171 protein-coding genes, 1 tRNA gene and 2 pseudogenes are annotated in these 185,283 nt (G+C 59.7%); 109 read left to right on the top strand and 65 right to left on the bottom strand.

What is annotated here, in order from left to right:
• The first annotated feature begins 173 nt into the window (after window positions 1–173).
• On the top strand, window positions 174–371 hold the full coding sequence (locus L861_RS15555; RefSeq protein ID WP_016417431.1) for a hypothetical protein: 198 nt from the start codon (window positions 174–176) through the stop codon (window positions 369–371).
• Between the two features lie 79 nt (window positions 372–450).
• On the opposite strand, the gene L861_RS15550 is transcribed toward L861_RS15555, so the two are convergent.
• Window positions 451–1,272, bottom strand: a complete 822-nt coding sequence (locus L861_RS15550; protein WP_016417430.1) for a Tim44 domain-containing protein — start codon at window positions 1,270–1,272, stop codon at window positions 451–453.
• Between the two features lie 102 nt (window positions 1,273–1,374).
• Here L861_RS15550 and L861_RS15545 point away from each other — a divergent pair, with 102 nt between their 5' ends.
• Window positions 1,375–1,947, top strand: coding sequence for an isochorismatase family protein (locus tag L861_RS15545; protein WP_021029211.1), 573 nt, complete (start codon window positions 1,375–1,377; stop codon window positions 1,945–1,947).
• Between the two features lie 13 nt (window positions 1,948–1,960).
• Here the strand turns inward: L861_RS15545 and yaaA are convergent, their stop codons facing one another.
• Complete coding sequence (yaaA, locus tag L861_RS15540; protein ID WP_016417428.1) at window positions 1,961–2,743, bottom strand: peroxide stress protein YaaA; 783 nt, start codon at window positions 2,741–2,743, stop codon at window positions 1,961–1,963.
• Between the two features lie 99 nt (window positions 2,744–2,842).
• Window positions 2,843–3,874, bottom strand: a complete 1,032-nt coding sequence (locus L861_RS15535) for an NADP(H)-dependent aldo-keto reductase (RefSeq protein WP_016417427.1) — start codon at window positions 3,872–3,874, stop codon at window positions 2,843–2,845.
• A 229-nt stretch (window positions 3,875–4,103) separates the two neighbouring features.
• On the opposite strand from L861_RS15535, the gene L861_RS15530 reads away from it, so the two are divergent.
• Window positions 4,104–4,616, top strand: a complete 513-nt coding sequence (locus L861_RS15530; RefSeq protein ID WP_027948127.1) for a tetratricopeptide repeat protein — start codon at window positions 4,104–4,106, stop codon at window positions 4,614–4,616.
• 75 nt (window positions 4,617–4,691) lie between these two features.
• Complete coding sequence (locus L861_RS15525; RefSeq protein WP_016417425.1) at window positions 4,692–5,216, top strand: 3'-5' exonuclease; 525 nt, start codon at window positions 4,692–4,694, stop codon at window positions 5,214–5,216.
• Here L861_RS15525 and L861_RS15520 read toward each other — a convergent pair whose 3' ends face one another.
• The 7 genes and pseudogenes from L861_RS15520 to L861_RS15490 form a co-directional block, all read right to left on the bottom strand.
• Window positions 5,217–6,188, bottom strand: coding sequence for an NAD(P)H-quinone oxidoreductase (locus L861_RS15520; protein WP_016417424.1), 972 nt, complete (start codon window positions 6,186–6,188; stop codon window positions 5,217–5,219). It lies immediately after the preceding gene.
• A gap of 14 nt (window positions 6,189–6,202) precedes the next feature.
• Window positions 6,203–6,754, bottom strand: a complete 552-nt coding sequence (locus tag L861_RS15515; RefSeq protein WP_016417423.1) for an LOG family protein — start codon at window positions 6,752–6,754, stop codon at window positions 6,203–6,205.
• A gap of 51 nt (window positions 6,755–6,805) precedes the next feature.
• Complete coding sequence (locus L861_RS15510) at window positions 6,806–7,327, bottom strand: DUF501 domain-containing protein (protein ID WP_027948126.1); 522 nt, start codon at window positions 7,325–7,327, stop codon at window positions 6,806–6,808.
• On the bottom strand, window positions 7,299–7,625 hold the full coding sequence (locus L861_RS15505; RefSeq protein ID WP_016417421.1) for a hypothetical protein: 327 nt from the start codon (window positions 7,623–7,625) through the stop codon (window positions 7,299–7,301). Before L861_RS15505 ends, L861_RS15510 begins: the two co-directional genes overlap by 29 nt.
• A gap of 55 nt (window positions 7,626–7,680) precedes the next feature.
• Complete coding sequence (gene ybaK / locus L861_RS15500) at window positions 7,681–8,151, bottom strand: Cys-tRNA(Pro) deacylase (protein ID WP_016417420.1); 471 nt, start codon at window positions 8,149–8,151, stop codon at window positions 7,681–7,683.
• Window positions 8,148–8,556 (bottom strand): annotated as a pseudogene (locus tag L861_RS15495) (acyl-CoA thioesterase). The gene ybaK and the pseudogene L861_RS15495 overlap by 4 nt, the downstream one beginning before the upstream one ends.
• A gap of 18 nt (window positions 8,557–8,574) precedes the next feature.
• Window positions 8,575–9,000 (bottom strand): hypothetical protein, encoded by a 426-nt coding sequence (locus L861_RS15490; RefSeq protein ID WP_016417418.1) that lies wholly within the window; start codon window positions 8,998–9,000, stop codon window positions 8,575–8,577.
• Window positions 9,001–9,054: 54 nt separating this feature from the next.
• Here L861_RS15490 and L861_RS15485 point away from each other — a divergent pair, with 54 nt between their 5' ends.
• Window positions 9,055–10,209 carry a MalY/PatB family protein gene (locus L861_RS15485; protein WP_016417417.1) on the top strand — a complete coding sequence of 385 codons (1,155 nt, stop codon included), beginning with the start codon at window positions 9,055–9,057 and terminating at the stop codon, window positions 10,207–10,209.
• Window positions 10,210–10,218: 9 nt separating this feature from the next.
• Here L861_RS15485 and L861_RS15480 read toward each other — a convergent pair whose 3' ends face one another.
• Window positions 10,219–11,148: a thioredoxin family protein gene (locus tag L861_RS15480; protein ID WP_016417416.1), complete on the bottom strand. Its 930-nt coding sequence runs from the start codon at window positions 11,146–11,148 to the stop codon at window positions 10,219–10,221.
• A 152-nt stretch (window positions 11,149–11,300) separates the two neighbouring features.
• On the opposite strand from L861_RS15480, the gene L861_RS15475 reads away from it, so the two are divergent.
• Window positions 11,301–12,065: a DUF3750 domain-containing protein gene (locus L861_RS15475; protein WP_027948125.1), complete on the top strand. Its 765-nt coding sequence runs from the start codon at window positions 11,301–11,303 to the stop codon at window positions 12,063–12,065.
• Window positions 12,066–12,106: 41 nt separating this feature from the next.
• On the opposite strand, the gene L861_RS15470 is transcribed toward L861_RS15475, so the two are convergent.
• Window positions 12,107–12,183: transfer RNA gene (locus L861_RS15470), tRNA-Met, on the bottom strand.
• Window positions 12,184–12,370: 187 nt separating this feature from the next.
• Between L861_RS15470 and phbB the strand changes: the two genes are divergently transcribed.
• Window positions 12,371–13,117: an acetoacetyl-CoA reductase gene (phbB, locus tag L861_RS15465; protein ID WP_016417414.1), complete on the top strand. Its 747-nt coding sequence runs from the start codon at window positions 12,371–12,373 to the stop codon at window positions 13,115–13,117.
• A gap of 79 nt (window positions 13,118–13,196) precedes the next feature.
• On the opposite strand, the gene L861_RS15460 is transcribed toward phbB, so the two are convergent.
• Window positions 13,197–15,977 carry a DUF349 domain-containing protein gene (locus L861_RS15460; RefSeq protein ID WP_016417413.1) on the bottom strand — a complete coding sequence of 927 codons (2,781 nt, stop codon included), beginning with the start codon at window positions 15,975–15,977 and terminating at the stop codon, window positions 13,197–13,199.
• Between the two features lie 267 nt (window positions 15,978–16,244).
• Between L861_RS15460 and minC the strand changes: the two genes are divergently transcribed.
• The 4 genes from minC to sbcB all read left to right on the top strand — a co-directional run bounded on the left by minC (window position 16,245) and on the right by sbcB (window position 19,668).
• Window positions 16,245–16,982 carry a septum site-determining protein MinC gene (gene minC, locus L861_RS15455; RefSeq protein WP_016417412.1) on the top strand — a complete coding sequence of 246 codons (738 nt, stop codon included), beginning with the start codon at window positions 16,245–16,247 and terminating at the stop codon, window positions 16,980–16,982.
• 64 nt (window positions 16,983–17,046) lie between these two features.
• Window positions 17,047–17,865: a septum site-determining protein MinD gene (minD, locus tag L861_RS15450; RefSeq protein WP_016417411.1), complete on the top strand. Its 819-nt coding sequence runs from the start codon at window positions 17,047–17,049 to the stop codon at window positions 17,863–17,865.
• Window positions 17,862–18,113 (top strand): cell division topological specificity factor MinE, encoded by a 252-nt coding sequence (gene minE / locus L861_RS15445; RefSeq protein WP_016417410.1) that lies wholly within the window; start codon window positions 17,862–17,864, stop codon window positions 18,111–18,113. Before minD ends, minE begins: the two co-directional genes overlap by 4 nt.
• Window positions 18,114–18,207: 94 nt before the next feature.
• The gene (gene sbcB / locus L861_RS15440; RefSeq protein WP_016417409.1) at window positions 18,208–19,668 is read left to right on the top strand and encodes an exodeoxyribonuclease I; all 1,461 of its coding nucleotides are present in this window, start codon (window positions 18,208–18,210) and stop codon (window positions 19,666–19,668) included.
• Between the two features lie 37 nt (window positions 19,669–19,705).
• Here sbcB and L861_RS15435 read toward each other — a convergent pair whose 3' ends face one another.
• Together L861_RS15435 and L861_RS15430 are read right to left on the bottom strand one after the other, a co-directional pair.
• Window positions 19,706–22,570: an insulinase family protein gene (locus tag L861_RS15435; protein ID WP_027948124.1), complete on the bottom strand. Its 2,865-nt coding sequence runs from the start codon at window positions 22,568–22,570 to the stop codon at window positions 19,706–19,708.
• Window positions 22,567–23,253: an SOS response-associated peptidase gene (locus L861_RS15430; RefSeq protein ID WP_016417407.1), complete on the bottom strand. Its 687-nt coding sequence runs from the start codon at window positions 23,251–23,253 to the stop codon at window positions 22,567–22,569. Before L861_RS15430 ends, L861_RS15435 begins: the two co-directional genes overlap by 4 nt.
• Before the next feature lie 161 nt (window positions 23,254–23,414).
• Here L861_RS15430 and L861_RS15425 point away from each other — a divergent pair, with 161 nt between their 5' ends.
• Together L861_RS15425 and L861_RS15420 are read left to right on the top strand one after the other, a co-directional pair.
• Window positions 23,415–24,029, top strand: coding sequence for a TetR/AcrR family transcriptional regulator (locus tag L861_RS15425; RefSeq protein ID WP_016417406.1), 615 nt, complete (start codon window positions 23,415–23,417; stop codon window positions 24,027–24,029).
• Complete coding sequence (locus L861_RS15420) at window positions 24,026–25,933, top strand: MFS transporter (protein ID WP_016417405.1); 1,908 nt, start codon at window positions 24,026–24,028, stop codon at window positions 25,931–25,933. The genes L861_RS15425 and L861_RS15420 overlap by 4 nt, the downstream gene beginning before the upstream one ends.
• A 21-nt stretch (window positions 25,934–25,954) precedes the next feature.
• Here L861_RS15420 and L861_RS15415 read toward each other — a convergent pair whose 3' ends face one another.
• Together L861_RS15415 and L861_RS15410 are read right to left on the bottom strand one after the other, a co-directional pair.
• On the bottom strand, window positions 25,955–27,238 hold the full coding sequence (locus L861_RS15415; RefSeq protein WP_016417404.1) for an HlyC/CorC family transporter: 1,284 nt from the start codon (window positions 27,236–27,238) through the stop codon (window positions 25,955–25,957).
• Between the two features lie 84 nt (window positions 27,239–27,322).
• Window positions 27,323–28,123: a cytochrome C assembly family protein gene (locus tag L861_RS15410; protein WP_016417403.1), complete on the bottom strand. Its 801-nt coding sequence runs from the start codon at window positions 28,121–28,123 to the stop codon at window positions 27,323–27,325.
• Between the two features lie 194 nt (window positions 28,124–28,317).
• Between L861_RS15410 and ffh the strand changes: the two genes are divergently transcribed.
• The 10 genes from ffh to recJ all read left to right on the top strand — a co-directional run bounded on the left by ffh (window position 28,318) and on the right by recJ (window position 38,714).
• Complete coding sequence (gene ffh / locus L861_RS15405) at window positions 28,318–29,733, top strand: signal recognition particle protein (RefSeq protein WP_016417402.1); 1,416 nt, start codon at window positions 28,318–28,320, stop codon at window positions 29,731–29,733.
• A gap of 289 nt (window positions 29,734–30,022) precedes the next feature.
• Window positions 30,023–30,271, top strand: coding sequence for a 30S ribosomal protein S16 (gene rpsP / locus L861_RS15400; RefSeq protein WP_016417401.1), 249 nt, complete (start codon window positions 30,023–30,025; stop codon window positions 30,269–30,271).
• A gap of 47 nt (window positions 30,272–30,318) precedes the next feature.
• Complete coding sequence (gene rimM / locus L861_RS15395; RefSeq protein WP_016417400.1) at window positions 30,319–30,885, top strand: ribosome maturation factor RimM; 567 nt, start codon at window positions 30,319–30,321, stop codon at window positions 30,883–30,885.
• Window positions 30,886–30,951: 66 nt separating this feature from the next.
• On the top strand, window positions 30,952–31,737 hold the full coding sequence (trmD, locus tag L861_RS15390) for a tRNA (guanosine(37)-N1)-methyltransferase TrmD (protein ID WP_027948122.1): 786 nt from the start codon (window positions 30,952–30,954) through the stop codon (window positions 31,735–31,737).
• Between the two features lie 122 nt (window positions 31,738–31,859).
• On the top strand, window positions 31,860–32,216 hold the full coding sequence (gene rplS / locus L861_RS15385; RefSeq protein WP_016417398.1) for a 50S ribosomal protein L19: 357 nt from the start codon (window positions 31,860–31,862) through the stop codon (window positions 32,214–32,216).
• A gap of 104 nt (window positions 32,217–32,320) precedes the next feature.
• Window positions 32,321–33,223, top strand: coding sequence for a site-specific tyrosine recombinase XerD (gene xerD / locus L861_RS15380; protein ID WP_016417397.1), 903 nt, complete (start codon window positions 32,321–32,323; stop codon window positions 33,221–33,223).
• 2 nt (window positions 33,224–33,225) lie between these two features.
• Window positions 33,226–33,975, top strand: a complete 750-nt coding sequence (locus L861_RS15375) for a DsbC family protein (RefSeq protein ID WP_016417396.1) — start codon at window positions 33,226–33,228, stop codon at window positions 33,973–33,975.
• Between the two features lie 92 nt (window positions 33,976–34,067).
• Window positions 34,068–35,384, top strand: a complete 1,317-nt coding sequence (locus tag L861_RS15370) for a homoserine dehydrogenase (RefSeq protein WP_027948120.1) — start codon at window positions 34,068–34,070, stop codon at window positions 35,382–35,384.
• A gap of 114 nt (window positions 35,385–35,498) precedes the next feature.
• Complete coding sequence (gene thrC, locus L861_RS15365; protein ID WP_016417394.1) at window positions 35,499–36,887, top strand: threonine synthase; 1,389 nt, start codon at window positions 35,499–35,501, stop codon at window positions 36,885–36,887.
• A 3-nt stretch (window positions 36,888–36,890) separates the two neighbouring features.
• Window positions 36,891–38,714 (top strand): single-stranded-DNA-specific exonuclease RecJ, encoded by a 1,824-nt coding sequence (gene recJ / locus L861_RS15360; RefSeq protein ID WP_016417393.1) that lies wholly within the window; start codon window positions 36,891–36,893, stop codon window positions 38,712–38,714.
• Between the two features lie 92 nt (window positions 38,715–38,806).
• On the opposite strand, the gene L861_RS15355 is transcribed toward recJ, so the two are convergent.
• The gene (locus L861_RS15355; protein ID WP_016417392.1) at window positions 38,807–39,226 is read right to left on the bottom strand and encodes a VOC family protein; all 420 of its coding nucleotides are present in this window, start codon (window positions 39,224–39,226) and stop codon (window positions 38,807–38,809) included.
• Window positions 39,227–39,534: 308 nt separating this feature from the next.
• On the opposite strand from L861_RS15355, the gene L861_RS15350 reads away from it, so the two are divergent.
• From L861_RS15350 to rimI, 8 genes are all read left to right on the top strand, one after another.
• Window positions 39,535–40,884 (top strand): OmpP1/FadL family transporter, encoded by a 1,350-nt coding sequence (locus tag L861_RS15350; RefSeq protein WP_016417391.1) that lies wholly within the window; start codon window positions 39,535–39,537, stop codon window positions 40,882–40,884.
• A gap of 200 nt (window positions 40,885–41,084) precedes the next feature.
• Window positions 41,085–42,183 (top strand): peptide chain release factor 2 gene (gene prfB, locus L861_RS15345; RefSeq protein ID WP_144063047.1). Its coding sequence is split into 2 segments (ribosomal slippage): window positions 41,085–41,159 and window positions 41,161–42,183, totalling 1,098 coding nucleotides; the frame shifts between segments, so codons are not numbered across the junction.
• A gap of 122 nt (window positions 42,184–42,305) precedes the next feature.
• Entirely contained in the window at window positions 42,306–43,814 is a 1,509-nt protein-coding gene (gene lysS, locus L861_RS15340; RefSeq protein WP_016417389.1) for a lysine--tRNA ligase, read from the top strand.
• Window positions 43,815–43,916: 102 nt separating this feature from the next.
• Entirely contained in the window at window positions 43,917–44,303 is a 387-nt protein-coding gene (locus L861_RS15335) for a hypothetical protein (RefSeq protein WP_016417388.1), read from the top strand.
• Between the two features lie 88 nt (window positions 44,304–44,391).
• Window positions 44,392–45,807 carry an MFS transporter gene (locus L861_RS15330; RefSeq protein ID WP_016417387.1) on the top strand — a complete coding sequence of 472 codons (1,416 nt, stop codon included), beginning with the start codon at window positions 44,392–44,394 and terminating at the stop codon, window positions 45,805–45,807.
• A gap of 54 nt (window positions 45,808–45,861) precedes the next feature.
• On the top strand, window positions 45,862–46,173 hold the full coding sequence (locus tag L861_RS15325) for a BolA family protein (RefSeq protein ID WP_016417386.1): 312 nt from the start codon (window positions 45,862–45,864) through the stop codon (window positions 46,171–46,173).
• Window positions 46,170–46,991, top strand: coding sequence for a hypothetical protein (locus tag L861_RS15320; RefSeq protein ID WP_016417385.1), 822 nt, complete (start codon window positions 46,170–46,172; stop codon window positions 46,989–46,991). The genes L861_RS15325 and L861_RS15320 overlap by 4 nt, the downstream gene beginning before the upstream one ends.
• A complete protein-coding gene (rimI, locus tag L861_RS15315; RefSeq protein ID WP_016417384.1) occupies window positions 46,972–47,442 on the top strand; it encodes a ribosomal protein S18-alanine N-acetyltransferase in 471 nt (156 codons plus the stop codon). The genes L861_RS15320 and rimI overlap by 20 nt, the downstream gene beginning before the upstream one ends.
• A gap of 49 nt (window positions 47,443–47,491) precedes the next feature.
• Here rimI and L861_RS15310 read toward each other — a convergent pair whose 3' ends face one another.
• On the bottom strand, window positions 47,492–47,698 hold the full coding sequence (locus tag L861_RS15310) for a cell division protein ZapB (RefSeq protein WP_016417383.1): 207 nt from the start codon (window positions 47,696–47,698) through the stop codon (window positions 47,492–47,494).
• A gap of 87 nt (window positions 47,699–47,785) precedes the next feature.
• A complete protein-coding gene (rsmD, locus tag L861_RS15305) occupies window positions 47,786–48,424 on the bottom strand; it encodes a 16S rRNA (guanine(966)-N(2))-methyltransferase RsmD (protein WP_016417382.1) in 639 nt (212 codons plus the stop codon).
• A gap of 92 nt (window positions 48,425–48,516) precedes the next feature.
• On the opposite strand from rsmD, the gene ftsY reads away from it, so the two are divergent.
• The 4 genes from ftsY (at window position 48,517) to rpoH (ending at window position 52,675) form a co-directional block, all read left to right on the top strand.
• Window positions 48,517–49,887, top strand: a complete 1,371-nt coding sequence (gene ftsY / locus L861_RS15300; RefSeq protein WP_016417381.1) for a signal recognition particle-docking protein FtsY — start codon at window positions 48,517–48,519, stop codon at window positions 49,885–49,887.
• 3 nt (window positions 49,888–49,890) lie between these two features.
• Window positions 49,891–50,559, top strand: a complete 669-nt coding sequence (gene ftsE, locus L861_RS15295; RefSeq protein ID WP_016417380.1) for a cell division ATP-binding protein FtsE — start codon at window positions 49,891–49,893, stop codon at window positions 50,557–50,559.
• Entirely contained in the window at window positions 50,556–51,533 is a 978-nt protein-coding gene (gene ftsX / locus L861_RS15290) for a permease-like cell division protein FtsX (protein ID WP_016417379.1), read from the top strand. Before ftsE ends, ftsX begins: the two co-directional genes overlap by 4 nt.
• Window positions 51,534–51,808: 275 nt before the next feature.
• A complete protein-coding gene (gene rpoH, locus L861_RS15285; protein ID WP_027948118.1) occupies window positions 51,809–52,675 on the top strand; it encodes an RNA polymerase sigma factor RpoH in 867 nt (288 codons plus the stop codon).
• A 76-nt stretch (window positions 52,676–52,751) separates the two neighbouring features.
• On the opposite strand, the gene slmA is transcribed toward rpoH, so the two are convergent.
• The 5 genes from slmA to coaBC form a co-directional block, all read right to left on the bottom strand.
• Complete coding sequence (gene slmA, locus L861_RS15280) at window positions 52,752–53,372, bottom strand: nucleoid occlusion factor SlmA (protein WP_016417377.1); 621 nt, start codon at window positions 53,370–53,372, stop codon at window positions 52,752–52,754.
• Window positions 53,373–53,498: 126 nt separating this feature from the next.
• Entirely contained in the window at window positions 53,499–54,416 is a 918-nt protein-coding gene (gene argB, locus L861_RS15275; RefSeq protein ID WP_016417376.1) for an acetylglutamate kinase, read from the bottom strand.
• Window positions 54,417–54,493: 77 nt separating this feature from the next.
• Complete coding sequence (locus L861_RS15270) at window positions 54,494–55,876, bottom strand: phosphomannomutase/phosphoglucomutase (RefSeq protein ID WP_016417375.1); 1,383 nt, start codon at window positions 55,874–55,876, stop codon at window positions 54,494–54,496.
• 94 nt (window positions 55,877–55,970) lie between these two features.
• The gene (gene dut, locus L861_RS15265; RefSeq protein WP_016417374.1) at window positions 55,971–56,459 is read right to left on the bottom strand and encodes a dUTP diphosphatase; all 489 of its coding nucleotides are present in this window, start codon (window positions 56,457–56,459) and stop codon (window positions 55,971–55,973) included.
• A gap of 11 nt (window positions 56,460–56,470) precedes the next feature.
• The gene (gene coaBC / locus L861_RS15260) at window positions 56,471–57,736 is read right to left on the bottom strand and encodes a bifunctional phosphopantothenoylcysteine decarboxylase/phosphopantothenate--cysteine ligase CoaBC (RefSeq protein ID WP_016417373.1); all 1,266 of its coding nucleotides are present in this window, start codon (window positions 57,734–57,736) and stop codon (window positions 56,471–56,473) included.
• 115 nt (window positions 57,737–57,851) lie between these two features.
• On the opposite strand from coaBC, the gene radC reads away from it, so the two are divergent.
• From radC to L861_RS15210, 10 genes are all read left to right on the top strand, one after another.
• Complete coding sequence (gene radC, locus L861_RS15255) at window positions 57,852–58,526, top strand: RadC family protein (RefSeq protein WP_016417372.1); 675 nt, start codon at window positions 57,852–57,854, stop codon at window positions 58,524–58,526.
• 203 nt (window positions 58,527–58,729) lie between these two features.
• Complete coding sequence (gene rpmB, locus L861_RS15250; RefSeq protein ID WP_016417371.1) at window positions 58,730–58,966, top strand: 50S ribosomal protein L28; 237 nt, start codon at window positions 58,730–58,732, stop codon at window positions 58,964–58,966.
• A 24-nt stretch (window positions 58,967–58,990) separates the two neighbouring features.
• Entirely contained in the window at window positions 58,991–59,146 is a 156-nt protein-coding gene (gene rpmG / locus L861_RS15245; protein WP_016417370.1) for a 50S ribosomal protein L33, read from the top strand.
• Between the two features lie 230 nt (window positions 59,147–59,376).
• Window positions 59,377–60,207 (top strand): bifunctional DNA-formamidopyrimidine glycosylase/DNA-(apurinic or apyrimidinic site) lyase, encoded by an 831-nt coding sequence (mutM, locus tag L861_RS15240; RefSeq protein ID WP_016417369.1) that lies wholly within the window; start codon window positions 59,377–59,379, stop codon window positions 60,205–60,207.
• A 91-nt stretch (window positions 60,208–60,298) separates the two neighbouring features.
• Complete coding sequence (locus L861_RS15235; RefSeq protein ID WP_016417368.1) at window positions 60,299–61,489, top strand: class I SAM-dependent rRNA methyltransferase; 1,191 nt, start codon at window positions 60,299–60,301, stop codon at window positions 61,487–61,489.
• Between the two features lie 43 nt (window positions 61,490–61,532).
• Window positions 61,533–61,856 (top strand): putative signal transducing protein, encoded by a 324-nt coding sequence (locus L861_RS15230; protein WP_016417367.1) that lies wholly within the window; start codon window positions 61,533–61,535, stop codon window positions 61,854–61,856.
• Between the two features lie 172 nt (window positions 61,857–62,028).
• Window positions 62,029–62,472 carry an acyl-CoA thioesterase gene (locus L861_RS15225; RefSeq protein ID WP_016417366.1) on the top strand — a complete coding sequence of 148 codons (444 nt, stop codon included), beginning with the start codon at window positions 62,029–62,031 and terminating at the stop codon, window positions 62,470–62,472.
• 209 nt (window positions 62,473–62,681) lie between these two features.
• Window positions 62,682–63,797 (top strand): alanine dehydrogenase, encoded by a 1,116-nt coding sequence (gene ald, locus L861_RS15220; protein ID WP_016417365.1) that lies wholly within the window; start codon window positions 62,682–62,684, stop codon window positions 63,795–63,797.
• Window positions 63,798–63,894: 97 nt separating this feature from the next.
• Complete coding sequence (locus tag L861_RS15215) at window positions 63,895–64,908, top strand: tryptophan--tRNA ligase (RefSeq protein ID WP_016417364.1); 1,014 nt, start codon at window positions 63,895–63,897, stop codon at window positions 64,906–64,908.
• Between the two features lie 44 nt (window positions 64,909–64,952).
• Complete coding sequence (locus tag L861_RS15210; protein WP_016417363.1) at window positions 64,953–66,632, top strand: NAD-dependent malic enzyme; 1,680 nt, start codon at window positions 64,953–64,955, stop codon at window positions 66,630–66,632.
• 140 nt (window positions 66,633–66,772) lie between these two features.
• Here the strand turns inward: L861_RS15210 and acnA are convergent, their stop codons facing one another.
• On the bottom strand, window positions 66,773–69,517 hold the full coding sequence (gene acnA / locus L861_RS15205; RefSeq protein ID WP_016417362.1) for an aconitate hydratase AcnA: 2,745 nt from the start codon (window positions 69,515–69,517) through the stop codon (window positions 66,773–66,775).
• Window positions 69,518–69,754: 237 nt separating this feature from the next.
• On the opposite strand from acnA, the gene L861_RS15200 reads away from it, so the two are divergent.
• The 3 genes from L861_RS15200 (at window position 69,755) to trxB (ending at window position 71,869) form a co-directional block, all read left to right on the top strand.
• Window positions 69,755–69,964, top strand: coding sequence for a zinc ribbon domain-containing protein (locus L861_RS15200; RefSeq protein ID WP_016417361.1), 210 nt, complete (start codon window positions 69,755–69,757; stop codon window positions 69,962–69,964).
• A gap of 166 nt (window positions 69,965–70,130) precedes the next feature.
• Window positions 70,131–70,733, top strand: coding sequence for a peroxiredoxin (locus tag L861_RS15195; protein WP_016417360.1), 603 nt, complete (start codon window positions 70,131–70,133; stop codon window positions 70,731–70,733).
• A gap of 182 nt (window positions 70,734–70,915) precedes the next feature.
• Window positions 70,916–71,869 carry a thioredoxin-disulfide reductase gene (gene trxB, locus L861_RS15190; protein ID WP_016417359.1) on the top strand — a complete coding sequence of 318 codons (954 nt, stop codon included), beginning with the start codon at window positions 70,916–70,918 and terminating at the stop codon, window positions 71,867–71,869.
• A gap of 55 nt (window positions 71,870–71,924) precedes the next feature.
• Here trxB and L861_RS24805 read toward each other — a convergent pair whose 3' ends face one another.
• A complete protein-coding gene (locus L861_RS24805; protein WP_016417358.1) occupies window positions 71,925–72,110 on the bottom strand; it encodes a hypothetical protein in 186 nt (61 codons plus the stop codon).
• Window positions 72,110–72,358, bottom strand: a complete 249-nt coding sequence (locus tag L861_RS15180) for a SlyX family protein (protein ID WP_027948116.1) — start codon at window positions 72,356–72,358, stop codon at window positions 72,110–72,112. The genes L861_RS24805 and L861_RS15180 overlap by 1 nt, the downstream gene beginning before the upstream one ends.
• A gap of 135 nt (window positions 72,359–72,493) precedes the next feature.
• Between L861_RS15180 and L861_RS25245 the strand changes: the two genes are divergently transcribed.
• On the top strand, window positions 72,494–72,958 hold the full coding sequence (locus L861_RS25245) for a cold-shock protein (RefSeq protein WP_016417356.1): 465 nt from the start codon (window positions 72,494–72,496) through the stop codon (window positions 72,956–72,958).
• A 55-nt stretch (window positions 72,959–73,013) separates the two neighbouring features.
• Here L861_RS25245 and L861_RS15170 read toward each other — a convergent pair whose 3' ends face one another.
• From L861_RS15170 to map, 7 genes are all read right to left on the bottom strand, one after another.
• The gene (locus tag L861_RS15170; RefSeq protein ID WP_016417355.1) at window positions 73,014–73,400 is read right to left on the bottom strand and encodes a hypothetical protein; all 387 of its coding nucleotides are present in this window, start codon (window positions 73,398–73,400) and stop codon (window positions 73,014–73,016) included.
• A 17-nt stretch (window positions 73,401–73,417) separates the two neighbouring features.
• A complete protein-coding gene (gene dapE / locus L861_RS15165) occupies window positions 73,418–74,587 on the bottom strand; it encodes a succinyl-diaminopimelate desuccinylase (RefSeq protein ID WP_035568436.1) in 1,170 nt (389 codons plus the stop codon).
• 57 nt (window positions 74,588–74,644) lie between these two features.
• Window positions 74,645–75,670 carry a 2,3,4,5-tetrahydropyridine-2,6-dicarboxylate N-succinyltransferase gene (gene dapD, locus L861_RS15160; RefSeq protein WP_016417353.1) on the bottom strand — a complete coding sequence of 342 codons (1,026 nt, stop codon included), beginning with the start codon at window positions 75,668–75,670 and terminating at the stop codon, window positions 74,645–74,647.
• Window positions 75,671–75,705: 35 nt separating this feature from the next.
• Window positions 75,706–76,050: an ArsC family reductase gene (locus tag L861_RS15155; protein ID WP_016417352.1), complete on the bottom strand. Its 345-nt coding sequence runs from the start codon at window positions 76,048–76,050 to the stop codon at window positions 75,706–75,708.
• 10 nt (window positions 76,051–76,060) lie between these two features.
• Window positions 76,061–77,257 (bottom strand): succinyldiaminopimelate transaminase, encoded by a 1,197-nt coding sequence (dapC, locus tag L861_RS15150; protein ID WP_016417351.1) that lies wholly within the window; start codon window positions 77,255–77,257, stop codon window positions 76,061–76,063.
• A 176-nt stretch (window positions 77,258–77,433) separates the two neighbouring features.
• Window positions 77,434–80,109 carry a [protein-PII] uridylyltransferase gene (locus L861_RS15145; RefSeq protein ID WP_016417350.1) on the bottom strand — a complete coding sequence of 892 codons (2,676 nt, stop codon included), beginning with the start codon at window positions 80,107–80,109 and terminating at the stop codon, window positions 77,434–77,436.
• A gap of 2 nt (window positions 80,110–80,111) precedes the next feature.
• On the bottom strand, window positions 80,112–80,903 hold the full coding sequence (gene map, locus L861_RS15140) for a type I methionyl aminopeptidase (protein ID WP_016417349.1): 792 nt from the start codon (window positions 80,901–80,903) through the stop codon (window positions 80,112–80,114).
• A 298-nt stretch (window positions 80,904–81,201) separates the two neighbouring features.
• Between map and rpsB the strand changes: the two genes are divergently transcribed.
• The 18 genes from rpsB to tilS all read left to right on the top strand — a co-directional run bounded on the left by rpsB (window position 81,202) and on the right by tilS (window position 101,919).
• Window positions 81,202–81,933 (top strand): 30S ribosomal protein S2, encoded by a 732-nt coding sequence (rpsB, locus tag L861_RS15135; RefSeq protein ID WP_016417348.1) that lies wholly within the window; start codon window positions 81,202–81,204, stop codon window positions 81,931–81,933.
• Window positions 81,934–82,093: 160 nt separating this feature from the next.
• Window positions 82,094–82,963, top strand: a complete 870-nt coding sequence (gene tsf / locus L861_RS15130; protein ID WP_016417347.1) for a translation elongation factor Ts — start codon at window positions 82,094–82,096, stop codon at window positions 82,961–82,963.
• 126 nt (window positions 82,964–83,089) lie between these two features.
• Window positions 83,090–83,869, top strand: a complete 780-nt coding sequence (pyrH, locus tag L861_RS15125) for a UMP kinase (protein WP_016417346.1) — start codon at window positions 83,090–83,092, stop codon at window positions 83,867–83,869.
• Window positions 83,870–83,873: 4 nt separating this feature from the next.
• Window positions 83,874–84,431 (top strand): ribosome recycling factor, encoded by a 558-nt coding sequence (gene frr, locus L861_RS15120; protein ID WP_016417345.1) that lies wholly within the window; start codon window positions 83,874–83,876, stop codon window positions 84,429–84,431.
• 49 nt (window positions 84,432–84,480) lie between these two features.
• Window positions 84,481–85,254, top strand: a complete 774-nt coding sequence (uppS, locus tag L861_RS15115) for a polyprenyl diphosphate synthase (protein WP_027948115.1) — start codon at window positions 84,481–84,483, stop codon at window positions 85,252–85,254.
• Window positions 85,247–86,038: a phosphatidate cytidylyltransferase gene (locus L861_RS15110; RefSeq protein ID WP_016417343.1), complete on the top strand. Its 792-nt coding sequence runs from the start codon at window positions 85,247–85,249 to the stop codon at window positions 86,036–86,038. Before uppS ends, L861_RS15110 begins: the two co-directional genes overlap by 8 nt.
• A 33-nt stretch (window positions 86,039–86,071) precedes the next feature.
• Window positions 86,072–87,271 (top strand): 1-deoxy-D-xylulose-5-phosphate reductoisomerase, encoded by a 1,200-nt coding sequence (gene ispC, locus L861_RS15105; RefSeq protein WP_016417342.1) that lies wholly within the window; start codon window positions 86,072–86,074, stop codon window positions 87,269–87,271.
• Window positions 87,272–87,286: 15 nt separating this feature from the next.
• Window positions 87,287–88,642 (top strand): sigma E protease regulator RseP, encoded by a 1,356-nt coding sequence (gene rseP, locus L861_RS15100; protein ID WP_016417341.1) that lies wholly within the window; start codon window positions 87,287–87,289, stop codon window positions 88,640–88,642.
• A gap of 159 nt (window positions 88,643–88,801) precedes the next feature.
• The gene (gene bamA, locus L861_RS15095; RefSeq protein WP_016417340.1) at window positions 88,802–91,144 is read left to right on the top strand and encodes an outer membrane protein assembly factor BamA; all 2,343 of its coding nucleotides are present in this window, start codon (window positions 88,802–88,804) and stop codon (window positions 91,142–91,144) included.
• A gap of 40 nt (window positions 91,145–91,184) precedes the next feature.
• Window positions 91,185–91,688: an OmpH/Skp family outer membrane protein gene (locus L861_RS15090; protein WP_016417339.1), complete on the top strand. Its 504-nt coding sequence runs from the start codon at window positions 91,185–91,187 to the stop codon at window positions 91,686–91,688.
• 53 nt (window positions 91,689–91,741) lie between these two features.
• Window positions 91,742–92,782 (top strand): UDP-3-O-(3-hydroxymyristoyl)glucosamine N-acyltransferase, encoded by a 1,041-nt coding sequence (gene lpxD / locus L861_RS15085; RefSeq protein ID WP_016417338.1) that lies wholly within the window; start codon window positions 91,742–91,744, stop codon window positions 92,780–92,782.
• A gap of 114 nt (window positions 92,783–92,896) precedes the next feature.
• Window positions 92,897–93,340 (top strand): 3-hydroxyacyl-ACP dehydratase FabZ, encoded by a 444-nt coding sequence (fabZ, locus tag L861_RS15080; RefSeq protein WP_021029209.1) that lies wholly within the window; start codon window positions 92,897–92,899, stop codon window positions 93,338–93,340.
• Complete coding sequence (gene lpxA, locus L861_RS15075; RefSeq protein WP_016417336.1) at window positions 93,337–94,104, top strand: acyl-ACP--UDP-N-acetylglucosamine O-acyltransferase; 768 nt, start codon at window positions 93,337–93,339, stop codon at window positions 94,102–94,104. The genes fabZ and lpxA overlap by 4 nt, the downstream gene beginning before the upstream one ends.
• 3 nt (window positions 94,105–94,107) lie before the next feature.
• A complete protein-coding gene (lpxB, locus tag L861_RS15070; RefSeq protein WP_016417335.1) occupies window positions 94,108–95,295 on the top strand; it encodes a lipid-A-disaccharide synthase in 1,188 nt (395 codons plus the stop codon).
• Window positions 95,285–95,893 (top strand): ribonuclease HII, encoded by a 609-nt coding sequence (gene rnhB / locus L861_RS15065; protein ID WP_016417334.1) that lies wholly within the window; start codon window positions 95,285–95,287, stop codon window positions 95,891–95,893. Before lpxB ends, rnhB begins: the two co-directional genes overlap by 11 nt.
• 36 nt (window positions 95,894–95,929) lie before the next feature.
• Complete coding sequence (dnaE, locus tag L861_RS15060; RefSeq protein ID WP_016417333.1) at window positions 95,930–99,436, top strand: DNA polymerase III subunit alpha; 3,507 nt, start codon at window positions 95,930–95,932, stop codon at window positions 99,434–99,436.
• A gap of 129 nt (window positions 99,437–99,565) precedes the next feature.
• Window positions 99,566–100,519 carry an acetyl-CoA carboxylase carboxyl transferase subunit alpha gene (accA, locus tag L861_RS15055; protein ID WP_016417332.1) on the top strand — a complete coding sequence of 318 codons (954 nt, stop codon included), beginning with the start codon at window positions 99,566–99,568 and terminating at the stop codon, window positions 100,517–100,519.
• Between the two features lie 59 nt (window positions 100,520–100,578).
• Window positions 100,579–101,919, top strand: a complete 1,341-nt coding sequence (tilS, locus tag L861_RS15050; RefSeq protein WP_016417331.1) for a tRNA lysidine(34) synthetase TilS — start codon at window positions 100,579–100,581, stop codon at window positions 101,917–101,919.
• Here the strand turns inward: tilS and ppx are convergent.
• On the bottom strand, window positions 101,822–103,369 hold the full coding sequence (gene ppx, locus L861_RS15045; RefSeq protein WP_016417330.1) for an exopolyphosphatase: 1,548 nt from the start codon (window positions 103,367–103,369) through the stop codon (window positions 101,822–101,824). The genes tilS and ppx overlap by 98 nt on opposite strands.
• A 456-nt stretch (window positions 103,370–103,825) precedes the next feature.
• Here ppx and rho point away from each other — a divergent pair, with 456 nt between their 5' ends.
• From rho to L861_RS15015, 8 genes are all read left to right on the top strand, one after another.
• Window positions 103,826–105,085: a transcription termination factor Rho gene (gene rho, locus L861_RS15040; protein WP_016417329.1), complete on the top strand. Its 1,260-nt coding sequence runs from the start codon at window positions 103,826–103,828 to the stop codon at window positions 105,083–105,085.
• A 129-nt stretch (window positions 105,086–105,214) separates the two neighbouring features.
• Window positions 105,215–106,720 (top strand): 4-hydroxy-3-polyprenylbenzoate decarboxylase, encoded by a 1,506-nt coding sequence (gene ubiD, locus L861_RS15035; RefSeq protein ID WP_027948113.1) that lies wholly within the window; start codon window positions 105,215–105,217, stop codon window positions 106,718–106,720.
• Window positions 106,717–107,496 carry an NAD(P)H-flavin reductase gene (locus L861_RS15030; protein WP_016417327.1) on the top strand — a complete coding sequence of 260 codons (780 nt, stop codon included), beginning with the start codon at window positions 106,717–106,719 and terminating at the stop codon, window positions 107,494–107,496. The genes ubiD and L861_RS15030 overlap by 4 nt, the downstream gene beginning before the upstream one ends.
• Entirely contained in the window at window positions 107,493–108,206 is a 714-nt protein-coding gene (gene folM / locus L861_RS15025) for a dihydromonapterin reductase (protein ID WP_016417326.1), read from the top strand. The genes L861_RS15030 and folM overlap by 4 nt, the downstream gene beginning before the upstream one ends.
• A 41-nt stretch (window positions 108,207–108,247) precedes the next feature.
• Complete coding sequence (locus L861_RS25185) at window positions 108,248–108,373, top strand: hypothetical protein (RefSeq protein ID WP_016417325.1); 126 nt, start codon at window positions 108,248–108,250, stop codon at window positions 108,371–108,373.
• Window positions 108,374–108,460: 87 nt separating this feature from the next.
• Window positions 108,461–108,601 (top strand): hypothetical protein, encoded by a 141-nt coding sequence (locus L861_RS24720; protein WP_016417324.1) that lies wholly within the window; start codon window positions 108,461–108,463, stop codon window positions 108,599–108,601.
• A 294-nt stretch (window positions 108,602–108,895) separates the two neighbouring features.
• Complete coding sequence (locus L861_RS15020) at window positions 108,896–109,957, top strand: 3-deoxy-7-phosphoheptulonate synthase (protein WP_016417322.1); 1,062 nt, start codon at window positions 108,896–108,898, stop codon at window positions 109,955–109,957.
• Between the two features lie 67 nt (window positions 109,958–110,024).
• Window positions 110,025–110,537, top strand: a complete 513-nt coding sequence (locus L861_RS15015) for a DUF3087 family protein (RefSeq protein WP_016417321.1) — start codon at window positions 110,025–110,027, stop codon at window positions 110,535–110,537.
• 55 nt (window positions 110,538–110,592) lie between these two features.
• Here the strand turns inward: L861_RS15015 and ppk1 are convergent, their stop codons facing one another.
• A complete protein-coding gene (gene ppk1, locus L861_RS15010) occupies window positions 110,593–112,782 on the bottom strand; it encodes a polyphosphate kinase 1 (protein WP_035568553.1) in 2,190 nt (729 codons plus the stop codon).
• A 232-nt stretch (window positions 112,783–113,014) separates the two neighbouring features.
• Window positions 113,015–114,022, bottom strand: coding sequence for a porphobilinogen synthase (gene hemB, locus L861_RS15005; protein ID WP_016417319.1), 1,008 nt, complete (start codon window positions 114,020–114,022; stop codon window positions 113,015–113,017).
• Between the two features lie 275 nt (window positions 114,023–114,297).
• Between hemB and elbB the strand changes: the two genes are divergently transcribed.
• Window positions 114,298–114,957 (top strand): isoprenoid biosynthesis glyoxalase ElbB, encoded by a 660-nt coding sequence (gene elbB, locus L861_RS15000; RefSeq protein WP_016417317.1) that lies wholly within the window; start codon window positions 114,298–114,300, stop codon window positions 114,955–114,957.
• A gap of 205 nt (window positions 114,958–115,162) precedes the next feature.
• Here the strand turns inward: elbB and tatC are convergent, their stop codons facing one another.
• The 13 genes from tatC to L861_RS14935 form a co-directional block, all read right to left on the bottom strand.
• Window positions 115,163–115,936 (bottom strand): twin-arginine translocase subunit TatC, encoded by a 774-nt coding sequence (tatC, locus tag L861_RS14995; RefSeq protein WP_016417316.1) that lies wholly within the window; start codon window positions 115,934–115,936, stop codon window positions 115,163–115,165.
• Window positions 115,933–116,331, bottom strand: a complete 399-nt coding sequence (tatB, locus tag L861_RS14990; RefSeq protein ID WP_016417315.1) for a Sec-independent protein translocase protein TatB — start codon at window positions 116,329–116,331, stop codon at window positions 115,933–115,935. Before tatB ends, tatC begins: the two co-directional genes overlap by 4 nt.
• Before the next feature lie 6 nt (window positions 116,332–116,337).
• Window positions 116,338–116,595: a Sec-independent protein translocase subunit TatA gene (gene tatA / locus L861_RS14985; RefSeq protein WP_016417314.1), complete on the bottom strand. Its 258-nt coding sequence runs from the start codon at window positions 116,593–116,595 to the stop codon at window positions 116,338–116,340.
• Window positions 116,596–116,609: 14 nt separating this feature from the next.
• Window positions 116,610–116,951: a phosphoribosyl-ATP diphosphatase gene (locus tag L861_RS14980; RefSeq protein WP_016417313.1), complete on the bottom strand. Its 342-nt coding sequence runs from the start codon at window positions 116,949–116,951 to the stop codon at window positions 116,610–116,612.
• 53 nt (window positions 116,952–117,004) lie between these two features.
• Window positions 117,005–118,627: a ubiquinone biosynthesis regulatory protein kinase UbiB gene (gene ubiB / locus L861_RS14975; RefSeq protein WP_016417312.1), complete on the bottom strand. Its 1,623-nt coding sequence runs from the start codon at window positions 118,625–118,627 to the stop codon at window positions 117,005–117,007.
• The gene (locus L861_RS14970) at window positions 118,624–119,244 is read right to left on the bottom strand and encodes a ubiquinone biosynthesis accessory factor UbiJ (RefSeq protein WP_016417311.1); all 621 of its coding nucleotides are present in this window, start codon (window positions 119,242–119,244) and stop codon (window positions 118,624–118,626) included. Before L861_RS14970 ends, ubiB begins: the two co-directional genes overlap by 4 nt.
• On the bottom strand, window positions 119,244–119,993 hold the full coding sequence (ubiE, locus tag L861_RS14965) for a bifunctional demethylmenaquinone methyltransferase/2-methoxy-6-polyprenyl-1,4-benzoquinol methylase UbiE (protein WP_016417310.1): 750 nt from the start codon (window positions 119,991–119,993) through the stop codon (window positions 119,244–119,246). The genes L861_RS14970 and ubiE overlap by 1 nt, the downstream gene beginning before the upstream one ends.
• A gap of 252 nt (window positions 119,994–120,245) precedes the next feature.
• A complete protein-coding gene (locus L861_RS14960; RefSeq protein ID WP_016417309.1) occupies window positions 120,246–120,629 on the bottom strand; it encodes a gamma-butyrobetaine hydroxylase family protein in 384 nt (127 codons plus the stop codon).
• 139 nt (window positions 120,630–120,768) lie between these two features.
• Window positions 120,769–122,088: an ATP-dependent protease ATPase subunit HslU gene (hslU, locus tag L861_RS14955; RefSeq protein WP_016417308.1), complete on the bottom strand. Its 1,320-nt coding sequence runs from the start codon at window positions 122,086–122,088 to the stop codon at window positions 120,769–120,771.
• A gap of 3 nt (window positions 122,089–122,091) precedes the next feature.
• Window positions 122,092–122,610: an ATP-dependent protease subunit HslV gene (gene hslV / locus L861_RS14950; protein WP_016417307.1), complete on the bottom strand. Its 519-nt coding sequence runs from the start codon at window positions 122,608–122,610 to the stop codon at window positions 122,092–122,094.
• 193 nt (window positions 122,611–122,803) lie between these two features.
• Window positions 122,804–123,547: an SPOR domain-containing protein gene (locus L861_RS14945; protein ID WP_021029208.1), complete on the bottom strand. Its 744-nt coding sequence runs from the start codon at window positions 123,545–123,547 to the stop codon at window positions 122,804–122,806.
• A gap of 3 nt (window positions 123,548–123,550) precedes the next feature.
• Entirely contained in the window at window positions 123,551–125,236 is a 1,686-nt protein-coding gene (gene argS / locus L861_RS14940; RefSeq protein WP_016417305.1) for an arginine--tRNA ligase, read from the bottom strand.
• Between the two features lie 287 nt (window positions 125,237–125,523).
• Window positions 125,524–127,812 carry a primosomal protein N' gene (locus L861_RS14935; RefSeq protein WP_081645868.1) on the bottom strand — a complete coding sequence of 763 codons (2,289 nt, stop codon included), beginning with the start codon at window positions 127,810–127,812 and terminating at the stop codon, window positions 125,524–125,526.
• Between the two features lie 124 nt (window positions 127,813–127,936).
• On the opposite strand from L861_RS14935, the gene rpmE reads away from it, so the two are divergent.
• Together rpmE and L861_RS14925 are read left to right on the top strand one after the other, a co-directional pair.
• Complete coding sequence (rpmE, locus tag L861_RS14930; protein ID WP_016417303.1) at window positions 127,937–128,152, top strand: 50S ribosomal protein L31; 216 nt, start codon at window positions 127,937–127,939, stop codon at window positions 128,150–128,152.
• A gap of 281 nt (window positions 128,153–128,433) precedes the next feature.
• On the top strand, window positions 128,434–129,705 hold the full coding sequence (locus L861_RS14925; protein WP_016417302.1) for a malic enzyme-like NAD(P)-binding protein: 1,272 nt from the start codon (window positions 128,434–128,436) through the stop codon (window positions 129,703–129,705).
• An 84-nt stretch (window positions 129,706–129,789) separates the two neighbouring features.
• Here the strand turns inward: L861_RS14925 and L861_RS14920 are convergent, their stop codons facing one another.
• Complete coding sequence (locus L861_RS14920; RefSeq protein WP_016417301.1) at window positions 129,790–130,539, bottom strand: DUF481 domain-containing protein; 750 nt, start codon at window positions 130,537–130,539, stop codon at window positions 129,790–129,792.
• A gap of 97 nt (window positions 130,540–130,636) precedes the next feature.
• The gene (locus L861_RS14915) at window positions 130,637–133,162 is read right to left on the bottom strand and encodes a penicillin-binding protein 1A (RefSeq protein WP_016417300.1); all 2,526 of its coding nucleotides are present in this window, start codon (window positions 133,160–133,162) and stop codon (window positions 130,637–130,639) included.
• 241 nt (window positions 133,163–133,403) lie between these two features.
• Between L861_RS14915 and pilM the strand changes: the two genes are divergently transcribed.
• The 9 genes and pseudogenes from pilM (at window position 133,404) to L861_RS14870 (ending at window position 145,703) form a co-directional block, all read left to right on the top strand.
• Window positions 133,404–134,468, top strand: coding sequence for a type IV pilus assembly protein PilM (pilM, locus tag L861_RS14910; protein WP_027948111.1), 1,065 nt, complete (start codon window positions 133,404–133,406; stop codon window positions 134,466–134,468).
• Entirely contained in the window at window positions 134,465–135,022 is a 558-nt protein-coding gene (locus L861_RS14905; RefSeq protein WP_016417298.1) for a PilN domain-containing protein, read from the top strand. The genes pilM and L861_RS14905 overlap by 4 nt, the downstream gene beginning before the upstream one ends.
• Window positions 135,019–135,645: a type IV pilus inner membrane component PilO gene (locus L861_RS14900; RefSeq protein ID WP_016417297.1), complete on the top strand. Its 627-nt coding sequence runs from the start codon at window positions 135,019–135,021 to the stop codon at window positions 135,643–135,645. Before L861_RS14905 ends, L861_RS14900 begins: the two co-directional genes overlap by 4 nt.
• A complete protein-coding gene (locus L861_RS14895; RefSeq protein ID WP_016417296.1) occupies window positions 135,642–136,184 on the top strand; it encodes a pilus assembly protein PilP in 543 nt (180 codons plus the stop codon). Before L861_RS14900 ends, L861_RS14895 begins: the two co-directional genes overlap by 4 nt.
• A gap of 166 nt (window positions 136,185–136,350) precedes the next feature.
• Window positions 136,351–137,577, top strand: a pseudogene (locus L861_RS14890) (type IV pilus secretin PilQ); the annotation flags it as partial.
• The gene (gene aroK, locus L861_RS14885; protein ID WP_016417294.1) at window positions 137,577–138,119 is read left to right on the top strand and encodes a shikimate kinase AroK; all 543 of its coding nucleotides are present in this window, start codon (window positions 137,577–137,579) and stop codon (window positions 138,117–138,119) included. The pseudogene L861_RS14890 and the gene aroK, both read left to right, overlap by 1 nt.
• A gap of 2 nt (window positions 138,120–138,121) precedes the next feature.
• Window positions 138,122–139,231 carry a 3-dehydroquinate synthase gene (aroB, locus tag L861_RS14880; protein WP_027948110.1) on the top strand — a complete coding sequence of 370 codons (1,110 nt, stop codon included), beginning with the start codon at window positions 138,122–138,124 and terminating at the stop codon, window positions 139,229–139,231.
• A gap of 584 nt (window positions 139,232–139,815) precedes the next feature.
• On the top strand, window positions 139,816–144,267 hold the full coding sequence (gene gltB / locus L861_RS14875) for a glutamate synthase large subunit (RefSeq protein ID WP_016417292.1): 4,452 nt from the start codon (window positions 139,816–139,818) through the stop codon (window positions 144,265–144,267).
• Between the two features lie 17 nt (window positions 144,268–144,284).
• Window positions 144,285–145,703 carry a glutamate synthase small subunit GltD family protein gene (locus L861_RS14870; protein WP_016417291.1) on the top strand — a complete coding sequence of 473 codons (1,419 nt, stop codon included), beginning with the start codon at window positions 144,285–144,287 and terminating at the stop codon, window positions 145,701–145,703.
• 72 nt (window positions 145,704–145,775) lie between these two features.
• On the opposite strand, the gene L861_RS14865 is transcribed toward L861_RS14870, so the two are convergent.
• Window positions 145,776–146,678 carry a LysR family transcriptional regulator gene (locus tag L861_RS14865; protein ID WP_016417290.1) on the bottom strand — a complete coding sequence of 301 codons (903 nt, stop codon included), beginning with the start codon at window positions 146,676–146,678 and terminating at the stop codon, window positions 145,776–145,778.
• 104 nt (window positions 146,679–146,782) lie between these two features.
• Between L861_RS14865 and L861_RS14860 the strand changes: the two genes are divergently transcribed.
• From L861_RS14860 to L861_RS14785, 16 genes are all read left to right on the top strand, one after another.
• Window positions 146,783–147,904 carry a muconate/chloromuconate family cycloisomerase gene (locus L861_RS14860; protein ID WP_016417289.1) on the top strand — a complete coding sequence of 374 codons (1,122 nt, stop codon included), beginning with the start codon at window positions 146,783–146,785 and terminating at the stop codon, window positions 147,902–147,904.
• Window positions 147,905–147,970: 66 nt separating this feature from the next.
• Complete coding sequence (catC, locus tag L861_RS14855) at window positions 147,971–148,261, top strand: muconolactone Delta-isomerase (protein ID WP_016417288.1); 291 nt, start codon at window positions 147,971–147,973, stop codon at window positions 148,259–148,261.
• Window positions 148,262–148,321: 60 nt separating this feature from the next.
• Window positions 148,322–149,293 carry a catechol 1,2-dioxygenase gene (gene catA, locus L861_RS14850; RefSeq protein ID WP_016417287.1) on the top strand — a complete coding sequence of 324 codons (972 nt, stop codon included), beginning with the start codon at window positions 148,322–148,324 and terminating at the stop codon, window positions 149,291–149,293.
• Between the two features lie 82 nt (window positions 149,294–149,375).
• Window positions 149,376–150,743 (top strand): Rieske 2Fe-2S domain-containing protein, encoded by a 1,368-nt coding sequence (locus L861_RS14845; RefSeq protein ID WP_016417286.1) that lies wholly within the window; start codon window positions 149,376–149,378, stop codon window positions 150,741–150,743.
• Window positions 150,744–150,779: 36 nt separating this feature from the next.
• Complete coding sequence (gene benB / locus L861_RS14840) at window positions 150,780–151,271, top strand: benzoate 1,2-dioxygenase small subunit (protein ID WP_016417285.1); 492 nt, start codon at window positions 150,780–150,782, stop codon at window positions 151,269–151,271.
• A gap of 23 nt (window positions 151,272–151,294) precedes the next feature.
• A complete protein-coding gene (gene benC / locus L861_RS14835; protein ID WP_016417284.1) occupies window positions 151,295–152,320 on the top strand; it encodes a benzoate 1,2-dioxygenase electron transfer component BenC in 1,026 nt (341 codons plus the stop codon).
• Window positions 152,317–153,090 (top strand): benzoate diol dehydrogenase BenD, encoded by a 774-nt coding sequence (gene benD / locus L861_RS14830; protein WP_016417283.1) that lies wholly within the window; start codon window positions 152,317–152,319, stop codon window positions 153,088–153,090. The genes benC and benD overlap by 4 nt, the downstream gene beginning before the upstream one ends.
• 197 nt (window positions 153,091–153,287) lie before the next feature.
• On the top strand, window positions 153,288–154,505 hold the full coding sequence (locus L861_RS14825) for a benzoate/H(+) symporter BenE family transporter (protein WP_081645875.1): 1,218 nt from the start codon (window positions 153,288–153,290) through the stop codon (window positions 154,503–154,505).
• Between the two features lie 851 nt (window positions 154,506–155,356).
• Window positions 155,357–156,529 carry an ABC transporter substrate-binding protein gene (locus tag L861_RS14820; protein WP_016417280.1) on the top strand — a complete coding sequence of 391 codons (1,173 nt, stop codon included), beginning with the start codon at window positions 155,357–155,359 and terminating at the stop codon, window positions 156,527–156,529.
• Window positions 156,530–156,593: 64 nt separating this feature from the next.
• A complete protein-coding gene (locus L861_RS14815; protein WP_016417279.1) occupies window positions 156,594–157,454 on the top strand; it encodes a branched-chain amino acid ABC transporter permease in 861 nt (286 codons plus the stop codon).
• A gap of 10 nt (window positions 157,455–157,464) precedes the next feature.
• A complete protein-coding gene (locus L861_RS14810) occupies window positions 157,465–158,550 on the top strand; it encodes a branched-chain amino acid ABC transporter permease (RefSeq protein WP_016417278.1) in 1,086 nt (361 codons plus the stop codon).
• On the top strand, window positions 158,547–159,314 hold the full coding sequence (locus L861_RS14805) for an ABC transporter ATP-binding protein (RefSeq protein ID WP_016417277.1): 768 nt from the start codon (window positions 158,547–158,549) through the stop codon (window positions 159,312–159,314). The genes L861_RS14810 and L861_RS14805 overlap by 4 nt, the downstream gene beginning before the upstream one ends.
• A complete protein-coding gene (locus L861_RS14800) occupies window positions 159,311–160,042 on the top strand; it encodes an ABC transporter ATP-binding protein (RefSeq protein WP_016417276.1) in 732 nt (243 codons plus the stop codon). Before L861_RS14805 ends, L861_RS14800 begins: the two co-directional genes overlap by 4 nt.
• A 33-nt stretch (window positions 160,043–160,075) precedes the next feature.
• Entirely contained in the window at window positions 160,076–161,281 is a 1,206-nt protein-coding gene (locus tag L861_RS14795) for a benzoate/H(+) symporter BenE family transporter (RefSeq protein WP_016417275.1), read from the top strand.
• 81 nt (window positions 161,282–161,362) lie between these two features.
• On the top strand, window positions 161,363–162,709 hold the full coding sequence (gene salA, locus L861_RS14790) for a salicylate 1-monooxygenase (protein WP_016417274.1): 1,347 nt from the start codon (window positions 161,363–161,365) through the stop codon (window positions 162,707–162,709).
• Between the two features lie 141 nt (window positions 162,710–162,850).
• Entirely contained in the window at window positions 162,851–163,474 is a 624-nt protein-coding gene (locus L861_RS14785) for a LysE family transporter (RefSeq protein ID WP_016417273.1), read from the top strand.
• A 159-nt stretch (window positions 163,475–163,633) separates the two neighbouring features.
• Here the strand turns inward: L861_RS14785 and L861_RS14780 are convergent, their stop codons facing one another.
• On the bottom strand, window positions 163,634–165,916 hold the full coding sequence (locus L861_RS14780) for a xanthine dehydrogenase family protein molybdopterin-binding subunit (protein ID WP_016417272.1): 2,283 nt from the start codon (window positions 165,914–165,916) through the stop codon (window positions 163,634–163,636).
• 180 nt (window positions 165,917–166,096) lie between these two features.
• Here L861_RS14780 and L861_RS14775 point away from each other — a divergent pair, with 180 nt between their 5' ends.
• Window positions 166,097–166,591, top strand: coding sequence for a MarR family winged helix-turn-helix transcriptional regulator (locus L861_RS14775; protein ID WP_016417271.1), 495 nt, complete (start codon window positions 166,097–166,099; stop codon window positions 166,589–166,591).
• 47 nt (window positions 166,592–166,638) lie between these two features.
• Here the strand turns inward: L861_RS14775 and L861_RS14770 are convergent, their stop codons facing one another.
• The 4 genes from L861_RS14770 to L861_RS14755 are packed head-to-tail and all read right to left on the bottom strand — an operon-like array spanning window position 166,639 to window position 170,070.
• Entirely contained in the window at window positions 166,639–167,295 is a 657-nt protein-coding gene (locus L861_RS14770) for an N-carbamoylsarcosine amidohydrolase (protein WP_016417270.1), read from the bottom strand.
• 11 nt (window positions 167,296–167,306) lie between these two features.
• Window positions 167,307–168,059 carry a maleate cis-trans isomerase family protein gene (locus L861_RS14765; protein ID WP_016417269.1) on the bottom strand — a complete coding sequence of 251 codons (753 nt, stop codon included), beginning with the start codon at window positions 168,057–168,059 and terminating at the stop codon, window positions 167,307–167,309.
• Between the two features lie 14 nt (window positions 168,060–168,073).
• A complete protein-coding gene (locus L861_RS14760) occupies window positions 168,074–168,892 on the bottom strand; it encodes an alpha/beta fold hydrolase (RefSeq protein ID WP_016417268.1) in 819 nt (272 codons plus the stop codon).
• The gene (locus L861_RS14755) at window positions 168,889–170,070 is read right to left on the bottom strand and encodes an FAD-dependent monooxygenase (protein ID WP_016417267.1); all 1,182 of its coding nucleotides are present in this window, start codon (window positions 170,068–170,070) and stop codon (window positions 168,889–168,891) included. The genes L861_RS14760 and L861_RS14755 overlap by 4 nt, the downstream gene beginning before the upstream one ends.
• Window positions 170,071–170,411: 341 nt before the next feature.
• Between L861_RS14755 and L861_RS14750 the strand changes: the two genes are divergently transcribed.
• From L861_RS14750 to L861_RS14730, 5 genes are all read left to right on the top strand, one after another.
• Window positions 170,412–171,470, top strand: coding sequence for a 2,5-dihydroxypyridine 5,6-dioxygenase NicX family protein (locus L861_RS14750; RefSeq protein WP_016417266.1), 1,059 nt, complete (start codon window positions 170,412–170,414; stop codon window positions 171,468–171,470).
• Window positions 171,471–171,517: 47 nt separating this feature from the next.
• A complete protein-coding gene (locus L861_RS14745; protein ID WP_016417265.1) occupies window positions 171,518–172,000 on the top strand; it encodes a (2Fe-2S)-binding protein in 483 nt (160 codons plus the stop codon).
• Entirely contained in the window at window positions 171,997–175,023 is a 3,027-nt protein-coding gene (locus tag L861_RS14740) for a c-type cytochrome (protein ID WP_016417264.1), read from the top strand. Before L861_RS14745 ends, L861_RS14740 begins: the two co-directional genes overlap by 4 nt.
• A 77-nt stretch (window positions 175,024–175,100) precedes the next feature.
• The gene (locus L861_RS14735; RefSeq protein ID WP_016417263.1) at window positions 175,101–175,280 is read left to right on the top strand and encodes a hypothetical protein; all 180 of its coding nucleotides are present in this window, start codon (window positions 175,101–175,103) and stop codon (window positions 175,278–175,280) included.
• Between the two features lie 2 nt (window positions 175,281–175,282).
• Window positions 175,283–176,803, top strand: a complete 1,521-nt coding sequence (locus L861_RS14730) for a sodium:solute symporter family protein (RefSeq protein ID WP_051149344.1) — start codon at window positions 175,283–175,285, stop codon at window positions 176,801–176,803.
• A gap of 162 nt (window positions 176,804–176,965) precedes the next feature.
• Here L861_RS14730 and sbmA read toward each other — a convergent pair whose 3' ends face one another.
• The 6 genes from sbmA to L861_RS25080 form a co-directional block, all read right to left on the bottom strand.
• Window positions 176,966–178,171, bottom strand: coding sequence for a peptide antibiotic transporter SbmA (gene sbmA, locus L861_RS14725; RefSeq protein ID WP_016417261.1), 1,206 nt, complete (start codon window positions 178,169–178,171; stop codon window positions 176,966–176,968).
• 276 nt (window positions 178,172–178,447) lie between these two features.
• Window positions 178,448–179,023: an S-(hydroxymethyl)glutathione synthase gene (gfa, locus tag L861_RS14720; protein ID WP_016417260.1), complete on the bottom strand. Its 576-nt coding sequence runs from the start codon at window positions 179,021–179,023 to the stop codon at window positions 178,448–178,450.
• 159 nt (window positions 179,024–179,182) lie between these two features.
• Window positions 179,183–180,292 carry an S-(hydroxymethyl)glutathione dehydrogenase/class III alcohol dehydrogenase gene (locus L861_RS14715; protein WP_016417259.1) on the bottom strand — a complete coding sequence of 370 codons (1,110 nt, stop codon included), beginning with the start codon at window positions 180,290–180,292 and terminating at the stop codon, window positions 179,183–179,185.
• 259 nt (window positions 180,293–180,551) lie between these two features.
• Window positions 180,552–183,014 carry an insulinase family protein gene (locus tag L861_RS14710; RefSeq protein WP_016417258.1) on the bottom strand — a complete coding sequence of 821 codons (2,463 nt, stop codon included), beginning with the start codon at window positions 183,012–183,014 and terminating at the stop codon, window positions 180,552–180,554.
• Window positions 183,011–184,831, bottom strand: a complete 1,821-nt coding sequence (locus L861_RS14705; RefSeq protein WP_016417257.1) for a S9 family peptidase — start codon at window positions 184,829–184,831, stop codon at window positions 183,011–183,013. Before L861_RS14705 ends, L861_RS14710 begins: the two co-directional genes overlap by 4 nt.
• A partial coding sequence (locus tag L861_RS25080; RefSeq protein ID WP_016417256.1) for an SPASM domain-containing protein occupies window positions 184,828–185,283 on the bottom strand: 456 nt, incomplete at its 5' end. The genes L861_RS14705 and L861_RS25080, both read right to left, overlap by 4 nt.

Genomic DNA, 185,283 nt, shown 5'->3' with positions numbered 1-185,283 from the left:
TTTTGCGTTGGGACTGAAATATTGTATGGTCGATTCATAAAATTAGCTGCGTCGTTACTGCTGCAGTGAACACACTGTGACACGAATTGTTCACATGTTTTGCCTGGAAAAATATGGCTAAGCTCATTATGGTAAGGCATGACAGTGATGTGGATTCTCAGGAGGAGATGACGATGAGTACAAGCGTATTACGCAAGTTGGGTTTAGCGTTGATGATTGCCTTGATGCTGGGCGGTGTAGTGGCCTGTGACGATCAGGGACCCGCCGAAGAAGCCGGTGAGAATGTCGATAACGCAATGGAAGATGCTGGCGAAAGCATGGAAGAAATGGGAGAAGATGTTCAGAGCTCTGCCGAGGAAGCACAGAACTGAGTGGCGTTCTCGTTATAGACATAAAAGGCCGGGCATTTGCCCGGCCTTTTATATTCTTGACTGGTAATTGGCATGCGCCTTAGGCGCCAGGGTTCTGCTCAATGCCTTGAATGTACCAAGGAGCTCCATCTCTCATATCACGCATCAGATGCCACGTCTCGTTAAACTCATTGCGCTCCCCATTTTCCTCGATGATGCCGTGGAAAATCACCGTGGCTTCGGCATTCTTGTCATACTCCCGGACGTCGCCAAGTTCGGCGAAGAGGCGCACTATCTCAGTACGGTTGTTCGCTGGATGTCGGTCACGCTCTTCGCGAAGTAAGTTGTAAAGCTCGGGTGTAACGTATTCCTGAATACCGCTGAAGTCATTGTTGTCCCAAGCGCGCTGAAGTGTCATGAAATGCTCTTTGGCACCACCCAGAAAGCGCTCCTTGTCGAACCAGACCGGATACGCTGATGCAGCGCTACTGTTGAGGCCGGTTGCAGTGAACACGTGGCTCTGCTCGTTCGTGCGGCTATCCTGTTGAGCATAGCCCTGGGGGCCTGAGGCCAGGGATGGTTGACGCCGGCGCCGGAATAGGCGGAAGGCAAGCCAGATGGCACCACCGATCAGTAGCATATCCACAAGGCGCAATTCATCGAAGGCCCCGCCAAAGAACAATGAGGCCAGCAGGCCGCCGGCGAGCAGGCCGGCAAAGGGACCGGCAAAACGGGACAACCCTTTGGATGGTTGACGATGTGGAGCGGTTGCCGTGCGGTTAAGTGTGGAAGACGTCGTGTTGGCGGAACGTGAGTAGGAGCCGAAGCTTTTGCCACCACCCAGGCGACGGGCGTCAGCGTGGTCGATGGCAAGGCCAAAGCCCAGCATTCCTACTAGCAGCGTGATAAAGAGATTGCGCATCTTGAGAGGAGTCTCCGTGTTGGCGCCAGAAAGTCGAGACTTGTCAGTTTACCGGCTATTCTCCTTGCTGGGGATAACCGATGACAGCGTGGAGGAGTGAGGATGCGCATAAGGCGGGAAAATAGCCTGATGTTGATTGTGGATCTGCAGTCCAGGCTGCTGTCGGTCATCGATGGTGGCGATCAGGCTGTCAATGAGGCGGCTTGGCTTGGTGCGTTGGCGTCGGACCTCGACATACCGGTGTGGTTGACCGAGCAGTATCCCGAGGGGCTCGGCCATAGCGATCCCCGTTTGCTGGAGGCATTGCCGCAGGCTCGGTGCTGGGCGAAGACGCACTTCGGTGCTCATGACGAACCGACTCTGGCCCGGGCCTTGGCGGAAAGCGAGCGCCATCAGGTGATACTGTGCGGAGCCGAAGCGCATATCTGCGTGATGCAGACGGCGCTTGGGCTCCTGGAAGCGAAATATGAGGTTTACTGGTTAGTAGAGGCCACTGCTAGTCGCCGTCGCGAGGAGGCCAAACTCGCGATGGAACGTGTCGCAAGTGCCGGTGTGGTGGCTGTGAGTGCCGACATGGTGGCCTATGAGTGGCTGCAACGCTGTGACGATGCATCCTTCAAACGGGCTCATCAGAATTTTCTGAAAGTGCGTTCGGCACGCCCTCTGCGTTTCTGAATATGAGAGCCAGTCAGACGATGCCTTCCTCTTCGCGGGTAAACACCAGCGTGTCACCCTCGGACATGGCCATATTGAAACGATAACCGGCCACATTGAAGTCCTTGAGACCTTCTGGGTCATCAAGACGCTGGTGAATCATCCAGGCGCTCATTAACCCACGGGCCTTTTTGGCATAGAAACTGATGATCTTGTACTGGCCGTTCTTGGCATCCTTGAACACCGGCGAGATGATTCTGGCCTTGAGCTTTTTGGCATCGATGGCCTTGAAGTACTCATTGGAAGCCAGGTTGATCAAAACCGGACTGCTACTCGCTGCCACTGCCTTGTCCAGCTCTTTGGTCAGGGTATCTTTCCAGAAGGCGTAGAGGTCCTTGCCAGCGGGATTGGGCAGGCGCGTCCCCATTTCCAGGCGGTAAGGCTGGATCAGGTCCAGTGGACGTAGCAGGCCGTAGAGGCCGGAAAGGATACGCAGGTGCCGTTGGGCAAAGACATTGTCGTCCTCATTGAAGGAAGAGGCCTGAAGTCCCATGTAGACATCACCCTGAAATGCCTGAGCTGCTTGCTTGGCGTTATCAAGGTCAAAAGGCGGCTGCCATTCAGCGAAGCGTGCGGCATTGAGCCCGGCCAACTTGTCGCTGATGCCCATCAACTCGGAGAGTTGCTGAGGAGAGTAGTCCTGCAGAACCTCGATCAGTTCCCGGCTCTTGTCGAGAAAGTCGGGCTGCGTGCAAGTCGTTGTGGTAGGCGATGTCTCAAAATCCAGCGATTTGGCGGGAGAAATCACGCTCAGCATGTAGCTGCTCCTGTAAGCCAATGAATATTGGCGATCAGTATATCAAGACGCTGTGTTTGCCGTGGCTATCGACACGATAGTCAGAGGGTACCTGCATGCTCAAGGACAGGGGTTGGGTAACCGCTTGTGTACTGCTTCGATGGCATCGAGCACTTCCTGTTCCAGCTTCAGGGATTCACTCGCCAGATTGGACTCGAGCTGTTCCATGGTGGTGGCGCCAATGATGTTGCTGGTCAGGAATGGACGTGAATTGACATAGGCCAAAGCCATCTGTGCAGGGTCGAGGCCATGGTCGCGGGCAATTCTTACATAGGCATGCGTTGCCTCTTCGGCAACCTCGGAGGTATAGCGCTGAAAGCGTTCAAAGAGGGTTAGGCGCCCCTTGGGAGGGCGAGCGCCATCCAGGTACTTGCCTGACAGCACACCGAAAGCGAGTGGTGAATAGGCCAGTAGTCCCACGTCTTCACGGTGGGCAATCTCAGCCAGTCCCACTTCGAAACTTCGATTGAGTAGGTTGTAGGGGTTTTGTACACTGGCCACGCGAGGAATATCCATGGTTTCCGCCAAGCGCAGGCAGCGCATCACTCCCCAAGGTGTCTCGTTGGACAGACCTATGGCCCGGACCTTGCCGGCATCCACCAGTTCTTTCAGAGCGGAGAGGGTTTCCTCGAGAGGGGTGGCGTCTTCCTCTTCGTCGGGGAGATAGCCAAGCTTGCCGAAGAAGTTGGTGCTGCGGTCAGGCCAGTGAAGTTGATACAAGTCGACGTAGTCGGTCTGCAGTCGGGTCAGGCTACCATCGATTGCCTGTTGAATATGCTCGCGAGTCAGGCGAGGCCCTCCGCGTATATGCGCTAGACCGGGGCCAGCGACCTTGGTGGCGATAATGATATCGTCGCGTGAGGCTCGACGTTTCAACCAACTACCAATGTAGGCCTCAGTACGTCCCTGGGTTTCCGCCATAGGGGGCACAGGGTACATCTCGGCGGTATCGATGAAGTTAATGCCAAAGGCCACGGCACGGTCGAGTTGCTCATGGGCTTCGGCTTCGCTGTTCTGCTCGCCGAAGGTCATGGTACCGAGGCACAACCGGCTGACGTTGATACCGGTTTTGCCCAGGGGTCGAATCTGCATTCGTCACTCCAGGTCGAAGAAAGAACAAATGGATGAAATCGCATGGTAGCCGGGGCATACCAAAGCGGCAAATGTCAGGGGGTTGAGTCGGCTGCAAGGTGAGCGTATGCTTGCCACCCCGTTGGCCCGGAGGAGTCCGGATAGCCAGTAGCTTAGAGAGTCAATGACACCCAGTACAGGACGTATCGTAGGTGTCGTTTTCTGTACACAGGACTCGAGGTTGTTTGCCATGCCGCAGGCATCTTCTTCTCTGTTCATTCGCCTCGAATTTCGACTGGCAGAGCAGCTCTTTCATGCCCGTTGGCTGCCGCGTTCACCGCGCACCCAACGTCTGACAATGCGCCTTTTCCAGCGCTGTGCCGATGCAGGGCATACGACGGCCTTGTCGATTTATGGCCATATGCTATTCCATCGTGCTATCAGTCCCCAGGACAAGGCCAAGGGGGCCAGCTATGTATTGCAGGCCGCCCACAGCGGAGATATTCGCGCTCAATATCAGGCTGGCTGTATTTATGAACATGGGTGTGCCCAGTACCCATCCCGTGATGATCACGCAGTGACTTGGTACGCACGGGCTGGCGAGGAGGGGCACCCCCTGGCAGCTACACGCCTGGCCCAAGCCTATCGTCAAGGTGAGCTGGGGCTGGCTGTGGACTCACAGCGTGCAGCCTATTGGCAGCAACTGGCCGATCAGTATGTTGCGCTGCCTGAAGTAGCACGTGGACGGCCAGTCCACCATTGATTCGACCTGCGTGCACTTTCGCTTTAGGCTGAAACGGGTAAGGACCCGATTGCCACGACAGAGGATGCCGATCACGTGACGCTGCCTACCCTGCTAGATATCGAAGCATCCGGGTTCGGGCGTGGCAGCTATCCGATCGAGATTGGCCTGGCCCGAGCTGATGGCAGTAGTTGTGCCTTCCTGGTTCAACCGCTTCCGGAATGGACCCATTGGGATCCCAAGGCTGAGTTGCTGCATGGTATTTCACAGGCACGTCTGGTGCGCGAAGGGCATCCGGTGCTTGAGGTGGCGCGTTGGCTCAACGACGAATTGGCTGAGATTGGTGTGGCTTACAGCGACAGCTGGGGTTACGACAATACCTGGCTGTCGCTGCTGTTCCATCACGCAGGTATGTTGCCGCGATTCCGACTGGAAGCCTTGCGTCAATTGCTGTGTGAGCGTCAGCTCGGATTATGGAACACTACCAAGGAAGCCTTGATCCGTGAACGTGGCATTCAACGTCACCGAGCGGGTGAAGACGCGCGCTTGTTGCAACTGACGTTCGAACGTACTCGCATCCTTGCCGAAGCTGAGAAGGCTCAACATCGCCCTGGGGCTTGATTACCCCTCGCCGCTTACCGCTAGTAGGACCTTGCCGATGGTGGCATTGCTCTGTAGATAGTCCATGGCCGTCTCGACTTGGTCGATGGGCCAGATACGGTCGATCATGGGACGAATTTCGCCATTGGATAAGCGCGGCCACACATGCGCGTGCAAGGCATCAAGGATAATTCCCTTGGCGCGGGAAGGTCGGGCGCGCAGCGTCGAGCCGATCAATCGTTGGCGCTTCATCAGCAGTCGCCCCAAGTCCAATTCGGCGCATCGTCCCCCCATGAGTCCGATCAATACCAGTCGCCCGTCGACATTGAGCACTTGTTGGTTATCTGCAAGGTAGCCCGCTCCCACGGGATCGAGAATCAGGTCGGGGCTCCCCCATTGCTTGACGGCTTCGACGAAGCTGCCTTGATGGCGGTTCCAACCGGCTTCAGCACCCAAGTTCAAGCAGGCTTCGAGCTTGTCGTCGCTACCGACAGTGACGAAACAAGGGTGTCCGAAGGCCTTGCACAACTGGATGCCCGCAGTGCCTACGCCACTGGCACCAGCATGCAGTAGCACTCTTTCTCCGGGCTTGAGAGCTCCTTCCATGAACAGATTGAGCCAGGCGGTGGCAAAAACTTCCGGTAGCGCGGCTGCCTCGCGCAAGCCGAGCCCGTGGGGTACGGGTAGTACCTGCTGGCAGGGAACCACGACCTCCTCGGCATAGCCGCCACCGGCCAAGAGGGCGCAGACCTGGTCTCCGACACGTAGCCGCTCCACCGCAGGGCCGACTTCCGTGAGTGTGCCACTGACTTCCAGTCCTAAGATCTCAGAGGCCCCGGGAGGTGGGGGATAATGGCCAGCTCGCTGCATGATATCGGCGCGATTCATACCGGCCCAGGCGACACGTAGCCGTACCTCATCGGAGCCTATGGGAGGTGGGGACGGTTGCTCCTGCCATACGAGTCGTTCTTCATCGAAAATGATGGCATGCATGGGGGATCTTCCTATCAAGGAGTGCCGAGCCGTTGTTCTAGAGCCTCAAGCAGCAATTCGGGGCGGTCGGCGGCGAGTAGCTGGCCTCGAGTGTTGGCATTGAGGAAGCCGTTCGTCACCGTGCTATCGAGGAAGTTCAGCAGTGGTGTATAGAATCCCGCAGTATCGAGTACACCAATGGGCTTGTCGTGCAGACCCAGATATTGCCAGGTCCAGATCTCAAATAGTTCTTCCAGTGTACCAATACCGCCTGGCAGTGCGATGAAGGCATCGGCATGAGCTGCCATACTGGCCTTGCGCTCGTGCATGTTGGTTACGCGGATGAGGCGGCTCAGTCCCAGATGGGCCTGTTCGCGTTCCACCAGATGGTCGGGCATGACGCCGATCACCTCGCCTCCCTCAGCCATGGCGGCATTGGCCAAGGCGCCCATCAGGCCGATACGAGCACCACCATAGACCAAGCCGTGACCCCGGCGAGCGATCTCGCGACCCAGGGCCTCAGCGGCTTCGCGAAACAGAGACACCCGTCCTTCTCGTGATCCGAGATAGACACATATGCTAGCCATGTTGTCCTCCTTGATGACGTCTTCATTCTATCAGGCCACTGCCGTTGGAGATCAGGGCAGGCAGTCGGCGACGCCATACTCGGCATCCAGCCACTGGCCGATGACATTGTCGCCGCACAGGTGGTGGGCGTATTGAGTGTGCAAGCAGCGAACCTGGTCCCAGTTACCGATGCCGCCAACACCTCGCTCGCGTAACAGTGTGGTGTATCCCAGACGCTCCACTTCAGCCTGCTGGCGACTGGACATGTGTTGCCAGCGACGCGCGACATAGTCGCGATGACTGTGGTGGTAGGCAGCGAGGAAATCCGGATCTTCCTGTAACCGTGCTTCGAGCTGCTTGATTACACCGCCAGCTTCAATCCGTGACAATTCAATCTTGAGGCGATCGGAGCATAGCCAGTAGAGGGTAGGGAAGGGCTTGCCATCAACGATGGACTTCATGCGCAACACGAGTGGAGTGCCATTGCCATCAGTGGCGGTCACGGCTTGGATACCACGTGGGGCACGACCCAGTTGAACGGTAATGGTCGCCAGTTGTTGAGGGTCAGGAACTTGATCGGTGTGGATCACCATCTTGCGGATCTCGCAGGAATTTGGGCGAACGCCCCACTGCACGAAAGAAGGCCTGGTTGAGCTGTACCGGAGTGGGAACATAACGCCATTGCCGCTGACAATAATCGTTGGCCCGGGCGATCAATACGTCGTAGAGGCGATTGAACGGAGCATCATAATCGTAGGGGTCGGCCCCGAACAAGCGGATATGCGGATAGTCGGCGAAACGCTCCATGAAGTAACGTTCCAGATCGGCTTCCACGGCTCGGTGCTGGGCAACATCGTCGGGATCGAGCCACAGGGTGTAGCGAATCGCCATGACACTCTCCAGGTTGGGGGGCGTATGCATGTGACCATGAAAGACATTGATCGGCTCAGATGCGTGCCAGGTTAGCCAACGTCGCTTGAGTGAGCCGCTCGAGATCGGCTGGGGCCAGAGCAATTTCCAGACCTCGCCGGCCGCCACTGACATGTAGCAGGGGCAGGTTCTCGGCACTGGTGTCTAGAAAGGTCGGCAGGCGTTTCTTCTGGCCTAGTGGGCTGATACCACCTACCACGTAACCCGTCGCGCGCTCTGCCTCGCTGGGATCGGCCATGCGTGCCCGCTTGGCCTTAGCGGCTCGAGCAAGAGCCTTGAGATCAAGCTGGGCAGCGACTGGCACGATGGCCACGACCAGACGATCGTCATCGAGTCGAGCCAGCAGTGTCTTGAAGACCTCCCTCGACGAAAGACCCAATGCCTCGGCGGCTTCTTCACCATAGGCAGGTGCCTTAGGGTCATGCGAATACTCTTTCAGCGTGAAGTCCATGCCCGCTCGCTCGAGAGCCTTCACGGCCGGTGTCATTGTCTGGCCTCGTCTTTCTCTTGCAAGTGCTCCCGCAGGGCTTGTCGCAAGTCACCCGTGATGGGTGTCGCTTGCTTGCGCTCATGATCGTAATGGACCATGACCGTATTGCCTTGGGCTGCCAGATGGCCGGCTTGCCACGCTTGCTGGGTTACGGTGAAAGAGCTGTTGCCCAGGTGCGAGAGGGAAGTACGGATTTCTACCAGCTGACCATAGAACAGCTCGGCATGGAACTCGACATCGAAGCGGGCCAGGATCAAGCGCCATTTGCGTGGATCCAGGTCTCGTGAACAAGCGGAACAAGTCGGTACGGCCCTGTTCGAACCAGACCGGTAAGCGAGTGTTGTTGATATGTCCCAGTGCGTCGGTATCGGAAAACGAGGGCTCCAAGGTGCGAATGAACATCGAGGAAACTCCATGCGATCAGATCAGGCGTTGGCTCTGAGTATCGGCCCAGGCCTCATTCAGAGCATCGCCGAGCGGTTCGAGCAAGTGGTCGGGTAGAGCTGTCATGGCCTCGTCGAAGCTAGAGAAGCGGCGATTGCGCAGCCAACAATAGGCCCAAGCGCATGCCTCGAGTTCGTCTCGTGGTACGGGGCAGGCCGGTATCTGCATCAGCAGGAAGGTTGCGGCACGTGCCGCCCACAAAGGTGGCTGAGCGTCACCGCTCCAGTCCTGCAGCGTGATGCCGTCAGGCGTGTCTTCAGGCTCGCCCAGTTTGGCAACCCGAGCGGTGTCGGCCAGGATCATCGCCAAGCGGTCGGGATCTGCCTGTCCGATCATCAGCCAGTGGCCGACTAGACGAGAGGTGCCACGCATGGCCTTGGCATAGAAGAGGCTTTCAGGCATGTTCAGAGAGTCCCTTGGTTTGCATACGAATCGAATTGCCGGATAGGAGTCGCCATGCGTTTCGATTTTGCCACGCCTATCGATCGACGCCATCCATGGCCATCACAGAAGTGGCATCGCTATGACGATGACGTCCTACCGCTGTGGGTCGCTGACATGGACTTCTTGTCCCCCCCCGAGGTAATCGAGGCACTGCGAGCACGTGTCGATCATGGCATATTTGGTTATGGCCGAGTACCGGACAGTCTACGCCAGAGCTTGTGTACTTGGAGTGTTGAGCACTACGGATGGGAGATCGAATCAGAGTGGCAGTTATGGCTGCCGGGGGTGGTTCCGGCTCTGCATCTGGCGAGTCTGGCCTTCACCAATCCGGGAGAAGGGGTCCTGACTCTGACGCCGATCTATCCACCCTTCCTCAAGGTGGCCACTCGTACCGGCCGCCTGGACCAGACGGCGCCGCTTGGAGAGCCCTCGAGATCAGGAGAGCCATGGCGACTCGATATCGAGGCACTGGAATCCGCCATCACTCCTGAAACTCGTTTGCTGCTATGGTGCCACCCCCACAACCCGACCGGACGGGTCTGGGATGAGGAGGAACTCGCTAGATTGGCGGCGCTGGTCGAACGTCATGATTTGGTGATCGTCTCCGACGAGGTGCACTGTGACCTGCTGCTCAATGCAGGGGCTCATCATCGGCCATTGGCGGCATTGTTTCCTTCGTTGGCCAGGCGCATCGTTACCTTGTGGGCGCCGTCGAAGACCTTCAATCTTGCCGGGCTGACCTGTGCATGTGCAGTCATCGAAGACCCTGAGTTACGTCGACGTTTTGCAGCACAATGTCGCGGCCTACAGCCAGATGCCAATGTGTTGGGACTTGCGGCTGCCGAGGCGGCATATGCCCATGGCGATCCCTGGCGTCGTGCCTTGCTCGAAGTGTTAGGCGAGCATCGCGAGCGGCTGGTAGCACAGGTAGCGCGTTGGCCTGGCGTTATCATGAGCCCTCCAGAATCCACCTACCTGGCCTGGCTGGACCTGCGCCAGGCAGGGTTGGGGGATGTCCCTCAGCAGACATTGCTCGAGCGTGCCAAGGTAGCACTGTCCGACGGTGCCGATTTCGGCTGGCCGGGCTTTGTCAGGCTCAATTTCGGTACCACTGCCACACAGCTCGACGAGGCGCTACGACGCCTCGACGGTGTGCTGGGGCCTTGAATCTCTATATCAGTAAAGGAGAGCGAACAGCTTGCGGCGATAGGCGACCGTCAATGGATGATCCGCACCCAAGGCATCGAAGACGCGGAGCAGTGTTTTGCGAGCGGCATCGTCATCATAGCTGCGGTCTGATTTCATCAATGCCAGCAAGCCATCGAGACCGGCCTCGTAGTCGCCATCGGCGACTTGACGCAAGGCACGTTTGAAACGGGCCTCGCTGTCGTCACGGCTCTTCAAGGCGGTCAATTCCTCGTGGCTTGGGGCTTCCTCTCCGAACTCCAGGCGTGCCCGTACGCCACGTGCTTTGGGTGCATCGCGGTGCTCAGGAGGAAGGTTGTCGAGAATGGTACGAGCATCGCTGGCATTGCCTTCAGCGAGTACTGCATTGGCCAAATCGACCTGATAGTCGTAGTGTTGGGGGTTGTCCTGCACCAACTGCTGATAAATCGATCGTGCCGTAGTCGCGTCACCAGCTTCCAGTGCCGCTTGGGCCTGTTCCTCCGGGCTCTCCGGAACGTTGGCCGGTGGCTGGATGTATTGTGACAGCCATTCACGGATCTGCTTCTCGGGAAGTGCCCCTTGGAACTGGTCAAAAAGCTGCCCCTGCATGATCAGCTTGACGTCGGGTACTGAGCGGATACCTAGCTGAGCGGCGATTTGCTGGTGTTCCTCGATATTAAGCTTGGCCAGCACAAAGGCGCCGTTGTACTCGCGTGCCAACTTCTCCAGCACTGGCATCAGATTCTTGCAGGGCTCGCACCAGGGAGCCCAACAGTCGAGCAGGACCGGCGTATTCATCGACCCCTCCAGCACGACCTGCTGGAAGTTGCTCGTGTCGATATCGACAATGTAATTGCTCGGATCGATATCCGAAGGGTTAGAGGAGTCGGTATCGGGTGTGGCCAACGGCTCGCCACTGCGTGGATCGACGATCTGCATAGGATAACCTTGAAGAATGACGGAATTTGTCTTCTGAGATGTGGGTAGTAAGGCCCCGATTCAAGCCCTGCATGAGAATGTCAGGGATGGAGGCATGAATGGCTTCGCCTGACGACAGCACAAGAAGATCGGACGGACGGGGGCGGCGGGGCATGAGGCGAATGCTACGTGGAGCCAACCTGGTCATGCTGGGGGTAGCATTGCTGCTGATGGGACCTCTGCTGATGCTGACAAGCCCGCGAATCGACCTCGAAAGCCGCTGGTATAGTGCCGAGCGTACTTCGGCGGGATTGGCACCGCTAGCTCAAGAAGCCAGCGAAGCCGTAGTGCAGGTTTATGCGGCAAGGGCTTTCAATTGGCGTGGTGCCTTCGGAGTGCATACCTGGATCGCCATCAAGGCGGAAGCGGCACCAGCATATCGCACCTACCAGGTACTCAGTTGGCGCCGACCGACGATCGTTACCCTTGACGATGAACCTGATCGCTCTTGGTATGGTAACTCGCCCACGTTGCTGGCTGACTACCGGGGAAAGCGTGCCGTTGCCATGATTCCTCAAATCGAAGCTGCTGTGGCCGCATATCCTGAGCCGAACCGTTATCGGGTCTGGCCAGGACCCAACAGCAATACTTTCGTTGCCTGGGTGGTACGCCGGGTGCCAGAGCTTGATGTAGCGCTACCCAATACCGCGATTGGCAAGGATTATCTGTTCGGTGAGGTATTTGTCCCCACCCCTAGCGGCAGTGGCTATCAACTGGCTTTGGGAGGCTTGGTTGGTGTGCTGGTCGCCGCCGAGGAAGGTCTGGAAGTCAACGTGCTGGGACTGAGTCTCGGGATCGATCTGATGCGGCCAGCGCTCAAGCTGCCCGGGATCGGCCGGATCGGTATGCCGGTTCCCATCAAGGGAAAGGAGGAGTGACGAAAAAAGCCAGCATCTCAGGTGCTGACTTTCTCTATATTTGGTAGCGGGGACCGGATTTGAACCGATGACCTTCGGGTTATGAGCCCGACGAGCTACCAGACTGCTCCACCCCGCATCAACGAGAGTGCATTCTACGCTTTTCTTGCGATGCGTCAAGGGTTGGTTCAACGCTCGTACCCTCATCGCTAAAGCAGCCATACTATGTCTTGGGTGGCAGTTGCCTGCCGCTCACCAACTCGAGACTGGACGTGGCGATCAATACTCGTCAGTCGAATAAGTGTCATGAATCAGGGAGATAAGAAATGGCCAATACAGCACCCGTAGCATGGGTAACCGGCGGGACCGGCGGCATCGGCACAGCGATCTGCCGGGCGCTGGCCAAGGAGGGGTATCAGGTGGTGGCCGGGTACAATAATCCCGACAAAGCCAAGTCCTGGTTGGAACAGCAGCGCGCCGATGGCTACGACAACATCGCATTATCCGGTATCGACCTGACCGATTATGCCGCTTGCGAGGCGGGCGTCCGTGAGGTTCGCGACACCTATGGGCCGATCAGTGTGCTGGTCAACTGTGCCGGCATCACGCGGGATGGCACTCTCAAGAAGATGACACCCGAGCAATGGGGGGAGGTAATCGACACTAACTTGAACAGTGTCTTCAATACCTGTCGCAGCGTGATCGAAGACATGTTGGAGGCGGGTTATGGACGCATCGTCAACATCTCGTCGATCAATGGTCGCAAGGGCCAGTTCGGCCAGGTCAACTATGCTGCCGCCAAGGCCGGTATGCACGGCTTGACCATGTCCTTGGCACAGGAGACGGCAACCAAGGGCATTACCGTCAATACTCTGTCGCCAGGGTACATCGCTACCGACATGATCATGAAGATTCCGGAAAAGGTGCGCGAGGCAATTCGAGAGGCGATTCCGGTCAAGCGCTATGGCACACCGGAAGAGATCGCTCGGGCCGTCGTCTTCCTGGCGGACAAGGAATCCGGTTTCATTACCGGTGCCAATTTGGATATCAACGGTGGCCAATTCATGGGCTGATTGACCTGAACATTCCAGCTCAGTAGTAGGTATGACGGACGCGAGGCTTAGGCCTCGCGTCTTGAGTTTTGGGGGGATATCAAGAGGGAGGCTCCCCGAGCAGTTTGAATAATAGCGCATCCAGTTCGCCGGCCTCTCTCGACCACAGCGACTTGCTGACCGGGCCGATGGATAGGATCTCGCGCAGCACGCCATGCAGTTCCTCGGCCTTAGTCAGCTCGCGTCCCAGGCCATTGTTCAGGCGCTCGACCTGAATCACCAGACGCAAAGGGTCATCTTGAGGCGCAACCCGGCCCCCTGCCAGTAAGGCCAGGTGTACCCGCTGCCGTATCAGAGCTTCTTCGACTTCGGTTTCATCAGGAGGATGACGACGTGAAGCATTGCGGCGTTGGTGGGCTTGGATCATGTCACCGTCCAGTGTGTCGTCAGCTGGGACATCGACGGCTGCTTGTTGTCCAGTCAGTACGGCTTCATCGGCAGCCAAATGAGCCTTGAGTAGCGGCTGAAAGGCTTGCCAGCGTCCAACTTCTTCATGGATAGCCAAACGTTCCAATTGCTCGCGACGGGCTCGCACGATACCCGACCAGCGGCGTCGCATGCCTTCACTGCGACGTCCGGGTGGCAATGGTTCCAAGGCATCGGCCTCGGCGATGGCCTGGTCGAGCAATGTGTTGTCTTGGCTAGTATTGGGTTGCCAAGAGTCGAGGCGATCGATCAAGGCTTGCATGTCGTCGAGTCGAGACTTGATACGCTGGGCACGGCTGTCACGCTCGGCTTCGCGATTGGCGAATATGGAGTCGCAGATGCCCCGGAATTCTCGCCACAAGGCCTGCTCTTCTCCTTTGGGGGCACGTCCGAGTTCACGCCAGCGTTTCTGTAGCGTCTTGGCTTGTTCTGCCCGTTGGCTAGCGGACTGGGAAGAGGTTTGCAACTCCTTGGCTTGCGCGATCAACTCGCGCTTGGCGCTAGCGATTTCTTGCGCACGGCGGTCGATCAACGCTTGCAGTCCGTGACGGATTCGTCCAAAGCGTCGACCGATGGTTTCTGCCTGATCGCGCGGCACCGGGGAGTGGCGTCGCCACTGTTCGCGTGCTCGGTCGCGAATATCACGCAGGGCGTCCGGGTCTGCGGAGGGATCGGGCTGCTCGAGCAGTGCTTCGAGCTGTTCGCACAAAGCTTGGCGAGCTGCGAGATTTTGGTCGCGTTGCTGGTTTTGGGCTTCGCGCCAAGGAGCCAGCCGTTCATGGATGCGATCGGAGGCGGCTCTGAAATTCTGGGACAGCTCACGGTCGGCGGCTGCATCGCCGAGTTCCTTCCACTCCTTGACCAGTTGCCGATGGCGACGATCAAGCTCGGTATCAGTGAGACGATCATCGGCCGCCAATTCGGCGATGGCCTGACACAGTTGATTGCGCTTGGGTGCTGCAACGAAACCTCGCCAGTCACGCAGTTCGGCGAGTTGCGCACCGAGCCGCTTGAGCCGTCCCTCCAGAGAGCGCAGGCGATTGTCGGGTAATTGTTCTGCACGTTGGCGCAGGCGTTGGTGCAGACGACTAGCACCTTTGAAGGCGCCTCGTTGCAGCAGACGCTCGAGTTCTTGCAGGTCATGCTCGAAAGCCTGCAGTTGCTGGCCGTAATCGGGAGCGATGGCATTGCTATCCTGATGCAGCCAGCGTTGGGCACGTTCGAGCAGTTCCGTGGGTGGCAGCCAATCAGGCCAGTCACATTCCTTGAGCAGCGTTTCGAGACGTTCTCGATCATCGTTGCTCAAAGCTTCTTTCAAGGCTGCTGTCCGTTCTCCCAAGCGCTCCCAAACCATGGCGATACGCTCGTACTCATCGAGAGCGTCATCGTAACGTTGGCGCAGCGTGTTGTCGGGAGAGTGGGTGTCGGAGAGTAACTGCCAACGGCTGGCCAGAAGGCGCTTCTGAGAGCGTAGACTATCGATGTCCTGAGTTCCCAAGCGCTCGCCCAGGCGTAGTCCTTGCAGTGACTCTTCGAATGCTTCGACCAGCGACTGGCGGGTTTGGGCGGTATCCTCCCGCTGACGGTCGGCAGCTTCATGAGCGTGCTGCTGTGCCTCGTGGTCGGTAATCGTCTTGCGGCACAAGAGGCAGGCATTCTGATAGCGGCGTTCCTGCTCGGCGCTGGGCAAGTCCTTGAGAGCTTCCCACTCTCGCTGCAAGTGCCGATAGCGCCCCGCGTACAGAGGCTCCCAGGCGTGTTGGCCATGTTGTTCGAGCGCCTGCAGGATACGTTCGCGTGCTGCGTGGGCTTCAGCCACTTGAGCGGCATCGGCTCGAAGTTGGTTGAGTCGTTCTCGAGCGATGCGTGCGACATGCTTGTCACGCTTGGCATAGCGTGTCAGATGGATGATGCCTTCCTCGCTCTGGACTCGCTCAGCGGCCGCATGGCGAACTGCTGCAATGCTATTCTCACAGGCCTGCTGGATCAGTGACTTCTCGTCTGTCAGATTCTTCAGGGCGGCCAGGCGCAGTTGCTGGTTATCACCCTGCATGGTAATGGCAGCCAGCAACCGGGCGTCTTTGATACGTTCGATCAGATCCAGGCGATCATTCAAAGTAATACCCCCTTCCCGCCCCACCAACAGGTCGAGGAGGCGTAGGCGCAGTTGAGGGGTATCGGAACCCTTCGACAGCCGCTCAATCAGCAACGATGGATCGTGCAGTTTCGCCAGGGCTGTCAGGCGAACTTCGGCATCGTCGTCGTCAATGAGCCGTTCGAGGGTGTGCCGATCCTCTTCCCGTGTAGGATCGAGCCTGGCGATGGCCTGCACCCGAGTTTGGGCATCTGGGTGCTGCCAGCGGGGGACGAATAAACGACGAATCCAACCTGACATGAACGATCCTGACATGGTGGTGCGCATCCTGGGCTGTACTGGCGAAACAAGATTGTGCCTTGGAGCAGCCGGCACTAGCGCCATAAATGGTTAGGACAACGGACAGACTGCTATCTAAGCACGCGACGCAGAGGTCGAAAAGTCCGGAGAATACGGTTTGTTGCTTTCTGGAGACACTGACAGAGGGGCGAGCTGGCCTTATGATCAGTTGCAGGAGCGAGGCGTGTCGCTTAGTTTTACCCTCATCACCTGACGTGGAGTCCGGCAATGAGTCTGAATGTGGACAGGGCGAGCATGGCATTTTCCTTCAAGGGGGGCATGCTGCCCATGACGGTCATGGAGCTGACTAGTGCGGATCCCGAGCGGATCCGCGAGCAGCTGGCCGGCAAATTGAGCCAGTCGCCTGCCTTTTTCCAGCATACACCCGTCGTGCTCAGCGTGGAAAAGCTCGATGAGCCACACTTGGCGTTGGAACGAATTTGTGCGGTATGCCGTGCGCACAAGCTGCTACCGGTGGCGGTGCGCGGCGGTACGGATCCGGTCAAGCAGTCGGCCTGGGCATTGGGACTTGGTTGGTTCCCACCACAGGAAATCAAGCCGCGTAATCTGGAAAGCGTCGCCGAGGCTGCCCCCGAGGCTCCCATAGATGATGCAGATACGTCTGCTGGAGCGGCCAGTGGAGGACGTATCTATCGCGGTACGGTGCGTTCGGGACAGCAAATCAGTGCCCCCGACGGTGATCTGGTGGTCATCGGGGCAGTCAATGCCGGTGCCGAGGTGCTGGCGGCAGGTAGTGTGCATGTCTATGGCGCCTTACGTGGCCGGGCTTTGGCTGGCATTCATGGCGATCATGAAGCAGGCATCTTCTGCCGCGAACTACGCGCCGAGTTGCTCTCGGTGGCCGGCAACTACAAGCGTCTGGAGGACATCGACCCGCGTCTGTTGGGGCATTCTGTCCAAGTGCAATTAAGTGACGACCAGTTGAGCATTGCTCCACTCGCTTGAGGGCCGGATCGCGTATGGCATTCAGCAGTCAGAAACCTCTCCCATTAGCAACAGGAAGCTTATCTTGGCCAAGATCATTGTAGTGACCTCCGGCAAGGGCGGGGTCGGCAAGACGACTAGCGCAGCAGCTATCGCCACCGGGCTAGCGCTGCGAGGCAAGAAAACGGTGGTAATCGATTTCGATGTGGGCTTGCGTAACCTGGACCTGATCATGGGTTGCGAGCGACGTGTGGTCTATGACCTGGTCAACGTGATTCAGGGCGAGGCTGGCTTGAACCAAGCCTTGATCCGTGACAAGCGGGTCGACAACCTGCACATTCTGCCTGCCTCCCAGACGCGCGATAAGGATGCACTAACCAGTGATGGTGTCGAGAAGATTCTGGATACCTTGACCAAGGACTTCGATTACATCATCTGCGATTCGCCGGCTGGTATCGAGCGTGGGGCGCAGTTGGCCATGTATTTCGCCGACGCGGCGGTGGTGGTCACCAATCCCGAGGTGTCATCGGTACGCGATTCAGATCGCATTCTCGGCCTGTTGGCGTCGAAGACCCGACGTGCCGAACGTAACCAGGATGCCGTCAAGGAACACCTATTGATCACCCGCTACAATCCGTCACGGGTCGATGATGGCGACATGCTGAATCTCGATGATATCCAAGAGATTCTGGCCATCGACCTATTGGGGTTGATTCCGGAATCCGAGGCCGTTCTGCGCGCATCCAACCAGGGGATCCCGGTGACTCATGATGCCAAGAGTGACGCCGGTCAGGCCTACACCGATACGGTGTCACGCCTGTTAGGAGAAGACGTGCCGTTGCGTTTTCATGAGTTTCAGAAGAAAGGTTTGCTAAGCCGCATGTTCGGAGGAGGTCGCCGTTGAAACTGCTGGATTTTCTCAGGGGCGAGCGCAAGAAGACAGCGTCGGTGGCCAAGGAACGGCTACAGATCATCGTTGCGCACCAGCGAAGCCAGCGCGATCAGCCGGATTACATGCCGATGCTGGAGCGTGAGCTGCTGGAAGTGATTCGCCGTTACGTCAAGGTGGAGCAAGATGCCATCAACATCAGTCTCGATCGTGATGACGATTGCTCGGTACTCGAACTGAACGTGACGCTACCACGTACCTGAAGGCGGTCTCCGCTCGGTCGATGTGGCTGAGCGAGGCCGGGGACTATGCTAGGCTGAGCCCTCTTGGCATCCCCGCCTGCTGGAGAGATCGTTTATGGCGCAGCCCCTTGCCACTCCCCGTAGTTTTCTGTGGCACGACTATGAAACTTTCGGTGCCGACCCGCGTCGTGACCGCCCCTCGCAATTCGCCGCTATTCGCACCGATGCCGACTTCCGCGAGATCGGTGAGCCGGTCACCCTATATTGTCGCCCTGCCGACGATTACCTGCCGCACCCACAGGCATGCCTGATCACCGGCATCACGCCACAACAAGCCCAACGTCGTGGGTTGCCCGAGAGTGAATTCGCTGGTCATATCAATGTGTTGATGAGTGAGCCAGGTACCTGTGTTTTGGGGTACAACAGCCTGCGTTTCGATGATGAAGTCAGCCGTCATCTCTTTTACCGCAATTTTCTCGACCCCTATGCCCGAGAATGGCAAAACGGCAACTCACGCTGGGACCTGATCGATGCGGTGAGGGCTTTCCAGGCATTGCGTCCAGAGGGAATCGAATGGCCACGCCGTGATGATGGGGCCCCCAGCTTCAAGCTCGAGCATCTTACTGGTGCCAATGGCATTGAACATGTCGGTGCCCATGATGCTTTGGCCGACGTGCGTGCGACCATTGCGCTAGCGCGCCTACTGAAGGCTCGCAATGTCAAACTGTTCGACTACCTGCTGCGGCTGCGCAGCAAGCGTGAGGTAGCCAAGCTGCTGGATGTTCCCTCACGCAAGCCGGTGCTACACATTTCGCGTCGCTATCCCGCCAGTCGTGGCTGTGCTGCATTGGTAGTACCGTTGGCTGAACATCCCACCAACCCCAACGGGGTCATTGTCTACGACCTTTCGGTGGACCCAGCGCCGTTGCTCTCTTTGACCGATGAGGCTATTCGCGAGCGTGTATTCGTTGGTGCAGAGGAACTCGCTGAAGGCGAAGCACGCATCCCTCTCAAGGTGATCCATGTCAACAAGAGCCCGGTGGTATTGCCGATCGCGGCCGTCAGCGATGAAGTGGCCAAGCGGGTCGGCTTGGATCGTGAACTGTGCGAACGGCACTGGCAGGCACTATGTGCAAATGCCGAGGCTGGGCGCAAGGCAACTGCCGTGTTCGCCGCGGCGTCGACAGAAGGGCCTCATGACCCTGACCTGATGCTCTACTCGGGTGGCTTTTTCTCGCCGGCCGACCGTCAGGAGATGCAACGTGTGCGCGATACCGACCCATGGCAGCTTGGCGAGACATCGTTCGCTTTTCAGGATCCTCGTCTGGAGGAGATGCTGTTCCGCTACCGCGCACGTAGTTATCCAGACACCCTGAGCGCGGAGGAGCAGGTTCAGTGGGAAGCTTACCGCTGGGCACGAATGAACGATACCCACCTTGGAAGCTTGACCCTTCAAGGGTTTGCCCGTGAAATTGAACGTCTGAATCAGGTTGCATTATCTGACCGGGACCGTCAGATCCTCGAGGAACTGGTGATGCACGTGGAGGCGATCATGCCGGTCCAAGCCTTTGGCTGATGGTTGATCGCCCACACGTCTCCAGCTCTTGTCTGTTTCAACTACCGCCTTTGGGTAGAGGAGGCAGCTCCGCAGTTAGAGCCAGCACATCGCTGGGTGAATCGCCAGGGTCAAAGGTAATATTGAGCGCTGCGTCCTTGCGCAGTGTCGTCCAGCTCTCACGCAGTGCCTCCGGTGAAACCTTCATGACCTGCTCGGCCAGTCGTTCGCGCCGATTGAATTCGGTATCGCCATAAGCCAAGGCTCGCCATAACCGGTCGGTCATGCTGCCAAGCGATGTATCACGCTGCAGGAGCTGGTCACGTACTGCCTCGCGGTGGGGCGCCAGTTCTTCATCACTGATTCCTGCCAGGGTCTCACTAAAATCTTCCAGGAAGGTGTCGATATGTGCCTGAATCTCTTCACTTGGCGTCTCCGGTGACTGTACCAACAATGCCAGGCCCGGCGCATCGAGCAGCGGTGTATAGCTGGCATTGACGATATAGCCGAGCTGCTGCTCAGTGCGTAGTTGTGTATAAAAAGGTGTACTGATCAACTGTCCCAGTAGAGCAAGCCGTGCTTGGCTATCCAGCGAGCGGTTGGCTCCTTGCAAGTAGCGAAGTACCAATGATTCTTGACGGGTAGTCTCGGGATGCAAGGCCGGAAGACCATTCGTTACCTGCAGGGGTTCGAGGTCTGGGATCTGATCACTTGCCAGATGAGGTTGTAGAGCCTCGGCGACCAGGCGGGCTTCGCGCTCGGCAAGCTCGGTATCCAGATTCCCCACTGCCATCGCCTCGAGCCGTAACTCGTTGAGGAAGCCTCGACGGAACTCGCGCAGGTCTTCGACATCGAGCTCCTTTACGGCCTCGAGTAGTGCGGATGTTGGCCATTGTGGCCGGATCAAGGCTTCGCCCAAGGTGCGGTTGGCCTGCCGGTAGAGAGATGCCTGAGGCGCGTTGCGCCATTCTCGTTCTAGGCCGTAGCGTACACGGGCAACGCTGTCAGCGGTAATCTCTCCTTCAATCAACTGGGATAGCACCTGTCGTATCACCAGCTCCTGACGGTCACGCCATCCAGAGAACGACAAGGTGATGCCGCGGGAATGGGCATAGGGTTCGAAGTGCTGGCCGGCTAGGCGGGCCATGTATAACTCTTCGTTCAGGCTGTCACCAAGCCATCCAGCGAGCAGGCGCGACAGGGCAGCATCACGGGCGTTGGTGGCGGCATTGGGGTATTGCAGGCTGAAGCGCCACTCTACCTTGGGGGTGTTGAAGCTGGCATCGGCCTGATGCCAAAGGGCAAAGCCTTCCTCGTTAACCAGTCGCTGTGGTATTTCATCTTGCTGCTCAAGCAGTGTCAGATTTTCAGCAATGAAGGGGTTCGGGTCGGGAAGAGCAAGGCCAGCCAAAGGCTCGGCAGTTGCCCAGTCTCTCGGTTGCTGCACACGGTAGGGAGCATGAAACCAGGGAGATATCTCATCACCTTCGACCTCTGGGCCGCTGTAGAGACGCAGCAAGTTGCCAGGACGCAGAGCATTCAGGTAGTTCTGTATCTGTTCACGTTGAAAGCCGTCCATGCGGTAGGGGGCATAATTGACATCTTCCAGCGGGAAAAGGGCCATGTTCATGGCCAGACGTGTAGCGCTATGCATGGGTGAGCCATGCTGTTGGAAACGAAACTCTTGCTTGGCGAGGCTGGCTTGCTCGTCGTAGCGCCATTCTTCCAGGCCGTTCTCGCGAATGAGAGAAATGGCCTCGAAGAGGCTGGCCTGGATGCGTGGCAACTGTTCTGTCCCGGCTGGCGTCAAGCTGATATCGATCGAGAATAATGCTTCATTTCCATCGCCTCGAGTGACGCCAGCGGAGAGTGCGTCGGCCAAGCCGGCTTTGCGCAATACCGATAAGAGGCTGCCCTTGCCCTCGTGGCCGAGCAAGTTGGCGAGATATTCGGCTGGCTTGTGACGATAGTGGTTGATGGGGTCGGTAACCGGGAAAAGAAAGCGTACCTGACGACTGTCACGTATCGATTGCACTTCGACCGCCATGGGCAGATTTTTTTCTTTCACCAGAGGCGCTTCTACCTCGGGGCGTGACAGATTGCGGTCTGCGATATCAGCGAAGCGCTTGCGAACCAGGGCCTCGAGTTCGTTCAAGGACTGGGGAGCAACGATTGCCAGATGCATGACATTGGCATCGTAATGGTGCTCATAGAAGTCGATCACCCGCTGACGCAAGCTGGGCTTGCCTTCTTCGCGGTTGGCCAGCGTCTCGCGACTGCCCACTGAGAAACCGGTGGTGGGGTTGTCGGAATTCAGTACCTGATTGAGAGCGTCATTGGTGCGACGGCCGTCGTCACGGAGTCGGGCCTGGTACTCTGAATGCACGATGCTGCGTTCGCTTTCCAACTGATCGGCATTGAATCGAGGAGCAATGAAAAAACGGCTGAAGCGATCCAATGCGCCGGGTAGGGCCTCGGGTTCGATATCGAAGAAGTAATTGGTGTCCTGAGATGCCGTAAAGGCATTGTGATTGCCTCCGTGGCGGCTGATATAGCTTTGGTAGGCATCGGCCTCAGGATATTTGTCAGTGCCGAGGAACAGCATGTGTTCGACGAAATGTGCCAAGCCTGCAAGGTCGCTGGGGTCGTAGGCGCTGCCTACGCCCACGTTCATCGAAGCGGCGGCCATATCGGCTTCCGGATCGCTGACCAGTAGAACGGAAAGTCCGTTATCGAGTGTCAGGATGCGATAGTCGCGGTTATCGTGAGGACTGACATGCGGCGTTTCCACCTGGGCGGTGCTTTCTCGATCATCGCGATCATCGGCAAATGACGGTGTGGCAAGTAGAGGCGTCAGGCTCAGCGCCAAGCTCCCCACAAGGGCAGCAAGGGTAGTCGAAAAGAAGAGCGGAGTTCGCATCATGTCTCCTGTGCGGTATTCCAGCGAAGCATGGGGCCGGTGGGATGGCCGCAAGCCCAATCCTGGTTCGAGGGATCGTTCACTCGTCTTGATACCGGAAATGCGCCCAACAGTTCCAAGGGTGGTGGCACGAGCAGTCGGCGGACGTCGTCCAGCGATGTCGTCGGATCGAGCCAGGCTGTGGCTGAGGCCCGGTCGATGATGGCTGGGATACGGTCGGTCAGTGGGGCCAGCAGAGCATTGGCATTCACGGTAATCAGGGCAGTGGAGTCGTTATGGGCGGTAAGGGTAGTGTGATAGCGGCACCACAGCCCGGCCAGTAGCAGGGGGCCACGGTCAGTGTGTGTGACCAGAAAAGGTTGCTTGAAACGTGGCTGAGGCTTCCAGACATAGATACCGCTGACCGGGATCAGGCAGCGGCGGGCATGGAAGGCTTCCTGAAACATGGGACGCGATGCAAGATTTTCGGCTCTGGCACAATGGGGGGCATGATCGAGTACCTTGAGCCAAGGTGGGGTCAAGCCCCAGAATGCGGTGGCAAGGCGAGGATGTCCTCGCTCCTGACGGATGACCGACAGGGGGCGGCGTGGCGCCTGGTTGGCACCGGTGAGCAGCGGTGTTTCACCGATCAGATCGGGTAACAGGCGAGAAAGCTCGATAGGCGCGATATGCAAGCGGCCTGCCATAGCGGCTCCTGGCGAAAGGGGTCTCAGGGTACCCAAGTCGCCTTCATGTGGAAAGCCCGATTGCGTCGCAAGTTACGCCTTGGGCTTGCGTTTATGCTAGGGGTCGATATGCTGGTCGGAAACAGTGTTCGATCTGTGTCGCTATCAATGAGAGGAAGCCGATGGCACGTCCCAGACAGCATGCGCCGGAGGCGCTGCATGCCCAAGTCATGGCGGCATGTGACGCCTGGCTGCAGGAAAACCCTGCGCACACGCTGTCGCTGAGGGCTCTGGCAAGGGAGGTCGGCTGTGCGCCGAGTACCTTGCTGAAGCTCTATGGCAGCTTCGGCAATCTACTGCAGCACGTCAATATCGAGACGCTCGCGCGGTTGCGTGGTTCGGTCGAGGGGCTGGCGGACACGCCCCCCGAGCCGCGGCTCAAATCGTTGGCGACTGCTTACTGGCAGTTCGCCCAGCGTGATCCATATCGTTGGCAGTTATTGTTCGATTATCCCTTGGCACAGGAAGGCGAGCTCGACCAGCGCCAGAATGACATGATCGAGGCCCTATTCGTGCGTGTCGAGGCGACGCTCAAGGAGTATCAGCCAGCGTTGAATGATCTGGATGCACGGCGCATGGCGCGTACTCTATGGGGTAGCGTTCATGGTCTGGTGCAGTTGGGACTCAATGAGCGCCTAGGCTACTGGCAAGGCCAGCAGTTGGAGGTAGGCGAGTTGCTCGATCAATTATTGTCGACCATTCTTGCCGGGCTCAAGTATGACCCGAGGATTACGTGAGTTCGCGCTTTCTCGTGCAGCGCCGTTTCGCCCCTCTCTTCTGGACCCAGGCACTGGGCGCCTTCAATGACAACTTCCTGCGCATGACCCTCTTGCTGCTGGTCTGGGGAGCGCTGCCACCTCGGGACTGGCGCCCCGGTCCGGTTCTTACACTATCTGTGGCAGGTACCATTCTCGCCTATCTGACGCTCTCTTCGTGGGGCGGGATGCTTGGCGATCGTCTCGACAAACAGCGCCTGATTCGCCGTTTGAAGCTGCTGGAACTGGCGATCATGCTTGGCACGGTGGTAGCGGTGTGGTTCGAGAGCGTTGCCCTGCTACTTGTGTTTGTCCTGCTACTGGCGGGGCGGTCTGCGCTTTTGGGCCCAGTGAGGTATGCCATTCTCCCACAGCATCTTGCCCCTACCGAGCTGGTGCGTGGCAACGCTTGGATCGGCTTGGGAACCTTCGTTGCCTTGCTGACTGGAGCGCTATTGGCCGCGGTAATGGCAACACTGCCCGAGCCTTGGTCCAGGCTGACGGCGATGCTGGTGCTGGTCAGTGTGGCACTTCTGGGGTTGGCAACGAGCTTTGCCATCCCACCTGCGCCAGCGTGTGCCAAAATCCCCGTGGGCTGGCGCCCTTGGCGTAGTAGTTCCGAGATATTACGGCAGGCGGCGCAGGGGCGGCACCTTTTCCCCGCCATGTTGGGCGTCGCATCCTTCTGGTTCCTTGTGACTTGCATGTTGACGCTGCTACCGGCCTGGGTGCGTGATAATTTCGGTGGCAACGAAGCGGCCCTTAATCTATTGCTAGCAGCTTTTGCCTTGGGAGTGGGGGTTGGCGCGCTACTATGTGCGCATTTCTCGGCGGGACGGCTGGAAACGGGGCTGGTGTCTCTGGGAGGGATGCTGCTCGGCATTGCCAGCCTGTATCTTGCCAGCCTGACACCCATGGCGGTGAACATGGATGGCATGGCTTTTCTGATGGGCTCTGACCGCTTCTGGCAGATGTTTGTCGGTTTCACCCTGGTGGGCATTGGGGGCGGGCTCTACAGCGTGCCATTATATACCCTGGTTCAACTGATCAGCCGTGAGGAACAGCGGTCTCGGATGCTGGGAGCTGTCAACATGCTCAGCGCTTTGGCGGTAATCCTGGCTGTGGGATATGGCAGCGTGATGCTGGTCTGGCTGGGCACTGGGTTGCGCGGGATCGTTGCCGGGTTGGGCGTCATGGGGTTGTTCGTGGGCGCTGGGTTACTGCTGCGCCGACCGCGTCCGGTATTGCGTCTGCTGATCTTTGCCCTGATACACGTCATCTACCGGCTGCGTTTCCATGGCCGTCAGCATATACCCGTGCGCGGCCCGGCGCTGGTGGTCTGCAATCACGTTAGTTTCATGGATGCTTTGGTCCTGGGGGGCGCCAGTCCCCGGCCTCTGCGCTTCCTGATGGATCAGCCTATCTACGAATCGCCCTGGCTCAATTGGTGGTTTCGCATCGTCGGTGCGATTCCGGTCGATTCAGACCGCCGCGATCCTGGCAATGTTCGCCGAGCCTTGAACGAAGTCAGTCATGCCCTGCGTGAGGGCGAGGTGGTGATGCTGTTTCCCGAGGGGCGGCTGACGCCGGATGGTGAGATCCAAGGCTTTCGCCGCGGGCTGGAAATGATCCTGTCACGCGACCCGGTACCAGTGGTGCCAGCGGGGTTGGCAGGGTTGTGGGGGTCTTGGACTTCCCACTATGGAGGACGAGCTCTGACCAAACCACCTCGACGATTTCGGGCTCGCGTTGCACTTTCCTTCGGCGAACCATTGTCGTCACGGGAAGCGCGATCCCCTCTGCTCGAGAAACGGGTACGCGATCTCAAGGCAGAAGCCGATGCCTGGGCCGAAGCCCGGAACAAGTCCCCATTGGCTCAATCCTGAAAAGTCTTGGCCGCAAGTCGCTCAGCTCCGGCGTGTCGAGCGCCGAGTATGCTGCCAGCAACGAGCCGAGGTAATCAATTTATCCTTGACCTGAAGGATCTCCATGCGAACGGGGCCAACCTGAAGGCAGGTCGGGCCATCGGGGAAGGACTCGAGATGCTCGAGGATCAGGCCATTCAGCGTCTTGGGGCCATCCGTGGGGAGTTGCCAGTCCAGCGACTTGTTGATCTCGCGAATGTTGGCGGTACCTTCGATCACATAGCTGCCGTCGTCCTGGAGGTGGATCTCCTGGTGCATGCCAGCGACATCAGTGGTGAACTCGCCGACGATCTCTTCCAGGATATCTTCCAGTGTTACCAGTCCTTCCACGTCACCATATTCATCGACAACGATGCCGATACGCCGCTTTTGCCGCTGGAAGTTCAGCAACTGGGTGTGCAAGGGAGTGGACTCGGGGATGAAATAGGGCTCGCGTGCTTCCTGGACGATGGCTGCTTTCGTCACTTCCGGTTTGGAAAGGAAGCGCGCAGCGTTACGTAGATGGAGCATGCCGATGATGTTGTTGATATCTCCTTTGTAGATCGGTATCCGAGTGTGCTGGCTAGTGCGAATCTGGGTCAGGATACTGTCCAGATCGTCTTCGAGGTCGATGCCGACGACTTCGTGACGCGGCACCATGATGTCATTCACGGTAACGTTCTCGAGATCCAGGATGGATAGCAGCATGGCCTGGTGGCGATGGGGGATCAGCGTACCGGCCTCATGGACGACAGTGCGCAACTCGTCACGAGTCAGGTTGTCGGTGCCGCCATCGATGTTCTTCACGCCGACCAGTCGCAGCAGGCCATTGGAGAGAGCGCCGACCAGCCATACCAGTGGATAGAGCAGCTTGAGCAGTGGCTCCAGCGCCACGGAGGCCGGGTAGGCGATGCGCTCGGGCTTGATCGCGGCATAGGTCTTGGGACTGACCTCGGCAAAGATGAGAAGCACGATGGTCAGGATCAGCGGAGCTATCGCCGGGCCGGTCACCTCACCGAAGAAATGGATGGCCAGTACGGTGGCGATGGCCGCTGCTAGATTATTGACCAGGTTATTGCCGATCAATATGACGCCGATTAGTCGGTCCGGTCTGGCCAATAGGCGCATAACTCGCTTTGCAGAGCGCTCACCGCTGTTTGCCTGATGGCTCAGGCGGTAGCGGTTGATCGACATCATGCCGGTCTCGGAACTGGAGAAGAAGGCAGACAGGCAAATAAGTAGAAGCAGCAGGCCGAACAGCAGTCCCAATGGGAAGTCGTCGCTCAAGATCGATGGATCCTCAATCGCGTATCAGGCTCGTTTGTAGGGATTCCCCGAGAGACTGTCAAGGCGCACTCCGTTGAAGAAGGGTCAGGTCGACTGAAAGACGACTTCCAATGCGAACTTGCTGCCGAAGTAGGCCAACAGCAACAGAATACTACCACCTAATGTCCAGCGTACCGCACGCAGACCTCGCCAGCCCAGCCAATGGTGGCCTGCCAGCAGCACCGAGAATATCACCCATGCCCCTAGTGACAGTATGGTCTTGTGAGCCAAATGCTGAGCGAAGAGGTTGTCGAGAAATAGAAACCCGCTGACGATAGCGGCAGTGAGTAATATCATGCCAGCCCAGATCAGCTCGAACAGTACCCGTTCCATAGTGGTCAGTGGCGGCAAGGCCTGGACGATGCCGCGAGTATGGTGGTGACGCAATGCCTGGTTCTGCACGGCCAGAAGTACTGCCTGCACGGTGGCGATGGCGAACAGTGAGAAAGCCAAGGCTGAGCTGACGATGTGAAAAGCGATACCCGGTGTCAGGTCAGTATCATGGGTTGGGCTGGGTAGCCCCACCGCAAGCAGCAACGTGACGGCGGCCAGTGGAAACAGCCCGACAGAGGCGTTGAGCACTGGCTTGATCAAGCTGACTGCCAATAACAGGGCGGCGATCACGGCACTGGCCAATACGGCACTGGACGACAATCCTAGGGTCAGCTCGCCGGTGTCGCGAATGAGGGCGGTGATCGTTAGCGTGTGGCAGACCAGTGCCAGCAGCCCCACGCCGCGTACCAGGAGTGGGCGTTGTGGAACGCGGCGAGACAGTGCCAGTCCCTGCCAAGAGGCCGCGCCGAGATAGAAGATGGTGGCTAATAGGGCGAAGGGGAGCGCCTGCATTCGTGATGTCCGTGCACCGTCGACAACGGCGAAATGCCAATGGGAAACCTAATCGAAGACGACCACTATACCGAATCCCCCGGATCGCGCCCAGTCACTACTATGGAGACGACAGGTGCATGGTGCATGGAGACTCGCGCCGCTAAGGCGTATAATTGCCGGTCACAGCCAAGGCATCACTGCCGGAGAGGCCCATGTTCGAGAGTTTGACAGAACGTCTATCGCAGACGCTGAAGTCCATTAGCGGTCAGGCCAAACTGACCGAAGACAATATCAAGGATACCTTGCGTGAGGTGCGCCGGGCGCTGCTGGAGGCCGATGTGGCCCTGCCGGTGGTCAAGGCGTTCATCGAGCGTGTCCGCGAGCGTGCCGTGGGGCAGGAGGTATCGAGGAGCCTGTCGCCAGGCCAGCAGTTCGTCAAGATCGTCCAGCAGGAACTCGAGGCGATCATGGGCGAGCCGAACGAGGGCCTGAGTCTCAAGGGAGCACCGGCGGTGGTCCTGATGGCGGGCCTGCAGGGCGCAGGTAAGACTACCTCGGTGGCTAAATTGGCGCGCTATTTGAAAGAGCGCGAGAAGAAGAAGGTGCTGGTGGTGTCTGCCGATGTGTATCGTCCGGCAGCTATCGACCAGCTCGAGACGCTGGCCAAGGAGGTGGATGTCGACTTCTTCCCATCGACCAGTTCCCAGCAACCGGTGGCCATTGCCCAAGCGGCGCTCAAGCATGCCAGGATCCAGTTCCACGATGTGGTGATCGTCGACACCGCCGGTCGTTTGCATGTCGATGCCGACATGATGGATGAGATCCGAGCCCTGCATCGTGCCATCGAGCCTCACGAGACCCTGTTCGTGGTTGATGCCATGACCGGTCAGGATGCAGCCAATACCGCCAAGGCATTCCATGAGGCGCTGCCGTTGACCGGCGTGGTGCTGACCAAGGCCGATGGCGATGCCCGTGGTGGTGCTGCCCTGTCGGTGCGCCATATTACCGGCAAGCCGATCAAGTTCATGGGGGTGGGTGAGAAGGTCGATGCTTTGGAGCCCTTCCACCCCGACCGGGTAGCGTCGCGCATTCTGGGCATGGGCGATGTGCTGTCGCTGATCGAGGAAGCCGAGCGCACCGTCGATAAGGGCAAGGCCGAGAAACTGGCCAAGAAGGTCAAGAAGGGCGAAGGGTTCGACCTCGAGGATTTCCGCGACCAGCTTCAACAGCTCAAGAAGATGGGCGGCATGGGGGGGCTGATGAGCAAGCTGCCCGGCATGGGGCAGATGGCCGAGTTGGCACAGGGCCCGGGTCCCGAGAAGGAGCTGGGTAAGCTAGAGGCACTGATCAACTCGATGACCCCCAAGGAACGTCGCAAGCCTGAAATCATCAATGGCTCACGCAAGCGGCGCATCGCTGCAGGGGCCGGCCTTCAGGTGCCTGACCTCAATCGTTTGCTCAAGCAGCACAAGCAGATGCAGAAGATGATGAAGAAGGCAGGCAAGAAAGGCGGCATGCAGAAGATGATGCGGGGCATGTCCGGCATGATGGGAGGCGGAGGCCCAGGTGGTGGTATGGGAGGGCCTGGTGGCATGGGTGGTCCGGGAGGTGGTTTCCCCTGGCGCTGAGGTCTTGCTCCAGAATGAGTCGGTACGGTTGAGACTGTCTTTGACAGTGGCAAGCGTGCCGTGACGAATTTTCGGCAAGCAAAAGGTTCCCAAGTGGCGTCGATTTCCGTAGAATGCTGCGTCTTCGTGGCAGGACCGCGCGCCACGTCGTGACAACCGGCCGCTCGGCGATATTCCGTATTGCATCGTCGAGGCCTGGCTTTCCTAGGAAAGCCCACAGTTGAGGGGCACGGTAACATGGCCGGGCCCGGCAATATTCAGTAACTTCAACCGAAGGACAGTTAACGCAATGGTTACCATTCGTCTGGCACGTGGTGGCGCCAAGAAGCGTCCCTTCTACCACCTGACGGTGAGCGACTCGCGCAAATCTCGCGACGGCCGCTTCATCGAGCGGGTCGGATTCTTCAACCCGGTCGCCCGTGGTCAGGAAGAGCGCCTGCGTATCGATCTGGATCGTGTCGCTCATTGGCAGGATCACGGGGCCCAAGTGTCCGACCGTGTCGCCGAGTTGATCAAGGAAGCCCGCAAGCAGGCCTGAGCCTGACTGCGGCGCTGGCCTGACCACAAGGCGAGGCGTGAACGACCATGTCCAACGATGTATCGACAGTGGTAGGGCACGCCAATGGCGGCAGTGACGACCAGCACGTGGTGCTGGGTAAGCTGACCAGTCCTTATGGTGTCAAGGGGTGGTTGTGGGTGTATTCGTACACCAGCCCTATTGATGGCATTCTCGATTACCCCGAATGGGTGCTGAGGTATGCCGGCCGCATCGAGACTTGGCAAATCAGGCAAGGACGGCGTCATGGCAAAGGCCTGGTGGTCAGTCTTGATGGCGTGACGTCCCGCGATCAGGCTGAAAAACTGGTGGGAGCTGAGGTGCTACTGCCTAAACAGGCATTACCCGAGCTTGCGCCTGGCGACTACTACTGGCATCAGTTGGAAGGTTTGCAGGTGGTGACCGTGCAGGGCATCGTCCTGGGACATGTGAACTATCTGTTCGAGACTGGAGCCAATGACGTCATGGTCGTGGTAGCAGACGCCGAATCCATCGACGATCGAGAACGACTGCTGCCCTTTCTACCCGATCAAGTGGTGCTCAATGTGGACTTGGACGCCGGCATCATGATGGTGGATTGGGATCCTGAGTTTTGAACGAGATCTGACAGGGCACTTCCCGAGCGTAGTCGCCGGGATGACGCTAACGGGATGTTTGCTACCGTGTGGATTGGTGTTGTTTCGTTGTTCCCGGAGATGTTCGACGCGATCGCGCAACATGGCGTGACGGGGCGAGCGGTCAAGCAAGGGGTACTGGAGCTGGAGTTCTGGAACCCTCGGGATTATGCCAAGGACAAGCACCGCACGGTAGACGATCGCCCTTATGGGGGCGGTCCGGGTATGTTGATGAAGGTCGAGACCCTGCGTGGCGCCATCGCCGATGCCCGTGTTCGGGCTGAGGTCGTGACAGGCCGACCGGCCAAGGTGATCTACCTGTCGCCCCAGGGGCGACCTCTGGATCAGCGGGGTGTGCAGGAGCTGGCTAGCGCCGATCCACTCGTGGTAGTCGCTGGCCGTTACGAAGGCATCGATGAACGTGTCGTGGAAAGCGACATCGATGAAGAGTGGTCGATCGGCGACTATGTGTTGAGTGGCGGCGAACTGCCGGCCATGGTGCTGATTGACGCTGTGGCACGCTTGGTACCAGGTGTGTTGGGTCATCAGGACTCAGCGGTGGAGGACTCCTTCAACGATGGGTTGCTGGACTGCCCGCATTACACACGTCCCGAAGAGTTCGAGGGGCGCTCGGTACCGGAGGTGCTGCTCAGTGGCAACCATGCAGCGATCAAGCGCTGGCGGTTGAAGCAGTCATTGGGACGTACCTGGTTGAGACGTCCTGACCTGTTGGAGAACCGAGCTCTGAGTCGCGAGCAGCAGGTGTTGCTCGATGAGTTCATCGAAGAATACGCCAGTCAGGCGGAGGTGCAGGCTAACCCGAGCGAAGACTGAAATAGGGTGACCTGCGTCATACACAGAATCGACTCCCGCGTCATCGCCCGTTTCGGGCCAAGCGTCGGGATCACAGCCATCGAGCGAAGCTTGATGGACAAGGCAACATTGAGGAGCGAGCAATGAGCAGCAAGAACAAGGTGATCCAGGCGATCGAAGCCGAGCAGATGTCCAAGGAAGTCCCGGCCTTTGCCCCCGGTGATACCGTGGTCGTCCAGGTCAAAGTCAAGGAAGGTAACCGCGAGCGTCTGCAGGCCTTCGAAGGCGTGGTGATTGGCAAGCGCAACCGCGGTCTGAACTCCGCCTTCACCGTGCGTAAGATTTCTCATGGTGTCGGCGTCGAGCGGACCTTCCAGACCTACAGCCCACTGGTCGCTTCCATCGACGTCAAGCGTCGTGGTGACGTACGTCAAGCCAAGCTCTACTACCTGCGTGAGCGCAGCGGCAAGTCTGCTCGCATCAAGGAAAAGCTGGCCTAAGCGCAAGCCCAGGCTGACGTGGTGCGGTACCGTATTGGACCGTACCTCATGAGACCCCGTCACCGCTTGCGCGGGGCGGGGTTTCGGCGCATCTGAGGGTGGCGATGAGTGACACGAGTGAGAGTGATGTCCTGGTGGATGCTTTCCTCGATGCCCTATGGCTTGAGCAGGGGGCTAGCGAGCATACACTGGCCGCTTATCGTCGCGACCTGAAGGCGTGGCAAAACCATCTCAAGGCGCACGGACTATCGCTACTGATCCCGGCTCCTCGGGCGTTGCCGGAATGGTTGGACGAACGGCGGGCTGTCGGTTATCAACTGCGTACCAACGCTCGGCTGCTGTCGAGTCTGCGTCGTTTCTATCGCTGGGCATTGGCCAATGGGGTAATTGAGTACGACCCCCTCACTGAGGTGCGACTGCCCCGGGTACAGCCGCAGTTACCCGGCACTCTCGATGAAGTCGAAGTCGAACGCTTGCTCGAAGCCCCCGATCTGGATTCGGCCATAGGGCTGCGCGATCGTGCCATGCTCGAGGTGCTCTATGGCAGCGGCCTGCGAGTTTCCGAGTTGGTTGGCTTGACCATGGAGTCGGTCAACCTGCGCCAAGGCGTGATCCGGGTAATTGGCAAGGGTGACAAGGAGCGGCTGGTGCCGATAGGAGAAGAGGCGCTCGCCTGGCTAGAGCGCTATCTGCGTGCCGGACGGGGTGCCTTGATGGCCGATGTCACTCGGCCCCCTTTGTTCCCTGGCCGCCATGACGGTTTCATGACACGCCAGACGTTCTGGCACCGAATCAAGATCCATGCCGTGACGGCAGGGATCGATAAGCCGCTGTCGCCACACACTTTGCGTCACGCCTTTGCGACCCACTTATTGAATCATGGCGCTAATCTGCGTGTCGTACAGCTGTTGCTCGGTCATAGCGACCTATCGACTACGCAGATCTATACGCATGTCGCTCAGGCTCGCCTGGAAGCGCTACATGCTGCTCATCATCCTCGAGGTTAACCATGAATCGACGCTTGATGCCTGTCCTGACAACATTGCTTGCCACTACCTTGATTGCTATTGGGCTGCCTGTGACTGCCCTGGCTTCGGCCCACCACGATTTGGCTGAGCGGCTGACCGTGAACGGCGAGCCCATGCCTGTCGCCGAGGTGCGCGAAACACCACTCGATGGCTTCTTCGAAGTGCGTTTGGAAAATGGTGAAACCTTCTACAGTGATGCGCAGGGCAAGCATTTCCTGGTGGGGGATATCTACGAGAATGGCGAGAACGGGCTGGTCAATCTCACCGAGCAGCGGCGCAATGCCGAGCGTGCTGCGCGCCTGACTCAAGTACCGGAGAGCGAGCGTGTGATTTTCCGTGGCACCGGTGAGCGTCGTGCTGCGATCACAGTGTTTACCGATACCACCTGCCCCTATTGCCGCCGCCTGCACGAGGAGGTGCCCAAGCTCAATGAGATGGGAGTCGAAGTGCAATATCTGGCGTTTCCACGGGCAGGTATGGGCTCAGAGGGCGGGCGTACGCTGAGTCAGGTCTGGTGCTCGGAAAACCGGACTGAGGCGATGACCGCTGCCAAGCGGGGGGAGACATTGTCCAACTCGCCGGACTGCGACAATCCGGTCGAGGAACAGTATCATCTGGGCATGGAACTCGGCGTCCAGGGGACTCCGGCGATCGTCATGCCGGATGGACGCATGGTTCCAGGCTATGTGCCGGCTGAGCGTCTGGTCGAGATGCTTGGCCTGAACGACTGACGCTGATACTACGATGTACCTGTGTCATGCTGGACAAGTTAGCGGGCATGGTGACATCGCGACAACATGATACAAGCAAGGGGAATACGACGTTGAAACCGGTGAGAGTAGGAATCTGTGGTCTGGGCACCGTAGGCGGCGGTACCTTCAATGTATTGACACGCAATGCCAATGAGATCGCTCGGCGTGCAGGACGGCCGATCGTCATTGAGCAGGTGGCGATGCGCCGTGACAACCCGGATTGCGATACCACCGGCGTCAAGACGACTGCAGACATCTTCGAGGTGGCCAGGAACCCTGATGTCGACGTGCTGGTCGAGCTGATCGGTGGCTATGAGGTGGCTCGCGAATTGGTACTGACCGCCATTGAGCACGGCAAGCATGTGGTCACCGCCAACAAGGCGCTGATTGCCGTGCATGGCAACGAGATCTTCCAGGCTGCCCACGAGAAGGGCGTGATCGTGGCCTTCGAGGCTGCGGTGGCTGGCGGTATCCCGGTGATCAAATCGTTGCGCGAGGGGCTTGGTGGCAACCGCATCGAGTGGCTGGCCGGTATCATCAATGGCACCGGCAACTATATCCTGACTCATATGCGCGATGAAGGCCGCGCTTTCGAGGATGTACTGGCCGAGGCACAGGCTCTGGGCTATGCCGAGGCGGATCCGACCTTCGACGTCGAAGGTATCGATGCCGCTCACAAGCTGACCATCCTTGCTTCCATCGCCTATGGCGTGCCGCTGCAGTTCGAGAAGGCCTACACCGAAGGTATCTCGCGGATCACTGCCGAGGATGTCGAACAGGCCGACAATCTCGGTTATATCATCAAGCATCTGGGTATCTCCAAGCGCACTGAGGCCGGCTTCGAACTGCGCGTGCATCCAACCTTGATTCCCAAGGAGCGGTTGCTGGCCAACGTGCATGGCGTCAAGAATGCCATCGCCGTGATGGGGGATGCCGTGGGGCCGACACTTTATTACGGTGCTGGCGCTGGTGCCGAACCCACCGCATCGGCCGTGGTCGCTGATCTGCTCGACGTGGCCCGCGATATCACCACCGATCATCACTACCGGGTGCCTTACCTGGCTTTCAGCGGTATCCACGAGAGCGTGAACAGCCTGCCGATGTTGCCCATGGAGGACATCGTCACCGCCTATTACCTGCGGTTGCTGGCGGTGGACCGCCCCGGTGTGCTGGCGCGGGTGGCGACCATTCTCTCCGAGCAAAGTATCTCGATCGAGGCGATCATCCAGAAGGAGGCCACCGAGGGCGAATTGGTGCCGATCATTCTGCTCACGCACCGTACGCGCGAGAAGCACATGAATGAAGCGATTCGTCAGCTTGAATCGCTGGCCGATATTGCCGGACCAGTTACCCGTATTCGTGTCGAGTCGCTCGACGAACATGAATAATCCACAGCAATAAGCCGTTAGCTTGAAGCTGGAAGAGAAAATTGGCAGATACTGGGCTTCTCGCTGGATAGAAACCGTACTTGGCCGGTGACCACGGCGGTAAGGGAACAGAACATGCGCTATATCAGTACCCGTGGGCAGGCGCCCGCGCTGAGTTTCGAAGAGGTCGTGCTGACCGGCATGGCCAGTGATGGCGGCCTTTATGTGCCTGAGGAAATACCGCGGCTCTCGCATGATGAGCTGACAGCGATGGCTGGGCTTTCCTACGCCGAGATCGCCTTTCGCGTGATGAAACCGTTCGTCAATGGCGAGATCGACGACGATACCTTCCGCAGGCTGGTCCGTGATGCTTATGCCACCTTCAGTCATGATGCCGTAGTGCCGCTCAACCAGCTCGATGCCAACCACTTCCTGCTCGAACTATTCCACGGTCCAACCCTGGCCTTCAAGGATGTCGCCCTGCAGTTGCTCGGCCGTATCCTTGACCACTTCCTCGCCAAGCGTGGAGAGCGCGCGGTAATCATGGGCGCGACGTCGGGGGATACCGGTTCAGCAGCGATCGAGGGCTGCCGTCATTGCGATAATCTCGATATCTTCATCTTGCATCCGCATAACCGGGTTTCCGAGGTTCAGCGTCGTCAGATGACCACGGTGCTGGCTGACAATGTGTTCAACATTGCCATCGAGGGCAACTTCGACGACGCCCAGGCGATGGTCAAGGCCAGTTTCGCTAACCAGGATTTCTTGAATGGTACCCGCCTGGTAGCGGTGAACTCGATCAACTGGGCGCGCATCATGGCCCAGGTCGTCTACTACGTGGCTGCCGCCGTGGCACTGGGGGCGCCGCATCGTGAGGTTAGCTTCTGCGTACCCTCGGCCAATTTCGGCAACGTCTTCGCAGGCTACATGGCCTATCGCATGGGACTGCCGGTCAAGCAGTTCATCATCGCCACCAATGCCAATGACATCCTCCACCGCACGCTTGCCGACAACGACTTCTCCAAACGGGACCTGGTCGCCACGCTGGCGCCATCCATGGATATCGTGGTGTCGTCGAATTTCGAGCGCCTGCTATTCGAAGCCTATGAACGTGATGGTGACGCGGTGCGGGTGCTGTTGGAGCGCTTCCAGCAGGAACCGGCGGCTCTGGCCGAGGCTCCGCTGGCCAAGCTGCGTGAGATGTTTGCCAGCCATAGTGTCGATGATGCCACCATTCTCGAGGTGATTCGCGAGGCACGTCATCGCACTCAGGAGATTCTCGACCCGCATACGGCGACCGGCTATCGCGCCGCTGAACGTGCACGAGCCGATGCTGCTGTGCCGATGATCACATTGGCTACTGCCCACCCGGCCAAATTTGCCGAGGCGGTAGTTAAGGCAGGCTTCCCCGGCGTGCCCTTGCCGCCACATATGGACGACTTGCTCGAACGCGAGGAGCGCTACACTGTGCTGGCGGCGGAACTTTTGGCGGTACAGCGTTTCGTGGCCGAGAATCGGCGCTAAGCGATGTCATCGTCGTTTGGGGAAGTGGAGAGTGCCGAACCACCGTCGCGGGATCTGCTGCGTACGCGCATCTTGCCGCGTACGCGCGATGAGGCTCTCTACACCCGAGCTCAGGCCGAAGGGCTCACTGAGCTTCAGGCACGGATACTGGCCGGCCGATTGTCAGGTTACCGGGGCGAGCTAGCACCACTCGTTTCGCCCAGTCTTCGTCACCTCGAACACCCAGAACGGCTGGTAGATGCCCGCCGAGCCGCCGAGCGCATCGCTCAGGCGGTGACCGAAGGCGAGCATATCGGTATTCTCACCGACTATGACGTCGATGGCATCACCTCTCATGTGGTGATCCTGCGTACTCTGAATGAATTGTTCGGCGTGCCCGCGTCCAGGCTACATAGCTTGATCGGGCACCGCATCAATGACGGCTATGGCATCAGTCTACCGTTGGTGGAGCGTACCTTGCGGCTGTCTCCACGCCCCAGCCTGGTGATCACTGCGGACTGCGGCTCGTCGGACGAGCCGCGTATCCAGTGCCTCAAGGATGCCGGTATCGATGTGATCGTTACCGATCACCATGCGCTGCCGTTGGAAGGACCACCAGCCTCGGCTTATGCCACGATCAATCCGACCCGCGAGGACTGTGACTACCCCGACTCGACCATCGCCGGCTGCATGGTCGCCTGGTTGGTGATGTCACTGGCCCGCAGCGTGCTGATCGAGTGGGGAGCGTTGCCGGCATCGACTCCCAAACTCTCGCCCTGGCTCTCCTATGTGGCGCTTGGAACGGTGGCCGACTGCGTGTCGTTGGGCGGTAGTGCAGCCAACCGCGCCGTGGTGGCGCATGGGCTGACGCTGATCAACCGTATGGAAGCCGCCTGCTGGCGAACCATGGCCGAGCGCTTGGGGGCGGATAGTGTGCCCTTCGATGCCGAAACCCTGGCCTTTCAGATGGGACCACGGATCAACGCCCGTTCTCGCCTGGACGATCCCTATGCCGCACTGCACTTCATGCTCGCTGCCGACGACAATGTCGCGCGGCAGCATCTGGAAGTGCTGGATGCCGACAATCAATCACGCAAGGCCATCGAAGCGGAAATGACGGAAACCGCCCGTGTGCTGGCGATGTCGCAATTGGCTGCCGATGCCCCGGCACTGGTGGTGTTTCTCGAGGAAGGACACGCGGGGGTGCAGGGTATCGTCGCTTCGCGCCTCGTTCAGGCCTTCGGCCGCCCGACACTGGTGCTGACCCGTGCCGCCGCGCCCGGAATGCTCACCGGCTCTGGACGCTCGATCGAGAAGTTGCACTTGCGCGATGCGCTGCAGAGAGCCCATGAATTGGCACCCGAGGCGTTGCCGCGCTTCGGCGGTCACAAAGGGGCGGCGGGAATCGGGCTCCCCGAGACCCATCTGGAGATGTTCCGCGAGGCCTTCCTGCGGGCAGTGAGCGAGCAACTCGGCTCACGCGAACTCTACCCTTGTGTGTTTACCGATGGTGGGTTGGCTGCAGGGCAGTTGTCGTTGACGACTCTCGACGAACTGGAACGTCTTGCTCCCTATGGCCGCGAATTCGATGCGCCATTGTTCGAGGGAGACTTCCTGGTCGAGAATCTGCGTGTCGTGGGGAGCGAGGGCAATCACCTGATGCTCGAGCTGTCGCAAGGGGGTGTGGCTGTGCGCGCTATCTGGTTTCGCGCGCTGACTCCTGGCGAGGTTCCGGCTTTCGCCCTGGGGGGCCGGCTGCATTGTGCCTACAAGTTGTCACGCAATCGCTGGAAAGGGCGAGAGTCGCTGCAACTGATGATTGAGCACGCCGAGCCCTTGGCAGGTTGAGGACGTCGCAAAAGAGTTTCTTCCAGAGGCAAGCGTACCACTTTATCCTTCTTCAAGACGCGAAGCGTCGTACTTGCTTCTTCCATCTTTTCTCAATAATTCGGCCAAACGCCAGGTGTCGCCAGCTCCAGCAGATGACCGTCGGGGTCGCGGAAGTACAGGCTTTCACCCCCTTTTGGCCAGTGTGTTCGTCCTTCAATGATGACACCATGGTCGTCGAGTTGGGCCTCCCAGGCTTCGAGCTCCCGCGCGGATATGGCGAAGGCCATGTGAACCCGCCCGTTGCCGTCGTGCGGTGGAATGGTGCCCATCTCGCCAGGCAATATCACCGTTTCGAGGGTCTCGCCGCGCAGGAACAGCAAGAGTACTGAGTCGGCCCCAACGCCGTAAGCCGTGAAACGGTGATCGGCGGTGAAGGCTTCGAGTCCCATCACTCCCTCAAAGAAGGCCCGGGCTCTGGCCATGTCCTCGACATACAATGCCGTTTCCAGCACGCCGTTGAGCTTAGGCATTCGCTCCCCCTATATCCGCTTTTTGCTTAAGCCTAGCAGGTTCGCCCCTGGCGCAACGCTGGGCCCCGATCCCGTTATCCAAGTCCCAGGCCATCTCAACTTTTGGAGAAATGGCCGACTCTCTAAGTCGATGAAAGTTCAAGAAAACCTATTTATGCCATACCAAAGTATTAAGGTTTTTTCGATTAAAACAAACGTTTGCCCTTGATCGTTGCAGCGCTTTGGGCCAAAAAGAGAAGGCACGCCCTTGCCCGGCATGGGCAAGATCGCAATTACTTCCAGCTCTCCCTGGAAAAGGACGTCAGACGATGCATTACAAATTCAACAAGATTTCCATCGCCGTTGCTTTTGCTACCGCTGCGTTGGTTTCCAGTCAAGCACTGGCCTCGGGGTTTCAGGTCCGTGAGCAAAGCGCCAAGACCCTGGCCAATGCGTTATCCAACGCCGCGGCCGGGGCCGAAGACGCTAGCTTCATGGCCTACAATCCAGCCGCGATCGGCAATATTGACGGTACCCAGTTTGCCGCTGGCGTGGCCTATATCGATGCTAACTTCGAGTTGAGAGATGCTCAGGCCAGCAGCGTTGGCGGGCTGATCGATTATGATCGTGGTGGCTCGCGACAAGGCGGCGAGACCGCTTGGGTACCCAGCTTTGCCGCCAAGACCCAGTTGAACGACCAGTTCGACCTTGGCCTGTCGATCCATTCCCCCTATGGCCTCTCCACCAAGTACGACGAGGACTGGATCGGCCGCTATCACGCCATCGAGACCGAACTGAAGACGATCGACATCCAGCCGACGCTCAACTATCGGGCCACGGAGCGCCTTAATCTGGCAGTCGGTCTCCGGGCGCAGTATGCCGATGCCACTCTGTCAAATGCCATCGACTTCGGTACCGCAGCCGCGTTGCAGGGAATTCCTGGTGCTACTCCTGGCGGGGATGATGTCATTGGTACGGTCGAGGGCGATGACTGGGGGTATGGGTATACTTTGGGAGCGCTCTTCCAGATCACCGATCAGACTCGTCTGGGGGCCAGCTACCGCTCTAAGGTAGACCTGACCCTGGAAGGCGATGCTTCGTTTCGGGGCACGACTGCGTTCTCCGATGCCGCTGTCGCCGGGCAAATGGACCCCCGCATCGTGGATCGCGGCGGCAAGGCCGATCTCACCACTCCCGCCACCCTGAATCTGGGTGTCTACCATCAGCTCACCGATCGGTTGGCGCTGATGGCCAATGCCGAGTGGACCGAGTGGAGCAGCTTCGATGAGTTGGTAGTGGAGTTCGAGGATGGCTCCGAAAGCAGAACAACCGAAAACTGGGACAATACATGGGCCTTCTCGGTGGGGGCCAACTATGCTCTGAATGATCAGTGGTTGCTGAGGGCTGGCTTGGGATATGACCCGACTCCCATATCCAGCAGCGAGTTCCGCACGCCTCGGGTGCCGGATTCGGATCGTCGCTGGGCGACCGTCGGGGCTACCTATATGCCGACCCCCAATTTGGGTATCACCGCGGGTTACATGCGCGTCTTCGGTGACGATGTCGACATGGATCAGGAAGCGACCCCGACCAATGAGAATGCGAGCCGCGGCAATCTCTCCGGCACCTATGAGGTATCAGCGGATGTGCTGGCGCTTTCCGTCGACTATCGCTTCTGAAATCCCTTCGTGACTCATGACAACCCGGCTCCGGCCGGGTTGCGTCTCTTGATAGGTGGGATAGGCTGGCGATCGTTCGCGCTACGGGATAGTCGCTGCCACGGGATTTGGCTACAATAGAGGCCTTTACTTTGGCCGCTGCCGCGTCGTTCGACCGTAGCGGCCATTTTCCCTGCAGCACAATCCCAGGCCAATCGTTCATGCTAGAGATCAACCCGATCAACAACCTCATCAAGGACCTGTCCGAGCGGACAGATGTCCTGAGGGGGTATCTTTGACTACGCCGAAAAGAAGGATCGGCTAGAGGAAGTCACTCGCGAGCTGGAGAATCCCGACATCTGGAACGACCCGGATTATGCCCAGAAGCTCGGCAAGGAACGCGCCGCGCTGGCAGTTGTGGTCGAGACCATCGAGGAACTGACCCAAGGTGTGACGGATAGTGCCGATCTGCTCGAACTGGCAGTGATGGAAGATGACGCGGATACCGTTGCCGAGGTCGAGCGAGAACTGGCCAACCTCCAGCAGAGTCTCGAGAAACTCGAGTTTCGCCGCATGTTCGCCGGTGAGATGGATGCCAACAATGCCTATCTCGATATCCAGGCTGGCTCCGGTGGCACCGAAGCTCAGGACTGGGCCAACATGTTGTTGCGCATGTACTTGCGTTGGTGCGAGCACCATGGTTTCAAGACCGAGATCGTCGAGCTTTCTGCTGGCGAGGTAGCGGGCATCAAGTCAGCGACGATCCATGTCCAAGGCGAATACGCCTTCGGCTGGTTACGTACCGAAACCGGCGTGCACCGGCTGGTACGCAAGAGCCCCTTCGATTCCGGCGGTCGACGCCACACCTCTTTTGCCTCGGTGTTCCTGTCACCGGAAATCGATGACAGCTTCGAGGTTGAAATCAACCCCGCTGATCTGCGCGTCGATACCTATCGGTCCAGTGGTGCCGGTGGGCAGCACGTCAACACCACCGACTCGGCGGTGCGTATCACCCACGAGCCCAGTGGCATCGTGGTATCGTGCCAAAGTCAGCGCAGCCAGCACGCCAACCGCGACTTCGCCATGAAACAGCTCAAGGCGAAGTTGTGGGAACTGGAGATGCAGAAACGCAATGCCGCCAAGCAAGAGGCCGAAGACTCCAAAGCCGATATCGGGTGGGGCAGCCAGATCCGTTCCTATGTTCTCGACGATCAGCGCATCAAGGATCTGCGCACCGGGGTGCAGACCAGCAACTGCGAGCGGGTATTGGACGGCGACTTGGATGCCTTTATCGAAGCCAGTCTTAAACAAGGCCTCTAACAAGCCGTCGTGAGCGACGGGCAACGAGGCTATGCTGCGTAGCCCGTAGCCCGTAGCCCGTAGCCCGTAGCCCGTAGCCCGTAGCCCGTAGCCCGTAGCCACCATCTTTCACAGGTAACGTAATGTCGAACCAGGATTCCCCTCAGCACGACGAGAACCATTTGATTGCGGAGCGTCGCGCCAAGCTGGCGGCACGACGCGAACGTGCCGCGGAAATGGGCGATAGTGCCTTTCCCAACGATTTCCGCCGTGACAGCTTGGCAGCGGAGTTGATCGAAGAGTTGGGTGACAAGGACAAGGCTGAACTGGAAACACTCGATCGTCGGGCGGCAGTCGCCGGGCGCATCATGCGCAAGCGCGGCCCGTTTATTGTCATCCAGGACGTTTCGGGCCAGATCCAGCTCTACGTCGATAAGAAGGGACTGCCCGATATCGTACTCGAGGACATCAAGGGCTGGGACATCGGCGACATCGTTGCGGCGTACGGTCCGGTGCACAAATCCGGTAAGGGTGACCTGTACGTGATGATGACCGAGGCCAGACTGCTGACCAAGAGCCTGCGGCCGTTACCCGACAAATTCCATGGCCTGACCGACCTGGAGGCGCGCTATCGTCAGCGCTATGTCGATCTGATCATGAATCCCGACTCGCGGCATATCTTCGAGGTACGTGCCGGTGTGATCTCCGCCATTCGCCGCTTCTTTGAAACGCGTGGCTTCATGGAGGTCGAAACGCCGATGCTGCAGCCAATTCCCGGCGGGGCAGCAGCGCGGCCGTTCATCACGCATCACAATGCGCTGGATCTCGACATGTACCTGCGCATCGCTCCCGAGCTCTATCTCAAGCGGCTAGTGGTAGGCGGGTTCGAGCGTGTCTTCGAGATCAACCGCAATTTCCGCAACGAGGGGCTGTCGACTCGCCACAACCCCGAGTTCACCATGCTTGAGTTCTACTGGGCTTATGCTGACTATCATGACCTGCTCGACCTTACCGAGGAGATGATCCGCAACGTGGCCCAAGAGGTGCTGGGGACCACCACGTTGACCTACCAGGGCGCCACTTATGAGCTGGGGCAGACATTCACGCGCCTGACCCTTCGTCAGGCGATTCTCGAGCACGGTGATGGTATCGGTGAGTCCGATATCGACACTGATGAGGGAGCCCGCGCCACTTGCGATCGGTTGGGTATCGCCGTCAAGGACAACTGGGGCTTGGGTAAACTGCAGACCGAGATTTTCGAGGAAGTCGCCGAGCACAAGCTTGACCAGCCGACCTTCATCACCGAATACCCGGCAGAGGTCAGTCCGCTGGCACGACGTAACGATGCCAATCCTTTCGTCACCGACCGCTTCGAATTCTTCGTTGGTGGGCGTGAAATCGCCAACGGCTTCTCGGAGCTCAACGATGCCGAGGACCAGGCCGAGCGCTTCCGCGCCCAGGCTGCCGAGAAAGAAGCTGGCGATCTCGAGGCCATGTATTACGATGCCGACTACGTGCGGGCGCTGGAGTATGGCTTGCCGCCCACAGCAGGCGAGGGTATCGGGATCGATCGGCTGGTGATGCTGTTCACCGACAGCCCATCGATTCGGGATGTGCTGCTATTCCCGGCGATGCGTCCGGAAGTCGAGTAAAAGTCGAACTAACGGAAATAGACACCATCCTGGTGGGAATTGTTGGTAACCGGCGGTGCTTGCGCCCATAATGATCAGCGTTTCGACGCCGAGGAGAGTCCGATGAAGTTGCTCAACCGTTCAGCCCTGAGCGTCAAGCCGACCCAGGCTTTCGTGGACTGGATCAACTCGCTGGAGCCAACAGTCGGTGACGATGACCTGACGCTCGACGACGTCGATCGTGAGAACACTGTCTATCTGATTCCCGAGATGGACACGCCGGAAGCGCTCGAGGCCTTCGTGCGAGAGCGTTACATGGAAATTCTCGAAAGCGAGCTACGTGCCTGGGAAGAGGATGAGCGGCAGTGGCCGGAAATCCTCGACTGGCCCCTATTCCAGCGATTCGTGCAGGTCGAGCACAGCTATCTGGCCGTCGACCTTGACGACGAAGTCCCGCTCGAGGTGGCAGAACTGGACGATTCGCTACTGCTGGAAACCGATCAGGATTAGGTGATCGAACAGGCCCGCCTTTCGCTTCGATACATGATCTTCCATGAACCGGCTGCGGCCGGTTTTTTGTCGTAGGTGAAACGCTCTCATGAGATTGTTCGAGACCCGCCCCGATGACGACGGTCTACCTGGTCCCGAGCGACGCATTGCCATGCTGGTGCTTGTACTGGGAACGTTGATGGCGGTAATCGACACCACCATGATCAATATCGCCCTGCCGTCGATCGCCCGGGATCTACGAATTGCTCCCTCGCGGGCGGTATGGGTACTCAGCCTGTTCCAGATCGTCTGTGCGGCCACCCTGTTGCTGTTCGCTTCACTCAGCGAGCTGCTTAGCCGTCGCCGGCTGTACATCGCCGGGCTGACGCTGTTCACTCTGGCATCGTGGGGAGCGTCTCTGTCCGGATCACTGGAAACGCTGCTGCTGTTTCGTGCCTTGCAGGGCTTGGGAGCAGCGGCCACGCTATCCATTGGCCCCTCGCTATATCGGATGATCTTTCCAACGCGGTTGTTAGGAGCGGCAATGGGCATGAGTGCGCTGGTGGTGGCTGCCGGCTATGCCTCGGGGCCGACACTTGGTGGCCTGGTCCTCTCTGTGGTTGACTGGCCTTGGTTATTCGCCATGAATGTGCCGTTGGGAGGAGCCGCCCTGTTCCTGGCGTGGCGTGCTTTGCCCGCTGAGCCACGTCGTCGCGGTGGTTTCGATATGTTTGGGGCGATGTTTTCGGCAACCATGTTGGCCAGCTTCTTCCTGGCAATGGATACTGTGGGGCATGGTGGAAGCGGCCAGAAAATCGCAGTACTGTTGGCTGTTAGCGGGGTGACGATGTGGTTGTTTGTATGGCGTCAACGGCGGGCATCTCACCCTTTACTGCCATTATCCCTCTTTGACGAGCCACGTTTCACCCTGGCAGTGATGGTCTCGGGACTGGCCTTTGTTGGCCAAGGGCTGGCATTCGTGGCACTGTCATTCCTTTATCAGCAGGAAATGGGATTGTCGCCGTTGCAGACCGCCTGGCTGTTCACGCCCTGGCCATTGACCATCATGTTGACTGCCCCACTGGCCGGGCGCTTGGCTGACAGAGTCAATCCTACCGCCCTGTCGACCCTGGGATTGGTGCTGTTACTGACCGGGCTGGTGTCGCTGGCGCTTCTCGAGACCGAATCCGGCGTGGTCGACAGCCTGTGGCGTACCGCACTGTGTGGGCTGGGCTTCGGCCTGTTTCAGGCGCCTAACAACCGCGAGATGATGAGTAACGTGCCCAAGGCGCGTAGCGCCAACGCTTCGGGCATGATGAGTACCGTGCGTACGGTGGGGCAATCATTGGGAGTGGCATTGGTAGGCGTGTTCCTCGCAGCAAGTCTGGGCTCGGTTCAGGCCTCGTTGTGGCTAGGGTGTGCGGCCTTGTCTGGGGCCGTGGCAATCAGCTTGCGGCGTATTCCCTTGAGCCTGGCGCCTCCACGCGATGCGGCCTCACAACGTCCGTCGCCGCGCTCGGATTGAACCGTTACAATGGGGATTCTCCTGGTGGAGACCTTTGACGATGAGACATGAGTCATGAGTATTCAGGCGAGTATCGAAGACAAGCTGCAGGCCCTCGATCCCACATACTTGCAAGTGGAAAACGAGAGCCACATGCATAATGTCCCGGTCAATTCCGAGACCCACTTCAAGGTCACCATGGTGTCGTCCCGTTTCCAGGGGCTAATGCCGGTTAAACGCCATCAGCAGATCTATGCGGTATTGGCCGAAGAACTGTCGGGGCCGGTGCATGCCTTGGCACTGCACCTCTATACACCCGAAGAGTGGCAGGCCCGTGAGGGTACCCGTCCAGACTCGCCTCATTGTCGTGGTGGTGGCGGGTCGTGACCACCGAGCCCCAACGCCTGCAGTATCTCGAAGCGATGGGGGTGACGGCCTGGGTAGGCCGCTATCGCCTGCCCAATGCCTGGCCAACTCCGGAATGTGAATGGGAGCTGCCCGAGTCGCCGGCGATTAGAACGCCTGGCGAGCGTCTGCATGGCTTGCTCGAAGACCAGCCAAGCGTTCGGACCCAGGAACCCTCTAGTGAACCGGCACCCCGTCAGTCAGGGCGGGCTCGTGCACTGTTGGGCGAGCCTCTTGCGCCTCCCGAAGTGCCGATCACCTCACGAGGTGAGGAGGCCAGTGCCCCCGAATCTACTCTTCAAGAGACATCGTCCGAGCCGCAGCAGGCACTCCGTTTCACCCTGCAGGTGGCCGCCCTCGAAGGGCGCTGGCTAGTGCTGATCCCGGGAACGCAGCCACTGGATGCCATGTCACTCCGTCTTCTGGCCAACATCCTGCGTGCTGCTGATATCGTGCTCGAGGGCTCTCTCGAGTTTCAGACATTTCGTTGGCCGATGATGGACGAATTACCAGTGGAAGCGCCGCTGGAAGAAGCATGCGATGGCTTGCGGGCCTTCATCGATGGGCGTCGCCGTCAAGGTTGGCGCCCGGAACGTGTGATAGTGTTCGGAGATGACGATGCCTTGGCCCAGGTATTGGCTGTGGAAGAGGGACATTCGTGTCTACTCGGACTACCTGCCTGGTGGGGGCCGTCGCTCGAGGTGCTGGCCCGCGATGCTGCGGCGAAGCGTGACCTGTTGCCATGCCTTCCCGCATGGCGAGTGGCATGGAACCAGCAAGATGACGAAACAGGTGACTGAACCGGTGCTGTACCGGTTGGGGATGCTCCACCTGGCTTTAGTCGTCGAGGTCGAGCAAGCGGGTCAACCGTATCCTTGGAGTTCCTCACAGCTTACCGCAGCCCTGAGTGACCCTCAGGCAAGTGTCTGGGGGGCGCGAGATACACAGGGGACATTGCTGGGTTTCGCTGTGCTTTGCCGTTTGCCCTTCGATGCCGAGTTGCAGGCGATCACTGTGGTTCCAGACGCTCGACGTCAAGGTATCGGCCAACTATTGTTGACCCGCATGTGCGAGGAAGCTTCTGACTGGGGTAGCGAACGGCTGCTGCTGGAGGTTAGAGCGAGCAATAAAGCCGCCATCGCTCTGTACCGTCGACTGGCCTTTGAGGTCGATGGGCGTCGCCGCGGCTATTACCCGTCGGAAGACGGCGGGAAGCGTGAGGATGCGCTATTGATGTCGCGGCGACTGTAGAAGGGCGCTTCAGCAGCACGCTGATGGCTGTGCAGCGCTTCCTCGAACGTCAGGAAACATTGGCGCTGGCGTCGCTGCTCTCCAGTTCCTGGAATTTGCTCAGCAGGCCGTTGAGGCGGCGTTCCCACTCGTCATGTTCCTGCTTCAGGCGAGCATTTTCCTCACGCAACTCCTCGGCTTCCATCTTCAGCATCTCGATGGCCTCGACGGCGTTGGTGACCTTCTGTTCGAGTTGATTGAAGAGTTCGGTGCTCATTCCTGTTCTCCTAATGTTCTTGCTTGCGGTGGTGGCATACATGTTCAGAGGGCATATCAGGGCGCAGCGTACGCCGGGTATGGCGGCTCAGCAACCGTCGCTAGCTAGCGACGCCGTTCGTCGGTAGAGGCGTCCGGTGCTGTCACCGGCCCGCACTTCGCGATGCAGTTGCCAAGTGGCGGGCACCCGGGGGCAATACTCCTGCTCGGTTTCCAAATAGATGAAGGCTTCCTCGGTCAGCCAACCATGTTCCTCCAGGGCAACGCAGCTCGCCTCAGCCAGCTCATGTCGAAAGGGCGGATCGAGAAACACCAATGAAAAAGGGGTGGCCGTGCGCTCGAGAAACGCTAGGGCATCAGCGGTTTCCACCTGTCCTATGGCCCCGAGGGTTGCCAGGTTTGCCTCGAGGGCGGCGGCCACCGCCGGATCGTGTTCAACGAACACAGCTTCGCGGGCTCCGCGCGACAGTGCTTCGAGTCCCAAGGCTCCGGTGCCGGCATACAGGTCCAGTACCCGAACACCCGAACACGCTGCGGCCAGCCAGTTGAACAGGGTCTCGCGTACCCTGTCCGGTGTAGGGCGTAACCCAGGGCTGTCGAGAATGGGTAGCCAGCGACGGCGATATTCGCCGCCGATGATGCGTAGTTTGCCTTTACCGCCCCCTTTGTGAAGAGGGGCGGCTTGGCGACGTGCGCGGTGAGGGCGAGATATGGAATGGCGGCTCATGATCGGCGAATTGTACCGTTCCTGTTATCCACAGTCATGGCCCGCAATGGTACGATGAGCCAATTCTCAGTTGTCGAGTACAGATCACACCCATGTTCGGACTTTTCAAGCGCAAGAAGAAACAGGACGACGTCAAGGATCAGCAGTCTCACGACCAGGAGCAGGTGCCCGAGCAAGCGCATGAAGATGCCGAGGCGCCGGTGCATGAACACGACCCTGAGCGGGACGAAGTGGTCGAGGTCGAGCCGGGTACGCGGGAGCGTGAGGCGGCCAGCCAGGCGCTCCATGATACGATCGAGACTGGTGAGGGAGAAAGCGCGCTCAAGGAGACGCCGGTCGAGACTCCTCGCAGCGAGCTCGCTGAAGAGGCTGCCGAACCTACGGAAGCACTCAAGCCGCGAAACGAGACACACTCCGCCCCTACAGCGCCAGCGGAAGCTGCCGAGCCGGACGATGCTCCGGCGCCTGCCCAGTTCGAGGAAAACGAGCCCGAGCAAGTCAAACCTGAAAAAAGGAGAGGCTGGTTCGCACGCATCCGCTCAGGGCTGGGCAAGACTCGCGCCAATCTCACCGACGGCATTGCCGACCTGTTTCTGGGCAAGAAGCAGATCGATGATGAACTACTGGAGGATCTCGAGACCCAACTGCTGATAGCCGATGTCGGCATCGATGCTACGTCCGAGATCATCGAGCGGCTGACCGACCGGGTGTCACGCAAGGAGCTCAATGAGCCCCAGGCCCTGTATCGTGCCCTGCAGGAGGAGTTGAGGACACTGCTCGATCCAGTGGCTATCCCTTTGACCTTGCCCCCCAAGGGCGAAGGGCCTTTCGTCATTCTGATGGTCGGGGTCAATGGCGTTGGCAAGACTACCACCATTGGCAAGCTGACCCAGCACTTTCAGCGCGAGGGACGCAGCGTGATGCTGGCCGCGGGTGATACGTTCCGCGCTGCCGCCGTGGAACAGCTCAAGGTTTGGGGCGATCGCAATCAGGTACCGGTAATTGCTCAACATACCGGTGCTGACAGTGCTTCGGTAATCTACGATGCACTCGCCGCTGCCAAGGCTCGCAAGGTCGATGTGCTGATCGCCGACACCGCTGGACGGCTGCACAACAAGAGCCACCTGATGGAAGAGCTCAAGAAGGTGCGCCGCGTGATGACCAAGCTTGATGAGGCAGCGCCGCACGAGGTGATGCTGGTGCTGGATGCCGGCACTGGACAAAACGCCTTGTCGCAGGCCAATACCTTCAACGAGGCGGTACCAGTGACGGGCATCACCCTGACCAAACTGGATGGTACCGCCAAGGGGGGCATTATCTTTGCCTTGGCCAAGCAGCTCGCTACGCCGATCCGTTATATTGGAGTTGGTGAGTCACTCGATGATCTGCGTCCCTTCTCGGCCCAGGACTTTGTCGAGGCGCTTTTCGCGCGCGAGGACAGCCGTGACGAGCGGTCGAGCTGAACCATGATCGCCTTTGAGCACGTCGGCAAGCGTTACGGAGGGCGCTACGAGGCGCTGGCCAATATCGATTTTCGCATCAGGCGCGGTGAAATGGTGTTTCTGACCGGTCACTCCGGGGCTGGGAAGAGTTCGCTGCTGCGCCTGATCATGCGTCTGGAGCGGCCATCGCGCGGTCGAGTGCTGGTGGCCGGACACGACATCGGGCGTTTGCACGTCAGCCAAGTACCCTTCTATCGACGGCAAATCGGCGTGGTCTTCCAGGATCACCAGTTGCTGTTCGATCGTTCGATCTACGCCAATGTGGCCCTGCCACTGGAAATACAGGGTGTCGAGCCGCGAGAGGCGGCACGACGGGTGCGGGCGGCACTGGACAAGGTCGGCTTGCTGCATCGTGAGAAGGCGCTGCCCATCGAACTCTCGGGTGGTGAACAACAGCGCGTGGGCATCGCGCGGGCGGTGGTCAATAAGCCGGCCTTGCTACTCGCCGACGAGCCCACCGGCAATCTTGATCCTCAGCTTTCCGCCGATATCATGCAGTTGTTCGAGGACTTCAATCGGATCGGTACTACGGTGATGGTGGCCAGTCACGACCTGGCGTTGATCGCTCGACTGCACCATCGGGTGCTGCGTTTGCGCGAAGGGCGTTTGGTGGCCGATGAGGAGGCCGCATGAGCCGTCAGGAAGTCCGTGAACCGAAGCGTGGAGCACGCAGTCACCGTACCCGCACCAGTAGCCGATTGCGAGCCTGGACACGTCATCATCGGGCCATGTGCCTGGATAGTGCACGACGCTTGATCCGCTACCCTGTCGGCAGTCTGTTGACCATGTTGGCAATTGCCATTGCCTTGGTGCTTCCGGCTGCCTTGTGGCTGACACTCGATAGTGCTCGATTGCTGGATGCCGAACTCGAAGAGAGTGCTACCCTGACGGCTTATCTGGCATCCGATGTCGATGAGTCGCAGGCAGTACGGGTGAATGAGGCGCTCCAGACCCAGGATGGGGTAGTGGCTACTCGCTTGATCACTGCTGCCGAGGGCATGGCTGAGTTTCAGCAGGCCTTGGGGTTGACCGATGCCTTGAATCGGTTGGATGGCAATCCGCTGCCGGCCAGTGTGGTGATTACCCCGCGTGATACCGCACCGGAGGCAGTACGGGCTTTGGCTGGTGAGCTGGAGTCCATCACTGGAGTAGAGGACGTGCGTCTCGACCTGGCTTGGTTGGAAAGGTTGCGGCGTCTATCCGAGCTGGGCCAGCGGCTGGCATTGGCTTTGGGCGCCTTGTTCGGACTTGGTGTATTGTTGATCGTCGGTAATACCGTGCGACTGGCCGTGGAAAGCCGTCGTCAGGAAATCGAGGTAGTGACCTTGATCGGCGCCACTCATGCGTTCGTGCGTCGCCCATTTCTCTATAGTGGCGCGTGGTACGGCTTGGGAGGTGGGTTATTGGCCTGGGCGTTGCTGACACTGGGCGGTGAATGGCTGGCTATACCTGTAGCCGCACTGGCCGAGAGCTATGGTGCCCACTACGACTTGCCTCGGCTGGATGCTTTGGGCTCGGCAGTTCTGCTTTTTTCCAGTACACTACTAGGTTTGTTGGGGGCCTGGATCGCCGTGGGGCGTCACTTGGCTGAAATCCGTCCTCATTAGCATTGCATGCAGTTTTTGCGGTGCAAGAGGGAACCTTTTGCTTGTCTTGCTTTCCTAAATGACGCAGATATCATTAGGCAGCTAAGGGAGCGCTGAATAAACCAACGAAACAGTCCAGCCTAGTCGTTGTTCAGGGCCCAGATGTGATCAAGGCCTATGTGGTTAGGTGAGTGCAGTGTAGGCTGCTATGGAAGGGGTATTACACGACAGGTGTGGACCATCGTGGAATTTATTCAGTGTTTCTTTATTTGGGCAAACGTGGAGACATCAAGCACATGAGTACCAGTCTTCAGCCTGTCGGCCATCTTTCACCGGGCCACGATCTAAATGGCTATATCCAGGTTGTCAACAGCATCCCTGTGTTGTCGGCCGAGGAAGAGCGTGAATTGGCCTTTCGCCTGCACGAGCAGAGCGACTTGGAGGCAGCGCGTCGCTTGGTCATGTCGCATCTGCGTTTCGTGGTTCATATCGCCCGTAGCTACTCGGGATATGGTCTGCCGCAGGCCGATTTGATCCAGGAAGGCAACGTCGGCCTGATGAAAGCGGTCAAGCGTTTTGATCCGACCCAGGGCGTTCGGTTGGTGTCTTTCGCCGTGCACTGGATCAAAGCCGAGATTCATGAGTATGTGCTGCGCAATTGGCGTATCGTCAAGATCGCGACCACCAAGGCCCAGCGCAAGCTGTTCTTCAATCTGCGTAGTGCCAAGAAGCGCCTGGCTTGGCTCAACAACGATGAGGTCGACGCCATCGCGAAGGATCTCGATGTCAAGCCTGAGGTGGTGCGTGAGATGGAAGGCCGCTTGGCAGCCTACGACGCTGGCTTCGATGCCTCGCCCAGTGAGGAGGACGAGCAGGGTTACCAGGCACCGGTACACTTCCTCGACGATGGTCGCTACGATCCTGCCACGCAACTCGAAGATAGTGACTGGGAAGAGGACTCCACCCGTCGCCTGCAGATGGCTCTGGAAGCGCTCGACGAACGTTCTCGCGATATCCTGCAGCGTCGCTGGTTGAATGAGCCCAAGGCGACGCTGCATGAACTGGCCGACGTCTATGGTGTATCTGCCGAGCGCATCCGTCAGCTCGAGAAGAACGCCATGAAGAAGATCAAGGCACAAATCGGTGACGCCTTGGTCGCCTGAGTCGCGGAACCTACCACTCTCTTACACGCAAACCCCGATTCACACCGGGGTTTGCGTCATTATGGCTATGCCTTTTTCAGGCTCTGACCACCTGGGGGACATCCAACAGTAGCTGGCTGGCTAGCAGTTGCCACTGGTCTTCCCAGTATTCTGTGGGACGGCGCCTGAAGTCGCTACGCACATATTGCGTGATGCGGCCCTCGGCATGGGCCAACAGCAGGTTGGCTGCGCTGGATGCTGGGAGCGAAGGCCGGCGGCGCTCATGGATCTCCGCCTCGCGCAGGATCTGCTTGAGCTGGGTTTCCAGGCGCTCGAAGAGTTGATTCATACGTTGCCTGAGACGGGCGGTTTCGCCAGTGAGGACATCGCCGCCAAGCAGGCGTGAAAGGCCAGGGTTCTTTTCGGCAAAGCCCAGCAGCAGAGTGAGAATTTGTTGACAGCGTGGCAAGGCTTCGGGCGTTTCGTCGAGAATGCGACGGATACGTTCGAACAGGCTCTCTTCGATAAATTCGATCAGCCCCTCGAACATGCGCGCCTTACTGGGAAAGTGGCGATACAGAGCCGCCTCGGAGACACCCACCTGGCGAGCCAAGGAGGCAATGGTAATGCGCTTACCGCTGTCTTCCTCGAGCATCAACGCCAGCGCTTGGAGAATCTGCTCTCGGCGACTTTGTTTGTTGACTGATTCCTGCGTCATGATGTTCTTCTAATAATCCTGTTGTTTACTCATCCTACTGTCGCCCCCGCTTCGGGGCAAACATTGGGGCTTGTCCGAGAGCTGCCGGCATCGTGATCGGCGCTTTTCGGATAAACCCTGGCGGGGCTATGGCGTGCTGTCACCGCGACCCGATTCGGTAATCTGAGTGCCGACCCCGGCATTGGTGAAAATCTCGAGCAGTGAGGCGTGGGGCACACGGCCATCAATGATGTGGGCACTCCTGACACCTCCTTTGACCGCCTCCAGGGCGCAGCGGATTTTCGGCAGCATACCGCCGTGAATGGTACCGTCGGCGATCAGCGCATCCACTTGTTGGGTCGACAAGCCGGTAAGCACCTCGCCGGCATTGTTCATCAGGCCGGCGACGTTGGTCAGCAACATCAGCTTCTCGGCATTCAGAGCTTCGGCGATTTTACCGGCCACCAGGTCAGCGTTGATGTTGTAGCTATGTCCCTTCGCATCTACGCCAATCGGGGCAATCACGGGGATGAAGTCGCGCTCGGCAAGCATTTCGATCAGGTCGGTAGCGATATGCTCGACTTCGCCGACATGACCGATATCGATGATTTCCGGGGCGGTCATTTCCGGCGACTGGTGCTCGACCTTGAGCTGGCGTGCACGAATCTGGCCACCATCCTTGCCGGTCAATCCGATAGCCTTGCCGCCACACTGGTTGATCAGGTTGACGATGCTTTTGTTGACCAGGCCGCCGAGCACCATTTCCACCACATCCATGGTTTCGGCGTCGGTCACGCGCATGCCATTGACGAAGCGCGACTCAATCTTGAGCTTGGCGAGCAATTCACCGATTTGCGGGCCGCCGCCGTGTACCACGACCGGGTTGATACCGACTTCCTTGAGCAGCACCATATCGCGGGCAAAGGAGTCGATCAGCGTGTCCTCGGTCATGGCGTTGCCGCCGTACTTGACGACCACTGTCTTGCCGGAGAAGCGCTGGATATAAGGCAGGGCCTCGGAAAGAACTTCGACTACCAGGCGGGGGTCGCGTGTCTGCTCGGTCATGGAGGTCTCTCGTCAGGGGTCGCGGCACCGACTGCTCAACATTAGCGCGGCACCACGACAAGCTCATGAAAATCGGATCAGAACGGCAGCTCAATACCGGGGGCGACTTGGGTCAAGGCGGCGCCGAAACTGGACTGGATGCGTGCTAGTGCCGCTTCGTTCTTACCCTCGAAACGTAGTACCAGTACCGGTGTGGTGTTGGAGGCACGGCACAGTCCCCAGCCATCCGGGTAATCGACCCGGATCCCGTCCAGTGTCGTCTTGACACCATCCACACCGAAATCACCTTCACGTGCCAGGCGTTCGACCAAGTCGAACTTGGTTTCGTCGGTGACATGGATGTTCAGCTCCGGCGTGCCCAAATCCTGGGGGAAGCGGTCGAAGAAGGCATCGGCATCGAGATCCTGGTGAGAGAGGATCTCCAGCAGTCGTGCGGCGCCATAGAGGCCGTCGTCAAAGCCATACCAGCGCTCTTTGAAGAAAATATGTCCGCTCATCTCCCCAGCAAGCAGGGCGCTAGTTTCTTTCATGCGCCCCTTGATCAGCGAGTGGCCGGTACGCCACATTTCTGGGGTGCCGCCGGCAGATTCGATCACTTGGGCCAGGTTGCCGGTGCATTTGACGTCGAAGATTACTCGGGCTCCAGGATTGCGGGACAGCATGTCTTCGGCGAAGGCCATCAGCAGTCGGTCGGGATAAATCAATTCTCCCTTGGGTGTGATTACCCCCAAGCGGTCACCATCACCGTCAAAGGCCAGCCCTACATCGGCACCGGTTTCCTTGACGGTGCGAATCAGGTCCTTGAGGTTTTCCGGCTTGCCGGGATCGGGGTGGTGGTTGGGGAAGGTGCCATCGATCTCGGCGAATAGCGGGATTGTCTCGGCGCCTAGACGTTCGACCAGCTTGGGACCCAATTCGCCGGCCACCCCGTTGCCACAATCGACCACTGCTTTGATGGGACGCCCGAGCTTGACGTCGCCGAGGATGCGCTCGAGATAGGCATCGCGCACGTCCTCTTTGCGAACACTACCTTCGCCCTCGGTAAAATCGCTTTCCTGAATACGATGGTAAAGCGCAGTGATGGCATCGCCGGAAAGGGTTTCACCCCCCAGCACGATCTTGAAACCATTGTAGTCTGGAGGGTTGTGGCTACCGGTGATCATCACCCCCGAAGTGCTGTTTTCTAGTACATGAGTGGCGTAGTAGAGCACCGGGGTGGGTACCATACCGATGTCGATGACGTCTCGCCCGCTGGCAGTGAGGCCGCGGATCATGGCGGATTCCAAGCGGGGGCCGGAGAGGCGTCCGTCGCGGGCCACAATGACCGTGGACTCGCCACGGGCGGCCGCCTCGGATCCGATGGCGCGACCGATCAGTTCGACGCTCTCCTCGGTGAGGGTGTCGTCGACAATGCCTCGAATATCATAGGCGCGAAAGATGGAAGCGGGGACTTGTGTCATATCTCAACTCCTTGATCGGTAGGAACGGCCATGTTTCTGACGGCAAGGCAGTGTTTGGTGTCGCAGGCTTGGCCAGCTGTCCAGGCAGCCGTGCTCAGTGGCGGCCGGAGCTACCGAAACCGCCTGTGCCTCGCAGGCTGGCGTCGAAGTCCTCCACCACTTCGAGTTCGGCCTGCACCACTGGAACAAGCACATACTGTGCCAGGCGTTCACCAGGTTCGAGCACGAACTCCTGCTCTCCGCGATTCCATACTGAAATCATCAATTCCCCTTGATAGTCGGAATCGATCAACCCAACCAGATTGCCAAGCACGATGCCGTGCTTGTGACCCAGGCCGGAGCGCGGCAGGATCATTCCGGCGAGTCCGGGGTCGGCAATATGGATCGCCAGCCCAGTGCGTACCAGTTCGCATTGCCCGGGGGCGAGCGTCAGCGGGGCATCGAGCAAGGCGCGCAGATCCATGCCGGCACTACCGGTGGTGGCATAATGCGGTAGCGGAAAGTCGCGTACCCGGCCATCGAGAATTTTGACGGCTAGTTTGGGAGTCGTGCGTTGTGATGGGGGGGAGAGGGTGTCGACCATTACTGTTCCTGTCAGGGAGGTGTCGTATCCTGGCGTTCGGCCAGACGTTCAAGAATGGTATCGAGAATCGCTACGGCCATTTCCGACTTGGTCTGTGTCGGCAATTCGCGACGCTGCGTGGGGTGGCCACTGGTATCGCGCCACAGAAGTAGGGCAGCGTTGTGGTCAGAGCCAAAGCCAAGGCCGTCCTGTGACACATCGTTGGCCACGATCATGTCCAGTCCCTTGCGCGTGAGCTTGTCGTTGGCATAGGTCTCGACATCACGGGTTTCGGCGGCGAAGCCGACCACGAGAGGATATCCGGTGGAGCGTGCTCGAGCGGCGATTTCGGCGATGATATCGGGATTCTTGACCAAGGTAAGAGTCAGGTCGTCGCGGTCGGAGGTCTTCTTGATCTTGTGTTCGGCAGCCTTTGCAACCCGGTAGTCGGCCACGGCCGCGCAGCCGATGAAGACATCGCTGTTCTCGGCCTGGTGGTTGGCGGCCTCGAACATGTCGAGGGCTGACGTCACATCGATGCGTGTCACTCCAACTGGTGTCGGCAAGTTGACCGGTCCGCTGATCAATGTAACTTCCGCGCCAAGGCGTGCAGCAGCCTCGGCCAAGGCGTAGCCCATCTTTCCAGAGCTGTGATTGGAGAGATAACGCACCGGGTCGATGGGTTCGCGGGTAGGACCGGCAGTGATGACGACCTTCAAACCGCTTGCATCAGCGCGGCTGGTCGTCGTGGCTGCAGGAAAAAGGGATAGCTCGACTATCAGGCTCTCTGGCTCGAGCATCCGCCCTGGCCCCACATCACCGCAGGCTTGGTCGCCGGCATCCGGTCCCAGCAGTCGCCAACCATCCAGCTCGAGCTGACGCGCGTTGCGTTGTGTCGCGGGATGACGCCACATGGCTTGGTTCATGGCCGGGGCCATCACTCGCTCGGCTTGGCTGGCCAGGCATAACGTCGTCAGGAGATCATCGGCCTGCCCGTGTGCCAAGCGTGCCATCAGGTCAGCCGTTCCTGGGGCCACCAGGATCAACTCGGCCCAGCGGGCTAACTCGATATGCCCCATGCCAGCTTCGGCCTCGGGATCGAGCAGTGACGTGCGCACTGCCTCACCGGTCAGGGCTTGTAGCGTCAGTGGCGTGATGAAGGCTTGCGCACCTTCGGTCATGACCACTCGCACTTCCGCACCGGCCTTCTTCAACAGCCGCGCCAAATGGGCGCTCTTGTAGGCAGCAATGCCGGCACTGATGCCGAGCAAGATGCGTTTACCGAGTAGTGTTGACATAACACCATCCGAACGGAAAGCTAAACGCCTACCTTACCATTGGTGCCGGATTTTGCGTAGCCAAGGCCGGCCGACCTCGCTTGCCGGGGAATAAAAAGAAAGGATGCAGGGACGCATGTCTATCAGGAATTGGCCCGAGGGCGAGCGCCCACGGGAGAAGCTGCTCGCCTTGGGTGCGGCAGGGTTGTCGGACGCTGAGTTACTGGCGATTTTTCTGCGGGTTGGGGTCAAGGGGCGCTCGGCGGTCGATCTGGCTCGTGACCTGTTGAATGGTTTCGGCGGTTTGCGTCAGTTGCTGGAGGCCGATCGTACTCGCTTTTGTGCCGAGCACGGCCTAGGCGAAGCCAAGTATGTGCAACTCCAGGCGGTGCTGGAACTGTCTCGACGCCACCTGGCTAGCCAGCTCGAGCGTGGTGGTGCTCTGACGTCGCCGGCGCTGGTGCGGAGCTATTTTGCCTCGCAGCTTCGTCATCTCGGCCATGAAGAGTTCGCCGCACTGTTTCTCGACAGTCAGCATCGGGTGATCCGCTTCGAGTCACTGTTTCGCGGCACCTTGGATAGTGCCTCGGTCTACCCGAGAGAGGTGGCCCGTCGGGCGTTGGAGCTGGGCGCCGGGGCGGTCATCTTCGCCCACAACCATCCTTCTGGAATCGCTGAGCCAAGCGATGCCGACCGACGGATCACCGAACGGCTCAGGGAGGCGCTGGGCCTGCTGGAGATCCGTGTGTTAGACCATTTCGTGGTGGGTGATGCGGAGGTGGTATCCTTCGCCGAAAGGGGATGGATTTGAGATAAACTGGTTGCGTACGCTCGGTTCATAGAGCCTAACGCATAAGCGCTTGCACTTGCCTGACGGGGGAAGGTCTGGTATAAAGTGCAGCCTTTGAATTCCCTTGGGTTAAATAAGGGGGCATTGAGGCGGTGGCCAGCCGTTCGCCCTACCCGGTTTGCCCGACAGGTTTTGCACAAATCGCCAAGCGGTTGGAGGCTCCCATGTCCAAAGTATGTCAGGTTACCGGCAAGCGCCCGGTGACTGGTAATAACGTTTCCCACTCCCAGCGCAAGACTCGTCGTCGCTTCTTGCCGAATCTGCACACCCACCGCTTCTGGGTGGAGTCCGAGAAGCGCTTCGTCAAGCTGCGCATCTCCTCCAAGGGTATGCGTATCATCGACAAGAAGGGCATCGAAGCGGTGCTCAGCGACATCCGCAAGCGCGGCGAAGCCGTCTAAGCGAATTTTCAGGGAGCAATCGTCATGCGTGACAAGATCAAGTTGGTGTCCAGCGCCGGTACCGGCCACTTCTATACCACCGACAAGAACAAGCGGAACACTCCGGACAAGCTCGAGTTCAAGAAGTACGATCCGGTCGTCCGCAAGCATGTGATGTATAAGGAAGCCAAGATCAAGTAATCGCAACACCCCATTCCCTGCTGCGCTTGGTATCCTGACCGTCAGCGGTGCTCGAAATCCTCATTTACTCCTATGTAAACTGCGGTTTTTGCGCTCCGGCGACAGTCAGCCTACCATCGCTTGCAACGGGAATCTGGTGTTGCTCAGGCTTCTACCGCAGGCGAGAGTCTGTCCAGGAACCCGGCCCACGCCGGGTTCTTGTGTATCTGAGTCCTGCCCAGGAATCTCCCATGCCTGAATTGCCTGAAGTCGAGACTACGCGCCGTGGGATCGCGCCTCATGTGGAAGGGCGTGAGATTCGTGAAGTGATCGTCCGCGAACGGCGTCTCCGTATTCCCGTGCCGCAAGAGTTCGAGGATGCCTTGGTGGGCATGCGTCTTGGTACGCTGGGCCGGCGCGCCAAGTACTTGTTGGTACCCGTCAGCGGAGCCGATAGCGGGTCGCGTGCGTTATTGTGGCATTTAGGCATGTCGGGAAGCCTCCGGATTGCGCGCCTGGGCGATCTGCCGAAGAAGCACGACCACATCGACCTGGTATTGGAAAACGACGCCATCCTGCGCTACCACGACCCACGGCGCTTCGGATTCGTCGACTGGCTGCAAGGCAGTGCCGAGACGGATCCCAGGCTGGCGCGATTGGGACCGGAACCCTTGTCCCCGGAGTTCGATGCGCATCGGCTCCACGCCCTGTCACGCAAGCGGCGTATTGCCGTGAAACCCTTTCTGATGGACAACGCCGTGGTGGTAGGGGTCGGTAACATCTACGCCAGCGAGGCATTGTTTCTAGCCGGTATCGATCCCCGCCGGTCCGCCGGGCGCATCTCATTGGAGCGCTACGAGCTGTTGGCCGCCGCGGTACGTGAGGTGCTGGCGGCGGCCATTACCCAAGGTGGCACGACGTTGCGTGACTTCGTCAGTGGTACCGGCGAGCCGGGTTACTTTTCTCAGCGCCTCAATGTCTACGGTCGCGATGGCGAGTCTTGCCGCCGCTGTGGTGCCGAACTGAGACTAGTGACTTTGGGTCAACGCGCCAGTGTCTTCTGCGCTATCTGCCAGACGTAAGCCTGCCGGAAAAACCCCGTGGCCGCGCGTAGGCGGCCGCGAGTAGGTTAGAATATTTCTATACTTGCTTATCGATATCATGGAGTTTCGCGTGACCGAACGTCTGCGTTTGAAGAAGAATGCCGATCGTCGTTTGAAGGCTGGCCACTTGTGGCTGTATTCCAACGAGATCGATACCGAGGCCACGCCACTCAAGTCTTTCGATCCGGGAAGCCAGGCGGTGATCGAGGCTGCCAATGGCAAGGCGATGGGGGTGGCTTATGTCAACCCGCATTCGTTGATCTGTGCGCGTGTCGTGTCTCGCGATCCCAATGTCCGCCTCGACCGATCTCTACTGGTGCATCGCTTCAATCAGGCATTGGGGCTGCGTCAACGACTGTTCGATAAACCCTACTATCGCTTGATCCATGGTGAGGGCGACCTGTTACCGGGATTGATCGTCGATCGCTTCGGCGACGTGCTGGTGGTACAGCTCAACACCTTGGGCATGGAGCGTCTGGGCGAAGAAGTCACCGCAGCGCTGGACAAGGTGTTATCGCCACGCGCCATCGTGTTCAAGAACGATTCTTCCGGGCGTCGGCAGGAACAACTCGAACGCCAGGTCGAGGTAGTCAAGGGCGAGCTCCCCGAACACGTTCAACTGGAAGAGAATGGGGTGCGTTTCGTGGTGCCGGTACTTGATGGTCAGAAGACCGGCTGGTTCTATGATCATCGATCCAACCGCGCCTGGTTGAATGGTCTGGTTGCTGGTAAGCGGGTACTGGACGTGTTCAGTTATGTCGGTGGCTGGGGGGTGCAGGCAGCGGCCCACGGGGCGAGTGAGGTACTGTGTATCGATACCTCTGGCGTGATGCTGGAACGAGTGGCCGAGAATGCCGCCCTGAACGGTTTGGCCGAGCAAGTGGCGATTGGTGAGGGCGATGCGTTCGAAGCGCTTGCCGCACTCAAGGCCGAAGGGGAACAGTTCGACGTGGTGATTCTTGATCCCCCGGCCTTCATCAAGAAGCGCAAGGACATCCCCAATGGTGAGCGGGCCTATTCACGTCTCAACCGTGACGCCATGCGTCTGCTGGGGCGGGACGGTTTGCTGCTGTCGGCCTCGTGTTCCATGCATCTGGCACAGGAACGTCTGGTGGAATGCGTGCGTGGCGCGGTACGTCATCAGGACCGCAATGGCCAAATCATCTATCAGGGGCACCAAGGGCCGGATCACCCTGTGCATCCGGCGATCCCTGAGACGGCCTATTTGAAGGCATTGGGGGTGCGCATCTTCCGCGACTGAGGAGGAAATTGCTGCGCTCGCTCATTTCCTGTCACTATGAATTATGGCTGAACTAGACTTCGTTCGCGTCTTCGCCCACTCCAATGCGCTGCTGGTCAGCCATATCCACAATGTGCTGACTGCCGCCGGTGTCCCCGCCGAGTTGCGCAACCTGACGCTGGGTGGGGGCGCCGGAGAGCTACCGCTGTCGGAGTGTGAACCTGAAGTCTGGGTGGCGGCTCATAATGTCAGCCGTGCCCAGGCCCTGATTCAGAAAAGTCTGAAGGGGGCGGATGCTTCGCTCCCCGATTGGCGCTGCTCGGGCTGTGGTGAAGTCCTCGAGGGTGTTTTCGATACTTGCTGGAAATGTGGCATGCGCAAACCCTGATTCGTTGTCGTGCACGAGATCTGGCCATCGGCGGCAGTTCGCCAGTCAGGCTGCACTTGTTCTCCTTGCCCACGCCGATAACAGCCAAGTCCCTCTTTTATCTGCGACATGGATCAGAATCCCGAAAAAATCGATCTGAACTATCGGAGATCTGTACTATCGGAGATGAGTCATGCGGTGGGACCTGCCAAATCCTTACACGCTTGAGATCGAGGTCGAGATGCCCGCCATCGATGCCTTCGGTCATGTCAACAATATCGAATATCTGCGCTGGATCGAGGCAATTAGTTGGCAGCATTCGGCATCTCTGGGGCTCGATCTGGCCCGTTATCGCGACCGAGACCGAGGCATGGCCGTTCACCGGCATGAACTTGACTATTTGGCGCCGGCATTCTGTGGCGAACACCTCGAGCTCGCTACCTGGATCGTCGCTTGCGACGGCCGTTTGACATTGACTCGGCGCTTCCAATTGCGACGACCAGCCGACGGCAAGACACTGCTGCGTGCACGCACTCGCTTCGCCTGTATCGAACTCTCCAGCGGTCGTGCCCGGCGTATACCCAAAGAATACATAGCAATCTATGGAGCCGCCCTGGTACCCGAGGGCGAAGATTGACGTCTGGTATCTGCCGACTTCCCGGGTGGCCCATGGGGTAGAAAATTTTCCTGAATTCAGGCTTTTTTCCGAGGTCCAATTTGGTTTTTTGGGGAATTATCGTGTGTTTTTTGCGAATTTCCATGTGATCTCATCGTGATTACTTCGTTGTGCTGTAATGACAATGAGAGTTGGCTTGTTACGACATCACATGTTTATTCGGAGGTGCCATGAAGATCGCCGTGCCCAAGGAAATCAAGAATCACGAGTATCGCGTGGCGCTGACACCTACCGGTGCCCGCGAGTTGGTGAACCGAGGCCATCAAGTTCGGGTTCAGGCCAGTGCTGGGGAAGGTGCAGGTTTTACCGATGCTGATTTCGAGATGGCAGGGGCTTCGCTCGAGGCCGATGTAGATAAACTTTGGGACGAAGCCGAATTGATCCTCAAGGTCAAGGAGCCCCAGTCGGAGGAGGTCAAGCGTCTGCGTAAAGGGCAGACGTTGTTCACCTATCTGCACCTGGCTGCCGAGGAAAAGCTTACCCGTGGACTGATGGAGAGCGGTGCGACTTGCATTGCCTATGAGACCATCACTAGCCCACATGGTGGCTTGCCGCTGCTGGCACCGATGAGCGCGGTAGCTGGGCGTATGGCCGTACAGGCCGGGGCGCACAGTCTGGAAAAGGCGCAGGGCGGGTCGGGTGTACTGTTGCCTGGGGTGCCGGGTGTACCGCCGGCTAGGGTCACCGTCATCGGTGGTGGGGTGGTCGGTGAGAACGCGGCCCGTATGGCATTGGGCTTGGGAGCTGAGGTGACGATCCTCGATAAGTCGCTGCCACGTCTGGAGGTGCTCGACCACCGCTACCAGGGACGCATGAGAACTGCCTATTCCACCGCCGATGCGTTGGATGAGGCGATTCGCGACTCCGATCTGATCATCGGTGCCGTATTAGTGCCTGGAGCCGCTGCTCCCAAGTTGATCACTCGTGCCCAGCTCTCGGACATGAAGCCCGGCAGCGTGCTGGTGGATGTCGCCATCGACCAGGGGGGCTGCTTCGAAACCAGTAAGGCGACCACCCATGCCGAGCCGACCTACGTGGTCGATGGCATCGTGCACTATTGCGTGGCCAATATGCCGGGTGCCGTGGCGCGGACGTCGACCCAGGCTCTGACCAACGCTACCCTGCCATTCGTCATGGCGTTGGCCGACAAGGGCTGGCAGCAGGCATTGGCTGATGACCCACATTTCCTGCCCGGGCTCAACGTGCATGACGGTCAGGTGACTTATCCGGCAGTTGCCGAGGCTTTCGGATTGGAGAGCGTGGATCCGGCTTCCCTGGTCGGATGAGTTCTTGAGGAGCGAAAGTGCTTGCCCCGTTCGCCTTGAGCGGGGCAGCACGTTAAACTGGCGCGATCGTAACGATAGATCAGGCCAGTCAGACTCCATGACCAAGACACGTGTTCTTACCGGTATCACCACCACCGGCACGCCGCACCTCGGCAACTATGTCGGTGCCATCAAGCCTGCCATTGCCGCAAGCCAGGATCCGAGCGTCCAATCCTACTACTTCATGGCCGACCTGCACGCGCTGATCAAGTGCCAGGAGCCGCAGCGGGTGCAAGAGTCGCGTCTGGAGATCGCCGCTACCTGGCTAGCGCTGGGACTGGATACCGACAACGCCATTTTTTATCGCCAGTCGGATATTCCCGAAATCCCCGAGCTGACTTGGCTATTGTCCTGTGTCTGCGCCAAGGGGTTGATGAACCGGGCTCATGCCTACAAGGCAGCGGTAGCGGAAAACGAAGCTGCCGGTAACCAGGACCCGGACAAGGGCATCACCATGGGACTGTTCAGCTATCCGGTACTGATGGCTGCCGATATCCTGATGTTCAATGCGAAGAAGGTGCCGGTGGGGCGCGATCAGATCCAACATATCGAGATGGCCCGCGATATGGCCGGCCGCTTCAATCACCTTTTCAAGGGGCAATACTTCACCCTGCCGGAAGCGGTAGTGGATGAAAGGGTGGAGGTGTTGGGTGGCCTCGACGGACGCAAGATGTCCAAGAGCTACAACAACACCATTCCGCTGTTCGCGTCCGAGAAGAAATTGCTCAAGCTGGTGCGCAAGATCAAGACCAATTCTCTGGAGCCAGGGGAACCCAAGGATCCTGATAATTGCACTCTGTTCCAGATCTATTCGGCCTTCGCCACACAGGAGGAGGCCGACGCCATGCGTCAGGAGTATCTTGAGGGGATCGGCTGGGGTGAGGCCAAGAACCAGCTCTTCGAGCTTCTCAACGAGCATCTGCGTGAGCCCCGCGAGCGCTATCAGGCATTGATGGAGGATCCAGGGCATATAGAGGCGGTGCTGCTCAAGGGTGCCGAGCGAGCTCGCGCCGAAGCTGCCCCCATGATGGACCGTCTGCGTCACGCCGTGGGGCTGGGGCGCTTCCACTGACGTACCATTGACCTCGCTTCCATGATCACAGCACGAGACGAGAGATGAACGAATCAGCCAAACGCCCGTTGTATGTGCCTTATGCTGGCCCATCGCTATTGGAGATGCCGCTGCTCAACAAGGGCAGTGCCTTCACGCTGCAGGAACGTATCGCCTTCAACCTTATCGGTTTGCTGCCCCACAACGTCGAGATCATCGAGGAACAGGCAGAACGCGCCTATCGTCAGTACCGGCAGTGCCAGAACGATCTGGATCGCCATATCTATCTGCGTGCCATTCAGGACGACAACGAGACACTGTTCTTCCGCCTGCTGGAGGAGCACCTCGAAGAGATGCTGCCCATCATTTACACGCCTACGGTGGGTGAGGCCTGCGAGGAGTTCTCCAACATCTACCGCAACCATCGCGGCCTGTTCGTCTCCTATCCGCATCGCGAGTACCTGGATGACATCCTGCGCAGTGCCACCAAGGACAAGGTCAAGGTGATCGTGGTCACCGACGGTGAGCGTATTCTGGGGCTCGGCGACCAAGGCATCGGTGGTATGGGCATCCCGATCGGCAAGCTGTCGTTGTACACCGCTTGTGGTGGCATCAGCCCCGCCTATACCTTGCCGATCATGCTCGATGTGGGCACCAATAATCAGGCACTGCTCGACGATCCCATGTACATGGGGTGGCGCCATCAGCGTATTTCCCAGGATGAATACGATGCTTTCCTCGCTGACTTCATCGCCGCGGTGAAGCGGCGTTGGCCGAATGTGTTGCTACAGTTCGAGGACTTCGCTCAGACCAATGCCATGCCGCTGCTTGAGCGTTATCGCGATGAGCTGTGCTGTTTCAACGACGATATCCAGGGCACTGCAGCGGTATGCGTGGGTACCTTGCTGGCCGCCTGCAAGGCCAAGGGTGAGAAAGTCAGCGACCAGCGCGTGGCCTTCGTCGGCGCTGGTTCGGCAGGCTGCGGCATCGCCGAGCAGATCGTGGTGGCCATGCAGAAGGAAGGACTCGGTGAGGCTGAAGCGCGCAAGCGGGTATTCATGATTGACCGCTTTGGGCTGCTGACCAAAGACATGCAGGGGCTTTACGATTTCCAGGCGCGCCTGGCCCATGAATCGGGCGAGGTCGAAGGTTGGGGCGAGCGCCGCTTGCTGGATGTGGTACACCACGCCAAGCCGACAGTGCTGATCGGGGTTTCTGGCCAGCGAGGCCTATTCACACGCGAGGTGATCGAGGAACTGCAGGCCGGCTGTCCTCAGCCGTTGGTGATGCCGCTTTCCAACCCTACTTCGCGCGTCGAAGCCACTCCTGAAGACGTGCTGGCGTGGACCGACGGTCAGGCCATGGTGGCCACTGGCAGCCCCTTCAAGCCGGTAGAACTGAAGGGCAAGACCTACCGCATCGCCCAGTGCAATAACGCTTATATCTTCCCGGGTATCGGGCTTGGCGTGGTGGCTGTTGGGGCGACGCGGGTGACCGATGCCATGCTCATGGCGGCCTCCAACGCGCTGGCCAACGGCGCACCTATCGTCAAACATGGCGAGGGCGCGCTGCTGCCGGCATTGTCAGATATTCGCGAGATCAGCAAGGCGATAGCCTTCGACGTAGCCAAGCAGGCCCAGGAAGATGGCGTGGCGCTGAAGAGTGATGACAAGACACTGTGGGAGGCTATCGAGCGCAACTTCTGGTATCCACGCTATCGCGGTTATCGTCGCCGGGCGTTCTAAGCAACGGGCTACGAGCTACGGGCAGTTTGCGGGTGGTTCGAAACCGACCACAATCCTGCTCGAAGCTCGAAGCTCGAAGCTCGAAGCTCGAAGCTCGAAGCTCGAAGCTCGAAGCTCGAAGCTCGAAGCTCGAAGCTCGATCACACCGAGCCGATCATCTTCCTCAGCACATAGTGCAGGATGCCGCCGTGGTGGTAGTACTCCAGCTCGTTGGCGGTATCGATGCGACACAGCGCCTCGAACTTCTTCTCACCCTTGTCGCTGGCGATGGTCACCTTGACTTTGCCGCCCGGGGTCAACTCACCGAGTCCCTCGATGGAGACTGCCTCATCGCCTGTCAGTCCCAGTGTTTTGCGGCTTTCGCCCTCGGAGAACTGAAGCGGTACCACGCCCATGCCGATCAGGTTGGAGCGGTGGATGCGCTCGTAGGATTCGGCCAATACTGCACGTACGCCGAGCAGGCGGGTACCCTTGGCGGCCCAGTCGCGTGACGAGCCGGTACCATACTCTTTGCCAGCGATCACCACTAGCGGCGTGCCTTCCTCTTGGTATTTCATCGCCGCGTCGTAGATCGCCATCTGCTTGCCGCTGGATATGTGACGGGTGTAGCCACCTTCGACGCCGTTGAGCATCTCGTTTCTGATGCGCACGTTGGCAAAGGTGCCGCGCATCATCACCTCATGGTTGCCACGCCGTGAGCCATAGGAGTTGAAGTCTACTGGCTTGACGCCACGCTCCTGCAAGTAGCGACCAGCGGGGCTGTCGGGTTTGATGGCGCCAGCTGGAGAGATATGGTCGGTGGTCACTGAGTCGCCGAGCATGGCCAGGATACGGGCATCCTTGACGTCCTCCACCGGGGCGGGCTCCTTGCCCATGCCCTCGAAGAACGGCGGGTGTTGAATGTAGGTGGAGTCCTTCGACCATTCGTAGACCTGGCTTTGCGGTACATTGATGGCCTTCCAGACCTCGTCGCCATCGAAGACCTCGGCATACTCCTTGCGATACATATCGGTCTTGACCTTTTCCACCGCTTCGGCGATTTCCGCTTGGGAAGGCCAGATGTCCTGCAAGTAGATCGCCTGACCGTCCTGGTCTTTGCCTAGCGGTTCCTTGGCCAGGTCGAGGCGTACATTACCTGCTAGAGCATAGGCCACTACCAGCGGTGGCGACGCCAGCCAGTTGGTCTTGACCAGCGGGTGTATGCGGCCCTCGAAATTGCGGTTACCGGAAAGCACCGAGGCTACGGTCAGGTCGCCGTCTTCGATGGCTTTTTCGATGGCCTCGGGTAGTGGGCCAGAGTTGCCGATGCAGGTGGTGCAACCATAGCCGACCAAGTTGAAACCCAGCGCATCCAGATCTTCCTGGAAACCACCCGCGGCCAGATAGTCGGTGACTACCTTGGAGCCTGGTGCCAGAGAAGTCTTGACCCATGGCTTGGTCTTGAGTCCTTTCTGTAGGGCCTTACGTGCCAAGAGTCCTGCAGCCAGCATTACATTGGGGTTGCTGGTATTGGTGCAGGAGGTGATGGCAGCGATCACCACGGCACCAGGGTTGAGCTTGAAGGCCTCGCCGGCGAGGGTGACGTCCTGGCTGTCGTGATGCTCGTAGCTTGCCTCGATGCCCACCGCGGTCTGACCGCCTTCGGAGAACAATCGTCCCTTTTCAGTGGAGGGCGGCTGTGAGGTGTCACCGTTCATCAGCTTCTCGAAGGTCGCCTTCATGTCGCTGAGTGCGACGCGGTCCTGGGGCCGCTTGGGGCCGGCCAGGCTGGCTTCGACATCGCCCATGTCCAAGTGCAGGGTGTCACTGAAAATTGGCTCGGCACCGGGTTCGCGCCACAGTCCCTGGGCCTTACTATAGGCTTCCACCAGAGCTACTTGGGGCTTGCTGCGACCGGTTAGGTGCAAGTAGTTGAGCGTTTCGTCATCCACCGGGAAGAAACCGCAGGTGGCGCCGTATTCTGGCGCCATGTTGGCGATGGTGGCGCGGTCGGCGAGCGGCAGATCGTTCAGGCCATCGCCGTAGAATTCTACGAACTTGCCAACGACTCCCTTCTTGCGCAGCATCTGAGTCACCGTTAGTACCAAATCGGTGGCAGTGATGCCCTCACGCAGCTTACCAGTGAGTTTGAAGCCCACCACCTCTGGGATCAGCATCGATACCGGCTGGCCGAGCATGGCGGCTTCTGCCTCTATGCCGCCCACGCCCCAGCCGAGAATGCCTAGCCCGTTGATCATAGTGGTGTGGGAGTCGGTTCCCACCAGGGTGTCGGGGTAGGCGAGAGTCTTGCCGCCTTCCTCCTTGGTCCACACCGTCTTGCCCAGGTATTCCAGGTTGACTTGATGGCAGATACCGGTGCCTGGGGGGACCACACGAAAATTGTCGAAGGCTTCCTGGCCCCAGCGGAGGAACTCATAGCGCTCGCGGTTGCGTTCCATCTCAATGGCTACGTTGTCGCGAAAGGCTGTGGGATTACCGTACTTGTCGACCATCACCGAGTGGTCGATGATCAGATCCACGGGCGATAGCGGGTTGATCCGTGAGGGTTCTTCGCCCAACGTCTCGACCGCGGCGCGCATCGAGGCAAGGTCGACCACACCGGGAACCCCGGTGAAGTCCTGCATCAGCACTCGCGCGGGACGATAGCCGATCTCGCGGCTCGAGCGAGCCTCCTTCTGCCAGTCGACCAGTGCCTGCATATCGTCGCGGGAGACGCTCTCGTCATCGGCGAAACGCAGCTGATTCTCCAGCAACACCTTGAGGGTCATGGGCAAGCGCGATATGTCGCCCAAGGTCTCGGCCGCCTTGGGCAGGCTGTAATAGTGATAGATGCGCTCTGCCACAGTCAGGCTGGCAAGCGTGCGCGGAACGGAATCGGCGCTCATGGTCTTCTCCTCATGACGGGTGAAGGATCATCCGTGCGGGACTCTTCATAGCACATGGTCATGATAGATGCTGTTTTCAAGCACTGCCGTAGGCCAAGTTCCCGGCAACAGCAGCTATGCTGGGAAACTAGGGAAGGCCGGGGATCCACTTCGGTCTGATCACGACAACTTGAAAGTATCGTGCACTACCCCCATGTGGAGGGTTCATGGGTGGTGCACGGCTGTCGGGAGCGCAGCATGCATGAGGAAATGTTGGCCTCACGGTTGGTGTACTGCCCTTATTGCAGCACCGAATTCGACCTGCTGGTGGATGCCAGTCAGGGAAGTCATCAGACCTGGGAAGACTGCCCGCGCTGTTGTGCGCCCATCCAGGTACTGATTGCAGTATCGCCGCACAACGGCGAACTGGAAGACGTGACCTTGAGCCGTGATGACGATGTCCCTTGAAGAAATGACGTCGGCTCGTTCATTTTCCGGTCACGTGCCCATGGTAGGATAGCCACTGACTATATTGCCGATTGGGCTTATTAAATTGCGGTATCCTAGACATTGACTTTAGTCTAGAGCCCGTTTTCATCACTCACAAAACCTCTCAATCTCAAAGGAGATCTGCATGAGCGTACTGGTTGGTCGTCAAGCCCCGGATTTCGAAGCCGCTGCTGTCCTGGGAAATGGTGAAATCGTCGAGAACTTCAAGCTGTCCGACAGCAACGGAAAGCTGCGCGTGCTGTTCTTCTGGCCGCTGGATTTCACCTTCGTCTGTCCGTCCGAAATCATCGCCCACGACAACCGTCTGGCCCAGTTCAAGGAACTCGGTGCCGAAGTAATCGGGGTTTCCATCGACTCCCAGTTCACCCACTACGCCTGGCGCAAGACCTCACCGGAGAAGGGCGGTATCGGTGAAGTCGGCTTCCCCATCGTTGCCGACGTCAAGCATGAGATCACTCAGGCCTACGGCATCGAGCATCCGGAAGCCGGTGTCGCCATGCGCGGCTCCTTCCTGATCGACGAGAATGGCGTGGTCCAGCATCAGGTCGTGAACAACCTGCCGCTGGGTCGTAACGTCGATGAGATGTTGCGTATGGTCAAGGCTCTCAAGCACCACCAGAAGCATGGTGAAGTCTGCCCGGCAGGCTGGGATGAGGGCCAGGAAGGCATGCAGGCGGATGCGGAAGGCGTTGCCAAGTACCTGGGTGCCCACTCTCAGGGCCTGTAAGTTTTCGGTACTTCCAGAGGCGGCCCGCGGGGCCGCCTCTTTCGTTGCGATCAGTATGGCAAGCCGGGTTACAATGATTATATGCAGGGTTTTGTGGCATGGATTTGCGTTAAAGCCATGCCACAGGGCCGCTGGGGTCACCGCAGCCTTTTCGTCAGCTTGAGTTATGAGGTTTCCATCCCATGAGCGAAGTGCGCCACGAACGCCTGATCATTCTCGGTTCCGGTCCGGCCGGCTATACGGCTGCCGTCTATGCTGCCCGTGCCAACCTCAAACCGCTGCTGATCACCGGTATGCAGGCCGGTGGCCAACTGACGACGACCACCGACGTCGACAACTGGCCTGGTGATGATGCTGGTGTACAGGGGCCTGAGCTGATGGAACGCATGCGCAAGCATGCCGAACGATTCGATACCGAGGTGCTGTTCGATCATGTCAATGAAGTCGAATTGCGCCAGAGGCCTTTCACCCTCAAAGGGGACAACGGCACTTACACTTGTGATGCATTGATCATTGCGACCGGAGCCAGTGCTCGTTATCTGGGGTTGCCCTCCGAGCAAGCGTTCATGGGGCAGGGGGTTTCGGCTTGTGCCACCTGCGACGGTTTCTTCTACCGCAATCAAGAGGTCGTGGTGGTAGGTGGCGGCAATACGGCTGTAGAAGAGGCGCTTTACCTGTCGAACATCGCATCCAAGGTGACCTTGGTTCACCGCCGCGATAGCTTGCGGGCTGAGAAAATTCTGCAGGATAAGCTGTTCGACAAGGTTGAGAACGGCAACATCGAAGTGGAATGGAACCACACCTTGGATGAGGTGCTGGGTGATAATACCGGGGTCACCGGCGTGCGTCTCAAGTCGACCCAGGATGGCAGCACCAAGGAGCTCCCCGCGCCTGGGGTGTTCATCGCCATCGGGCACACCCCCAACACTGGGATCTTCGAAGGTCAGCTCGATATGGCCGGTGGCTATATCAAAGTGCGCTCGGGGCTGGAAGGCAACGCCACCGCTACGAGTGTGCCAGGCGTCTTTGCCAGTGGCGACGTCATGGATCACGTCTACCGTCAAGCGATTACCTCGGCCGGCAGCGGCTGCATGGCAGCACTCGACGCTGAGCGCTATCTAGATGAATTGAGCTAGAAGCTGGAAGAGCGGCGCTCCGCGCCTGGAAGATGGAAGAACGCTGCTCGCAGCTTTAAGAAAAAAGGTCGAAGAACGGCGCTACGCGCCTTGAAGAGGGAAGGAAAAGCGAGATACTGCCTTCCTCTTCCTCTTCCTCTTCCTCTTCCTCTTCCTCTTCCTCTTCCTCTTCCTCTTCCTCTTCCTCTTCCTCTTCCTCTTCCTCTTCCTCTTCCTCTTCCTCTTCCTCTTCCTCTTCCATCAATAATGCGGTGGAACTTCGTCCTCAGGCCGAAAGCCGGCACCATGGTCGTCGTCTTGCATGGCACGTTGCTGGTCGCGCAGACGCTGTTGCATCAGCTCGCTCAGCCTTTCCAGTTGAGCCAGCCGCTTCTCTTGGGTGGCAACGGCCCGATCCAAACTATCCAGCCAATGTTCCTGATAAGCGATACGGCTCTCCAATTCGTCGAGCCGTGTCTGATGGTGGGTGAGCGAGTCGTCCTTTGTCATGCTAGAATCGTCGGGTTGTGTGTTGCCGTTCATCGCGACACCTTCACTAAGTAGATCGACGCCCCGAGGCATAAGCGCTGGTGGGCATTCGTCATGATCGTTTATCCATTGCCATCACAAGAGAACTCGAGGTCCATGAATCGTAAGGTCTTGCTTCGTTGTAGTCTTATCAGTCTGTTACTCGCTGCTCCTGCTCCATTGTTGATCGCTCTGTTCATCTCGTTCACCGGGAGGACATTATCCCGAGAGCTGTTTGCCACTCTTGAACCGAGTGGAGTGGCCGTCATCTATGTGGCCGTCGCGGTGGCGGTGTTCGTGCCGCTGCTGATCGCCACTCTGGCGGTCAATATGTTGACCCCTAAATTGGCCACTCTAGCCGAAGTCGAGGATGATGATCGCGAGATTGGCGAGGTCAAGTGGTTTAATGTCAACAAGGGTTATGGTTTCATCACCCGCGATAGCGGTGAGGACGTCTTCGTGCATTTTCGTGCCATTCGCGGCAAAGGACATCGCACTCTGGCCGAGGGGCAGAAGGTGCGTTATCACGTCATCGAGAACGAACGCGGGCTTCAAGCCGATGATGTCACGGTGATCACCTAGTTCGTTTTTAATGCCAGACAGCGCCCCGCCTCATGCGGGGCGCTGTCGTTATGGCCTATTGTCCCGAGTCTGGCCAATCGATAGCGCCTTCGCTTCCATCAGGCAGTACCTGCCAGAAGCGGTCGGGGTCGTCGCCGGGTTGCCAGCCGCCCAGCGAGCAGCGCACTTCACAGCTTAACCGCTGGGCGGCCTCGCGGGCGCAGTCCACGTCCCTAGGCCAAGGCGTGGCGTCGCTGTCGAACCACAAGCTAGCGTAGCCTTCCGCTGCCTGCTCCACCAGTAGTACGGGAATACGACGACCATCTCCGTACCCGGTAGTACGCGCCTTACCCTTACCGACCTTCTGCAAGGGCGGCGCATCCAATCGTTCGGCCAACCAGACGTTCAGCGCCTCGTGTGACACCTTGGCCAGGTAGATTTCGATATCGGGGTAGCGCTGCATGATAACCTCGGGGTGACTTAAGCGAACAAGCGCCTGAGAATGGCTTCGTATATATCGCTCAGAGTGTCCAGGTCAGCGGCGCGGACCCGTTCGTTGACCTTGTGGATGGTGGCGTTGAGTGGCCCCAGTTCGACCACCTGGGCACCTAGCGTGGCAATGAAGCGGCCATCGGAAGTGCCGCCGGCCGTTGACAGCTCCGGGCGCTGTCTCAGCACTTCCTCGACGCCAGCCAGTGATGCTGCCACCAACTCGCCCTCAGCGGTCAGGAAGGGTTCGCCATTGAGCGTCCAGTCGAGCCGGTAGTCGAGCCCGTGGGCGTCGAGGATTGCCTGAGTGCGCTCCTGTAATTGTTGGTAGGTAACTTCGGTGGAATAGCGGAAGTTGAAGATGACTTCCAACTCGCCAGGGATCACATTGGTGGCGCCGGTGCCCGAGCGGATATTGGAGATCTGGAAACTGGTGGCGGGGAAGAAAGCGTTACCGCCGTCCCAGTGCTCACGTACCAGAGCATCCAGGGCGGGGGCGGTCTCATGAATGGGATTGCGCGCCAGATGAGGGTAGGCCACGTGGCCTTGTATGCCCTTGACATGCAGTACACCGCCAAGCGAGCCACGTCGCCCATTTTTGATCGTGTCAGCCAGTTCGTTGGTGGAGGAGGGCTCGCCGACGATACAATAATCCAGGCGTTCATGTGTTTCCCGCAGATGTTCAACCACCGCGCGGGTGCCGTCGATCGCCGGCCCCTCTTCGTCGGAAGTGATCAGGAAGGCGATCTTGCCGTCGTGATCGGGATGAGCGGTCACGAATCGCTCCACGGCGGTGAGCATTGCCGCTAGACTACCCTTCATGTCGGCAGCGCCGCGGCCACAAAGCATGCCCTCGTCGTCGATACGTGGCTCGAATGGAGGGTACTCCCAGAGTACGTCCGGCCCGCTGGGTACCACATCGGTGTGACCGGCGAAAGCCAGTACCGGCCCGTGATGGCCTCGAACTGCCCAGAAGTTCTCGACATCGCCAAACGGCAGTCGCTCGATGTGAAAGCCCAAGCGTTCGAGGCGCTCAATCATCAATTCCTGACATCCAACGTCATCTGGGGTCACCGAAGGTCGACGCATCAACTCCATGGCAAGTTGAAGGGTCGAGGAGAGTGTAGCGTTCTCGTGTGGGTCATTCTCGGGCATTGGCATGCGGGGTCCTGGATGACGTGGGAAGTGATACCTGCCGGAGCAGGTACCAGCGGTCGTTCATTGGTTGGCGTGCAGCGCCTCGTTCAACGCAATTGCGCTCTTGTTGGTCAGGCACTCGATACGCCCGGTCTGCGAGTTGCGTCGCAGCAGCAGGTCGCTCTGGCCGGCCAGCTCACGAGCGGCCACGGTCTTGACTTCCTGGCCCTGATCGTCGAGCAGGGTGACCTTGGCGCCAGCAGTGATGTAGAGACCGGCCTCCACGGTGCAGCGGTCACCCAGCGGGATGCCGATGCCGGCATTGGCACCGATCAGGCAACCTTCGCCGACCTTGATGATCATGTTTCCGCCACCGGAAAGCGTGCCCATGGTCGAGCAGCCACCGCCCAAGTCAGAACCCTTGCCGACCACCACTCCAGCGGAGATACGTCCTTCGATCATGCCGGGGCCGACAGTACCGGCATTGAAGTTGACGAAGCCTTCGTGCATGACGGTGGTGCCCTCCCCAAGGTGGGCCCCCAAGCGTACGCGTGCAGCGTCGCCGATACGTACCCCATTGGGTACCACATAATCAGCCATCTTGGGGAACTTGTCGACGCAGTCCACGGACAAGGTGCGGCCCTCCAGGCGTGCCTTGAGACGACGCGATGGCAGCTCCTCGATATCGATGGCGCCTTCATTGGTCCAGGCCACGTTGCGCAACAGGCCAAACATGCCGGTCAGATCGATGCCGTGGGGCTCGACCAGGCGATGTGACAACAAGTGCAACTTGAGATAGACCTCTGGAGCCGACTCGGGGGGGTGGTCGCTTTCCAGGAACATGGCCACCAGTGGCCGTTGGCTAGTGGCCAGGAGCTCGGCAAGCTCAGCCTGTTCCGTATGGCCCGCATTGCGAAACGCTTGGGCCAGTCCACTGCAGTGCTCGGGCAGGAAGCTCACCGCGGCATTGCCTTCGGGAGCGTCCAGGGCCTTCTTGGCGGCTTCTACCAGGCTGGCCTGGGGGTTGAGTAGCGGTGTGGGGTAATAGATTTCCAGCCAGTCGCCTTGGGTGTTCTGGGTACCGATTCCGAGTGCGAAGCTCAGCATGGGGAATATCCTCTGGGATGATTAAAGGGAAAGGGCTAGCCCGTCAACTTGTCGTAATCGCTGTCTCGATAGCCGACGAGAAAGCCATTGCCGGTATCCAGCAACGGGCGCTTGATTAGTGTTGGATGTTCCAGCATCAGCGAGCGGGCGCTGTTGGCATCGATGTCGTCCTTGTTGAGGGCATCGAGGTTACGCCAAGTGGTGCTGCGCTTGTTGAGCAAGGTCATCAAGGGAATGCGTTCGAGAAGGTGCTCGATCAGGTCTGCCGAAAGCCCATCCTCGCGCAGGTCGTGAAAGCGGTAAGGAACGTCTTTGCTGTCCAGGGCTTTACGCGCCTTGCGGCAGGTATCGCAATTCTTGATGCCATACAAGGTATACATGGTGACTCCTTCAGCGACGTTCGAGGAAGCGCCGGATACGCCGGGCACCCTCGACAGTGGCCTCGACCTCGGCGACCAGTGCCAGGCGCACCCGCCCCGCACCAGGGTTGCTGCCATCGGTACCATCCCGCGACATGTAGCGACCGGGTAGTACGCTGACATGTTCCTCCGCATACAGGTCGCGGGTAAAGGCTTCATCGTCACCGCCGGGGATTGCTGGCCACAAGTAGAAACTGGCTTCTGGCGTCGGGAACGCCATCACCGGTGAGAGGATTTCGGTGACCGCAGCGAACTTCTCGCGATAAGCATCGCGGTTGGCACGTACATGGCTCTCATCCTGCCAGGCGGTGACGGAGGCATGCTGCAGCGGTAGTGACATGGCGCAACCGTGATAGGTGCGGTAGCGCTTGAAGGGAGCGATCAGCGCGGCGTCGCCGGCGACGAAGCCCGAGCGCAATCCCGGCAGGTTGGAACGCTTGGACAGCGAGTGAAACACCAGGCAACGCCGATAGTCGTGACGACCAAGCTGGGCACAGGCCTCGAGTAACCCTGGCGGTGGAGCGGCTTCGTCGAGATAGAGCTCGGAGTAGCACTCGTCGGAGGCGACAATGAAATCGAACTCATCGGCTAGTTCGATCAGGCGTGTGAAATCCTCGAGTGGCGTGACTGCACCGGTGGGGTTGCCCGGTGAGCAGACGAATACGATCTGCACATTACGCCAGGTATCCGTGCTCACCGCATTGATGTCTGAACGGAAGCCATTTTCTGCATGGCAGTCGAGGTACAGTGGCTCGCCGCCAGCTAGCAGCGTGGCGCCCTCGTAGATCTGATAGAAGGGATTGGGCATGGCGACCCGCGCCGCGCGGGTGCGATCGAGTGCTGCCTGGACGAAGGCGAAGATCGCCTCGCGGGTGCCGTTGACCGGCAGCACTTGGGTGTCGGGGTCGAGCCCCGGTAGCGAAAAGCGTCGCATTGCCCACGCAGCAATCGCTCGGCGCAGTTCCGGCAAACCGGCAGTGGCGGGGTAACGCGCCATCTCATGCTGATGCCTGTGCAGCGTCTCGAGTGCCGCTGCATACGGCGCGTGCTGAGGCTCGCCGATGGTCAGCGGAATATGCCCAAGCGCCTCGGGGGGCTTCACGCCAGCCTTGAGGGCGGCGAGTTTCTCGAAGGGATAAGGTTTCAAGGCGTCGAGATCGGGGTTCATGAGTGTCCTGGCTGCGCCTTGCCGAGGCGCTTGTCGTTATCGGGGGACAGCGCCCTTGGCACCGTGCCGCGTGTGATGTTCAGGCAGGCGATTATAGGGAAGCCCACCTGGGGCCTCAAATTTCGGCTTCGTTCAAAAGCTACCAGGCCATCGCTCGTCGACGTTTCAGATGAAGCCTAGACACTGAGCACCTCGGTCAGCCGCTCACGCAAACGCTGCTGGCGCTCGGGGTCGGTCAGCGGTCGGCCTTGCTTGTCGGTGATGAAAAACACGTCTTCAACGCGTTCACCCAGAGTGGCGATCTTGGCCGTTGACAGCGCGATGTCCTGTTCCATGAAGATGCGCCCCACTCGGGCCAGCAGGCCAGGTCGGTCGGGGGCCACCAGTTCGAGCATGGTGCGCTCGTTGGCCGGGTCCTGTTCGATCACCACTTGAGTGGGAACCTTGAAATGCTTTAGTTGGCGCGGGGTGTGGCGGGTAACGATTTGCGGATAGTCGTCTGGATCGTCGAGTTCTTCCACCAGATAGCGCCGAATATCGGCAAGTCGTTCCCGATCGCGTATCGGCTGGCCTTCGTCGTCCAAAATGATGAAGGTGTTGAGCGTCCGGTCGTTGCTGGAAGTCGCGATACGCGCATCGTGGATCGACAGGCCAAGTTGTTCCATGGCTGCCGCTGTAGCGGCGAACAAGTCATCCACTGAACGGGTATGGATGAATACCTTGGTGCCACCTTCTGCCATGTCTTCGGTGGGGGCGCTGATCAGAATCAGCGGCAGCGGCGAGTCGCCATGCGCCAGGATGCCTTGAGTCTGCCACACGATTTCGCTGGGCGCATACTGTAGGAAGTAGTCTTCACCGAGCGACTCCCACAGTTGGTCTACCTTGGCCAGGTCGGCACCGACGGTGGCAAGTAGGCCACGTGCTTCCTGGCGGGTCTCGCGTACCCAGTCTTCGCGGTCCAACGGATTTTCCAGACCCCGCCGCAGGGCGCGCTTGGTCTCGGTATGCAACTGGCGCATCAGCGAGGCGCGCCAGCCATTCCATAGTGATGGGTTGGTGGCATTGATATCGGCCACGGTCAGCACGTAGAGATAGTCGAGATGGACTTCGTCGCGCATTTGGGTGGCGAATTCGCGAATCACGTCAGGGTCGGAGATGTCGCGCTTCTGAGCAGTCTTCGACATCAGCAAGTGGTTTTCCACCAACCAGCTCACCAGCCGGGTATCGTGGGGCGATAATCCATGGCGTTCACAGAATGCTTCGGCATCTAGGGCACCAAGAATCGAATGATTGCCACCACGCCCCTTGCCGATGTCGTGATAGAGGCCGGCAATCCACAGTAGTTCGAGTTTGGGTAGTTGGTGCACCAGAACCGCTGCTACCGGGAAGTCTCCGCGCCCTTCGGGTTCGCGGAAACGTTGTATGAATTTCAGCAGACGTAGGGTATGAGCGTCGACGGTATAGATGTGGAACAGGTCGTGCTGCATCAACCCTACCGCCTGGCCGAATTCCGGCAGGTACTTGCCGAGCACGCCATAGCGGTTCATGCGCCGTAACTGGCGAGCGACGTTGCCGCCACAGCGTAACAATTCCATGAACAGGCTCTGGTGGCGGACATCGTCGCGAAACAGGTCGTCGATGCGATGGCGATTGTCGCGGATCAGGCGGATGGTAGAGGCGCGTACTCCTTCGATATCGGGATGTTGGGCCATCAACAGGAACAGCTCCAGCAGCGCCGAAGGGCGATGATGGAAAACTCGTGGGTAGCGAGCCTGGATGTAACCGCCCTTGATTTCGAAACGGTCATTGAGAGGCCTGGTCTCGAGCTTCTCGTCGCCGCGTAGGATCACCTCGTCGAAGTGCTGTAGCAGCATGTCGTTGAGGCCGGCGAGGGCCGTGACATGCCGGTAGTAGCGCTTCATGAACTGCTCGACAGCCAGCCGCTCGGGAGTGTCTCGGTAGCCGAACAATTCGGCGATGGTGCGCTGATGGTCGAACAGAAGACGATCCTCGGCGCGTCCGGTGAGCATGTGCAAGGCATAGCGCACTTGCCACAGAAATGCTTGGCCTTGGCTCAGGATGCGCAGTTCGGCATCGTTCATGAAACCGTTGGCCACCAGATCCTCATAGCGCTGACTGCCGAAGTGGCGCTTGGCTACCCAGCCGATCATCTGAATGTCGCGCAGCCCACCGGGAGAGCTCTTGATGTTGGGTTCGAGGTGATACTCGGAGTTGTTGTATCGATAGTGGCGAGCAATCTGTTCTTGCCACTTGGCCTCGAAAAAGCGATCCGCGGGCCACAGGCGATTTGTAGACAGGCGTTCCTGCATGGCCTCGCGCAGCCATTCGGGGCCGGCCAGGGTACGTGACTCGAGTAGGTTGGTGATGACTGTGATATCGGCCATGGCCTCACGCTCGCAGTCGGCCAGTGAACGCACGCTGTGGCCGATTTCCAAACCGATGTCCCACAAGAAGGTGATGAAATCGGTTAGCGGCTCGCGGTACGGGGTGTCATCATCGTTCTCGAGTAGAAATAGGAGGTCGATATCCGAGTATGGGTGCAATTCGCCACGCCCATAGCCACCCACCGCAAGCAGGGTAATGCCGTCATCGGGCCAGGCGTACCGTGACCAGGCCATTTCCAGAAGGCGGTCGAGGCACCAGGCGCGGCCATGTATCAGGTCGCGGATGTCGGCGCCGGCGCGAAAACGCTCGTCGAGGCGTGCCTGGATGGTGCGCAACGCCTCCTTGAAGGAGGCGATGGATGAGCGCTGGCCCTGGAGGGAGTCACGCAGGGCCGCGACATCAAACAGGCTCTCGTCGGGGACGAAACGATAATGGTGCAGTAGCATGGTCAGCCGTGAAGGAACGACAGGTCTTCTTCGCCACGGGCAGTGAGCACTTCGACGCCGCTGGCGGTGACCAGCAGTGTGTGTTCCCACTGCGCGGAGAGGCTCTTGTCCTTGGTTACTGCCGTCCAGCCGTCGCGAAGCACCTTGGTGCGATAGCCGCCGACATTGATCATCGGCTCGATGGTGAAACACATGCCCTCGGCCAATTCGATATCGGCTTCCGGAGCGTAACCATCGTAATGCAGTACTTGGGGATCCTCATGGAAGACCGCGCCGATTCCGTGACCGCAGAAATCGCGCACTACCGAATAGCCATTAGCCTCGGCATGACTTTGGATCGGTCGCGCCAGGTCGGATAAGCGGGCTCCTGGCCTGACCTGGGCGATGCTGTAGTACAGGCATTCCTGAGTGACGCGTGAAAGCCGTTCACCCTGGATACTTTCGCCGATGATGAACATCTTGCTCGAGTCACCGTGGTAACCGTCGGCAGTCTTGACAGTGATGTCGATATTCATGATGTCGCCTTTCTTGAGCTTCTTGGCGTCATCGGGGATGCCATGGCACACCACATGATTAATCGAAGTGCAGATCGATTTGGGGAAACCATGGTAATTGAGCGGTGCCGGTGTAGAGCCCAGTTCGTGAACGATATAATCGTGGCACAACCGGTCGAGCTCGCCGGTGCTGATACCGGCTTGGACGTGGGGGGCGATCATTTCCAGCACGCTGGCGGCCTGGCGACCGGCTTCGCGCATCTTGTCGATTTCGTCGGGCGTTTTGATGGGAACGTTCATGGATTCTCGACATCTGGGGGTGGTGGTGCCAGTCGCGGGCGGTACAAGAGAGCGGGCGACTTCAACTTGGCGTTGATCTATGGTATAAAGCTGCGCGCTTTCCTGCAATCGTTGTACCGGCCGTCTTTCCCGCGGTTGAGCGGTACTTCGTCGGCGACGATACTGTGAAGTGCGTGATTAGAAACGCCTTGAAATCACACATGCACCGTCACATGGTCCCGGGTGCTGTCGGCTGACCTCCGGCAGTCGGATCCATGGGGTGTGTGGAGGCCTAACCCGATAGTTTCAGGAGTCATCCATGGCACAAGTCAATATGCGTGACCTGCTCAAGGCAGGCGCCCACTTCGGCCACCAGACCAAGTACTGGAATCCGAAGATGAGCAAGTACATCTTCGGTGCGCGTAACAAGATTCACATCATTAACCTCGAGCACACCCTGCCGGCGCTGAACGAAGCGATCGGCGTGGTCGAGAAAATGGCCGCCTCCAACAACAAGATCATGTTCGTTGGTACCAAGCGCAGCGCCAGCAAGATCATCAAGGAAGAAGCTTCCCGTGTGGGTATGCCCTTCGTCAATCATCGCTGGTTGGGCGGTATGCTGACCAACTACAAGACCATTCGCGTTTCCATCAAGCGTCTGCGCGAACTCGAAGCCATGCACGATGACGGCACCTTCGACAAGCTGACCAAGAAGGAAGTGCTCATGGCGACCCGCGAGCAGGACAAGCTCGAGCGCTCCGTAGGCGGTATCAAGGAGATGGGCGGCCTGCCTGATGCGCTGTTCGTGATCGACGTCGATCACGAGCGTATCGCTATCAACGAAGCTAACAAACTGGGCATTCCGGTCATCGGTGTGGTTGATACCAACTCTGATCCGGACGGCGTCGATTACGTGATTCCCGGTAACGACGATTCCATCCGCGCCATCCAGATCTACGTCCAGGCCATCGCCAACGCTTGCGCCAAGGCGAAGGAAGGTCGTCCCGACGAGTTCGTCGAAGTCCCAGAGAGCAACGAAGTCGCCGAGTGATACCGGTGCGTCTATCCTGACTGTCGCACCGCCATGTTGAGCCGCTGCGGTAGCCAGGGTAGAGAGAAAGGGGGCGTTGGTCCCCCTTTCCCCGCCGCCCTCGCTCGGCTCGCGGGACAAGTCCCTCCGAATACCGACGTCAAATCTAGAGGTTATTATCATGGCAGCTATTAGCGCCTCTCAGGTCAAGGAACTGCGCGAACGTACCGGACTCGGCATGATGGAGTGCAAGAAAGCACTCACCGAAGCCGGTGGTGATATCGAGAAGGCGATCGAGGATCTGCGCAAGAACTCTGGTCTCAAGGCCGCCAAGAAGGCTGGCCGTACCGCCGCCGAGGGAGCTGTCGTCACTCGTGTTGCAGAAGATGGCAGCTACGGGGTGATGCTGGAAGTGAACTCCGAGACCGACTTCGTCGCACGCGACGATAACTTCACAGCCTTTGCCGAGAAAGTGCTGGCCAAGGTTTTCAGCAACAAGTCAGACGATCTGGCTGCCATCATGGCTGGTGAGTTGGAAGAAGCTCGCGAGCAACTAGTGCAGAAGATCGGTGAGAACATCTCCGTACGCCGTGCGATCGTGGTCGAAGCCGGTGATGGCAACCGCGTGGGCGAGTATGTCCATGGTGGCCGAATCGGTGTGCTGACCGTGCTCAAGGGTGCTACTGCTGAAGCAGCCAAGGATGTCGCTATGCATGTCGCGGCCATCAATCCGGCCGTGGCGCGTCCCGAAGACATGCCCCAGGAGCAGCTCGACAAGGAAAAGTCGATCATCCTGGCGCAGCCGGACATGGCGGGTAAGCCGGCAGAAATCGCCGAAAAGATGGTCCAGGGTCGCCTCAAGAAGTACTTGGCCGAGAACAGCTTGACCGAACAGCCTTTCGTCAAGGATCCGAACCAGAGCGTCGCGGACTATGCCAAGTCGGCTGGTGGTGAAGTAATCGGCTTCACGCGCTTCGAGGTGGGCGAAGGTATCGAGAAGGAAGAAGTCGATTTTGCCAAGGAAGTGATGGAACAGGCTCGCCGCAGCTGAGGTCTGAGCTTCCAGGTTCGTGATGGCGTGCGCGAGAGCGCACGCCTTCGCGTATTCGGCTGGTGGTTTTGCCAGCCGCCGTTTGTAGCGCCAGAATTACCGTCGACGTGTCAAGGAGACCTGCCTATGCCATCCTCTTCCGATCACCCCGCCACCGCGGAGCAACGCAGCAGCAAGTCCGAGCGCGGCGCCAAGTCGAAGTACAAACGCATCCTGCTCAAGTTGTCCGGTGAAGCTTTGATGGGGGAGCACGATTTCGGTATCGATCCTCAGGTGCTTGATCGCATGGCGCTGGAAATCGGCCAGTTGGTCGGTATTGGGGTCCAAGTGGGTATCGTGGTCGGCGGTGGCAATCTGTTTCGTGGCGCTGCACTGAACGAGGCCGGTATGGATCGCGTTACCGGCGATCACATGGGCATGCTTGCCACTGTGATGAACGCTCTGGCCATGCGTGATGCCCTGGAACGTTCCAATATCCGTTCACGGGTCATGTCGGCGATACCGATGAGCGGCGTGGTCGAACATTACGATCGACGTACCGGCATCCGCTACCTGACCTCTGGAGACGTGGTATTGTTTTCTGCCGGAACCGGAAACCCATTCTTCACTACGGATTCGGCGGCCTGTCTGCGTGGTATCGAAATCGATGCCGATGTGGTGGTCAAGGCTACCAAGGTAGATGGGGTTTATGACAAGGATCCCGTCAGGTTTGCCGATGCAGTGAAGTACGAACACTTGACCTACGATGAGGTGCTGGATCAGAAACTCGGTGTCATGGATTTGACCGCCATCTGTCTGGTGCGGGACCATGACATGCCGGTTCGTGTCTTCAATATGAACAAGCCGGGAGCGCTGCTGAATCTGGTCGTGGGTGGCAAGGAAGGCACGCTGATAGATAGAGGGTAGAACCGTGATCAACGAGATCAAGAAAGACGCCGAATCGCGCATGAAGAAGAGCCTTGACGCCCTGCATGCCAACTTCAACAAGATTCGCACAGGTCGTGCGCACACCAGCCTGCTGGACTCGGTGACTGTGGACTACTACGGTTCCGAAATGCCGATCAATCAGGTGGCTAGCGTTAATGTCGAGGATGCACGCACCCTGTCGGTAGTGCCCTGGGAGAAGAGCATGGTGCCCAAGGTGGAAAAGGCCATCATGTCCTCTGATCTCGGCCTGAACCCGTCGACAGCCGGTAGCGTGATTCGTGTGCCGATGCCGATGCTGACCGAGGAAACGCGCAAGGGCTATATCAAACAGGCGCGTAGTGAAACCGAGAATGCTCGGGTCGCGGTGCGCAATGTACGTCGCGATGCCAATGGCGACATCAAGGCGCTGCTCAAGGAGAAGGAAATCTCCGAGGACGAGGAGCATCGTGCCGTGGAGGAGATCCAGAAGCTGACCGACAAGTACATTGCCGAGATAGACAAGCTTCTGGAAGCCAAGGAACATGACCTGATGCAGGTCTGAGGTTGAGCGGGCGCTGTTGCCCGCCTACCTCGACTGCATGCGAGACCCCATGACGTCAACGCAGTCTTCCAAGTCCCGTCAGTGCGAATCTTCGCATTGTGGGCCGCCACGCCATGTGGCGATCATCATGGATGGCAATAATCGCTGGGCCAGAGCCCGGGGGATGGCCGGCGTGCGTGGCCATCGAGCCGGTGTCGATGCCGTCCGCTCCGTGATTCGCCGCGCCGCCGAGCGCGATGTCGAGACCTTGACGCTGTTTGCCTTTTCCAGCGAGAACTGGAAGCGGCCAGTCGGAGAGGTCAATGCATTGATGGAGCTGTTTCTGATAGCGCTCAAGCGCGAGGTCAAGAAGCTTCACGAGCATGGCATCCGCTTATCGGTCATCGGTGCACGCGAGGGCTTTCCATCGTCTATCCAGCAGTACATTGCACGTGCCGAGCATCTCACTCGTGACAATCGTGGCTTACACCTGGTAATTGCAGCCAACTATGGTGGGCACTGGGACATCACCCAGGCAGCACGCCATCTGGCCGAGCGGGTCGAAGCCGGTGAGTTGCATGCCAGCGATATCGATGAGCAGGCCATAGGACGAGAAATCTGCCTGGCCGACGATCCTCCTGTCGACCTGTGTATTCGCACCAGCGGTGAGCAACGGATCTCCAACTTTCTGCTGTGGCAATTGGCTTATGCCGAGTTCTACTTCTCGCCTTTGCTGTGGCCGGACTTCGATGGTGATGCTTTTGATTTGGCCCTCGAGGACTTCTGTCGGCGACAGCGCCGCTTCGGGATGACTGACGAGCAGATCGAGGCTCAGGGTGCTTAAGCAGCGGGTTCTAACAGCATTGATACTCGCGCCGCTGGCACTTGCCGGGCTGTTTGGACTGCAAGGCGCTGCTTTTGCCCTGTTCACGGGAGGAGTTCTTCTCGTCGGAGTTTGGGAGTGGGTCAACCTGGCGGGATTCGAGTCCTGGCGAACTCGTTGGTGCGGGGTCGTGGGGGCAGCTCTGATCATGTTGCTGTTGTGGATGAGTGATGCTGTGCACTCCACTTGGCCGCTGTGGGTCGGGGCTGTCGGCTGGTTGGCTAACCTCTACTGGGTGATGCACTACCCCGAACGTCAACGCCAGTGGGAAGCGCCTATATGCCGATTGGCGATGGGTGGATGGGTCTTGTTGCCCTGCTGGGTGGGTTTCATCACCTTGCGCGATAATGGTGTCGAATGGCTGTTGTTCATACTGCTGCTGGTGTGGTCGGCTGATACCGGTGCCTACTTCGCTGGTCGTGCCTATGGTCAGCGCAAGCTGGCTCCCCGAGTCAGTCCCGGCAAGAGCTGGGAAGGCGTCATGGGGGGGGTGGTGGCCACTGTTGTCCTGGCCTTGGTATTCGCCATATGGCAGGGACTTGGCGTGGGACGGTCATTGTTGTTGGTAGTCATTACCCTAGTTGTCACCCTGTCCTCGGTATTGGGTGATCTACTCGAGAGCATGCTCAAGCGAATGCGTGGCATCAAGGACTCCAGTTCTCTGTTGCCTGGTCATGGTGGCGTGCTCGATCGTATCGACAGTCTGACGGCGGCAGTGCCGGTCTTCGCTCTGCTGTGGCTCTGAGTATAAGTGTTCATGTGTGATGCGAGATCCGACATGACTGGTTCTTCTGACCGCCGCCAGGCGGTGACCGTGCTCGGCGCCACCGGCTCGATTGGTACCAGCACCCTTGACGTGCTGGCGCGACATCCCGAGCGCTACCGGATTCACGCGTTGACCGCTTCGACGCGCCGTGAAATCTTGCGAGATCAGTGCTTACGCCATCGTCCTCAGGTGGCCGTTCTGGCCCATGAGCGCGATGCCATCTGGTTGCGTGACGAACTGCGTCATGCCGGCCACGAAACCGAAGTACGAGCTGGCGAGTCAGCACTGGTCGAGGTGGCCTCAGCCAATGATGCGGATGTGGTGATGGCAGCCATCGTCGGCTCTGCCGGATTGCTGCCAACGCTCGCCGCGGTGCGTGCCGGTAAGCGTGTGCTCTTGGCCAACAAGGAAGCGCTGGTGATGTCCGGGGCGTTGTTCATGGAGGCTGTCGATCGCCACCGGGCAGTATTACTGCCTATCGACTCCGAACATAATGCCATCTATCAGTGTCTACCCGCTGAGCACCGCGGTGGGCTAGCCCGAATGGGGGTCAGCCAATTGCTGCTGACGGCTTCGGGTGGCCCGTTTCTGGGATGGGAGACCAGCGAGCTGTCGACGGTGACACCCGATCAGGCTTGTGCGCATCCCAACTGGTCAATGGGGCGCAAGATCTCAGTGGATAGTGCCACTTTGATGAACAAAGGGCTGGAGCTGATTGAGGCATGCTGGTTGTTCGACGCCAAACCCGATCAGGTGAAGGTCGTCGTGCATCCGCAAAGTGTGATCCACTCCATGGTCGCCTATAGCGATGGTTCGATGATTGCACAGTTGGGCAATCCTGACATGCGAACGCCCATCGCCTATGGTTTGGCCTGGCCGGAGCGCATCGAAGCCGGTGTCGAAGCGTTGGACCTGTTTCAAGTGGCCCGGTTGGATTTTCAGGCACCCGACGAGGCGGCGTTTCCTTGTTTGCGCCTGGCCCGTCAGGCTATGGATGCCGGGGGCACCGCCCCTGCCGTGCTCAATGCCGCCAATGAGGTGGCTGTCGAGGCCTTTCTGACAGGAGATTTGGCGTTCACTGGCATTGCCGAGGTGGTGAAAAGGGTGCTTGATGCCTCATCCTTGCAAGCCGCCACGGAACTCGAGGTGATTCTCGATGAGGATCGCCGAGCGCGCGAACGAGCCGAGCGCTATCTGGAGCGCTGTCGCTAGGCTAGGAGATTGAACATGGGCGTGATCCAGAACGTATTGGCGGTGATTGTGGTATTGGGACTGTTGATCACCTTCCACGAGTACGGCCACTTTTGGGTCGCCAGGCGTTGCGGCGTCAAAGTGCTGCGTTTTTCGGTAGGTTTTGGCAAGCCGATCTGGTCGCGCGTCGACCGCCATGGAACTGAATTTGCCATAGCCGCCATTCCCTTGGGCGGTTATGTCAAGATGCTTGACGAACGCGAAGCGCCGGTAGCTCCCGAAGAGTTGGGCCAGGCCTTCAACCGCAAGAATGCATGGCAACGGATCGCCATCGTCGTGGCTGGTCCTTTAGCCAACTTCCTGCTGGCCATTGTCGCCTATTGGTTGCTGTTCGTCGTTGGTATTACTACCGTTGCTCCGGTGGTTGGCAGCGTGACCCCAGAGTCGCCAGCCGACAAGGGGGGGCTTCAGCCGGGACAGGAAATCGTTGCCGTGCAAGGTGAGACGGTCCATTCGTGGGACGATATCAATCTCAAACTGGTGGCCGCCATCGGTGCCAGTGGTGAATTACGTGTGAGTGCCCGTAACGAAGGAGCGAGCGAAGCACGAGAATATCGTTTGCCGGTGGATGGCTGGCTGGTACATCAGGATCCACCACAGCCGTTGCCCAGTCTGGGGGTAACGCCCTGGCGTCCTCCTTACCCGGCAGTGATCGGCCAGGTGATCGATGGTGAAGCGGCAGCTCAGGCTGGTCTCCAGGCCGGCGATGAGGTGTTGTCGGTGAATGGCAAACCCATCGAGAACTGGATGCAATTCGTCGAATTGGTGCGAGCCAATCCTAGGGAAACGTTGTCACTGGAGGTGACGCGTGACGGGAAACGTTTAACGGTCGACCTCACCCCTAGGCGTAATGAAATCGACGAAGGGGTCACCGTTGGCTATATCGGAGCGGGAGCCGAGCCGGTGGAGTGGCCGGAGGAGTATCGCCGCGAGATACGCTATGGTCCATTGGCTGCCATTGGCCAGTCACTGTCGCGGACCGGTGAAATGTCAGTATTGACACTGGACGCCATTCGCAAGATGTTCGTTGGCCTGATTTCACCGTCGAATTTATCAGGACCGATCACCATTGCCCGAGTGGCCGGCGAATCGGCGCGGACCGGTGTGGAGAGCTTCATCGGTTTCCTAGCCTACCTGTCGATCAGTCTGGGCATTCTCAACTTGCTACCGATCCCGGTGCTGGATGGGGGGCACCTGGTTTACTACTTGATCGAGGTAGTGCGCGGCAAGCCAGTGTCCGAGCGGGCCCAGGCTGTCGGGTTGCGTATCGGTTTGGCCTTGGTTGGAGGTTTGATGGTGATGGCGCTGTATTTCGATTTGATGAGGTTGTAGCGACACATTGCGAGACCATTTCGGCTCGCCTTCAGGGGGGCAGGAAGCCCAGGGTTCGCATCAGCGGCCTTGTCATCCACCCGCCCAAATGTATAAGGTGCCTGTTTGACGCGCGGGGTGCTAACCCGCGGGCGGACCCAACTCGAGCGAATCGACTGCATGAAATTCAAGACCATCGGATTGGCGGCGCTGCTACTTGCCAGCGCTCAGGTCCAGCTAGCGCTGGCAGAACCCTTCAATGTTTCCGACATTCGAGTGGAAGGCCTGCAACGTGTTTCCGCAGCTTCCGTCTTCAATGCTTTCCCCGTCAGTACGAATGATCGTGTCGATGAGCGAGAGTTGGCACAGGCAGCCCGTGAACTATTCGGGACAGGCCTGTTCGATGATGTCCAGTTGGCTCGTGACGGCAACGTCCTGATCATCCAAGTCGTGGAACGTCCCTTCATTACCGATCTCAATATCACCGGTAATTCACAGATATCCGATGAAGATTTGCGCCAAGGGTTACGCGAGGCAGGATTGGCCGAGGGGCAGGTGCTGCAACTGTCGACTCTGGAAGAAATCCAGCGCGAACTCGAAGGCGTCTATCAAGGACAGGGGCGCTACAGCGCCAGCATCGATGCCGAAGTCGAGGAGATCGACGACAGCCGGGTCCGGGTCAACATCGAGATCAACGAAGGTGCGGTGGCCAAGATTCGCCAGATCAATATCGTCGGCAACCAAGCGTTCGATGACGAGACCTTGCGCGATATTTTCGAACTCGAGGATCAGCCGGGCTGGCTCTTCGGCTGGTTCTCGAGTGACGAATATTCTCGCGAAGCTCTGTCGGGTGACTTGGAACGGTTACGATCCTACTATCTCGATCGTGGCTACGTGAACTTCAACATCGCGTCGACTCAAGTCTCAATCAGTCCCGACAAGTCACAGATATTCGTCACCATCAATGTCGAGGAAGGTCAGCAGTATCGCTTGGGCGATATTCACTTCGCGGGCGACTTGAAAATCCCGGAGTCAGAGGCTCGTTCACTGGTCCAGGCCCAACCCGGCGAGATTTTCTCTCAAAGCGACATCACCGCTTCTTCGGAAGCTCTGCGCTCTCGTCTTGGTGCCGACGGATTCGCCTTTGCCAGCGTTGATGGGGTTCCCGAGGTGAATGACGATGGCGACAGCGTGGATGTCACCTTCATGGTCGACCCGGGGCGGCGTGCTTACGTCCGGCGTATCAACTTTGTCGGCAATACCACTACCCAAGATGAGGTCCTGCGTCGTGAAATGATCCAGATGGAAGGCGCGCCAGCCTCCACCGAGCAGATCAGCCAATCGCGCCAGCGCCTCGAGAGACTGGGTTTCTTCCGCCAGGTCGATGTGGAAACCCAGCCGGTACCCGGTGAGCCTGACCTGCTCGACGTCACTTACAACGTCGAGGAGCAGCCTTCCGGCTCGATATCGGCGAGTATTGGCTTCTCGCAGAGCGCTGGGGTCATCTACGGTGCATCTTTGGCACAGAACAACTTCCTGGGCACTGGCAATCGTGTCAACATCGGCGCCCAGCGCAGCGACACCTTTACCAATCTGAATTTCGGCTTCACCGACCCCTACTGGACATTGGATGGGATCTCGCGCGGTTATAACCTTTTCTACCGCGAGACCGATTACGAAGACTCCGATATTTCCACCTACTCCACCGATGCCTACGGTGGTGGAATCAATTTCGGATATCCAGTCAACGAACTTTCACGGCTTAACTTCGGGGTCGGCGTTGAAGACCTGTCGATCAAGACTTACAACGATACCGCTTCCGAGATCATGCGTTATGTGGAAGACCAGGGGGCTGATGCCCAGAGTCTCAAGCTGACCGCGAGTTGGACACGCAACAATCTCAACCGCGGCATCATGCCCACGGCAGGCAACTATCAGCGGCTATCGCTGGAAACTGCTGTGCCAGGTAGTGATGCCGAATACTACAAGTTGCGTTTCAAGGCTCAGCAGCTCTTTGCCCTCAACGACGCCTGGTCACTGAAGTTCGGTACCACGTTGGGCTATGCTGATACCTTGGGAGGGGGGGAGCCCTACCCCTTCTACGAGAATTTCTTCTCCGGTGGCCTGGGCTCGGTACGCGGCTTTACCGCCAACACTCTGGGGCCACGCACGACATCGCGTGGTGACGGTAACAACCGTACCTTGGGCGGCAATGTCCTGGTGGAAGGTTCCGCCGAGTTGCTCTTCCCTGTGCCATTCGTGGCAGATCAGCGCTCTTTGCAGGCCGGGCTATTCCTGGATGCTGGCAATACCTTCCTGACCGACTGCTACGAAGTATTGGAAGGCGATACTTCTCTCTGTGAGTCGGGTGTCGACCTGGGAGAACTACGTTACAGTGCGGGGGTCGGCTTGTCCTGGTTGACGCCCATAGGCCCACTGACATTCAGTGTGGCGGAGCCGCTTAACGATAAGGAAGGTGACGACACCCAGTTCTTCCAGTTCTCTCTGGGACAAACTTTCTGATGTGCCCTTTGCGGTAATGGATCACGAGGAGATCGAGCATATGCGTAAATTGACCGGAGCTCTGTGCCTCGGCTTGCTGGGAGCTTTTGCGTTGCCGGCACAAGCGGCAGACGTGGCGGTGCTGGACTGGCGTGAAGCCTTGCTGGCTACTGATTCGGCACAGAGTTCCATGAACCAACTGAGGAACCAGGTTAGTGGTCAGCAACAGCAGGCCCAGGCCTTGGGACAGGAGTTGCAGCAATTGCAGCAGCGCCTGCAGCAAGACAGCGCGGTAATGTCGGAAAGTGAGCGCCAATCCGCTCAGCAAGAACTGCAGCAGAAGGGGGCTCAGTTTCAGCAACTGCGTGGCCAGATCGCCCAAGCGCAACAACAGGCCGAACAACAGTTTCTCCAACAGGCCCAGCCCAAGCTGGAACAGGCTGTGCAACAGGTCGTCGACCGTCATGACGTCCAGGTTCTGGTGGATCGCAATGCGGTGATTCATGTGGAAGAGGGCCTTGACCTGACCAATGAAGTCACTGAGATTCTCAATTCGCTCGAGTAACCTGACCGAGTGAACAGGTAGTGACCAAGACCACACCGATCAGTAGAACGCTCATGAACAATGCTCAAGACCACGCCTTCACGCTGGACGAGATCGCCCGACGACTGGGGGCGCGGCTGGTCGGTGATGGCACTCGGCGAGTCAGCGGCCTAGCGACACTGAGTGACGCCGGTCCCGAGGACATCACGTTCCTGGCCAATCGGGCCTATCTCAAATTCTTGCCTGATACGCGCGCCGCCGCCGTTCTTCTGCATCCCAGTCATGCCGATGATTGCCCCACGGCCTGTCTGACAATGGACAACCCCTACCTTGGTTATGCCGAACTTTCTGCCCTGTTCGATCCGTTGACGGCTCGGGATGCCCCGGGTATCCACCCAACGGCGGTTGTGTCCGCGAGCGCAAGTTTGGGGAAAGGCGTGCAGGTCGGCCCTCACGCTGTGATCGAAGACGGTGCCCGGTTGGGTGATCGGGTCATCGTCGGGCCTGGGTGTGTGGTAGGTACCGACTCGGTGATAGGAGAGGGGTCACGGCTGCATGCCAATGTCACTGTCTGCCATGGCGTAGTGATCGGCAAGCGTGCCATTCTGCACAGCAGTTGCGTGATTGGCGGCGATGGTTTCGGCTTCGCACATGATGGTAGCCGCTGGCACAAGATTGCCCAGCTTGGGGGCGTGGTCCTTGGCGATGACGTCGAGGTCGGTAGTTGCTCAAGCATCGATCGAGGGGCATTGGGTGATACGGTCATCGGTGACGATGTCAAGATCGATAGCCAGGTACAGATCGCTCACAATGTGCAGATCGGCGATCACAGTGCGTTAGCCGGTTGCGTGGGCATTGCTGGCTCGACCAAGGTTGGCAGGAATTGCATGCTGGGGGGCGGAGTCGGTCTGTCCGGACACCTCACCTTGTGCGACGGTGTGCAGGTAACTGGCATGAGCCTGGTTACCAACTCGATTCACAAGCCAGGGGTTTATTCCTCTGGTACCGGTGCCATGAGCAATGCTCTGTGGCGCAAGAACGCGGTGCGCTTCAAGCAACTCGACGACATCGTCAAGCGACTGACACGTCTCGAGAAGAAACAACGCAACCGTTAGTGGTGTGGGAAGAGGGCCATGAGTCGTGCCCACCCCAGCCAGGAAGGCGGCGGATACCCGCCATTGCGTGCTCACCCATAAGGTGAGCATTTCGTCATTTCAGAGGTCGCATCGATGGTAATGGACATCAACGAGATTCGTGAGTATCTGCCACACCGCTATCCTTTTCTGCTGATTGATCGGGTGAAAGAACTCAAAGTGGGCGAATCCATCATCGCCTACAAGAATGTCAGCATCAACGAGCCGTTTTTCAATGGCCACTTCCCGCATCATCCGATCATGCCGGGTGTCCTGATCATCGAGGCCATGGCCCAGGCTTGCGGCATCCTCGGTTTCAAGACCGTCAACAAGCTTCCTGCGGACGGCTATGTCTACTATTTAGTGGGCAGTGACAATGCCCGTTTCAAACGCCCAGTGATGCCGGGTGACCAGTTGTTGCTGGAAGCCAGGGTCGTGCGCGGCAAGCGCGGTATCTGGAAGTTCGCCTGTCGTGCCACGGTGGAAGGCGAACTGGCCTGTGAAGCCGATATCATCTGTGCTGAGAGGAAGGTCGCTTGATACATCCCACTGCCATCGTAGACCCCGGGGCCCACCTGGCTGAGGACGTCGAGGTCGGCCCGTTCAGCATCATCGGGCCACACGTGGAGATCGGAGCTGGAAGCCGGATTGGCCCGCATGTGGTAATCAAGGGTCCCACTCGCCTTGGCGAGCGAAACCGTATCTTCCAGTTCGCCTCGGTGGGCGAGGATTGTCAGGACAAGAAGTACGGCGGCGAGCCTACCCTGCTCGTGATGGGTGACGATAATGTCATCCGCGAGGGTGTGACTTTGCATCGCGGAACCGTTCAAGGCCGTAACGAGACCACCATCGGTAGTCGTAATCTGTTCATGGCCTATGCGCATGTCGGCCATGATTGCGTGATCGGGAACGACTGCATTCTGGCCAATCAGGTGACGTTGGCCGGTCATGTCACTCTGGGTAACTTCGCCATTCTTGGCGGGCTTTCGGCCATTCACCAGTTTTGCCATTTCGGTGCCCATGCCATGGCGGGTGGGGGATCGATCATCACCAAGGACACTCCAGCCTATGCGATGATCAACGGCAATCCGGCCCAGGCGCACGGGTTGAATCTGGTAGGGCTCAAACGTCGCGGTTTCTCCAGCGAGGCGATCAAGGCACTGAGTGAGGCCTACAAGTTGGTCTATCGCCAGGGGCTGACTATCGAACAGGCATTGACTACGATCGAGTCACGCTTTCAGTTCCCCGAGACCGACACCTTCGTCGCCTCGATCCGGGCTTCCACCCGCGGCATCGTACGCTAAGCCATGACTGTGCGGGTCTATTTGGTAGCTGGTGAACTCTCTGGCGATATCCTGGGCGCGGGGCTGATGCGCGCGCTCAAGGCGCGCTTCGCCGACGTCGAGTTTCGCGGTATCGGTGGGCCACGTATGATTGCCGAGGGTATGGTCAGTCGCTATCCACTGGAAATGCTGTCGGTGATGGGGCTGGTCGAGGTGATCAAGCACCTGCCGGAACTGATTCGGGTACGTCGTGATTTGAGGCGCGACGCTTTGGCCTGGCGTCCCGACATCATGCTTGGTATCGATGCGCCGGACTTCAATCTTGGACTCGAACGCCAACTTCGCGAGGGTGGGATCACCACGGCTCATTATGTCAGTCCTTCGGTCTGGGCTTGGCGGCAAGGTCGCGTCAAGGGAATTGCCCGCTCGGTGGATGCTATGCTGACCTTCCTGCCCTTCGAGGCCGAGTTCTACCGTCGCCACCGAGTGCCGGTAGCCTTCGTCGGCCATCCACTGGCTGATGAGCTGCCGCTGGTCAATGACCGTGAAGCGGTACGCAAGGATCTGGGCTTGGCATCCGATGCACTGATTTTAGCTGTGTTGCCCGGGTCGCGTGCCAACGAGATTCGCTTTCTCGGTAGCACATTTCTCGAGGCGGCCGAGCGGTTGTGTCATCGGATTCCACGGCTGCACGTGGTGCTTCCGGCAGCGACCGCGCAGCGATTCACGGAGCTAGAAAGGCTATTGGTCGAATACCCAGTGCTCCGCAAGCGCATGACCCTGCTCGACGGCCTTTCTCGTGAGGCCATGGTTGCCAGTGATGTCGTCTTGTTGGCCTCGGGAACGGCGGCTCTCGAGGCGATGTTGTGCCATCGTTCCATGCTGGTCGCCTACAAGATGGCGCCGGCAACGCATTGGTTGGCCAAACGCCTGGTCAAGACCGATTGGATATCGCTACCCAACCTGATCGCACGTGAATCGCTGGTACCTGAGCTGATTCAAGAGGCGGCCAATGCTGCCGCCATCTCTGAACGCCTCGAAGCCATATTCAACGATGCGAAGGGGCGCCAGGTACTGGAACGACGCTTCGCCTGGATGCATGAAACTCTGCAGCGTGGAGCCAGTGCTCGTGCTGCAGAGGCCGTTGAAGCCCTGATCGAGGGACGCGAATTGCCGCAAAGCGTGGCTCCGGAGATCGCCGATGCCAGTTGAATACCCCGAGCTGGTCATCAAGTATGACGGCACGTTGTTAGCTGGTGTCGATGAGGTGGGACGAGGTCCTCTCATCGGGGCGGTGGTGGCTGCAGCGGTGATTCTCGACCCCGCTCGCCCCGTAGATGGGCTCGGTGATTCCAAGATGCTCACCTCCGCACGACGCGAGCACCTGGCGGAAGAGATTCGCGACAAGGCCCTGGCCTTTGCCGTCGCTGAAGCTTCGGCACTAGAGATCGACGAGCTCAATATTTATCATGCAACACACCTTGCCATGCGCCGGGCCATCGATGCACTGAAACCGAGTGCTGAATACCTGCTGGTAGACGGCAATCGTTTGCCTGGGCATCATGTTCCCGGTCAGGCGGTGGTCAAGGGTGACGCTCGCCACCCGGCCATCGGTGCCGCCTCGATCCTGGCCAAGGTGGCCCGTGACGCGCAGATGCTGACGCTGCACGAACGCTTCCCCGACTACGGGTTCGCGCGACACAAGGGCTATCCAACGCCGGAACATCTGGCGGCACTCGAACGTCTGGGACCGCTATCGGAGCACCGTCGTACCTTTGCTCCGGTCAAGCGACAACTCGAACTGTTCTGATCTTCGTCTTATTGCACACGAGCCCATGGCCAAGCTATGACCACGATACCCCCCTTCGTTCATTTGCGCGTGCACAGTGAATTCTCCCTCGTCGATGGCCTGGTGCGCCTCAAGCCCTTGGTCAAGTCGACGGTCGAGATGGGTATGCCGGCGATCTCGGTGACCGATGAAGCCAACCTGTTCGGTCTGGTCAAGCTTTACAAGACGGCCCAAGGCGAGGGACTCAAGCCGGTTATCGGCGCCGACCTGTGGCTCGCCAATCCGCACGACGAGAATCATCCCTATCGACTCACCTTGTTGGCGATGAATGCCGAAGGCTATCGCAACCTCACTGAGCTGATCTCACGTGGGTGGAGCGAAGGGCAGCGTCAGGGTGTGGCGATTCTCGACAAGCAATGGGTCTTCGCCCAGAGTGGCGGGCTAATTGCGCTATCCGGTGCTCGAGAAGGGGAGATCGGCCGCTTCCTGTTGTCCGATCATGGCCACGAGGCCCGGGAGTTGCTGGCCGAATGGCAGCACTATTTCCCGGGACGTTTCTATCTGGAGCTCACTCGTACTGGGCGTCAATACGAGGAGGAGTGTGTTCACTTGTCGGTGGACTTGGCACTGGAAACCGGCACACCGGTCGTGGCCACCAACGATGTGCGCTTTCTGACCCGCGAGGATTTCTGGGCTCATGAGACTCGAGTCTCCATTGGGGAGGGCAAGGCGCTCGACGACCCTCGGCGCGAGCGTCGTTACAGTGAGGAACAGTACCTCAAGAGCCCTGCGGAGATGGCTGAGCTGTTCGCCGACATTCCCGAAGCGCTCGAGAACAGCGTGATGATCGCCGCGCGTTGCAATGTCGACGTGCGCTTGGGCGAGATATTCCTGCCGGAGTTCGAGATCCCCGAGGGCATGACCCAGGATGAGTTCTTCCGCAAGGTCTCCCACGACGGCCTCACCGAGCGCCTCGACTTTCTCTACCCCGCCGAGAAGTACCCGCGCGACGGCACTGAGTTCGCCGAGATCGACAAGCGCTACCGCGAGCGCCTCGACTTCGAGCTCGACATCATCATCCAGATGGGCTTCCCCGGCTACTTCCTGATCGTGATGGACTTCATCCAGTGGGCCAAGGATAACGACGTCCCGGTGGGGCCGGGGCGCGGCTCCGGTGCTGGCTCGCTGGTGGCCTACGCGCAGAAGATTACCGATCTCGATCCGCTGGAATACGACCTGCTGTTCGAGCGCTTCCTCAATCCCGAGCGGGTCTCGATGCCCGACTTCGACGTCGACTTCTGCATGGAGAAGCGCGACCGGGTGATCGAGTACGTGGCCGACCGCTACGGACGCAACGCGGTGTCGCAGATCGTCACCTTCGGCACCATGGCGGCCAAGGCGGTGGTGCGCGACGTGGCTCGCGCCCAGGGCAAGCCCTATTCGCTCGGCGACAAGCTCTCCAAGCTGATCCCCTTCGAGGTGGGCATGACCCTGGCCAAGGCCATCGAAGCGGAACCGGCCCTCAAGGAGTTCATCGAGAACGACGAGGAGGCCGCCGAGATCTGGGAAATGGCGGTCAAGCTCGAGGGCATCACCCGCGGCACCGGCAAGCACGCCGGCGGCGTGGTGATCGCGCCGACCAAGTTGACCGACTTCTCGCCGCTGCTGTGCGACGAGGAGGGCAACGGACTGGTCGTGCAGTTCGACAAGAACGACATCGAGGAGGCCGGGCTGGTCAAGTTCGACTTTCTCGGTCTGCGCACCCTGACCATTATCGACTGGGCGCTGGAGATGGTCGACAAGGTGCGCGCGGTCAAGGGCGAGGGGCCGCTCAATATCGACAGCATCCCGCTCGACGACGGGCCCACCTTCGAGATGCTCAAGCGCGCCGAGACCACGGCGGTGTTCCAGCTCGAATCGCGCGGCATGAAGGAACTGATAAAGCGACTGCTGCCCGACTCGCTGGAGGACATGATCGCCCTCGTTGCGCTGTTCCGCCCGGGGCCGCTTCAGTCGGGCATGGTCGACGACTTCATCAACCGCAAGCACGGCCGCGCCGAGATATCCTACCCGCACCCGGACTACCAGCACGAGTGGCTCAAGCCCGTGCTCGAACCCACCTACGGCATCATCCTCTACCAGGAGCAGGTGATGCAGATCGCCCAGGTGCTGGCGGGCTACAGTCTGGGCCAGGCCGACATGCTGCGCCGCGCCATGGGTAAGAAGAAGCCCGAGGAAATGGCCAAGCAGCGTGCTGGCTTCATGGAGGGCTGCGCAGCCAACGGCATTGACAAGGAGTTGGCCGGTAACATTTTCGATCTGGTAGAGAAGTTCGCCGGTTACGGCTTCAACAAGTCGCACTCGGCAGCTTACGGCCTGGTTTCCTACCAGACCGCCTGGCTCAAGACTCATTATCCCGGCCCGTTCATGGCCGCGGTGCTGTCCACCGAGATGGACAACCTCGACAAGGTAGTACCGCTGATCGAGGAGTGTCGCAATCTGGGACTGACGGTTACTCCGCCGGACGTCAACGTTGGTGGTTACAAGTTCACCGTCGACGATCAGGGGCGCGTTGTCTACGGTCTTGGCGCCATTCGCGGTGTCGGCGAGGGGCCAATCGGTGCTATCGTCGAAGCCCGTGAGACGGAGGGTCCATTCAAGGATCTATTCGATTTTTGTCGTCGTGTCGATCCCAAGCGGCTGAACAAGCGCACCTTGGAAGCGTTGATTCGCTCCGGGGCGCTGGACAACCTGGGGCCATCACGGGCGGTCCTCAATGCAGCGCTCGATGCTGCACTCAAGGCTGCAGCTCAGAACTTGACCAACCAGAGCCTGGGCATGGTCGACATGTTCGGGGAAGCCTTCGCCGACGAGGACGAAGGGGATGCCTACGTTGATTATCGCGGGGTGCGCGACTGGAGCGACAAGGAACGCCTGGCCGGTGAGAAGGAAACCCTGGGACTCTATCTCACGGGTCATCCCATCGACGAGTACGAACATGAGCTCAAGCGCTTCGTTTCCACGCGGATTGCCGATCTGCGTCCAGCACGTGAGTCTCAACGAGTTGCCGGCCTGGTCGTGGGGCTGCGTACCATGAAGTCCAAACGTGGCGATACCATGGCGTTCGTCACTCTTGACGATCGTACCGGGCGTATCGAGGCGTCATTGTTCGGTGAGTTGTTCGAACAACTCCGAGGGCGCCTGGATACCGAGCAGGTCCTGATCGTTGAGGGTGAGGTTTCCAGTGACGACTATTCCGGTGGCTTGCGGCTGCGTGGCAAGGAAATCACCCTCATGGTCGACGCGCGAACCCGCTATGGCGAGGCGGTGGAACTCTCGGTGGATGGTGCCTTGACCAATGGCCGCTTGATCGACAACCTGCGCGATAGCCTGTCGCCACACTGCAATACCGCGGGTTTGCCGGTGCGCCTGGAATACCGCAATGCCGCGGCGCGTGGCTGGTTAGAGCTGGCCGAGGAGTGGCGTGTCTCGCCCTCCGATGAACTGTTGATCGCTCTGCGCGAGGTGGAGGGTCAGGACGGAGTACGTCTCAAGTACCGTTGAACATGAAAAGTCCATGACCGGGTGTGTCTTGCGCCATGCGGTCAAGCTGCGATAATGCCTAACACTTTTGCGACCTTTTCATGACAGCCGTGGCCTCAGGCTGCCCGACTTCCAATAAGCTGAAACTCTATGAACCCCAACTATCTTGATTTTGAACAGCCCATTGCCGAGCTGCAAGCGAAGATCGAGGAGCTGCGGCTGGTCGGCAACGACAGCAAGATCAATATCAATGACGAGATCGCCAAGCTCGAAGAAAAGAGCAAGAAGCTGACCGAACAGATCTTCCGCGACCTCACGGCTTGGCAGGTCTCGCAGCTCTCGCGACATCCCAAACGTCCCTATACCCTCGACTATCTCGAGCACATCTTCACCGATTTCGATGAAATGCACGGCGATCGCCACTTTGCCGACGACGCCGCCATCGTGGGTGGGGTGGCACGCCTTGACGACAAACCGGTGATGGTCATTGGTCATCAGAAGGGGCGAGACGTCAAGGAGAAGGTGCGCCGCAACTTCGGCATGCCGCGCCCGGAGGGGTACCGCAAGGCCTGCCGTCTGATGGAGATGGCTGAGCGCTTCAAGATGCCGGTGCTGACGTTTATCGATACCCCCGGTGCGTATCCGGGTATCGATGCCGAAGAGCGTGGTCAGAGCGAAGCCATTGCCTACAACCTGGCGGTGATGTCCCGGCTCAAGACACCGATCATTTCCACTGTGGTGGGTGAGGGTGGTTCCGGTGGAGCGCTGGCAATTGGCGTGTGCGATGAATTGCAGATGCTGCAATACTCCACTTACTCGGTCATTTCTCCCGAAGGTTGTGCGTCGATTCTGTGGAAGAGTGCCGAAAAGGCCTCCGACGCGGCCCATGCCATGGGCATCACTGCCGAGCGCCTCAAGGAACTGGGCTTCGTCGATACCTTGATCAAGGAGCCGCTTGGTGGCGCACACCGGCACCCGCTCTCTACCGCCGAGCGCGTCAAGGAAGCCTTGCTAAGCAGCCTCGAGCGATTGCAGGGGATGGGCACGGACTCCCTTCTCAGTAGGCGCTATGAGCGGTTGATGAGCTACGGTGCCCCTGCTTAACGGCCCTTTCTGTATTTGCCTGGTGTCGCGGAAGAAGCCCTCGAGCAGAGGGAAATGACATGTCACCTCAAGCGTTGATCGAGCACGCCTTGGCGGAAACTCCGCCGGGGCGTCCCGTCTGGATCGCCCTCTCGGGCGGGCTGGATTCCAGCCTACTGTTGACCCTTACTATCCGTGCCGCCCATGACCAAGCACGCCCTGTGTATGCCTTGCATGTGAACCATGGCCTACAGGCCTCGGCGGGCGAGTTCGAGCGCCATTGTCAGGTGCTGTGCTCACGGCTTGGGGTGCCGCTATTCATCGAACGTGTTGCAGTGGCGACAGGTCGTGGATTGGGCTGGGAAGGAGCTGCGCGTGAGGCACGCTATGCAGCCTTCGCCAAACGTGTGCCGGCTGGTGACGTGCTATGGTTGGCCCAGCACCGCAAGGACCAGGCCGAAACCTTTCTGCTGGCAGCCTTGCGCGGCAGTGGCATACGCGGCTTGGCGGCGATGCCTGGCGCACGGGTCTGGCAAGGACGCTATCTCGTGCGTCCTTGGCTCGATGTCCCGCGTGAAGAGCTGGAAACCGAGGCAGTTCGTCGTGGCTTGGTTTGGGTTGAGGATCCAAGTAACGTCGACGTCGGCCTGGATCGCAACTTCCTGCGCCATCAGGTATTGCCGCTGTTGGAAAGTCGTTGGCCAACTGCCGAAGCGTCATTGGCACAAACGGCAACTTGGGCCGGGGAGGCTGATGCACTGCTGGCGGAACTGGCGAGTCATGATCTGTCTCTGGCGGGGGGCGAGCCTGGCTGCCTGCCGCTCTCGTGTCTCGCTTCTCTGTCCCTACCACGCCAGCGGCTGCTGATCCGTCATTGCTGTGAACACTTGGAATTGACGATGCCGCCTGCCTCACGCTTGGCGACCCTGATCGGGCAACTGGAGGCTCGGCGCGATGCCAGGGTGCACGTGAATTGGATTGGAGGGGAGGCGCGAGTATGGCGGGGCCGGCTCTATCTACAAGTACCTACCGAGGATTTGCCGAACGATTGGCAACGGCAATGGGATGGCCGGACAGTGCTGCAAACCCCGGCCGGACAATTGGCCATGGTGCTGGAAAAGGAGTCGGGAGGGGATGCCAGTCTGATTTTGCGGCCACGCCGAGGTGGCGAGTGCCTGCATCTGCCGAGACGTGGGCGCCGTGACCTCAAGCGACTTCTGCAGGAGTATGGGGTACCACCCTGGCAACGTGCCCGTTTATTGGTGGTCTGGCATGGCGACCAGGTGGTCGCCGTGCTGGGAGAGGAGTTGCCCGGCGGAGGAATCACGAACGCAGGTTGGCGGTTGTTTCCAGCGAAGGCTCGATCGTCAATTGGAAACCGGCCGCACGTTGATACTCCGCCTCCTGCTCAAGATCATTGACGAGCAGCGTCTGGTCATTCAGTTCCTGGAGTTCCACACGTAGGTCATCACCTGTGACCTCCAGGCGAAAACCGCGTACCGACTTCTCGGGGCGTGAATGATTGAGAATCACCGCCAAGCGCAGTAGGCGTGCCAGCCTTCCCAGCGTCGGTTGGTTGGTCGTCATGTTTTCCAGTTCCTTGATGGGAAACTTGCGACGATGTGCTCGTACCAGAAAGGCCAGCGCTTGTTGTTCCGGCCGTGAGAAACCCGGCAGATCGGAATTTTCCAACAGATAAGCGCCATGGCGATGAAATTGACTGTGTGAGACGGCCAGACCGATTTCATGCAGTTGTGCTGCCCAGTCGAGGAACTGCCCCTGGTTGTCGTCGATTTGCCAGTCTTCCTGGACCTGTGCCAGGGCCTCTCTAGCGGTGGCGGCGACATTGTCAGCCTGGCGCCCATCGACACCGTAGCGTCGCCGCAGAGTGGTCAGCGTTTGCAGGCGCGAATCCTCGGCAGTATGACGACCGGCCAAGTCGTAGAGAACGCCCTCGCGCAAGGCACCGTCAGAGTAGCGCATGTGGTCGAGCTCGAAGGCTTCGAAGATGGCACACAGAATGGCAATGCCAGCAGGAAAAACCGTGGCTCGATCCTCCTTCAAGCCATCCATGACGACTCTATCGAGCCGTTTACACTTGATCAGGCGCTTACGTAAAGCCAGTAATCCTTGGCGTTTGATCATACCCTCTGGACTCTCATCGCTAGCAGCGAGTACTGCGGCTGCAGCCTTGATGGTGCCGCTGGAACCTACCGGGTCTACCCACCCCAACTCGCGGAAATGGCGGCGAATGTTGGCTAACTCTGAGAGCGCCGCGAGCTCGGCCTTGCGAAATCGTTTCTCAGTGATCTCACCATCGGCAAAAAATCGTCGGGTGTAGGCCACGCAGCCCATGTCCAGGCTTTCCAGTGCCAATGGCTCGAACTTCTCACCAATGATGAATTCGGTGGAGCCGCCTCCGATATCGACGATCAGCCGTCGGCCAAGCACATCGGCCAGGGCATGAGCGGCGCCCAGATAAATCAGGCGGGCCTCCTCGCGCCCCGCGATGATTTCTATACCATGGCCCAGCAGCGCTTCGGCACGTTCGATCAAGGTGCGGCTATTGGTAGCGGCACGCAGAGCATTGGTACCGACGATTCGTAGACTGGCCGGGGGGATGTCGCCAATGAAGGGAGCGAAGCGGGCCAGGCAGTCGAGGGCACGCTCCATGGCAGCTTCACTCAGCTGATCCTGGGCATCGAGCCCGGCGGCGAGTTGGACCTTCTCACCAAGTTTGGCGACGACCTGTAACTCGCCGTTATGGTAATTGGCGACCAGCAGGTGAAAACTGTTGGAGCCCAAGTCGATGGCAGCGAGACGGCGTGGTCCCTTGGCTAGCATCCTGCGCATGGCCGTATGACGGGTCATGGAGCGTTCCTTTGGTCTGGATAGGTCAAGGTTGCGTGCCCCTCGAAGGCTTGTCAATCGTCACAGGTGGAAGAAGAGGTGTAGCAGAAATACGCATAGGACTTGCGTTTGGTCCCGTGCTTGACTACCATCGAGACGTTCGCCTGTTCCGAATACTTTCCGACCGTTACACGGCGTCCCCGTCGCGGTCTAGTTTCCAAGCCGTCAGATAGCCCGCTGATTCCGTTTCGTGATCATGAGCATGGCGTCATAAGCTGCTCATCAGGCGACATGAACACTGCTCCCCTCGGTTTTGGTATCGCCCATAGCGTTTCCATGTGAAACGACCACCGGGCGAGCATAAGAGAGTGGATGCCTCCCGGGCTCTGAACGCACCACGCGGCGTACCATCACCGCCTCCTGTCTTTTTTCCGGCGCCTTGCCGCCACGCTGACACGAGCAATTTCTGAACCAACGATGAATCTTACCGAACTCAAGCAAAAGACCGTGCCGGAGCTTTTGGATATCGCCCGGGAAATGGGCATCGATAACCTGGCCCGGTCACGCAAGCAGGACATCATCTTCGCCATCCTCAAGAAGCATGCCAAGAGTGGCGAAGACATCTATGGCGATGGTGTGCTGGAGATCCTCCAGGATGGCTTCGGCTTTTTGCGAAGCGCCGACAGTTCCTACCTCGCCGGTCCTGATGACATCTATGTCTCGCCATCGCAGATTCGGCGCTTCAACCTACGCAAAGGCGACTCCATTTCCGGCAAGATTCGTCCACCCAAGGAAGGTGAGCGTTATTTTGCATTGTTGAAGGTCAGCCAGATCAACTTCGACAAGCCGGAGAATGCCAAGCACAAGATTCTCTTCGAGAATCTCACGCCGCTGTTCCCCCAGGAGCGTTTGGTGATGGAGATCGGCAGTGGTTCCACAGAGGACATCACGGCGCGGATCATCGACCTCACCGCCCCCATTGGCAAGGGACAGCGTGGCCTGATCGTTTCACCGCCCAAGGCGGGCAAAACCTTGATGTTGCAGAACATCGCCACCTCGATCACCCGCAACAATCCCGAGTGCCATCTGATCGTGTTATTGATCGATGAGCGCCCGGAGGAAGTGACCGAGATGTCGCGTACGGTGCGCGGCGAAGTGGTCGCTTCGACCTTCGACGAGCCGCCGGCGCGCCACGTCCAGGTTGCCGAAATGGTCATCGAGAAGGCCAAACGCTTGGTCGAGCACAAGAAAGACGTTGTCATCCTGCTCGATTCCATCACCCGCCTGGCGCGTGCTTACAACACCGTGGTGCCGTCCTCGGGTAAGGTGCTCACTGGTGGGGTCGATGCCCATGCCTTGGAGAAGCCCAAGCGTTTCTTCGGGGCGGCGCGCAACATCGAGGAAGGCGGTAGCCTGACCATCATTGCCACCGCCCTGGTCGATACCGGCTCCAAGATGGACGAAGTTATCTTCGAGGAGTTCAAGGGCACCGGCAATATGGAGGCCCACCTCGATCGCAAGCTGGCTGAGCGCCGCGTCTACCCGGCGATCAACATCCGTCGCTCCGGCACTCGCCGCGAGGACCTGATCGCCTCCGAGGAAGAGATGCAACGGATGTGGATCCTGCGCAAGTTGCTCAACCCGATGGACGATACTGCGGCCACCGAATTCCTGATCGACCGCCTCAAGGATACGAAGACCAATCTCGAGTTTTTCGAGGCCATGAAGAGGAGATAAGAGGATTCGCTTTGTCTTCGCATCGCTCATTACGCTCCTGACCGATGTAGGCGGCGGAGATTGGACGGAAAACCGAAGGGGTGGATGCTATTCTGCCCCTTTCGTCGTTCGGGGAACGGGAAACTGGATGTGAAGTATAAGGACTTGCGCGAATTCATCGCCGCTCTGGAGGAGATGGGCGAGCTTCAGCGGGTCACCGCCGAGGTCGATCCTTACCTGGAAATTACCGAGATCTGCGACCGCACCTTGCGTGCAGGCGGTCCGGCGCTGTTGTTCGAAAACGTCAAGGGCCATGACATACCGCTACTCGGCAACCTTTTCGGCACGCCTAAGAGAGTGGCGCTGGGTATGGGGCAAGATTCGGTGGCGGCGCTGCGCGAGGTGGGCAAACTCCTAGCCTTCCTCAAGGAGCCCGATCCACCCAAGGGCTTTCGTGACGCCTGGGACAAGTTACCGATCTTCAAGCAGGTAATGAGTATGGGGCCCAAGACGCTGCGTTCCGCGCCAGTACAGGAGGTAGTGTTGGAAGGCGACGCGGTCGATCTCGACAAGCTGCCGATCCAGCACTGCTGGCCTGGCGATGTGGCTCCGTTGGTGACTTGGGCGTTGGTGGTGACCAAGGGGCCACACAAAACGCGTCAGAATCTGGGTATCTACCGCCAGCAGAAGCTTGGCAAGAACCGATTGGTCATGCGTTGGCTATCGCATCGCGGCGGGGCGTTGGACTTTCAAGAGTTCCAGAAGAAGAACCCTGGCGAGCCTTTCCCTGTGGCGGTGGCACTCGGTGCCGACCCGGCAACCATTCTCGGTGCCGTGACCCCAGTGCCGGATTCGCTTTCCGAATACGCATTTGCCGGATTGTTACGCGGTTCGCGTACCGAACTGGTTAAGTGCGGCCATGCCGATCTGGAGGTGCCGGCCTCGAGCGAGATCATCCTCGAGGGCTTCATCTATCCCGACGATACTGCTCCCGAGGGCCCCTACGGCGATCATACCGGTTACTACAACGAGGTCGAGACCTTCCCGGTATTCACAGTGGAGCGGATCACCCATCGTCGCGATCCTATCTATCACTCGACCTACACCGGCCGTCCTCCTGACGAGCCGGCGGTGTTGGGGTTGGCACTCAACGAAGTGTTCGTGCCCATTCTGCAGAAGCAATTTCCCGAGATCGTCGATTTCTACCTGCCGCCGGAAGGATGCTCCTACCGCATGGCGGTAGTGACCATGCGGAAGCAATACCCTGGGCATGCCAAGCGCGTGATGATGGGAGTGTGGAGTTTCCTGCGTCAGTTCATGTACACCAAGTTCGTGGTGGTACTCGACGACGACGTCGATGCTCGTGACTGGCAGGACGTGATCTGGGCCATCACCACGCGCATGGATCCGGCCCGTGATACGGTAATGGTAGAAAATACTCCGATCGATTACCTGGACTTCGCTTCACCGGTGGCTGGGTTGGGGTCGAAGATGGGTCTGGATGCGACCAGCAAGTGGCCTGGAGAGACCGATCGCGAATGGGGCACACCCATCGTGATGGATGAAACGATCAAGGCGCGTGTAGAGGCTCGCTGGGACGAGCTGGATATCACGCTGCCCGGGGATAGCCCCGCCAATCACAAGAGGACACCATGACGGCCAGGACCCTGACCTGCCAAGTCACGGTGGTGGAAGATCTCACCCCGGACGTCTTTCGCGTACATCTGGAGGGCCGTGCCGAGGCCATGGAGCATGCCCCTGGTCAGTACCTCGAACTCAGGCTCAATGATGAGACTTGGGTGCCGTTTTCCATTGCCAATGCCCATCTCGGCGATGGCATGCTCGAGTTGCACATCCAGCATTGGCCGGAGCGCGCCAATTCAGCGCTTCTGCGTGAACTGATGCAGCACGCTGCCCAACTCACCGTGCGTCTACCGGAAGGCGAGTGCGTGCTCGATGACACCAGTCGCCGCCCCTTGACTCTGATCGCTGCCGGTACCGGCTTCGCTCAGATGAAGGCGATTGTCGAGGCGGCCCTGAGGCAGGACGCTTCACGGCCCATCGACCTGTGGTGGGCGGTGCGTGAGCGCCGTGATCTCTATCTGGAAAGCCTGGCGCGGCAATGGGCGCTCGAACACCCTCATTTTCATTTTCACGGCGTGATCGAGTCACCCCTTGAAGAAAACTTCGCCGACACCCGGGTGACCGCTCATCTGGGACGGATCGATCGGGCGCTGGCGCGGGATCTTGGCGATATTCACGGTCATGACGTATATGTCTCGGGTTCTCCGGGGATGGTCTATGCCTGTGTGGATGTATTGGCATCGCTTGGGCTCGAGCCGTCGCGGGTATTCTCGGACGTATTTGCCTATGCACCGCGCATCCCCATAGTGCCCACTGTAGGGAGCCTGAAACAGGGGACCGGCTCATGAGCGCGTCTCCAATCCTGATTACTGGCGGCGCCCAGCGCTTGGGACGCCATTGCGCCGAACGCTTGCTCGACGATGGCCATCCGGTGGTCATCAGCTATCGACGTGAGCGCGACGAGCTCGAGACGCTGCGTCGTCGAGGTGTGGTGACCCTACAAGCTGATTTCTCCACCGAAGCAGGAATTCTCGATTTCATCGCACGGCTCAAAGCGGAGACGAGCTCGCTGCGTGCCATTGTGCATAACGCCAGCGATTGGGCACCGGATAGCCTTGAACAGGATGCTGGTGCCAATTTCGAGCGGCTGTTCCGAGTGCACATGCAGGCTCCCTACCTGATCAACCTGCAATGCCGTGAGTTGCTAGAGGCTTGCCCCGAGCCCCAACGTGACATCGTTCACATGACCGATTTCGTGGTACGCAAGGGGTCGAAAAAGCACGCTGCCTATGCAGCAACCAAGGCAGGACTCGATAATTTGACACTGTCCTTCGCTGCCATGTATGCACCGAGCATCCAGGTCAATGCCATCGCTCCCGCATTGATCATGTTGGGAAAAGGGGACGATGCGGCCTATGCCGAAAAGGCCATGGCCAAATCAGCGATGGGAATGATTCCCGGCCCGGGGGTGATCTACCAGAGTCTGCGCTACTTGCTCGACAACCGTTATGTCACGGGGGTGATACTGCCAGTCGATGGCGGGCGTCACCTGCGTTAGAATGAAGTATCTTTAGTTTCAGTTCATCGGGAGAAGGCAGAATGGCGGAATACGATCCTAACTTCAAGGACGAGAGTGGCCTGTTGACCGTGTTCCTGGGACTTGCTGTCCTGGTGGGCATGAGTGCGTTGCCGGCCACTATCGCCTGGGTACAGTTGCTGGGCTGATTTCAACACAGCATGGCCTAGCGCCGTAGTTTGTAAACACCCTCTCGGCCGTGTAGGATGAAAACCAATAATATCTGGAGTCAGCTCATGACCGTCGATCTCGTCAACCAACCGCTGAATGTGACGCCCGCTCGTGGCGGGGCGTTCGTTGCGCCGTTGGCAGCGAGTTCGTTCTGGTATTGGGGCTATTGGTTTAGCGCCGGCGTGCCGGCGGCCAGGTCAGACTGACCTGAACCGCGAGGCGCGCCCTACCACCCACGGGTTGCCTCCTCCAGTTTCTCAGAACCCCCGGTCGGCAACCCGACCGGGGTTTTTTCGTTGGCCGGTTTTTTATTCGATAAGGAGCAAGAACATGTACGACCGCATCGCTGATATCGCTCACGCCTCGATCGCTCGCTATTATCCGGGCTATGGCGATTGGCGATTTAGCGATATCCGGTCGGCACAGTTCGCCACCTCCGGCCGGCAGTGCATTGGTGGCTCATCAATCCGATGTTCGATACTTCGCCAAGGACAGAACCGATGACTGCCCAGCTTCCCATGACCGGAACACCCGCCGCGACTCCCTCACCGACGCGCGGCGACAGTCTGCCGACTCCACACGAACTACGTCAGCGATTCCCCGTGGACGTGGCCCTCAGGGAACACATCCAAGCCCACCGCGAAGCCATTCGCGCTATTCTCGACGGTCGTGACGATCGCCTGTTGGTAGTGGTCGGGCCCTGCTCGATTCATGACCCCCGGGCGGCACGCGAGTATGCCGAGAACCTTAGTGTGCTTGCGCGACGGGTAGAAGATCGCCTGCTGGTGGTAATGCGTGTCTACGTGGAAAAACCACGCACTACAGTGGGATGGAAAGGGTTGGCTTACGACCCCCATCTCGATGGCAGCGATGATATGGTCCATGGTCTGGCACTTTCGCGCGAGTTGATGCGTGACGTGGCTGCTCTAGGGTTACCGGTTGCCACCGAGCTGTTGCAGCCAATGATCGCTCCTTATCTCGAGGATCTGCTGGCCTGGGTGGCGATCGGTGCGCGTACCACCGAGTCGCAGGTCCATCGTGAATTGGCCAGTGGCCTGGAAGCGGCTGTAGGGTTCAAGAATGCTACCGATGGAGGGGTCGGTGTTGCCGTCGATGCAATTCACGCTGCAGCGCATGGGCATCGTCATTTTGCCCTCGACCTGGACGGCCGTGCTTACATGCGTGAAACACCCGGCAATCCTCATACTCACATGGTGCTGCGTGGTGGCCGTGGCGAGCCGAATTACCATGCGGATGCCGTACAGGCATGCCGCCGAACCTTGGAGTCCGCTGGGCTCGAACCACGCCTGATGGTCGATTGCAGTCATGCCAATTCCCGTAAGGATCATCGACGCCAGGGGCAGGTGCTGCAGGACGTATTGGACCAACGACTGGCCGGAGATCGCAGCTTGATTGGCGTGATGCTAGAAAGTCATCTGCATGGGGGCAAGCAGGCATTGCAGCCCGGCATGTTGCGTTATGGCGTCTCGATCACCGATGCCTGCCTGGGGTGGGAAACCACCGAACACCTCCTGAGTATGGCAGCGGCACAACTGGGATAGCTGTACCTCGGCCGGCGATCACAGGATAATTCGCCGCAGACTCCGCAACCCCAAGGATCGCTGGCCGATGTACTTCCATCTCGAGCATCATGACCCCCGGGCCTATCGCCGCAAGACGCGGCTGATCAGCGTGGCCATGGCCATGCAGTTCATCGTATTCGGGTTGCTGTTCTCGCAGTTGCTCACTGCGGCCTTCGGCTCCAGTCTATGGCTCAATGCATTGGGTGTTCTGCTTGGCTTGCTGGCCACCAGTCTGGTTTTCACCGTACTGCGTGAACGTCCTTGGATGACCGAAGCACGTTATGTATGGCGATTGAAGCATCACCTGTCACAGGTGAGTGGTTATCTGCCAACATTGCGCCGTCGGGTCGAAGAAGGCGACGCCAATGCACTAGCTGTCCTGTCTTTCTATCATCAGGGCATGCATCAACTCGCCGAGCTCAACGGTCGCACCCCGGACGATGATGCCGAACGCCTGGCGGAACGCCTGAAGGTGCGCCAGCGGCGCGAGGAGAAAGGACTACCGCTGGAAGTCGACGGCTTCGACTCAGAGGATCTACGAGTATTCAAGAGAGGGTGAGCCATCACGGCTCGCTCGACATCCCTGTCGAGAGCAGACAGTTTTCAGACAAAACCTACGCCTTGGCGGCATAAGCGTAGAGCAATGTCTCCTGAGCGCTGATCGGAGCGCCGTCGCCTGGATGTTGCTGGATATAACTGCCGTCGGGTTGCAGTAACCAGCTCTGGCAATTGTCCACCAAATAGGTCTCCAGATCCTTGCGTACCCGCGCCGCCAACTTCTTGTCGAGCAGCGGGAAACAGGTCTCCACGCGATGGAACATGTTGCGTTCCATGAAGTCGGCGCTCGATGCCCAGACTTCTGGCTTACCGTCATTGTGGAAATAGAAGACTCGTGTGTGTTCCAGGAAACGGCCGACGATCGAACGCACGCGGATATTCTCGGAAATGCCTGGTACCCCGGGCCGCAGACAGCACATGCCGCGGATGATCAGGTCGCACTCCACGCCGGCCTTGGACGCACGATATAGCGCCCGGATCAACCGAGGTTCGGTCAGCGAATTGCACTTGATGATTACATGAGCGCGCTTGCCTTTCTCGGCATACATTGCCTCGCGCTCGATCATCTCCACCAAGCGTTCGTGGAGCGTGAATGGGGCATGCAGCAGGGTCTCGATGTGTCGAGCCTTGCCCATTCCCGAGAGCTGCTGAAAAACCTTGTGTACGTCCTCGCACAGCTTTTCGTTGGCGGTGAGCAGGCTGTAGTCGGTGTAAAGACGCGCAGTCTTGGAGTGGTAGTTGCCGGTACCGAGATGCGCGTAATAACGCAGTCCGCCCTTCTCGCGGCGCACGATGTGCATCATCTTGGCATGCGTCTTGTAGGCCATCACGCCATAGATGACGATCGCGCCGGCCTCTTGCAGGCGAGAGGCGAGTTGCAGGTTGTCGGCCTCGTCGAAACGCGCACGGAGTTCGATCACCACCGTGACTTCCTTACCGCTGCGTGCCGCCTCCACCAGTGCGCTTACGATCTGCGAGTCGGCACCGGTTCGGTAAAGCGTCTGCTTGATCGCCAGCACGTTGGGATCGCGGGCGGCTTCGGCGAGCAGTTCCTCGACAGGAGAGAAGGCCTGGAAGGGATGATGCAACAGGATATCGCCGTCAGAGATGGCACTGAACAGGCTGTCACCCTTCTTGAGCGGCTTGGGTAGGCCGGGAGTGAAGGGACGATAACGCAGGTCAGGGCGTTCCACGACATTGAGTACCGACATCATCCGTGTCAGGTTGACCGGGCCGTTGACCCGATAAAGATCCTGCTCGTCGAGTTCGAACTGCTCGAGCAGGAACGCCGCCAGGTCGTCAGGACAATTGTCGGCCACTTCCAGGCGTACGCCGCTGCCATAACGCCGTGCCAGCAATTCGCCGCGCAGTGCCGATGCCAGGTCCGAGACTTCCTCCGGGTCCACCGACAGGTCAGCATTGCGGGTCAGACGGAACTGATAGCAGCCACGTACCTGCATGCCGGGAAACACCGAGTCGGCGTGGGCATGGATCATCGACGACAGGAACACGTATTCACTGTAGTCCTCGCTGCACAGTTCAGGCGGCAGGGCGATCAGGCGTGGTAGTGAACGTGGTGCCGGCAGGATGGCCATGCCTCCTTCACGGCCGAACGCATCCTTGCCTTCGAGTTCGACGATAAAGTTGAGGCTCTTGTTGACCAGGCGCGGAAACGGGTGAGAAGGATCGAGTCCGATAGGGCTAATTACTGGAACGATCTCATCCTCGAAATAATCGCGCACCCAGGCCGCTTGGGCCTCGGTCCAATTATCGCGACGGCGAAAGCGAAGGCCTTGTTCTTCCAAGGCCGGGATCAGAGCCTCATTGAGCAGTCGGTATTGGCACTCGACCTGCTCATGAACGATGCGCGAGATCTCGGTCAATACCCGACGCGGCGACATGCCGTCGGCACCGGTTTGCTCACGGCCCAGGTCGAGCTGATGCTTGAGGCCGGCGACCCGGATCTCGAAGAATTCGTCGAGGTTCGACGAGAAGATCAGCAGGAACATCAAGCGGTCGAGCAGCGGGTGAGAATCGTCGAGAGCCTGCTCCAGTACTCGGATGTTGAACTGCAAGTTGCTCAGCTCACGGTTGAAGTACAACGCAGGGTCGCTCAGGTCGGTCTCCTGGGAAGGGGACGACTTGGCATGGATACCAGTACGGGTACGATTGACCCGTAGTGGTTGATCGTTGTTCGTCTCGGCAGTTGGGCGTTCGATCGCCGCTTCACTGGTGGACGATGACATAGTCTGATCGGGACTGCGCAGTTCTTCCATCTTGCCTCCATGAGTTAGAGAAGCACCGTACAAATGCCTGCGCAAATGAATCGCTGCGTTGCGCGGTGCTGGTGCGCCAGCCCGGTCGGAAGCTCACCTATAACCCCATAGGCTCCGGTTCCCGTGCTCCGTGCGCCTTGCGCTTCATCTCGCTCGTCGATTTGTTCAGCGCTTCCTTGGCGGAAGGGCGCAGTCCCTTCCGTCATTGAGCGAGCAGCCGGGCGGCTCGCTTGGCGAAATAGGTCAACACACCGTCTGCCCCGGCTCGTTTGAAGCACATCAGCGACTCGAGCAGTACTGCATCGGCATCCAGCCAGCCTTGCTCGAAGGCTGCCATATGCATGGCGTATTCGCCGCTGACCTGATAGGCGAAGGTCGGTACCTTGAGTTCCCGCTTGACCCGCTGCACCACGTCGAGATAGGGCATGCCGGGTTTGACCATCACCATGTCGGCACCCTCGCTGAGATCGAGCGCTACCTCATGCAGGGCCTCGTCGCTGTTGGCGGGGTCCATCTGGTAGGTACTCTTGTCGGCCTTGCCCAAGTTGGTGGCCGAGCCCACTGCATCGCGGAAGGGGCCGTAGTACCGCGACGCATACTTGGCGCTATACGCCATGATGCGCGTATTGTGCAGTTGCTCCTGCTCGAGCACGGCACGGATCGCGCCAATCCGCCCATCCATCATGTCGGAAGGGGCCACCACATCGGCGCCGGCCTCGGCATGTGACAGGGCCTGCTTGAGCAGTGTCTCAACAGTGCGATCGTTGTGCACGTAGCCGTGCTCGTCGAGAATGCCGTCCTGGCCGTGGCTGGTGTAGGGGTCTAACGCTACGTCAGTGATGATTCCGAGTTCGGGAAAAGCCGCCTTGAGCTCGCGTACGCTGCGTTGTACCAGGCCAGAGGCGTTATAGGCCTCCTCGGCCAGCTCGCTCTTGAGACTGGCATCGACCACTGGGAACAGCGCCAATGCTGGGATACCCAACTCGACAGCCTCTCGGGCCTCATCAATCAGTAGATCCAGCGACAGGCGCTCGACGTCGGACATCGAAGGCACGGCTTCGCGTCGCCCCTGTCCATCGAGTACGAACACTGGCCAGATCAGGTCACTTGGCGTAAGTGTCGATTCGCGCATCAGGCGCCGTGAAAAGTCATCCTTGCGCATGCGCCGCAGACGTGTCGAAGGATATTGACGTGCAGTAAACAGGCTCAAAACGATTCTCCGGTCGAAAGGTGGCGACCGACGATGTATCTCATTGTCTTGCTGGAATATGACGATGAGATGACAGTGGCAGTCGCTCCAGCCTCGGGAAAGGAAGTGGATGGCATCTGGTCTATGTTGTTTCGAGTATATCAGTGCCTGGCGCCGTCGGAAGCGCCGGCTTGTCGCACCTGATGGGACTCACTAAAGTGAAAGATTCCACCTCACAGAGTTCGTCAGGGCGCACTGCGCAGGGACTGGCGGGTCGTACATCGAAGGAGAACGATATGAAGAACCAGGTAGCGGTCATCCTTGCAGGGTGTGGTGTTCAAGATGGAACGGAAATCCATGAGGCGACGCTGGCCTTGCTGCGTCTCGACCAACGTGGCATTGCCTACCGCTGTTTTGCCCCCGACATCGAGCAACACCACGTGGTCGATCATATGAGTGGTGAGGTCGTGGAGGGCGAGCGACGCAATGTGCTGGTGGAGGCCGCGCGCTTGGTGCGGGGAGAAATCGAGCCACTGGAAGGAATTAAGCCGGGTGATTTCGATGGACTCATCATCCCTGGCGGCTTCGGGGTGGCAAAGAATCTCTCGGACTTCTTCGAGGCCGGTGCCGACATGGAGGTACTGCCTCTACTCAGGGATAAAGTGGTTGCGTTTCATGAAGCTGGCAAGCCTATCGGGCTGATGTGCATTGCGCCTGTGCTCGTCCCCCACCTGCTGGGAGCGGGGATTCCGGTGACCGTTGGCCATGACCCGAGCGTCGCCGGTGCGATCAGTGCCATGGGAGGTCTCCACCGTAGTTGCAAGGTCGACGAGATCGTCGTCGATCATGAGCATCGGGTGATCACTACCCCAGCCTATATGCTGGGCGAGAGGATCAGCGATGTCGCCAGCGGCATTTTCAAACTGGTCGACAAGCTAGATGAGATGATGAACTAAAGATGGGAGAGCGGCGCTGCGCGCCTGGAAGAGGGAAAGAATGCTGCTTCGCAGCTGGAAGACGCGGCTTCGCCGCTTGAAGTAGGAAGACGGCACTTCGTGCCTTGAAGAGGGAAGAAACCCTTGTAAACCGGCGCTTTGATTCCCTCATACCTTCTTCCTTCTTCCTTCTTCCTTCTTCCTTCTTCCTTCTTCCTTCTTCCTTCTAAGAGTTTTCCTCGTCACTTTCATCGTCCGGTTTGCGCCGTACCAGCCGCCCGAACAGGATGCCTACCTCGTAGAGCAGGTACATGGGCACCGCCAGTAGGCTCTGGGAGATCACGTCCGGCGGGGTCAGCAGCATGCCGATCACGAAACAGCCCAGTACGATATAGGGGCGCTTTTTCGTCAGGCTTTCTACCGTGGTGGCTCCTGAGTAGATCATCAGGAAGGTAGCGATGGGAATCTCGAAGGCCACGCCGAAGGCGAAGAACAGTTTGAGGACGAAGTTCAGGTACTGGTTGATGTCGGTCATCACCGCGACGTTCTCCGGCCCGGTTTGGGTGAAGAACTGGAACAGCAGCGGGAAAACCACGTAATAGGCAAAGGCTGCGCCAGCGTAGAATAGCGCCACGCTGGAGGCCAGCAGAGGGATGGCCAGGCGTTTCTCGTTGTCATAGAGGCCTGGAGCGATAAAGGCCCAAGCCTGGTGCAGTACGAAAGGTACGGCAATGAACACCGCCACCACCAGGGTGAGTTTGAAGGGGGCCAGGAAGGGGGAGGCCACCTCAGTGGCGATCATCTGCGAGCCTTCCGGCAACATGTCCACCAGTGGCCGGGCGACGAAAACATAGATATCGTTGGAGAAGGCATAAAGCGCCAGAAAAATTACCAGGATGGCGAGCAACGCACGGATCATGCGCGAGCGCAACTCGATCAAGTGTTCGATCAATGGTGCCTGAGCCTGGTCCTGATCCTGCGGGTCACGCGACGAGGTCATCGGGAGCGGGAATCCTTGTCTCGGGCCGATGTAGCGGCTGAATCGTCAGTGGGGGTGTCGAGGGCCTGCTCCGTGTGTTTGGCGCTGTCGCCTTCGGAAGCCGATGCCTTGGAATCTTTCTTATCCTTGGCATCCTCTTCGGCGTATTGCTCGACGTCACGCTTGACCTTACTGAGACTCTCGTCAAGCTTCTTCTGTTGCTCATTGAGTTTCTGTCGCAGTTCTTCCGCCTCCAGTTGAGCGGAGATTTCCCGCTGCATGCCAGAGACAGTGCGCTTGATCTTGCCAACCCACAGGCCAGCAGTGCGCGCTGCTTTCGGCAGGCGCTCGGGGCCGAGCACGAGCAAGCCGACCACACCGATGATCAGCAGTTCGAGAAAGCCGATATCGAACATGGAGGGTTACTTGCGCTCGTCCTGTTCCTCGGTTTTGCGCTCGGCCTTGACGTCATAGGTATTACCCTCGTCGTCACGACCGACGCGTTGCTGCTGGTCGTTGTCCTTGCTCTCTTCTTTGCCGTCCTCGTGCATGGCTTTCTTGAAGCCTTTCACGGCACCACCCAAGTCACCGCCGACATTGCGCAGTTTCTTGGTACCGAAGATCAAAATGATGATGCCGAGTACGATCAGCAACTGCCAGATACTGATGCCACCTAACATGGAGTGTTCCCCCTTTATTGGTCGGAAGGGCGGGCGGCTTTCTCGTCCAACCCGGAAACGCCGAAACGTCGTGCCAGTTCGTCCAACACGTCCCGTTGATCGATGCCCAGATGCGACAGCATCACGAGACTATGAAACCACAGGTCGGCGGTTTCGGCGACTACTGCTTGCCGTTGGCCTTCAACGTCGTCAGCGGCGTCCTTGGCAGCCAGAATCGTCTCGGTAGCTTCTTCGCCCACTTTCTCGAGAATCTTGTTCAGGCCTTTGTGATGCAACGATGCCACGTAGGATGTCGCCGGGTCCGCATGACGGCGTTGCGCTAATACTTCGGCAAGCTGTTCAAGTATATCGTTCATTGCGAGAGCCCCTTTGAGGAAAATCAATAAACCGTTCATTGCAGGAATGGAAGTCAATTCCAAGCCAGCAGAATCACGCCGAGGGCAGCTGCCACCAGGACTGGCCAGGGCTGGACAGTGGCCCAGTTCCACAGGGGCTGCCAGGCCAGCGCCAGCGCCAGCAACAGCAACCCTAGGCGCAGTCGCCTGGCACCGCGGGCAGCCCGGCTCAAGTGGTGTCGCATGCCGCTAAGGGCCTCAGTCTGATGACGGCGTTGCTTGTGTTCGCCTTCGGCACGGCTCAATGCCTGGTGGGCCAATACCGGTAATTCGGGAAGCTGGCGCGTCAGTTCCGGTGCCTGACGGCTCAATGACTCCCATAGGCCGCGCGGGCCGGCACGCTCTTTCATCCAACGCTCGATATAGGGTTTGGCAGTGCTCCATAGATCCAGGTCCGGATAGAGCTGACGGCCCAGGCCCTCGATATTGAGCAATGTCTTCTGCAACAACACCAATTGAGGTTGGACCTCCATGTTGAAGCGACGTGCCGTCTGGAACAGCCCCAGCAGCACCTGGCCGAAGGAGATGTCCTTGAGTGGTTTTTCAAGAATCGGCTCACAGACGGTGCGAATGGCAGCAGCGAATTCGTTGGCGCGAGTGTCCTCGCCGACCCAGCCGGATTCTATATGCAGCGCAGCGACCTCGTAATAGTCCTGGCGGAAGAAGGCCAGCAGATTGCGAGCCAGGTAATCCTGGTCCTGACGGGTCAGGCTGCCGACGATGCCGCAGTCGATAGCAATGTATTGTGGGTCGTGAGGTTTGCCGTGGGCGACGAAGATGTTGCCCGGGTGCATGTCGGCATGAAAGAAGTTGTCGCGGAATACCTGGGTGAAGAAGATCTCCACGCCACGTTCGGCAAGCTTGCGCAGGTCGGTGCCTTGGGCGCGGAGTGCATCCAGATCGGCCACCGGCACGCCGTGGATGCGCTCCTGAACCATGACTCGGCGATGGGTCAGTGGCCAGTGGATGCCTGGGACATAGAGCAGCGGTGAATCCTTGAAGTTGCGTTTGAGCTGGGAAGTATTGGCTGCTTCTCTGTGCAGGTCGAGTTCGTCGAACAGTGTCGATTCGTAATCGGCGACGACTTCCACCGGGCGCAAGCGACGAGCCTCGGGGACACGCTGCAACAGGCGGGCCACGCGATAGAGTAAGGCCATGTCCTGACGCATGACGCGTTCGATCCCGGGGCGAATGATCTTGACTACTACCTCCTCACCGTCGTGCAGGCGGGCGGCGTGCACTTGGGCAACCGAGGCCGATGCCAATGGCTGGGTGTCGAAGTTGGCGAAGGCGCTGGACAATGGCATGTCGAGTTCCTTCTCTACCAGCGCTTCAGCCACCGCACCAGGAAAGGGGGGAACCCGGTCTTGCAGGCGCTTGAGTTCATTGGCGATATCCGGAGGCAGCAGGTCGCGGCGGGTCGAAAGCATCTGGCCGAACTTGACGAAAATCGGTCCCAAGGTCTCCAAGGCCAGTCGCAGGCGTTCGCCTCGTGAGCGCTGTCCCACCGGGAATAGGCGCAGCGGAGAGAGGATGAACATCAATCGTGGTAGCCAGTGCAATCGCTCCAGGGGAATCAGGGTATCCAGCCGATAGCGGGTGATGACCCAGAAGATCCACACCAAGCGCAAGCTCATCGTCCTTTCCCCCCGTCGGCCAGACGACGAGTCAGCCGGGCCAGACGAGCTTCAAGGCGGTCCGTGGCCACCTCCAGCTCGGTCAATTGGTCGCGTAACACCTCGAATTGGGCTCGCCCAGGTAGCAGTCGGGCCTCTTCGAATACATATTCGCTGACATCGGACTGGAGTTCCTGTCGGGTTCGCAACCCCCAGCGTGACAAGCGGTGCACTCCTTCAGCCAGGGTGTGGGCCGGGGCATCACCGAGCCACTTGGCGAGTTCGCCTTCCCAGTCGAGATCAAGGTCGAATAGCAAGTCTCGGGCCTCTTCCAGAAGTTGGGTGCGTCCACGTACCGCCAATCGGCCACCAAACATCAAACGTTCGATGGATTCCCCACCGAGTAGGCTGCCCAAGGCCTCGCTATCGACCTCGACCACAGCGTCAGCTTCGCTTTCATCGCCAGTGTTGGGGCGGTACAGATGCAGGCCATGGTCATGGAAAAGGATCACCAACTCCAGGTGGGGGCGTTCCAGGCGAAACAGCAGCCGCGCGCCATCAAGTCGCGCCAGGCGGGTGGGGGCCGCCGGGTCACGAGACAGCAGAGCATTCAGGGTGTGTTCGATCAGGCGCAACATTACAACTTGATGCCACGATGCAGGGCGACGATGCCGCCAGTGAGGTTGGTGTATTCGACACGCGCCAGACCGGCAGCTTCCATCATCGACTTGAGCGTCTCCTGATCGGGATGCATGCGGATCGATTCAGCCAAATAGCGGTAGCTGTCAGCATCGCCTGCCACCATCTCGCCCATTTTTGGCAGCAAGCGGAAGGAATATTCATCGTAGGCTTTGGACAGCAGTGAATGGGTCGGTTTGGAGAATTCCAGTACCAGCACGCGGCCGCCGGGTTTGAGTACTCGGGTCATGGAGCGCAACGCGGCGTCCTTATCGGTCACGTTGCGCAGGCCGAAGGCAATGGTGATGCAGTCGAAATGGTTGTCGGGAAATGGCAAGCACTCAGCGTTGGCCTGCACATATTCGACATTGCCGCCCACACCATGATCGAGCAGCTTGTCGCGGCCCACACGCAACATCGACTCATTGATATCAGCCAATACCACCCGGCCACGAGGACCGACGCGGCGTGCAAATTGCAGGGTGAGATCTCCAGTGCCACCAGCGATATCGAGCACCTGGTGTCCTGGGCGCACGCCAGCGCGTTCCAGCGTCAGGCGCTTCCACAGCCGGTGGATACCGAACGACATCAGGTCGTTCATGACATCGTAGCGTGCTGCCACCGAGTGAAAGACATCGGCAACCCGCGAGGCCTTCTCCTCGATCGGGACTTCCTGATAGCCGAAGTGAGTCGTGGTGCGCTTGTCCATGGAAGGGTCCTGGAAGGTTGAGGATAAGGCGGTGGCGATATTGTAGCCTCCCCATGCCGGCCTTGTCTTTGACCTCGGTTGCTTGCCCAGGAAAGCGGTATTAAGGTTTGTCTGAAAACTGCCTGCGCTCGCCCATACGGCGTTAAAAATCAGCTCAAGATGCTCATTTACAACTAAGTCAACTCCGCTTTTTCGCTGATTTCTGCCTTGCCTGGCCATCGCTCGACGACTTTTCAGACAAAACCTTGTGTCCTAGAGCTGCTTGATCTGAATGCCCTGCGGCTCGCGTGATGCTCCAGCCTCGTCGAGGCGGCGCAGGTAGTCAGCCCAATAGGCCTCACGGTTGAGGGCTAGATCATACAGGTAGTCCCAGCTATACAGACCACTGTCATGGCCATCGTCAAAGTGCAGCTTGAGTGCGTAGCGTCCTGTCTGGGTGATGTTCTTCAGGCCCACGTCTTTCTTGCCGACTTGTAGCACCGCCGTATCGCCACCATGGCCACGTACCTCGGCCGATGGTGAGTAGACGCGCAGATATTCAACCGACAAGCGGTAGCTTTCATTGCCTTCGTAGGTCAGCTCGAGTTCGCGGGCTTTCTTGTGATAGTGCACGCGAGTGGGAATTGGGGCGGACATGGTAAAGCTCCAAGTGATAACAACGCCGCTTCGCGGCTAAAGAGGGAAGACTGCGCAGCTTGGAGAAGGAAGAAAAATCGAGATACTGTCTTCCTTCTTCCTTCTTCCTTCTTCCTTCTTCCTTCTTCCTTCTTCCTTCTCAGAGTATGTACCGCGACAGGTCCTCGTCCATCGCCAGTTCGCCGAGCTGAGAGTTGACGTAGTCGGCGTCGATGGTCAGTGGGTTGCCCAGATCGCTGCCTCTGTAGGATGCCTCTTCCAGCAGGCGTTCCATCACTGTGTGCAGACGACGGGCTCCGATGTTCTCGGTACCCTCGTTGACCCGCCAGGCGATCTCGGCGATCCGTTGGATACCGTCGTCGGTAAAGCTGATCTCCAGGCCTTCGGTAGCCAGCAAGGCTTGGTATTGCTTGGTAAGTGCCGCCGATGGCTCGGTGAGAATGCGTTGGAAGTCGTCCGGGGTCAGTGCATTGAGCTCAACGCGAATCGGCAGACGTCCCTGCAACTCGGGGATCAGGTCCGAGGGTTTAGACAAGTGAAACGCGCCGGAGGCGATGAACAGAATATGGTCGGTGCGGACCATGCCGTGCTTGGTCGATACTGTGGAACCCTCGATCAGCGGCAGCAGATCGCGTTGCACGCCTTCACGGGAAACATCGCCACCGCTGGTCTGCTGCCCCTTGGTGACCTTGTCGATCTCATCGAGGAAGACGATACCGTTCTGTTCCACGGCATCGATGGCGCGGCGCTTGATCTCTTCTTCGTTGACCAGTTTGGCAGCTTCCTCGTCACGTAGCAGTTGCCAGGCGTCCTTGACCGTGACACGTTTGGTCTCGCTCTTTTGTCGGCCGATGTTGGCGAACAGACTTTGCAACTGGCTGGTCATTTCCTCCATGCCTGGCGGGGTCATGATATCGATGCCCGGACCCTGGGCCGTGATTTCGATATCGATTTCCTTATCGTCGAGTTGGCCTTCGCGCAACTTCTTGCGGAAAAGCTGGCGTGTGGAGCTGTCCTGGCGCGGGCTGTCTTCCTGACCGCGAGGCGGTGGCAGGAGAGCATCGAGAATACGGTCCTCAGCCGCGTCCTCGGCCTTATGGCGAACCTCGGCCTTGGCTTGTTCGCGGACCATCTTGATCGCCGCCTCGGTCAGGTCACGAACGATCGACTCGACGTCGCGTCCCACATAACCGACCTCGGTAAACTTAGTCGCCTCGACCTTGATGAAGGGCGCATTGGCGAGCTTGGCCAGGCGGCGGGCGATCTCGGTCTTGCCGACGCCGGTGGGGCCGATCATCAGGATATTCTTGGGCGTAACTTCGCTGCGCAGCTCTTCGTCGAGCTGCATGCGCCGCCAACGGTTACGTAGCGCAATGGCCACGGACCGCTTGGCATCTTGCTGGCCAATGATGAACTGGTCTAGCGCATGGACGATCTCGCGGGGGGTCATCTGGGTCATGGTTCAGAGCTCTTCCAGCGTGACGTTGTGGTTGGTGAAGACACAGATGTCGGCGGCGATATCGAGTGACTTTTCGGTGATTTCGCGGGCCGATAGTTCGGTATTTTCGAGTAGGGCGCGGGCTGCAGCCAAGGCGAAGTTGCCTCCCGAACCGATGGCGATGATACCGCGCTCCGGTTCCACCACGTCACCGTTGCCAGTAATGATCAACGAGGCATGCTTGTCGGCCACTGCCAGCAAGGCTTCGAGTCGGCGTAGGGCGCGGTCGGTACGCCAGTCCTTGGCCAGTTCCACGGCTGCCTTGACCAGATGGCCCTGGTGTTTTTCAAGCTGGGCCTCGAAACGCTCGAAGAGGGTGAAGGCGTCGGCAGTGCCTCCGGCGAAACCAGCCAACACCTGATTGCGATACAGGCGCCGTACCTTGCTGGCATTGCCCTTCATCACGGTGTTGCCCAGCGATACCTGGCCATCGCCGGCCAGGGCGACCTGGTCACCGCGGCGTACGGATACGATAGTCGTCATGCAGGGGGACTCCTTGAGGGAGCGTGCAGGGCTCCCGATGACTTTCGGCGTCGCAAACGCTACCTGACGCCGCGAACAAGCTTTTAGGGAGGTGCGGGCGGTGATGCCAAAAATCAACCGCCGGCCGCTGGTGGGCGGCATAGGGGCCTATGCTCGGGGTCAAGACGCCTCAATAGCCCAGTGTCGTCATGGATCAATTCTGGAGGCGAATCAGCAACGGCTCGATCCCCTGCGTGATCATCAGGTCTTGAGCGCGGTTGAGTTCACGCCTGTCCTCGTAAGGGCCAACCTGGACCCGGTGCCAAGTATTACCGTCGCCGGTCTGGACCTCGGTGATCTTGGCCAGCAGACCGAAGTCGCGTAGCCTGCCGGCCAGGCGCTGGGCATCTCCGGTTTCCCGGAATGAGGCTGCCTGTAGCATGTAACGGCTGTTGCTTGGTGGCGATGAAGAGGCTTGTTGGCTTTCCTCGCGCGATGCCATGCTCTGCTTCACTGCCTCATCGAGGCTTGCCAGCTGGGCTGCAATGGGGTCGTTAGTAGTTTCTGTCTCTGTCTCGGCTTTCGGTTCGGTACGTGCCGGGGCAGGGGGCTGTGGCCGAGATGCCGTGGCTTCCGAGCGCGGAGCAATGACTTCAGACTCCGGCAGCAAGGTGTAGAACTCAAAGGTTGGCATGGGAGATTCACTGGCCGACGACTTGTCCGCTCCCGTGGAAGCGGAGGCGTTACTCGACGTCGGCTTGGGCACTACCGTAGCGACTGGTGTAGGCGCCGATTGCTGAACGTACTGGGCAAGGAAGAAGCCGGCTACCAGGCCGGCAATGCCCCACAACCAGCCAGGTATGCCCCGGTTTGACTGCTTCCTGGGCGCGCGTCTGGAGGTGGCGCCGCTGCGCTTGGTTTGGCGCCCATTCCCTTGGCGCGATTGACGAGCGGCCATGAGTCACATCTCCTCTGGGGCGCTGACACCCAATAGATTCAAACCGTTACGGAGTACCTGGCGAGTGGCCAGTCCCAGCGCCAAGCGAGCGTTGCGCAGGTCGGAATCATCGACCATCACCTTGACCGCGTTGTAGCAAGTATGGAAGTCCGCGGCCAGATCCTGCAGGTACTGGGCGATCTGCTGGGGTTCGCGCGAGACAGCCGCATGTTCGACCACCTCGGGAAAGCGAGCCAGGCGATTCATCAACGCTTTTTCCTGGTCGGCATCGAGCTGTGCGAGATGATCGATGGCGTGAGCTCGGTCGAAATCCAGGCCTTCCGCCTCAGCCTTGCGCAGCATGCTGCACACCCTGGCGTGCGCGTACTGGATATAGTAAACGGGGTTGTCGTTGGACTGGGAGCGGGCCAGGTCGATATCGAAGGTGAGCTGGGAGTCGGCACGGCGGGCGACCAGGAAGTAGCGGGTAGCATCACGGCCGACTTCATCGATCAGATCGCGCAGGGTCACATAGCTGCCGGCGCGCTTGGAAAGCTTGACTTCGACCCCGGAACGGGTGACCAGCACCATCTGGTGTAGTACGTAGTCGGGCCAGCCCTGCGGTATGCCGGTCTCTAGCGCCTGTAGGCCGGCACGAACCCGCGTCACAGTAGAGTGGTGATCCGCCCCCTGCTCATTGATCACCGTCTTGAAGCCGCGTTGCCATTTGTCCAGATGATAGGCGACATCGGGCAGGAAGTAGGTGTAGTCGCCGTCTGACTTACGCATCACCCGGTCCTTGTCGTCGCCAAAGTCGGTGGTGCGCAGCCACAGGGCGCTATCATGCTCGTAGGTGTGGCCGCCTTCGATGAGCCGCTCGATGGTGGCCTCGACCTTGCCGTCCTCGTACAGTGAGGACTCAAGGAAATAGACGTCGAACTCGACGCCGAAGGCCTTGAGATCGAGGTCCTGTTCGCGGCGCAGGTAAGCCACGGCGAACTCGCGAATGGCGTTCAGATCGTCGGAGTCGCCCTTGGCGGTGACATGACGGTCGTCGGCGTGGACTGTGTCGCCGGCGAGATAACTGTTGGCGACGTCGACGATGTAGTCCCCGCGATAGCCATCTTCCGGCCAGCTTTCGTCGTCAGGGCCTAGTCCCTTGGCGCGGGCCTGTACTGAAGCCGCCAGATTGTTGATCTGGGCGCCGGCGTCGTTGTAGTAGAACTCGCGAGTCACATCGTAACCGATGGCTTCTAGCAGCCGGCACAAGCTATCGCCGATTGCGGCGCCGCGGCCGTGGCCGACATGCAGAGGGCCGGTGGGGTTGGCAGAAACGAACTCCACTTGCACTTTCTGGCCCTTGCCAATCAGGCTGCGGCCGAAGGTATCGCCGGCATCGAGCACTGCAGGAATGATCTGGGCGGCAGCATCGGTGGTAGCGAAGAAGTTAATGAAGCCTGGGCCGGCAATCTCGGTCTTGTCGACAGCGCTGGAGGCTGGTAATGCGGCAACCAGCGCCTCTGCCAAATCGCGGGGTTTCTTGCCGGCCGGCTTGGCCAGCATCAGCGCCAGGTTGGTGGCGTAGTCGCCATGAGCCTTGTCCTTGGTGGCATCGACCTTGATGGTCGGCGCGATGTCCTGGGGCAACTCGCCCTGCTGCTTGAGGGTGGTGAGGGCTTCGTCAAGCAGCGAGATGATGGTGTCTTTCATGGGGTCTCGAATGTCCTGTGTCCCTGGCGCAGCGCGAGCGGTTGACAATGATGAATCTCGCGGTGGCAGGTATGAATCGTCGCGCTGGGGCGAATGGTGGGTCATTATCGGCAATTGCGGCGCGGCTTTAAACCCCAGCCCGGCTGCGCCGGAAGAGATAAGTAAGAAGACGCGGCTACGCCGCTTGACGTCGGAAGAAAAGGGAGTATCCGATGTTTCGCTCCTCTCGTTAGCTAAGCAGTGGTGTTCTTTCATCTTCCAGGCGCGTAGCGCCGATCTTCCCTCTTCTAACTTAGCGTTTGCGGATCGATATCCAGTGACCAGCGTACACGGCGTGCTTCACGGTTGCTTTCGAGCCAGGCGGCTAGCCAGGCGCTGGCTTCATGAAGCTTGCTGCGTAAGGCGCTGGAAAGCATCAACTGCACATGGTAGCGATTCTGGCGTCGTTCCATGGGGGCCGGTACCGGCCCTAAGCATTGTACTTGGCCTGAGGACGAGGCCAACTGGTCACGCAGCGCACTGGCGGCGGCATCGGCAAGCGTCATGGCATCGATCTCGCGAGGGCTCTCGAAGCGAGCCAGGGCAAGAAACCGAAAGGGGGGGAGACCGGCAGCACGGCGCTCCTCGAGTAACTGGCGGGCCAGGGCATCATAGCCGTGCTCTGCCAGCAGTCGCAGATGTGGGTCGTCGCTGTGCAGAGTCTGTACCAGTACCCGGCCGGGATGCTCAGCACGTCCAGCGCGCCCAGCCACTTGGATCAGTAACTGGGAGCTGTGCTCCAGCGCCCGGAAATCGCTGGCATAGAGGCCGGCATCGGCGTTGATCACGACCACTAGGGTCACATGGGGTAGGTGATGTCCCTTGGCCAGCATTTGGGTACCAACCAACAGGCACGGTTCGCCGCGTCTGACCTCCGCCAGGGTGTTCTCGAAGGCGTCCTTGCGCCGTGTACTATCACGGTCGATACGGTGGACCGGGGTGTCGGGGAACAGGGCTGCCAGGGTCTCTTCAGCGCGTTCGGTGCCGGCTCCCAAAGGACGGAGGTCGGCGCTGCCGCATTCTGGACAGGCATCGGGGAGCGGACGTTGGCGCTCGCAGTGGTGGCAAGTCAGCTGCGGTGGCTGGCGATGCAAGGTCAAGCGGGCATCGCAGTGGTCGCACTCGGCCAGCCAACCGCATTCGTGGCAGGCCAGTGCTGGAGCGAAGCCTCGTCGATTGATGAAGACCAGTACCTGATGACCGGCAGTAAGTGTCTGGCGAATGGCATCGATCGCCGGAGCGATCAATCCACCTTGACGGGGTCGGCCGCGCAGGTCGATCAGTTCCAACCGCGCAGGAGGATGGTGGCTGGCGCGACGCGTCAAGTGTAAATGGCGATAACGGCCGGCCTGAGCCTGGGCAAGGCTCTCCAATGACGGGGTGGCGCTGCCCAGTAACACCGGGATGTCGTGGTGACGGGCACGGATGATGGCCAGGTCCCGAGCATGATAGCGCAGGCCATCCTGCTGCTTGTAGGAGCCATCGTGTTCCTCGTCGACGATGATCACTCCAGGCTTGGCCAACGGTGTGAAGATTGCCGAACGAGTGCCGATCACGATTGGAGCGCGACTGCTGGCGGCGGCCAACCACGCATCGAGGCGCTCGCCGTCACTGATACCCGAGTGCAGCGCAACCACCGGGACTCGGAAGCGTTTGCGAAAACGCATGAGAGTCTGAGGGGTAAGGCCGATCTCGGGGACCAGCACCAGGGCCTGACGGCCTCGTGAGATCACCGCCTCGATCAGTTGCAGATAGACCTCGGTCTTGCCGCTGCCGGTTACCCCCTGTAGCAAACAAGGATGATAGCGATCCAGACCTTCATGCAGCGTGGCGAGGGCTGTCGCTTGTTCGCGATTCAGGCTCAGCGCTGGCTCGGCCAGCAAACTACGGTAATCCGCTACGGGACTCTCGATGAGCGTTTCCTGTTCAGCTTCAATCAGCCCCTTCTCGGCCAGGCCTTCGAGCTGGACACGACTGAACCCCTGAGAGGTAATAGCGCCCGTGGCTAGTCCGCGGGGATGCAAGCGTAGCTGCTCCAGAAGCTCGGCCTGGCGTCGGGCGCGTCCGAGTTGCTCGCCCGGGATGGCTTGCCCCCGTTCGGTCAGTCGCCAGCGCTCGCGGGTACGTGCTTCCAGCGGGCGTCCCTGGCGAAGTAACACCGGAAGCGATTGGTGTAGGGTGTCGCCCAAAGCATGCTGGTAGTAGCGGGCCGTGAAACGGCACAGCCACAGCCAATCGTCGGGCAACGGCGAGTTATCGATGCAGGCCGAGATGGGCTTGAGGTCAGCGAGTGAAATCTCACTGTGTGTACGGCACTCGACAATGATGCCCACGACCTCGCGGCGCCCGAACGGTACACGTACACGCAATCCAGGTCGCCAACCACCGGGCGGAACGTCTTGCCCCGGGCAATAGTCGAAGAGACGTCGCAACGGGGTGGGGATGGCCACGCCGAGCACTGTTGGGTGCGAAGCAGGTGAGGGTGTCGCTGACAATTGGCCTCCGGTGTTGGCTCTGCTAGAATACCCGCCCTCCATGCATGCCTTTGGGTCGCATGGCGGTAATCGGTCCGAGTCCGTACGAGACTTCCGTACGATGACAACCCGTATGCGGTGCCTGGCAAGGATCAGGTGGCGGCATACTGCTTCATGAGGCTTAAAGATGAAACAAGGTATCCATCCCGAATACAAGATGGTCACTGCCACCTGTTCCTGTGGCGCGACCTTCGACGTCGGTTCCACTGCCGGCCATGACCTCTCCTTGGACGTCTGCTCCCAGTGTCATCCGTTCTATACTGGCAAGCAGAAGCAGGCGACCACGGGTGGCCGCGTCGAACGCTTCAACAAGCGTTTCGGTGCCGCCGTCAAGCGCGGCTGAAGACAGCCACCGTTCGGCTTAGCCACTTCCGCTGTCATATCGAAAACCCGTCCGGGCTCTCCGGGCGGGTTTTCTCGTTGAGGGAGGAGTCAAGATGGGGGGGGGGCGATAAGCTTTGCTTTATGTCTCTTCTGTCAGTCATAAGTTGCGGCGAATATCTGGAAATGTCTTCAAACAAGCAATTAAAAGTCTGTAATGACAGCGAGTTGGCTCAAGTTGTGACGCTGAGGGTTTTTCTATATTCTGGCTCGACACCTCCATGATATGACCGGACAAGACGCATGACTGACGCGAAGAAACAAGCGGCACTGGATTATCATTCACAGCCGATTCCCGGCAAGCTGTCTGTCGAATTGACCAAGCCGACCACTTCGGCCAAGCATCTGGCCCTGGCCTATAGTCCGGGGGTTGCTGAGCCTTGTCGTGAGATCGCCAAGGATCCGGAAAACGCGTATCTGTACACCGGCAAAGGCAACCTGGTGGCGGTAATTTCCGATGGCTCGGCAATTCTAGGCTTGGGCAACCTGGGGCCGTTGGCCAGCAAGCCGGTCATGGAAGGCAAGGGCGTGCTGTTCAAGAAGTTTGCTGGTATCAATTCAGTGGATGTCGAAGTCAATGCCGAGAGCCCGCAGGCCTTCATCGATACTGTCGCACGTATCGCCGATACCTGGGGAGGCATCAATCTCGAGGACATCAAGGCGCCGGAATGCTTCGAGATCGAGCGGGCGCTCATCGAACGCTGCAGCATTCCCGTGTTTCATGATGACCAGCACGGCACGGCGATCGTTACCGCTGCCGGTATGCTCAATGCCTTGGATATCGCCGGCAAGGCCATCGACCAAGCACGTATCGTATGCTTGGGTGCCGGAGCCGCAGCGATTGCTTGCATGAAGCTGCTGGTCGCCTGCGGGGCCAAGGCTGAGAACATCTACATGCTCGATCGCAAGGGCGTGATCCACAGCGGTCGCGAGGATCTCAATCAATACAAGGCGATGTTCGCCACCGATACCGAGCGCCGTACTCTGGATGACGCCATTGACGGTGCTGACGTCTTTGTCGGCCTGTCTGGTCCCAACCTGCTTTCTCCGGAACAACTCAACAAGATGGCAGCCAATCCAGTGGTGTTTGCCTGCTCCAACCCGGACCCGGAAATCCATCCCGACGTCGCCAATGCCACTCGCGACGACGTGATCATGGCCACCGGGCGTTCCGATTTCCCCAATCAGGTCAACAACGTACTAGGCTTTCCGTTCATCTTCCGTGGTGCATTGGACGTCCGTGCTACGCGTATCAACGAAGAGATGAAAGTTGCGGCGGTACATGCTCTGCAGGATCTTGCACGCGAGCCGGTAACCCAGGAGGTGTTGGATGCTTATGAGGTCGACTCTCTGGAGTTCGGGCGTGGCTATATCATCCCCACACCGATGGATTCTCGCCTACTGGATCGAGTCTCGTCAGCCGTCGCTCAGGCAGCGGTAGACTCTGGGGTGGCACGTAAGCCTTATCCCTCGCACTACCCACTGAGCAGCATCGAAGAGGTCTATGGCAGTTGAGTCAAACCTCCTCTTGATCAGGTGTTAGTCAGACGCCGGCCGAAGGGCCGGCGTCTTGCGTTGGAAAGCCGTGGTGTCGAGGAGCTACCAGCTATAGAGCAGAGTGGCACTGGTCGTGCGATCGGTATGGGCGTCGGCCGTGTCGGGCGGATTCGAGTTGTTCTTGATCTCGTGAGAAATACGCAGTGAAAGGCGCGAATTGAGATCGGCAGTGAGCGACGACAGTGAGCGGGTCGTGACATTGCTGTCGGTGGCTTCCACGGACGCTTCCTGTGCGAGCGAGGCAATCGGAGAGAAGTCCCAACGATAGTCCAGTGCGCCGTAGGCGACCCCTAACTCTTCGGTGCCATCGTCGTCAATGGCATCGAAGCGGTAGCCGGGGCCTCCTTCGAGCGACAACGTATGAGTATCAGTGTCGAGAATTTGTCGGCCATAACCGCCAATGGTGGTGAACTGGTATTCATAGCCACTGAAGCGGTCCTTTTCCCAGCGGGCGAACCCAAAAAGGTAATGTGGCCCGTCAAGGTCATAACGCTCACGTCCAGCCAACAGATATTGTTCGGCGCTGGTGTCGTCGTTTCGTTCGACTTTGCGAGTTTCCGCGCGCAGCGTGTGGGTCCATGGCCTGGTCAGCCAGGTCAGGCGGCCCTTGGCGATCAGCGTCTCACTGTCGGTATTGCCGGATAGGTGTGTGTAGCCGAGCTCGGATTCCCCGCTGAAAGAAGGGGCATCCTTCTCGGGAGCTGGGGGAGAATAAAAGGGGCTGGCCAGTGCCGAAGGGCTTGCTGCAAGCAGCGTGGTAGCGACCGCCAGGCCGGTCAAATGGCGTTGCATGGCAAGGACTCCCTGGTTGCCGTAAGCAGGTGGTGCCAAAGTGTGACGAAAGGCGATGTGGCCGAAGCGATGCCCCTATCGCTTCGGCCAGCTTGTTTCAAAAGATGGCTTCGTAAGTGCCTGTCCCTTGAGAGCCGCTGCGGTTTTCCAGTTCGCGCTCGATGGTTCGCGGCTGGTAGTCCGGCAGATGGTCGGCATGGAAGATCTCACTGATACCACCGGATTGGTCGTCATGCAGGCGGCGCCCCGTGTTCGGGTCGATGCGTGCCTGGACGATATCGCTTGGTGCTTCCGGTATGGCTTCGGGCTTGCCCTTTAGCGCACTTCCCATGAAGTTCATCCATATCGGCAATGCGGCTTGGCCACCGTACTCGCCGGTGGTTTCGTTGCTGTCCTTGCCAACCCATACGGTGGTCACCAGATCAGAGTTGTAACCGGCAAACCACGCATCACGTCGCTCATTGGTGGTACCGGTCTTGCCGACGATATCGCTGCGGCCCAGCTCCAGTGCGGCACGTCCCGTGCCAGTCTCGATCACATCACGCAACATGTCGCGCAGGATGTAAATGGCCGCTGGGTCGGCGACACGCGGGGCGAGGGCATGGCGCTCACCGTCGATGGTCACTTCACGGGCGCCTTCAGGGCACTCGCGACAAGCTACACGCGGTATGGCTTCCTCGAGAACCTCGTCGTCGCTGCCGCGGGTCACCTTCTCGATGAACCAAGGAGATACCTGGAAACCGCCATTGGCTAGTACGGCATAGGCGTTGGTCATCTCTAGCGGCGTCAGGGAAGCGCTGCCCAGGGCCAGCGACAGGCCGTGGGGCAAACGTCCTTCGGAGAAACCGAAACGCTGTAAGAAGTCCAGGGTGCTATCCAGCCCCATGGTCTGCAGAATGCGCACCGTGACCAGGTTGCGCGATTTGGCTAGGGCGACCCGCAGACGAGTGGGGCCCAGGAAGTCGCCGCTGGAGTTGACAGGTCGCCAGATATCGCCGGCATCGGGCATCACCACTGGTGCATCGTTGACCACAGTGGCGGCATTCATGTTGCCGTTTTGCAGCGCGGCCAGATAGACGAAGGGTTTGAAGATCGAGCCTGTCTGTCTCTGGGCTTGGGTGGCGCGATTGAACTTGCTGGCAGAGAAGCTGAAACCGCCTTGCAGGGCGAGAATAGCGCCTGTTTCCGGCTCCAGTACCACGATCGAACCTTCGGCGTCGGGACGTTGTGACAGCCGCCAGCTGCCATCTTCACGCTGTAGTATGCGTACCAGGTCGCCGCGCTTGGCAATCTCGGATGCCGAGGAGGGCTCCCCTTCGTGCCAGCGGGCAGTGTGATAACGCCCAGCCCAGCTCAGGCCGTCCCAGTCCAGGGTGATGCGCTTCCCCTCACGGGTCAGCACTTCCATTTCACGGCCATCGCTCTTCACTACGATAGCCGGCTGTAGAGGGCCAAGCTCAGGCGTACGCTCGAGCACGCGTAACCAGTTGCTGACGTCGCCGTCGATGCCCTCGACTCGTGTCTGACTGCTCTGGGCCGCCTGGCGAGCAGTTTCCATGACTTCCGGCGACTCGGACAGCTCTTCCTCGAGGCCGCTTCGCTCGGTACGCTCCTGCGCTTCGACCAGGCTCGGAGGGATGTTGCTTTCCTCGGGGCCACGCCAGCCATGGCGGGTATCGTAGTCGATAAGACCTTGAGTCAACGCTTGGCTGGCAAGGGGTTGCAACTCGCCGTCGAGAGTGGTGTGGATGCGGTATCCACCGGTATAGGCTTCTTCTCCATAGCGGTCGACAGCGAACTGGCGCGCCATTTCCGCGACATAGGGGGCTTCGATCTCGACTTGAGCCGTAAAGCGTTGGGCGGTAATGGGGGCCGCTACGGTTTCTTCATAGGTGGCTTGGTCGATATATCCCAGTTCGCGCATGCGATACAGGATCCAATTGCGGCGGATCAGCGAGCGCTCAGGATTGGCGAGTGGGTTGAAGGTCGAAGGTGCCTTGGGCAGACCGGCAATCATCGCCTTCTCGGCCAAGCTCAGCTCGTCAAGCGACTTGCTGTAATAAGTTTCGGCAGCGGCAGCGATGCCGTACGCCCGATTGCCGAGGAAAATCTTGTTGACGTAGAGCGAGAAGATCTCTTCCTTGCTCAACACCTGCTCCATTTGTAAGGCCAGCAGGATCTCGCGGATCTTGCGCGTGAAAGTACGGTCGAGCGTCAGCAGGTAGTTACGAGCCACCTGCATGGTGATGGTACTGCCGCCGGACTGGATATCGCCGCCGCTGGCGACCAATTCGAATGCCGCGCGGGCGATGCCTTTGGGGTCGACGCCAGGATGATCGAAGAAACTGGCATCTTCGGCGGCAAGTAGTGCTTGCACGAAGTCCTCGGGAATCTCGTCGAAGCTCACCGGCATGCGGCGCTCCTCGCCAAATTCGCCAATCAACTTGCCGTCCCGTGTGAAAATTCTCAAGGGTGTGTGTAGCTCGAAATCCTGCAGTTGGCGGACATCCGGCAGGCCCGGTGCAAAATACAGAGCAGCCCCTACGACAGCCAGCACACTGGCTGTACCCAGTGACAGGGCAAGCCACACTGTCGAGATGACGATCTTTCTGAAGAACTTCATGAATAGCGGTATCCGTGATGGTCGAAAGCGTTACGGCGATGATGAGCGGGGAGATCCATCAAACTGCGTATTATAAGAACCTGGCGAGCGACTCACCAGCGTTGAAGCGGTAGCGGCCACATGATTGTGTGAGTTCAGGCAATTTCATGTAACCTCTCATTGCGCATGGCATGGAGACGCCGTGCGGCGGTCGTTGAACGATAACGGCGGTTATCCGCGTTTACCAGGCAAGGGAACTACCTTGGTACGACTGAAAAAGTCCCACAAAGGATTGATCGGGGTCGATATCGCCTCGGCAACGGTCAAGTTGATCGAGCTCAAGCGTATCGGAGCCCAGTATCAGGTTGATAGTTATGCTGTTCGGCCGCTACGCGAGGGAGCCGTGGTCGAACGGCGTATCCGTGACATGGGCAAGGTCGCTGAGGCGCTCCGCGATGCTGTCGACCATGCCCGCCCCACCACACGTCAGGCCAGTCTCGCGGTGCCGGCCAGTGCGGTGATCACCAAGATCCTGACACTGCCGGCGTCGCTTAGCGATAGTGAGATCGAAGCCCGCATCCAGCTCGAATCCGACAAGCATATTGCATTTCCGTTCCGTGAAGTCACCTTCGACTTCCAACGTCTGGGACTCAATGCTCGTGATGGCGACCAGCAGGACGTGCTGCTGGTCGCTTGTCGTCAGCAGGATGTCAGCCAACTGGTCGAGGTGCTGCATCTGACAGGACTGGAAGCCGCCGCGGTAGATGTCGAGACCTTCGCCATGGAGAGGGCATTCGGTGAGCTGCACCATCAGTTGCCGCCGATGAGAGAGGACGATGCCTGCGTCGCCCTGGTCGATATCGGCGCCACCATGAGCGCCTTTCACGTGTTACAGGGTGGGCGCATCACCTACAGTCGCGACACGGTGTTCGGTGGTCGCCAATTGACCGAGGAAATCCGCAGCCGTTACGGCTTGAGTCGCGAAGAGGCGGGATTGGCCAAGAAGCGGGGTGGCTTGCCGACTGACTACCAGATCAAGGTGCTGGAGCCTTTCCTCGACAGTCTCGTGCAACAGGTGGGGCGCTCCTTGCAGCTCTACTACACCGCAGGGCGCAAGCGCGAGGTCACGCGCTTGGTGCTGGCTGGCGGTTGCAGTGTAATTCCCGGTCTTGGCGAGCGTCTGGCCGACGAGAGCGGTATGGAAGTGGTTATCGCCAATCCTTTCCAGCGTCTGAAAATCAATTCACGGATCGATATCCATGCTCTTTCAGGTGACGCCCCGGCAATGCTGACGGCTTGTGGCTTGGCGATGAAGGTGCGGGTATGACGATCGAGATCAATCTGCTGCCTTGGCGGGAACATTTGCGTGAACGCCATCGCAAGCGCTTTTACCTGGCCTTGCTATTGGCCGCATTGGTGGGAGTCGCGGGTGGTGCCGGTTTGACCTTCCTGTCTCAGCAACAGGTCGTCGCGCAACAGCAGCGCAATGACCGCATCCAGCGGCAGATGGCTCGACTCGAAAGTACCATCCATTCGATAGGTGAGTATGAGGAGATGCGTGAACATATACTGGAGCGGATCGAAGCCTTCGGTCGTCTGCAGTATGGACGTACCCAGACCGTGCATCTTTTCAATCATCTTGCCGAAAACCTCGAACCAGGCGTCCACTACACCCATCTTTCGCGCCGGGGGGATACCGTACGTCTGGTTGGGGTGGCCGAGAGTAATCATCAAGTCTCCGATCAATTGCGTGCCTTGGCTCAGGGTGCGGTGTTGGGAGTGCCGGTGCTCTCTGAAGTCGAAACCGAAATGGATCCGCGGTATCGGCGTTTCAGTCTCAGCGTGGTGCAACTGTCGCCAGCCAGTGGGGAGGAGCCATGAACCTGTCAGGAGAATGGCGCCGACTATGTGAGTTGGATTGGCAAGAGTTGGATCTCAAGGAATCGGGCAGCTGGCCTTGGTCGCTACAACTTCTGTGTTGCCTGTTGGTGATGGGGCTAACGTTTGTCGGTGGCTATTGGTACCTTGCCGAGCCGAAGGCGTCGGAGCTGGCCCTTGCTGAACGGAAGGAACGAGATCTGATGCGCGACTATCGCAGCATGGTGGTGCAGGCGGCGGGTTTGCAAGGGGTGCGCGGGCAGGTTGTCGAACTGGACGCACGCATGAAAGCTCTGCACGAGATGCTGCCCAACGGCGCTGAGATTCCCGCCTTGCTCGACCATATCAGCGAAACGGCCATCGAGCACCAGTTGGAGATCGACTTCATCCGCCTGCGTCGACCTGTCGAGCAAGCGTTCTATATCGAACAGCCCTTCGATATCCAGGTTCGCGGCGACTACCATCGCATCGCCTACTTCCTGGCAGGTGTCGCCAGTCTCTCGCGCATTGTCACTCTGCATGATTTTACTCTCGTGCCGGTTGATGGCCAGGAGCAGTTGCGTCTGTCGATGTTGGCGAAGACCTATCGTTATCGACTGCCCGGCAGTGAAAAGGGGGAGGCATGACACCTCGGCGCGGTTGGATGATGCGGCTGGTCGTAGCGCTCATGCTGAGTGGCTGTGCTGACCCGGGAATCGAGCAGTTGGACCGAGAGTTGGCCATGCTTCGTGCTGACCCCAATGCCGAGGAGTTGCCAACCTTACCCGAGTTGCCTGATGTAGGCCGTGTGGCCTATGAACATGCCGATGTCCGCAGTCCCTTTCTAATGAGGCGACCGGATAACGAAGAGGTGCCAAGAGGCTCTATCGAGCTGGCGCCGGACTTGTCACGGCCTAAGGAACCTTTGGAAGCCTATTTACTGGAGTCCTTGGATCTGGTGGGGACGCTTTCGGTGGGAGGGCGGTATTCCGCCCTGGTGCGGGCACCGGATGGTCAGGTGCATCGACTGGCCACTGGCGACCATCTGGGTACCGATTTCGGGCGCATCGTCAGCATTGGCAGCGACTCGGTGCGAGTGCTCGAAGTGATCGCTACAGGCCATGGTGGCTGGATAGAGCGCTCGCGGCATCTGACTCTCGATAACGAATACGACCGTCGCGGTTAGTTCCAATGAGGGGACACCGACGCGGCTAATAACGCAGGGAAGGGAAACCATGCATGACATGATGCGCCGTCTGGCTGGCGTGCTGCTGGGGCTGCTATTGCCGCTTTCGGCCTGTCCGGCCGCAACATTCACCGACTTCGATTTCCATCCAAGTGAGCACTCTCCCTACACCGGCGAGCGCATCACGCTGAACTTCCAGGATATCGAGGTGCGTTCCGTGCTGGCGATCATCGCTGATTTCACCGGTCTCAACCTGGTAGCCAGCGACAGCGTCACCGGTAGCGTGACGTTGAACTTGCAGGATGTGCCGTGGGATCAGGCGCTGGACCTGGTACTCAAGAGCCATGGTCTCGACAGCCGCCGTGAGGGAAATGTCATTGTGGTGGCACCTGCAGCCGAACTGGCCAACATCGAGCGCCAGGAAATCGAGGCGCGTAGCCAGTTGGAAACCTTGGCGCCACTGACCACCGAGCTGCTGCGGGTGCGCTACGCCAAGGCAGCCGACCTGGCAGCATTGCTGCGCGGTGACAGCGGTTTCGGGCTGTTGACCGAGCGCGGTAGAGTCGCCGTGGACGCGCGCACCAATACCCTGATGATCCAGGATACTGCCTACCAATTACAGGAGGTCCTGAGCACCATCGAGCAGCTCGATGTTGCGGTACGCCAAGTGCAGATCGAGGCACGGATCGTCATTGCTCGAGATAGTGCCAGTCGTGAGTTGGGGGTCAACTGGGGGCTTTCCTCACCCAGCGGCGATGGTCGCTTCGATGTCAGCGGTGCTGCCAATGGCAGCACCGAGAATGGTGGGCTGGCCGTGGACTTGGGGAATTCGTCCAATACAATGACCAGCTTCGCTTTCGGCTATCTGTCCGGCGACATTCTGCTCGATCTGGAACTGCGCGCGCTGGAGAGCGAGGGCAAAAGTCAGATCATTTCCCAGCCGCGGGTGATTACCGCCAACCAGCGTGCTGCAGTGATCAAGCAGGGCACCGAGATCCCCTATCAGGAGTCCACATCGAGTGGGGCCACCAGTACCGAGTTCAAGGAGGCAGTGCTGTCGTTGGAGGTGACCCCGCAGATCACGCCCGACAACCGCATCATCATGGATCTGGCGATCAGCAACGATACCGTGTCCATGCAGAGCTTCGAGGGCGCGCCGGCCATCGATACCAACCAGATCGAGACACAGGTGCTGGTGGACAACGGCGAGACCGTGGTGCTGGGCGGGATCTTGACTACCGAGGAGATCCGTAGCCTGTTCAAGACCCCCTTCCTGGGTGATCTGCCGATGCTTGGTAGTCTTTTTCGCTATACCCAAGACTCCAATGAAAAGGTAGAGTTGCTGGTATTCATTACTCCCAGAATCATCGAGGACGGGCTGGCAATTCGCTGATGCAGGATTTTCCCAATCTCTTTCTGATCGGTCCCATGGGGGCTGGCAAAAGCACCATCGGCCGCCTTCTGGCGGCCGAGCTGTCGCGCGATTTCGTCGATAGCGACCACGAGATCCAGGCTCGCTGCGGTGCAGACATACCCTGGATCTTCGATGTCGAGGGTGAAGCCGGCTTTCGTGAGCGCGAGCAACAGATGATCGACGAACTCACCCAGCGCCAGGGCATCGTGCTCGCTACCGGTGGTGGCGCAGTGATGCGCGAGGTCAATCGGCGGGCGCTACGCGACCGGGGTACGGTGATCTATCTTTACACCACCGTCGAGCAGCAGCTCAAACGCACCGCCAAGGATCGCAACCGCCCATTGTTGCGCGGTAATGATCGCGAAGAGATCCTGCGCAGCATGTTCGCCAAGCGCGACCCGCTGTATCGTGCCACTGCCGATCTGATCGTGCGCACCGACCGCCGTGGGCCCCGCTCTGTGGTCAACGAGATCGTGCGCCGGGTTGGTCGTCTGGTGAACCCACTGCAATGCAAGGCCTGATCATGCCACACACGACGTCCGATACCCTTCTTACCTTGAATGTCGAACTCGGTGAGCGCAGCTATCCGATCCATATCGGCGCTGGTTTGTTGGGCGATCCGCGCTGGCTCGAGCCCTACCTGGCCGGCCGCCAGGTAATGATCGTCACCAACGAGACTGTCGCGCCGCGCTATTTGGAGCGCCTCAGACAAGGGCTGTCCGGTGATCGCGAGATACGTGAGGTAGTGTTGCCCGACGGCGAGCATACCAAGACGCTGGATTCAGTAAGCCGTATCTGGGATGCCCTGCTGGATGCCGGCTTCAATCGACGTTGCACGCTGGTGGCGTTGGGGGGTGGGGTGATCGGCGATATGGCCGGTTTTGCCGCAGCCTGCTACCAGCGGGGAGTGGCGTTCATCCAAGTACCCACCACGCTGTTGTCTCAGGTTGACTCGTCGGTTGGGGGCAAGACCGGAGTCAATCATCCACGCGGCAAGAATATGATCGGCGCTTTCTGGCAACCGCGCGCGGTGCTGATCGATACCGATACCCTGAAGACATTGCCCGAGCGTGAGCTTTCGGCGGGGCTTGCCGAGGTAATCAAATATGGTTTGATCCGCGATGCCGAGTTCCTGACCTGGCTGGAAGCGCACATGCGCGAATTGCGCGATCTCGATGCCTCCGCCTTGAGTGAGGCGATTCATCGTAGTTGCGCTCTCAAGGCCGCGGTGGTGGCCGAAGATGAAACCGAGCAAGGCGTCCGCGCCTTACTCAACCTTGGACATACCTTCGGGCATGCCATTGAGGCGCATCAAGGCTATGGTGCTTGGCTGCACGGCGAAGCGGTGGGGGTCGGCATGCTGATGGCTGCCGAGTTATCGCATCGTTTGGGGTGGCTTGGCAAAGACGACATGGCAAGAGTGAGCGCTATCCTCGAAGCCGCTGGTCTGCCGCGTACGGCACCGCAAAGCATGGCGACCGCCGACTTCCTCGATCGTATGCGGCTCGACAAGAAAAACCTGGACAGCAAGCTGCGTCTTATCCTGCTGCGTTCGCTTGGTGATGCCTGTGTGCATGACGCCACGCCACAGGCCGAGCTTGATGACCTGCTGGAGACGTTTCCGCGCGGCTGAAGGAAGGCTGAATAAATGCCTGCGCGACTCAATCACTGCGTTGCGCGGTGCGCGGAATCCTCACCTAATACCCCATAGGCTCCGGTTCCTGTGCTCCGGGCGCCTTGTGCTTGATGCCGCTCGTCGATTTATTCAGCACTTCCTGAAATCGACGGCTGCCCCATCGGGCAGTCAAGCTCGACACGAAAATGGCGCCTTACCTGAAAAAGGGAGGCGCCATTTTGTGTTCAGCCAAGCGTGTCGTTTTCAGTAATCTGTATGCCTTATGCAGGATCGGCATGGAGAGTTGCTCAATTATTATGGCAAAGATTTCTATTCATAGAGCGAAATCGTTGATAATGCCAAGTCCTTGACCTGCCAAGTGTTTTCTCCGCTATTATCAGCTAAGCTGCCGATTTTTAGCGATTTTTGATGTGGCGTAGGAGGCGGGGAATTGCGTGCAGAGGCCCGGATGGATATGCTGTACAGCCTTTTTCGCACCAGAAACAGGCCATCAAATGGCCAAAAGAAAAAATAAGATAACCGAAAAAAATACCACGGTTTTTTTCTGGACACAAGATTCCGTTTTTCTGTGAGGCACGCCCATGATGAGAGGTCTCCACCAGCCTGGCGAATTTCGCGACAACTGCGGTTTCGGGCTCATTGCCCATATGGAAGGGCAAGCCAGTCACGACCTGTTGAAAACCGCGATTGAATCGCTGACCTGTATGACCCACCGTGGCGGTATTGCCGCCGATGGCAAGACCGGTGACGGCTGCGGCCTACTGCTGAGAATGCCGGCTGGTTTCATGCGTGCCGTGGCCCGTGAAGCCCTTGGGGTCGAATTGGGCAACGGCTTTGCTGTGGGCAGTGTTTTTCTGCCTGATGACGATGAGCGCGAGGTTCGCGCTCGTGAAGTGCTCGAGAGCGAACTCGCGGCGCGTGGCTTGACGGTACATGGCTGGCGCGTCGTGCCTACCGACCCCAGTGTCTGTGGGCCGATGGCGCTAGACTGTCTGCCGCGCATCCGCCAGGTGTTCGTCGAAGCCGGTGATGATCGTCTCGAAGCCCAGCTCAATGTCGACTTGTTCATGGCGCGTAGGCGGGCCGAAGAGCAGTTGCGCAGTGAAGAAGGCTTCTATGTCTGCTCGCTGTCGACCAAGGTGCTGTCCTACAAGGGGCTGATGATGCCCGTGGACTTGCCAACCTTCTATCACGACTTGGGCGACGAGCGGCTGGAAACCTCGATCTGCGTTTTCCACCAGCGCTTTTCCACCAATACCGCACCGCGCTGGCCATTGGCGCAGCCGTTCCGCTTCCTGGCTCATAATGGTGAGATCAACACCATCGAAGCCAACCGTGGTTGGGCCAACTCGCGTAAGGAAAACTTCGTCAACGAGTTGCTGCCCGACATCACTGAACTCGACGAAATCGTTAACACCACCGGCTCCGACTCATCGAGCATGGACAACATGCTGGAAGTGCTGATGACCGGTGGCATGGACATCTACAACGCCATTCGCATGATGGTGCCGCCGGCGTGGCAGAATGTCGAAACCATGGATGGCGAACTGCGCGCCTTCTATGAGTACAACTCCATGCACATGGAGCCGTGGGATGGACCGGCGGGTATGGTGATGACCGATGGCCGTAATGCCGTGTGTATGCTCGATCGCAACGGGCTGCGCCCGGCGCGCTGGGTGATCACCAAGAATGGCTATATTACTCTAGCTTCGGAAATCGGTACCTACGCCTATCAGCCCGAGGATGTGGTGGCCAAGGGGCGTGTCGGCCCTGGTCAGGTGCTTGGCATCGACACCGAAACCGGTGAAGTGCTGCACACACAGGATATCGACAATCGCCTCAAGTCGGCCTATCCGTATAAGCGTTGGCTCAAGGATCGCGCCCAGTATCTGGAATCGGCACTTACCGAGCTGGCACGCTTCCAGCCCATGGAAGCTGAAGAGCTGAACGTCTATCAGAAGATGTTCCAGGTCAGTTTCGAGGAGCGCGACCAGGTATTGCGGCCATTGGCCGAGAGTGGTCAGGAAGCCGTCGGGTCCATGGGCGACGACACGCCAATGGCGGTACTGTCGCGCCACCATCGCCTGCTGACCGATCACTTCCGGCAGAAGTTTGCTCAGGTGACCAATCCTCCGATCGATCCGCTGCGTGAAGCGATCGTGATGTCGCTGGAAACTTGCTGCGGCGCCGAGCTCAATGTTTTCGAGGCGACATCGGATCATGCGCATCGCTTGATTCTGACCACGCCGATCCTGTCGCCACGCAAGTTCACCGCCTTGGTTAACCAGGACGATCCGGCCTTTGCCAGTTACCACTTGTCACTGGCTTATGACCCCCAGCAGCAGGGGCTCAAGCAAGCCCTACAGGCGCTGTGCCAACAGGCCGAGGAAGCGGCAAGAAGCGACAAGGTGATCCTGGTGCTCTCCGACGCCGAACTCGACAAGGGCCAGGTGCCGATCCAAGCCGCTCTGGCTGTCGGGGCCGTCCACCACCACTTGGGACGCAAGGCGCTGCGCCCGCGCGTCAATATCGTGGTCGAGACCGGCTATGCACGTGATGCCCACCAGATGGCGGTATTGTTTGGTGTTGGTGCCACCGCGGTCTATCCCTACCTGGCCTATCAGGTCATGGCCGATATGCATCGAACCGGTGAGTTGGTCGGCAACCCGGCGGATGCGCGCGAGAACTACCGCAAGGGGCTGCAGAAAGGTCTCTACAAGATCCTGTCCAAGATGGGTATCTCGACGCTCGCTTCCTACCGCGGCTCGCAATTGTTCGAAGCGGTAGGGCTTTCCTCCGAAGTGATGGACATGTGCTTTACTGGCATGGCCTCACGTATCGAGGGTACGGGCTTCACCGAGCTGCAACTGCAGCAGGAACTGTTGGCTCGCGATGCCTGGATTCCACGCAAAGGCATCTATCAGGGCGGCTTGGTCAAGTACGTGCACAACCACGAGTACCACGCCTATAACCCGGATGTGGTCAAGACCTTGCAGGAAGCGGTGCAGCAGGGCGATTACGGCAAGTGGAAGAAATTCGCGGCCTTGGTCAATGAGCGCCCGGTGGCGACCATTCGCGATCTTCTGGCGCTCAAGCCGGCGCCCGAGCCGTTGTCGCTGGAAGAGGTCGAGCCCGTCGAGGAGCTGTTGCCGCGCTTCGACAGTGCTGGCATGAGCCTTGGTGCACTGTCGCCGGAGGCTCACGAAGCCTTGGCCCAGGCCATGAACGAGAGCGGTGGTCGCTCCAACTCCGGTGAGGGCGGCGAGGATCCGTCACGCTACGGCACGATCAGAAGTTCCAAGATCAAGCAGATCGCGTCGGGTCGCTTTGGCGTCACTCCGGCTTACCTGGTCAATGCCGAGGTGTTGCAGATCAAGGTTGCCCAGGGGGCCAAGCCTGGCGAGGGTGGCCAGTTGCCGGGCGGCAAGGTCAACGAGCTGATCGCTCGGTTGCGCTATTCGGTGCCTGGCGTGACCCTGATCTCGCCGCCGCCGCACCATGACATCTACTCCATCGAGGATCTGGCACAGCTGATCTTCGACCTCAAGCAGGTCAACCCCGATGCCCAGGTGTCGGTGAAACTGGTCTCCGAGCCGGGGATCGGCACCATCGCCACCGGTGTGGCCAAGGCCTATGCCGACCTGATCACCGTGTCCGGCTATGACGGCGGCACTGCGGCGAGCCCGATCACGTCGATCAAGCACGCCGGTAGCCCTTGGGAGCTGGGCCTGCCCGAAGTGCACCAGGCGCTACGCATCAATGGCCTGCGAGACAAGATTCGCCTGCAGACCGACGGTGGCCTGAAGACAGGACTCGACGTGGTCAAGGCAGCGATCCTTGGCGCCGAGAGTTTTGGCTTCGGCACTGCGCCGATGGTGGCATTGGGTTGTAAGTATCTGCGCATCTGTCACCTCAACAACTGCGCCACCGGGGTGGCTACCCAGCATCAGTATCTGCGCGACGAGCATTTCCGTGGCACCGTCGATATGGTCAAGCATTACTTCCGCTTCATCGCCGAGGAAGTACGTGAGCTGATGGCCATGCTCGGCGTGCGCAAGTTGACCGACCTGATTGGCCGTACCGACTTGCTGGAAATGATCGAAGGACAGACCCCCGCGCAGCGCAAGCTCGACTTGACGCCGTTGCTGGAGAATGACTTCGTGCCCGCTGACGCGCCGCAGTTCTGCCAGGTCAGCCGTAACGTACCCCACGATCCCGGTGCCAAGAACCAGGAAGTGCTGGAGGCCTTGCGCGAAGCGATCGAGAACAAGTCAGGCGGTGAGTTCGACTTCACCATTACCAACTGCGATCGTTCGGTAGCGGCGCTGACCTCTGGGGCCATTGCCAAGCGCTATGGCGAAGACGGTCTGGAGGATGCACCGATCACTGCACGCTTCACCGGCGTGGCGGGGCAGAGCTTCGGGGTTTGGAACGCCCGGGGTCTCAACCTGTTCCTGGAAGGGGATGCCAACGATTATGTCGGCAAGGGCATGAACGGCGGATCGATCACCATCGTGCCCCCGTCAGGCAGTACCTTCGACAGTCATAAGACCGCCATCATCGGCAACACCTGCCTGTATGGTGCCACTGGCGGCAAATTGTTCGCTGCCGGTACCGCCGGTGAGCGTTTCGGGGTGCGCAACTCTGGTGCACACGCTGTCATCGAAGGGGCAGGCGACCACTGCTGTGAGTACATGACCGGTGGCTTGGTGTGCGTGCTTGGAGAGACCGGTGTCAACTTCGGAGCCGGCATGACCGGTGGCTTCGCCTATGTGCTCGACGAGGACCGTACCTTCGTCGACAAATACAACCATGAACTGGTGGAGATTCACCGTATCAACACCGAGACCATGGAAGCCTACCGGCGTCACTTGCGGGAAATCATCGAGGAGTATGTCGCCCAGACCGGCTCCAAGCGGGGCGAAGCGATCCTCGAAGATTTCAGCGACTTCATCCGTCATTTCTGGCTGGTGAAGCCCAAGGCAGCAAGCCTCAACGGTTTGCTTGCCGAATCCCGTCGGCGGCCCGAGTAAGCGGAGGAGACATCACCATGGCAAACCGTTTGAACAACGATTTCCAGTTCATCGATGTGGGTCGTCAAGACCCGCAGAAAAAGGAAGCGCGCACCCGGGCCAAGGAGTTCGCCGAGATCTACGAGCCGTTCAAACCCCAGGAAGCGGCCGGCCAGGCACATCGCTGCCTGGGATGCGGTAATCCGTACTGTGAGTGGAAGTGCCCGGTCCACAACTATATTCCCAACTGGCTGAAGCTGGTGGCTGAAGGCAATATTCTCGAGGCTGCCGAGATGTCGCACCGCACCAACTCGTTGCCTGAGGTGTGCGGTCGGGTGTGCCCTCAGGATCGTCTATGTGAGGGTGACTGTACCCTTAACGACGGCTTCGGCGCGGTAACCATCGGCTCGGTGGAGAAGTACATCACCGATACCGCCTTTGCCATGGGCTGGCGCCCAGATATGTCCAAGGTTACCTGGACCGACAAGCGCGTCGCCGTGATCGGCGCCGGTCCGGCCGGTCTGGGTTGTGCCGATATTCTGGTGCGCAACGGGGTCAAGCCGGTGGTCTTCGACCGCTACCCGGAAATCGGTGGCCTGCTGACCTTCGGCATTCCCGAGTTCAAGCTCGAGAAGCACGTCATGGAGCGTCGTCGTGCGGTATTCGAGGAAATGGGCGTGGAGTTCCGGCTCGGCACCGAGATCGGCAAGGACATCGCCATCGAGCAGTTGCTCGAAGAATACGATGCGGTGTTCATGGGCATGGGTACCTACAAGTACATGCAGGGCGGCTTCCCCGGTGAGGACCTGCCCGGCGTGCATAAGGCGCTCGACTATCTCATCGCCAACGTCAACCACTGCCTGGGCTTCGAGAAAGACCCCGCCGATTACGTCTCGCTCGAAGGGCAGCGTGTGGTGGTACTGGGTGGTGGTGATACCGCCATGGACTGTAACCGCACCGCGATCCGTCAAGGGGCGCAGGCCGTGACATGTGCCTACCGTCGCGACGAAGAGAACATGCCGGGCTCCAAGCGCGAGGTGGCCAATGCCCGCGAGGAAGGCGTGGAGTTCCTGTTCAACCGCCAGCCGGTGGCGGTGGTCGGCGAGGACAAGGTCGAGGGCGTCAAGGTAGTGCGTACCCGCTTGGGCGAGCCCGACGAGAACGGTCGTCAGCGGCCTGAGGTGGTGCCCGGCTCCGAGGAGATCCTGCCGGCTGACGCCGTGGTCATCGCCTTCGGCTTCCAGCCCACCGATATCGACTGGTTCGAACCCCACCGCATCGCTATCGATGAGCGTGGTCGGGTCAAGGCGCCGGAACACGGCACCTTCGCCTTCCAGACCAGCAACGAGAAGATCTTCGCCGGTGGCGACATGGTGCGCGGTTCCGACTTGGTGGTCACCGCGGTCTACGAAGGTCGCCAGGCCGGCGAGGGAATCCTCGACTACCTGGGCGTCTGACCGCCGCCGACGTCCCGCACGAAGCATGGAGGGCGCCACCCTTGGGTGGCGCCCTTCGCGTATCTGGATGAATCAGGGGTAGCGCCCGCTTCTGCGGTTCTCCACCAAAACCTCCAGGATGGCGTTGGCCTCCTGCATGATGGAAGAGGGAACTTCGCCCTTGCGTCGGCTGCAGATCACCGGTGAGGTGATGCTCTTGTCGGCGAGATAGACGTAAACGATGCCGTCGCGTTGCACTCGCTTTACCTGTTCCGGCACCAGGGTGATACCGATATCGGAGGCCACGAGTCCCAGCGCGGTCTGCAACTCGTTGGCTTCCTGCATGACATTGACTTTCAGCCCGTGGCGGCGAAACATTCCGAGAATGGTATCGGCCAGGCTGGGGCGGGGTTTCGCGGGGAACAGGACCAGCGGGTAGGCGGCGAGTTCTTCCAGTGTCGGTGTGGTGCCTTCCAATGGGTGGCCGGCCGGCAGCGCTGCCATGAGCGGTTCATCGAACAGGATCTCCTGCGCCACATCGGGATCGTCGATTCTCAGGCGACCAAATCCCAGGTCGATGCGCCCTGCCTTCAGCGCCTGGATCTGCTGGACTGTGGTCAGCTCCGCCAGGGTCAGTTCGACATTATCCTTTTGTCGCAATCCGCGCACCAGCAACGGTAGCTGGCCATAGAACACCGATGGCACGAAACCGATGCCGAACATCATGCGCTTGCTGCGCGCCATGCGCCGCGTGGCGTCGAGAGTGGCATCGACTTTCTCGAGTATCTGCAAGGCATGCTGCTGGAAGAACTGTCCTGTCGCCGTCAGGCGCAGCCCCCGGGGCCCCCGTTCGAATAGGTCGGCACCGACTTCCCTCTCTAATTGTTTGATTTGTCGGGATAATGGGGGCTGCGACATGTGCAGTCTCTCGGCTGCGCAGGTCAGGTTCAGCTCCTCGGCGACGACGCAGAAGTACCGCAGGTGTCGCAGCTCCATGATACCTCCAGGGTATGGCTGGGCACTCAAACAATATTGGTTCCGTCTTCTCGCTGCAATCAAACTGCCACTCAATCACCCGATTGGCGAAATTCGGAGCCCGCATGTCATCCGTGATCGAAACCATTCAGACGCTGCTGGTCGACCTACCGACCATCCGTCCGCACAAGCTCTCCATGACCACTATGGCGCGCCAGACCTTGGTCATCGTGCGTATGCGCCATAGCGACGGTATCGAGGGCTTGGGCGAAGGCACCACCATCGGTGGGCTGAGTTATGGCCCCGAAAGCCCCGAAAGCATCAAGCGCAACATCGACACTTATCTGGCGCCGCTGCTGATCGGTCAGCCTTCAGGCAATCTCAATGCGCTGCGCGCTCGGCTGGAGCGTCATGCACGAGGTAACAGCATCGCCAAGTCGGCATTGGAAACAGCACTGCTCGATGCCCAGGGCAAGCGCCTGGGACTGTCGGTGGCCGAGCTGCTGGGCGGGGCACGTCATGACCACCTGCCAGTGCTGTGGACGCTGGCCAGTGGCGATACCCGCAAGGACATCGACGAAGCCTTCCAGCGACTCGAGGACCGTCGTCACTGCGACTTCAAGCTCAAGATCGGTGCCAACGCCGTGGATCACGACGTGCGTCATGTGGCTGCCATCAAGGAAGCGTTGGGCGATCGAGCCAGCATACGGGTCGACGTCAATCAGGCATGGGACGAGGCCACTGCCGTGCGTGGCATTGCCGCACTGCAGGCTGCCGGCATCGACCTGATCGAACAGGCCATCCCCGCTCGCGAGCATGCTGGCCTGGTGCGTCTCTCGCAGCGTTTCCTGGTGCCCATGCTGGCCGACGAGGCGGTGCAGGACGCCCGCGATGGCCTGACGCTGGCGGCGAGCGGCTTCAGTGGCGCCTATGCGCTGAAGATCGCCAAGTCCGGCGGGCTGCAGGGGGTTCTCGAACTGGCTCATGTGGCCCAGGCCGCCGGCATTGGCCTCTACGGCGGCACCCTGCTGGAGGGCACCATCGGTACTGCCGCTTCGCTGCATGCCTGGGCGACGCTGGGCGAGATGGCTTGGGGCACCGAGATGTTCGGCCCGCTATTGCTCAAGGACGACATCGTCGTCGAGCAACTGACCTATCACGATTTCGGCGTCGATCTACCGAAGGGGCCGGGACTCGGCATCACCCTCGACGAAGAGAAGCTGGCCCACTATGCCCGTAACCACTGAAGGGCATGCAAGAACTGAGTCGCGCAAATCAACGGTCGCGTAGAGACTGAAGAAGAGGAGAGAGCAATGCTGTTTCAGGTGGAAATGATCGTCAAGCTGCCGCCGGACATGCCGGCCGAGCAGGCCGCCGAGATCAAGGCAACCGAGAAGGCCTATTCCCAGGAGCTTCAGCGTGCCGGCAAGTGGCGTCATCTGTGGCGGGTGGCGGGAAGCTACGCCAACGTCAGCATCTTCGACGTCGAGGACAACGCCGAGCTGCAGGAGATCGTCAGCAATCTGCCGCTCTTCCCCTACATGGAAATCAGCGTCAAGCCGCTGTGTCGCCATCCCTCTTCCATCCGCGACGACGATCGCTGACTCCAACGACACGCCAGCCCCTTGGTGAGTGGGCATAACGACAACGATGAGGATAACACCATGAGCGTCAAGATCTTCGACACCCCTGAAGTGCAGGACTTCCTGAAGACCGTCAGCGGCTTCGACCAGAGCGGCGGCAACGAGCGTGCCAAGCAGATCATGCACCGCCTACTGTCCGATCTGTACCGGTTGGTCGACGACTACGACGTCACCCCCGAGGAGTTCTGGTCCTCGGTGAGCGTGCTCAACGCCTTGGGCGAGGGCACCCAGTTCGGCCTCCTGGCCCCCGGCCTGGGCTTCGATCACTACCTGGACATGCGCATGGACGCCGAGGACAAGCAGCGTGGCCTGAGCGGCGGTACCCCGCGCACCATCGAGGGCCCACTGTATGTCGCCGGTGCCCCGGAGGCCGAGGGCTTCGCACGCATGGACGACGGTACCGATAGCGGTGCCGAGGTGATGTGGCTGACCGGCCAGGTACGTGATGTCGATGGCCAGCCGGTCACCGGTGCCAAGGTCGAGATCTGGCACGCCGACTCCAAGGGCGGCTACTCCTTCTTCGACCCGTCGCAGTCCGAGTACAACCTGCGCCGCACCATCATCACCGACAGCCAAGGTCGCTACACCGCGCGCAGCATCATCCCCTCCGGTTACGGTGTGCCGGAAGGCTGCGCCACCGACCAGGTGCTCAAGCTGCTCGGTCGTCATGGCCAACGCCCGGCGCATATCCACTACTTCATCTCCGCGCCGGGTCATAAGCACCTGACCACTCAGATCAACCTGGCCGGCGACCCTTACACCTTCGATGACTTCGCCTTCGCCACCCGCGAGGAGTTGGTGATCGAGGGCAGGCGCATCGAGGACCCGGCAGAGGCCGACAAGCGCGGTCTGGAAGGCCCCTTCACCGAGGTGGTGTTCGACGTCGAACTGGCCAGGACCGACGCCCCCGAGCTGCAGCACCGTCATAAGCGTCCGCGTGCCTTGGAAAGCGAGGAAGCGGAGAGCCAGCAGGCGAGCCAGGCCAAGGTCTGAGGCGTCCCGATTTATCGATGCCCCTGACTGCCAGGGCCGGCATGGGTGGGGCCATCACGACAACAACTGAGGAGTTTGGATCATGACCGCACAGCTTGATCGACTCGAACAACGCGTCCGCGGTGCCGTCGTCGACGACCCCGAGAATGGCATCTTCCGCTGCCACCGCAGCATGTTCACCGACCCGGCTTTCTTCGAGCTGGAAATGAAACACATTTTCGAGGGCAACTGGCTGTTCCTGGCCCACGAAAGCCAGGTAGCCGAGCCGGGCGATTACATGACCGTGACCCTGGGCCGTCAGCCGGTCATCATCACCCGCGACAAGCAGGGTGAATTGCACGCCCTGATCAACGCCTGCGCCCACCGCGGCGCGACCCTGTGCCGCAAGAAGCGCGGCAATAAAGGTACCTTCACCTGCCCGTTTCACGGTTGGTCGTTCAAGAACGACGGCAAGTTGCTCAAGGCCAAGAACGAGAAGACCGGAGCCTACCCGGACGGCTTCAAGCAGGACGGCTCTCACGACCTGAAGCGTCTTCCCCGCTTCGAGAACTACCGTGGTTTCCTGTTCGGCAGCCTGAGCGCCGATGTCACCTCACTCGAGGAGTACCTGGGTGAGACCACCAAGGTCATCGACAACATCGTCGAACAGGCGCCGGAAGGCCTCGAGATCCTGCGCGGCACGTCATCGTACACGTTCAACGGCAACTGGAAGCTGGGCGCCGAGAACGGGGCCGACGGCTACCACGTCAGCACGGTGCACTGGAATTACGCCTCGACCATGGAGCGCCGCAACTACGATGCCGGCGGCACCAAGGCGGTGGACGCCAACGGCTGGTCGAAGAGCCTGGGCGGTTTCTACTCGTATGAGAACGGCCACATGATGCTGTGGACACGCCTGCTCAACCCTGAGGTGCGCCCAGTCTATACCCAGAAGGACTGGCTCGAGCAGGAATTGGGCGAGGCGCGGGCCGACTCCATCGTCAACCAGACCCGCAATCTGTGTCTCTACCCCAACGTCTACCTGATGGATCAGTTCTCTACACAGATCCGTGTGATTCGCCCCATCGCCGTAGACAAGAGTGAGGTCACCATCTACTGCTTCGCCCCCAAGGGTGAATCGGACGAAAGCCGCGCGCTGCGTATCCGCCAGTACGAAGACTTCTTCAACGTCAGCGGCATGGGCACCCCGGACGACCTGGAAGAGTTCCGCGCCTGCCAGAACGGCTACGCCGGCTTGGATGCTGAATGGAACGATCTCTCCCGCGGTGCCAAGCAGTGGATCGAGGGGCCCGACGACAACGCCCGCGCCATCGACATGAAACCCTTGCTCAGCGGCGCCTCACCCGAGGACGAAGGCCTCTACGTGATGCATCACAAGCATTGGGTCGCGGAGATGCTGCGTGCCATCGACAAGGAACGCCGCCAGTTCATCGCCACCGCGTCCGCCTAAGCGTCACCGCGACTGTATTCAAGGGGAGAGCCCATCATGAGCATGAACTATCTCGACATTCAGGCCTTCGTCTATCGCGAAGCCCGGCTGCTCGACGACCGCGAGTGGGACGCGTGGCTCGAGTGTTACCGCAAGGACGTCACCTTCTGGATGCCGGCGTGGGATGACGATGATCGTCTGACCGAGGATCCGCAGCGCGAGATCTCACTGATCTACTACCCCAGCCGCGAGGGACTGGAGGACCGAGTCTATCGCATCAAGACCGAGCGCTCCGGGGCTACCAGCATCCCCGAACCGCGCACCACGCACCAGATATCGAACCTGGAAGTGCTCTCCCAGGAGGGCGACACAGTGGCGCTGCGCTTCAACTGGCACACCCTGAGCCACCGCTACCAGCAGACCAATGCCTATTTCGGCATGTCCTTCTACACCTTGGACGTGTCCGGCGACGCGCCGCTGATCACTTACAAGAAGGTGGTGCTGAATAACGACTATATCCACCAGGTCATCGACGTCTACCACGTCTGATCCGGTGGGGGAGGAGAACGACCATGAGCTACACCATTGCCCTCAACTTCGAAGATGGCGTCACCCGTTTCATTGGCTGCAAGGCAGGTGAGACGGTTCTAGATGCCGCCTACCGGCAGAAGGTCAACCTGCCGATGGACTGCTCCGACGGTGTCTGTGGCACCTGCAAGGGACATTGCGAACAGGGCGCCTTCGACATGGGGGACGAGTACCTGGAAGAAGCGCTCTCCGATGAGGAAGCCGCCGAAGGACAGGTGCTGACTTGCCAGATGGTGCCGTCCTCGGACTGCGTCATCCAAGTACCGGTGGCCTCTACCCTATGCAAGACCGCGGTAGGCAAGATCGAGGGCACCGTGGCCATGGTCGAGCAACTCTCCGAGGACAGCATCGAACTAGCCGTGGATCTGAACGCTGACGCTGAGCTGGCCTTCCTGCCCGGCCAGTACATCCATATCGATGTGCCGGGCAGCGATCAGCACCGTTCCTATTCTTTTAGCTCCAAGCCAGGGGAGCAGCGCTCTACCTTCCTGATCCGCAATATTCCGGGCGGTGTGATGAGTAGCTACCTTACCCAACGTGCTGCGGTGGGCGACCGCCTGACCCTGACCGGGCCGATGGGTAGCTTCTACCTGCGCGATGTGAAACGCCCGGTGCTGATGCTGGCCGGCGGCACTGGGCTGGCGCCATTCCTCTCCATGCTCGAGCAGTTGGTGGAGAAAGGCTGCGACCAGCCGGTACACCTCATCTATGGCGTCAACAAGGACGACCATCTGGTCAAGACCGACACCCTGGACGCTTTCGCTGAATGGCTGCCGACCTTCACGTACACCACGGTAGTGGTGGACGAAGCCAGCCGCAATTCGCGCAAGGGCTATGTGACCCACCACATGGATGCCGAGGTGATGCACGACGGCGACGTGGATGTCTACCTGTGCGGGCCGCCCCCGATGGTCGATGCAGTGCTGCGTCACTTCGATGACGAGGGCATCGTGCCGCAGAGCTTCCACTACGAGAAGTTCACACCAAACCAGGTGGGGGAGGCCGCATGAACCGCTTCGAGGGTAAGGTCATGGTGATCACCGGCGCTGCCCAGGGCATCGGGCAGCGCGTCGCCGAACGCGCGGCGGCGGAAGGGGCACGCCTGGCGCTGGTGGATCGCGCCGACTATGTCCAGGACGTAGTCGCCGAACTCAAGCAGCAGGGCGTGGAAGCCATTGCCCTGCAGGCTGACCTGGAGACCTGGGAAGGCGCCGAGCACGTCATGAATCAGGCCCGTGAGCACTTCGGTCGCATCGACATCCTGATCAACAATGTCGGCGGCACCATCTGGGCCCAGCCCTATGAACACTACCAGCCGGAACAGATCGAGGCCGAGGTGCGGCGTTCGCTGTTTCCGACCCTGTGGTGCTGCCGGGCGGCACTGCCGCACCTGCTCGAAACGAAGGGCAGTATCGTCAATGTCTCCTCGGTGGCCACCCGCGGCTTGATGCGCGTGCCCTATGCCGCGGCCAAGGGCGGGGTCAATGCCATGACCGTGGCGCTGGCCTTCGAGTACGCCGGGCATGGCATCCGCGTCAATGCTACGGCGCCGGGCGGCACCGAAGCGCCGCCGCGCAAGACGCCGCGCAATGCCGCCGAACAGACTGAGCAGGAGAAGGCCTGGTACCAGACGCTGATCGATCAGACCAAGGCCACCAGCTTCATGGGGCGTTACGGCACTCTCGACGAGCAGGCCGGCCCGATCCTGTTCCTGGCCTCCGACGATGCCAACTACGTCACCGGGACCGTGGTGCCGGTAGCGGGCGGCGACCTCGGCTAACGTATCTTTCCAACCCCTTAAGGGTGAGGGGCGCCGGGAGCAGGTCGCAGCGAATGTAGCGCCTAGGGAAGGGTTCACAGTGCCTTCGCGCAGGCCTGCTCCCGGGAAGCCCTCGCACCTAATGAATCTAAAACGATTCCAATGACAACAATCCCCTGGAGCACACCGTGAAGCATATAGAACAGGGCGTTGGTCTCATGTCCGCACCCCGCGACTTCATCAGAGACCTCAACGCCGACAACTTCAGTGCCGGTCTGGTGGCCGGTATCTTCGGCCTCAGCGCCGGCATCATCCATATTAGTGCCGGTCTCGCCGCCGGTCTCTCTCAGGAATTCACCCTGATCTGGGTCATCAGCTATCTGATGATCAATGGCCTGTTCGGGCTGTTCATGCCAGCCTACTATCGGCTGCCACTGCCGATGGCCAACTCCATTCCCGGCGCCCTGCTGTTCGCCTCGATCATTCCCGTCGTGGGGCTCGAGGCCGCCCTGGGGGCGACGCTGATCGCCGGGGCCATCTCTCTGGTCGTCGGCCTGGCCGGGTGGATGGGCATCGTCATGCGGCTGATCCCGATGCCCATCGTCATGGGCATGGTCGCTGGTATCCTGCTCAAGTTCGGTACCAACATGGTGATGCCGCTGCAGAACGCCATGCTCCCGGCGGTGGTGATGATTCTGGCCTTCTTTTTCTCGGCACGCTTCCTGCGCCGGGTGCCGCCGCTGGTCGTCGCCATGCTGGTGGGTATCGCCTACATGGCGTTTTCCGGTGCGGACTTCTCCAGCGTGGAGTTCTCGGTGAAGTTCCCGGAGGTCATCATGCCCACCTTCACCCTCGAGGCCTTCCTGGCCTACGGCCTGCCCCTGGCGCTGATCCTGGTGGGCATGGAGACGCCGGCCGGCGTAGGCCTGGTCAAGGGCATGGGCTTCAAGAGTGCGCCGGCCAACGCCATCACCGCCGTGGGTGGGCTTGGCACCATGGTCTCGGCCTTCTTCAACCTGCACAGCACCTGCATCGCGGCACCGATGACCGGCATCTGTTCCGGGCCGGAAGCCGGCAGCCACGACAAGCGCTGGGTGGCCGCCGTCATCGTCGGGATCATCTTCATCGTGGCAGCGCCTTTCTATGGTTTCGTGTTCAGCCTGATCGAGGCCATGCCGTCCTACTTCATCGCCATTATCGCTGGTTTGGCACTGCTGCGCGTGATCGGCTCGGCGATGCACATGACCTTCTCTGGCAAACATGAGGTAGGCGCGATGTTCTCCTTCCTGATCGCCGTCTCCGGTCTGCAGATTCTCGGTATCGGCGCCTCCTTCTGGGCGCTGGTGTTGGGAGCAGGTATCTCGATGCTCGTCGAGTTCAGGGACTTCGACTTCTCCAGCAAGAGGGAAGCAACCAAGGAAGTGAAGACCGCCTGAAGGAGCTGCCGATTCCTCGTAATCCTCCTTGGCCCGTGCCTTGCCTACGCAGCACGGGCATTTTTCTTTCACCTATAAAGGCATAGGAAGCGCGACCTCCCCATCGTTGGCGACGTTGTCTAGGTCGCCTACAGCGTGTTCGACCGGCTCGTGAAACCGGCGGAAGTGGCGATGTAAGACAGACTCACCTCTTATGCTTTTGTCGTAATTTAGCGCGCTAACAGTGATTGTCTGGCCTGTAAAAACGGGCGCCAGACAGTCGAGTGTGATGCCGACAGGCCAGGTATATCGGCTTTATCGGAGGACGCAAGCCGACTTATTGCCGGTAGCAGCCCCTACGAGGCTGCGTATCTGCATGATTATACTGGAGAAAATTGCAGGCTGCAGATGAGGTGCCGAGTCGAGAACCTGTCGGAGAAATACCGTGAGCCGATGGGACGATGATACCTCTCAGGTATGGTGGCGAACTCAAACGATATTGGTGGGGGCTTGCCTCGGCCGCCAGAATCATCTGCAGAGACGGAAACGTATCGTCCACGATCCGCACTCAGGACGAGCTCCCTGCCACTCCTTTTCAAGGGTTTGCAGGTATAACGACAACGATGAGGCAATGAGCATGATCGTCAACCAGTACTTCGACCCCCCGGACATCCAGGTTGTCTTCCATGCCGTCAACGGCGGCAAACCGTATCTCGACGTGCCGTTGAATGCCGAGGCCTGATCGCACCGCCTTCTCGACGCATTCCTGATTCAGCAACGCAAGCCATATTCTCTCGCTTCTACTGTGCGCGATGGGGTAGGGGGAGCCTTGCCGATTCCCATAACCATAAGATTTAACCCTGGTGACTCACATGAACAATATCTTCAAGAAAACCGCAGTCGCTTCTCTGATCGGTGCTGGTGTCCTGACGGCCGGTATCGCCAATGCCGATGAACACCCCATCAAGCTTGGGCTGCTGCTGCCTTATTCCGGCACCTATACGGCGCTGGGTGAAGCCATCACCAATGGCTTGAAACTGGCCATCGAACAGCAGGATGGCCATCTCGGTGGGCGTGATGTCGAATTCGTGGAACTGGACTCCGAGGCCAATCCTTCCAAGGCCCCGCAGAACATGAGCCGCCTGGTCAAAGGCGATAACGTCGATTTCGTGATCGGCCCGGTGCACTCAGGAGTGGCCATGGGCATGTTGCGGGTCGCCAAGCAGACCGGTGCCATCACCATCATTCCCAACGCCGGACTGGGGGCCGCCACCAACGAGCTGTGCATGCCCAATGTCTTCCGTACCTCGTTCAGCATGTGGCAGAACAGCTACCCGATGGGCAAGGTCGCTTACGACCAGGGGCACCGCAAGGTCGTGACCATCACCTGGGACTATGCGGGTGGCAAGGAGGATATCGCCGGCTTCGAGCAAGCGTTCACCGAGGCCGGTGGCGAGATCGTCGAGCAGATCCTGGTGCCCTTTCCGAGCACCGAATTCCAGAGTTATCTGACGCAGATTGCCAGCCTGAAACCAGATGCCGTCTATACCTTCTTCGCGGGTGGCGGCGGCGTCAGCTTCGTGCGTGACTACGCTGCCTCGGGACTCAAGGAGAGCATCCCGTTGCTGGGCTCGGGCTTCCTGACGGAGGGCAACGCCAAGGCCCTCGATGGGGCCGGCGAGGGCGTTCAGACCACCCTGCACTATGCCGAGACCATCGAGAGCGAGGCCAACCGCGACTTCGTGGAAGCCTACAACAACGCTTATGGCGAGCTGCCGGACACCTATGCCGTGCAAGGTTATGACACCGGCATGATGCTGGCTCAGGCCATGTATGCCGTGAAGGGCAACACCGAGGACAAGGAAGCCCTGATCGAGGCGCTCTCCAGGGTGCACTTGAACAGTCCGCGTGGCCCCATGACGTTCTCCGACTCCCACCACCCCATCCAGAACGTCTACCTGCGTGAAATTCGCGACGGCAAGCATAACGTCGTCGATCTCGCCTACGAGCAACTCGAGGTGCCGGACGACGCCTGTCAACTGTGATTCGGTGAACCCCTGACTTTCGGGGCAGGCCCGGCCTGCCCCGAGCATCGCGGAGGAGATCATCATGGATCTCGCATTCTTCGGCGTGCAGCTTCTCAACGGGCTGCAGTACGGACTGCTGCTGTTCCTGATCGCCAGCGGCCTGACCCTGATCTTCGGCATCATGGGCATCATCAACCTGGCGCATGGCGCCATGTACATGATCGGTGCCTACCTGGTCTATGACCTGACCATGCGTTTGGGTAACTTCTGGCTGGCGATCGTGATCGCCATTCCTATCGCCATCGTGCTCGGCCTGATCATCGAGCGGCTATTTCTCGACACGCTCTACAAGCGCGACCACCTCTACCAGGTGCTGCTGACTTTCGGCCTGATTCTGGTACTCAACGAGGCGCAGCGCATCATCTGGGGCGGCGACGTGCACAGCGTCCCTGTGCCGGCACCCTTCGACGCCAGCCTGCAGCTCACCGACAACCTGCAGTACTCGGTCTACCGACTGTTCGTCATGGGCGTCTGCTTGGCCCTGGCCGGGGCCATTTACTGGGTGATCCGCCATACCCGGCTGGGGATCATCATCCGTGCCGGCGCAGTGAACCGCGACATGGTCGAGGGGCTGGGCATCAACGTGCGCACCCTGTTCACGCTGATCTTCAGCGTCGGGGTGGCGCTGACCGCCTTCGCCGGCATGATCGCGGCACCGCTGACCTCCATCGCACCGGGCATGGGCGACAGCATCCTCATCACCTGTTTCGTGGTGGTGGTCATCGGCGGCATCGGCTCGATCAAGGGCGCCTTCTGGGGCGCGATCCTGATCGGCATGGCCGAGACCTTCGGCTCGGTGCTGATTCCTAGCCTCGCCAGCATGGTGATCTACCTGATCATGGCCGCCGTGCTGCTGGTCAAGCCACGTGGGCTGTTCGCCTGAGGAGGCAGTCATGTTGCACAGTTATCCCAAGCGCGTCACTTTCATCATGCTGGCGCTGACGGCGATCGTCGCGACCTTTCCCTTGTGGGGCGCGAGCGTGTTCGGCAGCCAGTCCGACTTCATCCTCGAAAAGCTCACCCTGATGCTGATCCTGGCGCTGTTCGCCATGAGCCTCGACCTGCTGGTCGGGATCGTCGGCCTGGTGAGCCTGGGGCATGCGCTGTTCTTCGGCCTTGGCGCCTACACTCTGGCGCTGGCCAGCCCCGACTTCAGCCCGGCCTCGCTGTGGTGGATGTTGCCGCTGGTCGCGGCGGTGGCCGCCGTGGCGGCGTTGGTGGTGGGGGTGCTGGTGATTCGCACCAAAGGCATCTTCTTCATCATGACCACCCTGGCCTTCGGGCAGATGCTTTTCTACCTGATCAGTACCTCGTCCTTCACCGGCAGCACGGACGGCATCTTCATCATGTTCCGGCCGAGCCTGACGGTGGGCGAGACGGCGCTGCTCAACCTCGACGATCCGCGTACCTTCTTCTACTTCTGCCTGGGTATGCTGGTGGCCGGCTACCTGTTCCTGCGCTGGCTGACCCGCTCCTATTTCGGCCAGGTGCTCGACGGTATCCATGACAACGAGCACCGCATGCAGGCGCTGGGCTATGCCACCGGCAGCTACAAGCTGATCGCCTTCGTCATCGCCGGGATCATGGCAGGCATCGCTGGCATGCTGGCCGCCATGCAGTACGGTTTCGCCAACCCCGCCCAGCTTGGCTGGCATACCTCCGGTGAGGTGCTGATAATGCTGATCCTGGGGGGGATGGGGACCATCTTCGGCCCGATCCTCGGCGCCTTTGCCTACGAGATCCTGCTGTTCGTCTTCGAACATCTCACCACCCACTGGCCGATCCTGATGGGCCTGACCATCATCGTCGCGGTACTGGTGCTGCCTCGCGGGATCGCCGGCCTGATTACCGCACCGCCAGGCAAGGCGGAGCTGCTGAAGGCCTCGCTGCTGCGTCGGTTGGCGAAGGGGGGCCGCAAGCCCCGGACCGACGCCCACCCTCACCAAGCCGTCATGCCGAAAGGGAGGGCCGAGTCATGAGCCAAGCACCGACCCTGTCGACTCATGGCCTGACCCGCCGTTTCGGTGGCCTGGTAGCGGTCAACGAGGTCGACTTCGATGTCGAGCCCAATGAGATTCATGCCATCCTGGGGCCCAATGGTGCCGGCAAGAGCACCCTGATCAACCTGCTCTCGGGGGAGATTCCCCCCTCGGCTGGCGAGGTGCGCTATCGTGGCAAGCCCATCCAGGGCAAGAGTGTGCGGCAGATCGCACACATGGGTATCGGCCGCAGCCATCAGAAGACCAACATCTTCCCGCGGCTCAACTGCCTGCAGAACTGCCAGTTGGCGGCGCGCATCCACATGGGCGGCGTCTTCGCCAGTTGGCGTTCGCGCCAGCGGGCCCGGCAAGTCAACGAGCGGGCCCTCGAGGTGCTGGAGACCTGCCAGCTGGTGCATCGGGCCTACACGCCTGCCGCGGACATGAGCTATGGCGAACAGCGCCAACTGCAGATCGCCATGGTACTGGCGACAGCCCCCTCGCTGATGCTGCTCGACGAACCCATGGCAGGAATGGGGCGTGAGGAGACCGCCCAGGTCACCGAGCTACTCGCGAGCCTGAGCGACCGTTATACCCTGGTGCTGATCGAGCACGATATGGACAGCGTCTTCCGCCTGGCCGACCGCATCACCGTGATGGTGGATGGCTGTGTGCTGGAGAGCGGTCCTACCGACCAGATCCGCTGCAGTGAAAAGGTGCGTGACGTCTATCTCGGACGGCACCACGAGGAGGTAATGGCATGACAGCAGCAGCGCACCTCACCCCGTTGATCGATGCCAAGGGGTTGCACACCTTCTATGGCGAGAGCCATGTCCTGCACGGGGTCGACTTGACCCTGATGCCCGGCGAGACGCTGAGTCTGCTGGGGCGCAACGGCATGGGCAAGACCACCACCTTGAAGTCGATCCTCGGCTTCGTGCCGCCACGCGAAGGTGAGGTCCGCATCAAGGGAGAGTCCACTGCCAAGCGTCGCCCCTGGCAACTGATCCGCCAGGGCATCGGTTATGTACCGGAAGGACGGGGTATCTTCCCCGGCATCAGCGTGCGCGAGCACCTGGTGATGGCCGCCCGGCCCAACGAGCGGGGCGAGACGCCCTGGACCCTGGAGCGGGTGCTGGACACTTTCCCGCGCCTCGGCCAGCGCATCAACCATGATGGCTCCTTCCTCTCCGGAGGCGAGCAGCAGATGCTCTCCATCGGTCGCGCACTGACCACCAATCCCGACCTGATCATCCTCGATGAGGCCACCGAGGGCCTGGCGCCTCTGATCCGTGATGAGATCTGGAAGATCATTCACGAGATCAAGGCCACCGGCATTGCCAGCATCATCGTCGACAAGAACATCGACAACCTACTCGAGGTGGCGGAAAAGCACATCCTGCTGGTCAAAGGCGAGGTGGTCTACAGCGGGGGCGCTCAAGGCCTCAAGGATGATCCTTCCATTCTCGATATGCACCTTGGCGTTGCCTGACCTTTCATTTCACCACTCTACAGGGAGCCACTTATGCGACTCCACAAGGACTGGTCGATACCTGCGATCACCGCTGGCTTCGTAGCGGTGCTGGTGTCCTATTCCGGGCCCTTGGCGATCTTCTTCCAGGCTGCCCATAGCGCCGAGATCTCGAGTGCCATGATGACCTCCTGGGTCTGGGCGATCTCGCTGGGTGCTGCCGTCTCGGGCATCCTGCTCAGCCTGTGGCTCAAGGTGCCGGTGGTCACGGCCTGGTCGGCGCCGGGCACGGCGCTACTGGTCACACTGTTTCCCGACCTGTCGCTGGGCGAGGCGGTGGGCGCCTATCTTACCGCCGCGGTGATCATTTTCGTGATCGGCGTCACCGGTTCCTTCGACCGCATCATCCAGATGATCCCTCCTGGGATCGCCAGTGCCATGATGGCGGGAATCCTGTTCCAGTTCGGTGTTGGGGTGTTCGTATCGCTCGAATCGGTACCGGCACTGGCCATCGGCATGATCCTGGCCTATCTGCTCTTCAAGCGCCTGAGCCCGCGCTATTGCCTAGTGCTGCTGCTGATCGTCGGGGTCGGCCTGGCCGTATGGCTGGAGGGCGCCAGTCTGAAGGGCGTGACGCTGCAACTGGCCGAGCCACGTTTCATTCATCCCGAATGGACCTGGAATGCCACCCTCAGTCTGGCCATTCCGCTGGTGCTGGTCAGCCTCACAGGACAGTTCCTGCCGGGCATGGCAATCCTGCGCAGCTCCGGCTACGACACGCCGGCCAAGCCGATCGTCACCGTGACCAGTCTGACCTCCTTCGTCACAGCCTTCTTCGGAGGCATCACTACCGTAGTGGCGGCGATCACCGCCGCGATCTGCACCAGCAAGGAGGCCCACGAGGATCCGGGCAAACGTTACGTGGCCGGGGTGGCCAATGGTGTCTTCTACCTGGTGGGCGCCTGCTTCGCCGGCACCATCGTGGCGCTGTTCACCTCGTTGCCAGGCGAATTCGTCGCGGTGCTGGCGGGTTTGGCGCTGATCGGCGCCATTGCCAGCAGTGTCAGTGCCTTCGCCGCCCACAAGGACCACTTGGAGGCCTCTGTCATCACCTTCATTGCCACGGCCTCCGGTGTCAGCTTCCTGGGGCTGGGGTCGGCTTTTTGGGGAGTCGTTATCGGCGCGATTGCCTATAACACGCTGCATCGTCGTTTCGCCCTGCGGCGCGAAACAACGGAGGCAGCCGGAAGTGGACGTTGAGCTTTCCATCAACGCGTTGCCAAGAGCAACCTCATAGCTTCGGTCACATAATCAGAATCATTCCCAGCAGGAGCGGCGCTCATGCAGAAATCGAGCACAAAAGAAGCCCCTAAAGGCAAGCGTCTTTCCATCGGCATTGTCGGTGGCGGAATAGGTGGCGTGGCCCTGGCGATCGGACTTTCCCGTGACAAGAGTCTTGAGGTCAACCTCTTCGAAGCGGCGGCGAAGTTCTCCGAAATCGGTGCTGGCGTATCCTTCGGCCCCAATGCGGTGCGGAGCATTTCCCTGCTGGGTTTGGAGGAGCCCTACACCCGGATTGCCGATAAGTCGCCGGCTCCTTTCGAGGATGTCTGGTTCGAGTGGCGGCGTTGGCACGACGAAGCCTATTTGGCCGCGAGCATTGCACCGGGGTGTGGGCAATCCTCCGTCCACCGCGCCGACTTCCTCGATGCCTTGGTCGACTGCCTGCCCGATGGCATTGCCCATTTCGGCAAGCGTTGTGCCGCGGTACGCCAGGGCCCAGAGGGTGTCACGGTCGACTTCGAGGATGGCACTACCTTTCAGTGTGACATCCTGGTCGGCTGCGATGGGATCAAGTCCGCGGTGCGCCGGCATGTGTTGCCGGAGGAGAGCGACGGTACGATAGAGCCTCGCTGGAGCGGCACCAAGGCTTATCGCGGTCTCGTGCCGGTCGAGGAACTGAAGCGTGCCTTCACCGAGGCGGGCGTCGAGGAACGCCTTGCCACCGTGCCCCAGATGTATCTCGGCCCGCAAAAACACATCCTGACCTTCCCGGTAAAGCAGTCCACGCTGATCAACGTCGTCGCCTTCGTCTCGGATCGCAGCACCGCTGCGCCGCAACTGCCGGCGGACGAACCCTGGGTGGTCGGGGTATCGCAGGCCGAAATGCTGGAAGACTTTGCGGATTGGGGCGAGGCGTCGAAGGCCATCCTGCGCTGCATTCCCGAGCCGACCCGTTGGGCGTTGCATGAGTTGCCCGAGTTGCCCTGCCATGTGCGCGATCGAGTGCTTCTCATCGGCGATGCCGCCCATGCCATGTTGCCCCACCAGGGCGCCGGGGCGGGTCAGGCCTTGGAAGATGCGTATGTCTTGGCGTCCCTGCTGACGGATGAGCGCTGTACTCGCGACAATGCCGAGCGGGTGTTGGAAGCGTTTGAACGCTGTCGTCGCCCACGCGCCTGTCGGGTGCAGGCGACCTCGCGTGAGGCCGGTGAGATCTACGAGTACTGCGGCGAGGGTATCGGCAGCGATGAAGAGAAACTGGCCGATAACCTGAAGCACCGTTTCGACTGGATATGGAATTATGACCCGCGCACAGGGGTGAAAGAGGTGCTGGCGTCATTGGGGTGGCAGGAGACGACATCCTGCGATTTATCGCCGGGCTCGGCACTGGCCGAGAAAGCGTGAATTATCGCCTCACTGTCCGCTCCTGCCATGCAGGGCGGACTTTTCCAAAGAAACAGTCTAGCTTTCCTCGTGAGGCAAGGAACGCCGAACTGGTCCAGAATGCGCTTATTCTTTCCCTAATGACTGGCTAACAGGTGGATTATGGAACTCCTCTTGATTCTGGCAGGTGTCGGCGTTGCGCATCTGCTGGCCGTTATCAGCCCGGGGCCGAGTCTTCTGGTCGTGGCTCGTGCAGCGATTTCCACCTCTCGGAGTGCAGCAATCTGGACGGCGCTCGGGATCGGGGTGGGATCGGTGATCTGGGTGCTTGCCGCGTTGTTTGGGCTCCACTTGCTGTTCGCTGTGGCTCCCTGGGTCTATACCGGCATGAAGGTCGCTGGCGCTGCCTTTCTTTTCTATCTTGCGTTCCAGCTCTGGCGACACGCCAAAGTTCCCATGCACTTCGATGCCTCCGTTACCGTGTTGGCCGTGCCCTCATGGAAATCGTTCTGTCGAGGGCTGCTGGTACAGTTATCGAACCCGAAGGTTGTCGTCTTCATGGGCTCGATCCTGATCACGCTGCTGCCGCCACAGCCGTCGAGCGGACTGATAGCCGCGCTGCTATTGGTCGTTTTCCTGAATGAGTTCGTGTGGTTTTCCTGCGTCGCCTGCGCCTTTTCCATTCCGCGTTTCAGACAGGGTTATCTTCGTTTCAAGAGCATCATCGACCGGGTAACGGGCACCTGCCTAGGAGGTTTGGGGTTACGCCTGATCGTGAGTCGATAACGATGGACTATCTCAGGCCGCCAGGGCCACCCAAGCCGGCCTAACGGCCGGATCGCGCAGGAAACCTGCGCTCCCACGAGAGCTGGGTTAGCAGCTGCTGTGGCGGGAGTGCAGCGATTGCCTGGATCATCACTGTGATGCGCAGCAGGTGATGCGAGGTCACGAAGGCGGGGTTGATGCCGTGCCGGCCCTTGCTTGCCGAGAGGCGTGCAACCTCTTACGGACCACTTCCGGGGTAAACGGCGGTCGATAGAACCGCACCCCGGTGGCATCGAACAAGGCGTTGGCGATCGCCGGGGCGCCGGGCAGGGAGGTCGACTCGCCGACACCCAGCGGTGGCTCCTCGGAGCGGTCCAGGAGCAGTACGTCGATCTCGGGCAGTTCCGAGAAGCGCAGGATCGGATAGCCGCCCCATTCGCGGCTGACGGGCAGGCCGTCTTCGAACGCGACACTTTCCTTCAAGGTGCGGCTCAAGGTCTGGATCACGTTGCCGTGCACCTGGTGGCGGACTCCTGCTGGATTGATTATCAAACCGGCATCCTGGCCGACGACCAGACGTTCGATGACGATACGCCCCGTCTCGAGATGCACCTTGAGGAAGACGGCCCAGGCCGCCAGGGCGGCGCCGAAGCCGGGGAACTTGCTGTGCACGTATTGGGCGTAGGCAAATCCGCGCCCCCATCGCCAACCGTCGTTTTCCTGTTCGTCACTGGCCGCGAGGCGAGGCATCCATTCGGCGCGCTGCGCCACGGCAGCGACCAGGGCCTGGGCACGCTCGTCGCTCAAGTGACGAAGGCGATACTTGACGGGGTCCATGCCGGCCATCCACGCCAGTTCGTCGATATAGCTTTCATGGGCGAAGGTGTTGGGCAGGGCGGAGACACCACGTAGCCAGGCGGCACGCACCAGGGTCGGCACATCGTCACAGGCGATACGCCGGTGTGGATAACGATAGGGTGGCACGGCGGTACGGTCGCCCATCTCGAATGGCACGTCGCTCGGTGCCGTGGCACCGGTCAGCAGCAGCGCCAGGGTCGGGGCGTTGTTGGACGGGTAGCGGTTCACGAAGTCATAGCCGGCCGGGCTGCCGTCGGCATTCAGCCCGCCGTCGACGTCCATGAGCTGTCCCGCGCCCTTGGGTTCCCAGCCATGCTCCTGTTCGCGACTGAGCTGTACCCGCACCGGGCGGCCGACGGCACGCGATAGCAAGGCGGCATCGGCGCCCACGTCATCGGCGCAATTGCGGCCATAGCAGCCGGAGACTTCCATGCGCTGAATGTCGATCCTGCTCTCGTCGAGTTCCAGTAGCTTGGCCAGGTCGGCGCGCAGGCTGTGGGGGTTCTGGGTGCCCGACCAAACCATGAGGCCATCGTCGCGGTAGTCGGCCACTGAGCATGAGGGGCCGATCGAGCCATGCAACTGGTAGGGCCATACATAGGTGCGCCGCAGCCGCTGGCCGGCCTGCGCAAGTGCGGCGTCGACGTCGCCTTCCTCGAGCAGCGGGCGATGCTGGGCGGGCAGCTCGCGCAATGCCTGTTCCAGGTCATCCAGATCGGGGAGTTCGGTGATGGGGCGCCAGGTGACTTTCAAGCGTCGGGCGGCTTCGACTGCCATTTCCTCGCGCTCGGCCACCACGCCGACGAAGTCGCCGATGACCACCACCTCGATCAGGCCTGGGATATCGGCTACCGAGGCCTCATCCACATTCATCAGGCTGTGGCCGACGAAATTGCCACGGTCGTGGCCGACATAAGGCGGTCGAACCACTCGGCCATGCAGCATTCCGGGCAGACGCAGATCGTGAACGAAGGTGAGTTCGCCACTGACCTTGGCGGGGATGTCGACCCGCGCCGCTCTCTGACCGACGATACGGTAGTCGCCAACGGGTTTCAGGGCCACGTCATCGGCCAGTTTCAGGGCATGACGTTGCCCTTTCAGTAGCGCACCGTAACCGATGGCCTGCTGTGGATCGCCATGGAGTTGGATTCGGCCGTCTTCGCTGCGCAGGTCCTCGATGACAACACTGAAGTGTGCGGCTGCGAGAGATAGCAGGTGGTGGCGGGCCTGGGCCGCTGCGCGTCGCAAGGGCTCGGCGGTGATCTGGATGGTGGCGCTGGCGATCGTGGGGCCCTGGTTCGGCACCTCGGTGGAGTTGCCGAGCACCATACTGATGTCCTCGAGACGCACATCCAACTCTTCGGCGACGATCTGGGCCAGCGCGGTGCGAATCCCGGTGCCCAGGTCGACGTGGCCATTGAAGGCCATGACATGCCCGTCGTCGAGTACGGCGACGAACAGCTCCGGCTCCGTGGGAACGAAATCGGAATGCGTGCCGGGTTGCCCCGGCGCAGGCTTGGGGGGCACCACCGGATCGCGATAGACCACCAGTATGTCGGGGTCGTTGAGCAGGGCGTGCCGCGGGGGCAGGGAAGAACGCGCCATCGAAGAGCTCCTGATGATTGATTCTCGAGGCAAGCGGATGTTGTCTCCGGCGGCAAAGCGGTTATAGTGTATACACTATAAATATGCCGCAGTAGCCGAGGGTTTTCCACCCTGTCATGGCGTGTCGAAATGCCTCGTCATGCCGTGATCATGCGCCCTATGGAATGGACAGGATCGTCGATGCAATCCGAAACCCAACATCACGAATCGAAAGAAAGTGAGCGACACACGCCTTCCGAGCAAGGCTACGACTTCTCGGAGCAGGTTGGTCACCTGCTGCGCAAGGCGTATCAGCGCCATACCGCGATCTTTCAGCGTCACAGTTGCGACAAGCAACTGACCGCGATCCAGTTCGTGACCCTGTGCACGGTCATGGAACATGGCCCTAGCTCGCTGACCGAGATCGTCAATGCCACGGCCATTGATCCCGCTACTATTCGTGGTGTCATCAAGCGGCTCAAGGCACGCGACTGGATCATGCTTTCCACCGACCCCGCTGACCAGCGCAAGGTCATGGTCAGCATCACGCCGCACGGCGAGAATCTGGTCGAGGAGATGGTGCCGCGCGCCCAGCACGTCACCGATCTGACCATGGGTAACCTCAACCCCGCCGAGCGTGTCGCCCTGCTGCATCTGTTGGCCAAGATGAACGAGCAAGGCGAACCGGGAGGCTGATGGAGGAAGCGCTCCCTTGGAGATACGCTTCCCAAGCTCTGGCTCCGTCAGTCCCGGGCATGACGCTTGGCGGTGAAATACCCTACGGCGTCCTCGACGCTGATTACGTCGCCGTACTTGCTGTCGATGTCGAACAGATTGGCTTCATGCGGGGTTGGGTGGCGGTCTCCCACGCACTCGCGCACGACCATCACACGAAAACCATGTTGCATACCATCGACCGCGGTGGCGCGAATGCAGCCGCTGGTGGAACAGCCGGCGAGCACCAGGGTATCGACGCCCAGGGCCATCAGCGTTGGTGCCAGCGAGGTGCCGAAGAAGGCGCTGGCGTATTGCTTGGTAATCACCAGTTCATCGCCTTGGGGCACCACTTCGGGGCAGAACTCGGCGTAGGGATTGCCCGCCACCATGGCTTTCATCACCGGCGCCTTCTTCACCCATACGCCACCATCGAGATAATCGGGTCCGTGGTAGCGGATATTGGTATGAAGGACTGGCGCACCCGCCTCTCGGGCTGCGTTCAGCAGGGTCGGTGACTGTGCCACCGCTTCTACCACGCCGGGGGCGAAGAGGGGGGAGTCCTCAGTGGTATAGCCCTGCATGAAGTCCACCACCACGAGGGCGGCTTTTTGGCCGAAGCCGATGCGGCTGTCCCACACGCCCTTGTAGTTGTCGGCGGCCGAACTATCCTCTCGATTCGACATGGTGGCTCTCCTCAGTAGGCGCCCGACAGCAGTGCACCGGCGCCCGGTACCACCGGCTCCAACTCCAGCGACTTGAGCATGGCGTAGGTGGTAGCAATGGCGGCGCTGATCACCGGCTTGCCGGCCAATGCTTCGACCTTGGCCACGGCGGGCAACGACGGCATCTGCACGCAGGCGGAAAGTACGATGGCATCGGCCTCGGCGAGGTCGAGGGTTGAAACGATCTCCGGCAGTTTGGCCGGGTCGTGACGTGCCACCTCAAGGTTGTCGGGGATCTCGAGGGCGCGATAGTCGAGCACCTCGATGCCTTCCTGGCGGATATAGTCCACCACCAGCTCGGTCAGCGGTTTCATGTAGGGCGCCACGACCACCACGCGTTTGGCGCCGATTACCTGGAGCGCATCGACCAGGGCGCCGGCGCTGGAAACCACCGGCGTATCCTTGCCATTTTCCTGGGTGCGCTGGCGCAGGCGTTGTTGCGATTCGCGATGGTAACCAGGCCCCATCGACATGATTGCTACCAGGCAGGCATAGCCCATCACATCCACGGCAGCGTCGGAGAGCTCCAGGGCGCAACGATCCGATTCGGCATCCATCGCCGCCAGTTCTTCCTTGCGCACGGTCTTCATACGCATGCGGCTGGAGTGGAAGGTGAAGCGTTCGGGGCGGATTTGTTGCCGCGCCGTCAGCATGGCGGGAATTTCGGTCTCCATGGTGACGTTCGAGCTGGGCACGATTTGCCCGATACGGTAGGTCTTGGTCATGTCACAGTACTCCCTCAAAGCTCAGGGCCCAGGAAATCACCGAAGGCGTCGAAGAAGCCCTCGTAGTCGTCCCAGGGAATCATGTGGCCGGCATTTTCGGCGGTGGCGATGCGGGTCGAAGGCAACAGTTCGCGGATCTCGGCCTTGTCGGCGTCCTGGATAACGCCACCCTTGCCGGCACAGATCAGCAGCGTCGGCACGTCGATACCGGGCAGGTCCTGATGAATGTCCACGCTATGGAATTCCTCGAAGGCCTGCACGATCGCTGGCTCGAAACAGGTGTGCAGCCACTCGGCACGCAAGCGTAGGTGCTCCTCGCTCCAGGTCGGGCAATACTGGCGCATGGTCTCGATGTCGGCACCCTGGAGGCAGTCGCGGATCGAGTCGACGTACCAGGGCAGCTTGCTGGGATATTCGCGACGGCCAGGGCCAGACACCGGCGGGTCGATCAGCACCAGCTTGTCGACGTTCTCGGCACCACGGGTCATGGCACGAATGGTGAAACGGGCGCCCATCGAGTGCCCGGCCAGGACGACGTTCTCGAGCTGCAGGGCACGAATGAAAGCGATCACGTCGTCGGCGCAGGTGTTGGTATCGTAGCCGAGTTCCGGCCCGCTGGATGACAGGCCGCGCCCGCGTACGTCGAGAACGTAAGTGTCGAAATGCTGGCCCAGGCGTTCGGCGACGAAGCCCCAGGTGACGGCGGGGCTGGTAATGCCCGGGATCAGCACCAGCGGCTGGCCGGTGGAGGTGCTGTCGCCGCCATAACGCAGGTAGTGCTGGCGAATGCCGTTGGCGTGCACGTTGGCGCCGTAGAGAAAGGTACTGCTCATGCCGGGCTTCCCCCAAGTGTCGAGGTGAGTGTGGTGGTCTGGGGCTGCTTGAGGGGCTCCTCGAACACGTCGTAGCCGAATACCCATGACGGGTCCTCGTCATGGCGTAGCCAGGTGTTGTCATGGGAGACCTTCTGCACGCGTGAGGCACGCTCGAAGCGGTTGGCCTTGTACAGTTCGAAGGCCTGCTGATAGCGGTCCGAACCGACCTCTTCCAGGCAACGCACCAGCATGGCGGCGTCCTCGATGGCCATGGCGGCGCCCTGAGCCATGTGAGGCTTCATCGGGTGGCAGGCATCGCCCAACAGCACCAGGCGGTTCTCATGCCATAGCGGAAGAGGGTTGCGCTCGAGCAGCGGCCACTTGGTCACCTTCTCGGTGCAGTCTATCAGTGCCTGGACCACCGGGTGATAACCCTTGAAGGCTTCACGCATCTCCTCGCGCGAGCTGTCGATGAAGGAGGTGCCGTGGTTCCACTCCGGCTCCGGCACGCCGGTGACGTAGTAGTACTCCTTCTCGTCGCCGGTCACGAAGTAAACCATCATGTGCCGGTCTTCCGACCACCACTTTACGCAGGCTTCGAAATCCAGATCGTAGGCAGCCAGTTTGTCGGCGGAGATGATCGCGCGGTGTGCCACCCAGCCACTGTAGGTGGGCGCCTCGGGGCCGAGCAGCTTCTCGCGGATTCGGGAGTTCACGCCATCGGCGCCGATCACCAGATCGGCTTCATCGCTGGTGCCGTCGGCGAATCTCAAGACCACCTTGTCGCCGTTGTCGTCGACGTCGACCAAGCGTTTATCGAAGTATAGCTGCGCAGGATCGAGGGTATCGACCATCAGGGCGTGCAGGTCGCCGCGGTGCACGGTGATATAGGCAGCGCCATATTCACGGCGGGCAAATTCACCGAGCGGGATGCGTGACTGGTAGTCGCCGGTCATGCCATCACGGCTGAACCAGAAGTCGGGGTGGGAGCCCATGGCATTGAGTCGGTCTTCGATGCCGATGCGGCGCATCACCTTCATCACGTTGGGGCCCAGATGAATGCCGGCACCCAGGCGAGAGAAGGTAGGAGCCTGCTCGAATACCTTGGTTGGATAACCAGCCTGCTGCAGCAGGGCGCCGACGGCGGCGCCGCCCAGGCCGGCGCCGATGACCGCGATCGTCGGTTTGTCGTTCATGGGATGGGTCCTCTGTTGCTGTTGTTTGCAGGGTCCGCCATGCAGTCACGCCTGGATAGCGTGTCTATTGCGTAAAAACAACGTATACACCATTTTAAAAAGGGTCAAGCACTGATTTTGATCTATGCGGTGTATGAGGGTGTCCAGCTTGAAAATACGGAAGATCGCGACTAATACTGGGGCTATAGGTGTTTTCACAAGATTGTTTTCGTTCTTGCAAGTCCTTGGGAAAGGGTGCTATACCTTGTAGACATATCAAGTAAGAGGTGTGTGCACCATAAATTGCAAGTCAAAGAGGACCTGCACCCTGCTGGTGCGGGACGGGAAGAAAAGGTGACAAGATGCCAGTCAGTCAGAGCGAATTGACCCAGCACTTCGAGCACGTGTTGAAGCTGTCACGGGTGGACGAGACCCAGAGTGTCGCGGTGCTCAAGAGCCACTACTCCAACCCGTTCATCGTCACGGCCGCCATGGAGGCGTCGTACCGGCTAGGAGCCAAGGCCTATGCCGTCGAGCTGCCGGCCTTCAATCACCGCACCGCCATGGGCAACGACCTGACGGCCTATGTCGGCCACACCGCCCTCACTGGCCATCCAGCGGCGCAGCAGGCATTGATGGCAGCCGATCTGGTGGTCGATACCATGATGCTGCTGCATTCGCCGGAGCAGGAGGCGATTCTCAAGTCCGGCACCCGCATCCTGCTGGCCGTGGAGCCGCCCGAGATGCTGGCGCGAATGCTGCCGAGCCTGGAGGACAAGCGACGGGTCGAGGCGGCGCGTCAGCCCTTCGAAGCGGCCGAGACCTTCAGGGTGACATCGGCAGCGGGGACTGACTTCCGCGCCAGGTTGGGACAATATCCGGTGGTGACCGAGTACGGTTTTGCCGATGAGCCGGGGCGTTGGGACCACTGGCCGAGCGGTTTTCTGTTTTCGTGGCCCAACGAGGGTAGCGCCGAGGGCAAGTTGGTGCTCGATGTCGGCGATATCCTGTTGCCCTTCAAGACATACGTGCGCGACAAGCCGGTGACGCTGGAGATCGAGGAGGGATTCATCCGTCGTATCCATGGCGGTTTCGATGCCGAGTACCTGCGCGATTACATGGCTCACTTCAAGGATCCCGATGTGTATGCCATTTCGCATATCGGCTGGGGGCTGCAGCCCCGTGCACAATGGACAGCCCTGGGCTTGCATGACAAGAACGACGCCATTGGCATGGATGCGCGTGCCTTCTACGGTAATTTCCTGTTCTCCACCGGCCCCAACACAGAAGTAGGCGGGCCGCGCAACACGCCGTGCCACATGGATATTCCCATGCGGCATTGTTCGGTCTACCTGGATGACATGGCGGTGGTGGAAGAGGGAGACGTGGTGGCGCCAGAGGCGTCGCGTATCGAGACCTGACCCGCTCCCATTGGGGAGCGAAAGCCAACAACAACGATCGAATCCCCATGACACAATCGCTGATCTTGACCGTCAATCGGCAGTTGCACCGCATGGCGGTGGCGCCGGAGACGCCCCTGTTATACGTGCTGCGCAACGACCTGGGGTTGAATGGCCCCAAGTACGGTTGCGGCCTTGGCGAGTGCGGTGCCTGCACCGTGCTGGTCGACGGCCTGGCGGCACGCGCCTGCGTGCTGCCGGTGGCGGCCGTTGTTGATCATGAGGTGACGACGCTCGAAGGGTTGGCAACGGGTGAAGGGCTGGACCCGGTGCAAGTCGCCTTCATCGAAGAACAGGCGGCGCAGTGCGGTTATTGCCTTAATGGCATGATCATGAGCGTGCGTGCTTTGCTCAACCGCTACCCTCACCCCTCCAAAGAGTCGATTCGGGCCGTTCTCGAGCACAACCTGTGCCGCTGCGGCACGCATGTCGAGATCCTCGAGGCCGCCTATCGGGCCGCCGGTTATGGTGACGAGGAGGAAAGCGCATGAGCGGTTTCGAGTCTCGTCGTCCGGCCGGCATCGATCGGCGGCCCGAGCCGCTTGGTGGCGAGGGGCGCTTTGGGGTCGTGATCCGCCCACCCGTCTACCGTCTGAACGACGGCACTTTTGTCTGCTCTCGTCTGCAAGGGGTCGACCGCAAGAGCGTCGCGACGTTGCCCGGTCAGGTCGAGGTCGTGATCGAGGACAACTTCGTGGGTGTCGTGGCCACCAGCCTGCAAGCGGCTCGCGAAGCGACTCGGCGCTTGTGCCTGGAGTGGCTGCCATTGGATGTTGCGGAAAATGGCACCCAGCAAGGTCGGGCGTTGCGAGTGGAATCGTCGCATCAGAGTGAGAACCCTGCCGAAGCGGACGCAACGCGAGGTCGGTATCTGACACGGCGCTATGGCTGGCCAAGCCGGATGCGCTGGAGCGACGAGCCGGGCTGGGTCGTTGCCGACCATGGTCGTGATCGGCTCGATATCTGGGCGCCAACGACGACCCCGGCGCTGCTCGAGCGCGACTTGAAGTCGCTCACCGGCCTGGCCGGGGAAGCCATAGAACTGCACGATGTGGCTTCAGGATCCGGCATTGGGAGACTCTGCGGCGACGATGCCGCTGCCGATGCGGCGCTATTGTCCAGGGCGGTGGGACGACCGGTCGCCGTGTGGTTGGACGCCAGCTATGCGCGCGATGTCGAAGCCCTGGGCCAGGCCCAGCGCATCGTCGTCAGTGTCGAACTGAATGCACAGGGCGGGATCGAGCGCTATCGCAATCGTCAGGAGCTTGTCGGCTGCGATACGCCGGTGGTGGCGCTATGGCTGAGCGGTGTGCTCGAAACACGCCGACACGACGACGATGTCGCGGCCGGTGAGCCGGCGTCGCCGACGTTCTCTCCCTATGTGTTCCGCGACCAGCGGTTGGCGGCACCCCGTGAGGCGCGGGGAAGCCATGACGATGGTCGTGCGCTTGAATGGCAACATGGCTTTGCTCGGGAGTCCTTCCTCGATGAGGTAGCCCGGGAAAGCGGCCAGGACCCCGTGGCCTTGCGCCTGCGCCACCTCGATGACCTACGCGGTGTGGATCTGATCAAGTCGGTGACCCGGCGCGCCGGATGGTCCTGGCCGACCAAGGCCAGCGAGGAGGGATCGACGGCGGATGTGCGCCGTGGCCGCGGCTTCGCCTATGCACAATTGCCCGACCGGCATGGTCGTGTCGACGAAGGCGTTCGTTCGGCGTGGGTTGTCGATATCGACGTCAACCGGGTTACCGGCGACGTGCGCCTGACCCGTCTGGTCGTCGGTCAGGACTCCGGTCCGTTGGTCGATACGGCGCAGTTGCAGGAGGCATTGCAGCGGCGGGTGCTGGGGGTGGCTAGGCCATTGCTGGCCAAAGAGCCGGGTTTTGATGAGTGGGGAGAGAAGGGTGGCGACAACGACGATTCGTCATCCACGCAGCAGAGTCGGCGTGAGCTGGTCGCCGAGGCTCGGAATATTGTCCGAGAGCCTCGTCCCACCTCAATGGAAAGCAGCGATGGCGAGCAGATATCAGCCTTGTCGCCACTCGATGAAACAGACCTCTCGCCCGGTGTCGCGGTGATCGCCAATGCGCTCTTCGATGCCACCGGTGTGCGTTTCCGCCAGCCCCCCTTTACCGCCAGCCGGGTACGCCAGGCCTTGCAGGGTGAAGGCGGGACAAATGGTAGCGAGGCGGCGACTGAACAACGTCTACCGCGCTGGCGCTGGTGGGCAGGGGCGGCGATGGCGACGGCAGGAGCGGCTGCCATGTTATGGCCCTGGAAGTCTCCCATCGCCCCGGTGGCCCGGCCTGCCGCCAATCTGTATTCCGCCGAGACTATCGAGCGGGGACGGCTGGTCGCCGAGGCGGGCGACTGCGCCGTTTGCCATACCGCCGAAGGCGGTATCGACAATGCTGGTGGCAGAGCCTTCGATACGCCCTTCGGCATGCTCTATAGCACCAACATCACGCCTGACGAGGCAACCGGCATCGGCAACTGGTCCTATGCTGCCTTCGAGCGAGCCATGCGTCACGGTATCAGCCGCGATGGTCGGCACCTGTATCCGGCCTTTCCCTATACGGCCTTCGCCAAGATCAGCGACGCTGACATGCAGTCGCTCTACGCCTACCTGATGGCGCAACCCGCGGTCAGCGCACAGCCTCCGGCCAACGAGCTGTCGTTTCCGTTCAACGTGCGTGCGCTGTTGGCCGGCTGGAACGCGCTGTATCACGATGCTAGCCCTTTCCAGCCCGATCCGTCCCAAAGCGATCTGTACAATCGCGGCGCTTATCTCGCCGAGGGACTGGGGCATTGCAGTGCCTGCCACTCGCCGCGCAATGCCTTGGGCGCCGAGCAGGGAGGTGAGCGCTACCTGGCCGGAGCCTTGGTGGAGGGGTGGGAGGCGCCGCCTCTCAATACCCTGTCCCGCTCGCCGATTCCCTGGAGCGAGGAGTCGCTATACCAGTACCTGCGCGGTGGCGAGTCCGAACTGCATGGCGTGGCATCGGGGCCAATGGCACCGGTGGTGGCCGGGCTTGGTGAGCTTCCGGAGTCCGATGTGCGTGCCATCGCCCATTATGTGGCGGCCCAGATGAACGCGCCGGCAAGCGATGCCGACGATGTTCGCGTCGAGGCACAACAGCTAGTGGCCAGGGCGGCAACGAGTCCTGCTGGCCTGGAAGCTGGCGAGCGTCTCTTCGATGGCGCCTGCGCCTCCTGCCATGTCGACACCGGCCTGCCATCGTTCACTCAGGCCAAGGTGTCACTGGCACTCAATACCAACCTGTATAGCGAGCGCCCCGACAACGTCATCCAGTCGATTCTGGGCGGCGTGCACGCCACCAGCGTTCCCGGTATCGGCGAGATGCCGGGTTTCGCCGACAGCTTCAGCGACTCGCAGGTGACGACTCTGGTCGAGTATCTCCGGGCCCGTTTCGCACCCGGGGAACCCGCCTGGTCGGGAATCACCGAACGCGTGTCGCAAATCCGCAAGGACGATAACAAGACGCACGGCTAAGTGCGTGACACCGATTTTCGCCACGACCCATGGCGAGAAACTCCCACTCTGACGCTACGAACAAGACGAGGTGGAACATGCAGCGAAGTAAATGGGTATGGCTGGTATGGGCGGTGGTTCTGCTCTGCTACCTGGTCCCCTACACCCTGCTGACCGACGTGCAAGCGTGGTACGGAAGCTTCCTGTTCTGGACCGTCGCCGGTCTGGCCGTGATTGCGCTGAATGTCTTCATAACAAAAGACTTCGAGGGGAAATGATCATGACCGAGTCGCTTATCTGGTGGTCGGTGGCGATCTATCTGCTGGTTGCCATCGCCATTGCCATCCTGTCCCGCCAGGGCAAGTCGCAGGACATGTCGGGGTACTTCCTCGGCAACCGGCAAATGAATGGTTTCGTTTCCGCGCTGAGTTACAGTGCCACCACCTATAGCGCCTTCATGATGGTTGGGCTTGCCGGCCTGACCTATGCCGGAGGCGTCGGCGCGTTGGGCTTCGAGATCATCTATTTCGCCGGTGTGTCGCTGGTGGCTATCTTCGGTCCGAAATTCTGGGCAGTTGGCAAGAAATTCGGCTTCGTCACGCCCAGTGAGATGCTAGGCCATCGTTACAAGAGCAAGCACGTCGCAATGGCAGTATCGATCGCCAGTTGCCTGTTCCTGATTCCCTATGCCGCCGTGCAGTTGGCCGGGGTCGGCTACCTGCTTCAGGGCACCACGGGTGGTGCGATTCCCTTCACCACCGGCGTGATATTGGCTACCGCCATTGCCATCTTCTTCTCCTACGTGGCGGGTATTCGTTCGGTGATGTGGACCGACTCGCTACAGGCGATCATGATGGTGGTGGCGTCGACCCTGGTCGCTCTGCTGGTCATCCAGGGGTTGGGTGGTTTCGGTGCCTTGTTCGATACCCTGGCCACCGAGCACCCGCAATCGCTGACGGTGCCGGGCAGTGGCCTGTTCAGTTTCGTCACCTTTCTGGGCCTGACCATTCCCTGGTTCTTCTTCAGCCTCTCCAACCCGCAGGTCAGTCAACGCCTGTTCATGCCGGCATCGCTGCGCTCGATGCGTCAGATGTTGCTCGGCTTCCTGGTGTTCGGTTTCGTCTATACCCTGGTCTCGGTGTTGTGGGGCTTCTCTGCGCTGGCGGCCTTCCCGGGGCTGGCAAGTGCCGACCTGGCTACCCCGACGCTGCTCGGCTCCGTGCATGTGCCGCCGGTCCTGGGGGTGATCGTGATGATCGGCATCATGGCCGCCGCGGTTTCCACCATCGATTCGATCATGCTCACGCTCTCCTCGATGCTGGCACGTGACGTCTATGCCAACGTCAAGCCAGGCACGAGCGAGAAACGCCAGTTGATCGTCGGCAAGGTGGTGATTCCGGTGATCGCCCTGATGGCGCTTGGCTTCGCCGAACTGCAACTCGACCTGATTGCCGTATTGTCGGTAGCCGCTTCCTCTGGCCTCGTGGCCGTGGTGCCGGCGATCATCGGCGCCTTCTACTGGAAACGCGGTACCGCCGCCGGCGCCCTGGTCAGTGTCATCGGTACCGGTGCCTTCGTGCTGTTCGTCTATGCCATCGGCAACTCCTTCCTGGGTCTGCCGGCCGGCATTTGGGGCATCATCGTTTCCAGCGTGCTGTTCGTCGGCGTGAGCCTGTTGAGCAGGGCGCCGGAAGATAGAGCCGACGAGTTCCTCGATGCGATAGCGAGCCAATTGCGGATTCGCAAGACTGCCGGTGTGGTCTCCGAACCGCCGCTTCAGCAGGCCAAGGCAGGCCACTGAGCCGACATCGTGGGTAGTGGTTCGTTGATGGATGAGTGCCGTGGCGGGAAGGTATCCTGCTGCGGTACTCGCATTTCTTTAGCCGACCAGTGGAGCATCCTGGATCTTCGCTAGGTGTGGGAGGCAGGATGATCACCGCTCGTCGACTTTTTGTGCAGAATTCTAGTCTGACAGTATTTCACGGCCGTCGATCATCGATTCGAAGCTCCGCAAGCGTTTGTAGATCGAGAGAAGCTCGATGATGGTCGACCAGGAGTTGACCAGATACTGGAATGACTCGCGAACCTGACCGAATACGTTAAGGGTCTGCTGCAGCAGACCCAACGTCAGCTTGCCGGCGACGATCGACGGTGTCAGTACAACGAAGGCGAAGACGACATCGGCTTGTAGATAGAAGATTCGCGCGATATTGAAGTAAGCATAGTGCCAGTAGAGCCGAAAGTAGTTGCGGCGAACGCGAGCAAACAGCTGGGCAACCGTCGCAGGGTTGGCTCGCTGCGGGTCGTCTTCGCCATAGACCAGCTCCTTGCGAAGTGCTGCCTCGACTCGTTGATTACGGAACTCGAGGCCGGGCAGCTTGATCCCGACCAGTGCCAGAAACAGTGTGCCGAACAGTGACCAGGCGATGGCCGACCAGACTAGCGCATTGGAGACATGGCCGATCAGCGGCAGATGAGTGATGTGGTGGGACATGGTGGCCAGCAGCGGAAGAAAGGCAATCAGTGTCATTACCGCCTTGAGCAGATTCACCCCCAATCCTTCTAACGTGGTCGAGAATCGCATGGTGTCTTCCTGGACCCTTTGGGCGGCCCCCTCGACATGGCGTAGCCGTTGCCAGTTGGCCATGTAGTATTCGTTCATCGCCGTGCGCCAGCGAAAGATATAGTGGCTGACGAAGAACTGGTTGAAGACGCCGACCGCTACCGCGATGAAAGCGAAACCGGCGAATGTCAGCATTCCCCGATAGATATCCATCGCCGTCACTGAGCCGTTTCCGCTAAGGGCTTGCTGGACCATGTCCCAGAAGGGGCCGTACCAGGCGTTGACCGCGACACTGATCTGTACCGAAAAGTAGGTGATGAAAGCGATCAGCGCGCTGCCAAGGATCGACCAACGCTGCCAGTGATGCGGACTAAGCCGAAACCAGACTGCTGCGAATAGTCCGACGCAAGCCATATAGTAGAGGTCGAACCAGAGAAAAGTGGCTGACCAGAATCGCGATACATTCACCGCCAGTACGTCTGCGGCGTCCGGCGGTGCCGTGATCCAACTGCTGGCGGTGACTTTCCACAATATGACGGCGACCAGTGCCCAGAGTAAGGCGCTAGGAAAAAACAGTGATGGTCTTGGGAAGAAGGATTGGAACACGGCAATGTCCTTGTGCTAACAGAAAGACGACGGATCAAGAGCCGATTTCCAGCATCTCGACCGGCTTCTATCGACACTGAACAATCCGTTACGTTCATTGGCATAAAGACAAGGATCGACACGTGGCGTAGGGGCCACGCGAGGGAGTTCCTGGGTTGTGAACAGTGAATATCAATCGTTGCCGATATGGCGATGGCAGAGGTCTTGAGGGGAGGGAATACAAAAACGAGCCCGGACATTGGTCCGGGCTCGTCGATTGGTTTCTGAGTAAGAGGGTCAGAGCGCTCCCTTGGCCTTCGCCGTATGGGTAGCGATGGCATCCATCAGCGGTGGCGACAGGCAGTCGTAGGGTTCCAGGCCGAGTTCTCTCAGCCTGGCGCGTACGGCTCCCATCTCGTCCGGATTGGTGCCGGACTCGATGATCGAGGAGACGAACGCTGCGAATTCCGGTGGCGCCCAGCCTTGTGTATCGGAGAGTTCGACGTGGATGAAGTCAAGACCATGGAAGGGGTGCTCGGTATTCTCGATGCGTCCGTACATGTGCACACCGCATTCGCGGCAGGCATGACGCTGGATGGCAGCCGAGGCGTCGACGACGTTGAGCTTGTCCTCGTTGGCGGTCACCCTGAGCTTGTCGCGAGGGACGACGGCAACCATCGAGAACAGTGCGCCTTCGGGCTTCCAACACTTGGTGCATCCACATACATGGTTGTGGGCACATTGGGTATCGACAGTGACTTCGACCTTGTTGTCCGTGCATTGGCAGTACAGCTTGCCGCCGGTAAAGCTATCGCTACCCGGCTGTAGGCCATTATCGACAGAAGGATGAATATGGATATTGTGGTGACTCATGGTGGTCTCCCCGGCCTGTGCTGCTGTTGTCGTTGATGATGGCGCTTCTGGTGCTTCTGCTTTTCTGTTCCAATCGGTTGACGTGGTGGGTTTCGACCCGCCGAACCAACGTTGGATCGTATCCATCAGGCTCATTGACTTGTCCTCTTGTCCCCGCGCTCAGTAATGCAGCACGCTGCGAATGCTCTTGCCAGCGTGCAGCAGCTCGAACGCCTCGTTGATCTGCTCGAACGGCATGTCGTGGGTGATGAACTCATCGATCTTCAACTCGCCGTTCATGTAGCGCTCCACATAACCGGGCAACTCGCTGCGCCCCTTCACGCCACCGAACGCCGAGCCCTTCCACACCCGACCGGTGACCAACTGGAACGGCCGCGTGGAGATCTCCTCGCCGGCCCCGGCCACACCGATGATCACTGACTGGCCCCAGCCCTTGTGGCAGCATTCCAGCGCCGAGCGCATCACGTTGACGTTGCCGATACACTCGAACGAGTAGTCGACCCCACCATCGGTCATGTCAACGATCACCTGCTGGATCGGCTCGCCGTACTCCTTGGGATTGACGAAATCGGTGGCGCCGAACTGGCGCGCCAGATCGAACTTGTCAGGGTTGACGTCGATGGCGATGATGCGCGCGGCCTTGGCCATCACCGCGCCCTGGATCACCGCCAGGCCGATGGCGCCCAGACCGAACACCGCCACCGTCGAGCCGGGCTCGACCTTGGCGGTGTTGAGCACCGCGCCGATGCCGGTGGTCACCCCGCAGCCCAGCAGGCAGATCTTGTCCAGAGGTGCCTGCGGCGATACCTTGGCCAGCGACACCTCGGGCAGCACGGTGTATTCGCTGAAGGTCGAGCAGCCCATGTAGTGGTGCAACTGCTGGCCATCGAGCGAGAAACGCGAGGTGCCGTCGGGCATCACCCCTTTGCCCTGGGTGGCGCGCACGGAACTGCACAGGTTGGTCTTGCCCGATAGGCAGAATTTGCACTGGCCGCATTCGGCAGTGTAGAGCGGGATCACATGGTCGCCGGGCTTGAGGCTGGATACGCCTTCGCCGATTTCCTGGACGATGCCGGCCCCTTCATGGCCCAGCACCGAGGGAAACAGGCCTTCCGGGTCGGCCCCGGAGAGGGTGTAGGCGTCGGTATGGCAAACGCTGGTGGCCTTGATCTGCACCAGCACCTCGCCGGCCTTGGGATCTTCGACGTCGATCTCATTGATTTCCAGCGGCTTGCCGGCTTCCCAGGCAATGGCGGCTCGTGATTTCATACGGCGCACTCCTCTTGTTGTTGTCATTCTTGTTGTTGTCGTTGGTGATGCCGCGGGTCTCATGACCTCAACGTCGGCGATGGCTATTGCCGCCGCCGACGTTGAATACTGTCTCTAGTCTAGGTGAGGCTCATTGTGTCGACTGCATAAATGAGGCAGAACGCTATTGCCCAGCGGCAACAATCCCGCCCTCCGTGACCGGTGTGCATCAAGCCAGAAAGGCGGGTGTATCGATTACTTCACTATAGTCAATGCCGCGTCACTGGGAGGGAGAGTGGGCCCACCATTGTCCTGTCAGGCTGCCGGTAGTCAGGGCTTCGGCCAACGCTGTCAGCATGCCGGGGGTCAGGGTTTGCAGGGCGTCTTGCTGTATCTGCCATGGAGCCAACTGAGCAGTCTGACGTCGCAAGGCTTGCCACGTTCTCGTCAAGGCTTCCGCATGGGTTTCCGGTGGCCCCCAACTGGCGGCCAAGGCTTGGCGACGCTGGAGGAAGGTAGCGGGGTCCAACATTGCGAGTGTGGTGCCTTGCAAGGCAAGGAATTCACGCACCGCCTGCTGCAGGGTCGTGATATCGGCAGTAGGGGATTGCACGACATAGCCCAAGCGCGGCCAGCCTCCTCCTTCGCGATAGCGCACCGCTGCCACATAACCTAGCCCTTGTCGCTGGCGTAACTCTTGGTGAAAGGCGGCATCGTGGCACTGGGCCAGGAGCTGGAAGAGCGCCTGGCTTGCTGGGCTGTCATCGGGAGCGTCGATCTGCAGCATCAGCGCCTGGTCATCGGCTTGGGGAGGTACCCAGCAGATGGGCCAGCCGGCACCGGGAGCCTGTGGAATGTGGCCAGGGAGCGATAGTCGTGTGGTGTCTGGCTTGGGTAGCGGGGCCGGGAGAGTCGCGATCAAGCGGCGACAACAAGACTCGGCATTGGCTGGGCCAAGCATGCCGCCGGCCCAAGCGAGACATCGAGGATGCGTAGGCTGGCGGGGGGGCGACAGGTGATCCAGTCGCGAGAGCAACCGCTGGGCCAGCAGCCCCTGTTCCGGAACCTCCGTTGTCTCGTCGACATGCTGCGACCAAGCGGCCAGTGCCTGGGTGAAACAGGACTCGAGTCGCGAGGCATCGCCCCAGCCCAGCAACCAGTCGTCATGACCGTCGCTGCCTTGGACCAGAGTCAGCCCTAGCCTGGTGGCGGCCTGGCGCAATGAAAGCGTGCGCTGTCGCCAACATGCCAAGCGGGCGGCGCGTTTGGTGACTGGTGCTGGCCAGGCCAGTGCCAAGTAGGTGTCAGCAAGCGGTGGCCCGCCGTCCCACCACAGGGTCAGAGCGTCATCGTTGGCGATGATGCCTGGTGCGACAGAAGAAGTGGCCCCGCTTGCCAAGGGGCGCTGCTCCAGTGTCGACGCTGGCTGGCACGGCCAGATCGGCACATCGGGGGCCGTCCGATAGGAGCATCGGAGGAGGGTGCCGGTTTCTGGTGCCGTATCATGTGCCTCGCCCAAAGCGGATAACGGCTCGAGAACACGACAGTGTTCGGCTTTTAGCCAGGTAGCCAGTTCGTCAGTGGCGAAGTCCGTGGCGGGTGGTATGGCCACTTGGCCAAGAGCCAGCCGACGAGCCAGGGTCTTGGGCCAGTTATCGAGATCATGCGGCACGGTGGGGCGTGCGACTGGTGTCGGTAGCCGTTTGGCCAGATCGGCGACCCATGCCTGACATGTCGCCAGCAGCGTCTCGACCTGGCGCCGCCCCGCAGGAGTCAGCGTCAGTGTCAGTACTAGCGCCGCCGCGGTAATATTCGTGTCCAGTCTGGCATCCAGATCGAGAATGGCATCATGCCGCAATAGGGTAGCGGCCAGCGCCCCGTCGCACAGGGAGGCAACCAAGCTTTCACCGGCCTGGCGTTGAGCAGGCTCTAGCGGATCGGGCAACGGCCACAGCAACTCCAGGGTTGATGGGGGAGACGTAGTCTCGCCGGGTGGACGCCACTGCACCCGGGCTGGAGGTGCCCAACGCCAGGGACGTGTCGGGAGAGGAGCGGCTCCAGTAGAAATTGAGCCTGCCGCCGTGGTGAGCAGAGTGAGTTGCTGCTCAGCCGGCTGAGGGCCAAGCATCACCAGGCTCATGCATTCAGCACGGTAATGGGTGGCATGGAAAGCAGTCAGTGCCTCGTGCAGACGGGTATCGTCTCCACCAAGGCTTCTGCGGTGGCCATGATGGCAACGATAGGCGGGATGAGAGGGCTGGAAAAGTCGTGCTGATGCCGCCAGGCGATGTAGCTCCGGATCGGCGAGTCGGGCGTGAAACTCGGCATCGATGACGTCGACCTCTCGCGCCACCTTGTCACGTGCCAGGCTGGGATGGGCCACGATGTCTATCAGACGCCCGAGCCCAGCCTCGGTTGCATCGAGCGGTAGAGTCAGGTGTACATCGGTAACGTACTCGCCCGTATGGGCGTTGTAGCGTCCGCCCCGTTCACCGACCCAGGTGGCGAAGTCGCCGGGTTGGGGGTGGCGTGAGGAACCCAGGAATAGTGCATGTTCGAGTAGGTGGGCCAAGCCGGGCCAGGCTGTCGGCTCATCGAGATAGCCCACTCCTACTGCGGCGACCAGGCGCACCTGCCGGGCTGTGGGAACCTCGATGGCCAACGTTCGCATGCCACTGTCGAGCCGATGCTCGACCAGGCGACTACCCTCTGGAAGGCCGGCTGTCTCACGATGAGAGGTCATGGTTCCTCTCCGCCATGAGCCGCGAAGAAGGCCAACTCGCGAGCGATCAGGCGGCGTCGATTGGCCGGATGTCGAATACCGTGCCCCTCTTCGGGGAACAGCACGATCTCGGCCTCCACCCCCTGACGTCGCAAGGCGGTGGCCATGGACAGTGTCTGGTCAGGCAGTACCACCGAGTCGCGTCCTCCCTGGAAGAAGATCACCGGCGCCGCGAAGGTGTCGAGCCGGTTGACTGGACTCGCATCGTGCTTGGCCTGGTCATCGCCCAGCAACCAGTCGAGATATCCCGATTCGAAGCGGTGGGTCTGAATGGCCAGTCGCACGGCATCGGTGACGCCGTAGAGGCTGGCGCCGGCACGAAAGCATCGGGTACTCGCCAGTGTATTGAGTACCGTGAAGCCACCAGCGCTCTGGCCGCGTAGGAACAGGCGTCGTGGATCCACGAGGCGCCGGTTGACCAGCTCATCGGCCATGGCGATGGCATCATCGACGTCCAACCGTCCCCATTGTCCAGCGAGACATTCGCGAAAGGCGCGTCCGAAATTGCCGCTACCACGTGGGTTGAGGTCGGCGACAGCGTAGCCTTGCTGTGTCCACCAGCGAATCAATGGATCGAACACCGGGTAGCTGGCAGCAGTGGGACCGCCATGCACGCGCATGATCAACGGTGGGAGAATGCCGGTGTCGTGGAGCTCGGGAAGATAGACGAAGGCGGTGACATGTTCGTTGTCCGAAACCGCAGCGCTGATCAGTGTCGGTACCGGTGGTGCGTCTGGGGTAGGCAATGCGAACAGCGTCTCCTGGTGACCATCGCCAAGATGCACGCGCACGAGCCGGGCAGCGTGGCTAGGCCCTTGAGTAATGGCGTACAGCCAGTCCTCGGTCGTGGCCAGACCGACGATGCGGGTAGCATCGGGAAGCAGTTGCCGGTGTGCCTGTCCTTGTCCATCCACCTGCCATAAGGTGGCGGCTCCCTCCTGAAAGCGCATCAGTATGCCGTCACTGCCTGGCCATAGATGGTGACATTCACCAATCTGCCAGGGAGTGGAGACATGGTCGATACAGGCATCACCAATCGCCAGGGCGTCGTCACCTGTCAGGCGGTAGGGCTGCCACCAGCCGCGATGGTCACTAATCACGATCAGGCTGCCGTCAGCGGTGAAGCATGGCTGGGTTACGGCGCCACCGCCATCCCACACATGAAGACGCTCGATATGGCCGGCAGTGTCGAGATCGGCGACGCACAATTGCGAGCGCTGCCAGGGCATATTCGGCAGGCTCCATTCCACCCATGCCAGACGCCGGCCATCTGGGGCAAGTGCCGGGGCGCCATAGAAGTCGGCGCCCTCGACGAGCAGGGTACGTCCCGTGTCGCTCAAGGCAACCAGGCACTGTGTGGCATCTCGGGCGCTACCTGTTTCCTCTACCGCTAGCAGGCGCTGATGCGTTGGGTCGGCCACCAGACCGCCGTAACGGGTATCGGGCTGTGACCACCAAGGCTGGACATCCCCCCCTGCCAATGCTTGGCGATACAACATCTGGTGATCGCCGGCGACGAAGACTACCGTGTCGCCGAGACAGGCATGTGCGCCACCACCGTAGCCGTTGACACGACTGGCCACGTCCAACTCGGGTGGGGTGAGGGCCTTGGCATGGCCATTGTGCCAGTACCAAAGTCGGCGTGATCCGTTGGTAGGGTCGGCGGACAGCCAGAATACGCCATTTTCACCGGCACGCAGGTCGCCTAGCCCATCGGCGGGGCTAGCGGCCTGGTGCAGCGCTGTATCATTGTCGAGGGGAACCGGCGACTCGTTCATGCGCGACAGAAGACTCGCGATTCGTGGGTATTGCGTGGTGTCAACTCGCTGACCCGTCGTCGGTCGGCCGCTGCTTCCTCGCGCACCGCTTCGATCATGTGGTGGTCGGGTGACAGCTCGCACACCGGGTCGGTGGCGGCCGGATCACCGGTCAGCAGGTAGGCCTGGCAGCGGCAACCGCCATGGTCGTGATGGCGCTCGTCGCAGTCGCGGCACGGGGCCGGCATCCAGGCCTCGCCACGGAAGCGGTTGAAGGCGTCGCTGGCGTACCAGATTTCGCGCAGCGGCTGTTCGCGTACATTGGGGAAGGTCATCGGCAGCATGCGTGCGCTGTGGCATGGCAACGCGGCGCCGTCGGGGGCGACGCTCAGGAAGATCGACCCCCAGCCGCCCATGCACGACTTGGGCCGTTCGGCGTAGTAGTCGGGCACCACGAACAGCAGGCGCATGTC

It is taken from the genome of Litchfieldella anticariensis FP35 = DSM 16096 (assembly GCF_000409775.1).
Lineage (GTDB): Bacteria > Pseudomonadota > Gammaproteobacteria > Pseudomonadales > Halomonadaceae > Litchfieldella > Litchfieldella anticariensis.
The sequence above is the reverse complement of the archived record's forward strand: the minus strand, read 5'-3'. Positions and strand labels throughout refer to the sequence as shown.

Bases quoted from the DNA above. Each gene is read 5' to 3' on its own strand.
- L861_RS15555 (WP_016417431.1), top strand. From the start codon at position 174: ATGAGTACAAGCGTATTACGCAAGTTGGGTTTAGCGTTGATGATTGCC.
- L861_RS15550 (WP_016417430.1), bottom strand. From the start codon at position 1,272: ATGCGCAATCTCTTTATCACGCTGCTAGTAGGAATGCTGGGCTTTGGC.
- L861_RS15545 (WP_021029211.1), top strand. From the start codon at position 1,375: ATGCGCATAAGGCGGGAAAATAGCCTGATGTTGATTGTGGATCTGCAG.
- yaaA (WP_016417428.1), bottom strand. From the start codon at position 2,743: ATGCTGAGCGTGATTTCTCCCGCCAAATCGCTGGATTTTGAGACATCG.
- L861_RS15535 (WP_016417427.1), bottom strand. From the start codon at position 3,874: ATGCAGATTCGACCCCTGGGCAAAACCGGTATCAACGTCAGCCGGTTG.
- L861_RS15530 (WP_027948127.1), top strand. From the start codon at position 4,104: ATGCCGCAGGCATCTTCTTCTCTGTTCATTCGCCTCGAATTTCGACTG.
- L861_RS15520 (WP_016417424.1), bottom strand. From the start codon at position 6,188: ATGCATGCCATCATTTTCGATGAAGAACGACTCGTATGGCAGGAGCAA.
- L861_RS15515 (WP_016417423.1), bottom strand. From the start codon at position 6,754: ATGGCTAGCATATGTGTCTATCTCGGATCACGAGAAGGACGGGTGTCT.
- L861_RS15510 (WP_027948126.1), bottom strand. From the start codon at position 7,327: ATGGTGATCCACACCGATCAAGTTCCTGACCCTCAACAACTGGCGACC.
- L861_RS15505 (WP_016417421.1), bottom strand. From the start codon at position 7,625: ATGGCGATTCGCTACACCCTGTGGCTCGATCCCGACGATGTTGCCCAG.
- ybaK (WP_016417420.1), bottom strand. From the start codon at position 8,151: ATGACACCGGCCGTGAAGGCTCTCGAGCGAGCGGGCATGGACTTCACG.
- L861_RS15490 (WP_016417418.1), bottom strand. From the start codon at position 9,000: ATGCCTGAAAGCCTCTTCTATGCCAAGGCCATGCGTGGCACCTCTCGT.
- L861_RS15485 (WP_016417417.1), top strand. From the start codon at position 9,055: ATGCGTTTCGATTTTGCCACGCCTATCGATCGACGCCATCCATGGCCA.
- L861_RS15480 (WP_016417416.1), bottom strand. From the start codon at position 11,148: ATGCAGATCGTCGATCCACGCAGTGGCGAGCCGTTGGCCACACCCGAT.
- L861_RS15475 (WP_027948125.1), top strand. From the start codon at position 11,301: ATGAGGCGAATGCTACGTGGAGCCAACCTGGTCATGCTGGGGGTAGCA.
- phbB (WP_016417414.1), top strand. From the start codon at position 12,371: ATGGCCAATACAGCACCCGTAGCATGGGTAACCGGCGGGACCGGCGGC.
- L861_RS15460 (WP_016417413.1), bottom strand. From the start codon at position 15,977: ATGTCAGGTTGGATTCGTCGTTTATTCGTCCCCCGCTGGCAGCACCCA.
- minC (WP_016417412.1), top strand. From the start codon at position 16,245: ATGAGTCTGAATGTGGACAGGGCGAGCATGGCATTTTCCTTCAAGGGG.
- sbcB (WP_016417409.1), top strand. From the start codon at position 18,208: ATGGCGCAGCCCCTTGCCACTCCCCGTAGTTTTCTGTGGCACGACTAT.
- L861_RS15435 (WP_027948124.1), bottom strand. From the start codon at position 22,570: ATGATGCGAACTCCGCTCTTCTTTTCGACTACCCTTGCTGCCCTTGTG.
- L861_RS15430 (WP_016417407.1), bottom strand. From the start codon at position 23,253: ATGGCAGGCCGCTTGCATATCGCGCCTATCGAGCTTTCTCGCCTGTTA.
- L861_RS15425 (WP_016417406.1), top strand. From the start codon at position 23,415: ATGGCACGTCCCAGACAGCATGCGCCGGAGGCGCTGCATGCCCAAGTC.
- L861_RS15410 (WP_016417403.1), bottom strand. From the start codon at position 28,123: ATGCAGGCGCTCCCCTTCGCCCTATTAGCCACCATCTTCTATCTCGGC.
- ffh (WP_016417402.1), top strand. From the start codon at position 28,318: ATGTTCGAGAGTTTGACAGAACGTCTATCGCAGACGCTGAAGTCCATT.
- rpsP (WP_016417401.1), top strand. From the start codon at position 30,023: ATGGTTACCATTCGTCTGGCACGTGGTGGCGCCAAGAAGCGTCCCTTC.
- rimM (WP_016417400.1), top strand. From the start codon at position 30,319: ATGTCCAACGATGTATCGACAGTGGTAGGGCACGCCAATGGCGGCAGT.
- rplS (WP_016417398.1), top strand. From the start codon at position 31,860: ATGAGCAGCAAGAACAAGGTGATCCAGGCGATCGAAGCCGAGCAGATG.
- xerD (WP_016417397.1), top strand. From the start codon at position 32,321: ATGAGTGACACGAGTGAGAGTGATGTCCTGGTGGATGCTTTCCTCGAT.
- L861_RS15375 (WP_016417396.1), top strand. From the start codon at position 33,226: ATGAATCGACGCTTGATGCCTGTCCTGACAACATTGCTTGCCACTACC.
- thrC (WP_016417394.1), top strand. From the start codon at position 35,499: ATGCGCTATATCAGTACCCGTGGGCAGGCGCCCGCGCTGAGTTTCGAA.
- recJ (WP_016417393.1), top strand. From the start codon at position 36,891: ATGTCATCGTCGTTTGGGGAAGTGGAGAGTGCCGAACCACCGTCGCGG.
- L861_RS15355 (WP_016417392.1), bottom strand. From the start codon at position 39,226: ATGCCTAAGCTCAACGGCGTGCTGGAAACGGCATTGTATGTCGAGGAC.
- L861_RS15350 (WP_016417391.1), top strand. From the start codon at position 39,535: ATGCATTACAAATTCAACAAGATTTCCATCGCCGTTGCTTTTGCTACC.
- lysS (WP_016417389.1), top strand. From the start codon at position 42,306: ATGTCGAACCAGGATTCCCCTCAGCACGACGAGAACCATTTGATTGCG.
- L861_RS15335 (WP_016417388.1), top strand. From the start codon at position 43,917: ATGAAGTTGCTCAACCGTTCAGCCCTGAGCGTCAAGCCGACCCAGGCT.
- L861_RS15330 (WP_016417387.1), top strand. From the start codon at position 44,392: ATGAGATTGTTCGAGACCCGCCCCGATGACGACGGTCTACCTGGTCCC.
- L861_RS15325 (WP_016417386.1), top strand. From the start codon at position 45,862: ATGAGTATTCAGGCGAGTATCGAAGACAAGCTGCAGGCCCTCGATCCC.
- rimI (WP_016417384.1), top strand. From the start codon at position 46,972: ATGACGAAACAGGTGACTGAACCGGTGCTGTACCGGTTGGGGATGCTC.
- L861_RS15310 (WP_016417383.1), bottom strand. From the start codon at position 47,698: ATGAGCACCGAACTCTTCAATCAACTCGAACAGAAGGTCACCAACGCC.
- rsmD (WP_016417382.1), bottom strand. From the start codon at position 48,424: ATGAGCCGCCATTCCATATCTCGCCCTCACCGCGCACGTCGCCAAGCC.
- ftsY (WP_016417381.1), top strand. From the start codon at position 48,517: ATGTTCGGACTTTTCAAGCGCAAGAAGAAACAGGACGACGTCAAGGAT.
- ftsE (WP_016417380.1), top strand. From the start codon at position 49,891: ATGATCGCCTTTGAGCACGTCGGCAAGCGTTACGGAGGGCGCTACGAG.
- ftsX (WP_016417379.1), top strand. From the start codon at position 50,556: ATGAGCCGTCAGGAAGTCCGTGAACCGAAGCGTGGAGCACGCAGTCAC.
- rpoH (WP_027948118.1), top strand. From the start codon at position 51,809: ATGAGTACCAGTCTTCAGCCTGTCGGCCATCTTTCACCGGGCCACGAT.
- slmA (WP_016417377.1), bottom strand. From the start codon at position 53,372: ATGACGCAGGAATCAGTCAACAAACAAAGTCGCCGAGAGCAGATTCTC.
- argB (WP_016417376.1), bottom strand. From the start codon at position 54,416: ATGACCGAGCAGACACGCGACCCCCGCCTGGTAGTCGAAGTTCTTTCC.
- L861_RS15270 (WP_016417375.1), bottom strand. From the start codon at position 55,876: ATGACACAAGTCCCCGCTTCCATCTTTCGCGCCTATGATATTCGAGGC.
- dut (WP_016417374.1), bottom strand. From the start codon at position 56,459: ATGGTCGACACCCTCTCCCCCCCATCACAACGCACGACTCCCAAACTA.
- coaBC (WP_016417373.1), bottom strand. From the start codon at position 57,736: ATGTCAACACTACTCGGTAAACGCATCTTGCTCGGCATCAGTGCCGGC.
- radC (WP_016417372.1), top strand. From the start codon at position 57,852: ATGTCTATCAGGAATTGGCCCGAGGGCGAGCGCCCACGGGAGAAGCTG.
- rpmB (WP_016417371.1), top strand. From the start codon at position 58,730: ATGTCCAAAGTATGTCAGGTTACCGGCAAGCGCCCGGTGACTGGTAAT.
- rpmG (WP_016417370.1), top strand. From the start codon at position 58,991: ATGCGTGACAAGATCAAGTTGGTGTCCAGCGCCGGTACCGGCCACTTC.
- mutM (WP_016417369.1), top strand. From the start codon at position 59,377: ATGCCTGAATTGCCTGAAGTCGAGACTACGCGCCGTGGGATCGCGCCT.
- L861_RS15230 (WP_016417367.1), top strand. From the start codon at position 61,533: ATGGCTGAACTAGACTTCGTTCGCGTCTTCGCCCACTCCAATGCGCTG.
- L861_RS15225 (WP_016417366.1), top strand. From the start codon at position 62,029: ATGCGGTGGGACCTGCCAAATCCTTACACGCTTGAGATCGAGGTCGAG.
- ald (WP_016417365.1), top strand. From the start codon at position 62,682: ATGAAGATCGCCGTGCCCAAGGAAATCAAGAATCACGAGTATCGCGTG.
- L861_RS15215 (WP_016417364.1), top strand. From the start codon at position 63,895: ATGACCAAGACACGTGTTCTTACCGGTATCACCACCACCGGCACGCCG.
- L861_RS15210 (WP_016417363.1), top strand. From the start codon at position 64,953: ATGAACGAATCAGCCAAACGCCCGTTGTATGTGCCTTATGCTGGCCCA.
- acnA (WP_016417362.1), bottom strand. From the start codon at position 69,517: ATGAGCGCCGATTCCGTTCCGCGCACGCTTGCCAGCCTGACTGTGGCA.
- L861_RS15200 (WP_016417361.1), top strand. From the start codon at position 69,755: ATGCATGAGGAAATGTTGGCCTCACGGTTGGTGTACTGCCCTTATTGC.
- L861_RS15195 (WP_016417360.1), top strand. From the start codon at position 70,131: ATGAGCGTACTGGTTGGTCGTCAAGCCCCGGATTTCGAAGCCGCTGCT.
- trxB (WP_016417359.1), top strand. From the start codon at position 70,916: ATGAGCGAAGTGCGCCACGAACGCCTGATCATTCTCGGTTCCGGTCCG.
- L861_RS24805 (WP_016417358.1), bottom strand. From the start codon at position 72,110: ATGGAAGAGGAAGAGGAAGAGGAAGAGGAAGAGGAAGAGGAAGAGGAA.
- L861_RS15180 (WP_027948116.1), bottom strand. From the start codon at position 72,358: ATGACAAAGGACGACTCGCTCACCCACCATCAGACACGGCTCGACGAA.
- L861_RS25245 (WP_016417356.1), top strand. From the start codon at position 72,494: ATGAATCGTAAGGTCTTGCTTCGTTGTAGTCTTATCAGTCTGTTACTC.
- L861_RS15170 (WP_016417355.1), bottom strand. From the start codon at position 73,400: ATGCAGCGCTACCCCGATATCGAAATCTACCTGGCCAAGGTGTCACAC.
- dapE (WP_035568436.1), bottom strand. From the start codon at position 74,587: ATGCCAATGCCCGAGAATGACCCACACGAGAACGCTACACTCTCCTCG.
- dapD (WP_016417353.1), bottom strand. From the start codon at position 75,670: ATGCTGAGCTTCGCACTCGGAATCGGTACCCAGAACACCCAAGGCGAC.
- L861_RS15155 (WP_016417352.1), bottom strand. From the start codon at position 76,050: ATGTATACCTTGTATGGCATCAAGAATTGCGATACCTGCCGCAAGGCG.
- dapC (WP_016417351.1), bottom strand. From the start codon at position 77,257: ATGAACCCCGATCTCGACGCCTTGAAACCTTATCCCTTCGAGAAACTC.
- L861_RS15145 (WP_016417350.1), bottom strand. From the start codon at position 80,109: ATGCTACTGCACCATTATCGTTTCGTCCCCGACGAGAGCCTGTTTGAT.
- map (WP_016417349.1), bottom strand. From the start codon at position 80,903: ATGAACGTTCCCATCAAAACGCCCGACGAAATCGACAAGATGCGCGAA.
- rpsB (WP_016417348.1), top strand. From the start codon at position 81,202: ATGGCACAAGTCAATATGCGTGACCTGCTCAAGGCAGGCGCCCACTTC.
- tsf (WP_016417347.1), top strand. From the start codon at position 82,094: ATGGCAGCTATTAGCGCCTCTCAGGTCAAGGAACTGCGCGAACGTACC.
- pyrH (WP_016417346.1), top strand. From the start codon at position 83,090: ATGCCATCCTCTTCCGATCACCCCGCCACCGCGGAGCAACGCAGCAGC.
- uppS (WP_027948115.1), top strand. From the start codon at position 84,481: ATGACGTCAACGCAGTCTTCCAAGTCCCGTCAGTGCGAATCTTCGCAT.
- ispC (WP_016417342.1), top strand. From the start codon at position 86,072: ATGACTGGTTCTTCTGACCGCCGCCAGGCGGTGACCGTGCTCGGCGCC.
- rseP (WP_016417341.1), top strand. From the start codon at position 87,287: ATGGGCGTGATCCAGAACGTATTGGCGGTGATTGTGGTATTGGGACTG.
- bamA (WP_016417340.1), top strand. From the start codon at position 88,802: ATGAAATTCAAGACCATCGGATTGGCGGCGCTGCTACTTGCCAGCGCT.
- L861_RS15090 (WP_016417339.1), top strand. From the start codon at position 91,185: ATGCGTAAATTGACCGGAGCTCTGTGCCTCGGCTTGCTGGGAGCTTTT.
- lpxD (WP_016417338.1), top strand. From the start codon at position 91,742: ATGAACAATGCTCAAGACCACGCCTTCACGCTGGACGAGATCGCCCGA.
- fabZ (WP_021029209.1), top strand. From the start codon at position 92,897: ATGGTAATGGACATCAACGAGATTCGTGAGTATCTGCCACACCGCTAT.
- lpxB (WP_016417335.1), top strand. From the start codon at position 94,108: ATGACTGTGCGGGTCTATTTGGTAGCTGGTGAACTCTCTGGCGATATC.
- rnhB (WP_016417334.1), top strand. From the start codon at position 95,285: ATGCCAGTTGAATACCCCGAGCTGGTCATCAAGTATGACGGCACGTTG.
- dnaE (WP_016417333.1), top strand. From the start codon at position 95,930: ATGACCACGATACCCCCCTTCGTTCATTTGCGCGTGCACAGTGAATTC.
- accA (WP_016417332.1), top strand. From the start codon at position 99,566: ATGAACCCCAACTATCTTGATTTTGAACAGCCCATTGCCGAGCTGCAA.
- tilS (WP_016417331.1), top strand. From the start codon at position 100,579: ATGTCACCTCAAGCGTTGATCGAGCACGCCTTGGCGGAAACTCCGCCG.
- ppx (WP_016417330.1), bottom strand. From the start codon at position 103,369: ATGACCCGTCATACGGCCATGCGCAGGATGCTAGCCAAGGGACCACGC.
- rho (WP_016417329.1), top strand. From the start codon at position 103,826: ATGAATCTTACCGAACTCAAGCAAAAGACCGTGCCGGAGCTTTTGGAT.
- L861_RS15030 (WP_016417327.1), top strand. From the start codon at position 106,717: ATGACGGCCAGGACCCTGACCTGCCAAGTCACGGTGGTGGAAGATCTC.
- folM (WP_016417326.1), top strand. From the start codon at position 107,493: ATGAGCGCGTCTCCAATCCTGATTACTGGCGGCGCCCAGCGCTTGGGA.
- L861_RS25185 (WP_016417325.1), top strand. From the start codon at position 108,248: ATGGCGGAATACGATCCTAACTTCAAGGACGAGAGTGGCCTGTTGACC.
- L861_RS24720 (WP_016417324.1), top strand. From the start codon at position 108,461: ATGACCGTCGATCTCGTCAACCAACCGCTGAATGTGACGCCCGCTCGT.
- L861_RS15020 (WP_016417322.1), top strand. From the start codon at position 108,896: ATGACTGCCCAGCTTCCCATGACCGGAACACCCGCCGCGACTCCCTCA.
- L861_RS15015 (WP_016417321.1), top strand. From the start codon at position 110,025: ATGTACTTCCATCTCGAGCATCATGACCCCCGGGCCTATCGCCGCAAG.
- ppk1 (WP_035568553.1), bottom strand. From the start codon at position 112,782: ATGTCATCGTCCACCAGTGAAGCGGCGATCGAACGCCCAACTGCCGAG.
- elbB (WP_016417317.1), top strand. From the start codon at position 114,298: ATGAAGAACCAGGTAGCGGTCATCCTTGCAGGGTGTGGTGTTCAAGAT.
- tatC (WP_016417316.1), bottom strand. From the start codon at position 115,936: ATGACCTCGTCGCGTGACCCGCAGGATCAGGACCAGGCTCAGGCACCA.
- tatB (WP_016417315.1), bottom strand. From the start codon at position 116,331: ATGTTCGATATCGGCTTTCTCGAACTGCTGATCATCGGTGTGGTCGGC.
- tatA (WP_016417314.1), bottom strand. From the start codon at position 116,595: ATGTTAGGTGGCATCAGTATCTGGCAGTTGCTGATCGTACTCGGCATC.
- L861_RS14980 (WP_016417313.1), bottom strand. From the start codon at position 116,951: ATGAACGATATACTTGAACAGCTTGCCGAAGTATTAGCGCAACGCCGT.
- ubiB (WP_016417312.1), bottom strand. From the start codon at position 118,627: ATGAGCTTGCGCTTGGTGTGGATCTTCTGGGTCATCACCCGCTATCGG.
- L861_RS14970 (WP_016417311.1), bottom strand. From the start codon at position 119,244: ATGTTGCGCCTGATCGAACACACCCTGAATGCTCTGCTGTCTCGTGAC.
- ubiE (WP_016417310.1), bottom strand. From the start codon at position 119,993: ATGGACAAGCGCACCACGACTCACTTCGGCTATCAGGAAGTCCCGATC.
- L861_RS14960 (WP_016417309.1), bottom strand. From the start codon at position 120,629: ATGTCCGCCCCAATTCCCACTCGCGTGCACTATCACAAGAAAGCCCGC.
- hslU (WP_016417308.1), bottom strand. From the start codon at position 122,088: ATGACCCAGATGACCCCCCGCGAGATCGTCCATGCGCTAGACCAGTTC.
- hslV (WP_016417307.1), bottom strand. From the start codon at position 122,610: ATGACGACTATCGTATCCGTACGCCGCGGTGACCAGGTCGCCCTGGCC.
- L861_RS14945 (WP_021029208.1), bottom strand. From the start codon at position 123,547: ATGGCCGCTCGTCAATCGCGCCAAGGGAATGGGCGCCAAACCAAGCGC.
- argS (WP_016417305.1), bottom strand. From the start codon at position 125,236: ATGAAAGACACCATCATCTCGCTGCTTGACGAAGCCCTCACCACCCTC.
- L861_RS14935 (WP_081645868.1), bottom strand. From the start codon at position 127,812: ATGGAGGGCGGGTATTCTAGCAGAGCCAACACCGGAGGCCAATTGTCA.
- rpmE (WP_016417303.1), top strand. From the start codon at position 127,937: ATGAAACAAGGTATCCATCCCGAATACAAGATGGTCACTGCCACCTGT.
- L861_RS14925 (WP_016417302.1), top strand. From the start codon at position 128,434: ATGACTGACGCGAAGAAACAAGCGGCACTGGATTATCATTCACAGCCG.
- L861_RS14920 (WP_016417301.1), bottom strand. From the start codon at position 130,539: ATGCAACGCCATTTGACCGGCCTGGCGGTCGCTACCACGCTGCTTGCA.
- L861_RS14915 (WP_016417300.1), bottom strand. From the start codon at position 133,162: ATGAAGTTCTTCAGAAAGATCGTCATCTCGACAGTGTGGCTTGCCCTG.
- L861_RS14905 (WP_016417298.1), top strand. From the start codon at position 134,465: ATGACGATCGAGATCAATCTGCTGCCTTGGCGGGAACATTTGCGTGAA.
- L861_RS14900 (WP_016417297.1), top strand. From the start codon at position 135,019: ATGAACCTGTCAGGAGAATGGCGCCGACTATGTGAGTTGGATTGGCAA.
- L861_RS14895 (WP_016417296.1), top strand. From the start codon at position 135,642: ATGACACCTCGGCGCGGTTGGATGATGCGGCTGGTCGTAGCGCTCATG.
- aroK (WP_016417294.1), top strand. From the start codon at position 137,577: ATGCAGGATTTTCCCAATCTCTTTCTGATCGGTCCCATGGGGGCTGGC.
- aroB (WP_027948110.1), top strand. From the start codon at position 138,122: ATGCCACACACGACGTCCGATACCCTTCTTACCTTGAATGTCGAACTC.
- gltB (WP_016417292.1), top strand. From the start codon at position 139,816: ATGATGAGAGGTCTCCACCAGCCTGGCGAATTTCGCGACAACTGCGGT.
- L861_RS14870 (WP_016417291.1), top strand. From the start codon at position 144,285: ATGGCAAACCGTTTGAACAACGATTTCCAGTTCATCGATGTGGGTCGT.
- L861_RS14865 (WP_016417290.1), bottom strand. From the start codon at position 146,678: ATGGAGCTGCGACACCTGCGGTACTTCTGCGTCGTCGCCGAGGAGCTG.
- L861_RS14860 (WP_016417289.1), top strand. From the start codon at position 146,783: ATGTCATCCGTGATCGAAACCATTCAGACGCTGCTGGTCGACCTACCG.
- catC (WP_016417288.1), top strand. From the start codon at position 147,971: ATGCTGTTTCAGGTGGAAATGATCGTCAAGCTGCCGCCGGACATGCCG.
- catA (WP_016417287.1), top strand. From the start codon at position 148,322: ATGAGCGTCAAGATCTTCGACACCCCTGAAGTGCAGGACTTCCTGAAG.
- L861_RS14845 (WP_016417286.1), top strand. From the start codon at position 149,376: ATGACCGCACAGCTTGATCGACTCGAACAACGCGTCCGCGGTGCCGTC.
- benB (WP_016417285.1), top strand. From the start codon at position 150,780: ATGAGCATGAACTATCTCGACATTCAGGCCTTCGTCTATCGCGAAGCC.
- benC (WP_016417284.1), top strand. From the start codon at position 151,295: ATGAGCTACACCATTGCCCTCAACTTCGAAGATGGCGTCACCCGTTTC.
- benD (WP_016417283.1), top strand. From the start codon at position 152,317: ATGAACCGCTTCGAGGGTAAGGTCATGGTGATCACCGGCGCTGCCCAG.
- L861_RS14825 (WP_081645875.1), top strand. From the start codon at position 153,288: ATGTCCGCACCCCGCGACTTCATCAGAGACCTCAACGCCGACAACTTC.
- L861_RS14820 (WP_016417280.1), top strand. From the start codon at position 155,357: ATGAACAATATCTTCAAGAAAACCGCAGTCGCTTCTCTGATCGGTGCT.
- L861_RS14815 (WP_016417279.1), top strand. From the start codon at position 156,594: ATGGATCTCGCATTCTTCGGCGTGCAGCTTCTCAACGGGCTGCAGTAC.
- L861_RS14810 (WP_016417278.1), top strand. From the start codon at position 157,465: ATGTTGCACAGTTATCCCAAGCGCGTCACTTTCATCATGCTGGCGCTG.
- L861_RS14805 (WP_016417277.1), top strand. From the start codon at position 158,547: ATGAGCCAAGCACCGACCCTGTCGACTCATGGCCTGACCCGCCGTTTC.
- L861_RS14800 (WP_016417276.1), top strand. From the start codon at position 159,311: ATGACAGCAGCAGCGCACCTCACCCCGTTGATCGATGCCAAGGGGTTG.
- L861_RS14795 (WP_016417275.1), top strand. From the start codon at position 160,076: ATGCGACTCCACAAGGACTGGTCGATACCTGCGATCACCGCTGGCTTC.
- salA (WP_016417274.1), top strand. From the start codon at position 161,363: ATGCAGAAATCGAGCACAAAAGAAGCCCCTAAAGGCAAGCGTCTTTCC.
- L861_RS14785 (WP_016417273.1), top strand. From the start codon at position 162,851: ATGGAACTCCTCTTGATTCTGGCAGGTGTCGGCGTTGCGCATCTGCTG.
- L861_RS14780 (WP_016417272.1), bottom strand. From the start codon at position 165,916: ATGGCGCGTTCTTCCCTGCCCCCGCGGCACGCCCTGCTCAACGACCCC.
- L861_RS14775 (WP_016417271.1), top strand. From the start codon at position 166,097: ATGCAATCCGAAACCCAACATCACGAATCGAAAGAAAGTGAGCGACAC.
- L861_RS14770 (WP_016417270.1), bottom strand. From the start codon at position 167,295: ATGTCGAATCGAGAGGATAGTTCGGCCGCCGACAACTACAAGGGCGTG.
- L861_RS14765 (WP_016417269.1), bottom strand. From the start codon at position 168,059: ATGACCAAGACCTACCGTATCGGGCAAATCGTGCCCAGCTCGAACGTC.
- L861_RS14760 (WP_016417268.1), bottom strand. From the start codon at position 168,892: ATGAGCAGTACCTTTCTCTACGGCGCCAACGTGCACGCCAACGGCATT.
- L861_RS14755 (WP_016417267.1), bottom strand. From the start codon at position 170,070: ATGAACGACAAACCGACGATCGCGGTCATCGGCGCCGGCCTGGGCGGC.
- L861_RS14750 (WP_016417266.1), top strand. From the start codon at position 170,412: ATGCCAGTCAGTCAGAGCGAATTGACCCAGCACTTCGAGCACGTGTTG.
- L861_RS14745 (WP_016417265.1), top strand. From the start codon at position 171,518: ATGACACAATCGCTGATCTTGACCGTCAATCGGCAGTTGCACCGCATG.
- L861_RS14740 (WP_016417264.1), top strand. From the start codon at position 171,997: ATGAGCGGTTTCGAGTCTCGTCGTCCGGCCGGCATCGATCGGCGGCCC.
- L861_RS14735 (WP_016417263.1), top strand. From the start codon at position 175,101: ATGCAGCGAAGTAAATGGGTATGGCTGGTATGGGCGGTGGTTCTGCTC.
- L861_RS14730 (WP_051149344.1), top strand. From the start codon at position 175,283: ATGACCGAGTCGCTTATCTGGTGGTCGGTGGCGATCTATCTGCTGGTT.
- gfa (WP_016417260.1), bottom strand. From the start codon at position 179,023: ATGAGTCACCACAATATCCATATTCATCCTTCTGTCGATAATGGCCTA.
- L861_RS14715 (WP_016417259.1), bottom strand. From the start codon at position 180,292: ATGAAATCACGAGCCGCCATTGCCTGGGAAGCCGGCAAGCCGCTGGAA.
- L861_RS14710 (WP_016417258.1), bottom strand. From the start codon at position 183,014: ATGACCTCTCATCGTGAGACAGCCGGCCTTCCAGAGGGTAGTCGCCTG.
- L861_RS14705 (WP_016417257.1), bottom strand. From the start codon at position 184,831: ATGAACGAGTCGCCGGTTCCCCTCGACAATGATACAGCGCTGCACCAG.